General features: G+C 72.2%; 173 protein-coding genes, 2 tRNA genes and 1 pseudogene. 89 read left to right on the forward strand and 87 right to left on the reverse strand.

Translation table 11 applies throughout. The annotated features are described in order from the left end of the window. Positions 1–394 precede the first annotated feature (394 nt). From O0S08_RS08230 to O0S08_RS08250, 5 genes are all read right to left on the reverse strand, one after another. Positions 395–1,378: a hypothetical protein gene (locus tag O0S08_RS08230; protein ID WP_269038479.1), complete on the reverse strand. Its 984-nt coding sequence runs from the start codon at positions 1,376–1,378 to the stop codon at positions 395–397. Continuing rightward, complete coding sequence (tadA, locus tag O0S08_RS08235) at positions 1,371–1,877, reverse strand: tRNA adenosine(34) deaminase TadA (protein ID WP_276082589.1); 507 nt, start codon at positions 1,875–1,877, stop codon at positions 1,371–1,373. The genes O0S08_RS08230 and tadA overlap by 8 nt, the downstream gene beginning before the upstream one ends. A 17-nt stretch (positions 1,878–1,894) precedes the next feature. Continuing rightward, positions 1,895–3,406 (reverse strand): single stranded DNA-binding domain-containing protein, encoded by a 1,512-nt coding sequence (locus O0S08_RS08240; RefSeq protein WP_269038480.1) that lies wholly within the window; start codon positions 3,404–3,406, stop codon positions 1,895–1,897. A gap of 905 nt (positions 3,407–4,311) precedes the next feature. After that, a tRNA-Arg gene (locus O0S08_RS08245) sits at positions 4,312–4,385 on the reverse strand. Positions 4,386–4,524: 139 nt separating this feature from the next. Further along, positions 4,525–5,286, reverse strand: a complete 762-nt coding sequence (locus tag O0S08_RS08250; RefSeq protein WP_269038481.1) for a CPBP family intramembrane glutamic endopeptidase — start codon at positions 5,284–5,286, stop codon at positions 4,525–4,527. A gap of 171 nt (positions 5,287–5,457) precedes the next feature. On the opposite strand from O0S08_RS08250, the gene O0S08_RS08255 reads away from it, so the two are divergent. Further along, positions 5,458–5,547 (forward strand) — tRNA-Ser (locus tag O0S08_RS08255). Between the two features lie 344 nt (positions 5,548–5,891). Here O0S08_RS08255 and O0S08_RS08260 read toward each other — a convergent pair. Together O0S08_RS08260 and O0S08_RS51230 are read right to left on the reverse strand one after the other, a co-directional pair. Then, complete coding sequence (locus O0S08_RS08260; protein WP_269038482.1) at positions 5,892–6,377, reverse strand: cupin domain-containing protein; 486 nt, start codon at positions 6,375–6,377, stop codon at positions 5,892–5,894. A gap of 152 nt (positions 6,378–6,529) precedes the next feature. Next, positions 6,530–7,355: pseudogene (locus O0S08_RS51230) on the reverse strand (SDR family oxidoreductase). A gap of 136 nt (positions 7,356–7,491) precedes the next feature. Between O0S08_RS51230 and O0S08_RS08275 the strand changes: the two are divergent. The 7 genes from O0S08_RS08275 (at position 7,492) to O0S08_RS08305 (ending at position 19,768) form a co-directional block, all read left to right on the forward strand. Continuing rightward, entirely contained in the window at positions 7,492–8,508 is a 1,017-nt protein-coding gene (locus O0S08_RS08275) for a peptidoglycan DD-metalloendopeptidase family protein (protein WP_269038485.1), read from the forward strand. 184 nt (positions 8,509–8,692) lie between these two features. Continuing rightward, positions 8,693–10,849 carry an alginate O-acetyltransferase AlgX-related protein gene (locus O0S08_RS08280; protein WP_269038486.1) on the forward strand — a complete coding sequence of 719 codons (2,157 nt, stop codon included), beginning with the start codon at positions 8,693–8,695 and terminating at the stop codon, positions 10,847–10,849. An 882-nt stretch (positions 10,850–11,731) separates the two neighbouring features. After that, the gene (locus tag O0S08_RS08285; RefSeq protein ID WP_269038487.1) at positions 11,732–12,796 is read left to right on the forward strand and encodes a hypothetical protein; all 1,065 of its coding nucleotides are present in this window, start codon (positions 11,732–11,734) and stop codon (positions 12,794–12,796) included. Positions 12,797–12,889: 93 nt separating this feature from the next. Continuing rightward, complete coding sequence (locus O0S08_RS08290; RefSeq protein ID WP_269038488.1) at positions 12,890–13,198, forward strand: hypothetical protein; 309 nt, start codon at positions 12,890–12,892, stop codon at positions 13,196–13,198. Positions 13,199–13,277: 79 nt separating this feature from the next. Next, positions 13,278–15,044 (forward strand): carboxylesterase/lipase family protein, encoded by a 1,767-nt coding sequence (locus O0S08_RS08295; RefSeq protein ID WP_269038489.1) that lies wholly within the window; start codon positions 13,278–13,280, stop codon positions 15,042–15,044. Between the two features lie 66 nt (positions 15,045–15,110). Further along, positions 15,111–17,918 (forward strand): hypothetical protein, encoded by a 2,808-nt coding sequence (locus O0S08_RS08300; RefSeq protein WP_269038490.1) that lies wholly within the window; start codon positions 15,111–15,113, stop codon positions 17,916–17,918. 8 nt (positions 17,919–17,926) lie between these two features. Further along, on the forward strand, positions 17,927–19,768 hold the full coding sequence (locus O0S08_RS08305; protein ID WP_269038491.1) for a hypothetical protein: 1,842 nt from the start codon (positions 17,927–17,929) through the stop codon (positions 19,766–19,768). Between the two features lie 133 nt (positions 19,769–19,901). Here the strand turns inward: O0S08_RS08305 and O0S08_RS08310 are convergent, their stop codons facing one another. After that, positions 19,902–20,483 (reverse strand): VOC family protein, encoded by a 582-nt coding sequence (locus O0S08_RS08310; RefSeq protein WP_269038492.1) that lies wholly within the window; start codon positions 20,481–20,483, stop codon positions 19,902–19,904. Between the two features lie 120 nt (positions 20,484–20,603). On the opposite strand from O0S08_RS08310, the gene O0S08_RS08315 reads away from it, so the two are divergent. Then, a complete protein-coding gene (locus O0S08_RS08315; RefSeq protein ID WP_269038493.1) occupies positions 20,604–21,683 on the forward strand; it encodes a TetR family transcriptional regulator in 1,080 nt (359 codons plus the stop codon). A gap of 357 nt (positions 21,684–22,040) precedes the next feature. Here O0S08_RS08315 and O0S08_RS08320 read toward each other — a convergent pair whose 3' ends face one another. After that, positions 22,041–22,619 carry a TetR/AcrR family transcriptional regulator gene (locus O0S08_RS08320; protein ID WP_269038494.1) on the reverse strand — a complete coding sequence of 193 codons (579 nt, stop codon included), beginning with the start codon at positions 22,617–22,619 and terminating at the stop codon, positions 22,041–22,043. A 62-nt stretch (positions 22,620–22,681) separates the two neighbouring features. Between O0S08_RS08320 and O0S08_RS08325 the strand changes: the two genes are divergently transcribed. The 3 genes from O0S08_RS08325 (at position 22,682) to O0S08_RS08335 (ending at position 24,972) form a co-directional block, all read left to right on the forward strand. After that, entirely contained in the window at positions 22,682–22,819 is a 138-nt protein-coding gene (locus O0S08_RS08325; protein WP_269038495.1) for a hypothetical protein, read from the forward strand. Positions 22,820–23,083: 264 nt separating this feature from the next. Beyond that, positions 23,084–23,968 carry an oxidoreductase gene (locus tag O0S08_RS08330; protein ID WP_269038496.1) on the forward strand — a complete coding sequence of 295 codons (885 nt, stop codon included), beginning with the start codon at positions 23,084–23,086 and terminating at the stop codon, positions 23,966–23,968. Positions 23,969–23,973: 5 nt separating this feature from the next. Then, entirely contained in the window at positions 23,974–24,972 is a 999-nt protein-coding gene (locus tag O0S08_RS08335) for an AraC family transcriptional regulator (protein ID WP_269038497.1), read from the forward strand. A 98-nt stretch (positions 24,973–25,070) separates the two neighbouring features. Here O0S08_RS08335 and O0S08_RS08340 read toward each other — a convergent pair whose 3' ends face one another. The 3 genes from O0S08_RS08340 to O0S08_RS08350 all read right to left on the reverse strand — a co-directional run bounded on the left by O0S08_RS08340 (position 25,071) and on the right by O0S08_RS08350 (position 28,940). Then, positions 25,071–26,264 (reverse strand): ADYC domain-containing protein, encoded by a 1,194-nt coding sequence (locus O0S08_RS08340; RefSeq protein ID WP_269038498.1) that lies wholly within the window; start codon positions 26,262–26,264, stop codon positions 25,071–25,073. A gap of 559 nt (positions 26,265–26,823) precedes the next feature. Beyond that, a complete protein-coding gene (locus O0S08_RS08345; RefSeq protein WP_269038499.1) occupies positions 26,824–28,038 on the reverse strand; it encodes an ABC transporter permease in 1,215 nt (404 codons plus the stop codon). Continuing rightward, entirely contained in the window at positions 28,035–28,940 is a 906-nt protein-coding gene (locus O0S08_RS08350; RefSeq protein WP_269038500.1) for an ABC transporter ATP-binding protein, read from the reverse strand. Before O0S08_RS08350 ends, O0S08_RS08345 begins: the two co-directional genes overlap by 4 nt. Between O0S08_RS08350 and O0S08_RS08355 the strand changes: the two genes are divergently transcribed. From O0S08_RS08355 to O0S08_RS08380, 6 genes are all read left to right on the forward strand, one after another. After that, positions 28,927–29,997: a caspase family protein gene (locus O0S08_RS08355; protein WP_269038501.1), complete on the forward strand. Its 1,071-nt coding sequence runs from the start codon at positions 28,927–28,929 to the stop codon at positions 29,995–29,997. The two genes, O0S08_RS08350 and O0S08_RS08355, sit on opposite strands and share 14 nt — an antisense overlap. After that, complete coding sequence (locus O0S08_RS08360) at positions 29,994–31,070, forward strand: hypothetical protein (protein WP_269038502.1); 1,077 nt, start codon at positions 29,994–29,996, stop codon at positions 31,068–31,070. Before O0S08_RS08355 ends, O0S08_RS08360 begins: the two co-directional genes overlap by 4 nt. Further along, a complete protein-coding gene (locus tag O0S08_RS08365) occupies positions 31,070–31,885 on the forward strand; it encodes a hypothetical protein (protein ID WP_269038503.1) in 816 nt (271 codons plus the stop codon). Before O0S08_RS08360 ends, O0S08_RS08365 begins: the two co-directional genes overlap by 1 nt. 95 nt (positions 31,886–31,980) lie before the next feature. Continuing rightward, positions 31,981–32,145: a hypothetical protein gene (locus tag O0S08_RS08370; protein WP_269038504.1), complete on the forward strand. Its 165-nt coding sequence runs from the start codon at positions 31,981–31,983 to the stop codon at positions 32,143–32,145. Continuing rightward, the gene (locus O0S08_RS08375) at positions 32,142–32,978 is read left to right on the forward strand and encodes a hypothetical protein (RefSeq protein WP_269038505.1); all 837 of its coding nucleotides are present in this window, start codon (positions 32,142–32,144) and stop codon (positions 32,976–32,978) included. Before O0S08_RS08370 ends, O0S08_RS08375 begins: the two co-directional genes overlap by 4 nt. A gap of 46 nt (positions 32,979–33,024) precedes the next feature. Beyond that, positions 33,025–33,612 (forward strand): SMI1/KNR4 family protein, encoded by a 588-nt coding sequence (locus tag O0S08_RS08380; RefSeq protein ID WP_269038506.1) that lies wholly within the window; start codon positions 33,025–33,027, stop codon positions 33,610–33,612. Between the two features lie 192 nt (positions 33,613–33,804). Here O0S08_RS08380 and O0S08_RS08385 read toward each other — a convergent pair whose 3' ends face one another. Then, on the reverse strand, positions 33,805–35,493 hold the full coding sequence (locus O0S08_RS08385; RefSeq protein ID WP_269038507.1) for an MYXO-CTERM sorting domain-containing protein: 1,689 nt from the start codon (positions 35,491–35,493) through the stop codon (positions 33,805–33,807). A gap of 1,026 nt (positions 35,494–36,519) precedes the next feature. Continuing rightward, complete coding sequence (locus tag O0S08_RS08390; protein ID WP_269038508.1) at positions 36,520–39,783, reverse strand: M4 family metallopeptidase; 3,264 nt, start codon at positions 39,781–39,783, stop codon at positions 36,520–36,522. A gap of 91 nt (positions 39,784–39,874) precedes the next feature. Here O0S08_RS08390 and O0S08_RS08395 point away from each other — a divergent pair, with 91 nt between their 5' ends. From O0S08_RS08395 to O0S08_RS08415, 5 genes are all read left to right on the forward strand, one after another. Further along, positions 39,875–41,983: an IPT/TIG domain-containing protein gene (locus O0S08_RS08395; RefSeq protein WP_269038509.1), complete on the forward strand. Its 2,109-nt coding sequence runs from the start codon at positions 39,875–39,877 to the stop codon at positions 41,981–41,983. 21 nt (positions 41,984–42,004) lie between these two features. Next, positions 42,005–42,508, forward strand: a complete 504-nt coding sequence (locus O0S08_RS08400) for a hypothetical protein (RefSeq protein WP_269038510.1) — start codon at positions 42,005–42,007, stop codon at positions 42,506–42,508. 395 nt (positions 42,509–42,903) lie between these two features. Continuing rightward, positions 42,904–45,552: a leucine--tRNA ligase gene (gene leuS, locus O0S08_RS08405; RefSeq protein WP_269038511.1), complete on the forward strand. Its 2,649-nt coding sequence runs from the start codon at positions 42,904–42,906 to the stop codon at positions 45,550–45,552. Positions 45,553–45,613: 61 nt separating this feature from the next. After that, a complete protein-coding gene (locus O0S08_RS08410; protein ID WP_269038512.1) occupies positions 45,614–47,116 on the forward strand; it encodes a porin in 1,503 nt (500 codons plus the stop codon). Positions 47,117–47,363: 247 nt separating this feature from the next. Next, a complete protein-coding gene (locus O0S08_RS08415; protein ID WP_269038513.1) occupies positions 47,364–48,845 on the forward strand; it encodes a hypothetical protein in 1,482 nt (493 codons plus the stop codon). A gap of 173 nt (positions 48,846–49,018) precedes the next feature. Here O0S08_RS08415 and O0S08_RS08420 read toward each other — a convergent pair whose 3' ends face one another. After that, positions 49,019–49,603: a hypothetical protein gene (locus tag O0S08_RS08420; protein WP_269038514.1), complete on the reverse strand. Its 585-nt coding sequence runs from the start codon at positions 49,601–49,603 to the stop codon at positions 49,019–49,021. Positions 49,604–49,879: 276 nt separating this feature from the next. On the opposite strand from O0S08_RS08420, the gene O0S08_RS08425 reads away from it, so the two are divergent. Then, positions 49,880–52,987: a phosphoribosylformylglycinamidine synthase subunit PurL gene (locus O0S08_RS08425; protein WP_269038515.1), complete on the forward strand. Its 3,108-nt coding sequence runs from the start codon at positions 49,880–49,882 to the stop codon at positions 52,985–52,987. Beyond that, the gene (locus O0S08_RS08430; protein WP_269038516.1) at positions 52,984–53,808 is read left to right on the forward strand and encodes a phosphoribosylformylglycinamidine synthase subunit PurQ; all 825 of its coding nucleotides are present in this window, start codon (positions 52,984–52,986) and stop codon (positions 53,806–53,808) included. The genes O0S08_RS08425 and O0S08_RS08430 overlap by 4 nt, the downstream gene beginning before the upstream one ends. Before the next feature lie 79 nt (positions 53,809–53,887). On the opposite strand, the gene O0S08_RS08435 is transcribed toward O0S08_RS08430, so the two are convergent. Continuing rightward, positions 53,888–55,555 (reverse strand): IgGFc-binding protein, encoded by a 1,668-nt coding sequence (locus O0S08_RS08435; protein WP_269038517.1) that lies wholly within the window; start codon positions 55,553–55,555, stop codon positions 53,888–53,890. Between O0S08_RS08435 and O0S08_RS08440 the strand changes: the two genes are divergently transcribed. Further along, positions 55,527–55,826, forward strand: a complete 300-nt coding sequence (locus tag O0S08_RS08440; protein WP_269038518.1) for a hypothetical protein — start codon at positions 55,527–55,529, stop codon at positions 55,824–55,826. The genes O0S08_RS08435 and O0S08_RS08440 overlap by 29 nt on opposite strands. Here O0S08_RS08440 and O0S08_RS08445 read toward each other — a convergent pair whose 3' ends face one another. Continuing rightward, complete coding sequence (locus O0S08_RS08445; protein WP_269038519.1) at positions 55,827–56,270, reverse strand: hypothetical protein; 444 nt, start codon at positions 56,268–56,270, stop codon at positions 55,827–55,829. It lies immediately after the preceding gene. Positions 56,271–57,720: 1,450 nt separating this feature from the next. Further along, positions 57,721–58,923 carry an FG-GAP repeat domain-containing protein gene (locus tag O0S08_RS08450; RefSeq protein WP_269038520.1) on the reverse strand — a complete coding sequence of 401 codons (1,203 nt, stop codon included), beginning with the start codon at positions 58,921–58,923 and terminating at the stop codon, positions 57,721–57,723. A gap of 190 nt (positions 58,924–59,113) precedes the next feature. On the opposite strand from O0S08_RS08450, the gene O0S08_RS08455 reads away from it, so the two are divergent. Beyond that, on the forward strand, positions 59,114–60,439 hold the full coding sequence (locus O0S08_RS08455; RefSeq protein WP_269038521.1) for a M15 family metallopeptidase: 1,326 nt from the start codon (positions 59,114–59,116) through the stop codon (positions 60,437–60,439). A gap of 94 nt (positions 60,440–60,533) precedes the next feature. On the opposite strand, the gene O0S08_RS08460 is transcribed toward O0S08_RS08455, so the two are convergent. From O0S08_RS08460 to O0S08_RS08500, 9 genes are all read right to left on the reverse strand, one after another. After that, positions 60,534–61,199: a hypothetical protein gene (locus O0S08_RS08460; protein WP_269038522.1), complete on the reverse strand. Its 666-nt coding sequence runs from the start codon at positions 61,197–61,199 to the stop codon at positions 60,534–60,536. A gap of 107 nt (positions 61,200–61,306) precedes the next feature. Beyond that, positions 61,307–61,630, reverse strand: coding sequence for a hypothetical protein (locus O0S08_RS08465; protein WP_269038523.1), 324 nt, complete (start codon positions 61,628–61,630; stop codon positions 61,307–61,309). A gap of 57 nt (positions 61,631–61,687) precedes the next feature. Continuing rightward, positions 61,688–63,625, reverse strand: coding sequence for an NAD(P)/FAD-dependent oxidoreductase (locus O0S08_RS08470; protein ID WP_269038524.1), 1,938 nt, complete (start codon positions 63,623–63,625; stop codon positions 61,688–61,690). 326 nt (positions 63,626–63,951) lie between these two features. Further along, complete coding sequence (locus O0S08_RS08475; protein WP_269038525.1) at positions 63,952–65,502, reverse strand: vWA domain-containing protein; 1,551 nt, start codon at positions 65,500–65,502, stop codon at positions 63,952–63,954. Between the two features lie 38 nt (positions 65,503–65,540). Continuing rightward, positions 65,541–67,154, reverse strand: a complete 1,614-nt coding sequence (locus O0S08_RS08480) for a hypothetical protein (protein WP_269038526.1) — start codon at positions 67,152–67,154, stop codon at positions 65,541–65,543. Positions 67,155–67,922: 768 nt separating this feature from the next. Continuing rightward, on the reverse strand, positions 67,923–68,453 hold the full coding sequence (locus tag O0S08_RS08485; RefSeq protein ID WP_269038527.1) for a hypothetical protein: 531 nt from the start codon (positions 68,451–68,453) through the stop codon (positions 67,923–67,925). Then, positions 68,450–69,691, reverse strand: a complete 1,242-nt coding sequence (locus tag O0S08_RS08490) for an LNS2 domain-containing protein (RefSeq protein WP_269038528.1) — start codon at positions 69,689–69,691, stop codon at positions 68,450–68,452. The genes O0S08_RS08485 and O0S08_RS08490 overlap by 4 nt, the downstream gene beginning before the upstream one ends. Before the next feature lie 1,062 nt (positions 69,692–70,753). Then, the gene (locus tag O0S08_RS08495; protein WP_269038529.1) at positions 70,754–71,518 is read right to left on the reverse strand and encodes a gamma-glutamyl-gamma-aminobutyrate hydrolase family protein; all 765 of its coding nucleotides are present in this window, start codon (positions 71,516–71,518) and stop codon (positions 70,754–70,756) included. Between the two features lie 82 nt (positions 71,519–71,600). Next, positions 71,601–73,643 carry a M3 family metallopeptidase gene (locus tag O0S08_RS08500; protein WP_269038530.1) on the reverse strand — a complete coding sequence of 681 codons (2,043 nt, stop codon included), beginning with the start codon at positions 73,641–73,643 and terminating at the stop codon, positions 71,601–71,603. Between the two features lie 126 nt (positions 73,644–73,769). Here O0S08_RS08500 and O0S08_RS08505 point away from each other — a divergent pair, with 126 nt between their 5' ends. From O0S08_RS08505 to O0S08_RS08515, 3 genes are all read left to right on the forward strand, one after another. Beyond that, positions 73,770–74,216, forward strand: a complete 447-nt coding sequence (locus tag O0S08_RS08505; protein WP_269038531.1) for a hypothetical protein — start codon at positions 73,770–73,772, stop codon at positions 74,214–74,216. Between the two features lie 260 nt (positions 74,217–74,476). Then, positions 74,477–74,857: a hypothetical protein gene (locus O0S08_RS08510; RefSeq protein WP_269038532.1), complete on the forward strand. Its 381-nt coding sequence runs from the start codon at positions 74,477–74,479 to the stop codon at positions 74,855–74,857. A 43-nt stretch (positions 74,858–74,900) separates the two neighbouring features. Beyond that, entirely contained in the window at positions 74,901–77,222 is a 2,322-nt protein-coding gene (locus O0S08_RS08515; RefSeq protein WP_269038533.1) for a helicase-related protein, read from the forward strand. 70 nt (positions 77,223–77,292) lie between these two features. Here the strand turns inward: O0S08_RS08515 and O0S08_RS08520 are convergent, their stop codons facing one another. Continuing rightward, a complete protein-coding gene (locus O0S08_RS08520) occupies positions 77,293–78,465 on the reverse strand; it encodes a hypothetical protein (protein WP_269038534.1) in 1,173 nt (390 codons plus the stop codon). A 73-nt stretch (positions 78,466–78,538) separates the two neighbouring features. On the opposite strand from O0S08_RS08520, the gene O0S08_RS08525 reads away from it, so the two are divergent. The 4 genes from O0S08_RS08525 to O0S08_RS08540 all read left to right on the forward strand — a co-directional run bounded on the left by O0S08_RS08525 (position 78,539) and on the right by O0S08_RS08540 (position 82,298). Then, positions 78,539–78,727 carry a hypothetical protein gene (locus O0S08_RS08525; RefSeq protein WP_269038535.1) on the forward strand — a complete coding sequence of 63 codons (189 nt, stop codon included), beginning with the start codon at positions 78,539–78,541 and terminating at the stop codon, positions 78,725–78,727. A gap of 316 nt (positions 78,728–79,043) precedes the next feature. Then, on the forward strand, positions 79,044–80,090 hold the full coding sequence (locus O0S08_RS08530; RefSeq protein ID WP_269038536.1) for an alpha/beta hydrolase: 1,047 nt from the start codon (positions 79,044–79,046) through the stop codon (positions 80,088–80,090). 182 nt (positions 80,091–80,272) lie between these two features. Then, positions 80,273–81,028 carry a DUF1295 domain-containing protein gene (locus O0S08_RS08535; protein WP_269038537.1) on the forward strand — a complete coding sequence of 252 codons (756 nt, stop codon included), beginning with the start codon at positions 80,273–80,275 and terminating at the stop codon, positions 81,026–81,028. A gap of 160 nt (positions 81,029–81,188) precedes the next feature. Continuing rightward, positions 81,189–82,298: a hypothetical protein gene (locus O0S08_RS08540; protein WP_269038538.1), complete on the forward strand. Its 1,110-nt coding sequence runs from the start codon at positions 81,189–81,191 to the stop codon at positions 82,296–82,298. Positions 82,299–82,494: 196 nt separating this feature from the next. Here the strand turns inward: O0S08_RS08540 and O0S08_RS08545 are convergent, their stop codons facing one another. Both O0S08_RS08545 and O0S08_RS08550 read right to left on the reverse strand, forming a co-directional pair. Next, entirely contained in the window at positions 82,495–86,232 is a 3,738-nt protein-coding gene (locus O0S08_RS08545) for a serine/threonine-protein kinase (protein ID WP_269038539.1), read from the reverse strand. A gap of 114 nt (positions 86,233–86,346) precedes the next feature. Continuing rightward, positions 86,347–88,329: a 4-alpha-glucanotransferase gene (locus tag O0S08_RS08550; RefSeq protein WP_269038540.1), complete on the reverse strand. Its 1,983-nt coding sequence runs from the start codon at positions 88,327–88,329 to the stop codon at positions 86,347–86,349. 81 nt (positions 88,330–88,410) lie between these two features. Between O0S08_RS08550 and O0S08_RS08555 the strand changes: the two genes are divergently transcribed. Together O0S08_RS08555 and O0S08_RS08560 are read left to right on the forward strand one after the other, a co-directional pair. Further along, complete coding sequence (locus O0S08_RS08555) at positions 88,411–89,349, forward strand: bestrophin family protein (RefSeq protein WP_269038541.1); 939 nt, start codon at positions 88,411–88,413, stop codon at positions 89,347–89,349. A 19-nt stretch (positions 89,350–89,368) separates the two neighbouring features. Continuing rightward, positions 89,369–90,154 carry an alpha/beta fold hydrolase gene (locus tag O0S08_RS08560; RefSeq protein ID WP_269038542.1) on the forward strand — a complete coding sequence of 262 codons (786 nt, stop codon included), beginning with the start codon at positions 89,369–89,371 and terminating at the stop codon, positions 90,152–90,154. Between the two features lie 260 nt (positions 90,155–90,414). On the opposite strand, the gene O0S08_RS08565 is transcribed toward O0S08_RS08560, so the two are convergent. Further along, positions 90,415–91,821, reverse strand: coding sequence for a hypothetical protein (locus tag O0S08_RS08565; protein ID WP_269038543.1), 1,407 nt, complete (start codon positions 91,819–91,821; stop codon positions 90,415–90,417). A 413-nt stretch (positions 91,822–92,234) separates the two neighbouring features. On the opposite strand from O0S08_RS08565, the gene O0S08_RS08570 reads away from it, so the two are divergent. After that, entirely contained in the window at positions 92,235–92,696 is a 462-nt protein-coding gene (locus O0S08_RS08570) for an MYXO-CTERM sorting domain-containing protein (RefSeq protein ID WP_269038544.1), read from the forward strand. 94 nt (positions 92,697–92,790) lie between these two features. Here O0S08_RS08570 and O0S08_RS08575 read toward each other — a convergent pair whose 3' ends face one another. Continuing rightward, entirely contained in the window at positions 92,791–94,098 is a 1,308-nt protein-coding gene (locus O0S08_RS08575) for an oxidoreductase (protein WP_269038545.1), read from the reverse strand. A 4-nt stretch (positions 94,099–94,102) separates the two neighbouring features. Further along, positions 94,103–95,185 (reverse strand): TetR/AcrR family transcriptional regulator, encoded by a 1,083-nt coding sequence (locus tag O0S08_RS08580; RefSeq protein ID WP_269038546.1) that lies wholly within the window; start codon positions 95,183–95,185, stop codon positions 94,103–94,105. Here O0S08_RS08580 and O0S08_RS08585 point away from each other — a divergent pair. The 6 genes from O0S08_RS08585 (at position 95,184) to O0S08_RS08610 (ending at position 107,047) form a co-directional block, all read left to right on the forward strand. Then, positions 95,184–96,749, forward strand: a complete 1,566-nt coding sequence (locus O0S08_RS08585; RefSeq protein WP_269038547.1) for an IgGFc-binding protein — start codon at positions 95,184–95,186, stop codon at positions 96,747–96,749. The two genes, O0S08_RS08580 and O0S08_RS08585, sit on opposite strands and share 2 nt — an antisense overlap. Before the next feature lie 827 nt (positions 96,750–97,576). After that, positions 97,577–100,108 (forward strand): DEAD/DEAH box helicase, encoded by a 2,532-nt coding sequence (locus O0S08_RS08590; protein ID WP_269038548.1) that lies wholly within the window; start codon positions 97,577–97,579, stop codon positions 100,106–100,108. Positions 100,109–101,907: 1,799 nt separating this feature from the next. Further along, positions 101,908–102,900 (forward strand): ribonuclease H-like domain-containing protein, encoded by a 993-nt coding sequence (locus O0S08_RS08595; RefSeq protein WP_269038549.1) that lies wholly within the window; start codon positions 101,908–101,910, stop codon positions 102,898–102,900. Positions 102,901–103,099: 199 nt separating this feature from the next. Continuing rightward, entirely contained in the window at positions 103,100–103,930 is an 831-nt protein-coding gene (locus O0S08_RS08600) for a hypothetical protein (RefSeq protein ID WP_269038550.1), read from the forward strand. A gap of 522 nt (positions 103,931–104,452) precedes the next feature. Next, the gene (locus O0S08_RS08605) at positions 104,453–104,881 is read left to right on the forward strand and encodes a c-type cytochrome (RefSeq protein ID WP_269038551.1); all 429 of its coding nucleotides are present in this window, start codon (positions 104,453–104,455) and stop codon (positions 104,879–104,881) included. 3 nt (positions 104,882–104,884) lie between these two features. Then, positions 104,885–107,047, forward strand: coding sequence for a DNA methyltransferase (locus O0S08_RS08610; protein ID WP_269038552.1), 2,163 nt, complete (start codon positions 104,885–104,887; stop codon positions 107,045–107,047). A 228-nt stretch (positions 107,048–107,275) separates the two neighbouring features. On the opposite strand, the gene O0S08_RS08615 is transcribed toward O0S08_RS08610, so the two are convergent. Further along, the gene (locus O0S08_RS08615; RefSeq protein ID WP_269038553.1) at positions 107,276–108,970 is read right to left on the reverse strand and encodes a SagB/ThcOx family dehydrogenase; all 1,695 of its coding nucleotides are present in this window, start codon (positions 108,968–108,970) and stop codon (positions 107,276–107,278) included. A 490-nt stretch (positions 108,971–109,460) separates the two neighbouring features. Here O0S08_RS08615 and O0S08_RS08620 point away from each other — a divergent pair, with 490 nt between their 5' ends. Next, entirely contained in the window at positions 109,461–111,845 is a 2,385-nt protein-coding gene (locus O0S08_RS08620; RefSeq protein WP_269038554.1) for a lipase maturation factor family protein, read from the forward strand. Then, positions 111,842–112,177 carry a hypothetical protein gene (locus O0S08_RS08625; protein ID WP_269038555.1) on the forward strand — a complete coding sequence of 112 codons (336 nt, stop codon included), beginning with the start codon at positions 111,842–111,844 and terminating at the stop codon, positions 112,175–112,177. The genes O0S08_RS08620 and O0S08_RS08625 overlap by 4 nt, the downstream gene beginning before the upstream one ends. Before the next feature lie 552 nt (positions 112,178–112,729). Here O0S08_RS08625 and O0S08_RS08630 read toward each other — a convergent pair. Next, positions 112,730–113,302, reverse strand: coding sequence for a GNAT family N-acetyltransferase (locus O0S08_RS08630; protein WP_269038556.1), 573 nt, complete (start codon positions 113,300–113,302; stop codon positions 112,730–112,732). A 311-nt stretch (positions 113,303–113,613) separates the two neighbouring features. Here O0S08_RS08630 and O0S08_RS08635 point away from each other — a divergent pair, with 311 nt between their 5' ends. The 3 genes from O0S08_RS08635 (at position 113,614) to O0S08_RS08645 (ending at position 116,536) form a co-directional block, all read left to right on the forward strand. Then, the gene (locus tag O0S08_RS08635; RefSeq protein WP_269038557.1) at positions 113,614–113,967 is read left to right on the forward strand and encodes a hypothetical protein; all 354 of its coding nucleotides are present in this window, start codon (positions 113,614–113,616) and stop codon (positions 113,965–113,967) included. 247 nt (positions 113,968–114,214) lie between these two features. After that, positions 114,215–115,147, forward strand: coding sequence for a zinc metalloprotease (locus O0S08_RS08640; RefSeq protein ID WP_269038558.1), 933 nt, complete (start codon positions 114,215–114,217; stop codon positions 115,145–115,147). 423 nt (positions 115,148–115,570) lie between these two features. Further along, entirely contained in the window at positions 115,571–116,536 is a 966-nt protein-coding gene (locus O0S08_RS08645) for an STAS domain-containing protein (protein WP_269038559.1), read from the forward strand. 254 nt (positions 116,537–116,790) lie between these two features. On the opposite strand, the gene O0S08_RS08650 is transcribed toward O0S08_RS08645, so the two are convergent. The 5 genes from O0S08_RS08650 to O0S08_RS08670 all read right to left on the reverse strand — a co-directional run bounded on the left by O0S08_RS08650 (position 116,791) and on the right by O0S08_RS08670 (position 123,716). Further along, complete coding sequence (locus tag O0S08_RS08650) at positions 116,791–118,152, reverse strand: sensor histidine kinase (protein WP_269038560.1); 1,362 nt, start codon at positions 118,150–118,152, stop codon at positions 116,791–116,793. Positions 118,153–118,318: 166 nt separating this feature from the next. Then, positions 118,319–118,999: a response regulator transcription factor gene (locus O0S08_RS08655; RefSeq protein WP_269038561.1), complete on the reverse strand. Its 681-nt coding sequence runs from the start codon at positions 118,997–118,999 to the stop codon at positions 118,319–118,321. Continuing rightward, a complete protein-coding gene (locus O0S08_RS08660) occupies positions 118,996–122,064 on the reverse strand; it encodes an efflux RND transporter permease subunit (protein ID WP_269038562.1) in 3,069 nt (1,022 codons plus the stop codon). The genes O0S08_RS08655 and O0S08_RS08660 overlap by 4 nt, the downstream gene beginning before the upstream one ends. After that, the gene (locus O0S08_RS08665) at positions 122,061–123,143 is read right to left on the reverse strand and encodes an efflux RND transporter periplasmic adaptor subunit (protein WP_269038563.1); all 1,083 of its coding nucleotides are present in this window, start codon (positions 123,141–123,143) and stop codon (positions 122,061–122,063) included. The genes O0S08_RS08660 and O0S08_RS08665 overlap by 4 nt, the downstream gene beginning before the upstream one ends. Before the next feature lie 57 nt (positions 123,144–123,200). Beyond that, positions 123,201–123,716: a MerR family transcriptional regulator gene (locus O0S08_RS08670; protein WP_269038564.1), complete on the reverse strand. Its 516-nt coding sequence runs from the start codon at positions 123,714–123,716 to the stop codon at positions 123,201–123,203. A 194-nt stretch (positions 123,717–123,910) separates the two neighbouring features. Between O0S08_RS08670 and O0S08_RS08675 the strand changes: the two genes are divergently transcribed. From O0S08_RS08675 to O0S08_RS08695, 5 genes are all read left to right on the forward strand, one after another. Further along, the gene (locus O0S08_RS08675) at positions 123,911–125,173 is read left to right on the forward strand and encodes a TolC family protein (protein ID WP_269038565.1); all 1,263 of its coding nucleotides are present in this window, start codon (positions 123,911–123,913) and stop codon (positions 125,171–125,173) included. Further along, positions 125,170–126,363, forward strand: a complete 1,194-nt coding sequence (locus O0S08_RS08680; RefSeq protein WP_269038566.1) for an efflux RND transporter periplasmic adaptor subunit — start codon at positions 125,170–125,172, stop codon at positions 126,361–126,363. The genes O0S08_RS08675 and O0S08_RS08680 overlap by 4 nt, the downstream gene beginning before the upstream one ends. Before the next feature lie 3 nt (positions 126,364–126,366). Then, the gene (locus O0S08_RS08685; RefSeq protein WP_269038567.1) at positions 126,367–129,471 is read left to right on the forward strand and encodes an efflux RND transporter permease subunit; all 3,105 of its coding nucleotides are present in this window, start codon (positions 126,367–126,369) and stop codon (positions 129,469–129,471) included. Between the two features lie 59 nt (positions 129,472–129,530). Further along, complete coding sequence (locus tag O0S08_RS08690; protein WP_269038568.1) at positions 129,531–130,139, forward strand: methyltransferase family protein; 609 nt, start codon at positions 129,531–129,533, stop codon at positions 130,137–130,139. A 238-nt stretch (positions 130,140–130,377) separates the two neighbouring features. Beyond that, positions 130,378–131,718: an MYXO-CTERM sorting domain-containing protein gene (locus O0S08_RS08695; protein ID WP_269038569.1), complete on the forward strand. Its 1,341-nt coding sequence runs from the start codon at positions 130,378–130,380 to the stop codon at positions 131,716–131,718. A gap of 65 nt (positions 131,719–131,783) precedes the next feature. Here O0S08_RS08695 and O0S08_RS08700 read toward each other — a convergent pair whose 3' ends face one another. From O0S08_RS08700 to O0S08_RS08715, 4 genes are all read right to left on the reverse strand, one after another. After that, complete coding sequence (locus O0S08_RS08700) at positions 131,784–132,407, reverse strand: SOUL family heme-binding protein (RefSeq protein WP_269038570.1); 624 nt, start codon at positions 132,405–132,407, stop codon at positions 131,784–131,786. 315 nt (positions 132,408–132,722) lie between these two features. Beyond that, entirely contained in the window at positions 132,723–135,851 is a 3,129-nt protein-coding gene (locus O0S08_RS08705) for an FG-GAP-like repeat-containing protein (protein ID WP_269038571.1), read from the reverse strand. A gap of 385 nt (positions 135,852–136,236) precedes the next feature. Next, positions 136,237–136,884, reverse strand: a complete 648-nt coding sequence (locus tag O0S08_RS08710) for a hypothetical protein (protein ID WP_269038572.1) — start codon at positions 136,882–136,884, stop codon at positions 136,237–136,239. Positions 136,885–137,129: 245 nt separating this feature from the next. Further along, positions 137,130–137,717: a TetR/AcrR family transcriptional regulator gene (locus tag O0S08_RS08715; RefSeq protein WP_269038573.1), complete on the reverse strand. Its 588-nt coding sequence runs from the start codon at positions 137,715–137,717 to the stop codon at positions 137,130–137,132. 115 nt (positions 137,718–137,832) lie between these two features. Between O0S08_RS08715 and O0S08_RS08720 the strand changes: the two genes are divergently transcribed. Continuing rightward, a complete protein-coding gene (locus tag O0S08_RS08720) occupies positions 137,833–138,471 on the forward strand; it encodes a glutathione S-transferase family protein (protein ID WP_269038574.1) in 639 nt (212 codons plus the stop codon). 490 nt (positions 138,472–138,961) lie between these two features. After that, positions 138,962–139,369, forward strand: coding sequence for a PP2C family serine/threonine-protein phosphatase (locus tag O0S08_RS08725; RefSeq protein ID WP_269038575.1), 408 nt, complete (start codon positions 138,962–138,964; stop codon positions 139,367–139,369). Between the two features lie 86 nt (positions 139,370–139,455). Here the strand turns inward: O0S08_RS08725 and thyX are convergent, their stop codons facing one another. Then, the gene (gene thyX, locus O0S08_RS08730) at positions 139,456–140,346 is read right to left on the reverse strand and encodes an FAD-dependent thymidylate synthase (protein ID WP_269038576.1); all 891 of its coding nucleotides are present in this window, start codon (positions 140,344–140,346) and stop codon (positions 139,456–139,458) included. A 59-nt stretch (positions 140,347–140,405) separates the two neighbouring features. Between thyX and O0S08_RS08735 the strand changes: the two genes are divergently transcribed. Beyond that, positions 140,406–141,404 carry a TonB family protein gene (locus O0S08_RS08735; RefSeq protein WP_269038577.1) on the forward strand — a complete coding sequence of 333 codons (999 nt, stop codon included), beginning with the start codon at positions 140,406–140,408 and terminating at the stop codon, positions 141,402–141,404. A gap of 84 nt (positions 141,405–141,488) precedes the next feature. Here O0S08_RS08735 and O0S08_RS08740 read toward each other — a convergent pair whose 3' ends face one another. The 3 genes from O0S08_RS08740 to ndk form a co-directional block, all read right to left on the reverse strand. Next, the gene (locus O0S08_RS08740; RefSeq protein ID WP_269038578.1) at positions 141,489–145,970 is read right to left on the reverse strand and encodes a protein kinase domain-containing protein; all 4,482 of its coding nucleotides are present in this window, start codon (positions 145,968–145,970) and stop codon (positions 141,489–141,491) included. A 69-nt stretch (positions 145,971–146,039) separates the two neighbouring features. Continuing rightward, positions 146,040–147,191: a dual-specificity RNA methyltransferase RlmN gene (gene rlmN / locus O0S08_RS08745; protein WP_269038579.1), complete on the reverse strand. Its 1,152-nt coding sequence runs from the start codon at positions 147,189–147,191 to the stop codon at positions 146,040–146,042. Positions 147,192–147,231: 40 nt separating this feature from the next. Continuing rightward, the gene (gene ndk / locus O0S08_RS08750) at positions 147,232–147,651 is read right to left on the reverse strand and encodes a nucleoside-diphosphate kinase (RefSeq protein WP_269038580.1); all 420 of its coding nucleotides are present in this window, start codon (positions 147,649–147,651) and stop codon (positions 147,232–147,234) included. 147 nt (positions 147,652–147,798) lie between these two features. On the opposite strand from ndk, the gene O0S08_RS08755 reads away from it, so the two are divergent. Continuing rightward, entirely contained in the window at positions 147,799–148,365 is a 567-nt protein-coding gene (locus O0S08_RS08755; protein WP_269038581.1) for a hypothetical protein, read from the forward strand. Positions 148,366–148,526: 161 nt separating this feature from the next. Next, positions 148,527–149,012 carry a hypothetical protein gene (locus tag O0S08_RS08760; RefSeq protein WP_269038582.1) on the forward strand — a complete coding sequence of 162 codons (486 nt, stop codon included), beginning with the start codon at positions 148,527–148,529 and terminating at the stop codon, positions 149,010–149,012. A gap of 338 nt (positions 149,013–149,350) precedes the next feature. Here the strand turns inward: O0S08_RS08760 and O0S08_RS08765 are convergent, their stop codons facing one another. After that, positions 149,351–151,138 (reverse strand): ABC transporter substrate-binding protein, encoded by a 1,788-nt coding sequence (locus O0S08_RS08765; protein ID WP_269038583.1) that lies wholly within the window; start codon positions 151,136–151,138, stop codon positions 149,351–149,353. On the opposite strand from O0S08_RS08765, the gene dnaE reads away from it, so the two are divergent. Next, the gene (gene dnaE / locus O0S08_RS08770; protein WP_269038584.1) at positions 151,115–154,759 is read left to right on the forward strand and encodes a DNA polymerase III subunit alpha; all 3,645 of its coding nucleotides are present in this window, start codon (positions 151,115–151,117) and stop codon (positions 154,757–154,759) included. The two genes, O0S08_RS08765 and dnaE, sit on opposite strands and share 24 nt — an antisense overlap. A gap of 7 nt (positions 154,760–154,766) precedes the next feature. Here dnaE and O0S08_RS08775 read toward each other — a convergent pair whose 3' ends face one another. Together O0S08_RS08775 and O0S08_RS08780 are read right to left on the reverse strand one after the other, a co-directional pair. Then, positions 154,767–156,257 (reverse strand): hypothetical protein, encoded by a 1,491-nt coding sequence (locus tag O0S08_RS08775; RefSeq protein ID WP_269038585.1) that lies wholly within the window; start codon positions 156,255–156,257, stop codon positions 154,767–154,769. A 178-nt stretch (positions 156,258–156,435) separates the two neighbouring features. Further along, positions 156,436–156,609, reverse strand: coding sequence for a hypothetical protein (locus O0S08_RS08780; protein WP_269038586.1), 174 nt, complete (start codon positions 156,607–156,609; stop codon positions 156,436–156,438). Between the two features lie 322 nt (positions 156,610–156,931). Here O0S08_RS08780 and O0S08_RS08785 point away from each other — a divergent pair, with 322 nt between their 5' ends. After that, positions 156,932–159,643 carry a serine/threonine-protein kinase gene (locus O0S08_RS08785; protein WP_269038587.1) on the forward strand — a complete coding sequence of 904 codons (2,712 nt, stop codon included), beginning with the start codon at positions 156,932–156,934 and terminating at the stop codon, positions 159,641–159,643. A 512-nt stretch (positions 159,644–160,155) separates the two neighbouring features. Here the strand turns inward: O0S08_RS08785 and O0S08_RS08790 are convergent. Then, complete coding sequence (locus O0S08_RS08790; RefSeq protein ID WP_269038588.1) at positions 160,156–160,746, reverse strand: LOG family protein; 591 nt, start codon at positions 160,744–160,746, stop codon at positions 160,156–160,158. Positions 160,747–160,810: 64 nt separating this feature from the next. On the opposite strand from O0S08_RS08790, the gene O0S08_RS08795 reads away from it, so the two are divergent. Continuing rightward, complete coding sequence (locus tag O0S08_RS08795) at positions 160,811–161,467, forward strand: zf-TFIIB domain-containing protein (protein WP_269038589.1); 657 nt, start codon at positions 160,811–160,813, stop codon at positions 161,465–161,467. A gap of 96 nt (positions 161,468–161,563) precedes the next feature. Here the strand turns inward: O0S08_RS08795 and O0S08_RS08800 are convergent, their stop codons facing one another. After that, positions 161,564–163,060 (reverse strand): sigma 54-interacting transcriptional regulator, encoded by a 1,497-nt coding sequence (locus tag O0S08_RS08800; protein WP_269038590.1) that lies wholly within the window; start codon positions 163,058–163,060, stop codon positions 161,564–161,566. A 210-nt stretch (positions 163,061–163,270) separates the two neighbouring features. On the opposite strand from O0S08_RS08800, the gene O0S08_RS08805 reads away from it, so the two are divergent. The 8 genes from O0S08_RS08805 (at position 163,271) to O0S08_RS08840 (ending at position 169,506) form a co-directional block, all read left to right on the forward strand. Then, positions 163,271–163,804 carry a peroxiredoxin gene (locus O0S08_RS08805; RefSeq protein ID WP_269038591.1) on the forward strand — a complete coding sequence of 178 codons (534 nt, stop codon included), beginning with the start codon at positions 163,271–163,273 and terminating at the stop codon, positions 163,802–163,804. Between the two features lie 35 nt (positions 163,805–163,839). Beyond that, a complete protein-coding gene (locus tag O0S08_RS08810) occupies positions 163,840–164,367 on the forward strand; it encodes a carboxymuconolactone decarboxylase family protein (protein ID WP_269038592.1) in 528 nt (175 codons plus the stop codon). A 234-nt stretch (positions 164,368–164,601) separates the two neighbouring features. Then, positions 164,602–165,582, forward strand: a complete 981-nt coding sequence (locus O0S08_RS08815) for a serine/threonine protein kinase (protein WP_269038593.1) — start codon at positions 164,602–164,604, stop codon at positions 165,580–165,582. Between the two features lie 162 nt (positions 165,583–165,744). Beyond that, a complete protein-coding gene (locus tag O0S08_RS08820) occupies positions 165,745–166,716 on the forward strand; it encodes an L-threonylcarbamoyladenylate synthase (protein WP_276082590.1) in 972 nt (323 codons plus the stop codon). Between the two features lie 241 nt (positions 166,717–166,957). Further along, positions 166,958–167,392 (forward strand): hypothetical protein, encoded by a 435-nt coding sequence (locus O0S08_RS08825; RefSeq protein ID WP_269038594.1) that lies wholly within the window; start codon positions 166,958–166,960, stop codon positions 167,390–167,392. A gap of 138 nt (positions 167,393–167,530) precedes the next feature. Then, a complete protein-coding gene (locus O0S08_RS08830; RefSeq protein WP_269038595.1) occupies positions 167,531–168,334 on the forward strand; it encodes a hypothetical protein in 804 nt (267 codons plus the stop codon). 113 nt (positions 168,335–168,447) lie between these two features. Then, a complete protein-coding gene (locus O0S08_RS08835; RefSeq protein ID WP_269038596.1) occupies positions 168,448–169,089 on the forward strand; it encodes a hypothetical protein in 642 nt (213 codons plus the stop codon). A 12-nt stretch (positions 169,090–169,101) separates the two neighbouring features. After that, the gene (locus O0S08_RS08840; protein ID WP_269038597.1) at positions 169,102–169,506 is read left to right on the forward strand and encodes a hypothetical protein; all 405 of its coding nucleotides are present in this window, start codon (positions 169,102–169,104) and stop codon (positions 169,504–169,506) included. Positions 169,507–169,513: 7 nt separating this feature from the next. Here the strand turns inward: O0S08_RS08840 and O0S08_RS08845 are convergent, their stop codons facing one another. The 4 genes from O0S08_RS08845 to O0S08_RS08860 all read right to left on the reverse strand — a co-directional run bounded on the left by O0S08_RS08845 (position 169,514) and on the right by O0S08_RS08860 (position 175,538). Next, positions 169,514–170,530 carry a CHAD domain-containing protein gene (locus O0S08_RS08845; protein WP_269038598.1) on the reverse strand — a complete coding sequence of 339 codons (1,017 nt, stop codon included), beginning with the start codon at positions 170,528–170,530 and terminating at the stop codon, positions 169,514–169,516. A gap of 397 nt (positions 170,531–170,927) precedes the next feature. Further along, positions 170,928–172,379, reverse strand: a complete 1,452-nt coding sequence (locus O0S08_RS08850) for a hypothetical protein (RefSeq protein WP_269038599.1) — start codon at positions 172,377–172,379, stop codon at positions 170,928–170,930. A gap of 782 nt (positions 172,380–173,161) precedes the next feature. After that, a complete protein-coding gene (gene def, locus O0S08_RS08855) occupies positions 173,162–173,737 on the reverse strand; it encodes a peptide deformylase (protein WP_269038600.1) in 576 nt (191 codons plus the stop codon). Positions 173,738–173,843: 106 nt separating this feature from the next. After that, on the reverse strand, positions 173,844–175,538 hold the full coding sequence (locus O0S08_RS08860) for an MXAN_5187 family protein (RefSeq protein WP_269038601.1): 1,695 nt from the start codon (positions 175,536–175,538) through the stop codon (positions 173,844–173,846). A 583-nt stretch (positions 175,539–176,121) separates the two neighbouring features. On the opposite strand from O0S08_RS08860, the gene O0S08_RS08865 reads away from it, so the two are divergent. From O0S08_RS08865 to selA, 3 genes are read left to right on the forward strand one after another with little or no spacing between them, the layout of a single operon-like run. Next, positions 176,122–177,492: a ComEC/Rec2 family competence protein gene (locus O0S08_RS08865; RefSeq protein ID WP_269038602.1), complete on the forward strand. Its 1,371-nt coding sequence runs from the start codon at positions 176,122–176,124 to the stop codon at positions 177,490–177,492. A 14-nt stretch (positions 177,493–177,506) separates the two neighbouring features. Then, a complete protein-coding gene (locus tag O0S08_RS08870) occupies positions 177,507–177,971 on the forward strand; it encodes an FHA domain-containing protein (protein WP_269038603.1) in 465 nt (154 codons plus the stop codon). Between the two features lie 5 nt (positions 177,972–177,976). Next, positions 177,977–179,326 carry an L-seryl-tRNA(Sec) selenium transferase gene (selA, locus tag O0S08_RS08875; protein ID WP_269038604.1) on the forward strand — a complete coding sequence of 450 codons (1,350 nt, stop codon included), beginning with the start codon at positions 177,977–177,979 and terminating at the stop codon, positions 179,324–179,326. Positions 179,327–179,370: 44 nt separating this feature from the next. Here the strand turns inward: selA and O0S08_RS08880 are convergent, their stop codons facing one another. The 3 genes from O0S08_RS08880 to selB form a co-directional block, all read right to left on the reverse strand. After that, a complete protein-coding gene (locus O0S08_RS08880) occupies positions 179,371–180,495 on the reverse strand; it encodes a hypothetical protein (RefSeq protein ID WP_269038605.1) in 1,125 nt (374 codons plus the stop codon). Next, positions 180,492–181,157 (reverse strand): hypothetical protein, encoded by a 666-nt coding sequence (locus O0S08_RS08885; protein WP_269038606.1) that lies wholly within the window; start codon positions 181,155–181,157, stop codon positions 180,492–180,494. The genes O0S08_RS08880 and O0S08_RS08885 overlap by 4 nt, the downstream gene beginning before the upstream one ends. Positions 181,158–181,668: 511 nt before the next feature. Further along, complete coding sequence (gene selB, locus O0S08_RS08890; protein WP_269038607.1) at positions 181,669–183,660, reverse strand: selenocysteine-specific translation elongation factor; 1,992 nt, start codon at positions 183,658–183,660, stop codon at positions 181,669–181,671. Positions 183,661–183,810: 150 nt separating this feature from the next. On the opposite strand from selB, the gene selD reads away from it, so the two are divergent. Further along, positions 183,811–184,842, forward strand: a complete 1,032-nt coding sequence (gene selD, locus O0S08_RS08895; protein WP_269041947.1) for a selenide, water dikinase SelD — start codon at positions 183,811–183,813, stop codon at positions 184,840–184,842. A gap of 397 nt (positions 184,843–185,239) precedes the next feature. Continuing rightward, entirely contained in the window at positions 185,240–186,112 is an 873-nt protein-coding gene (locus tag O0S08_RS08900; RefSeq protein ID WP_269038608.1) for a hypothetical protein, read from the forward strand. A gap of 103 nt (positions 186,113–186,215) precedes the next feature. On the opposite strand, the gene O0S08_RS08905 is transcribed toward O0S08_RS08900, so the two are convergent. The 9 genes from O0S08_RS08905 to O0S08_RS08945 all read right to left on the reverse strand — a co-directional run bounded on the left by O0S08_RS08905 (position 186,216) and on the right by O0S08_RS08945 (position 196,975). After that, complete coding sequence (locus O0S08_RS08905; protein WP_269038609.1) at positions 186,216–186,524, reverse strand: hypothetical protein; 309 nt, start codon at positions 186,522–186,524, stop codon at positions 186,216–186,218. 220 nt (positions 186,525–186,744) lie between these two features. Beyond that, complete coding sequence (locus O0S08_RS08910) at positions 186,745–187,569, reverse strand: SH3 domain-containing protein (RefSeq protein ID WP_269038610.1); 825 nt, start codon at positions 187,567–187,569, stop codon at positions 186,745–186,747. A gap of 195 nt (positions 187,570–187,764) precedes the next feature. Next, positions 187,765–189,555 carry a BatD family protein gene (locus O0S08_RS08915; RefSeq protein WP_269038611.1) on the reverse strand — a complete coding sequence of 597 codons (1,791 nt, stop codon included), beginning with the start codon at positions 189,553–189,555 and terminating at the stop codon, positions 187,765–187,767. A gap of 680 nt (positions 189,556–190,235) precedes the next feature. After that, positions 190,236–191,087 carry a tetratricopeptide repeat protein gene (locus O0S08_RS08920; protein ID WP_269038612.1) on the reverse strand — a complete coding sequence of 284 codons (852 nt, stop codon included), beginning with the start codon at positions 191,085–191,087 and terminating at the stop codon, positions 190,236–190,238. 142 nt (positions 191,088–191,229) lie between these two features. Then, positions 191,230–192,399: a vWA domain-containing protein gene (locus O0S08_RS08925; RefSeq protein ID WP_269038613.1), complete on the reverse strand. Its 1,170-nt coding sequence runs from the start codon at positions 192,397–192,399 to the stop codon at positions 191,230–191,232. Between the two features lie 310 nt (positions 192,400–192,709). Further along, on the reverse strand, positions 192,710–193,765 hold the full coding sequence (locus O0S08_RS08930; RefSeq protein WP_269038614.1) for a VWA domain-containing protein: 1,056 nt from the start codon (positions 193,763–193,765) through the stop codon (positions 192,710–192,712). Next, on the reverse strand, positions 193,762–194,985 hold the full coding sequence (locus O0S08_RS08935) for a hypothetical protein (RefSeq protein ID WP_269038615.1): 1,224 nt from the start codon (positions 194,983–194,985) through the stop codon (positions 193,762–193,764). Before O0S08_RS08935 ends, O0S08_RS08930 begins: the two co-directional genes overlap by 4 nt. Further along, positions 194,982–195,959 (reverse strand): DUF58 domain-containing protein, encoded by a 978-nt coding sequence (locus O0S08_RS08940; protein ID WP_269038616.1) that lies wholly within the window; start codon positions 195,957–195,959, stop codon positions 194,982–194,984. The genes O0S08_RS08935 and O0S08_RS08940 overlap by 4 nt, the downstream gene beginning before the upstream one ends. Positions 195,960–195,967: 8 nt before the next feature. Then, entirely contained in the window at positions 195,968–196,975 is a 1,008-nt protein-coding gene (locus O0S08_RS08945; protein WP_269038617.1) for an AAA family ATPase, read from the reverse strand. A 401-nt stretch (positions 196,976–197,376) separates the two neighbouring features. Here O0S08_RS08945 and O0S08_RS08950 point away from each other — a divergent pair, with 401 nt between their 5' ends. Further along, complete coding sequence (locus tag O0S08_RS08950; RefSeq protein ID WP_269038618.1) at positions 197,377–197,829, forward strand: hypothetical protein; 453 nt, start codon at positions 197,377–197,379, stop codon at positions 197,827–197,829. Between the two features lie 6 nt (positions 197,830–197,835). Then, positions 197,836–198,909, forward strand: a complete 1,074-nt coding sequence (locus O0S08_RS08955; RefSeq protein WP_269038619.1) for a S1C family serine protease — start codon at positions 197,836–197,838, stop codon at positions 198,907–198,909. A gap of 78 nt (positions 198,910–198,987) precedes the next feature. Here the strand turns inward: O0S08_RS08955 and O0S08_RS08960 are convergent, their stop codons facing one another. Beyond that, entirely contained in the window at positions 198,988–200,130 is a 1,143-nt protein-coding gene (locus O0S08_RS08960) for a class I SAM-dependent rRNA methyltransferase (protein WP_269038620.1), read from the reverse strand. Positions 200,131–200,176: 46 nt separating this feature from the next. Between O0S08_RS08960 and O0S08_RS08965 the strand changes: the two genes are divergently transcribed. Genes O0S08_RS08965 through O0S08_RS08980 form a run of 4 tightly spaced genes read left to right on the forward strand, consistent with a single transcriptional unit; the run spans position 200,177 to position 203,456 of the window. Then, the gene (locus tag O0S08_RS08965) at positions 200,177–200,905 is read left to right on the forward strand and encodes a hypothetical protein (protein WP_269038621.1); all 729 of its coding nucleotides are present in this window, start codon (positions 200,177–200,179) and stop codon (positions 200,903–200,905) included. Positions 200,906–200,923: 18 nt separating this feature from the next. After that, complete coding sequence (gpmI, locus tag O0S08_RS08970) at positions 200,924–202,546, forward strand: 2,3-bisphosphoglycerate-independent phosphoglycerate mutase (protein WP_269038622.1); 1,623 nt, start codon at positions 200,924–200,926, stop codon at positions 202,544–202,546. Beyond that, positions 202,543–202,755 carry a hypothetical protein gene (locus O0S08_RS08975; protein ID WP_269038623.1) on the forward strand — a complete coding sequence of 71 codons (213 nt, stop codon included), beginning with the start codon at positions 202,543–202,545 and terminating at the stop codon, positions 202,753–202,755. Before gpmI ends, O0S08_RS08975 begins: the two co-directional genes overlap by 4 nt. Positions 202,756–202,784: 29 nt before the next feature. Beyond that, positions 202,785–203,456, forward strand: coding sequence for a hypothetical protein (locus tag O0S08_RS08980; RefSeq protein WP_269038624.1), 672 nt, complete (start codon positions 202,785–202,787; stop codon positions 203,454–203,456). Between the two features lie 147 nt (positions 203,457–203,603). Here O0S08_RS08980 and map read toward each other — a convergent pair whose 3' ends face one another. Beyond that, entirely contained in the window at positions 203,604–204,395 is a 792-nt protein-coding gene (gene map / locus O0S08_RS08985) for a type I methionyl aminopeptidase (RefSeq protein WP_269038625.1), read from the reverse strand. Between the two features lie 160 nt (positions 204,396–204,555). Here map and O0S08_RS08990 point away from each other — a divergent pair, with 160 nt between their 5' ends. Then, a complete protein-coding gene (locus O0S08_RS08990; protein ID WP_269038626.1) occupies positions 204,556–205,521 on the forward strand; it encodes an ArsA family ATPase in 966 nt (321 codons plus the stop codon). 40 nt (positions 205,522–205,561) lie between these two features. Here the strand turns inward: O0S08_RS08990 and O0S08_RS51030 are convergent, their stop codons facing one another. Continuing rightward, the gene (locus tag O0S08_RS51030) at positions 205,562–206,083 is read right to left on the reverse strand and encodes a biotin/lipoyl-containing protein (protein WP_276082591.1); all 522 of its coding nucleotides are present in this window, start codon (positions 206,081–206,083) and stop codon (positions 205,562–205,564) included. A gap of 66 nt (positions 206,084–206,149) precedes the next feature. On the opposite strand from O0S08_RS51030, the gene O0S08_RS09000 reads away from it, so the two are divergent. Then, positions 206,150–207,280, forward strand: a complete 1,131-nt coding sequence (locus O0S08_RS09000; protein ID WP_269038627.1) for an ArsA family ATPase — start codon at positions 206,150–206,152, stop codon at positions 207,278–207,280. Positions 207,281–207,407: 127 nt separating this feature from the next. On the opposite strand, the gene O0S08_RS09005 is transcribed toward O0S08_RS09000, so the two are convergent. The 3 genes from O0S08_RS09005 to O0S08_RS09015 form a co-directional block, all read right to left on the reverse strand. Beyond that, entirely contained in the window at positions 207,408–208,316 is a 909-nt protein-coding gene (locus tag O0S08_RS09005) for a tRNA threonylcarbamoyladenosine dehydratase (RefSeq protein WP_269038628.1), read from the reverse strand. A gap of 43 nt (positions 208,317–208,359) precedes the next feature. Continuing rightward, positions 208,360–208,656: a hypothetical protein gene (locus O0S08_RS09010; protein WP_269038629.1), complete on the reverse strand. Its 297-nt coding sequence runs from the start codon at positions 208,654–208,656 to the stop codon at positions 208,360–208,362. Positions 208,657–208,791: 135 nt separating this feature from the next. After that, on the reverse strand, positions 208,792–209,334 hold the full coding sequence (locus tag O0S08_RS09015) for a ClpXP protease specificity-enhancing factor SspB (protein ID WP_269038630.1): 543 nt from the start codon (positions 209,332–209,334) through the stop codon (positions 208,792–208,794). 240 nt (positions 209,335–209,574) lie between these two features. Here O0S08_RS09015 and O0S08_RS09020 point away from each other — a divergent pair, with 240 nt between their 5' ends. Next, entirely contained in the window at positions 209,575–209,730 is a 156-nt protein-coding gene (locus O0S08_RS09020) for a hypothetical protein (protein ID WP_267684802.1), read from the forward strand. A gap of 80 nt (positions 209,731–209,810) precedes the next feature. On the opposite strand, the gene O0S08_RS09025 is transcribed toward O0S08_RS09020, so the two are convergent. The 3 genes from O0S08_RS09025 to O0S08_RS09035 all read right to left on the reverse strand — a co-directional run bounded on the left by O0S08_RS09025 (position 209,811) and on the right by O0S08_RS09035 (position 211,774). Further along, entirely contained in the window at positions 209,811–210,998 is a 1,188-nt protein-coding gene (locus tag O0S08_RS09025) for an acyl-CoA dehydrogenase family protein (RefSeq protein ID WP_269038631.1), read from the reverse strand. An 81-nt stretch (positions 210,999–211,079) separates the two neighbouring features. After that, positions 211,080–211,544 carry a MauE/DoxX family redox-associated membrane protein gene (locus tag O0S08_RS09030; protein ID WP_269038632.1) on the reverse strand — a complete coding sequence of 155 codons (465 nt, stop codon included), beginning with the start codon at positions 211,542–211,544 and terminating at the stop codon, positions 211,080–211,082. Continuing rightward, entirely contained in the window at positions 211,541–211,774 is a 234-nt protein-coding gene (locus tag O0S08_RS09035; RefSeq protein ID WP_269038633.1) for a hypothetical protein, read from the reverse strand. Before O0S08_RS09035 ends, O0S08_RS09030 begins: the two co-directional genes overlap by 4 nt. A gap of 280 nt (positions 211,775–212,054) precedes the next feature. Between O0S08_RS09035 and O0S08_RS09040 the strand changes: the two genes are divergently transcribed. The 4 genes from O0S08_RS09040 (at position 212,055) to O0S08_RS09055 (ending at position 215,141) form a co-directional block, all read left to right on the forward strand. Next, complete coding sequence (locus O0S08_RS09040; RefSeq protein ID WP_269038634.1) at positions 212,055–212,795, forward strand: hypothetical protein; 741 nt, start codon at positions 212,055–212,057, stop codon at positions 212,793–212,795. An 89-nt stretch (positions 212,796–212,884) separates the two neighbouring features. Beyond that, a complete protein-coding gene (ychF, locus tag O0S08_RS09045) occupies positions 212,885–213,985 on the forward strand; it encodes a redox-regulated ATPase YchF (RefSeq protein WP_269038635.1) in 1,101 nt (366 codons plus the stop codon). A gap of 129 nt (positions 213,986–214,114) precedes the next feature. Beyond that, positions 214,115–214,870: a tetratricopeptide repeat protein gene (locus tag O0S08_RS09050; protein WP_269038636.1), complete on the forward strand. Its 756-nt coding sequence runs from the start codon at positions 214,115–214,117 to the stop codon at positions 214,868–214,870. Between the two features lie 10 nt (positions 214,871–214,880). Continuing rightward, complete coding sequence (locus O0S08_RS09055) at positions 214,881–215,141, forward strand: hypothetical protein (protein ID WP_269038637.1); 261 nt, start codon at positions 214,881–214,883, stop codon at positions 215,139–215,141. A gap of 91 nt (positions 215,142–215,232) precedes the next feature. On the opposite strand, the gene O0S08_RS09060 is transcribed toward O0S08_RS09055, so the two are convergent. The 5 genes from O0S08_RS09060 to O0S08_RS09080 all read right to left on the reverse strand — a co-directional run bounded on the left by O0S08_RS09060 (position 215,233) and on the right by O0S08_RS09080 (position 220,630). Then, positions 215,233–216,198: a hypothetical protein gene (locus O0S08_RS09060; RefSeq protein ID WP_269038638.1), complete on the reverse strand. Its 966-nt coding sequence runs from the start codon at positions 216,196–216,198 to the stop codon at positions 215,233–215,235. A 234-nt stretch (positions 216,199–216,432) separates the two neighbouring features. After that, positions 216,433–217,485 carry a 2-oxoacid:ferredoxin oxidoreductase subunit beta gene (locus tag O0S08_RS09065; protein WP_269038639.1) on the reverse strand — a complete coding sequence of 351 codons (1,053 nt, stop codon included), beginning with the start codon at positions 217,483–217,485 and terminating at the stop codon, positions 216,433–216,435. A gap of 32 nt (positions 217,486–217,517) precedes the next feature. Beyond that, positions 217,518–219,386 (reverse strand): 2-oxoacid:acceptor oxidoreductase subunit alpha, encoded by a 1,869-nt coding sequence (locus tag O0S08_RS09070; protein ID WP_269038640.1) that lies wholly within the window; start codon positions 219,384–219,386, stop codon positions 217,518–217,520. A gap of 143 nt (positions 219,387–219,529) precedes the next feature. Then, complete coding sequence (locus O0S08_RS09075) at positions 219,530–220,009, reverse strand: hypothetical protein (protein ID WP_269038642.1); 480 nt, start codon at positions 220,007–220,009, stop codon at positions 219,530–219,532. 126 nt (positions 220,010–220,135) lie between these two features. Further along, positions 220,136–220,630: a pyridoxamine 5'-phosphate oxidase family protein gene (locus O0S08_RS09080; protein ID WP_269038643.1), complete on the reverse strand. Its 495-nt coding sequence runs from the start codon at positions 220,628–220,630 to the stop codon at positions 220,136–220,138. Between the two features lie 125 nt (positions 220,631–220,755). Here O0S08_RS09080 and O0S08_RS09085 point away from each other — a divergent pair, with 125 nt between their 5' ends. Further along, complete coding sequence (locus tag O0S08_RS09085) at positions 220,756–221,775, forward strand: tetratricopeptide repeat protein (RefSeq protein WP_269038644.1); 1,020 nt, start codon at positions 220,756–220,758, stop codon at positions 221,773–221,775. A 6-nt stretch (positions 221,776–221,781) separates the two neighbouring features. Further along, positions 221,782–223,035: a LeuA family protein gene (locus tag O0S08_RS09090; RefSeq protein ID WP_269038645.1), complete on the forward strand. Its 1,254-nt coding sequence runs from the start codon at positions 221,782–221,784 to the stop codon at positions 223,033–223,035. Positions 223,036–223,245: 210 nt separating this feature from the next. Here O0S08_RS09090 and O0S08_RS09095 read toward each other — a convergent pair whose 3' ends face one another. The 4 genes from O0S08_RS09095 to O0S08_RS09110 form a co-directional block, all read right to left on the reverse strand. Continuing rightward, positions 223,246–224,826 carry a hypothetical protein gene (locus tag O0S08_RS09095; protein ID WP_269038646.1) on the reverse strand — a complete coding sequence of 527 codons (1,581 nt, stop codon included), beginning with the start codon at positions 224,824–224,826 and terminating at the stop codon, positions 223,246–223,248. 109 nt (positions 224,827–224,935) lie between these two features. Continuing rightward, a complete protein-coding gene (lpdA, locus tag O0S08_RS09100) occupies positions 224,936–226,336 on the reverse strand; it encodes a dihydrolipoyl dehydrogenase (RefSeq protein WP_269038647.1) in 1,401 nt (466 codons plus the stop codon). A 47-nt stretch (positions 226,337–226,383) separates the two neighbouring features. Then, positions 226,384–227,655 (reverse strand): 2-oxoglutarate dehydrogenase complex dihydrolipoyllysine-residue succinyltransferase, encoded by a 1,272-nt coding sequence (gene odhB, locus O0S08_RS09105; RefSeq protein WP_269038648.1) that lies wholly within the window; start codon positions 227,653–227,655, stop codon positions 226,384–226,386. Beyond that, positions 227,648–230,437, reverse strand: coding sequence for a 2-oxoglutarate dehydrogenase E1 component (locus O0S08_RS09110; protein WP_269038649.1), 2,790 nt, complete (start codon positions 230,435–230,437; stop codon positions 227,648–227,650). Before O0S08_RS09110 ends, odhB begins: the two co-directional genes overlap by 8 nt. Positions 230,438–230,686: the final 249 nt, after the last annotated feature.

Consider the following 230,686-nt stretch of genomic DNA (forward strand, 5'->3'; position numbering starts at 1 on the left):
CCAGGGCGGCGATTCCTGCCCGAAGCGAGGTGTCATGGTCCACGCGGCCTCGCGCCGGCACGCCCAGGCCTCGCGGCGCCTCGACTCGGCGAAGCGCGAGCGGCGGAGCGATCCGGCCTGGAATCGCGGAACGTGCTCGCGGCCGGCTCGGCGAGCCGCTCGCGCCACGCATGTCTCGAGCTCCGCCCGGAGCCGGTGTCGGCCTGCGTCTTTCGTCGCGGGCCAGAGCAGAACGGCCGGTCTTGCTCGTACCGGGCACGTGGGCGGCGCCGATGGTGGCGCCGGAGCTGCGAATCCGGGCCGCCGAGCGCTTCGCCTGCGACCTCGCGGTCGAGGTGGTCGTCTCGGCGGTGCGGCCGGCGCTCGCCGACGGCGCGCGAGGCTCCGCGACGGTTCAGAACAGGCCGAGCTGGGTGCCGTCGTCGTGCTGGGCGGCGACCGTGGCGCCGAGGCTCTGCAGCCAGGCCTGCGCGGGGGCGGTCCAGGCCGGGTCGCCGCGCAGCAGCACCTTGGGCTGGCCGCCGCTGCGCCACAGGGTCGCCAGGGCGTCGCGGCCGAGGCGGCCGGGGCAGGCGGCGGCGACGACCTCGACGGTGCGGCGCGCGGGTTGTCCCGTGAGCCAGGTGTCGACGCCGGCGCGCAGGGCCGGGGGGGCGTCGACCAGGACCAGGGCGAGCGGTGGGGCTGGCTCTTGGGACCTGTTCTTTGCGACCTGTCCGAAGGTTCGCGGGTCGAAGGCGTCGTGCGGGCTCAGGCGGATGGTGGCCGGCTCGTCGCCGCCGGGGCGGGCCACGCCGTCGAGGTGGGGGGCGAAGCGCGGGTGGGCGGTGAACGGCAGGTCGCCGAGCGCGTGCTCCTGGATCTGGCGGGCGCAGGTGGCCGTGGCGCACAGGATCTCGACGTGCAGGCCGAGCGCGTTCAGGGTGGCGAGGCCGGCGTGGGCGAGCGGGGCCGGCGGCGCGTCGAGGGCCCAGGTCGGCAGGGCGCGCAGGAGCAGCCACTCGCACGCCGGCAGGCCGGCGCCGGGGCCCAGCGCCCAGGTGTAGAGGCAGGTGGGGCCGCCGCCGCGCGGGCGCAGCAGCAGCGAGCTGCCGCCGAGCGGAAGTCCCGAAGGACATGTCAAGAGGGACAGGCGACCGACGCCGAACTCGCGGCCGTGGTCGACGAGGACGGCGCGGGCGAGGCTCTGGCGCTGGCTCGGGCTGAGGTTGGCGAGCGCGAGGGCGTAGAGCAGGTCGCGGTGGCCGAGCCAGGCGCCGGGGACCAGCTTGGGGGCGGCGCCGAGGTGCGAGAGGAAGGTCGTGCGGCCGCGCTCGCAGCGGTCGATGCTGAGGCGCCCGTGCGCCAGGAGCTGCTGGACGGCGGCGAGGTCAGACACGCGGCTTCGATCCCCGCCCGGTTTTATCGCGGGCGCGGGCGCGGCGGAAGAAAGCTTGCAAGAGCGCGGCGGACTCGCCCGCGAGCACGCCGGGGACGATCGTGAGGCGATGGTTGAGGCGCGGGTCGTCGCACAGGTTGTAGAGCGAGCGGACGGCCCCGGCCTTCGGGTCGGCGGCGCCGTACACGAGGCGGGCGACGCGGGCGTTGACGATCGCGCCGGCGCACATCGGACAGGGCTCCAAGGTCACGTAGAGCGTGGCGCCGTCGACGCGCCAGCGCCGGCGAGCCGCGCACGCCTCGCGCAGGGCGACGATCTCGGCGTGGCCGGTGGGGTCGGCGCCTTGCTCGCGGGTGTTGCCGCCGGTGCCGAGGACGACGCCGTCCACCACGACGAGCGCGCCGACCGGGACGTCGCCGGCGGCCGCGGCCGCCTCGGCGATCGCCAGGGCGGCGCGCATGTAACGGAGGTCGAGCGCGTGCTGCGCGCTGTCGTCCAAGGCGATCTCCGGCCGGCTCAAGGCTTGATGTCGGCGGCGGTGCGGGGCAGCAGGCGGGACTCTTCGAAGCCGAAGGTCAGCGGGCCGGTCAGCGAGGTGAAGGTGTCCCCGGCCTTCGGCAGGGTCCAGTCGACCTTGGCGAAGAAGATGTCGTCGACGAACAGGCCGTCGGTGAGCTCGAAGTCGCCGAACATCATGTTGGCCGCGGCGACCTGGACGTTCTCGACGGTGACGAGCACGCCCTCGTAGTTCTCCTGCAGCGGGCCGCCGGTGGCCACGTCGGCGGCGGATACGACCTCGGGGGCCGGGACGGCGCCGTTGCCGGTGACGACGATCTTGGCCGGGTCGCTGACCTCGATCTGCGAGCTCTCGTAGTACTCGTCGTACACGCCCTCGACGTCGACCACGTCGCCCGGCTCGACCGTGACGGCCTTGGCGCCGATGTACACGTAGATGCCCGAGTGCTCGCCGCCCATCGGGTCCTGAATGAAGAAGCCGTCCTTCTTGAAGGTGAGCGGCGAGGTGACGATCGCGCCCTTCACCAGCACCGGCGTCTGGACCGGGAGGGTGCCCTCCTGGATCTCGTAGATCGTGTGCTCCTCGGCCTGCGGCACCATGTCGACCACCAGGTCGGCGCCGGCGCGCGGGGCGATCTTGTGGTTGTCGTAGCTGAAGCGCAGCGGGCCGGCGATGCTCTTGAACACCTGGCCGTTGACGACCGTGGGCTCCTCCATCTGCGCGAACAGGAAGAAGTCGTTGATCCGCAGCGCGCCCTCGACCTCGAAGTCGCTCATGTCGACGGCGGGGTTGGTGACGGTGACGTTCTCGACCTGGACCAGCACGCCCTCGTAGGCCTCGGCCTTGGCGCCGTCGGTGGCGACGTCGGCGGCGGCGACCACGGCCGGCGCCGGGGACTCGCCCTGGCCGACCTCGACGATCGCGTCGACGCTGGTGACCTGCAGCTGGCTCTCGCCGAAGAACTCGGTGTACTCGCCGGTGATGTCGACGATCACGCCCGGCTTGACGCCGAAGTTCATCGCCACCTCCTCGTAGAGGAACACTGCGATGCCCGACAGCTCGCCGCCCATCGGGTCCTGGACGAAGATCGTGCCCTTGCCGTCGCCGTCGACGTGGACCGGCGAGGTGATGACGACGCCCTTGACGGTGACGACGCTGCCCTCGGGGACCTCGCCGCCCTGGATGTCGTAGATGGTGACGTTGTCGAGGTCGGGGCCGGTGGTGCCGGTCTCCGTGGTCGGGCCGGCGGTGGTGTCGGTGTCGGCGCTGGTCGTGTCGGTGGTCGTCTCGGGCTCGTCGGTGGTGGCCGGGTTGCTGGTGGTCGGCGGCTCGTCGGTGGTCGGGCCGCCGGTGGTCGGACCGCCCGTGTCCGTGTCCGCGGTGTCGGTGCTCGCCTCGGTGTCGCTGCCGCCCGAGTCGGTGGTCATCGCGTCCGGAGTGAGGTTGCAGGCGACGGCCCCGAGGACGAGGCCGACGGTGACACTGGGAATGAGCGCGCGAGGACGAAGCATAGGTGTGTGTGCGCGAAAATCTACCACCGGGGCGACGACGCGCGCCAGTGGGCAAGTGGCCCCGCCAAGGGTCGCCCAGAGGTGACATCGTCGCGACGCGGACCGCGAGCTGGAGCGAAGAGAGCGTGTCCCTTCAGACATGTCTTTTAAAATATGTCCGAAGAGGCAGGCACGCGAACGACGTGAAGTCGGCGCCCGCGGACTCGGCGTCGCGAGGATGAGGCCGGCGTCATCGCGCGGCGTGGCCTCGTTTAGCAGATCTCCGCCGCCGAGACTCGACGCCCGTCGAGCTCGCGCGGAGCGGCGTGAGCGGGCGCGCCGCGCGACACGAGCGCCTCGACGACGGGGCGCGGACGATCGACCGGGTCGCCGGTGTCTCGGACGCCCGCCGGGCGCAGCGAGAGCGTGAGCGCGAGATCTGCTTCGCGGACCGCTTCAGCGCGAGACCAGGGTCGAACTGTGGGAGGACGCGGGGGCGCCGGGACCGACCGGTCGGCGCTTCGCGGGCTGCGTGTTGCGGAGGACGCGGGGGCCGGGACCGACCGGTCGACGCTTCGCGGGCTGCGTGTTGCGGGGGCGCCGGGACCGACCGGTCGGCGCTTCGTGGCCTGCGTGTTGCGGAGGACGCGGGGGCACCGGGACCGACCGGCCGGCGCTTCGCGGGCTGCGTGCGGGGGACGACGCGGAGGCGCCGGGGCCGACCGGCCGGCGCTTCGCGGGCTGCGTGCGGGGGACGACGCGATGGGCGCCGGGGCCGACCCGGTAGGGGCGTCGCTCGTCGATGCCGGTTTCGCGCCCGGGCCGGTCGACATGTGCAAGAGGACATGTCCTGTCGCGCAGGTCGCGGCGGGGAGATCTGCAGGCGCAGAAAGCGAGAGAGGCCCCGTGGGGGGCCTCTCTCGCTGCGCATCCGGAAGGATTCGAACCTCCGACTTTCGGTTCCGTAGACCGACGCTCTATCCAGCTGAGCTACGGATGCAAAACCCTGCAACACGTGGTGCAGGGGCGGCGAAACCTATCAGGGTCCGAGGGCAGGAGCAAGAGGTTCCGCGCGATAAAAACGAGCGCTACATCACAGGTGTTCGACTTCTTACAGGTGTTCGACTTCTTGCTCGGCCTCAGCTCGGGCCGCGGGTCGCTCGCTCGGCCAGGAGGGTGAGGAGGGTGATGGCGTTGTTGCCGAAGTGCACGGCGATGGCGCAGGACAGGCGGCCGGTGGCGGCGTAGACCCCGGCGAACACCAGGCCGAGCCAGAAGTAGACCACCAGGCCGTGGATGTTGCCGTGGAAGACGGCGAACAGCAGGGCGGAGGTGACGAGCGCGGGCCACATGCCGGCGCGGTGGGCGACCCGGCGGAACACGAGGCCGCGGAAGAACAGCTCCTCGCCCAGCGGGGCCAGCGCGAGGGCGGAGAACACCAGGCTGCTGAGGGCCGGGCCGCCGGCGGCCACGAGGTCGAGGACGAGCGGCTGCTCGGCGATCGGCACGCCCAGCAGCTGCATGAGGAAGCCGAGGGCGTAGCTGCCGACCACGGCGGCGCCGAGGTAGACGAGGGAGATCGTGGCGGCGCGCGGCAGGCGGGGCATCTGCGCGGGCGGCAGGAGCGGCGGCCGGGGGCCGGGCTCGAGCAGGCGGCCGAGGCGGTCGTAAAGGAGGGCGCCGACGAGGGTGGCGATCGGCGTCAGCGCCAGGGAGAGGGCGACCTTGGCCTGGTCCGGCGGCAGCACCGGGCGGCCGAACAGCGCCTGGATGCCGGCGCGCAGGCCGTCGGCGACGCCGGGGATCCCCAGGATCAGCACCAGGCCGGCGGCGAAGCAGCCGACCGCGGTGACGATCTCGCTGGCGATCACGGCGACCCGATCTCTGACGGCGGCGGACACTTACGCTCAGTGTGGCGGGGGGCGACAGATCCTACAAGGAGACGCTGTGCTGTCGGTCGGGGTGTGACCTTGGCCGGTGCATGGACCCTTGCAACCGGCGAGCGATGCGGCTAGGTTCCGAGACCCCGCGGGGCCCCCTGGACCGCGGCGTCCGACAACCTGACTGCGCACGGAATGGTGGCCGAGAGGCTGAAGGCGCAGGTTTGCTAAACCTGTGTAGGGGAAACTCTACCGAGGGTTCGAATCCCTCCCATTCCGCCACGTTCGAGGCCGTCCTCCCGCTCCCTGGGTCGGACGGCCTTCGAGCTTTCGGCGCGCCGAGTCCGCTCTCCGGGCGTGGGGATCGGGGTGGCCCGGGGGACAGGGGCTTCGGGACATGTCCCCGAGTGCTTGTGCGTCTGCTCGCTGCGCCGGGGCCGCGCTCGCGGCGAGGGCGCAGGCACGAGGTCGTCCGCGGAGGCTCGCGCTCGCCGAGCGCGCTCGAGACGACCTGCGCATCACCGCTTGCGGGGTCGCAGCTGCCGGGACGGGCGCGGCGGTTCAGGAGGCCGAGCCGTGCTCGCGGGTGAGGCCGCGGAGCGCAGCTGCTGCGACGGGCAGGCGGTTCAGTAGGTCGAGCCGTCCTTGCGGGTGAAGTGCCAGCGGCCGTTCTCGAAGATGCCGACGAGGTCGTCGGCCGGGTAGCTGACGGAGTCACCGGGGCTGCGGTCGCCGACCTCGAGCAGGGCGACGTCGCTGTCGGTGAGGTTGAGGATGTGGTGCGCCTCGCCGGAGCCCGCCGGGAAGCCGATGCACATGCCGGGCTCGAGCTCGAACTCGCCGGCGTCGGTGACGAGGGTCGGGCGGCCCTCGAGGACGTAGACGAACTCGTCCTGGCGGCTGTGGGCGTGGCGCAGCGCGCTGCACGAGCCGGGCGACAGGCGGGTGTGGTTGACGCCGAAGTTGACGAGGCCGAACAGGTCGCCGAGCGGCCGCTTGAGCCGGCCCTCGACGCGGCGGGCGAACTCGGGCGGGTAGACGCTGGGACGCACGCGGGGCGGGGCCTCGGCGGCGACGATCGGGGTCTTGCGCGGCGGCTGGTCGGTGCTCATGGCGGGCTCACGGGGAACGAGGATGCTGGCTCATGGGACAGGTAAGACGAGGGCGATGCACCTGGCTCATGAGACATGTCATGGAAGGAAGGGAGCCTGCGTGCGTGTCTCTCGAGACATGTTTGGGTGTCTCTTGGGACATGCTGTGGAGGTCAGGCCGGCTCGCCGCGCATGCGTCGCTGGCGGTTGCGGCCGATCTTGCGCAGCAGCGGCTCGATCCAGTGAGATGTCCGCGGGAACAGGTCGGCGATCCGCGCGAGCCAGGCCCGCGAGCGCGGCAGGGCCAGGAGCAGCGGGCGGCGCGGCAGGACCTCGTCGACGATGGCGCGCACGACGTCGTCGGGGGTGAGGAGCCGCGAGCCGGAGAAGGTCAGCTCCGCCTCGCCGTAGTGCAGCTGGAGGTCGAGCATCGGGGGTGCGCACCGCGTCGGGACAGACGACGGTGAGGGCGACGCCGCGCGGGCGCAGCTCCTGCGCGGCCGCCAGCGAGAAGGCCCGGACCGCGTACTTCGAGGCACTGTAGAGGGCGATCCCCGGGACCGGCGCGAGGCTGGCGAGCGAGGCGATGTTGACGATGTGCCCGCGGCCCCGCGCGACCATGTGCTGGGCGGCGACGCGGGTGCCGTGGACGACGCCCTTGGTGTTGATGTCGAGGTGCCGGTCGACCTCGAGCGGGTCGCACTCGAGGGTGTAGCCGGGCTTGAGGTAGCCGGCGACGTTGAGCAGGACGTCGACGCCGCCCATGACGCGCGCGGCCTCGTCGAACACGGTCTCCCAGGCGACCGGGTCGCGCACGTCGAGGCCGCGACAGTAGGCCCGCTCGCCCGGCCAGCCGCGCGCGGCGGCGAAGTCCCGCAGCGGCTCCAGCCGGACGTCGGTGGCGAACACGGTGTGGCCGGCCGCGAGCAGGACGTCGGCGGCGTGACGACCGATGCCGCTGGCACATCCGGTGATGAAAAATCGCTGTGGTGCGAGCATCCCGTTGGCCGCGGAGCCTAACACGGGGCCAGGGCACCCCGCGTCGGTGAGGACCTCAGCGATTGGCGGCGGCATGGAGCGTCGAACGAAACCATCGACGCTTGAAATCGCGCGGACGATCCGGTACCCCCAGATCATGCGCCCCGAACGCCGATGGTTGCTCGCATTCACGATCGCCGCGTGCGGTGATTCCCAGCCGCTGCTGACCACCGCCGACCCGCTGACGACGACGTTCCCGGGCCCGATCGAGACGACGACGTCCGAGCAATCCACGACCGCCACGGGCGAGGGCCCCGGGCCGGTCAGCGAGGCGTGGATGACCGGCTCGCCGACCACGAGCACGACGGGCGAGGCGACGAGCACCAGCGACGGTGGCCTCGAATCGACGACGTCGTCGAGCACCACCGGCGACCCGCTGGCCGATTGCCCGCGGCTGCGGGTGATGGTGCCGGCGGGCGAGGTGCTCAACGTGCGGCCGTCGCCGTCGACCGCGGAGGCGCCGATCGCGACCCTGGCGAACGGCGAATTGGTGGACACGGTCGCCGCGGTCGCCGGCGAGACGATCGACGGCAACTCGCTCTGGTATCAGATCGCCGGGCCCGACGGCTTCGTGTTCTCGGGCTTCGTCGGCTGCACCCTCGACGAGAAGCCGGAGCCGCCGGCCGGCTACTACTTGCCGCTGACGTGCGGGATGTCGGCCAAGATCACGCAGGGCAACGACGGCGGGGTCAGCCACCAGGGCAAGGACTTCTACGCGTACGACTTCGGTCTCGGGCTGGGGACGCCGCTGTTGGCGATGGCCGACGGGACCGTCCACCACATCTTCGACGAGACCGGGCCGGGCGACCCCTGCTACAACGGCGGCGGGCCCGAGTGCGGGCCGTACGGCAACCTGGTGGTGATCCTGCACGGCGACGACACGTCGAGCTATTACAAGCACCTCAACGAGGTCCACGTGGCGCTCGGGCAGGCGGTGACGCGCGGGCAGACGATCGGGCTGTCGGGCTCGACCGGCTATTCGACGGGGCCGCACGCGCACGTGATGCGGCAGGAGAATTGCGGGCAGAGCAAGTGCCAGTCGATCCCGCTCAGCTTCGTCGAGTGCGGCGTGCCGGTGCAGGGGCAGACGGTGACGTCGATGAATTGCCCGTAGCGTCGATGGCGGCCGCGGGCGGGACGGTTCCGCGCGGCTCGCAGGTCCGCGGCCGCGATGCTACGGTGCGGGGACCTCCGCGCCGCGCCGGGCGTTGACGCGGCCTCAGCCCATGACTCAAGGTCCGCGCGCATCGAGCCCCGCTCCCGCTCCTCGCCGACGCTGGCTGCGCCGGATCCTGGTGATGACTCAGATCGTGGTCGGGCTCGGGCTCGGGCTGGCGGCCACCGAATACGCATTTCGGGCGCGCGACGAGGGGGCGTTCCCGCACGTGAATTTTTATGTGGCCGATCCGCAGCTCGGCGTGCGCCTGCAGCCGGGGGCATCGATGGGGTTCAAGCTGGGGAGCAATCCGCGGACCACGATTCACGTCAACGCCGGCGGGTACCGCGGGGCCGACTGGCCGGAGCCGCAGCCCGGCGAGATCGTGGTGGTCGGCGATTCGCAGGTGTTCGGGCTCGGGGTCGAGGACGACGAGACGTTCTCGACCAGGCTGGCTGAAAGGACAGGTCGTCCGGTGATCAACGCCGGGGTGCCGACCTACGGGCCGCGCGAGTACCTCGAGGTCGCGCGCGAGCTGTTGAAGTCGCGCCGGCCGGCGACTGTGGTGGTGGTGCTCAACTTCGTCAACGACCCGTTCGAGCTCGAGCGGCCGAACACCGAGCGCCACGCGGTGTGGGACGGCTGGGCGGTGCGACGCGAGACTGCGCCCGCCGAGGTGACGCAGTTCCCGGGGCGCGCGTGGCTGTTCTCGCGGTCGCACGCGGTGTACGCGTTGCGCCGGTGGTTGCACGCGCGAGGTTCGAGCGGGGCGCCCGAGAGCGACGACGCGGGCGGGCGGCCGATCGATCCGGGGACGCCGTCGGAGGGCGGCTGGCAGGACCTGGTGCACTCGAGCCTGCGGACGCAGGCGCAGCGGGCGGAGGCGGCGGCGCAGCACGAGCAGAGCCGCGGGGCCTCGCGCGCGCAGGTCGAGGCGCTGGGCCAGCCGCTGCGCGAGCAACAGGACCGCCTGCGCGAGCTCGAGGACGAGCTGCTGTACGCCCAGCCGTCGGAGTTCTGGCAGCGGGTCGCGGAGGGCCGGCCGGGCGACATTGTCGACAGCCAAAAAGCGGAGAGCGGGCGATCGATCGAGCTGACCGCCGAGCTCATTCGCCAGGCGGTGGCCTTCCGCCAGGACTACAAGAAGCAGCAGCGGAAGTTCGCCAGGGCGCAGGCGGCCAAGCTGCGCGAGCTGCAGGCGGCCGCGGCGACGCTGACGGACTCGCGCGAGGCGCTGCTGGCGGAGCTGGGGCGCAGCGCGCCGCGACCGCGGCCGCACTCGGTGTTCGCGGGGTATCTGGCCGAGTTCAAGGAGCTGTGCCAAAGGCACGGGGCGGAGCTGGTGGTGGTGGCGCTGCCGATCGACGTGCAGGTCGACGCCGGCGAGTGGGCCAAGTACGGGGTCGAGCACGGGCCCGACATGCGGCCGTCGCAGATCTTGCTGACCGACCTGGTGGCGACGGCGGAGGAGCTGCGGATCCGCAGCTTCGACGCGACCGCGGCGCTGCGCGCGGCCCAGCCGGGCGTGTTCCTCGACGGCGACATCCATATGACTGCGCGCGGGCACGCGGCCCTCGCCGAGGCGTTGACGGAGCGGCTGGCGCGACCGCTGCCGCCGCCGGTGCCGGCGCCGGGCCTGCCCGAAGGGACACGTTACGCGCCGTCGAAGCTGGCGTGGGACGGGGTCGAGCCCGCCTCGCTCGGGGCGTGGGCGACGGGCACGGTGCAGCACCTCGGCGGCTGGCTGAAGCTGCGCTTCTCGGCCGCGGACGACGTCGAGCCGATCCGCGAGATCGAGGTGATCGAGGGCGGCTCCCCGGCGGCGATGCAGATGACGACGGCGACGGGGATGACTCTGGTGACGCCGCTGCCGCAGGGGGCGCCGCTGACTGCCCGGCTGTATCGACTCGACGGCGTGGGCGAGCTGCGGATCGGCTGGGAGGGCGAGCAGCTCCAGGCCGAGGTCGTGGGCTCGACGCAGCCGCCGGGGCGGTCGCTGCTGTTCTCGCGGCCGCCCGACGAGCTGTGCGGGTGCGAGCCGTGCGACGAGATGTGGGGCGATCCTGTGCTGTTGCCTGCGTGCAAGGCGGCGCAGACTCAGCCGGTGAAGCGCGCCTGCGAGGCGCTGCTGGCGTGCGTGCGGCACGACCCGCTGTTCGCGCCGGTATGTCCCGAGGGACAGGTGCATGCGTTCGCCAGCAACGCCTGCTTCACGCCGTGCGACGCCGACAACCCGTGCGCGCAGGGGCGCTGCACGCCGTGGCACGAGGCGGCAGTGTGCGTCGGCGGCGACGGGTGACCGGGCTCGGGACGAGCTGCTCGCCAGCGGGCACAGACATGGCGTCGCGGGTCGACCGCGCTCGACGGCTCCCGCGGCGGCGGGCCAGGATGATGCCGTGGACGATGACTTGCTCGAGCTCGAGCGTGGAGACCTCGACTGGTGCCGTGTAGTGAAGGCGCTGCTGCCCTGATCGCGCGGGGCGAGCCGCGGGGCGAGTTCCTCGCGTTGGAGTTGGAGCTGTCCGGGAGAGGGGTCTCGTTGCTCGAGGCGGGAGAGCCTGGCCTCGTGGTCTTGCGAGCAGACGAGGAGGGCCCGGAAGTGCGGGACCATGCCATCCGCTGGAGCACGCCGATGTCCTGCGCGCACGGTGGCGCTGGAGCTCGCTCTCCGCAGACCTGGTGGAGCGGGTCCGGCGGTGCGTCCGGGGAGCGACGCGGCGGTCGCTGTCCGGCGCGCGCCGTTCGTCGAATGCCGCGGCGGCCGAATCACCTCGTCCGAATGGCGATTTGGCGAGGAGTTGTGTATGCGGCGGGCCGAGGAGCGCGTCGGCTTCGCGTTTTGAACCGCCGTTCTCTGTTCCAATGATGGTTCAAAAGACATGTCGATGAGGACATGGTTGATCGTGCATGTTCAAATGAATATGTCTGATGAGACATTTACGGCCACGGTCGGGGGGACCGGCGGTGCTCGCTCATGGCGGAGCGATCGCGGGTCGCGGAGGTCGAAACGGGTTCGGACGTCTCGGGCCAATTCGGGCTCGGAGGCGATCAGACGCGCGATCTGGCGTGTTTGGTGGGATTTGGTATTACATGTGGGTGTGCTGGGCGGTTCACGCGCGGAGCGGCGACGTGGTAGCCTGGGGCAGGATTGCCCGGCGTGCGAACACAGGGATCCGGGCGGATGCGGCTCGTGGCGCTGATCCTCGCGCTGGGGCTGAGCGGCCCGGCGCAGGCGGCCGAGCTGCCGCCGTGGGAGCCGCAGGAGGTCGAGGTCGATCCGAGCGGCGCGAACTCGGCAGGCCCGGACCCGCGGACGGGCGAGTCGAACGCCGGTGCGGAGTCGCGGCCGGGTGCGGCCGAGACCGGCGAGGCGAACGCGGGCGCGGCGGGGTCGCGGTCGGGCGAGGCGAACATCGGCGCCGGGTCGCAGACGGGCGAGGCGAACGCGGGCGCGTCCGGTGGGCCGGCGAATGGTGGGACCGCGAATGTGCAGAGCGCGGCGCCGCGGGTGGCGGGCGATGATTTGCCGCCGCTGCCGATCGATCCGAACGACGCTCCATTCATGCGACCGCCCAACAATCAGATCGCGACCGAGCCGCCGCGTACGCGGCCCGACATTCGCCAGGGATGGTCGGCGCGGCGGCGGTTCGCGCTGACCGTGGCGCCGACCTACGCGATGTTGCGGCTGCCGTTCCAGGGGCGGACGACGGGCAACACGCCGCCGCGGATCCACGGGGCGGGCGTCGGCGCGGAGTTCGACGTGCAGGCGTGGCGGTGGATCTGGGTGCGCGCGATCGGCGTCTATTCGGGGCACCCGGTCGGCGAGGAGCGGGCGCAGATGGAGATGGAGGTCGTGCGCACGGCGCCGCCGGGCACGATCCACGTGATGGGGTTCGGGGCAGGGCCGGTGTTCGCGCTCGACCTGGGGCGCTTCCTGCCGCTGATCGAGGTCGGCGTGGCGGGCCTGCGGGTGGTGACGCCGACCGGCGGGGTGACGGGCCAGCGCGGCGAGGCGTGCCTGGCCAACGGGGCGTGCGACGTCGGGCTGAAATGCAACAGCGAGCGGATCTGCGAGGTCACTACGATCGGCGAGATGTACCTCGGGCTGGCGGTCGATCTGCTGGTGCGGCGCCACTTCAGCTTCGGGGCCCAGTTCCGCTACAACGTCCGCTTCGCCGAGCTGAAGTCGCTGAACCTCACGCCGGGTTATCTGCTCGGGACGCTGCGGCTGACGGTGCGCTTCTGACTGGCGTCGGCGGGCGCGCAGGGCGGCCGGGCCCGGCGGTAACGCGGTTCTGGGGGCTGTCGCGCGCGCGGGCGATGTGCGACCATGCCCGCCATGCGCCAGTTTCTTTGGTACCTCATCTTCGCGATCTCGCTGTTCGTCGGTTATCAGGGGTACGTGAATGCGCAGAACTTCCGCGAGACGCAGGGCGACGCGCGCAACGCGGTGTGCAAGGCGATGAACCAGACGCCCGAGGCGTGCGATCTGGCGGGCAACGCCGAGCCGAACGGCCACTCGACCGGCGTCACCGGTCGGACCTACCAGTTCACGACCAAGGGCGGGTCGTGGCTGGCGGAGTGCAAGCGCGAGTACACGTTCTTCGGCGCGTGGTCGTGCACGGCGCGCTCGGGCTCGTTGATGTGAGCGGTCGCGGCTGAGTCTCGAGCTGCGCGTGAGGCCGCCGCGCTTGTGCGCGTGGTCGGGGCCGGACATCCTGCCGCTCATGGCCACGCGCGAGGGATGGGCGGCGATCGTGACGGCCGCGGTGCTCGGGTGCAGCACTGCGGCGTCGAGCAGCGGGACCGATGATTCGCTGTCGGTCGGGTCGTCGACGACGGGGACGTTGAAGGACACGACGGGCACCGACGCGGCGCCGACGACGACCGTGGATTCATCGGCGTCGGCGACGACAGCGTTGACGGGCGAGGTCTCGACGGGCGATGCGCCGACGAGCGTGGGCCCGAGCGGGTGTGGGGCCGACGTCGCGCCGGGGCCGACGATCGTGCAGACCACCGGCGGGGCGCTCGAGGGCCAGCAGCTGGCCGGGGTGGTGGCGTTCCGCGGGATCCGCTACGCCGAGCCGCCGACCGGGGACCTGCGCCTACGACCGCCCCAGCCGCGCATGTGCGCGCCGGGGCTGACGCCGGCGATGGAGCTCGGGCCGCGCTGCCCGCAGGTCGAGAAGGACGCGCAGGGTCAGGTGGTGGCGACGCTCGGCGACGAGGATTGCTTGACGCTCAACGTGTGGACGCCGGCGACCGGCCCCGGGAACCGACCTGTCCTCGTGTTCATCCACGGCGGCGGCAACGCGACCGGCGGCAGCGACGACCCCCTGTACGACGGCGCGGCCCTGGCCGGGGGGCGGGACGTGGTGGTGGTGACGCTCAACTACCGGCTCGGCGCGCTCGGCTTCCTCACCGCCGACGCGCTGGCGGCAGAGTCACCGGAGCAGGTGTCGGGCAACTACGGGCTGCTCGACCAGATGCTGGCGCTGCAGTGGGTGCGCGACAACATCGCCGGGTTCGGCGCCGATCCGTACACCGTGATGTTGTTCGGCGAGTCGGCCGGGGCGGTGAACACGTGCAGCTTGATCGGTTCGCCACGCGCGAAGGGGCTGTTCGACCGGGCGATCGTGCAGAGCGGGTCGTGCAACGAGCGGACGCTGACGAAGTACGAGGCCGACATCGCCGGGCCGTGGCTGCAGGCGTCGGGCTGCGCCGAGGCGCCGGATGTCGCGGGGTGCCTGCGGGGGCTGGCGATCGCGGACATCCTGACGCTGCAGCCCGACGGCTACCCGGACGTGGCCGCGCTCGGCCAGGGCTGGGGGCCGCACGTCGACGGGGCGGTGATCCCCAAGCCTGCACTCGAGGCCATGTCCGAAGGGACACATAACATGATGCCGCTGATGTTCGGGGCCAACGCGCACGAGACGGCCAAGGCGGTGCCGCCGCTGACCGTGGCGCAGTACGAGGCGCTGGTGCAGGCGACGTTCGGGCCGCTGGCGGCGATGGTGCTGGCGCAGTACCCGGCGGCCGACTACGGCGACGACGGGCAGGCGGCCTACGTGGCGCTGAGCTCGGACTTGAAGTTCATCTGCGGGGCGCGGCGGGCCGCGCGGGCGGCCGAGGTCAGCCAGATCTCGCCGGTGTTCCGCTACCACTTCGCCTACGACGGCTACGACGCGCCGCCGAACACGGCGAAGGCGGCCTTCCACGGGCTCGAGCTGGTCTACATCTTCGCCAACTGGGGGGCGGTGCTCCCGGAGCCGGCGGAGTACGAGCCGAACGCGGACGACCTGGCGATCTCGCAGCGGCTGCAGGGGGCCTGGACCCGGTTCGCCGCGGCGGGCGACCCGGCAGGCGCGGACCTGCCCTGGCCGGCCTATGTGGCCGCGGACGACAACGGAGCGCTGCTCGACGAGCCGCCGGATCTATTCAACGGCGTGCGCACGGAGCAGTGTGATTTTTGGGACATGTACGCGCCGGGTTGAAGGCCACGACGTCCGATGTTCGGTAGGTTGCTCGATCGCCGGGCACGCGGGTAGCGTCGGCGCGTCGTGTTGCTCGCGCTCGTGCTCGCACTGGTGGCCCCGGCCTCGGGGTCGGCGGAGATCGCCGGCGAGCGCTATCGTGAACTGACGAAGCCGCCGGTCGAGGCCGCCGCGCCGGCGCCGTGGGTCGAGCGGCGCGAGCTGTCCTTCGAGCCAGTCGAGGGCGGGCTGCGGCTGCGCGGGCGCTGGACGATCCGGTCCTTCGGGACAGGTTGGTTCAGCGGCCGGTTGTTCGCGGGCACGCCCGGGATGCGGGTGGTGTCGGCCCGCTGGGGCGCGGCCCCGGCGACGCTCAAGGTCGACGACGCGGGCGCGACGACGGTGGCGGGCCGGGTGGCGGGCCGGGTGGAGCTGACGCTCGAGGCCTTCGTACCGGGAGATCCGAAGCGCGAGGCGGTGGCGCTCGAGCTGCTGCCGGCGGTGCGCGGGACGATCGTGGCGACGGCGCCGACGGGGCTGGCGGCGGCGCTGCGGGTCGACGGCGCGGAGGCGCTGGCGGTGCGCGACACGCCGTGGAGCGGAGCGGGTGCGCTCGAGCTGTCGTTCGTGACCCCGCCGGCGCCGGCGGCCGAGCGCCCGCCGGTGGTGGTGGCGAAGGTGGGGATCGGCGTGACCGTCGGCGACGCCGACCTGCGCGGCCGGGCGCGCGCGGTGTGGGAGGTGCGGCAGGGCGAGGTGTCGACGCTCGAGCTCGAGACCGCGGGGCTCGGCGCGGACCTCGAGGTGATCGGCGCCAACGTCCGCGGGTTTTCGCGCGAGGGCGATCGCGTGCGCGTCGAGCTGCAGGCGCCGGTGCGCGACCGCGTCGAGCTCGAGCTGCGCTGGTCGGCGCCGATCGGCAAGGCGGCGGAGTCGCGCGTGAGCCTGCCGAAGGTCGCGCCGGTCGGGGTGTTCCACAGCGAGGTCGCGCTGCAGCTGGCCCGCGACGGCGAGGTCGAGGCGGTGCCCGAGGCGCCGGGCTGGAGCTACGTGGCCTCGGCGACGCTGCCGGCGTGGGCCCAGGGCCTGGTCGAAGGGACAGCCACGACGGCGCTGGTGCAGCAGAGCGGGGCGAGCGAGGGCAGCCTGAGCCTGCTCCGCTTCGTGCCGCTCGAGGGGCCGCCGGTGGTCGTCGACGTCGCGGCGTACACGATCGCCACCAGCCGCGAGGGCCGGGCGCTGGTGCGGGCCCACTACGAGGTCCGCAACGAGCGGGCGGCGCACCTGCGAGTGTCGCCGCCGGCCGGTTTCAAGGTGATCGGGGTGCGCGTCGGCGGGCAGACGGCGGCGCCGGCCCGGGCCAAGGACGGCAGCTGGATCGTGCCGCTGCTGCGCTCGGTCGAGACGGTCACGGGGCTGCTGTCGTTCCCGGTCGAGGTGATCCTGCTCGGCGAGTCGAGCGAGTGGCGGCGGCGCGAGAGCCGGGAGCTGCGCCTGCCGACGCTCGACGCCCCGATCGCGGTGTCGCGGCTGACGCTGCACCTGCCGCCCGGCTACCGCTCGCGCAAGCAGGCCGGCGACGGCGACGTGGTGGCGGCGTTCACCCGCGGCGAGGGCATCACCTACGGACTCGGGGTCGGCGAGGTCGGGGCGGCCCAGGCCGACATGGTGTTCCAGGACGCGGTTCAGGCGTGGATGCGCAACGACTTCCGCGCGGCCCAGGGCAAGCTCGACGCGCTGCGCGGGATGGGGGCCAAGAACGAGAACATCGCCCGCCTGCAGAGCAACCTCGACGTGGTGGCGGGGAAGACGTCTGTCTCTCAGGACATGTCCCTTCAGCGTCGCGTGCGCGAGCAGGCGAAGGCGCGCGCCCACGCCGACGTGCAGGCGCAGGCCGAGCTGAAGAAGAAGGCCGAGGACGAGCGGGCGCGGGGCGACTACGCGGCGTCGGCGTCGAGCTATCAGCAGGCGATCGAGGTCGGCGACAAGCTGGCGCAGCTCGAGCAGACCGAGGCGGTCGACCAGAAGACGACCAACGCGGCGCTGGCCGAGGAGTACCGCGAGGTGCAGACCCGGTCGTCGAAGGGCCGGCCGAAGCGGGGGAAGAAGTTCGCGAGTTCGGCCAAGTCGAGCGGGAGCTCGGTGTACGAGTTCGCGGACGACGTGCTGCCGGGGGAGATGACGACGCCCAGCGGCAGCGCAGGGCTGCCGAACCAGGCGCCGGCGAGGGAGCCGGCGGGTGGCGAGACGGCGGCGCCGATCGAGAAGCCGACCGAGGTCGCCGTGACCGACGAAGAGGAGACGTCGGCGACGTCGAAGGCCCCGGACAGCGACAAGGACGGCACCTTCGAGGTCACCGGCGCGATCGTCGACGCGCCGATCGGCGGGACCGTGGCTGCGAAGCCGCCGGTCGCCACGCCGAAGCCGGCGAGCGCGGGCCAGACCTCGCCCGAGTCCAAGTACGTCGGCGAGGGCGAGCCTGCGCCTGCGAGCACCACCTCGCGCGACTTCACGGCCATCGTCGACGTCGTGCCGAGCAGCGGCACGTCGAGGACGGTGCGTCCGGTGTCGCCGCCGCAGGAGCCGCGGGCGATCGAGCGCGTGGCCGCGACCGAGGTCATGGCGGTCAAGCAGCAGCGGTTCAGAGGTCGCGTCCGCTCGCGTGATTCGCTCGACACCAAGTATAAGGCCGAGAGGTCGCGAGCCGAATCAACTGTCCCGAAGGACAGCCCGAACACGGCCGGCATGCCGACCCCGGAGGTCCACGCGTCGGCGCTGTCGGTCGTCGTGCCGGCGGTCGGCGAGGCCGTCCGTTATCAGAGACTCCTGCTCCCCGCCGGGGCCGCGTACGCGGTCGAGATCTCGGCGAAGGAGCCGCTCATCGCCAAGGAATGAACCAAGTCATGCGCAGCGCAGCGTTCGCCGTCGTCACCCTGTTGTCCCTGTCGCCCGTCACCGCCGCGGCCGCGCCCGACGACCCCGAGCGGGTGGTGATGAAGCTCGACGAGTTCCTCAAGCTGTACGAGAAGACGCGCGCCGAGGAGACGACCGCGCCGCTCGACTACGCGCTGTCGTCGGCCCGCTACGAGGGCGAGGTCCAGCTCAAGGACGGCGAGCCGTACGCGGCTGTCTTCAAGGCCAGGTTCAGGGTCGAGGTGCTGCGGGCCAAGGGCTTCGCCAAGGTGCCGTTCCTGCCGGCCACGGTCGCGCTCGAGTCGGCGAAGATCGGCAACGCGGAGGCGGCGGTGGTCATCGAGGACGGCCACTACGTGCTGGTGACGCAGCAGCGCGGGGCGCTGACGCTCGACGTGACGTTCGCGGCGGCGGTGACGACGGCCGAGGGGTCGTCCGGGGTGTCGTTCCAGCTGTCGCCGGCGGGCGCGACGTCGGCGGTGCTGTCGGTGCCGGCCCGCGAGGACCTCGACTTCACGGTCGCGGGCGCCAAGCTGCAGTCGGACAAGGTGGTCGGCGACAAGCGGGTGGTCGAGGCGGTGCTGCCGTCGACCGGTGCGCTCGAGGTCAAGTGGCAGCGCGAGCTGCCGAAGGCGGCGCAGCAGGCCAGCCGGGTGCTGAGCGAGGTCTACACGCTGGTGAGCCTCGGCGAGGGGCTGATGCGCGCGACCACGACCGCGCAGTACACGATCCTGTTCACCGGCGTCGACAAGCTGGCGCTCAAGGTGCCCAAGGACATGACGGTGCTCGACGTGGTCGGCGCCGGCGTGCGCGAGTGGAAGGTCGACGGCGAGGGTAACCTCAACGTCCAGCTCAACTACGCGGCCAAGGGCGCGTACTCGCTGCGCGTCGAGATGGAGAAGGTGGTGCGCGGCGACATCAAGGACGTGGCGGCGCCGGTGCCGGTGCCGGTCGGGGTCGAGCGCACGCGCGGGTTCGTCGGCGTCGAGTCGCGCGGCAACCTCGAGGTCGACGCCGGCGACGTCAAGGGCGCGACGCCGGTCGACGTGCGCGCGCTTCCGGCGGCGATCCTCGGCATCACCGGGCAGCCGGTGCTGCTCGGCTACAAGTACCTCGGCACCGACGTGAACATCCCGCTGAGCGCGTGGCAGCACGTCGACGCCGACGTCCTGGTGACCCTGCTCGACGAGACTCGCGCGCGCACGATGTGGACCCGCGAGGGCCGTCGCCTCACCTCGGTGAAGTACCGGATCCGCAACAACCGCCGCCAGTTCCTGCGCCTGGCCCTGCCGAAGGGCGGCGAGCTGTGGAGCGCCTCGGTCGGCGGCCGCGCGGTCCAGCCGGCCCTCGCGGCCGACAAGCGGGTGATGATCCCGCTGGTCCGCTCGCAGGCGGCCGGCGGCGAGCTGGCCGCGTTCGAGGTCGAGATCGTGTACGTCGAGAACGGGGCGCCGCCGTCCGACAACGGCCGCGGGCAGTTCGCCGCGACGCTGCCCCGCGCCGACGCGCCGTGCACCTACGTCGCGTGGACCGTGTACGCGCCCGACGACGCCAAGATCAAGCGCTTCTCGATCGACGGCAACCTCCGCAAGGTCCGCTACCTGTCGAACCCGATCCCGCCCGAGGACATGAACTACGTGCAGACGGCCACGCCGCAGGTGATCGAGGGCGCCCAGACGCAGGCCGCCCCCGGCGGGTCGCTCGGCGACGGCGCCATGCCGGTGCCGGTCAGCCTGCCGCTCCAGGGCCGCGAGGTGCACTTCGAAAAGTTGCTCGCGCTCGACGAGGAGCTGGCGATCGGGTTTAAATATCGCGGGCTCAAGAAGCGGTAGGATGTACTTTCGGACATGTCCAGAGGGATAGGAGATCGGCGAGCGAAGATCCCGTCTCTTAGGGCATGTCTTGAAAGACACCCGAGATGTATGGGCCTCTCCGACGGGCGGATGAGCCGGAAGGCCGCCGGACTCACGCCGGGGGCGTCCAGGCGAGGCCCGACAGCTCGGGCGGGCGCACCGGGATCGGCCGCGGGAAGCCGGTGCAGGTCAGCTCGAGCAGGTTGCCGGCAGGGTCGTTGAAGTAGACCGAGGCCTGGCCGGGGAAGCCGAGCTGCAGCGGGCCCTCGGTCGGGACGCCGTGGGCGTGGAGGCGGGCCTGGAAGCGCAGCAGGTCGCGCGGGGCCACGCGGAAGGCGTGGTGCGGGTGGCCGCGCAGGGGCGCGCGCTGGCCGTCGCGCTGCAAGAAGAGATCGATGCGGGTGGCGCCGCCGAGGTAGATCGAGACGTGGAAGGTGCCGTCGCCGCCCTCGGGCGCCGGCGGGCGGCCGAACCGCGCCAGGGCGGCGGCGTCGACCTCCAGCAGGAACACGCCGCCGAGCACGTCGCAGTAGAAGCGGCGGGCGACCGCGAGGTCGGTGACCGGGATCGTGACGTGGTCGAGCTGGCGCAGGCGCGGCCGCCCGAGGCTCCCGAGCACTCGACGGGCGCGCACTGCGGCGGTCCAGGTAGTGAAGGCGGCGGCGATCGCTCGGTTGCGCAGGGCTGTCAGCATGGGTCCTCCGAGGTTTTCAATCATTTGATTGAATCAGATGATTGGACGTCTACGCCGGGCCGCCGGGGCCGTCAAGTCGCTTGACCGCGAGCGGCGCCGCGCCTACCGTCGAGCGGCGAGATGGCCAAGAACGGCGAGGGCAAGCGCGGGCGGACGGGCGGCGCGGGCCGGGTCGGTGCGTCGGAGCGGAAGCCGGCGGCCCGCGCGGTCCGGGGGACGAAGCGGCCCGGGGAAGCGCGCGGACAGGCCGAGCCCGGCGAGGAGAGGCGGACCGCAAAGCCGGCGCGGCGCGGCAGCGCGACGGACGAGAGCGAGGACGGGCGGACGGGCGAGCGGGCCCGACGCGAGGCGCTCGGCAAAGCGGTCGGGGCGACGGGGAAGCAGATGCGGCGCGGCGGCGCGACGGACGAGAGCGAGGACGGGCGGACGGGCGAGCGGGCCCGACGCGAGGCGCTCGGCAAAGAGGTCGGGGCGACGGGGAAGCCGGTGCGTCGCCGCAGCGGGAGGGACGAGGGCGAGGACGGGCAGACGGGCGAGCGGACGCGACGCGAGGCGACGGGCGATGCGAACACGGAGCGGCCGGCGAGCGCGCCCCGTGAGGCGGGGCGATCGCGGCCGACGCGGACGGGGCCGGACGAGCGGCGGGCGGCGCTGCTCGCTGCTGCCTACGCGACGATCGCCGATCGCGGGCTCGAGGGCCTGCGCACGCGCGAGGTGGCGGCCCGCGCCGGGGTCAACATCGCCACGCTGCACTACCACTTCGGCAGCAAGGAGGCGCTGCTGGTGGCGGTGATCGCCCACGTGCGCGACAAGTTCGTCGCTGCGAGCCAGGAGCGCGGAGGAGGACGCGGGCTGGCGGCCCACCTGACGGCCGCGGGGGAGACGTTCCGCGAGGACCGGCAGCTCGGGCGCGTGCTCGGAGAGCTGGTGCTGCGAGGCCAGCGCGACCGGGCGGCGCGGGCGGCCTTCCGCGCGCTGCACGAGTTCTGGGCGGCGATGGTCGAGTCGATCCTGCGCGACGAGATGGCCCGCGGCGAGCTGCGCCCCGACGTCGACGCGCGCGCCGGGGCCCGCGTGTTGACCTCGTTCGTGATCGGGGCGATGACCCAGCTCGGGGTCCACGCGAAGGCGTTCGAGTTCGCGGCGGTCGCCGGCGAGCTCGCGCGCTGGCTGGCGCCGCCGCCCCGCCGGGCCCGCTGAGCCGCCGCGGAGCTGCATGGCTCAAGGGCCACGTGGTGAAAGAGATGTTCTTCGCCGTCCGGCTCGGCGCGCCGGCTCAGATGTCCCTGAGGACAGGTGATTCCGCACCGTCCCGCGGCGCCTTCCGGCTGTGTCTGGCCCGGCGACCGTGAATCGCGCGCACCTCTCGTCGAACCCGCGAGCTGTCGCGCGCCGGCGAGGGTCGGCGGCGTCGGGGCGCCGACCTCTGGGCCGCCGCGCGATCACGACATGTTCGTGAAGACAGGTGACTTCGCGCCGCCCGGGGTGGGGCGATGGGCCGGACGGCGACGAACATGACTTCGGACATGTCTCTTCGGACATTCCCGAAGAGGCGTCTCACTCGCGCGGGACCAGGCCGTCGAGCACGAGCTGGAGGGCCCGGGCGGCGCGGCGGCGGCGGGCGGCGACGGAGGGGGCATGGATGACCACGGCGGAGACCATGGCGATCACGGACAGCACGTCGGCGGCCACCATGTCGCGGCGGATCGCCCCTGCGGCCTGGGCCCGGCGCAGCGGTCCAACGAGCAGGCGGGTCATGCGTCGCCGGAGCGCCTCGAGGTCGGGGGCCCGGGGCCCGGTCATCAGCGCGGGCACGAGCGCGTGGCTGGCGATCTGCTGCTCGATGATGGCCGACAGGAGGAGCGTGAAGGCGTCGGGGCGGTCGGCGTGGGCGCGGGCGAGCGCCTCGAGGGCGGCGAGGTTGTGCTCGAAGATCGCCGAGCCGAGGGCGTAGCGGTCGGGGAAGTTGCGGTAGAGCGTGGCCCGACCGACGCCGGCGCGGCGGGCGATGGCGTCGAGCGGGACGTCGAAGCCGGCCTCGGCGAACACCTCGCGGGCGGCGGCGACCAGCCGGTCGCGGTTGTCCTGGGCGTCGCGGCGGCGGCGGGGAGAGTCGTCGTGGGCGTCGTCGGCCACGGCGCGACTGTATGCCGATCCGTAAGTGGACACCAGTGTCCGGTTATGCTATCGGAAAGGACATGCAGCGGCCGTCCTCGCGCCCGCAGGAGCCCGTCGCGATCCCGAGGGTGCCGGACGGGGCCTCGCTGGCGACGCGGGTCCGGCTCGGCCTGCGGGCCCTGAACGTGCTCGAGGACGACGCCGGCGACCCGATCTAGGGGCCGCTGCTCAACGTGTGCATGGACAGCGACGTGTACCGCCGGGCGGCGACGATTGGTGAGCGCGCCAGCATGTCCTTGGGGACATCCCCCGACGCGGTGCTCGAAGAGCCGCAAAACCGCCTCCCAACCGCGTTTTCGGCCCTTCTGAGGGATTGGCGCGATCGGAGGGATCGTTGGCGCGATCGGATTGGCGGGCTCCGGCGGCCGGGGCCATCCTCCCGTCCGTGAGCCGAACGCCGGCTCCGGAAGGTCGAAGCAGAGATGTCCAAGGTATGGCTCATCACCGGGAGTTCTCGCGGGCTCGGGTCCGAGATCGTCAAGGCCGCGCTGGCGGCGGGTCACCGCGTCGTCGCCACCGCGCGCCAGCCCGAGCAGCTACACGCGCTGGTCGAACGCTACCCCGACACCGCGCGGGCAGTCGCGCTCGACGTCACCGATCCAGCAGCGGCCCGCGCCGCGGTCGCGGCGGCGGTCGAGGCGTTCGGGCGGCTCGACGTCGTCGTCAACAACGCCGGCTACGCCAACGTCTGCTCGCTCGAGGACGCGAGCGAGGCCGACTTCCGCGCCCAGTTCGAGACCAACTTCTTCGGCGTGCTCCACGTGACGCGCGCGGCGCTGCCGGTGCTGCGGGCGCAACGCTCGGGGCACATCATTCAGGTGTCGTCGATCGGCGGGCGCAGGGGCAGCCCGGGGCTCGGCTCCTATCAATCGGCCAAGTGGGCGGTCGAGGGCCTCTCGGAGGTGCTGCACACCGAGGTGCGGCCGCTGGGGATCCGCGTGACCATCGTCGAACCCGGCGGCTTTCGCACCGACTGGGCCGGGTCGTCGATGCGCAGCGACCCGATCCACGCCGATTATCACCGGAGCGTCGGCGCGTTCCAGGAGCACGTGCGCCAGGGCGCCGACGCGGCGCGCGGCGATCCGGCCAAGGCCGGGCCGGTGATCGTGCAGCTGACCGAACTCGCCGAGCCGCCGCTGCGGCTGCTCCTCGGCACCGACGCGCAATTCCTGGCGCGGGTGGTGGCGGAGCAGCGGGCGGCGGAGGACGAGCGGTGGGCGGCGCTCGGCGGCTCGACCGACTTCGACGGCCTCGGCGCCTTCGCCGACTCGCCGGTGGCGAAGATGCTGCTGGCCGTGCGACAATGACGGTGATGGCGGACCTGGTCCCCGTCCCCGGCGTGATGCTCGAGCGGCTGGCGGCGCTCGGCCTCGACGTCGCGCAGATCCTCGCGCGCGCGGGCATCTCCTCGGCGGTGCTCGGGCCGCCGCGGGGGCGCCTGACGACGGCCGAGTTCTTCGCGCTGTGGCAGGCGATCGAGGCGCTGGCCGGCTCGCGCGACCTCGGCCTGCGGCTCGGGGCCGAGGCGCTGCCGCAGAAGTTCGACATCGCCTCGACGGCCGCGCTGCACTCGGCGAGCGTCGGCGAGGCGCTGGCCAAGCTCGGCAAGTACAAGCGACTGGTGTGCCCCGAGGAGGTCACCGTGACCGTGGTCGAGGACGAGGCGCGGCTGCGGTTCCAGTGGCTGCTGGCCGAGGGCGACCCGCCGCGCTTCCTCGTCGACGGCACGTTCGCGTCGGTGATGACGATGCTGCGGCGCGGCACGCACAAGCCGCTGGTGCCGCTGCGGGTCGAGCTGACGCGCCGGCGCGGCGACGGGCCGCTGCTCACGCGGCACTTCGGCTGCCCGGTCCGCTTCGACGCACCGATCGACCTGCTGGTGCTGCCGGCGGCCGCGCTCGCCGAGCCGTTCGTCACCCACAACGCCGACCTGCTGGCGCTGCTGCTGCCGGGCCTCGACGCCGAGCTCGCGGCCCACGACCGCGGGCGCAGCCTGGCCGACGACGTGCGCCTGGCGCTGTGCCGGCGCATGTGCGGCGAGCGCCCGTCGGTCGACAAGGTCGCCCGCGATCTGCGGGTCAGCCCGCGCACGCTCCAGCGGCGGCTGGAGGAGGCCGGCACGAGCTACCAGCGGCTGCTCGACGAGGTGCGCGACCAGTCGGCGCGGCGCCTGCTCACGCGCACCGACCTCGACGCCAGCCAGGTCGCGTTCCTGCTCGGGTTCGAGGAGCTGAACTCGTTCACGCGCGCGTTTCAGCACTGGGCGGGGACGACGCCGACGCGCTTCCGGGCCCAGGCGCGGGCGCCGTGAGCGCCGGCTGGTGAATCCGCGGGGTGTGGTGATTCGCAAATGACGGCACCCGGCGCGTCGCGGGCGACGGCCGGGTGCGTGGGGACGGACGGGTATGATCAATCGTCGTGATCGTGGCCGTGGCCGTGGCCGTGGCCGTTGCCGCAATCGTCGTCGTCGTCGTCATCGTCGTCGTCGTCGTCGTCGCTCTCGTGCTTGTCGAAGGTGCTGGTGATCAGGGCGCGGTGGTTCTTGAGCGAGCCGCAGTCCTGGATCGTCTTCGGCTTGCCCTTCTTGTCGAGGAAGCAGGCCGGGTAGTGGCCCTCCGCCTTGAGCGACTGCATGCGGATGTCGTTGAGGCAGTAGGCGCCGTCCGGGGTCCACTCGGCCTCGATGAACCATTCGGTGGTCGGCTCCTCGATCTGCGGGGTCAGGTGGTCCCACAGGTCGATCGCGTTGCCGTTGATCGTCCACGGCTCGCCGTTGCCGCAGTAGTCGGCGCGGGCCATGCGGGTGCACGCCTGGTGGTAATCGACCAGCGACACCGGCCCGCACTTCTTGCCCTTCTCGTAGTCCTTGCAGCGGGTCGCGGTCGCCCACGGGCGATAACCCCACAGGGTACACTTGGCCAGCACCGCGTTCTTGCAGGCGAAGGTGATGACGTTGTCGTCGTCGACGCGATCGCCGGTCTCGAGGTTCCAGTAGTTGTGCAGCGGCACGGCCGGCACCGGCTGGTTGTTCTCGTCGACGCACAGCGACTTCCACTGGCCGCCGTTCTTCGGCCGGTGCACGATATCGTAGAGGTAGACGTCGTCCTGCTCCTCCGACTGGTAGATGTTGTCGAAGCGCAGGACGTAATCCTCGTAGGAGTCGACGCCGTCGATGTGGGTGCCGACGTGCAGCGTCCACTCCGAACCGATGAAGTCGGCGCCCGTGACGGTGACGAGCTTGCCGTTCTTGAGGGTCTTGCCGGAGAACAGGGTGCCGTTGAGGACGGGGCCGTTGAGCACCGGGCCGTTGAGCACCGGGCCGTTGAGCTTGATTCCGTTGAGGACGGGGCCCTGGAGGACGGGGCCGTTGAGCACCGGGCCGTTGAGCACCGGGCCGTTGAGCACCGGGCCGTTGAGGATCACGCCCTGGAGGACCATGCCGTTGAGCACCGGGCCCTGCAGCACCGGCCCGTTCAGCACCACGCCGTTGAACTCGGTCTCGCGGGCATCCACCGCTTCGGCGGCGCCGTCGGTGCCCTCATAACACGACGCCCCGAGACACAGCATCGAGGCCACCAAGATTACGCGATTCGAGTCCGTCATAACGCCCCTCCCATTCACCCAGCCACCCTACCACGCCGACATGATCGCCAGGAAATGGTTTTTGCGGGCCGCGACGGCCGGCTATTCGCTGCGGCCGGGGGGCGTGTCTTACATATGCATAGAGTCGCCGCGCGGCCGCATGCCTGCAACATTGACGTCATACGTTCCATCGTTGCTCCAGCGGGGAGACTCTGATGATATGGTCAATTGTCCGGTCGGACATATGTCCGAAGTGAGCCGTCGAAATGGTGTGTCCCGATGAATCAGCATTCGGGGGTGACAGGCATCATTCACGGCGGCCTCATGCGCATTGTGGCGCCTCGGCGGGTCGGGCCTGCGGGGTGCGGCTCGGACCTCTGCGCCGCCGGGCGCACCTTTCACGACCGATGAACACGGCTTGCGGCGCGCGGCCTTCGCGACGCGGGCACGGAGGGCCGCGGGCCGCCTCGGCGCCGACCCCCGAGCACAACCATGACCCGACGGCGCGCCGCGTGTGCAATGCGGTTCGCGCGGGCCTGTGAACGATGATTCTCCCGCCGATGCGGGGCGGGATCTCCCTTTACGAGCGGAACACGATGTCCTCGCGGGAGAACCAGCGGGCGCAGGCCACCATGCCTCCGGCCGCCAGCAGCAGCAGCGAGGCGAACGTCAGCACGAGGTACAGCGGCTCGGCGGTGCCGGCGATGATCTCGCGGGTCGCCAGGGAGACGTTGAGCACCGGGACCAGGGCGGTGACGGGGCCGAGGCGGACGCCCGGGGCCAGGGCGATCGCGGCGGGGACGACGACGACGATCATCAGCGGGCTGATGACGCTCATCGCCTCCTTGTAGGAGCGGGCGTAGAGCGACAGCATCAGCAGGGCGGCGGCGAAGAACACGCTGAGCGGCAGCAGCAGCGCGAGCACCAGGGCGATCGTGCCGGGGGCGAGGATGCTCTGGATGGCCGAGAGGATCGCCGGCGGGATGCCCTCGACGCCCTGCTGGACGCTGACGTACATGCCGACGGTGGCGAGCAGCGCCGAGGTGAAGCCGGTGAGGGTGACGACTGCGAACTTGCCGAGGGCGATCTGCAGGCGGCTGGCCGGCGACGACAGCAGGGTCTCGAGGGTGCCGCGCTCCTTCTCGCCGGCGGCCAGGTCGATGGCCGGGTACATGCCGCCGGTGAAGCAGAAGATGATGAACATGTACGGCAGGAGGCCGCCGAGCAGCTTGCCGAACAGCTCGCGCGAGCTGACGACGTCGGTCCGCTGGACCTCGATCGGGTCGATCGAGCGCGGCTCGATGCCGAGGCCGCGCAGGCGCTCGTCGAGCAGCTTCTGCTCGAAGCGGCCGAGCGCCTGCTCGATGCGGGTGCGCGGGATGTCGAAGTCGTCGCTCGACTTGTGCAGCAGCTGCACCGGCGCCGGCTGGTGCGCGGCCACTGCGGCGCCGTAGCCGGCCGGGACGACGATCGCGGCGTCGAGCTCCTCCGAGCGCACGCGCTCGGGCAGGGCGATGACGTCCTGGACCTCGGTGATTTTCAGGCCCGGCTCCTGGCGCAGGTACTCGGCCAGGCCCGAGCCGCGGCCGCCGGGGCCCGCCTCGGCGTCGGCGACCGCGACCTCGAGCGTCTTGTCGCGCGCCTCGGCGGCCCGCGACTGCGAGAACTTGGCCATGCCCACCATGATCAGCGGGAACAGCAGCAGCGGCACGACGACCATCGCCACCAGCGTGCGGCGGTCGCGGAGGGTGTCGCGCAGCTCCTTGCGGAAGACCACCAGCGCCGGCGAACTCATGACAGGCCCCCCTCGGCGGCGTCGATGAGCCGCACGAACTCGTCCTCGAGCGTGCGCCGCTGGCCGTGCTCGTCGACGGCGCGGGCGAGGACCTCCTCGAGGCCGCCCATCGCCAATACGCGGCCGCGGTGGAACACCGCCAGGTCGTCGGCCAGCATCGTCACCTCGCTCATGATGTGGGTCGAGAACAGGACCGTCTTGCCCTGGGCGCGGCAGTTCTGGATGAGCTGGATGATCGCCCGCGCGGCGATGACGTCGAGCCCGGAGGTGGCCTCGTCGAACACGACCACCTCGGGGTCGTGGATGATGGTGCGGGCGATCGCTACCTTCTGCTTCATGCCGGTCGACAGCTGCCCCGCGCGCCGGCCGGCGTAGGCGTCGATGCCGAGCGCGGCGAACAGCGTGTCGCGCCGGCGCTTGTAGTCGGCCGCCCCGACGCCGTGGAGGTCGGCGGCGTAGCGCACGTTCTCCTCGGCGGTCAGGCGCTCGTAAAGCTTGGTCGAGCCGGTGAGGAAACCGAGCTTGCGCCGGGCGGCGACCGGGTCGGCCAGGGCGTCGACGCCGGCGATCGAGATCCGCCCGCCGTCGGGGCGGAGCAGGGTGGCGATCATGCGCAAGACTGTGGTCTTGCCGGCGCCGTTCGGGCCCAGGAGCGCGAATACGCGTCCGGGTGAACAACGGAAACTGGCGCCCGCGACCGCCTGGAGGCTCGAAAGGTTCGCGGCTCCAGGAACCGAGGCAGGAGCATTGGCGGGAGCGGTAGACCCCGCGGCGGCCAGCTCCCGCCGTTGCTGGCGCGAGATCGGGAAGGACTTGGTGAGATCGACGACTTCGATCATCCGGGGGCTCGTTGACTGTAGCAGCGGGGCGCGGATATGGATACTACCCGTGTCGCGTCGCATCGTTTTCCCCCTCGCCGCGCTGCTCCTGACGCCGGCCTGCAAACAACAGCAGATCGCTACCGCCACCCCGGTCGACGAGCTCCCCCCGCTCATCATCCCCACCGAGCTGCGCGTCGACGCCGGCTCGATGGGCTCCGGCGGCGGTGATACGCGGATCGCCAGCAACGACGTCCATGACGGCGGCGGCTCGGGCGGCTCCGATTGGCGGTCCACCGGCGACGAGCCGACCAAGCGCAACAGTGGTGGCGGCGGCAGCAAGGCCAGCGCCGGCGCGATGGTGTCGGCGTCGCCCCAGCCGACCGCGTATGCGCTGATCGTCGGCATCGAGAAGTACCGCGACGTGACGCCGGCCGGCGGCGCCCGCACGGACGCGGAGAAGTTCGCCGAGCTGGCCCGGGTCACCCTCGGCGTGCCCGAGGACAACATCAAGGTGCTGCTCGACGACCGCGCCAGCCGGACCGACATCGCCAAGCAGATGCGCTGGCTGCAGGCCAACGTGCCCAGCGGCGGCCGGGTGTACTTCTATTTCAGCGGCCACGGGGCGCCCGAGCCGACCTCCGGCGTCAGCTACATCGTGCCGTTCGACGGCGACCCGCAGTACCTCAAGGACACCGCGATCCCGATGACCGAGGTGCTCGGCGACCTCGAGAAGACCAAGGCGAAGGACGTGCTGGCGCTGGCCGACTCGTGCTTCTCCGGCGCGGGCGGCCGCTCGGTCCTGGCCCCGGGGACACGTCCGCTGGTGCGCGTCGAGGACGTGAAGCCGCAGACCCGCGTGGCCATGCTGTCGGCCTCGTCGGGCGCCGAGATCTCCGGCCCGGCCGCCGACGGCTCCGGCGGGCTGTTCTCGAAGTACCTGATCGAGGCGATCGGCAGCGGCCAGGGCGACATCAACGGCGACGGCCAGATCTCGCTCAAGGAGCTGGCCGAGTGGATCGGCCCCCGCGTCAAGCGCGAGGCCAAGAAGGCCAACCGCGAGCAGACCCCGCACCTGACGCTCGGCAAGAAGCTCAGCGCCGCCGACGAGTTCATCATCTCCTGGGGGTACTCGCGATGAGCCGCGCCGCGCTGCTGACCATGGCTGTCCTCGGGGGCATGTCCCTCGGGGCATGTACGAAACAGGGCTTCCTCGCCGCGCCGAAGGCCGACGGCGAGATGGCCGAGAAGATCGGCGGGTTCTCGTCCGACACCCACTTCCTGCTCGAGCCGACCGGCGACGCCGAGGGGCTGCTCGGCCGCCAGGTGCGGGTGACCACCGCCGGGGCGTGGACGATCGCCGACGAGCGCGCGCCCGGCTGCGAGGTCCGCGTCAAGGAGTCGTCGTCGAGCTACAAGAAGAAGTACCGCGTCGGCCTCGGCGACCTGACCGCGTTCGCCGGCGGCTACAAGGACATGCTCAAGCTCGAGGCCCGCTATGGCCGCTCGGTCGAGGCGGAGTACGAGATCCAGAACGTCAAGACGCTGACCGCCGACACCGAGGGCCCGTGCGGCGAGGTGATCGTCAAGTCGGTCCGCGTCGGCTCGGGCTTCCGCAAGCTGGTCCGCTCGGCCGAGGGCGCCGCCAAGGGCCGCGTCGGCAAGGGGGGGATCGGCATCGAGGGCGGCCGCGAGGCGGCCACCGAGGCGCTCGACAGCATGGAGTGGGGCGACCCGCAGGCCTACGCGTTCGCCTACGACCGCGCGGCCCAGCAGAAGCAGTTCGACTTCTCGGTCAAGCTGCCGGAGAAGTTCGTCAACGGCGACCCGGTCCGCTTCGAGTTCGCCGCCAACGAGACCGCGTACTTGATCGCAATCGTGCTCGAAGAGACGGGCGTCGGCGCGGTGATCTATCCGAGCGACGTCGTGCAGCTGCCGACCGTAAAAGGCAAGAGCCAGCTGGTCCTGCCGAGCCCCGACGAAAAGAAGGTCGCCGCCTCGCTCCGCGACCCGCAGATGGCCGCCCGCGAGACGTTGGTGGTCTACGCGTTCACCAACCGCGAAGACTTCGACCGCTTCAAGCCGGCCGCGATGGACGCGGGTGAGGGCCTGGCCTACGCCGAGAAGCTGGAGAAGGCGCTGTCCCAGGTGCCCATCTCCCGCTGGTCGCGGGTGACGAAGTCGTACGAGATCGTGCCGAAGGATGGCGAGTGATGCTGCTGCAGGTGCCCAAGGACATGCTGTTCATGAAGAGAGAAGAGATGGGACGCAAGCTCGGCCGCGCGGCGGTGGCGATGCTCTGTGCGACGACGCTGGCGACGCCTTCGGTGGCTCGCGCGACCGAGCCCGAAGGGCCGGAGGAGCCGTCGACGGCGGAGACCTCGGAGGAGCTCAACTCCCAGGCCCAGAAGCACGCGAGCAAGGCGATCGAACATTTTAATAATGGGGCGTTCGTCGACTCGGAGGAGGAGTTCCGTCGCGTGGCCTTCTTCGCGCCCAAATGGCGGCCGCTGCACTTCAACCTGGCGGTGCTCGCGGAGGCGCAGGGGAAGCTCGGGACCGCCGTCAGCGAGTACAAGGAGTTCCGCCCGCACGGGTCGCCCGACGAGCAGCTGATCGTCGATCAGCGGCTCGACGAGCTCGGGCGGCGAAAGATGAAGATCTCGGGGGCGTACAAGCGGCAGATCGCGCTCAGCGCGACGACTATGACGCTCGGGTTCGCGGGCCTCGGCGGAGCGGCGACGGCGTTCGTGTTCTACTTCAAGCAGAAGAACGAGTACGAAGATGCGATGAAGTACAACGACTCGTTGCAGGTGGGCCAGGAAGCGCTGATGCGTGACGAGAAGGCGCCCAAGGCCGGTCTGCTCTACGCCGGCGTGTACGTCGGTCTCATCGCCCTCGCATTGGTCGGCTACTCGATCATCCCGCTGCGCAACGCCATCAAGTCGAAGAAGCAGCTGGACGGCATCAACCTCGGAAAAACTCGCCTGAGGTGGAACGGCGGGGCCGGGGCCACGCTCAGCTTCTGACCTTTCGGACATGGTGCGCAGGACATGATGCAGAGGGAAGCCGACTTGCAGACGGTCCTGCGTGCCCCGGAGAGGCGGCGCAGGTTTTTTACGACATGTTCTCCGGGGCATGCCGTGACCTCGGCCGCGCCCTCGTGGCGCTGGCGTGCGCGGGGGCGCTGGCGACGCCGTCGGTGGCCCTGGCGGTCGAGCCGGAGTGGAACGGCGGGGCCGGGTCACCCTTCGCTTCTGACCTTTCGGACATGGCTCGCAGGACATGATGCACAGGGAAGCCGACTCGCAGACGTGCATGCTCGCGCCGGTGGAGCGGGCGCAGGGGATTCTCGCCATGTTCTTCGGGACAGGTCGTAGGCTCGGCCGCGCCCTCGTGGCGCTGGCGTGCGCGGGGTCGCTGGCGACGCCGACGGTGGTCCACGCGGGCGAGCCGGAGCTGCCGGAGCCCGGGGCCGCGGAGACGTCGGAGGCGCTGAGCGACCAGGCGCAGAAGCACGCGATCAAGGCCGTCGACCACTTTAATAAGGGGAACTACGTCGACGCCGAGGAAGAGTTCCGCCGCGTCGCCTTCTTCGCGCCGAACTGGCGGCCGATGCACTACAACCTCGCGGTGCTGGCGGAGGCGCAGGGCAAGCTCAACACCGCGGTGAGCGAGTATCAGGCGTTCCGCCCGCACGCCTCGTCCGACGAGCAGATGGTGGTCGATCAGCGCCTCGACGAGCTCGGCCGGCGGCGGGTGCGGATCGCCGGCGCCTACAAGCGGCAGATCGGGCTCGGCGTGGGGACGATGGCGTTCGGGCTCGGGGCGCTCGGCGGCGGCGTGGGGATGTTCGTGGTCCACGTCCAGCGCAAGGATGCGTACGAGAAGGCGCAGGAGTGGAACTCGGAGGGCGGCATGCCGCTGATGGAGGCGGAGAAGCCGAAGGGCGGGCTGGTGGCCGGCGGCTACTGGCTCGGCCTGATCGGCTTCATCCTGACGGGCGTGTCCGTCGGGCTGCTGGTCCAGGCGGTCAAGTCGAAGCGCAAGCTCGACAGCATCGCCCTCGGCCCGACGCGCCTGCAGTGGACCGGCGGGGCCGGGGTGCGGCTGCGGTTCTGATAAGATGGCGGACAGGACAGGTCCGAAGAGAAAGGGCGTCAAGGACATGGCGCGAAAGACAGGTTCGAAGGGCAAGGGCGGCGCGGACAGCCTCGAGGGGCTCGTCTACGGGCTCGTGGCGGTCGCGGCCGAGCGCGACCTCGGGGCGGTCTACGGGGCCGTGCCAGGGGCAGCGCTCGATGAGCTGACTGCGGCGCTCGCTCCAGCGGTCCAGTTCGCGCCGCCGCCGAGCTGGCGCGCGTTCATGGGGTCGTTCGGCTCGCTGCGGGTGCTCGACGCGGCCGGCGAGGTGGCAGGGTTCTGCGTCTACACCCCGCGCGAGGCGGCCGCACACACGCGCGAGCACGTGCGCGTGGGGCCGGGCGCGCTGTGGGTCGACGGCGACGGCCGCGAGCACGCGATCACGACCGACCATCTGGTCGCGTTCGCCGACGCCGGCGGCGGGGGGCAATGGTGCTTCGACACCAGCGCGCCCGGCCCGGAGTACCCCGTGTGTCGCCACCAGGCCGACGAGCCGCGGTTCGCCCGCGAGCGCGAGGGCGGGGGACGGGTGTCGGCCGAGGCGCACGAATACGCCGACTTCGCGGCGTGGCTGCGCGCGCAGATCGACGAGTTCATCCGCGAGGCGTCCTAGCGAATACCGGGTCAGGTACGTAGACAGTCGTTTGACGTCCCCGGTGCCCAGCCTGTCGAGCCAAGCGGCGGGCTCGTCGGTGACGGCGAGGGCCAATAGCGCGGTCTCATTCGCTACCGGGAGAGGGCGTCACGTCGGGCCGTCACAGCCGCGGCCCGCGCCGGACTCGTGCGGTCCGATGGTTCGTCGGGCTCATGGGAGAGCCGACGAGCGGCGGCGACGGCGGGCGAGGCCGGCGAGCGCGAGCAGCAGGAGGGGGCTCGTGTCGCGCTGCGAATTGTTCGTGCAGGCGCAACCATCGCTCGTGTTGGGGTCGCCGGTGCCGGCGGGATCGGTGGACGAGCTGCTGCCGGCGCTGGTGTCCGAGGTGTCGACCGGACCCTGGGTGGTCGGCGGGCCGTCGCCGGTGGGGACGACGGTGGTGGCGGTCGTCGAGGTGGTGGAGGTGGTGGAGGTGGTGCTGGTCGGGTCGAGCGAGGTGGAGGTCGAGGTGGTGCCGGTGAGCGCGTCGGTGGTCGAGGTCGTCGTGGTGGTCGAGGTCGAGGCCGCGTCGGTGGTGGTGTCGTCCGACGTCGAGGTGTCGCCGGTGGTGGTGTCGTCACCCGTGGTGGTGTCGTCGCCGGTCGTCTCGACGGGCGGCTCGAGAAAGCAGTTGGGCCTGCAGCCGTCGTCCCAGTTGTCGTTGCCGTCGTCGCACTGTTCGTCGAGGTCGACGATGCCGTCGCCGCAGTGGCTGGCCTGAAGGCACGCGCGGGTGTCGCAGCACGGGTCGGCGGGCAGCGGGTCGGCGATCGCGGCCAGGGCGAGCTCGAGCTGCGCCTGGTTCTTGGCCATGATCTGCGGGTGGAGGCCGCCCGAGCCCCAGCCCGCCATCGCCGCCAGCTGGGCGGTGGTCTGCGGGGTGGTGACGAGGTCGCCGAAGCCGATCACTCGAGTGGTGACGCCGGCGGCGTGCATCGCCTCGAGCGGGGCCTGCACGGCGGCGTCGCTCGAGTTGTAGGCGCCGTCGACGATGAGGATGTTGATGAACGGCGTCGCGTCGGTGCACGGCATCGCCGGGTCGGCGAGGCAGGCGGCCTTGTAGGTGGCGAGGTGGTCCTGCACGAGCTGCAGGCCGAGGTGGAGGTACATGCCGGAGCCGGTGCACGCCATGGGGTTGTTCGGGTGCAGGTCGCAGCGCGGCATGTGGCTGACGACCGGTTCTGCGAACGGCGGGTCGGCCTGGTCGCCATCTTTAAAGGTCCAGGTGATGGGCGGGCCGCCCCATGGATCGGTGCACCCTGGGAGCTCACAAGAAGTCTCGGGATCGAGGGCCCAGGCGAAGTGCGGCTTGTGACACAGGCCGTAGTCGACGAGCAGCTGCTGTTCGCCGGGGGCTGGCTGATCGTGGCCGAACACGGCCAGGCCGAACAGCGTGAAGGACTCGCGCGTGCTGGCGAGGGTGGGTAACTCGAAGAGCGGGGTGGGAGCGCCGGCCAGGGCGTCGCGGATCAAGTCCCACGAGGTCATGCCCATGGGACCGGCCAGGGTGCCGCCCTGGATGTTGAGCATCGAAGAGGAGGCGTCGAGCAGGACCATCGCGCGCGCCATGATCGGGCTGCACCGCGGGAGGCGCACGTCCTCGGTGACGGCGTCGACGACCGCCCCGATCGCGCGCCCCAGGCCGTACGGGTAGAGGCCGAGGCGCGCCGGGCCGGTGCCGCCGGCGACGCCGATGTCGTCGGCCCACGGCTGATCGGCGGCCTCGCCGAGCGCGAGGACGTATGTCCGAACGGACATATTATTAAAAAGGTCGGCGGCGACGAGGGCGGGGTCGGCGGTCGGCGGGGCGAGCTCGGTGGTGCCGGACGGATCGGTCCACGGGCCGTCGGTGACGAGCACGATCGCCGCGTCGCGGGTGCCGAGGTCGAGCGGGTGGTCGGCTGCGGTCTGCTGCAGGTAGGCCTTGGCCTGGGCGAGCGCGCCGGCGGTCCACGACTCGATGCCGCCCGGCTGACCGCCGAGCGGGGGCGGGGTGGAGAGGAGGGCGGCCTGCAGCGCGTCGCCGTTGCACTGCGAGTAGGCCTTGGCGGGCGCGAGCGGATCGTAAAAACCGATGTCGAGGCGCAGGCCGTCGACCAGGCCGGAGGCGTCGCCGGCGATCGGCGTGCCCGGGGCGCGGGGTCGGGGTCGTGGCCGTAGCGGAGCACGCCGATCTGCAGTTGATCCGCCAGCAGGCCCTGGTCGGCCTCGAGGGCGCCGACGAGCTGCTCGACCACGGCCTCCCAGCGGCTGTCGTTGCCGCTGAACGGGCTGTTCATCGATGTCGAGTAGTCGAGCACGAACAGCACGAGCGGCTTCTTCACCGCGCAGGTGGCCTCGTCGACGCAGGCCGCAGTGGCGCGGCCAGGGGCGGCGAGGAGGGTCAGCCCGGCCGCGAGCACCGCTGCCGAACGGAAGACGAACAGTCGCGAAATACTCGGCATGCGGTCGCACTTCATCGGCGAATCTCCAGCTCCATCCAGGCCTCAGGAGAGCAGGACGGCGCGTCGATGTCCAGAGCGACGGGCAAGGGCCCGAGGAGGCGTGGAGGCGAGCGCGTCGCGTCCGATCGAGCAGCTCACGGATTTCGGGGTTCGTAGCCATACGGGTAGCGACGGACCTCGAGCCGCGAGCCGAGTCCGGACAGACCGGGCGAGTCATGGGCAAGATGTCTGAACGGACATGTTTTTCGGGTCATGTCCCATCGGCGCGATCACGGGCCGCGCCGGCCAGCCTGAACGGCGAGTGTTCTTCAGGTCATGTCCATCAGCGCGACTGCGAGTCGCGCCGACCAGGGAAGCCGTGTGTCCTTCAGGTCATGTCCCACCGGCGCGGCGGGCCGCGCCGGTCATGTCCTGAAAGGCATGTTCGAAGAGACATGCCCCATCAGCTATGTCGCCGGCGGCGCCGCAGGAGCAGCAGCGGGGCGGCGAGCAGCAGCTGGCGCCAGTCGGCGGGGGCGTCGCTGCGGCAGGTGCAGGTGATGGTGCCGACCTCGCCGGCGGTGGCGGTGTCGGGGCTCGGGTCGTCGCCGGTGCTGCCGCTGCCCTCGCCGCCGGTCGACGGGCCGCCGGTGGTCGGGTCGTCGGGGCCGGGGCCGGGGACGCAGGCGAACCCGCCGTCGTCGCTCGCGCCGCAGGACGGGGTCGTCGGCGTGGCCTCGCAGTCGGTGGTGACGAGGCCGTCGTCGGGGTGGCAGAACTTGAGGACGTCGCCGTCGCAGGTGCCGCCCTCGCCGATGTCGCCGCACGGGTTGCAGTCGGCGCCGTCGGAGCCCTCGGGGCACAGGTCGGGGACGTCGCAGCTGCCGTCGTGCTCGTAGGGGCACCAGTCGGCCGGGGCCTCGGGCAGGGCGCCGGAGTCGGGGTCGACGCAGCTGTAGCCGATCTTCGCGTCGACGAAGCCGCACTCCTTGCCCTCCTTGACGCAGTAGACCTCCTGCGTGACGCCGGTCGAGCCGTCGCAGTAGACGAGCACGTCGCCGACGCACTTGCCGTGGAAGGTGCTGCCGCCGGGGACGTCCTTGCAGGTCGCCTTGGTGTCGATGTTCTCGGCGCAGTAGGGGTCGACGAGGCAGGCGCGGGTGCCGTCCGACACGCTGGCGCAGCAGTCGTAGGCGCTCTCGCAGTCGCCGCCGGCCTTGCACTCGTGCGAGCAGAAGCCGGTCGGGGCGTCCTGCTCGGACACGCAGAACGGGTTGTTCGCGCCGCACTCCTGGTAGCCGTCGGCGTCGCAGGTGGCGGCCGCGCCCTTGCCGTCGGGGTTGAGGCAGTCGTAGCCGACGATCGAGTCGAACTCGCCGCACACAAGGCCGTCGCCGGCGCAGTCGATGCTGACGATCTCGTCGTCGGGCACGCCGACCTGGCAGTAGACGAGGGTGTCGCCGTCGCAGCGGCCGAAGAACGACTCGTTGCCGCAGGTGCCGGCGATGACGACGCAGTTGCCGAGGCCGTCGTCCTCGAAGTTGTCGTTGCAGGCGCAGGTGTAGTCGGCCTGGTTCATCGGGTCGGCCCACTCGGGGTGCGCGTTCTCGGGGCAGTCGCTCTCGACCGGCTCGCACTTGCCGTCGGGAGCGTTGGGCGCGCCCTCGAAGCCGGGGTCGCACACGCACTGCTTCTTGGCCGCGTCCCAGCCGGAGTTCAGCGGGCAGCCGTTCTCCGCGGCGACGCACTGGCTGCCGTCCTGGTTGGGCTTGAAGCCGTCCTGGCACAGGCACAGGCCGTTGGCCTCGATCGCGTTGGCGGGGCACTCGACGCCGCCGAGCGCGACGCAGGCGGTGCCGTCGCCGCTGGGGACGAAGCCGGGGTCGCAGTAACACAGGCCGTCCTTCTCGGAGGCGTCGTCGGGGCAGCCGTCCATCGGCACGTCGCTGGCCGCGAGCACGCCGACCTCGACCCACGCCTCGGCGGTGGCGGTGCAGTCGCCGCCTTGCGCCTGGCCGAGAGCGACGAGCTCCTTGCAGGCGGCGACTGTCCCTTGAGCCATGTCGACGAAGCTGGCCTGGCTGCCGATGTGGCCCTTGTAGAGGGTGCGGTACCAGACCTTCTCGAGCAGCTCCCTGCTGCGGGCGGTGGCGAGGAGGTAGGCGGCGTGGTTGGGGATCCCGCTGTTGATGTGGACGCCGCCGTAGTCGTCGACGCCCTTGTACAGGTCGCTCATGTGCTTGGGCTGCTGGCCGAGCCCGGGGTCGATGAAGCTGCGCGCGAACGGGGCGCCGAAGCCGGGGCCGACGACGTCCTCGCCGAGGGTCCAGTCGTCGCGGTCGATCATCATCGCCATGACGTCGGCGAAGCTCTCGTTCAACGCGCCCGGCTGGTTCTGATAGACGAGGTTGGCGGTGCCGGTGATGACGGCGTGGCTGTACTCGTGGGCCGAGACGTCGAGCGAGCGCGTGAACTCCTTGAAGAGCCACTTGTCGCCGTCGCCGATCGCCATGAGCTTGTTGTACGGGTCCCAGAAGGCGTTGTTGAAGGCCTGGCCGAAGTGAATGACCTGCTCGACCGCGGCGCCCTTGCCGTCCCACGAGTTGCGCCCGTGGGTGGCCTGGTAGTAGTCGATGACCTTCTGCATGTGGGCGTGCGCGGTCGCCTCGGCGGCGGTCCACGCGGTCTTGGTCTTGCTGGTCGCCAGCGCGGCGCTGGCCGGCGACTGGCTGTTGCCGCCGTCGAGGGTCTGCAGGGTGGCCGCGGCGAGGCCCTTGCTGCGGTCGTAGAGGCCGTACTCGTTCTTGTCCTGGTAGAGCGACAGGCGCAGGGTGACCTGCTTGCCGAAGTGGTCGGTCGCGGTGCCGGTGGTCGGCGTGACAGTCTCGGTGGTGACGAGCGGATGCCGCGCGAGGACGTGGCCCGCCTCGGCGTCGACGTAGGTGACGAAGTGCTGATAGGAGCCGTCGGGCAGGTCGACGGTCTGGATCACGCGCCAGGCGAGGACGCCCCCGCGGTCGTGGCTCTGCGGCCAGACGCCGAGCTCGGCGGGGCCGCGATCGACCGCGCGGCGATCGATCGCCTCGGGACCGTTGGCCCGGCGAGCGCGGGCGCGGGCGGCGTCGGCCCCGAACTTGACGACGAGCGGCGGGTCGAGGCGGCCGAGGTTCTGCGCGGCGATCGAGGTGAGGGCGCCGTCCTGGTCGAAGTGGGCCTTGACCTCGGCGCCCCACACCGGGAGGCCGCGGAAGCGGACGTCGTAGTGCAGCGCGAGGTCGCCGAGGTCGCCGGCGATCACCCGCGACCGCGCGAGCTCGACGGCCCCCGGCGCGGCGGCGAGGCCGAGGACGTCGCGGTGCTCGGCGAGCATGGCCTCGCCCGCGTGCACGCCGGCGCCGTGCGGGTTGGCGACGCGGCCGTCGAACCGCCGCAGGGTGCCGTGCGCCGGATCGAGGCGGACTTGCGCCGGTTCGCTCGAGCGCGCGGCGAGGTCGACCAGAGCGTCGCGCACGAACGGCGCCGGCGCGGCGGCCTTGCCCGCCTGCGCGAGGGTCAACGGCCGCGGTCGCGCGGCCGGGTGATCCGCGGCGACGACGCGCGCGAGCGGCTTGCCGAGGGTCTTGTTGCCGGCGGCGCTGCGCTTGCCGGTCGGCTCGGCGGCGCCGGCCAGCGGGATCATCGCGAGGGACACGAGCGAGGCGGTGAACAGCGAGAGACGACGCTTCATACGGCGCGGCGAGGATACCTTGACGATCGCCGGCTCGCGGGGCGAATCTTCGCGGGTGCGCGTCACGACGTCGTCGAGTTCTGGAGCGAAGGTGATCTGCGCGGCCATCGGGGTCGCGATCCTGCTCGGCGGCGCGAGGCCGGCGTGGGCCGAGCCGCCGCCCGCGGAGGCCCCCGCGACGCCGACGCTGCAGGCGGTGTCACCGGGCGAGTTCGGGGCCGGCGCGACGATCACGATCACCGGCTCGAACTTCGCCGAGGGCGACGTGGTGATGATCGACGCGATCACGCTCGAGGCCGTGACGATCGCGGCCGGCTCGATCACCGCGACGGTGCCGCTCAAGACCAAGAGCGCGAAGAAGCTGATCCTCAAGCGCAACAAGAAGAAGGTCGCGGAGCTGGCGATCGCGGGCTTCGTCAAGGCGCCGACGCTGACCTCCGCGTCGCCGACGTTCGCGGCGCCCGGCGAGGTCGTCACGCTCAAGGGCAAGAACCTCGATCGCGTGACGACGCTGACGCTCGCCGGCGCGCCGGTGAAGGTCGACGAGCTCGGGGCGACGTCGCTCCGCTTCACCGCGCCGGCGGGGACCACCGGGCCGCTGGCGGTGAAGAGCGTGGGCGGCGAGGCGGCGCTGAAGAAGGACTACGAGATCTTCTACGCCCCGGCGCTGACTGCGGTCAGCCCGACGGCGGCGTTCGAGGGCGACAGCGTGACGCTCACCGGCGCCCACCTCGGGGCGGCCAAGTTCAAGCTCGGCAGCAAGCCGCTCAAGGCCGGGGAGCAGGCCGACACCAAGGCGACCGTGACGATCGCCAAGGGCGCCAAGTCCGGCGACCTCAAGGCCGAGGCGCGCAAGAAGGGCTCGGCGGTGGCGTTCACGGTCCACCCGACGCCGCTGCTGACGACGGTGCCCAAGGAGGTCGGCGCGCCGGGGACGCTCAAGGTCAGCGGCAAGAACCTCGACGCGGTGGCGACCTGGCGCCTGGGACAGGTGACGCTGGTGCCCGAGGCGCCGGCCGGCAAGTCGAAGGTGGCGCTGACGCTGCCCGACGACGCGCCGACCGACCAGCCGCTGGTGGCGGTCTCGCAGGGCCGCGAGTTCGCCAGCAAGAAGCCGGTCGCGGTGATCAAGACGCCTGTCGTGGAGGCCATGTCCTATTGGCCAGGTCCCGAGGGCAAGGGCGTCGAGGGCGAGATCCGCGGGCGCGAGCTGACCGACAAGACCAAGTTCACCCTGGCCGGCAAGAGCGTGAAGACCAGCTTCGTCGACCCGACGCGGGTGACGTTCGCGCTGACGAAGGCGCCGAAGGCCGCCGAGCAGGCGCTGCAGGCCAAGACCGGCAAGTACAAGGGGCCGGCGCTGACGGTCGACGGCGCGGCCGGGGGCTACAGCGCCGGGCCGGCGCGGCTCGGCGAGATCCTCGCGGCCGGCGGGAGCGGTTATTCGCCGGCCGCGATCGCTGCCGACCTCGAGGTCAGCCGGCGCCAGCCCGACAGCGGGGCCGAGGCCCTCAAGGCGCTCGGCCGCGCCGCGACCGGTCCCGAAGGCCAGGCGGATGCCGCCGCCGTCGGGCGCCGGCTCGCGCTCGACCTGCGCCGCTTCACCGTCGCCCAGGTGGCCCTGTGTTCGCAGATGACGGCCGGCAAGACGCAGGCCCAGGCGGAGGCCAACGCGGGCCTCGGCGACGCGCTGCGGGCCAGCCAGAAGCACATGCTCGCGCTCGCGGGGCAGCTGCGCGACCTGTGGTCGGGCCTGCCGCTGGCGGCGACGGCCGGCGACGCGGGCACGGGGCTGGTCGAGGTCGACGCCGAGGTCGCGGCGGCCACCGCGGCGCGGGTCCAGGTCGAGTCGGCCTGCAAGAACAAGTTCGTCGCCAGCGGCAAGCTGCTCAGCGAGGCCGGCGCGGTGGCGAAGGTCGACCTGCCCGAGCTGTACGCGGAGGCGATCAAGGGCGCGTTCGCGGCGGTGCTGGCGGCGGGCAAGACGTGGCCGGCGGTCGAGGGCGAGGTGACGACGCGGCTCGGCGGGCTCGCAGCCGGGCGCAAGAAGCTGTGGCAGGATGTCCTCAAGGCCAGCAAGCAGGCGGTCGAGGGCGGGGCCGCGGCGACCACCGGCAAGGGCGCGCGCGGCGACAAGCACGTCGAGCCGCAGGGCAAGCCGAAGACCAACACCGGCAAGGGCAAGGGCAAGGCGGGCTGAGCCGCGCGGAGGCGAGGGTCGATGAGACTTCGGGGCAGGTTCCTTGGGACATGTGCTTTGGTGCTGGCGGTCGCCTGCGGCGACGACGGCGACGCGACCACCGAGAGCGGCAGCTCGACGACGATGACGCCGGGCGCCACCCCGGGCGAGGTCGAGATCGTCGGCCAGGTCGACGTCATCGACCTGTGCGGCACCAACGGCGCGACCGCGGTGTCGTTCCGCGCCACCAAGGTCGGCTGCGAGCAGGCGAAGCCGGCCCCGTGCACGATCAAGGTCGACCCGTTCGAGGAGGTTGTCGGCGACGCCGCCACCTGTCCCGCGAGCCAGAACGCCGCCGACATGCGCGTGGTCGTGAAGTCGGCCGGGCGCTGGCAGATCGAGGCCCGCGCGCTCACCGACACCGGCTACGTCGGCCGCTGCTTCGGCCCCGGCACCGAGGAGGTCACTCTGGTGACGAAGGCCCAGGTCGAGGCCGGCGCGAGCATCCCCGTGAGCCCGCGCGCCGGCCCGTGCCCGTCGCCGTGAGCGCCCGGGGGACCGGGCGGCGCCGACGCGAGCGGGCGGGCGGCACGGACGAGGCTGCCGGAGCGCTCGACAGATCCGGCCGCGTCGAGGCGCCGGACCGGCTCACGCCGTAAATCACTCGGGTCGTCGACGCGGCGACGCGATGACTTGCGCGGGCGCCGATCCTCCCACGCCCCCGGGTGTCGAGGTGTCCGCGGCGGGCGGTGCTCCGGCGCAGTGAAGCCGCGGCGTGGCGGGGAGCGACGGCCATGTGCCGGTCGAACCGCGCAGGCCGCCAGCGCGGGTCGGCCGACTGGGCGCGACGCGGGCGGTGACCGGCGAGCGCTGCCCGCCTGGGCCCCGGAGCGGGTTTTTCTTGGCAATCGCGCGCGCTCGGCTTAGCGTTGCGGCGCGCCATGACCTACGAATTCCGCGCGATCGAAGCCCGCTGGCAGCGGTACTGGGACGAGCACCGCACCTTCGCGGCGGAGATCGACCCCGAGCGACCCAAGTACTACGTCCTCGACATGTTCCCGTACCCCTCGGGCGACGGCCTCCACGTCGGCCACCCCGAGGGCTACACCGCGACCGACATCGTCGCCCGCTACAAGCGGATGCGCGGCTACAACGTGCTCCACCCGATGGGCTGGGACGCGTTCGGGCTGCCGGCCGAGCGCCACGCGATGAAGTACGGCGTGCACCCGGCGGCGCGGACCGCCGAGTGCATCGTCAACTTCAAGCGCCAGCTCAAGTCGCTCGGCTTCTCGTACGACTGGGAGCGCGAGATCGACACCACGGACCCGCGCTACTTCAAGTGGACGCAGTGGATCTTCCTGCAGATCTACGAGTCCTTCTACGACGCCGAGGCGGGCCGGGCGCGGCCGATCGCCGAGCTGCCGATCCCGCCCGAGGTGAGCGCCGCCGGCGAGGCCGCGGTCCGGGCCTACCGCGACGCGCGCCGCCTGGCCTACCTCCACGACGCGCCGGTCAACTGGTGCCCCGAGCTGCGGGTCGTGCTGGCCAACGAGGAGGTCGCCGAGCACGTCGAGCAGGGCTACACCGTGGTCCGCCGGGCGATGCGCCAGTGGATGATGCGCATCACCGCCTACGCGGAGCGCCTCCTGGCCGACCTCGAGGGCCTCGAGTGGCCGACCAGCGTGCTCGAGATGCAGCGCAACTGGATCGGCCGCTCCGAGGGCGCCGAGGTCGACTTCCAGCTGGCCGAAGGGGCAGGTTTCGAGGGCAAGCTGACGGTCTTCACGACCCGCCCGGACACCCTGTTCGGCGCGACCTACATGGTGCTGGCGCCCGAGCACCCGCTGGTGGCGGCGATCACCGCGCCCGAGCGGCGCGACGCGGTCGACGCCTACGTCGCGCGGGCGGCCACCCGCAGCGAGCGCGACCGCCAGGCCGAGGCGGCCGAGGGCAACAAGACCGGCGAGTTCACCGGCGCCTTCGCCATCAACCCGGTCAACAAGCAGCGGATCCCGATCTGGATCAGCGACTACGTGCTGATGGGCTACGGCACCGGCGCGATCATGGCGGTGCCCGGCCACGACGAGCGCGACCACGCGTTCGCCACCGCGTTCGGCCTGCCGATCGTCGAGGTCGTGTCCGGCGGCGACCGGCCGATCGCCGAGGCGCCGTTCGTCGGCGACGGCGTGGCCGTCAACTCCGGGCTGCTCGACGGCCTGGCGACGCCGGAGGCCAAGCGCACGATGATCGCCTGGCTCGAAGAACATGGCCTCGGGACCAGGCGGGTGACCTACAAGCTGCGCGACTGGCTGTTCTCGCGCCAGCGCTACTGGGGCGAGCCGTTCCCGCTGGTCCACGGCGAGGACGGGGCGGTGTTCCCGGTGTCCGACGCCGAGCTGCCGGTGCCGCTGCCGACGATCGACGACTACCAGCCGAGCGAGTCGGGCGAGCCGCCGCTGGCCAAGGCCGAGGCGTGGCGCCGCTACGACGGCCCGGCCGGCCGCGGCCTGCGCGAGGTCAACACCATGCCGCAGTGGGCCGGCAGCTGCTGGTACTACCTGCGCTTCATGGACCCGAGCAACGACGCCGCGCCGTTCAGCAAGCGCGCCGCCGACTACTGGCTGCCGGTCGACCTGTACATCGGCGGGGCCGAGCACGCGGTGCTGCACCTGCTGTACTCGCGCTTCTGGCACAAGGTCCTGTTCGACCTCGGCCACGTCGGCACCCGCGAGCCGTTCCAGAAGCTGGTCAACCAGGGCATGGTCCTCGGCGCGACCTACCACCCGCTCGACGCCCGCAAGGACGAGCAGGGCAAGCCGGTGCTGTTCCTGCCCGACCTCGTCGAGCTGGTCCCCGGCGGCGACCAGTGGCGCGTCAAGGCCACCGGCGAGCCGGTGCGCGTGCAGTGGGACAAGATGAGCAAGTCGCGCGGCAACGTCGTCAACCCCGACGACGTGGTCCGCCAGTACGGCGCCGACACCATGCGCCTGTACGAGATGTTCATGGGCCCGCTCGAGCACAGCGCGCCGTGGCAGACCGACGGCGTGGCCGGCTGCTTCCGCTTCCTCCAGCGCGTGCATCGCCTGGCCTTCGAGACAGGTGAGATGGCGGCGGGCGAGGGCAGCGATCGCCAGCGCCGGCTGCTGCACAAGACCATCGCCGCGGTCACCGAGCGCATCGACCGGCTGGCCTTCAACACCGCGATCTCGGCGATGATGGTCTACGTGCGCGACATCGCCCAGCCGGACGAGCCGCTGCCCCGCGACTCGCTCGAGCAGTTCGTGCTGCTGCTGGCCCCGTTCGCGCCCCACCTGGCCGAGGAGATCTGGCGCTCGCTGGGGCACGTGCGCTCGCTGGCCCACGAGCCGTGGCCGGCGGCCGACGACGCCTGGCTGACGGAGGACACCTTCCCGCTGGTGGTCCAGATCGGGGGCAAGCGCCGCGCCGAGCTGCAGGTGGCCGTGGGGATCAGCGAAGCCGAGGTCGTGCAGCTGGTGATGAACTCGTCCGAGCTGGCCCGATACCTCGAGGGCAAGACGCCGCGCAGGGTGGTTTACGTCCCGGGCAAGCTGGTGAACGTGGTGCTCTGAGCCACCCCGGTGAACCTTCCTTCACTGGACAGGGCAGGGATTCTGCCCGCAAAAACCCGGCATGCACCTCACCCTTCTCTGCGGGTTCATCGCCCTCGCCTCTCCGGGGCCCTGGGAGCCGACGCCGGCGGCCGATGTCCCGCCGGCCCCGAGCGGCTCCGCCGGTGAGGCGCCGCCAGCGGCTTCGACCCCCGCGACCGAGGCGACCGGCCCTGCGAGCGCTGCTGCGCCGGCCGCGACCGCTCCGGCCGCTCCGGCTCCCGCCGCGGCGCCGGTGACGTCCGGCACACCGGCGCCCGCGGACAAGGCCGCAGCAGCCCCGGCGCCGGCTCCTGCCGCGCCCAAGCCGTCGAAGTGGGCGCCGCGGTGGGAGGCCGCGCGCCTGGCCGAGGACCCGATCACCGCCGACGGCCGCACCAAGTGGCGCCCCGGCGTCGGCGTCGAGGTCGCGAGCGCCAGCGGCCGCTTCTCGCTGGCTTTCAACGCCTTCATGCAGCTGCAAGCGGTCGCGTTGCACGTGCCCGGCCAGCCCGGCACCGATCAAGCCCCCGGCGCCGCCGAGCACACCGACTTCTCGCTGCAGTTCCGGCGCGCGCGCGTGTGGCTGAGCGGCAACGTGTTCACCAAGAACATCAAGTACCGCATCACCCTCACGTTCTCGCCGGTCGAGCTCGGGTTCAAGGACGGCGTCCCGCACCGCTCGCCGATCCTCGACTGGTTCTTCACCCTCGACCGCTTCCGCGACTTCACCCTCGTCGTCGGCCAGTACAAGGTCCCCTACAACCACCAGCGCATGAACAAGATCACTGCGCTGCAGTTCGTCGATCGTTCGCTGGCCAACAACGAGTTCACCTTCGACCGCGACATCGGCCTCGACCTGCGCTCGAAGGACATCGCCGGGCTCGGCAAGCTGCGCTACTACCTCGGCGTCTACCTCGGCGACGGCATCGCCAAGTACGGCCCGAGCAACTTCGGCCTGATGTACCTCGGGCGCTTCGAGGTGCTGCCGTTCGGCCAGTACGACGACCTCGAGGAGTCGGACCTCGACCGCAGCATGAAGCCGCGCATGTTGATCGGCGCCGCCTACGGCTTCATCGATCGCGACCCGCACGACAACCACGGCTTCGGCGGCGCCATCCCGGCCGACGGCGGCTTCACCAGCACGCACAACGCGACCGCCGATCTCAGTTTCCGGATCGCCGGTTTCTCGCTCGACAGCGCGTTCTTCTGGCGGAATGGTTGGCGGATCCCCGGCAACGCGGTCGATCTCATGGGTCAGCCGATCACCCCCACGGCCGCGCGCAACGGCATCGGCTACTTCGCGCAGGCCGGCTACTTGATCCCGTACACCCCGCTCGAGCTGGGCGTGCGCTACGGCGGCTCGCGCGGGATCGCGGGGCGCTACGGTACGAGCTTGCCCGATCAGACCGAGGTGGGCGGCGTGGTGAACGTGTTCTTCGCCCGTCACTTCCTCAAGCTGCAGCTCGACTATCTGCGCCTTTACAGCTCGGCGATCACCGGGCCGATGGACCAGGTGCGGCTTCAGCTGCAGGCCACGTTCTGAGCACGGGCGTGCGCGCGGACGAAGGCGCGCTCGGGGTGTGCTTCAGTGGCCGGCGGGCGCGCCGCCCGTGCTGTCACAGTGATGCGGCCGCATGCGATAATCGTGAGTTCCCTCGCCCATATTCGTGGGTGTGGGGACGGAATGCCTCACGCGAGCGCGCCACGAATTTCCGTGGCGCTACGCTGCGTGCATGTGCGATGGTGGCACGAAGGACTGCTCGCGCGGCACGGCCCGCCAGGGAGCTCAAATGACCATTCAGCGTTCACACTTACAGCGCCTCACCGTCCTCTCCGCGCTCGGGCTCGCGCTCTCCGGTTGCGGTGACGACAAGGGAGACAGCGACAGCGTCTCGTCGAATCCGATGACCGGCATCGCCGGCGGCCTGACGCTCACCTCGGGGCCGGACTCCGAGGGCACGACCTCGATCACGCCGCCGACGACCACGGGGATGAAGTTCGACCTGCCGCCGGACGACTCGTCGGCGAACGGCTGCGGGACCGACATGGCGTGCAACCTGCTCGACGTGCTGTTCGTGATCGACAACTCGGGCACGATGGGCGAGGAGCAGAAGAACCTCGCGGCCAACTTCCCGTACCTGATCGAAAAGCTGCGCAACGTCAAGGACGAGAACGACCAGCCGGTCAACGCGAACATCAACATCATGGTGACCACGACCGACTTCGGTCACCCGCTGTGTTCGCCGTTCGAGAAGCCGGACTACGACCCGGCCAAGGGCGCGCCGATCAACACCGCCTGCGTCGACCGCCTCGGCCGCTTCACCGGCCTCGGCGGCAATCCGGTCATGGTCCCCGAGGCGTGCACCAACGGCTGCAAGGGCTCGGTGGTCCCGTCCGACACGTTCATCAACTTCCAGCTCGACCAGAACAACATCCTCAACGCCGACCCGAACGGCGGCGACCCGGTGGCGCAGGCGCTGTCCTGCATCGGCCCGCAGGGCATCGACGGCTGCGGCATGGAGGCGCCGCTCGAGACGATGCTGCAGGCGCTCGACCCGAACAAGCCGTGGAACCAGGGCGCCAAGCCGTTCCTCCGCGACGGCGCGGTGCTGGCGATCATCGTCATGACGGACGAGGCCGAGTGCTCGGTCAAGGACTACAAGTACTTCGACCCGCAGCTCGCCGGCGACCCGATGTTCAACCAGTACTGGGAGGACGCGCCGAACATGCCGGGCGTCAAGGACGAGCCGACCAGCGCGGTGTGCTTCAACGCCGGCGTGTCGTGCGTCGACGCCAACGCCGACGGCATCTACGAGAGCTGCATGTCCGAGGACAAGGGCGTGCTGCAGCCGCTGTCGCGCTACATCGGCTACCTCAAGACCGTCCTGGTCGAGCAGCAGCACAAGGAGGTCATCATGCTCGGCATCCTCGGCGTGCCGAAGGTGACCGCGCACAACATGGATCCCCCGTTCGAGCCGACCGCCGGCGGCGTGTTCGACCTCGTCTACCGCGTGTGGAACCAGGCCGACATCCTGCCGGGCGACACCGACACCCCGGCGCAGAAGGAGTACGACTTCGGCATCGGGCCCGGCTGCACCGACCCGGCCACCGGTCAGGCGATCCCCAACACCCGCGTCATCGACGTGTGCCAGTCGCTCAACTACGACGACAAGGTCCGCTGCTGCATCGAGTCGATCTGCGACGACGACTTCTCCGACGCGATCAACTGCCTCGCCGGCATCCTCCGCGAGACCCTCGAGACGCCGGGCTGAGCCCGTGCCGCCGCCCCGCGCGGGCGTGACGCGAAGAGCCCCGCTCGCGGCGACGCGGCGGGGCTTCTGCTTTGGGGCCCGAGCGAGCCCGGGATGGTGTCTCTCGGGACTTGCCCGAGAGGACATGTTCAAACGTACATGGCGCGAGGGACATCCCCTCGCCAGCCGATCGCTCAGGCGATCACGGCGGTGGGGTCGAGCTTGCGCAGGTAGCCGGCCCCGTGGCGGGTGATCTTGACGCGGCGCTTGACCCCGGTGCCCTCGATATGGATGTAGCCGCGGGTCCGGAGGTTGCGGAGGATCAGGCGCACCTGGTCGGAGGCGAGGCCGGTGGCCTGCACGAGCTCGGGCTCGCGGCGGCCGGTCTTCTGGCGCACGAGGGCGCGGAGCAGGCGGAGGTCGCCGTCGGGCGCGTCGGCGCGGCGGCGGATGACGGCCGAGCCGGCGTCGAGGTCGAGCAGCGGGTTGCCGTCCTCGTCGAACTGCGGCTCGCTGGCCTTGGCGGCGGCGGCAGCGGCAGCGGCGGCCGCAGCCGCGGCGCCGAGCGGGTCGACCGAGCGCGGGCGGTCCTTGACCAGGTCGATGAGCTCCTGGACGGTGAAATGGTCGAGCACCGGGGCGAGGGCCTGGTTCTGCCGCGTCACCTCGACCAGCTCGCCGAGCGTGACGGTGCTCGGCAGCTGCTTGATGACATCGACGAATACCTCGCGCAGGGACTCGGCCCAGGCGTCACGGAGCGGCTCGTGCCGTTCTTCCACAAGGCCCGAAGGGCCGGGGGGCAGATTGTTCACAGATGAACCTCGGGACGGTATCGAAGCCCATACGGGCCATGCCGACGCCACACGGATCACAACGAGCGAGCGACTCGTCACGGCGACGGTGTCGCCGGACCAGACACTCCAAAAGGCGTCAGCCTTATGAGAACTCTTGCATGACGGGATCGCCGTTGTCAAGGCCGGGCCTTGCGGAAACTCCGCTTTAGCCAGCCGAAGGCGCGATTGACAGCGGAGTGGTCCTGCGCCAAGCAAGGCCCCGTGGCCCAGAGACCCGCGGAGCATCCACGAGAGACGGTCCCCGAGCTCTGCACGTACCGGCTCGAGATCGCCGTGAGGCCGGACCTGAGCGACGCGCTGGCGACGGCGACCGGTGCGCAGCTCGCGGGCCTGCGCCCGACCGGCCTGCGGACGCGCAAGGTCTATCTCCTCGATCTCGACATCGGCCCGGCAGAGGCCGAAAGAGTGCTCGCGGCGCTCACCGATCCGGTCGCCGAGGTCGGTGCAGTGGGCGCCCTGGCCGACGACTTCGGCGCGCCCGCAGGCGCCGCCGGCGATCCGTGGCTGCTGACGATCGGCTTCCGTCCCGGCGTGACCGACAGCGTCGGCACCAGCGTCAAGCGGGCCGCAGAGGACTGCCTCGGCCGGCCCTTGCGCGGACACGTCTACACCGCGACGACCTACGTGTTTTGGGGCCTGGAGGCCGCCCAGGCCGAGCGAGCGGCGCGAGAGCTGCACAACCCGCTGATCGAGCGGGCCACGCTCGAGCGCTCGCCGCGGCCGCACGCGTTCGCGGTGCCGCGGGCCGGCGGGGCCCACGACGCGGTGGTCGCCACGGTGGCGCTGCGCGCGGCCGACGACGCGACGCTGATGCGGATCAGCACGCAGGGAATGCTCGCGCTGTCGCTCACGGAGATGCGGGCGATCCAGCGTCACTTCGCGGGCCTCGGCCGCGACCCCACCGACGCCGAGCTCGAGTGCCTGGCGCAGACGTGGAGCGAGCACTGCAAGCACAAGATCTTCGCCGCGCCGATCGAATACACCGACCCGGCCGGGCGCACGCGGACGATCGAGCGCGGGCTGTTCCGCACGTACATCCGCGGCGCGACCGAGGCGGTCGCGGCGGCGCGCGCGACCGCCGACGGCGAGGCGCCGTTCCTCGTCTCGGTGTTCCACGACAACGCCGGCGTGGTCCGCTTCAGCGACGCGGATCACCTCGTGTACAAGGTCGAGACGCACAACTCGCCGTCGGCGCTCGACCCGTACGGCGGGGCGATGACGGGGATCGTCGGCGTCAATCGTGACAGCCTGGGCACCGGCCTCGGCGCCGATCTCCTCACCAACGTCTGGGGCTATTGCTTCGGCGAGCCCGACTTCAACGGTCAGCTGCCGCCGGGGCTCATGCATCCGCGGAAGATCCGCGAGGGCGTGCACCGCGGCGTCATCGACGGCGGCAATCAATCCGGCATCCCCTACAGCCGCGGCTGGGAGCTGTTCGACGCCCGCTACGCCGGCAAGCCGCTGGTCTATTGCGGCACCGTGGCCGTCATGCCGGTGACCTCGGCCGGGCGCCCGACCGCGAACAAGGTCGTGCGCGCCGGCGACGTCGTGGTCATGCTCGGCGGCCGGATCGGCAAGGACGGCATCCACGGCGCGACCTTCTCGAGCGTCGAGCTCGACGAGTCCTCGCCGGTGCAGGCGGTCCAGATCGGCGACCCGATCACGCAGAAGATGGTCGCCGACTTCCTCGCCGAGGCGCGCGCGCTCGGGCTCTACAGCGGCCTGACCGACAACGGCGCCGGCGGCCTGTCGTCGTCGATCGGCGAGATGGCCCAATTCACAGGCGGCGCCGACATCGACCTCGCCCTCGCGCCGCTCAAGTACCCCGGCCTGATGCCGTGGGAGGTCCTGATCTCCGAGGCCCAGGAGCGCATGACTCTGGCTGTCCCGAAGGACAGGCTCGAGGCGCTGCTCGAGCTGGCCCGCCGGCGCGAGGTCGAGGCCACCCCGCTCGGCGAATTCACGAGCGGCGGCCGCCTGCGCGCCACCTGGGCCGGCAAGCCCGTGCTCGACCTCGAGCTCGAGTTCCTCCACGAGGGCACCCCGCGGGTGCCGCTGCGCGCCCGCTGGAGCCCGCCGGCCCGGCCCGAGAGCGCGGCGGCGGCGGTGGCGGCGGTGCTCGGCGAGCCGCGCCTGGCCGCTGCGCCAGGTTCGATCGGACAGGACCTCCTGGACATGCTCTCGCGGCCGAACATGGCCTCGAACGAGCACCTGGCCCGCCGCTACGACCACGAGGTCAAGGGCCTGTCGGTGGTCAAGCCGTGGGTCGGGGCGCGCCAGGACGTGCCGTCGACGGCGACGGTGATGCGCGCGCGCCACCTGCGGCCGGAGGGGGTGGTGCTGGCCGAGGGCGTGCACCCGCACTACGGCGACCTCGACGCCGACGCGATGGCGCGCGCGTGCGTCGACGAGGCGGTGCGGCGGGCGCTGTGCGCGGGGGCGCGGATCGATCGGCTGGCGGCGCTCGACAACTTCTGCTGGCCGGACCCGGTGCAGAGCGAGAAGACGCCCGACGGCGAGCACAAGCTGGCCCAGCTGGTGCGCTGCTGCGAGGGCCTGCGGGCCGCGTGCGAGGCGTTCGGCGTGCCGCTCATCAGCGGCAAGGACTCGATGAAGAACGACGCCCACCTCGGCGGCGTGAAGATCTCGATCCCGCCGACCCTGCTGGTCTCGGTGATCGGCCAGATGCCCGATGTCCGCCGCGCCCTCGACCTCGCGCCGATCGCCGCCGACGACCTCGTGTTCGTGCTCGGCCCGACCGGCCGCCACCTCGGCGGCAGCGAGCTGGCGCGCCAGCGCGGGCTCACCCTGCCCGGGGTGCCGACCACCGACCTGGCGGCCGCGGCGGCCCGCTACGCCGCCTTCGCCGCCGCCCGCGACGCCGGCCTGATCCGCTCGGCCCACGTCGCCGGCCGCGGCGGCCTGGCCGTGGCGCTGGCACACATGACCCTGGCCGGCGAGCTCGGGGTCGAGGCCGCAGTCACCGAAGGTCTCTTGCGACAGGTCCCGGAGGACATGCCCTTGACGCCAGCCGAGTTCCTGTTCAGCGAGAGCACCGGCCGCATCGTCCTGACGTGCAAGCCGGCCGCCGCGGCCGAGCTGACCGCCCGCCTCGGCCCGCACGGGCTGCAGGCGCTGGGGCAGGTCGCCGCGCCGGGCCAGGACGGCGGCGGCTGGCTCCGCGTGCGCCGCGGCGAGCAGGTGCTGATCGACGTGACCGCGGCGGCGCTGCGCGAACGGTTCCGACCGGCGGCGGTCCACGGACCGCCGGCGCCGCTGCCGGCGCGGGCGCAGGAGGTGCGGCGATGAACCCGCTGGTGATCGAGGCCGCCGCCGAGGTGCGCGCGCTGGTCCTGACCGGCTACGGCCTCAACTGCGAGGCCGAGACCTGCGCCGCGCTGCAGACGATCGGCGCCCGCGTGACCGCGCGCCACGTCGCCGACGCGATCGCCGACGCCGACGCGCTGGCCGGCCACCAGCTGGTGGTGTTCATCGGCGGCTTCAGCTTCGGCGACCACATCGCCAGCGGCCGGGTGTTCGCCAACCGCCTGCGCTATCGCATGGGCGAGCGGCTGCTGCGCCACGTGGACGACGGCGGGCTGGTGCTGGGGATCTGCAACGGCTTCCAGACGATCGTGAAGCTCGGCCTGCTGCCGGGCCTCGAGCCGGGGCTGAAGCCGCGGGTGTCGCTGGTGATGAACGACCGCCTCGGCTACTGGGACGCGTGGGTCCGCCTGGCGGTCGATCGCGACAGCCCGTGCGTGTTCACCCGCGACCTGCCGCCGACCATCGAGCTGCCGAGCCGCCACGGCGAGGGCAAGCTGGTCTTCGAGGAAGGTCCCTTGCGACAGGTCCTCGAGGACAGGCACCTCGTCCCGGTGCGCTACGCCGACGAGGCCGGGGCGGCGACCGAGCGCTGGCCCGACAACCCCGACGGCTCGCCCGGCGGGATCGCCGGCCTGTGCGACCCGAGCGGCCGCGTGTTCGGCCTGATGCCCCACCCCGAAGCGTACATGTACCCGGAGAACCACCCGCACTGGATCGCCCAGCGCGAGGCCGGGACGCTGCCGGAGCACGGCCTCGGCCTCCACCTGCTGGCCGGCGGCGTGCGAGCGATCGCCTCGCGCTGAGCGCGACCCAGAGCATGCCCTGAAAGGCATGTCTGAACAGACATGTCGTCATGGACATGTCCGTTCAGACCGACGCCGGCTACAGCGGCGCAAGGTTGAGGCCGCCCGGGTACCAGTAGCTCGTGTACTGCCCGTAGCCGTAGACCTGCACGCCGAACGGCTGGGGGCAGGAGAGCAGGTGGTCGCCGTCGCCCTTGTTGCTCAGCGGGAGGCGGGCGACCGACCAGCCGGTGTTGCCGATCGCGGTCCAGCCGGGCTCGGGGACCACGAGGCCGTCGACGGTCACCGGGGCGCCGGTGGGGGCGATCACGTTGACGTAGTTGCTCTCGTAGTTGGTGGGCGCGTGGACGGCGTAGGTGGTGCGGAACAGCTCGGGCGGGACGGCGATCGTCAGGGCGGGGTCGCCGGTGTCGCCGCCGGCCTTCTGGCCGAGCATGTACTCGGCCACGGCGATGCGGGCGCTGGCGCCGATCCAGAAGTCCTGCGACGAGGTGAACTCGGCGTAGTCGCCTGGCTTTTCGAGCATGGTCGGAGCGCCAGGTTGTGGCGGGTCGTAGGTCAGGGTGGTGGCCTCGGCGGTGGCGACGATCCGGATCATCCGCGCCTTCTTGGCCGCCGGCTTCTGGGGCGGCTTGACCAGCGGGGTGGTCAGGTAATAGCCGGTGGCGAGGTTCTGCAGCGGCAGGTTGCTCTCCTCGAGGTGGTCGCAGGCCTGCTTGTCGAACGGCACGTTGGTGCAGGCGTGGGCGCCGATCACCTGCACGGGCGCCGAGGCGCTGACCAGGGTGCCGGTCAGGTCGGCCTGGTCGGGCGTGCCGCCGGCGACCCCCGAGATGACCAAAAGGACATCCCCGGCGTTGAGCAGCACCTGGCCGTGGCCGTCGGCGCCGATGCCTCCGCCCGGCAGCACCGGCGCGCCGGTCTTCGACGGCGTGACCTCGACGACGGTGCCGTCGAGCCGCGCGACCACCACGTAGGCGCCGGGCAGCGCGCCGAAGGTGTTGCGGGCGATCACCCGCGTCGCCGCGCCCCACACGTTGGTGGGCAGCAGCAGGCTGGCGTCGTTCGAGTAGGAGAACTGCTGGCGCTTGTCGTACTCGAGCGGGCTGTATTGATAGACCGAGACCGGCCGGTCGGAGCGCAGGCGATAGGCGCCGGCCTGCACGATCCCGCTCGCCTTCGGATCCTTGAGCGCGTCGACCCACGGCAGCGGGGCGACCTCGACGTCGCCGGGCCCGACCTCGAAGGTGTCGAGGACTTGGTCGTCGCGGGTGATCGTGATCTGCGCCGGCTCGTCGGTGGTGTTGGAGACCGCGACCGCGAAGTTGAAGCTGGCGTCGACGATGTTGGGCGTGACCGTCGGGTAGTAGTCGCAGCCGATGTAGCTGGCGTCGAGCGCGTCGCTGGCACAGTGGCCGACGCAGCGGCCGGTCTCGGGCTCGCACACCAGGCCCTGCAGCGGATCGCACAGGCTCTCGACCATGCCGAGGCCGTCGGCGCGACAGTGCTTCGAGACCGGGCCGTCGCACACGTCGGTGCCGGGCACGCACAGCACGCAGCCGAGGGTCGGTACGCACACCTCGGGGCAACGGATCGACTCGATGATGTTGCCGTCCTCGTCGCAGGTGAGCGCGACGTCGCCGTCGCATGCGACCTCGCCGGCGGGGCACTCGGGCACCGGCGTGCCGGTGGTGCCGGTCGTCTCCGACGGGTCGTCGGTGGTGCCGCTGACAGCGCCGGTGGTCATCTGTCCGCTCGTGCTGTCTGGACCGGGCTCGCTCGTGGGCGCGTCGGTGGTGGTCGGCGCCGGTTCGCCGGAGGTCGATGTGGTCTGCGCGGGCGCCGACGTCGAGCCCATGACCTCGGTCGCGCTCTCGTTCGGCGTCGTGATCGCCGGCGACGAATCGTCGCCGCACGCGTGCGCTCCGAAGATCGCCACGCCGCCGATCGCCACGTTCGCAAAGAGCCGCCCGAACCGCATCGCAGAAACTGTATCGCCGCGGAGAATCTGGTGGTGATCACGCAGCCACGCGCGAAAACCGGTGCTGCTGGCGGCGCGGGCGCGATATGACTCCTTCGCCGTGATCGTCGTCGGCGTTGTTGTGCTCTGCGTGTTTGTGGTGTTCGCAGTGTTCATGCTCGCGGTCCGCGACGTCAGACGCTGCGGCAGCGAGCACGACCATGCGCGCGCCGCCGACCTTCGCGCGAGCGAAGGGACGAACACGAACCTCGACGTCGCGCGCTGCGATCGATCCCGCGCCGTGCATCCTCACCAGCTCGGCGCGTCCGCCCGCGCGCGGGGCGAGACGGCGAGCGAGCGACGGCAGGATCGAGAACGACCGGGCCGCGCGCCGCGGCGCCGCTCGGCCGACGTCGCGCTCGCAGGTGCGAGCGAGCGACGCGACGACGTCGTGGAGCGCGGCGAACTCTGCGAGCGAGTCCCACCTCGGCTCGCGCTTCACTCGGCGACGCGGTCGCCGGCCGAGCGGCTGGCGGAGACGGCGTGCGCGTGGGGTCGGGGGACGCGGCCTGCGAACCACGCCGGCGTTCGCGGCGCTGCGCGGAGCCCTGCGCGCGTCACGAGCTCGACGTGTCCCCGCGGCCTTCGTGATCGGAACTGCGCGTAGATCCGCGGCGCACGCCGGCTTCGCGGCCGTCGGGCGCGAGAACAGCCCTGTGCGCGAGCAGTGCCTGCGCACAGGCGCGATCGACCTGGCGGTGTCGCACGACAGCGACTGCGCGGACCCCGAGGCGGCCCGGGAGTGCAGGATCGGCGCCGCGCGGCCCATGTCGTTGCAGCGCGGCCTCGGCGCGCGGTGGTCCGCGCGTCGGTGCAAGCGTGATTGGACATGTTTATAAAGACATGTCTTGAGGAAAATGAACGATCGAGCATGCTCACGAGGACATGTCGCCGGTGCTCAGCCGCGTGCAGCTGCTGCGAGCCGGGGCGGAAGCCGAGGACCGCGCCGTCGAGACCGACGAGAGTGACAATGATCGATCGAGCATGCTCACGAGGACATGTCGCGGGCGCTCGGCCGCTGCAGCGGCCACTGCGGACGCGTGCAGCTGCTGCGAGCCGGGGACGGAGCCGAGGACCGCGCCGTCGAGGCCGACGAGAGTGACAATGCTCGATCGAGCATGCTCACGAGGACATGTCGCCGGCGCTCGGCCGCTGCGGTCCCTGCGGACGCGTGCAGCTGCTGCGAGCCGGGGCGGAAGCCGAGGACCGCGCCGTCGAGACCGACGAGAGTGACAATGCTCGATCGAGCATGCTCACGAGGACATGTCGCCGGTGCTCAGCCGCGTGCAGCTGCTGCGAGCCGGGGCGGAAGCCGAGGACCGCGCCGTCGAGACCGACGAGAGTGACAATGCTCGATCGAGCATGCTCACGAGGACATGTCGCCGGCGCTCGGCCGCTGCGGTCCCTGCGGACGCGTGCAGCTGCTGCGAGCCGGGGCGGAAGCCGAGGACCGCGCCGTCGAGACCGACGAGAGTGACAATGCTCGATCGAGCATGCTCACGAGGACATGTCGCCGGCGCTCGGCCGCTGCGGTCCCTGCGGACGCGTGCAGCTGCTGCGAGCCGGGGCGGAAGCCGAGGACCGCGCCGTCGAGACCGACGAGAGTGACAATGCTCGATCGAGCATGCTCACGAGGACATGTCGCCGGTGCTCAGCCGCGTGCAGCTGCTGCGAGCCGGGGCGGAAGCCGAGGACCGCGCCGTCGAGACCGACGAGAGTGACAATGCTCGATCGAGCATGCTCACGAGGACATGTCGCGGGCGCTCGGCCGCTGCAGCCGCGGACGCGTGCAGCTGCTGCGAGCCGGGGACGGAGCCGAGGACCGCGCCGTCGAGGCCGACGAGAGTGACAGTGCTCGTTCGAGCGTGCTCACGAGGCCATGTCGCCGGCGCTCAGCTGCTGCAGCGGGTCACTGCGAACGCGTGCAGCTGCTGCGAGCCGGGGCCGAAGCTGAGGACCGTGGGGCGGGCGCCGTCGAGGACGACGACGGAGGCGCCGAGGCCGGCGGCGCGGCGGGACTGGGCGGGGCCGAAGCCGCCGCGGCCGTCGCCGGGGACGACGTGGACGGCGCCGCCGTCGGCGGCCGCGGCGACGAGGTCGAGGTCCCCGTCGAGGTCGAGGTCGGCGAGCGTGGCGTCGCCGAGCGGGCCGGGGACGAAGTAGCCGACGGCCGAGTACTCGACCGGGCCGTTGTTCACCAGCACCGCCGCGACCGGGCTGCCGGCGCCCGGGCCCGCGCCGTCGACCAGCGCGACCAGGTCGTGGCCGTCGTCGCCCGCCAGCGGCGCGCCGAGCAGCGCTCGCGCGCCGCTGCCGACCACCCGCCGCTGCAGCACTTGCGAAAAATTGCCGCGGCCGTCGCCGCGGACGAGCGTGATCGCGGCGTCGCGGCGGCTGTCCCCGAGGACAGCCAGGTCGAGGATCTGGTCGCGGTCGGCGTCGACGAGGGTCAGCGCGGCCGGCTGGGCGGCGGTCGGCAGGCCGCTGCGCTTGCCCTCGGTCAGCTCGCCGTGGCCGTCGCCGAGCAGGGCGCGGACGGCCTTGCCGCCCTCGTCGAGCGCGAGCAGATCGGCGGTGTCGTTGCCGTCGAGCCGCGCCACCCACAGCGCGGCGGGGGTCGAGTGCAGCGGCGTCGCGCCGGCGATGAACTCTCCGCGGCCGCGGGCCAGCAGCACGTGCAGCGCGGGCGGATCGTCGGCGCCGATCACCAGGTCGTCGAGGCCGTCGTTGTTGAAGTCGCCCGCCGCGATCGCCGTGGGGGTCTGCGGGATCGGCACGCGCATCGACTGTTTGAGGCCGCCCTGGCCGTCGTGAAGGAAGAACACCGCCGCGCCGCCGCCGGGGCCCGCGACCGCGAGGGCGAGGTCCTTGACGCCGTCGCCGTCGAGGTCGGCAAGGGCGCCGCTGACGGCCGGGCCGCCGAGATCGATGCGCGCCGGCTCGCCGAGGCAGGGGCCGGGGGCGACTGTGTTGTCGCCCGTCACCGAGGGGAGGGCCTGCTTGAGCGGAGTCCGGATCGTCGGAGCGCAGGCGAGGAGGTCGCACAGGAGGAGACCGAGGCCGAGGACGCGAGACACCGAGCGAGGGGCGGACATCGGCCGGCGAAACGCTCGCGCCGCGGGCACGCTTACGCCGCGCCTGGAGAGGTCGGGCGACCAGGGAGACGCGGGGGCGACGTCGAGTGTGTCGGTCACGGGCCCCGACGTTACGCTCGCCCCACACCGGCGAGAAGGAGGACTTGCGTGCCCGCGAGGCCGGGGCTAATAGCGGTATGAGGGGGCGGAAATGCACGAAGCACCATGGATGGTCAGCGTCGCGCTCGGTTCGATCATGCTCGCAGGTCCGGCGTGGGCTGGGCCGCACGCGGGGGCGGATGATTTCGCCGGCGCGCCGGCGCCGGAGCACGCCGGGCCGCACGAGCCGGAGCCCGACGACCCGGTCTATTTCGACGGCTCGCTGACGCCGACGTACGCAGTCGACTGCGACGAGCACGAGGACGTCGGCTACGTCCAGGGCGACGCGTTCACGATCACCGTCGTCACCGTCGACGGCAAGCCGGTCGAGGTCGAGACCGCCAACGCCTACCACGCGATGCAGCAGGCCGCCGCGGCCGACGGCGTCGGCATCAAGGTCGTCAGCGGCTTCCGCACGATGGCCGAGCAGCAGTACCTCTACAACTGCTACATCAACTGCAATTGCAACAACTGCAACCTGGCCGCCAAGCCAGGTTACAGCAATCACCAGAGCGGCCACGCGCTCGACCTCAACACCGCGGCGGCCGGGGTGCTCGCGTGGCTCGAGGCGCACGGCGACGAGTTCGGGTTCGAGGCGACGGTGCCGAGCGAGGACTGGCACTGGGAGTGGTGGGGCGGCGGGCCGGCGACGAACGGGCCGTGCGGGACGCCGGACTACCGGGCCGAGTACGCCGGGCAGTCGTTCCCGCTGGCCTCGCAGCCGCCGGTGCTGCTGATCGTCGGCGAGTGCATCGACGCGTGGATCGATCTGCGGAACACCGGCGACGCGGCCTGGAACGGCGACACGCGGCTGGCCCCGACCCCGCGCGACCAGCCGTCGTCGCTGCACGATCCGGCGACGTGGCTGTCGCCGATGCGGGTCGCCACCGCCGGCGAGGTCGCGCCCGGGGCCGTCGGCCGGTTCGAGTTCCGCCTGTGCGCGTCGGCCCCCGGCGAGGTGTTCCAGACCTTCTCGCTGGTGCAGGAGGGGACGACGTGGTTCGCCGACAAGCCGCTCGGCGGCGGCCCGCCCGACGACCAGCTCGAGGTGCGCGTGCTGGCGGTCAACCCGGCCCCGCCGCTGCCGCCGCCGACACCTCCTCCGTTGCCGCCGCCGCCGGGCCCGAGCTCGACGGGGACGTCGGGCGCGGGCGAGAGCGGCGGCGAGTCGGGCAGCGGCGAGTCCGGCGACGCGACGTCGACCGGCGAGGACGAGGGGTCGGGTTCGGCCAGCCACGGCGCGAGCGCGGGCGCGAGCGCGAGCGGGACCGCGGGCGTGGCCGGCGACGAGGGCTGCGGCTGCCGCAGCTCGGCGCCGGCGGGCGCGTGGTGGCTGGCCGTCCTCGGGCTGCTCGGGCGCAGGCGACGGCGCGGGTGATGGGTGGCCTTGTGGACATGTCATCGAGGACATGTCCATGAGAACGTGCTCGTTCGGGCATGCCGCGAAAGACATGCCCGTGCGCGCTTGCGCGTCAGGGCGAGCTGACGTCGCGCTTGCGCACCTCGTCCTTCAGCGAGGCGACGTCGATGGCGACCGCCACAGGCTGGCCCTTGCGCTCGATCTCCAGGCGGATGATCGGGCGCTCGCGATCGCGGATGAGCTCCACCAGCGTCTCGGCGATCGACATCCCGCCCTCGCGGTTGATGGGGACGCCGTTGACGGCGGTCAGCAGGTCGCCGTTCTTGAGCCCGAGCACGTTCGGCAGGCTGCCGGAGCGGATGGCGTAGAACTTGAGGCCGCGCATCTGGCCGTCCTTGAGGGACGGCAAGATCCGCGCCTCGTTGCGCAGGAGGAACGGGTTGTGGCGCAGCGTCTGATAGAAGCCGAGGTCGACCACGCAGCGCCCGGCCTCGACGCAGCGCACCGAGTCGTCGGGGATCGCCAGCTGCGGCCCGACAAGCGGGTGCGCGGGCGCGGGCACGGCGACGGGCGGGTGGATGATGGCGATCGGGGCCACCGTCGGGGCCGGGGGAGCCGGCGGGGCGATCGGGGTCATCTCGTGCCGGATGTGGATCGTCGGCGCCTCGGAGCACGCGGGCGGCGGGGCCTGGTTCAGCGAGACGACGAAGAGGGCCGCGGCGGCGCCGGTGAAGGCGCAGGCGATCGGGAAGGCGAGGGTGCGGAGGAAGCTGCGCATGAGGACATGTCCTTTGGGTCGGGTCAGTTTCGGAGCGCGGGCCGGCTGGGGTCGGCCGTGAAGAGGGTCGAGGAGGCGAGCGGCCGGGACGAGCCGCGCGCGGAGGATCAGGGGGTGCCGGCGAGCAGGTCGGCGAGGACGCGGCGGACGTCGGCGTGACCGGCCGGAGTTGCGAACACGATGAGGGTCGCGTCGCGGCCGTCGTGGAGGATCGCCCGCACGTCACCGCGGTCGGGGCGGACGTCGAAGATGTCCTTCAGGACAGATGCGAGCGAGCGGACGTCCTGGTAGGCGACCGGGATCCGCGCGGCGACGACGCCGTCGGTCGAGGCCGCGGAGCGGACGGGCGGGCGCCTGGCCGCGGGCGCAGCTGCGTGGGCGACCGGGCCGGAGAGGAGCGTGACGGCGAGGACGGAGCGCGCGAGGACCATGCCTCACCCTTGAGCAAGGGCGATGCCAGCGGCTGCTCGCGCGAGGCGGCCGGCAATTCAGGCCTGGGCCGCGGGCTGGCGGGCTGGCGCGTGTTGCTTTGGCACGTCGGCCGGCGGCGGCGCTGACAATCCGTCAGGCAGACCGTCCTGCGGGCGCGGGCGCGCGGCCAGCGGGGCGTTCTCGGCGAACTTGTTGCCGGAGAAGTCCTGCCGGTCGGCGGCGATCTGGGAGATCGATCGCTCGACGATGAGGTCGAGGGTCCAGTCGAGGACGACGCGGACCTTGTTGCCGAAGCCGACCAGCTTGGCGAGGTAGAGCGTGCGCCACACCCACCAGGCGACGAAGCCCGACATGCGCACGCCGAACAGGTCGATGGCGGCGAACTTGTCGCCGACCGAGACCAGCGCGCCGAAGTTGAAGTACTTGAACGGCTTCGTCGGCTGCTTGCGGATCAGCAGGTCGATGTTGGTGGCGGCGTGCTGACCCTGCTGGAACGCGACCTGGCCGAGCGGCGGCAGCGGGGCGCCCTGGTGGAGCAGGAAGGCGGCGTCGCCGAGCACGAACATGTCGTCGCGGCCCTTCACCCGCAGGTCGTCGCCGATCTCGACGCGGCCGGACCGGTGCAGCGGCAGGTTGCACGCCGCGAGCAGCGGCGACGGCTTGACGCCGGCGCACCACACACAGGTGCGCGTGGCGATCTTGGTGCCGTCGTCGAGGGTGACGGCGAACGGGGTGACGTTGACGACGCGGCGGCCCAGGCGGAGCTCGACCCGCAGCTTCCGCAGCCGGCCCTCGGCGCTGCCGACCACGGTCTTGTGCCAGCCGGGCAAGATCTGGTCGCCGGCCTGGATCATGACCACGCTGACCTCGGCGGGGTCGAGCTCGGGGTAGCGGCTCATCAGGATGTGATCGATGAGGTCGCGGACCTCGGCCGCCAGCTCGACCCCGGTCGGCCCGGCGCCGACGACGACGAAGGTCAGCTGCTCGCGCCGGCGGTCGGCGTCGGTCTCACGCGCGGCCCGCTCGAAGTTGTCGATGATGTGGTTGCGGACGGCGATCGCGTCGCCGAGCTCGCGCATGAAGAAGGCGTGCTCCTTGACCCCCGGCGTGTTGAAGGTGTTGGTGTCGGAGCCGGGGCAGAGGACGAGGATGTCGTAGTGCGTCTCGCACCAGATGACCTGGGGCTCGCCGGTGACCGGGTCGTCGTCGACGTCGACCCGGGCGCGGATGACCTTCTTGTCGAGGTCGATGGCCTCGACGCTCTCCTTCTTGAAGGTGACGTTGGCGGCCTCGAAGATCCGGCGGAAGGGGTAGGTGACCTGGCGGGTCTCGATCGAGCCGGCGGCGACGCTCGGCAGGAGCGGCGGGAACAGGAAGTAGTTGCGGCGATCGATGACGGTGATCTGCAGGTCCTTGTGGTAGCCGAGCCGGCGGTCGAGGTGCAGCGCGGTGTAGAGGCCGGCGAAGCCGCCGCCGACGATGGCGACGCGCACCGGCGGGCCGCCCGTGCCGTTCCAGCGGCGGTAGATCCACATGTCGCGCAGCGGGTGGAGGGCCACGTACAGCAGCAGGATCGACTCGAGGATGATGGCGCCGCCGAGCAGCACCGAGGCGTTGCCCCACATCGGCAGGAGCAGCCAGCAGGCGAGGTCGAGCACGCCGAGGATGACGAGGCCGCCGATCAACGCCTTGCGGGCGCCGCGGGCCAGGGCGACCCGCCGCAGCAGGAAGGCGGAGACGATGGCTACCAGCGCCAGCGAGACCGCGTGGCCGAGGAACAGCACCCAGAAGATGTCCGAGTGGCGCGAGCGCAAGATCTCGAGCCGCTCGCCCCACTGGAACAGCGCGACCGTCGAGGTCTGCCACTTCGTGAGGTGGACGCTGACGATCCAGCCGCCGAAGAACAGGCCGAGACCCAGGAGCAGGGCGGCCGAGGTCATCAGCTTGCGCCCGAGAGGAAGGTTGGTCAGACGGTGGCGATCGGCGGGGACCATGGGCGCGGGCCAGAGTGTCGCCAAATTGCCGGCCGACTGTCACTCGCCCGCGAACGCCCGCCGATCGCGCGACTACGCCCGCGTCGCAGAGGCGCTCGGCCTGGCGGCGGCGAACGCACATTTCCCTGAGGACAGGTCGGCTCCGTCGCTCGGCCAGGGCTCGCGCCGCGGCGAGTGAGGCGACGAGGTCGTCGGCGAACCTGCGCGCAGCAGGCCCCGCGGACGCGCTGCATCGACTCGCCGGCGTGGGGCGAGGTCGAGGGCTCGACCTCGCCGACGTCGATCGCGGCGTCGATCAGGACGGCTCCGCGAAGATGAAGAAAAAATCAGTCCTCGGGCCAGGGCTCGGGGAGCGGCGCGGGGTTGGGCATGTCGGGGTCCTGCGTGGCGCCGGCGGCGACGAGGTTGTCGGCGAACATGCGGATGTACTTGAGGTCGTCTTCGATGTCGAAGTCCGGGTGGTCGACGAGCCAGCCGTCGACGGCGCCGTCGAGGCTGTCGAGGATATTGAGGGCGCCGAGTAGGTCGCCCTGGGCGGCGCGGGTGGCCGCCATGTCGAAGCCGACGTAGATGTTGAGCATGACGAACCCCTTCTCGCTGCTGGGGTTGTCGAAGGTGCCCTGCTCGGGGTCGATCTCGCTGGGATCGACGGTGGTGCGGATGGGCGCGACCTCCTCGATGTACTGCTTGTCGACGGGGTGGCGGTAGCGCAGCTTGAGCTCGCCGACGTCGGCGACGCGCGGCTGACCGTTGCGCGGCAGCAGTTCGAGGAGGATCGCTCCGCCGCCGCCGCGCCGGCCGTCCTCGTGGTCGTCGACGGTCTCGCGGTGGGCGAGCTGCAGGTTGGGGATCTCGATGGCGCCGTGGTTGCCCTCGACGGTGGAGAGCTTGGTGCCGCGGACGGCGCGGAGGATGTAGTTGTCGACGATGTCGGCGGTGATCGTGACGTCCTCGGCGAGCGGGACGAGGAAGGCGGTGACCTCCTCGACGAAGACCTCCTGGACCGCAGCGGGATCCTCGAGGAAGTAGAAGGCGCCGCTGCCCTGCTCGGACAGGGTGCGCATGAGGGCGACGTCGAAGTCGGCGCCGACGCCGATGGTGGTAAGGCCGTAGCCCTGCTCGCTGTAGCCCCTGGCCATGGCGAGGATCTTGGCGTCGTTGGTGATGCCCTCGGTGGCGACGCCGTCGGACAGGAAGACGACGCGGTTCTGCCGGCCGGGGTCGGCGTGGGCGGCCATGAGCTCGAAGCCGGTGCGCAGGCCGTCGTAGAGGTTGGTGCCGCCGTCGGCCACGAGCTCGTCGATCGCCTGGACCAGGGCGGGGTCGCTGCCGGTGATGTACTCGACCTTGACGGTGGCGCTGGAGTCGAAGTCGACGAGGGTGATGCGGTCGCTGGGATCGAGGGCGTCGACCATGCGCAGCAGGCCCTCGCGGACGTACTGCATCGGCTCGCCCTCCATCGAGCCGCTGCTGTCGATGACGAGGGCGAGGTTGAGCGGCGGGCGCTCGAGCTTCTTGACGTCGATCGCGGTGTTGAGGCCGATGAGGACGGTGATGCAATTCGAGCCGGAGATCATGTTGCCCATCTCGCCGTAGAGGCCGTGGAGACAGACGTCGCCGGCGCAGGTGGCGGCGGGCAGGTCGATCTTGTGCTCGTTGAAGAAGCCGACGTCGTCGAGGGTCTCGGGCCCGGGGATCTCGCCCTGCTCGAGGATCTGCTTGAACTGGCCGAAGTCCTGGGCGCCGCCCTGGCCGGCGCCGAGGCTGCCGCCGTCCTGGCCGCCGGTGTCGCCGGCGGCCGCGGAGCCGCCGTCGTCGCCGCAGGCGGGCGCGAGGAGCAGGAGAGAGAGGCCGAGGCGGAGGTCGAGGCGTGACATGGCTCTTGGTTCCTGTAGTTTAGGACAGATAGTAAGGGTCAGGGCTGCTGCTGCGAGGCGGTCCACACGTAGACGAGCTCGAGGTCGTCGCCGAGAGTGTCGGGCCCCTCGGCGCAGTCGGGCGCGAGGATGACGCGCCGCTCGGCGTGGACGCCGTGGATGGTGAGGTGGTGGTCGCCGTCGTCGAGCTCGACCGTCTCGCCGGGGCGGAAGCGGACGATCTCGCCGCCGAACTCGGCGCTGAACTCCTGCGGCTGGGCGACGGTGCCGCAGGCGAGCTCAGGGCCGAGCTCGGTGTCGAACACCGGCTTGGCCGCGATCGTGGCGCCGCTGATGTTCGGCAGGTTGTTGCCGCGCGAGGCGGCCACCTGCACCTGGCTGACGGGGGTCGGATCGCTGGGGTCGGCGGCGCGCGAGAGCACGAGCAGGTCGCCTTGATCCTCGACCGAGACGTACTGCCCGGCCGCGAACGGGAGCTCGGTCAGCGGGGTGCAGAAGTAGAAGCGCGGCAGCAGGCCGTCGTCGAGGTCGAAGGCGGCGCAGCCGTCGCTGCCGAGCTCGAGCTCGGTGATCCGGTGGACGCCGCTGGGCGGGAGGCTCCACGCCACGCGCAGGGCGTCGTCGCCGGGGATGTAGGCGTTCTCGCCGGGGTCGCGCTGCGGGAAGACGATCGGCGACTCCGAGTCGGCGATCGCGGCCCGGCCGTCCTCGTCGGCGCTGAGGACGACTGCGCCGTCGAGGTACTGGCCCGTGTCGTCGTGCTGGCCGGGGATCCACTGGACCGTGATGTCGTTGCGGTCCCAGAACAGGACGGTCGGCGCGATGCTGTCGCTGGTGAGCAGGACCGCGTAGCACTGGCGGTTGACGCCGTCGACGTCGCGCGCCGGGACGTTGGCGCCGGGGGGGATCGACCAGGTCTCCCCGTCGCCGAACAGGGCCTCGGAGAACAGCACGCCGGGCTTGCTCTGGACGTTGAAGCAGTCGATCTCGATCTCCGGCCGGAGGTCGCGCACGCGGACGACCAGCTCGCGCTCGGCGTCGCTGTTGTGCAGGTACACGTCGCCCTCGAAGTCCTCGTAGAGCAGCTGGCCCCCGTCGCCCCGGTCGTCGCCGTCGCTGGTGTCGCTGGTGGCGACGCACAGCAGCGAGCCGAGCGCGGCGGCCCCGAACTCGGGGCGCGTGGGCCAGCGCGAGAGGATGACCGAAGAGACAGGTCGAGCCTCGGGCCGCATCGCCGGGACCAGGACCCGCCAGCCGAGGGCGAGGACGGGGAGGGCGAGCAGGTCGGTCGGGTCGACGGTGATCGTCCACGGGAAGCCGACGAGGCCCATCAGCCAGCTCCACGCGTCGGCGCAGGCGGGCGAGAGGTTGATGAGGGCGAACACCAGGCCGACGGCGATGTGACAGTGGAGCAGGCCGCGGCGGCTGCGGACGCCGAGCAGGGCGGCGAGCAGGGCGGGGGCGACGATCATGCCGGCGAGGTCGCTGAGCTTGCCGGTGAGGTCGCCCGGCAAGAGGCCCGCGCCCTTCAGCAGGTGGTCGTTGAGGCCGAGGACGGCGAGGGCGCCGAGCCAGGTCGGCGAGAGCAGCGCACGCGCTGGGCGCAGCTCGGGGCGTGAAGAGAACACTACGTCGAGCCAGCGTCGGGTCATGGCGGCGTCATCCCTATGCAATCGACCGGCCACGCGCCGGTCTCGCGATGATAGGACGCCCCCACGGTCAGGTCGAGGGGGGCCCGAGCCGCACGTTGCGAGCGTCACCATGGCACCCCTGTCAGGGGGGGCCGCGGTCGACGAGGTGTTCGCAGCGCGGGGCATGATGGGCGTCACCGTCCTGGCGTGGAGTCGCCGCAGCCGGGGGAAAAATTGCGGGGGCGAGAATTTTTAAAAAAGAGGGCGCGGCCGCGCAGCCTCCAGCTCTGGATGTGGACCGGGACTCGGCGGTCGAGTCGCGCCGCGAGCGGGCGTCGCCGAGGTCGGACTCCCGCGCCCGGCGGGTCGCAGCCCGCGGCGCTCCGGCGCGCCGGGGCCCGGCCGGCGCGGAAACGCGGCGCAAAGCCTGCCGGAGGGCGGTGATGGGGTGCTCTCGCGGAGGTGCTCTGCGATGAATGAAGATCAAGAGCAAGGCCGGGCTGTTCCGCGACCGCCAGGCGGGAGGGTCCGGGCCGTGAGACCGCCGCACCGCCAGAGATCGGCGGTCTCGCCTTGGGGTCGAATGGACATGTCTTATTGGACATGTCTCGTGTGCTGTCGGATCCGGAAGATCGCACGGGCCTGGCGCGACGGGCCGCGGTGCCCTGAAGGAAGATGCGTGAAGGCAGGCTCCGCGGCCCGACTGCGGACGAGCGGATGCATGGCCTCAAGGGCATGTTCTTAAAAACATGCGCGAAGGGGAAAAAATTTTAGGACATGTCCTGGCGGTCAGGAGCCGGGCGGGCCGGCGTCGATCTCGCGCAGCATGACCTTGAGGCGGACGTGGGCCTCCTCGAGCGCGGCGAGGTCGCGCGGGTTCCGGCCGTCGAGGTGGTCGGACAGGGCGGCGAAGGCGTCGTTGGCGGCGCGGTAGAGCCGCTTGCGCCGGCCCTTGGGCAGGGCGGCGCCCTTGTCGGCCAGGCCCTCGATCTTGGCCATGACGACCTCGAAGGCGGTCTCGGCCTCGAGCCGATCGTTGGGGACCGGCAGCGGCGGCAGCTCCTCGGGGGCCTCGAGCGCGCGCTCGAGGCGGTTGCGCAGGGCGATCTCCAGGGCTTCGCGGGACTCGCGGGCGGCGCGCTCGTCTCGTTCGTCGCCGAGTCGACGGAAGCCCGGCGCGTCCTTCGCCTTCTTGCCGTCCGCGGCGCCGGCGACCTCGGCGGACTCGGGCGTCGGCGAACGCCCGCCGAGCTGACACAGGGTGTAGCCGAACAGGCCGAGGGTGATGGCCCCGAGAGCGAGGAAGGTGCTGGCTTTCATCGGTCACACAGGTCGGGCAGCGCCTCGAATTCGGCCAGGAGCTCCTGGTAGCTGTCGATCCGCCGCGCGCCGTGGACTGCGTCGGTGAACTGGAACAGCACGCGGTGGTCGGTGGGGATCATGGTCGACTCGAAGGCCTCGGCGTCGCTGTCCTTGTTGCCGAACAGCCAGGTCGGGACGAGGCCCTTGTCCTTGAGTAGCTGAAATTCTCCGGACTTGTAGGCCGCGGCGGTGTCGCCCATGCCGCCGGTGTACGTGAGCGTGGTGTGGATGATCCCGGCGGGGAAGCCGCGCAGGGCCACGAACTCGCGCGTGCGGTGGTCGAGCCACTCCGGCCGCGCGGTCAGGTACATGGGGCGATAACCCTTCGACGCCAGCAGGCTCAGCGCCTCGGGGGCGAACGGGTTGGCGTCGGGGATGTCGCCGAGCAAGAAGTCCCAGGCCTCCTCGTTCTCGCTGGTGGTGAGGGTGCCGTCGACGTCGCTGACGAAGATCGGCGCGCCGGCGGGGACGACGTCGATGATGAGGTCGACGGTGTTCCAGAACTCCTCGACGACGCCGTGCACGCGGTGTCGCCCCGGCTCCAGCTCGTCGGACTGGGAGATCTTGTAATAGACGCGCCCGCCGGAGTCGTCGACGCCCTGCACCGGCCCGTGCTCGCCCTCGGCGGTGGTGATGGCGATGCCGAGCTCCTCCCAGACCCCCGCGCAGCCGCGGTCGAGGAACAGGTGCACTGCGCTGCCCTCGATGTCCTTGTCGGCCGGGAAGCCCCACTTGGTGAACTTGGCGAGCACCCACTGCTCCTCGCCCTCGACGTAGAACATGTCGCGCCCGCGCGAGAGGTCGCTCTCGGGCGCGCCTTGCCCGGGGATCGTCGGCGGCGCCGCGTCGCACTTCGGGATCGGCTCGCACAGCGCGCCCGGGACCGGGTCGCCGCCGCCGGTGGTGGTGTCGGGCGGGTCGGTGGTGGTGGTGCCCGGCGGATCGGCGGTGGTGATGTCGGCTGTCTCCGAGGACATGCCCGTGGGGTCCTGTCCCGTGGTACCTGTCCCCGAGTTCCCGCCGCTGGTGGTCGGCGCGGCGGTGGCGTCGTCGCTGTCGGAGCCCGCCTCGGTGAGGGCGGTGTCGACGGTGATCTGCGCTCCGGTCTCGGTGTCCATGCTCGGCCGCGACTCGTCGCCGCAGCCGAGGTGGAGGAGGAGGCAGGACGAGAGCAGGGCGATCGGCCGCGCGCGCATGATCGCGCAGGCTATCGGAAAGGCCGCGGCAGATCCAGCGACCGCAGGATCGGGCTCGCGGCCGGCGCTCGCCCGTGAGGCCCTGAATGCGGCTCCCAGGCCGAACGGCGGGGTCGGACGTCGGTGGGACGACGTGCTCGCTCGCGGGTGACGCGGGAGGACGTCGACGTGGGCGAGGGAGGCGACGTGCGGAGGTGGCCGGCCGGCGCGCGGTGCGTGCGAGACGAGACGGGGGCGAATCGCAACGTGAGAGCGGCGAGCGGAGGCAGGGAGCGAGGCGGTGCGATGCGAGGTGTCGGGCGAATCGCAAAGTGAGAGCGGCGCGCGGAGGGAGGCGCGAGGCGAGGCGTCGGGCGCATTGCCGAGCGAGAGCAGAGCGCGATCACTTCAGGCGCGAGGCGGTGCGAGGCGAGTCGAGGCGTCGGGCGCATTGCCGAGCGAGAGCAGAGCGATCACTTCGGCGACGCGTGAGTGCGCGAGCGAGGAATGTGCCAGCGGGCGCACTGCTCGGGAGGCCGATGATGGGGGCCGAGTGTCGGGCGAGAGCGTCGGGCGACCACCGCGGGGGGATCGATGAGCGCCGGAGCGAGGAATGTGCCAGCGGGCGCACGACTCGCAGATCGTCGCGCAGGCTGATCGCAGAGAGCGAGAGCCTCGGGCGACCGCGTCGGGCGACCTCGGAGCGTGCGAGCGGTGAATGTGCCAGCGGGCGCACGACTCGGGGGTCGACGAGTGATTCCCGGTCCGTGCGTCGCGCAGGCCGGTATGACCGGCGGGTCCGGGCGAATCGTCGTCGCTTGCCGCGACGACCGCGGCCCCGGGGAGCTCGGCGAGATCGCGCTGGTCGAGGAGGGGCGGATCAGCCTCGAGGTGGCCGTGGACTGGGAGCCGGGCAGGCGTGCCCGGGCGAGGAGAACATCCCGGGCGCGGCCTGCACGAGCGTGCTCCGCCACGAATTCGAGCTCGTCGAGGCCTGCCCCGAGGCGTGCGAGTTCGAGTCGAACGGCCGGCCCCCGACCGAGGGCGGCAACCAGGTGAGCTGCGTCTGCCCGTGACCCGCGCTCAGCCGAGGCCGGCGCGGACGCGGACGCGGGCGATGAAGGCGGCGAAGATCGGGTCGCCGACGGCGCGGCGGGCGTAGTGGGGGCTCTCGGGGTCGAGCCACTCGGGGTGCCACTGCACGCCGTAGATGTCGCGCCGCTCGTCGGCCGCGGCCTCGACGATGCCGTCGGGGGCCCAGGCGCAGGCGCGCAGGCCGGGCGCGAGCGCCTTGATCGCCTGGTGGTGGACCGAGTTGACGAGGATCTCCCGCGCCTCGTAGAGCGGCGCCAGCCACGACTCCTCGTGCAGGCGCACGGTGTGCTCGTTGTCGTCGTAGCGCGCGGCGTCGCGGTGGACCAGCGCGCCGGGGACCTGGAAGCCGATGTCCTGGTAGAGGCTGCCGCCGAGGGCGGCGTTGAGCAGCTGGACGCCGCGGCAGACGCCGAGCACCGGCTTGCCCTGGGCCAGCGCGGCCCCCAGCAGCGCCTGCTCGTAGGCGTCGCGCGCCGGGTCGCCGGCCCACTCGGGGCGCAGCGGCGCCTCGCCGTAGACGCCGGGCGCGACGTCGCTGCCGCCGCTCAGCACCAGGGCGTCGACCCGCTCGACCAGGGCGACCAGCATCGACGTGTCCGGAAGGACAGGCAGGAGGAACGGCAGGGCGCCGGCGCGGGCCAGCGCGGCCGACAGCCGCTGCTCGCCGTAGTCGAGCGACTTGCCGAGGAACAGCGCGCGGTTGGGGTCGGGGTAGGATGTCCCGCAGGACATGCCGATGATCACGGGTCGCATGGCGGTGTGGACGGGCGGGCGTGGGTGGATGCCCCTGGAGACATGTCGGTAGGGACAGGTCGCATGGGGCAGGTCCTCGAGGTCAGGCGGCGGCCAGGCCGGCGCGGCGCAGCAGGGCCTCGGGGTCGGGGTCGCGGCCCATGAACGTGCGGAACAGGGCGGCGGGGTCGTCGCTGTCGCCGCGCTCGAGGATCGCGCGGCGGAAGGCGAGGCCGACGTCGCGGCTGAACAGGCCCTCGCGCTGGAAGCGGGTGAAGGCGTCGGCGTCGAGGACCTCGGCCCACTTGTACGAGTAGTAGCCGGCGGCGTAGGCGACCGGGCTCGAGAACAGGTGGCCGAAGCGGCACACCATGGCGTAGTCGGCCGGCAGCGGGGCGGGGGTGAAGCGGCCCATGATCTCGCGGGCGCGCGCGAGGATCTCCGTCGGCGTGGCCGGCAGCGGGCCGCGGTGCAGCTCGAGGTCGACGGTGGCGAAGCTGAGCTGGCGCATCATCGCCGAGGCGGCGCGGAAGTTGCGGGCGCTGAGCATGCGCTGGACCAGGTCGTCGGGGATCGGCGCGCCGGTGTCGACGTGGCGGGCGAAGCGGTCGAGGGCGGCCCGCTCCCAGCACCAGTTCTCCATGATCTGCGACGGCAGCTCGACGAAGTCCCAGGCGACGTTGGTGCCGGCCAGGCTGCGCAGCTCGACCCGCGTCAGCAGGTGGTGCAGCAGGTGGCCGAACTCGTGGAAGATCGTCTCGACCTCGTCGTGGGTGAGCAGCGCCGGGCGGTCGCCGATCGGCGGGGTCAGGTTGCCGCAGATGAGCCCGAGGTGCGGGCCGAGGCCGCCGCGGCCGTCGGGGCGGCCGGTCACCAGCCCGTTCATCCACGCGCCGGCCCGCTTCTGCTCGCGCGGGAACAGGTCGGCGTAGAATACCCCGAGCAGCGCGCCCTCGTCGCGCACCGCGTAGGTGCGCACGTCGGGGTGCCAGACCTCGATGCCCTCGACCGGCTCGACGCGCACGCCGTAGAGGTCGCCGACCAGCTCGAACAGGCCCTTCAGCACCGACTCGACCGGGAAGTACGGGCGCAGCGCCTCGTCGTCGAAGTCGTACAGGGCGTGCCGCTGCTTCTCTGCATAATAGGCCAGGTCCCAAGGAGCAGGTTCCGGAGCACCTGTCCCTTCGAGCTTCTGGCGGAAGGCGTGGAGGTCGCGCGCCTCGGCGGCGAAGGCGGCCGCGGTGCGGGCGGCCAGGCCGTCGACGAAGGCGCGGGCGCTGGCGCCGTCCTTGGCCATGCGCGGCTTGAGGACGAAGTCGGCGAAGTCGCGGAAGCCGAGCAGCTCGGCCTGCTCGCGGCGGAGCAGCAAGATCCGGCGCAGCAGCTCGCGGTTGTCGTGCGGGCCGTCCTCGGCGCACACGTTGGCGGCGCGCCAGATCTCCTCGCGCAGCTTCGGGCTGTCGGCGTAGGTGACGAACGGGATGAAGCTCGGCTGCTGCAGGGTGAAGCGCCAGGCGCTCGGGCGGCCCTTGGCCTCGGCGCTGGCCCGCGCGGCGTCGATCGCCGACTGCGGCAGGCCGGCGAGGTCGGCCGGGTCGGTGATCCACAGCTCGTAGGCGTTGGTGGCGTCGAGGACGTGCTCGGAGAACTGGGTGGTGATCTGCGCCAGCTCGGCGCTGAGCTCGGCGAGGCGGGCCTTGCCGGCGGGGTCGAGCTCGGCGCCCTGGCGGCGGAAGTCGTCGAGGGTGCGCTCGAGCAGCCGCTTGCGCGCGCCGGTCAGCGCGGCCGCCTCGGGCGTGCGGCTGAACTCCTGCAGCACCCGCCACAGGCCGGCGTCGAGCGGGATCTGGGCGAAGAACTCGGCCACCGGGCCCTGGACCGCGTTGTGAGCGGCGCGCAGCTCCGGGGTGGTGGCGACGCTCTCGAGGTGGCCGACGACCGTGATCGCGAACTCGAGCCGCTCGGTCACGGCCTCGAGCGCGCCGAGGGTGTTGTCGAAGGTGCGCGGCCCGGGGGCGTCGACGATCGCCTGAAGGTCGGTTCGGGCGTCGGCGAGGAGCTCGGCGATGGCCGGCTCGACGTGCTCGGGCCGGATCTGGTCGAAGGGGACGCGGAACTGCACGCGCAAGAGCGGGTTGGCGGTCACGTGCGGACGATAGCACGGGTGCGTAGATCCCGCCGCGCGCGATGATTCGGCGGGCCTTCGCGCGGGCCCTCGAGCGAGCGATGTGCGCGAGTTGCCGGGGCGCAGGGTGCGGCGTATCGTGCGAGGGTGATCACGTCCGTGTCGCTGGTGCTGTGGCTCGTGCAGGCGCCGCCGATCGTCGCGCCGCCGATGACCGCTCCGCCGCTGACCGCTCCGCCGCGCGAGTGGAACCTCGCGGGCGTGTTCGTGCTGAAGCAGGAGAAGTTCCTGATGTGGGTGCCGCGGATCGATCTGAGCCGGCCGTTTCGCGGCTGGGAGTACGAGCTGCGGCCGGTGTGGGCGCTCGAGCTGACGCCGACGCACCGGCGTCTGTCCGACTTCTCGCTGGCGGTCCTCTCGGCGCCGGGGGTGGACACAGGGATCGGGCTGGTGCAGCCGAAGCTGCAGTACCGCGTGCCGGGGACCGAGGTGCGGGTCGGGGTGCAGTCGACCATCCTGTCGTTCTTCACCGCGGCGCTGGCAGGGTCCGGCAAGGTGATGCGGCCGATGGGGTTCGTGTCCGGGCGGTTCTGAGGCCGAGGGGCCTGTCTTGAAGGGCATGGTCTGAAGGACAAGTCGTTGGGGGCATGTCCTTGGAGGCATGTCCGGATGGGCATGTCCGTGGGGGCATGTACGGTCCTGCGCCGGGGCGCCGGCCGATCACGCCAGGGCGCGTGGTGCGGCGATCCCGCCGCGAACGGCGTCTGCGGGCTCGCGGCGGCGATCGGGGCGGCGGCCGGGCGGGCGGAGGGGCGCGAGTTGCCGCGGCGGCGGGCGCGGCGTATCGTGCCTGGATGATCCCGTCCGCGATGCTCGCGCTGTGGCTGGTGCAGGCGCCGCCGTGGCCGTCGCTGCCGACGGCCGCGCCGCCGCGCGAGTGGAGCCTCGCGGGGAAGTTCACGCTCAAGCACGAGAAGTTCCTGCGCTGGCAGGCGGTGGTCGACCCGACGCATCCTTACAAGGGGCTGTACAGCGAGGCGAGGCCGACCTGGATGCTCGAGCTGCGGCCGACGCGGCGCAAGTTTCGAGATTTCGCGCTGGTGGTCGAATCGCTGCCGGCGCTGGGCGCCGGGGTCGGCGTCGTCCGGCCCAAGCTGACGTTCCGCGTGCCGGGGACGCAGCTCCACCTCGGCTTCGGGGTCAGCCTGCGGGCCTTCCACAGCTCCAGCCGCTGACCTCACACGCGGGGCCGCCGCCCCCGGAGAGGACCACGACGCCATGTCGACGATCACGGCGCTGCTCGGGCCGACCAATACCGGCAAGACGCACCGCGCGGTCACCCAGCTGCTGAGCCACCGCACCGGCATCATCGGCCTGCCGCTGCGGCTGCTGGCGCGCGAGGTCTACGACCGCGTGACGGCGGAGGTCGGCGAGGCGGCGGTGGCCCTGGTGACCGGCGAGGAGAAGCGGGTGCCGGCGCGGCCGCGCTACTGGGTGTGCACGGTCGAGTCGATGCCGGAGGGCAAGGACGTCGAGTTCCTGGCGGTCGACGAGATCCAGCTGGCGGGCCACCGCGAGCGCGGACATGTCTTCACGGACAGGCTGCTGCGGGCGCGAGGTGTCTCCGAGACCATGTTCCTCGGGTCAGATACGATGACGGGGGCGGTCGAGGCGCTGGTGCCGACGGCGCGGATCGAGCGGCACCCGCGGTTCTCGCGGCTGCGCGGGGTGGCGCCGCTCGAGCTGACGCAGCTGCCGCCGCGCTCGGCGGTGGTGGCGTTCTCGGCCGACCAGGTGTACGCGCTGGCGGAGCAGCTGCGGCGGCGTCGCGGCGGGGCGGCGGTGGTGCTGGGGGCGTTGTCGCCGCGGACGCGCAACGCCCAGGTGGCGATGTACCAGGCGGGCGAGGTCGACTACATCGTCGCCACCGACGCGATCGGGATGGGGCTCAACATGGACGTCGACCACGTCGCGTTCGCTGCCCTGGGCAAGTTCGACGGACGGACGAGCCGACCGCTCGAGGCGGCCGAGCTGGCGCAGATCGCCGGGCGGGCCGGGCGTTACACCAAGGACGGGACGTTCGGGCCGCTGGCGACGCTGGGGCCGCTGCCGCAGGGGCTGGTGCTGGCGATCGAGCGCCACCAATTCCCGCCGGTGGAGCGGCTGGTGTGGCGCAACCATGACCTCGACTTCGCGAGCATCGAGGGGCTGGCGCGCTCGCTGCGGCAGCGGCCGCCGCGGCCGGGGCTGCAGCTGCTCGAGCGCAGCGACGACGAGGAGGTGCTCGCCGAGCTGGCGGGCATGTCCGAGGTGCGGGCCCTCGCGCAGCAGCCCGGGGCCGTCGAGCTGCTGTGGGAGGTGTGCAGGATCCCCGACTTTCGCAAGCTGCTCGAGGGCTCGCACGCGCGGCTGCTCGCGGCCGTCTACCTGCAGCTGGCGAAGAGCGGCCGCCTCGACCCGGGGTGGATCGAGCGGCGCGTGCGTCGGCTCGACGACACCGAGGGCGACATCGAGGCGCTGATGAGCCGGATCGCGGCGGTGCGGACGTGGACGTACATCAGCCACCGGCTGGGGTGGATCGAGGCGCCGGCGCGCTGGCAGGAGTGGACGCGGGCGATCGAGGACCGCCTGTCCGACGCGCTGCACGACCGGCTGACGCAGGCGTTCGTCGACCCGCGGGCGACCGCGCGGGCCCGGAATAAACCTGGCCCGAAGGACAGCCCGTTCGGGCGCCTGCGCGCGCTGCAGCTGCCCGACGCCGGCGAGGCGCCGGCCCCGAGCGCGGCCGAGGCGATCGTGGCGGCGCCGCACGGGGCGTTCTCGGTCGACGCGCGCGGGCGGGTCTCGCTGGCCGGCCGCCCGGCGGCGCAGATGACCCGCGGGCCCGATCTGCTGCGGCCGGAGGTGCAGGTCCTCGCGGACATGTCCATGGGGGCAGGTTCGATCGCGCAGGTCCGAAGGCGCATGGTCGCGTGGACACGCGACATGGTCGCCGAGCTGCTGGCGCCGCTGCGGGCGCTGCCCGAGGGGCCGGCGCCGAGCCCGGCGGCGCGCGGCCTGCTCTACCAGCTCGAGCAGGGGCTCGGGTCGGTGCTGCGGGCCCGCGCCGAGCCGCAGGTGCGCGCTCTGACGGGTGACGACCGCCGGCTGCTCGGGCGGCTGGGGGTCAAGATCGGCGAGCTGGTGGTGTTCTCGCCCGAGCTGCTGACGACGTGGTCGGTCGAGCGGCGGGCCGCGCTGTGGGCCGCGCGTTCGGGCACGCGGGTGACGCCCCCGGGCGAGGCGCGGTCGGTCGCGCTGGCCGAGGAGGCCGAGGCGGCGCCGTACCACGCGATCGGCTTCCCGCCGTTCGGGCCGCGGGCGATCCGCGCCGACGTGGCCGAGCGAGTTTTTAATAGAGTCATGGCGGCGACGCGGGCGGGGCCGGCGGCGCTGCCCGAGGAGCTGGCGGCGTGGATCGGCTGCCCGGCGGACGAGCTGCCGGCGATCGCCTCGGCGATGGGTCTTGATGAAGTGGCCGAGGGGCGCTGGCTGCTGGCGCCGCGCCGGCCCGAGCGCCGCGGGGGGCGGCGACGGCCGCGGGTACGCCGGGCGGGGTGAACAGGTCCCTCGGGGAAGGTCCGGAGGGACAGGTCCGAACGGGAAGGTCCTTGAGGACAGGTTCGAAAGGTCAGCCGGGCGGGTCGAACTCGTCGCAGGTCTGGTCGATGGCGCCGATGGCCTGGAGGAAGAACGGGGCGTAGTCGGCCTCGCAGACGGAGCCGGAGATCCCGTGCGGGCCCCACATCTGGATGAACTCCTCCCAGTGGGCGCCCTGGATCGACATTGGGTCGTTGCCGGTGGTGCAGCCGAGCTCGGGGTGAGGGATGAGGCCGAGGACGACGACTGCGTTCTCGTCGCCGTTCTTGGCGGCGACGATGGAGGCCTTCCAGTCGGGGGGCTCGCCCTGGTCGGGGCTGTTGGGGTCGTCGCTGATGAAGGTGATGACGAGGATGGCGTCGTCGCGGAGGAAGCCGCCGTTGCAGCCGTTGGGGACGTTGAGCGCCTCGCTGACGGCCTCCTCGATCGCGTTCATCGGCCGCTCCGAGGGGCTGCCGGCGGTGCCGACCTTGGCGACGCAGGCGAAGGTGTTGGGGAGATCGGGCTGGTCGGGCAGCATGTAGCGGTGGCCGCCGGCGACCGGGCACTTGGCGTTGGTGGCGAAGGTGCCGACCGGGTGGAGCACGCCTGCGCCGCGGATCGTGTCGCATTCGTCGAGCATGGTGGTGCAGGCGTGGTAGTTCTCCTCGTAGCAGAACTTGACGTAGTCGGGGTCGCCGGGGTCGCACGGCTGGGCGCAGCGGCCGTCGGCGTCGGTGTCGACGACCATGATGTGGTAGTCGTCGACGTCGACGAGGGTGTTCTTGATGGCGTCGATGAAGCCGGGGAAGCTGTCGATGAGGGCGTCCTGGTTGTCCTCCATGCTCGTCGAGTTGTCGATCACGAACAGGAAGTCGACCTTGTTGCAGCCCTTGGCCGCGCCGGTGGTGCCCGTGTCGCCGAGGTCCTGGTTGCCGATGTCGAACTTCGCACCGGGCCCGCTGGTCGCGGTCGGCTCGCTCGTGGTGGCCGGCTCGCTCGAGGTCGGCGCGGAGGTGCCGGTGCCGGAGGTGCCGGTGGTGGTCGACGCGGTGTCGCCGGTGGCGGTGTCGCCGGTGGCGGTCACGTCGGTGGCGGGCGCGGTCGAGACTCCCGTCGGCTGAGTGGTCGGCTGAGCGGCGGTGGTGGTGTCACGCCCGTCGCTTTCGCCGCAGGCCGCGACGAGGAGCAGGGCGAGCGCAGGCAAGGTTGGGGGCCGGTGCATACCGCGCGACGATGCATCGCGGCCGCCGACGGACGCAAGCGGACAGTCCCCCATGACATGATATACGAGGGGCATGGAGCGGAGCACGATCGAGGCGCGGCTCGCCGACCTACGGCGCGAATTCGACGGCGGGCAGAAGCTGCTGCGCGAGCTCGAGGCCAAACAGATGGAAGTGCGGGATACGCTGTTACGGATCGGCGGGGCCATGCAAGTGCTCGAGGAGCTCCTCGCGGGCGAATCAGGGAAGGCGGGGTCGCCGTAGGCCGACCTGAGGCCGCGGCGCCGCAATCATCGCCGGATGACACGATCGGTTCGCGTCACGTCGATCGCTTGACGCGGGTCGAGCGGGCTCGGCCGTGGTACCGGCGAGGGCTTCGTCTGCCCGGCCGACGGCCTGGTCGCCGGGACAGGTCCGATCGCGCCGGGGGGGTCCGGCTCGGCGCGACGGTGGTCATCGCTGCTCCGAAGGACATGTTGGAAGAGACAGATCCGGAGCCGGGCGCGAAGGTGCCCCGGGGGCCAGCGGCTGGGCCAGGGCGCGCTGTTCGGCGGGCCGTCGATCGGCTATGGTCGCGGCGATGCAGCCGCTGTCCCTGTCTCACCAGTTCCAGGCCTTCGCCGCCCGGCTGTTGCTGTCGCTGCCCGACTCGCTGCAGGTGACGCTCGCCGGCGGGCGGCCGGTGGAGCGCGACGGCTACACGCTCGACCCGCAGGTGCAGCACATGCTGGCGATGCAGCGGCGGATGCGGCGGCCGCACTTCCACCAGCTGTCGGTCGAGCGGGCGCGGCGCGAGATGGAGGTCAACACCAGGCTGCTGGCGCCGCTGGGCCCGGTGTTGCAATCTGTCCGTAGCGACAGGTTCCCGGGGCCAGGTGGAGAAATCCCCGTGCGGATCTACCGGCCGAAGGAGTTGGCCGCGCAGGCGCCGGCGACCGTGTACTTCCACGGCGGCGGGTTCGTGGTCGGCGGCCTCGACTCGCACGATCCGGTGTGCCGGATCCTGGCCCACGAGGCGCGCTGCGTGGTGATCGCAGTGGACTATCGTCTCGCACCCGAGCACAGGTTCCCGGCGGCCCCCGACGACGCCCTGGCGGCGTTTCGCCACGTGGTCGCCCACGCGGGCGCGCTCGGGATCGACGCCCGCAGGATCGCGGTCGCGGGCGACAGCGCGGGCGGCAACCTGTCGGCGGTGGTGTCGCTCGAGACCCGCGGTGACGCGGTGCGGCCGGTGTTCCAGCTGCTCATCTATCCGGCGGTCGACCTGACGATGTCGTTCCCGTCGATCACCAGCCTCGGCAAGGGGTTCTTCCTCGAGAAGGCGACGATGGAGTGGTTCATGGGCCACTACCTGCGCGGCCCCGAGGACGGGCGCGACCCGCGGGCGTCGCCGTGGTTCGCGGACGTCTCGGGGGCACCGGCGGCGGCGGTGTTCACTGCGGGGTTCGACCCGCTGCGCGACGAGGGCGAGGACTACGCGCGCAAGCTCGAGGCGGCCGGGGTGCCGGTCGCGTACACGTGCCACCGCGGCATGTTCCACGGGCACATCAGCGCGTCCGGGGGGCTGTCGAACGCGCGGCCGGCGTTGAGCGAGATGGCCGGGGCGCTGCGGCAGGCGCTGGCGTGAGGGCGCGGAGATGTCCTTCGGGACAGGTGATGAAGGACAGGTTCGGGGCGGCATGAGAGGACGGCCCCGCACAGTGATCACCCGTCAGTGGCGGGCGATCTCCCGCGACCGGCCGGGGCACGTCCCATAGCGCACGTCGCGGGTGCGGCGCCGACGAGGCGCGGTGTGGTCTACTCGCCGAGATGTCCGAGCTCGAGTTCCACACGCTGCTGGTCCAGGGAGTGTTCCTCGTCGCCGCGCTGACGGTGCCGGCGCTGCTGTTCATCTCGGCGCCGTACGGCCGCCACGCGCGCGGCGGCTGGGGGCCGCAGATGGACACGCGGCTGGCGTGGATGGTGATGGAGTCGCCGTCGGTGCTGTGGTTCCTGGCGGTGTTCTTCGCCGGGACGCACGCGTGGGGCCTGGTGCCGCTGCTGCTGCTGGTGCTGTGGCAGTCGCACTACGTGCAGCGGGCGTTCATCTTCCCGCTGAAGATCCGTCCGGGCGGCCACACCCCGGTCAGCGTGGTGGCCATGGGCTTCGCGTTCAACCTGGTCAACGCGTACGTGAACGCGCGCTGGATCGGTGAGTTCGGCCGCTACGAGCTGTCCTGGCTGCTCGACCCGCGGCTGTGGATCGGCGTGGGGCTGTTCGTGCTCGGCTACAAGATCAACCGCCGCGCCGACGCGGTCCTGGCGGCGCTGCGCAAGCCCGGCGAGACCGGCTACAAGATCCCCCGCGGCGGGCTCTACGAGCTGATCTCGTGCCCGAACTACTTCGGCGAGCTGCTCGAGTGGACCGGCTGGGCGATCGCCACCTGGTCGGTCGCGGGCCTGTCGTTCGCGGTGTTCACGGCGGCCAACCTGGTGCCGCGGGCGCTGACGCACCACCAGTGGTACAAGCAGAAGTTCCCCGAGTACCCGGCGGGGCGCAAGGCGGTGATCCCGTTCGTGCTGTGAGCGGGTGACGCGAGGGACATGTCGCATGAGACATGCCTTTAAAGGCATGTCTCCGAGGGCATGTCGGGGGGCGTCTCGCCGGAGGAGGCTCGAGGGGCGGCGGGGATATTCCCGCGCGGGGGGCTTGGACTCGCGGCGGGTCTCATGACACAGTCGAGCCATGAACGCTGGAGCGCGGGTTCGCCTGGCCGCGGCGTCGCTGATGCTCGGTGGTTGTCACGCCGGCCCGGACATGCCGCCGACGGTCGCCAGCAGCAAGTACATCGAGTATCACACGGACGCCGACGCGTCGGTGCTGTGCATGGATGACATGCTGGAGCGCGAAGATCGCTTCATCGAGCGGACCGCGGAGCTGCTCGGCGTCGTCCCGCCGACGAAACCTGTCCATTACGTGTGGGACCCGGTGCAGGACGGGTCCGAGGCGTGGGCCTGCTCGTCGGGCACCGACTGCTACAAGCTGCACGACGACGACCTCTCGATGGTCGTGTCGCGGCGGGCGTCGTACCACCACGAGCTCGTGCACGCGGTCGAGGCGCAGGCGCTCGGGCAGGGCCATCGGTTGCTGGTGGAAGGGACGGCGGAGTACCTCGGGTCGCTCCAATCGAGCGCGGTGCTGCCGGCCGATTTCCCCGCGGCGTTCGCCGCCGCGTTCTCGGTGAGCGACGACGGCGACTACAGGGTCGCGCTGCACTTCGTCGGCTCGATCTTCGCGCGCCACGGCGCCGCGAAGTACCGGGCGCTGCGCGAGAGGGTGCCGGCGGACGCCGATTTGACGCGGTTCGCGGCCGAGTTCGAGGCCGAGTTCGGCCAGCCGCTGGCCGACGCGCTGGCGGAGATGAGCGGCGAGGTGGTGTACGGGCAGGACCTGTTCAGGGGCTGCGGGGAGGGGGAGACGCGCGTGCTGGAGTGGACGGACGAGGGGGTCGTCGACGCCGCGATCGAGGGCGAATGCGGCGACCCGTTCTTCTACGGCACGGGCTTCGTCCGCGGCGAGCAGGGCTTCGTCGGCCTCTACGCGGTCGAGGTGGCGGAGGCGGGGACGTACGCGCTGACGGTCGGCGGCGTCGCCGACGGGCCGGCGCCGCTCCGCGGACTGTTGGTCGGGTGTTCGTTCGACATGCTCGGCAGCGGGGTGGCGTCGCTCGGCGGTCGAACGGGCGAGGGGGTGTTGCAGGCCGGCCGGTACGTGCTGTCGATCGGGTTCCCGCAGGGTCCCCAGGCGCGCGGCTCGGCGTCGGTCCGGCTCGAGCGCGTCGGTCCGCTGCCCTGAGACGCGGGCCGATCGGCTCGAGCGGAGCAGCCGGATCGAGGATCAAACATGTCACTCAAGACATGTCGATTTAGACATGTTCTTTGGGGAATTCAGTGGCGCGCGGAGGTTCGGGCCGTGCGCCTTGCTCGGGGCCCGACCGCCAAGCGACAAACCGCGATCGAACTGTCTCGAAGGGCAGGTTCTCCCAGGCCGCTCACACGGGCGGGGACAGGCCGGGGGTGCTGGTGATGACCCAGCGGGCGGGGCAGGCGATCGCTTGCAGGCGCATGAAGGCCTCGCTGCGGGCGATCATCTGCTCGCCCTCGGAGCCGCCGATCCAGGTGCCGAGGCGGAGGCGGGCGGCGGAGGCGGCGAGGGGCATGTCGGCGGCGTCGAAGGCGTCGGCGGCGGCGCTCAGGGCCGGGACGACGGCGTCGGCCGGGGCGTCGCGCAGGGCCAGCGAGGCGGCGTCGAGGAGGGCGGCGGAGGCGAGGGCGCCGGCGTTGCCGATCTGGCGCAGGGCGTCGGCGTCGGCGGCGGCGGCGAGCAGGTAGGGCTCGCGGGCGACGTCCACACCTGACCTTTCGGCCATGGCCAATGCGACCTGTCCGTGGAGACTGATGAAGTTGGCGCGCTGGTTCTTGGTGAACGCCGCGCCGCCGGCCCCCAGGGTCGCGCCGACGCGCTCGACCTCGGCCCAGGCGACCGCGACCTCGCCGGCGTACTGGGCGCAGTGGGCCTCGATCATCGAGGCGCGCAGGCCGGCGGCCGAGCCGGCGGCGACGTTGCCGAGGCGGACGGCGCGGGCGACCACCTCGCGGGCGTCGGACGGGGCGTCGGCGGCGAGGAGGACGAGGGCGCTGTAGTAGGCGGCGACGAACTCGACGATGGAGTCGCCGGTCTGCTGGGCCTGCTCGCTCATGACTGCGCTGCGCAGGGCGATCGCCCGCAGCTCGCCGCGCGACTCGAGCACGCTCATGAGCATGACCGCGCCGAAGTTGCACTCCCAGGCGATGTTGCTGCAGCGCTGGCGCAGGTGGGTGATGCCGAACTCGAGGTCGCGCATGGCCTCGGGCCAGCGGCCGCGGCTGACGGCGGAGATGCCGTCGAACAGGACCGAGAGGCCGACGATGTAGGGGTCGTCGCGGCGGCCGAGGTAGTCGTCGATGACGGCGCGCAGGCGGGCCAGGGTGGCGGCGTCACCGGCGACCGACCACACCGCGCGGACGATGACCATGCCGCGGACGTGGCGGGCCTCGTCGCCGATGGCGCGGGCGATCGCCGCGCTGCGGGCGGCGAAGTAGGCCGAGCGCACCGGGCTGTGGATGAACAGGCCCTTGGCGGCGGCCCACAGCGCGTCCGACAGCGCGGCCCGCTCGGAGCCTGTCCCCACGGACATGTCGGGCACGGTCCCGCGGAGCAGCGCGCCGACCTCGTTCTGGAACGCGTGCGCCAGCGCCTGGCCGCTGCCGGGGTCTTCGAAGCCTGTCCCCTGGAGCAGGTCCTTGAGGACATCCTCGCCGCGGGCCGTCTCGCCGACGGCGAAGTACTGCTCGCAGGCGCGGACGCGCAGCTCGGCGCGCTGGTTGACGGGCGCCTTCTCGGCGGCGCGGAGGAAGATCGGCGCGGCCTCGAGGCCGAGGCCGACGTCGACCTTGGCGCGGGCGCAGGCTACCATGCGCGGCCACGACTCGGGGGTGCAGCGCAGGGCGAGCTCGTGCAGCTCGGCGGCGCGGGCGAAGGCGAGGGCCTCGGCGGCGGCCTTGCCGGCGCGCTCGGCGTAGGTCGCGGCCCGCTCGCGGTCGCCGGCGGCGAACAGGTGGCGGGCCATGAACTCGGGGTCGGGGCGGCCGAGCTGCAGCGCGGTGTCGGCGAGCAGGCGGTGCAGCTGGCGCGCGCGGTCGGGCGAGAGGCCGCGGACGACCAGGGCGCGGCCGCGGTCGTGCAGCGGCTCGACGCTGGGCGCGTGGTTGCGGCGGCCGAGCTGGACCAGGCGGGCCGCGTGCAGGCGGGCCAGGCGGGCGTGGATGTCGGACGGGTCGCCGAGCGCCCGCGCGAGCAGGCCGGTCGGCAGCGGCGCGCCGGCGGCGGCCACCAGCTCGAGCGCGGCGCGGTCGCCGGAGGCGAGGTTGTCGACCCGCCCCTGGAGACATGTCTCGAAGGACAGCTTCTCGGGGGCGAGGGTGGCGAGGTCGGCGTGGGTGAGCTCGTGGACCAGCGCCTCGAGCACGTAGGAGTCGCCGTGGGCCTCGTCGGCGATCGCCGCGGCCCAGGGCTCGGGCGGCAGGCCAGCGGCGACCAGCAGGGCGCGGGCGGCCGCGTGCGAGTCGCGCTCGTCGAGGCGGCCGACGTCGAGGCGGGCGACGTGGAGCTCGGGCAGCACGCGCAGCTGCAGGCGCTCGAACTCGTGGCGGACCAGCGGCGAGCCGGGCCACTCGGTGTGGTAGGCGACGATCAGCAGCAGCGCCGGGGCGTCGGGCGGGGCCAGCAGCTCGGACAGCAGGCGCACGCTGTCGGCGTCGCTCCAGTGGAAGTCGTCGAGGAACAGGACCAGGCGGCGGCGCGCGGCCAGGGCCGCCAGCAGGCGCTTGAGCGCGGCGAAGGCCTTGCGCCGCGACTCCTGGTCGGACACGCCGGCGCGGGCGCTCTGGGCCAGCTCGCGCACCGCCGACACGCGCTGCAGCACCGGGAACACGCGCGCGAGCTCGCCGGTGTGGGTGCCGAGCAGCGGCGTGAGCTCGAACGGCTCGAGCGCGCCGAGGTGATCGGCGAGGGCGTCGACGAGGCTGTCGAAGGCCTTGAAGGGGACGGTCTCGTGCTGGTAGCAGCGGGCGGTCAGGGCGACGACGTCGCCGCGCGGCTGGAGGGCGCCGAGGAAGCCGTGGACCAGGCCGGTCTTGCCGACGCCCGGTTGACCGCGGAGGTAGACGCAGGCGGTGCGGCCGCGGGCGGCGGCGGCCAGGCCCTCGTCGAGCGCGTCGAGCTCGGCCTTGCGACCGAAGAGGATCGAGCTGCTCGACATCGCCGGCGCGGGGGACAGCGCCGCGCCGCCGCACCACGCCAGCAGCTTGGCCCCCGAGGCGCGCTTCTCCGGGTCGCGGCGGAGCAGCTCGCCGATCAGCGCCGCGAGGTCGTCCGGCAGGCCCGGGCCGCGCGGCGGGGCCGGCTCCTCGCACTGCTTGGCGAGGAAGATCTGGGCGTAGCCGCCGGTGAACGGCAGCTTGCCGGTGAGCGCCTCGTAGAGCATCACGCCGAGGGCGTACCAGTCGCTCGCGGGCGTCGCGAGCTGGCCGGCGCACTGCTCCGGGGACATGTACAGCGGCGTGCCCGCGGGCGTCTCGTTGGGGTTGCTGCGGGCGATCGCGGCGACCAGGCCGAAGTCGAGGATGACGACGCGGCCGCCCGAGGTGACGAGCACGTTCGACGGCTTGAGGTCGCGGTGGAGGAGGCCTTGCTCGTGCAGCGCGGTGACGCCGAGGACGAGCTGGCGGATCAGGGCGCGCAGGCGGCGGTCGCTGTCGGGCGCGCGCACGAGGGCGCGGAGGGCCGTGCACAGGTCGACGCCGCCGACATACTCCATCGTGATGAGCCACAGGTCGCCTTGCGAGTGCAGCTCGTAGAGCGTGACGAGGTTCGGGTGACCGACCTCGGCCATGCTGCGGAACTCGTACTTGAAGCGGTGCAGCTCCGACGGGCCCATGCGCAGCAGCGACTTCACGGCGACGCGCTGGCCCGTGCGCGTGTCGGTCGCCTCGTATACGGCGCCCATGCCGCCGGCGCCGAGCGGGCGCAAGATCCGGTACGGGCCGACCTGGCCGGCCAGTGCGGTCGCCGGCGGCGGCTGCGGACCGGTTCGCTCCATGACGCCCTCCTCGGGAGGGGTGCTCATCGTCGGTGAGAGCGCGAGGTCAGGCAGGATCGCCGTGTTGGCGAATTGGATCGCTACCGCCATGGTCTCGCGAAGACGATCGCCGGCCGCGCGTGGCAGACCGACTTCGGTGCGCGGCTGCTCAGGCGGCGCTTGCACCTGCACGGGGAGCTTCATGGCGGGGGAGCCGCTTGCAGGCTAGCACGGCCGCCCGAGGCCGCGCTCGAGCCTGGCGATCAGTTCGGCGTGCTCGGTCGCGCCATCGGGGCCGCGCGACCGCAGGGCGATCGCCAGGGCCCACCCGAGGTCGAGCGCCGCGCCGCGGGCCGCGGCCGGCCAGTAGGCCGCCTCGCAGCCGGGCCGCAGGCGCAGGGTCCAGTTGGCCGGATCGACCACGCCCGGGGCGTTGTAGATGTCGTGGGCGCCGAACAGGTCGCTCATGAACACGGCCACCTGGCGCGCGGGGCACACCAGCAGATCGGCGAATTTCGCGTGCACGAGGGCGGCGGGGTCCGCGAGCATGCGCGCGCGCAGCGGGTCATCGTCGCTGCGCGACCCCAGACGTCCGCACAAATACGCCGTCTGCGCGGCTGCGAGCGGGGTCTTGTGCCACGAGGCCGCCAGCCGCCAGATCGGCGGGGTGTCGTGGTTGCCGAGCATCACCCAGTCCTCGGGGCGGGCGTTCTCGCTGCGGTAAACATCGTTCGGATTGGTCAGGTCGGCCTTCTGAGTGACCCGGAAGCGCCCCAGGCCGTGGCCCTCCAGCACCCGCTGCAGCGGGTAAGGCTGCGTGCTGAGGACTTCGCACAGCACGTCCTCCATTGCGCGGCCGTGCGCGCGCGCGGCCGCGAGGACGACGTCGAGCTGGGCGCCGTAGCGGACGACCTGCGCGTCGTCGAGCGCGCGGACCCAACCGTCGGCGTGGCGCGGCAGGGCGAGGTCGAGCTGGTCGGCGCGCGCGATCGCGTAGGCCGCCAGGCGCGGATGGTCCGAGAGACATGGCGATTCGAACAGGCGCGCCCCGCCCTGGACGGCGCGGTAGGCGTCGGGCTCGTCCGTGCGGTAGACCCACGGGCACACCAGGCCGTGGGGGTGGTCGACGCGCAGGCCGTCGTAGTCGCGCAGCATCGCGTCGGTGCGGGCGGCCACCAGGCGCAGGGCCGGGCCGAGGTCGCCGGGCCCGCCGTGGTAGAGCCGCGGGTCGAGCACCGGGTAGCCCCACGGCTGGCCGTCCGGGTTGGTGCGGCTCGGCGGCGCGCCCATCGCGTAGCCGGGCAGGAACAGGTCGTGCAGGGCCCAGGTGTCGCCGACGGAGATCCCCACCTGGAGATCGCCGAACAGCCGCAGGGCCGGCAGGCCCGGCCGCGCGGCCAGCTCGGCGCGCAGGGCGGCGTGCTGGCGGGCCAGCAGCAGCTGGCAGAACGCCAGGAACTCGAGCTCGCGCGCGTAGGTCCGCTGCAGACCGGCGCGCCGCGCCGCCGCGGCCTGGGACTTGCTGACCCAAAGTTCCTGGTCTCTCGGCCATGTCCTCCAGTGCGAGCCGTCGAAGCTGACCCGAAGGCCATGTGCTCCGGACCATGTCCCTCCGGTCCGGTAGGCGGTCGACAGGACCTCGTACAGGCCGGCCGGCGCCAGCCAGCCGGCGTGCTCGCGCGCGAAGCCGTCGAAGGCCTCGGCCAGGTCGGCGACCGCGGGGTCGGCGGCGGCGCGGCGGCGGGTGAAGGCGTGCCAGGAGCTGGCGAGGGCGGCGAGCTGGCGCGGCCACGCGGCGGCGTAGTCGGCCCGCTCGGTGACGCCCTGGCGCGGGCGCGGGGGTCGGCCGCGCAGGAGGTCGTCGAGGTCGGCGCGCGGGAGGACGTTGCCGTAGGCGGGGTCGTCGGCGAGCGGGCGCAGGGCGAGCGAGAGGATGTCGCGGGCGAACAGGGCGCCGTCGTACGGCGAGGGGTTGTAGCGCGAGGTCTGGCCCTGCGGGCCGAGCTGCACGCCGGTGAACCCGAGCCGGCGCACGAACGCGAGGAAGGCCCGGCCGCCGCCGCTGTATGGCGAGCCGCGGCCGAGGTCCTCGTCGTCGCTACCCGGGAAAGAGACGTCGTGGATCGACAGCACGAGGTGCCGCTTGCCGAGGATGTCGAGGGCGGCCGCGAGATCTTCGCGGGCGACGGGGCGGTCGTGGGCCGGCATGCCGCGGAAGGGTAGCGAGGGCGCGGCCGCGCGTCACGCGGCGTGGACCGGCCGACGGCCGAACGGCTACCTTCCCCGCGGATGATCGTCACGAACAGGGAGTCCTGGCTGTACTTCATGTTCGCGGCGCGCGGGACGACGCTGTCGCGGATCTGGCGGCGGCTGGCGGTCAACCTGACGTTCGCGCTGGTGATGACGCTGGGCCACATGGAGTACGGCTGGCTCGACGGCCGCGACGTCACGCCGCTGCCGTTTACCCTGATCGGCTTCGTCCTCAGCATCTTCCTCGGCTTCCGCATCAACACCGCCTACGACCGCTACTGGGAGGGCCGGCGGCTGTGGGGCCAGCTGGTCAACACCAGCCGCACCCTGGCCCGGCAGATCCAGACCCTGGTCGGCGCGGGGCCCGGCGACGCGGCGGTGATCGAGCGGCGGCGGCGCCTCATCCACCTGGTGATGGCGTTCCCGCACGCGCTTCGCATGCGCTTGCGCGGCGAGGAGGCGATGGTCGCCGACCTCGGTCCGTTCGTGACCGCCGGCGAGCTCGAGCAATTGAAGCGCGAGCGCAACCGGCCCAACGCGCTGGTCCAGCGCCTGGCCGAGCTGCTCGACGAGGCCTACCGCGCCGAGCTCGTCCATCCGATGCACCTGAGCCTGCTGCATCAATCGCTGACCTCGCTGACCGACATCCAGGGCGGCTGCGAGCGGATCGCCAACACGCCGATCCCGTTCGCCTACCAGGTGCTGCTGCGCCACATCGTCGGCGCCTACTGCTACGCGCTGCCGTTCGGGGTGCTGCTGCCGCTGGGCCTGCTGACGCCGGTGGTGGTGCTGATGATGTCGTACGCGTTCTACGGGCTCGACGCGCTCGGCGAGGAGATCCAGGAGCCGTTCGGCAGCGACCCCAACGACTTGCCGCTGTCGGCGCTGTGCCGCACGATCGAGATCGACCTGCGCCAGCGCCTCGGCGAGGCCGAGCTGCCCGAGTCGGCGCAGCCGCACCACGGTCAGCTGCTCTGAGGGACATGGTTTGAACGACATGTCGCAAGAGACCGGTTTTGTGACGGCCGCCGGGCAGCGGCTCGAGGTCCGGTGGGTCGGGCCGGGGCCGCAGGCGGCGCCGACGCTGGTGCTGTTGCACGAGGGGCTCGGCTGCGTGAGCCTGTGGCGCGACTTCCCCGACCGCCTGGCCGCGGCGACCGGCTGCGGGGCGCTGGTCTACAGCCGCGCCGGCTACGGCCGCTCGCAGACGATCGCGCTGCCGCGGCCGCTCGACTACATGCAGCGCGAGGGCGAGGACGTGGTCGGGCCGCTGCTCGACGCGATGGCGGTGCGCTCGGCGATCCTCGTCGGGCACAGCGACGGCGGGTCGATCGCGCTGGTCCACGCGGCGACCGACCCGCGCGGACGCGTCGCCGGGCTGGTGCTGATGGCGCCGCACGTGTTTTGTGAAGAGGTGTCGGTGCGCAGCATCGCCGCGGCGAAGCGCGAGTTCGAGGCCGGCGAGCTGCGCGCGCGCCTGCAGCGGCACCACGGCGACAACGTCGACGCGGCGTTCCGCGGCTGGTGCGAGGCCTGGCTCGACCCCGAGTTCAGGCGCTGGAACCTCGAGGGCTACCTGCCGCGGGTGACCGCGCCGATCCTGCTGATCCAGGGCGAAGACGACGCGTACGGGACGACCGCGCAGCTGCAGGCGATCGCCCGCGGCGCGGCCGGGCCGGTCGAGACGCTGCTGCTGCCGGGCTGCGGACACAGCCCCTACCGCGAGCGGCCCGACGAGACGCTGGCGGCCTCGGCCCGGTTCGTGCGCGCGCTCGTGGGGTGAGGGGGCGAGTTTTGGACATGTCCATCAGGTCATGCTTGAAAGGGCATGACCTGATGGACATGTCCTTGAGGTCTGGCGCTCGGCCTGGTTGTCTGCCGGGGGCGGCATGACGCCGGCGGCGTACCGAGCGAGCCGCCAGTCGGGCGGCTGTCCGAGGCGACCCCGATATGTGCGGGCGGGGTCCTCGGAGCGGCGCAGCTACGCGAGCGAGCGCAGGAGGACATGGACATGTCCTTCAAGACATGTCCTGGAGGTGTCGATCACTCGTCGAGGCGGAGCGCGCGGTCCTCGGGGCAGCGCAGCGACCAGCGGGCGGCCTCGCCCGGCGGCATGAGGGCGCAGCCGTTGGCGGCGACGGCGGCGGGGGCGTGGTCGACGACGATCTTGCGGCCGCGGTCGAGGTCGAGGACGTGCCAGGCGGCGCCGACCCGGAGCGCGCCGGAGGGGTCGAGCTGGGCGCCGGGGAGCTGCCAGGTGCGGCCGCTGGTGAGATCGTAGGCGAGGACGCGCGGGGCCCCGGGACCGGAGTCGTGGAGGTACCAGCCGTGGGAGGACAGCTCGTTGGTGCCCTCGTAGGGCACGACGGGGCCGACCCACATGCGGCCATCGTCGAGCGAGACGCGGGCGACTCGCGGGCCCTCGGGGCTCTCGACCGCGGCGGGGCGCCACAGGCCTCCGCGGCCGTCGGCGATGGCTTCGGCGAACCAGCCGCGAAAATAGGGGAGCGGCTCGAGGCCGGCCGAGGACCACAGGAAGCGGCCGCGCTCGCCGCAGTTCAGCGTGGACCGACCGAGCCAGACGATGCTGTCGGGGTCGACGGCGCAGCCGCGGGGCAGCGCGTGCTCGCAGCCGTCGGCCGACAACCAGTGCTCGCCGGCGGGCTCGTGCGGGTGCACGGCCTCCCACGCCCAGCCGTCGCGCACTTGCAGCATCGGCGTGACGTCGGGCTCCTCGTCTTTTTTGAAGAAGATCGCTGCGCCGTCGCGGTGGAGGAGCGCGTGGATCGTCTCGACGTGGGTGCCGGCGAGGCAGGTGACGTCGTCGCGGCAGCTCGTGTCGCTCTCGAGCGGGCAGCGGTGCGGCCGGCGAGGGGGCGGGGCCTCGGCGGCGACGATGCCCTCGAAGAGGATCCACCCGGGCTCGGCGAGGGCGATCACGTCGCCGAGCAGGCTCGACGGGACGTAGACGTCGCGCGCGTCGCCGGTGGCGAGATCGTGGACGACGACGCGGTCGGGGCCGACGCGCATGGTCGCGAGCGCGCGGCCGCGGCGGCCGAAGCTGAAGAGGGGCTCGGGTTCGTCGTCGCGCCAGTCGCGGGCGAGCTGGACCCGCTCTCCGGTCTCGGCGTCGAGGAGCCACCACCGCTGGCCGAGCTGGACGACGGCCCAGCGATCGCGCCGATCGTACGCGACGAGGGCGTCGATCGCCTCTCGCGCGCCGCCGACGGTGTCGTGGAGGATGTAGCGAAGCTCCGAGTGAGGCTCGGGTCGGTACGCGAGCACGACGAAGCGGGCGTTGGCGCTCAGCCATTCCAGCTCGTGTCCCTCGCTGTCGGCGAGCGCGATGGTGACGGCGGGCACCTCGGCCGGCTCGCCCGGCGGTCGCTCGATGCATGCCGGGGCGAGCGCTGTCAGGGCGAGGGCGAGACGGGCACGAAACCTCGGCATGCGGGCGGGACAACGCGCGAGCGCGTCGGGTGGATTCCTGCCGAGGCGGACAATTCGCGACGAGGAGCCGACGACGATTGGCAGGATGTCAGAAACTCGCGGTGCGCGTGTACTCGAAGAGCGGGCCCTGAACTCGACCGGTGCGGCGGACGGGTAGCGCTTGCCTGTCGAGCACGGTCGGCGCGGACATGGCTGTCGTGCGGTCTGGAGCGCCGACGAGGCGGCTCTGCGGAGCGTTCGGCGGGGACGAGCGATACGTCCGGCGGCGACAGGCGGCGCGGTGAGATGTCCGAAGGGACAGGTCATGAACGGGCGGGTGATCGAGGGCGAGCCCGGGGGCCGCGGCGAGGGTTTCCGGCGAGGCGCGCGGATCTGCTTCACCGCGGCGCCGCAGATCCGCTATCCTGCCGGCCATGCGCGCAGCTCTTGTCTTGTTGTTCGTGTCTCCGCTGGGTCTCCTCGCCACCACGGCCCACGCCGACGCCTTGCCCGACCCCGACCCGTACATGGCCTGCGAGGAGCAGGAGCTGGGCTCGGCCTGCTTCTCGGAGCTGGGCGACGGCATCTGCGTCGAGATGGACTGCCCCAGCAACCCCGGCCAAAAGTGCGGCTACTGCGACCCCAACGCGACCGCGACGACCAGCGCCGGGACCACGGACACGGGGACGACGGGCGGCAGCGCGGGCACGACGGGCGACACCTCCGGGGGCGCCGTCGGGGCCACGGACGCGAGCTCGAGCGGGAGCGACGGCGGGACCAGCGACGGGACCTCGCCGAAGAAGGAAGAGGGCTGCGGCTGCCGCAGCGACGCGTCGCCCGGCGCGGCGCTCGGGCTGCTCGGGCTCGTCGGGCTGCTCCGCCGGCGCCGGCGCTGAGCCCGGATGTTTTAAGGGACATGCTCGTTGGAGCATGTCCTCGGGGGCATGCTCTCACGAGCATGTCTCTTACGAATCGAAGATGTCCGAACGGTCAGGCGACCTTCTTGGCCGCGGGGCTGGGGCCGCTGGCGCGGCGGCGCAGCTTGTGGATCCCGGGGTTGTAGCAGACGCCGGGCATGCCGAGCATCTGCGGGACGATGCAGCGGTTGCAGCTCTCGCAGGCGGTGCCGGCCGTGTCGGCCGGGCCGGCGGCGGCGAGGAAGCGGCGGGCCAGGTCGGGCTCGGCGTAGAAGGGGCGGCCGATGCCGATCATGTCGGCCTCGCCGCGCGCGAGGATCTCGGCGGCCTCGGCGGGAGTGCGGATGCCTCCGACCGCGAACACCGGGATATTGACGGCCGACTTGACCGCGCGGAAGACGTCGCGGTTCCACACCGGCGAGAACGGGTACTTGCGCGCGGCCAGGAACATGCCGACGTGGACCAGGATGGCGCGCATGCGGCTGCCGGTGGCCTCGAGCAGGCGGCGGCGCAGGCCGGGGTTGTCGAACGAGGCGCGCGGGAACTCGCCGCGGGCGATCGAGGTGTTCGGCAGGGCGTCGGCGACCACCGGCGTGAGCGCGGCGAAGCCGGCGGCCTCGGCCATTCGCGCGATCTCGACGCCCTCGCCGAGGTCGATGCCGCGGCCGACCGGGGTCAGCTCGATGGCGGTGTACTTGAGGAGGACCGGGAAGTCGGCCCCGGCCTCGCGGGCGATGGCCTCGCGGATCTCGCGGACGAAGGTCATGCGCCCGTGGATGTCGCCGCCGTAACGATCGCGGCGGCGGTTGAAGATCGGGCTGAGGAATTGGTGCAGCAGCTTGGCGTTGCTGGCCGCCAGCTGCACGCCGTCGTAGCCGGCCTCACGCGCCCAGGCGGCGACCAGGCCGAAGCGGGCGATCAGCTGCTGGACCTCGTGGGTGCTGAGGACGTGGGTCTGGCTGCGGTGCAGCGCGCGCAGCCACAGCGGCAGCGGGCTGGGGGCGTACGGCGGCGAGCTGCGCACCGGCGCGAACTTGGTGTGCCAGGCCTCGAGCGCGAACAGGCCGCCGTGGCCCAGCTGGGTGACGATCTTGCCGCCCACCTCGTGCACCGCGCGGGTCAGCGGGGCGAGGGCGAGCATGCGCTCGCGTTCGCCGATCGCCGACATGCCCGGCGAGGTCCGACCCTCGGGACAGACGATCGTGTTGCCCTGAATGATGAGTCCGACGCCGGCCGCGGCGTTCGGCACGAAGTGGCGAGCATAGACCGCGGCGGGATCCTCGGCGCCGCCGGCACCTTCGAGCACGGGCGCGCGGTAGAGGCGGTTCTTGAGGCGGAGTGTTCCGAGGTCGATGGGGTCGGTGAGGCGGACGGTGGACATAAGATTAAACCGTTTCCGGGAGCAGCTGGGCCAGAGTGATTTCCACGAGGGCCTCGATGTGCCGGCGCCGCCGCTTGAGCGCGGCCGGCGACAGCACGTCGCGGCGGAACAGGTCGTTGAGCAGCGGCTCGTAGAGGAAGGGCGCGATGATGGCCCCGAACACCGAGACGATGACCTCTTCGAGGCTGCCGAGTGTGCCAGCGACCCGCCGGCCGACGAACGGCTTCAGCGTGTCGACCAGCGGGTGCAGATATTCGTGGGCGACGCGGCGCAGGTGCGGGTCGTTGTTGAGGAGCGCGCGCTGGATCAGCCGCGGGAAGTCGCGCTCCTGCGCGAGGTGGTCGAGGTAGGCGCCGATGACCCGATGAATCCGCTCGCGCGGCGCCCCGGCCTGGTGAAACGCGGCGAGCAGCCGCGTCCGCAGGCCGCTCATCGCCTCGTCGATGACCTTGCGATAGAGGCCCTCTTTGCTGCCGAAGTGATAGCGGACGAGCGCCGGGTTGACGCCAGCCGCGCGCGCGATGTCCCGCACCGAGGCGGCCGCGTAGCCGCCGCGCGAGAACGCCGAGCGCGCCGCCACGAGCAGCGCCTGCGCGGTTCGGTCGCCTCGCTCCTCGCGACCGTCAGGAGTGGTTTTTGCCTCGCCCGAGCTCGACACGCGCACTCCAGTTAATTTGCACAGATGTGTAAGCAGGTCCAGCGGAATTTGTACGCGCGTACAAATGCAAACGGCGTGATACAGTGGCCGTATGCTGCGGTCTGGACTGATTATCGTGGGCGTGGGTGCGGTGGTGTCGGGGTGTGGCTCGTCGGAGGGGATGGCCTCGGCGACCACGACGGGCGTGACGACGGTCAACCTGACGACGACGACGGACACGGGCACGGGCACGAGCGAGGGGCCGCCGACGACGTCCGAGACCGGGTCCGAGACGATCACGACGATGGGGATGACCGGGACGAGCGCGCCGACGTCGACGACGACCGAGGGCTCGACCGAGAGCACGACGACGATGGGCGTCGAGACGATGTCGGCGAGCGAGACGGCGACCGACAGCGAGAGCGGAACCGAGCCGCCGGGGCCGTGCATGCAGGGCGAGATCGTGTGCGAGGACGGCGAGGCGAAGGTGTGCGACGGGATGGGCGGGTTCGAGAGCAGCGAGCCGTGCGATGCCACCTGCGAACCCGGGGTCGGCTGTCTGGCGTGCGTGCCCGACGCCCCGTACTGCGAGGGCGACGTGGCCATGAAGTGCGCGCCGGACGGCCTCGCGGGCGAGGTGGTCGAGGACTGCGACGAGCTGCAGGGGATCTCCTGCAACCCGGACATCGGCCTGTGCGACGGCGCGTGCGTGATCGAGAACCTGCAGCTCAACTACATCGGTTGTGACTACTACCCGACCGTCACGCTACAGCACGACAGCTACAACAGCGGTACGAAGGTGTTCGCGGCGGTGGTCGCCAACACCGCCGACGTGCCCGCGGCGATCACGGTCACCCGCGGGGCGATGCTGATCAAGGAGGAGATGGTCGCGGCCAAGAGCGTCAAGGCGATCACGCTGCCGTGGATCCCCGCGCTCACGAAGGGGCTCGGGCCCTCGGCCGTGGTCGCCGAGGGGGCCTACCGCCTGCGCAGCGACCGCCCCGTCACCGTCTACCAGTACAATCTTCTTTATGCGTCGGCGACCAACGACGCGTCGCTGCTGCTGCCGGTCAACGCGTGGACCGGCGACTACGTGGTCGCCTCGTACCCGCACTTCCCCCAGCTCGACTACCCCGGCTTCTACGCCGTGACCGCGCGCGAGGACGGGACCTCGGTGACTTTGGCGCCGTCGACGACGGGCAACAAGGTGCAGGCGGGCGGCGGGGTCGCGGCCGACGGGACCGGCGTGGTGGTGCTGAACGCCGGCGACGTGCTGCAGGTCGCCAGCGCCCCGGGCGGCGACCTCACCGGCACCGGCATCAGCGCCGACAAGCCGGTCCAGGTCATCGCCGGGCACAAGTGCACCAACGTTCCCACCAACGTCGACGCCTGCGATCACCTCGAGGAGGCGATGTTCCCGTACGAGGCGCTGGCGAAGGAGTACATCGTCGTGCCGCCCGGGCAGTCGCCCAACGGGACGCCCGACCACGGTCAGGTCGTGCGGTTTATCGCGGCCGAGCCGAACACGACCCTGACCTTCGTGCCCGACCAGGGGGTGCCCAAGGTCCTCGCCAAGGCCGGCGACTTCGTCGAGCTGGTGTCGACGACCGCTCGCTTCAAGGTCTCGGCCGACAAGCGGTTCATGGTCGCGCAGTACATGGTCGGCCAGGGCGGCGGCTTCGGCGAGGCCGACCCGTCGATGCTGCTGGCCACCGCCACCGAGCAGTACCGCAAGGACTACCTGTTCCACGCCCCGCCGACCTGGGAGAGCAACTTCGTCGACATCATCCTCAAGAACGGGACGACGGTGGCGGTCGACGGCCAGCCGGTGGTCGCGCCGGTGCAGATCGGGATGACCGGCTACTCGCTGGCCCGCGTGAAGCTGGACGCCGGCCCGCTCGGCGACGGCAACCACACGATCCTCGGCAGCGACCGCGTCGGCATCGGCGTCTACGGCCTGCAGGACTTCGGTAGCTACTGGGTGGTCGGCGGCCTCGACCTCGACCATCTGTAGAAACTTTTTAGAAAGTCCGGGCGACGCTCGCGACCTCGAGCCGAGGTCGTCCGCGTCGCCGAAAAATTCGTCGACGGAATTTTCCGCGTGACTTGACGAAGTGCTGGAGGTGATCGATCCTCTGAAGGCGCGGTCGTCGTTCGGCGCGCGCACCGATCGTCGGACGCCTCGAGGACCTCGAGCGACGACCGGCGGAACGGACTCGAAGCTCGCAAGGCTCGGAGGAGATTCGAAGGGAGTCGCGGAAGCAGCACGGCAGAAGCTCGCGCAAGACGTCGGAAGCAGCGTCGGTCACGGTCCCCGGTCCATCGCTTTACGGACAGCGGACGGAGACGATGCGAATCAGCCAGTGACTCCCCAATGGGAGCCCCCCCATCGCGGGCCCATCGGCACGGCCCAGAATTGCTGCGCCGTTCGCGGCGCCGTGTCCGATGCGGGAGAGATCTGCTCGATTCGCCGTCATGTTGCGATCTGCGTCCTCTGCGCCAGACAGGCCGAGTGCTCCTGCGTGAGCGCCGCACGCGCCCAAAAGCTGTTTCTGCTCGGCATATCGGCCGCTCTGCGGGCCGGCAAAGTCCTTGACGCGGGCCCTGAACGGATGTAGCTACCCAGCAAGTGTTCAGTGCAACGCTTCCTGGGCAACGATGCTAGAGCACTCTTCAGGCTTTCCCCGCGCGCGCTCCCTCCTTCAGACAGAGGCACGTTCGAGCGGTCTAGAACGTACCTCAACCGCCGCGGGGGAGCCTGATGTTTTACCGAATGGGTTGGATGGCGCCCGGCTGAACGCGATTCGCGAGCAGCTCTGCGAGGGTCGCCACGCCGACGTCGTGGCCCAGCACGAGGTCGCCGCGCGCGCCGGCAGCTACGCCGATTGGCCCGCGGGCCTCGACGCGCGGCTGCTGTCGGCGCTGTCGAGGCGGGGCGTGACGCGGCCGTACACGCACCAGGCCGAGGCCATCGCGGCGGCCCGCGGCGGGCAGGACGTCGTGTTGGCGACCTCGACCGCGTCGGGCAAGTCGCTGTGTTTCCACGCGCCGATCGTCCAGGCGGCGCTCGACGACCCGCGGGCGCGAGCGCTGCTGCTGTTCCCGACCAAAGCACTGGCACGCGACCAGGTCCGGAGCCTGCGCGCGCTGGCGGCCGAGGTGGGGCCGGGGCTCATCGGCGCCGGCGCTTATGACGGTGACACACCGCCGGAGGAGCGCAAGGCGGCCCGCACGCGGGCGCACGTGGTGGCGACCAACCCGGACATGCTGCACCGCGGGGTCTTGCCGCACCACGACCGCTGGGCGCCGCTTTTGGCCGAGCTGCGCTACGTCGTGCTCGACGAGCTGCACATGTACCGCGGGGTGTTCGGCAGCCACGTGGCCAACGTGCTGCGCCGGCTGTGGCGCGTGTGCGCGTACCACGGGGCGCGGCCGACCGTCATCTGCTGCTCGGCGACGATCCACAACCCGCGCGAGCTGGCGGCCGCGGTCACCGGCCGGCCCGACTTCGTGCTGGTCGACCGCGACGGGGCGCCGACCGGGCCGCGTACCTTCGTGGTCCTGAACCCGAAGGTCGTCGACCCGGCGACCGGCGTGCGCCGCGACTACCTCAAGGTCACGCGCGCGGTGACGTCGGTGTTCCGCGCCGCGGGCGTGGCGACGCTGGCGTTCTGCCGCACGCGCAAGGCGGTCGAGCTGCTGACCCGCTACCTGCGCGAGGACGAGGCCGGCGTGGCGCCCGGCGAGGCGGTCGGCATGGACGCGGCGGCCCAGGCCCGCGCCGAGCTGGCGAAGAAGAAGATCCGCGGCTACCGCGGCGGCTACCTGCCGGAGCGCCGGCGCGAGGTCGAACAGGCGCTGCAGGACGGCGAGGCGCAGGTGGTGGCGACGACCCACGCGCTCGAGCTCGGGATGGACATCGGCGGGCTCGACGCGGTGGTCCTGGCCGGTTACCCCGGCACCCGGGCGGCGACGCTGCAGCGCTCGGGTCGCGCGGGCCGGCGGCTGTCGCCGTCGCTGACGGCGCTGGTGCTGTCGTCCGACCCGCTCGACCAGTTCATCGCGGCGTCGCCGGAGTTCCTGTTCGACGAGCCGCCCGAGCGGGCGCAGGTCGACCCCGACAACCCGGAGATCCTGATCCCGCACCTGCGCTGCGCGGCCTACGAGCTGCCGATCGTGCTGCCGCCGGGCGAGGCGTCGGAGACGATGGTGTACCCGGGGATCGCGGCGGGCGAGATCGGGCCGGCGCTGGCGTACCTGGCCGAGCGCGGGGCGCTGCACGGCGAGCGCTCGGCCGACGGGGCGGCGCGCTATTTCACCATCGGCGACGCGTTCCCGGCCGACAAGGTCGACCTCCGCGGCGGGCTCGAGGAGAACTTCACGGTGCTCGAGGTGGCCCCCGGGCTGGCGAGCGACGGGCGGCTCCTCGCCGAGGTCGACTTCGAGGACGGGCCGCTCTACCTCCACCCGGGCGCGATCTACTCGATCGAGGGCACGACCTACGAGGTGCTGCGCCTCGACTGGCAGCCGCGCAAGGCGTACGTCCGCGAGGTCAAGGCCACCTACTACACGGAGGCGATCTCGCAGGTGAAGGTCCGCGTGGTCGAACCGATCGCGTCGGATCCGCCGCGCGGCCGCGGGCTCGGCTACGCCCACCTGGTCCGCACCGTGCCGGGCTTCAAGAAGCTGCGCTTCCGCACCCACGAGAACGTCGGCGCCGGCCCGGTCCACCTGCCCGACCTCGAGCTGCACACTCTGGCGGTCCACTTCACGTTCGGCGAGTGGGCGCTGTCGCTGGTGCCCGACCCGGGCCGGCGCGCGGCCGCGGCGCTGGCGATCGGCCACGCGGTCCACCACTGCGCGGCGATGCTGCTGATGTGCGACGTGCACGACCTCGGTCACGCGGTGGTCGCGGGGACGGCCGAGGCCGGTTCCTGGGCGCCGGTGATCGCGGGACGCGGCGGCCGGGTGTCGAGCGACGCGGTGATGCAGGCCGGGGCGTCGCCGTGCCTGCTGCTCTACGACAACCTGCCGGGCGGGGCCGGGCTGGCGACGCAGGCGTATTCGCTGGGGGCCGAGCTGTTCGAGCGGGTGATCGCGGCGGTGTCGAACTGCCGCTGCGCGCGGGGCTGTCCGACCTGCCTCGGGGTCCAGGGCGCGGGCGAGCCGCTCGGGAACCACGGCGGGGAGGTGGTGCGTGGGGCGCCGACCGAGTCGCCGGGGCTGAGGGGGCTCGCCAGCCGGATCGCGGCGATGCAGTCGCTGCCGGGGGCGAATCACACGCCGCGGCCGCCGCAGCCGCGCGAGAGCCTCCGCGCCGACGCGATGGCGCTGCTCCTGGCGCTGCGCGACCGCCTGCGAGGCGCTGCGTGAGCTCGGCGCTGCTCCGGCGGTTCGAGCGGGCGCTCGGGCGCGGCGGGCAGGCGGGGGACGTCGCCGGCACGGAGCCGGCGGGCGGGACAGCCGGGGCATCCGAGGTGCGTACCGGCGCTGCGGATCCACCGGAGCTGCCGAGGTCGGCGGATGGGCTGTCCGAAGGGGCAGGTCGGGTGGCCGGGCTCGGGGTGCGGTCGACGGAGCCGGGAGGCTCGTCGGCCGGGGCTTCGGGAGGTCGTGGTGAGGGGCTGTCTGAAAGGACAGATGATGGCGCGCGACTGGGCTCGGGGCGCAGGTCCGAGGCGGGCGGGGCGCTGCGAGGTCCAGGCGTGGGGTCGTTCGCGGGGCGAGGCGAGCGGCAGAGCGATGGGGCAGGTCGGGGCGGCGCGCAGGGGTTCGCGGCGGGCCGGGAGGATCGAGCGGCGGTCGCCGGGTCGTCGGGGGCGCGAGGCGAGCGGCTGATTGAAGGGACAGGTCGGGGCAGGGAGCAAGAGAGGGCGGTCGCCGGGTCGTCGGGAACGCGGGACAGCGGCCTGACGCGGGGGCATGCCCAGGGCGAGGCTCTGCAGTCTGGGTTCGCAGCGCGAGCTTCGGCGGCGTCGAGAGAGAAGCTGGCCGAAGGGGCAGGTGTGCGGGGTCGACGGGACGACGCGGGCGGGGAGGGGCGGACCGGCGAGGCTCTGCAGTCTGGGTTCGCAGCGCGAGCTTCGGCGGCGTCGAGAGAGAATCTGTCCGAAGGAGCCGGTGCGCGGGGTCGACGGGACGAGGCGGGCGGGGACGGGCCGAACGCGGTCGCCGGGTCGGCGTTGGCGGCGCGGGGAGAGGTGCTGTCCGAAAGGGCAGGTTCGGAGGTGCGGCGGATCGATCCGTGGGTCTCCGGGGTGTACGTGTTGTGGTCGCACCGGGCCCGGCCGACCCGGCCGAAACCTGCAGCGGCGGGCGGCAGGGAGGTTCTCGGCGGGACGAGCGAACGTCGCGGTGAGGACCGGGCGAGCGGGACGGATGCGAGGGGGCCGGGCGACGATTGGCGCGCGCGGCAGCGCGTGGGCGAGAGTCGGGCGAGCGGGCTGGATGTGGGGCGGTTCGGCGACGAATTGCGTGAGCGGGAGGCTTCGCGGCCCGTCGGCGAGAGATGGGCGAGCAGGGGAGAACGGGGGCGGTTCGGCGATGAGCCGGCGGAGGCGACCAGGAGCGCCCGTGAAGTCGAGGACGATGTCGGCGTAGCAGGGCGGGCGCGGTCGCGGGGAGGTTCGCTCGCAGGGGCGACCGGGAGCGCACGCGAAGAGGAGGGCGATGTCGAAGTCGCAGGGGGAGAGCGGCGCTCGCTCGCTGAGCCGCGGGGAGGTTCGCTCGCAGGGGCGACCGGGAGCGCACGTGAAGAGGAGGGCGATGTCGAAGTCGCAGGGGGAGAGCGGCGCTCGCTCGCAGGGCCGCGGGGAGGTTCGCTCGCAGGGGCGACCGGGAGCGCAGGCGAAGTCGAGGGCGGTGTCGAAGCCGCAGGGGGAGAGTGGCGCTCGCTCGCAGGGCCGCGGGGAGGTTCGCTCGCAGGGGCGACCGGGAGCGCACGCGAAGAGGAGAGCGGTGTCGAAGCCGCAGGGGGAGAGCGGCGCTCGCTCGCTGAGCCGCGGGGAGGTTCGCTCGCAGGGGCGACCGGGAGCGCACGCGACGGGGAGGGACAGGGACGCGGGGGGCCGATCGCGGCGTCGCTGGAGGGCAGGCGAGGGACGGCCGCGGTCGCGCAGAGAGAGCAGCCTCGTGACGAGCCGCGGACGCAGGATGGCGCTCGCGCCGAGCCCGTGGCTTCCGCGGTGAGCGAGCGGCCGGCGCTGTGGCGGCGGATGGTGCGGTTCGAGGGCGAGGGCGCGGCGCCGGCGTTGCCGCGGGCCGAGGCGGGGGCGGGGTTCGTCCGCGAGGTCACCCGCTGGCCCTGTCGCGGGGCCCGGCCGCCGCTGCTCGTCGGGCGCGGGCTCGAGCTGCCGGGCCCGGCCGAGTGGCGGGCGGCCTTTCCATGTTTGTATGGACATGTCGATACGGACATGTCCGAGCGGGCAGTATTTCTCGACCTCGAGTCGACCGGGCTCGGGCACGGGGCGGGGACGGTGGCGTTCGTGGTCGGGCTGGCGACCCTCGTCGGCGACGGGTGGCAGATCGAGCAGTGGCTGTTGACGCAGCTGTCGGGCGAGGTGGCGCTGCTGGCCGATCTGGAGGCCCGGGTGCGCGCGCTCGGCGGGCCGCTGGTGACGTTCAACGGCGCGAGCTTCGACCTGCCGCTGCTGCGCGGGCGCCTGCGGCGGTGCGGGCTGCCGACCGACGCGTTCGCCGGGACGCACCTCGACCTGCTGCCGGTGGCGCGCCGGCTGTGGCGCGGGCGCGGGCCCGACTGCCGGCTGACGACGCTCGAGCGGACGCAGCTCGGCGTGCGGCGGGACGGCGACATCGCGGGGCGAGCGATCCCGGAGGTGTTCTGGACGGCGCTCCGCCAGCCGCACGAGGCCCGGGCGCGCGAGGCGGTGCGCCGCGTGGTCGGGCACAACCTCGTCGACGTGCTGACGATGCCGGCGCTGGCCGGGGCGATGGTGCGGACGCTGGCGGCGCCCGGAGACCCGGAACTCGTCGAGCGGGCGGCCGATCACCGGAACGCCATCGGACGTCGGCTCCGGCAAGCGGCGGCGCAGGATGGGGCCCGGCGCACCGGGACGGCCGGTCGGGACGCGGCCGTCCAGTCGCCCCCGGGCGCCAGGACGGCCCAGGACCCGCTTCCGCGGCGAGTTGCGCACCTGGGGTCGTGACACCCGACGCCTCGCGGTGACCCGAAGTTCGGGTCGCACCCGCGTGCGGGGGTGCAGCCAGCGGACCGTGGGGCAGGCCCGCGCGGCCCGCGGGCTCTTAGCAGCGCGGGCGGTCCGTGCTAGCGTGAGAGCCGACGTGAATCGCGCCCGCAGACCCTCGCCACTGGTCCTCGCGCTGTGCCTCTGCGTGAGCGGGTGCATGTCGCTGACACCGCAGCTCCAGCCGACCGACTTCGCCAAGCTCGAGACGATCAAAGATCGGGCCGAGCGCGAGAAGGCGCTCAAGGAGAACTGGGTCTTCCGCCACGAGGAGCCGCAGGGCACCCGCTACACCAAGGGTCTGCACCCGCTGTCGACCAAGCGCAGCTGGCAGTCGCTCGACGCGATCCTCCGCTCCGAGAGGAACAGCGCCGAAGCGCTGCCGTACAAGGAGCTGCGCCGCTCGCGGATCCTCGCGGCGCTGGGGGCGGTCACCGGGCTGCTGTTCATCGCCAGCGGTGCAGCGACCGCGCGCGAAGGCTTCGACTTCCAGAAGTTGAACGGCGCCAACGCGGTGATGCTGGGCAGCGTCCTGGCGACTGTGGGCCTGGCGATCGCGGCCGGCGTGTACTACCGCCGGGCCGAGAAGGGCTACGCCCGCGCGGTCAACATCTACAACGACAGCCTCGGCATGCGCCTCGGGCTGCTGACCCCGAACGGCGATTACATCCCGCCGGCCGACGCCGCGGTGGACGCCGAGGGCTACATCCTCACCGAGGACGCCAACACACGCATCGAGGGGGCGCAGCAGTACCCGGCGCCCGGCCCAGCTCCGGCTCCGGCTCCGGCCGCGCCGGGCCCGACGACGGATACGACGGCGCCGCCGATGAGCGCGCCGCCTCCGACCACCGCGCCGCCCCCGCAGCTGCCGCCGGCGACTTCGCCGCAGCAGGCCGGGTTCCGCCCGCGGCTGGTGCCGCGGCCGGTCGCTCAACCGCCGGTGGACGCGCTGCAGCCTGGGCGCGCGCTGACGCTGCTGCCGCGGCGCTGAGCGGCGGCGGGCGGGACACACAGCGCGACCAGGCCGGTTGTCCGGTGCCGGGACCGCAAAGCGCCAGTGAGGTGCTGCAGCCTGGGCGCTGAGGCGTTGCCGCGGCGGGCGGAACACAGCGCGACCAGACTTCGCCGGCTGGCGCCGCGACCGTCCGCGGCGCTCGGGACACAGCGCGACCAGACTTCGCCGGCTGGCGCCGCGACCGTCCGCGGCGGGTGGGACACAGCGCGACCAGACTTCGCCGGCCGGTTCCGCGACCGTCCGCGCAGGTCTCGGTGGTCGCGCTTGATGATGCGCGGAGGCCGGAAGCGGCCAGGACGCGGCAGGCCCCGCGACGGGACGCGCGGACACGGCAGAGGCGGCGCTGGTCGGCCGCAGCTGCCGCGCTGCCGGCCGCGCGGACACGGCAGAGGCGGCGGTCGGCCGCAGCTGCCGCGCTGCCGGCCGCGTCCCCCGGGACGCGCGGTCGCAGGTCGAACGCGGGACGCTGCGGCGGCGACTCTGCTAAGGTCGCGGCGCATGTCCGCCACCGCCGACTCGCGCGCGCACGACCCCGCCTCGCCGTCCGGGGCCCGTGGCGGTCTTTTCGGACATGTCCGAAAGGCCATGTTGTTCGCCGGCCTGATGGGGCTGGCGGGCGGCTGCAAGGAGCCGACCGGGCCCGAGCGGGAGATCTCGGGGGCCAAGATCTTCGCCCAGAACTGCGCGCGCTGCCACGGGCTCGACGGCAAGGGGCTGCCGGAGGTCGCGGGGGTGCGCGACCTGACCGACCCCGGGTTCATGAGCACGATCAGCGACGAGCGGATGCGGCGATCGATCCGCGGCGGGCGGCCGCCGACCATGCCGAGCTTCCCGCACTTCAGCGAGCCGACGCTCAAGGTGCTGGTCGCCTACGTGCGGACGCTGTCGCAGCCGGAGCTGCAGCTGCCGCCACCGCCTGGTCCTTGAGACATGTCGCGTCCACGATCGGCGAGCGGCGCGGTCGAGGTGGTGTGGCCGGGCAAGTACGGGCCCGACGGCGCGCGCGTCGAGGTGCCGGCGCGGGCGCTGGGGCTGCAGGTCGAGCAGGTGATCGGCGGGGCCGAGGCCGAGCCGACGCGGGCGCCGGGGCTCTTGCTCGGCGGCGACAACCTGCTGGTGATGGACGCGCTGATGCCGACGCACGCCGGGGCGATCGACCTGGTGTACATCGACCCGCCGTTCGCCACGGGCCACGAGTTCGAGCGGACGACGCGGGTCGGGGCCGACGCGGAGGGGCCGGAGCTGCGCTCGCGGGCCTACAGCGACCGCTGGCCGGGCGGGGTCGCGGGGCTGCTGCAGATGCTGGACCCGCGGCTGCGGCGGATCCACCGCCTGCTGGCGCCGCACGGCAGCCTGTACGTGCACGTCGACCCGATCGTCGGCCACGCGGTGAAGCTGCTGCTCGACGAGATCTTCGGGCCGGGTTGTTTTCAGCGCGAGATCGTGTGGCGCGTCGGCTGGGTGTCCGGGTTCAAGGCGCGCGCCAACAACTGGATCCGCAACCACGACCTCATCTACTTCTACGTCAAGGACCCGCAGCGGTTCGTGTTCCACCGCCAGGTCAACCCGCACCCGGCCGAGTACCGGCGGCGCAAGGGCGAGGCCGACCAGCAGGGCGGGGTGCCGGTCGAGGACGTGTGGAACGCGAGCCCGGCCGAGTGGCGGCTGCGCGGGCCGGACTCGCTCGACTCGATCCAGATCAAGAGCTTCTCGCGCGAGAAGACCGGGTGGGCGACGCAGAAGAACGAGAGCTTGCTGCGCCGGATCGTCGCCGCCAGCTCGAACCCGGGCGGGCTGGTGGCCGACTTCTTCTGCGGCGCCGGGACCACTTTGGCGGCCGCGCACGCGCTGGGACGGCGGTGGATCGGCTGTGACAGCGCGGCGGCGGCGGTCGAGCTGGCCCACGCCCGGATGGCCGAAAAGCCAGGTGTGCAATTCGTCCGCGCCGGGCTCGGCGCGGAGGAGCGCCAGATCTGGCTCTCGGGTCAGGTCGAGCCGTGGCCGGCGGCAGCGCTGCGCCTGCGCGGGGCCGAGGCCGTGGCGGGGCCGCTGGCGGGGGTCGCCGGCGAGACTGCAGTATGGGTCGGGCCGCTGGCGGCGGCGGTGACGGCGGCGGAGGTGGCGGAAGCGGCGGCAGCGGCGGCGAGCCTCGGCCTGCGCCGGCTCGAGGTGCTGGGGTGGGCGTGGGCGTTCCCGGCCGGCGCCGAGCTGGCCCCCGGGACAGGTGTGAGCGTGGTCTGTCTGCAGCTGCGGCGCTCGCTGCTCGACCCGCGCTGCCACGCCGGCGATCCGCCGTGGAGCGAGCGGCCGGTGGTGGAGGTGAGGTTCGCGCTCGAGGCGACGGAGACCGGCTTTCGCGCCCGTGCGATGCTGATGGGAGCGCGGTTCTCGGCGCCGACGCGGGCGACGGCGGCGCTGGAGACGACGGGCGATCGACGCGCTGCGATCGAGGCGTGGTCGCTGGCGTTCACGCCGAGCCGCGAGGCGGGACAGGCCGGCGGGTCGCGGACCTTCAGTGAAAATGAAGCCCGGATCGGCGAGGAGGCCCCGCGGGGAGCGAGCGAGACGGAGTGGCCCGCGGAGTCGCGCGGTGTGGAGGCTTCGCGGGGAGCGAGCGAGGCGAAGACGAGGGACCGAGACTCGCGAGTCGAGGCGAGGTCGCCGGTATTCGAGACGAGCGGTGCGACGGTGCGGGTCCACGAGTCGCCGACCGTGGTTGAGTCGCGGACGGACGAGGAGGCTTCGCGGAGAGCGAGCCAGGCGGAGCGGGCGGCGGAGGCGCGGGGCGTGATGAGCCCCTCGCGGGAAGCGAGCGAGGCGGCGCGGGTGGTGGAGACCTCGCAGGAAGCGGGCGAGGCGGAGCGGGCGGCGCCGGAGTCGACCGAGATGCTGTCCGTGCCCTTCGGCGGGGACTCGATGTTTCCGCATCACCCGGTTTTTGCGGCCGCGCGGACGCGGAACCGGCGGGAGCTCGACGTCGACAGCGGGTGGCTCGAGCTCCCGGGGACGGGGCCGTGGACAGCGTGGATCCGCGTGGTGGACGTGCTCGGCGGCGAGACCTGGCACGCCTGGCGCATCGAGCATGTCCGTTGAGACCTTGTCATGAGGGCATGTCCGATCGAGCATGTCCTGGCAGCGCTCACAGGTGACGCTCGAGCGGTCGAGGTGGTTGGAGGCTCGAGGGGGCGGAGGCGGGGGTCGTCGACGGTGGAGTGGTAGGGGCTGCGCAGGCCGTCGGCCATGGGCTCAAGGCCATGTCCTGGAGGGCATGTCCGATCGAGCATGTCCTGGTGGTGCCGGCAGGGTGACGCCGGTGGGGTCTCACGGGCGGTCGAGGTGGTGGTAGGCGTCCAGGGTGCGGAGGCGGGGGTCGTCGACGCGGCCGCCGACGGTGAAGTGGTAGAGGCTGCGCAGGCCGTCGTGTTCGGGCAGGCCGAGCAGGTGGCGCGTGGGCTGGTCGAAGAAGCAGCCGATGCCGGTGGCGGCGATGCCCAGGGCCTCGGCGGCGAGGTAGAGCAGCTGGCCGATCGCGCCGGTCTCCCAGTAGAGGCGGCGGTAGTGGGCCGGGCCCTCGCGCTCGAGCTCGGCGCGGAGGTCGACGAACATGGCGACGGCGAAGGCGCCGTCGGCGGCGATGTCCTGGGCGCAGCTGACGAGGGCGGCCTCGCGGCGGACGTCGCCGGCGCGGAGGGCCACCAGCGGGAGCTCCGCGGGGCATTCGGGCGGCGCCTGCCACGAGGCCTCGGGCAGGGCGGCGCGCCAGCGGGCGACGCGGCCGGGCTCGCGGACCAGCAGGTAGAGGCCGGGGTCGACGCCCTGGACGCGGTGGACCATCAGCGCGAGGTCGACTGCGGGCCGCCACGGCAGGGCGGCGGTCGGCAGTCCCCCGGGCAATGTCTGAAGGAGCATGTCGTAAAAGGCAGGCGCGGTGATGCCGGTGCGACCGTCCATGGCGACGGCGCTGCGCCGGCGGCGGAGCAGCGGCGCGGCCGGGATGTCGAGGTCGCACGCGCGCGGTGCGGCGGGCGGCGGCCACGGGCGCGGGGCCGCGGCGGCGCTCACGGTGGCCGCAACGGCGCTCTCGGTGGCCGCGGCGGCGCTCACGGTGGCCGCGGAGGCGCCCACGGTGGTCGCGGCGGCGGTCGCGGTGGCCGCGGCGATCTCCGGCAAGATCGGCCACTCGTGGTGGCCCTCGCTGAGCTGGTTGGGCTGGCCCTCCAGGGCGGTCGGGGCGAGGCGAAGGACGGCGGGCGCGTCGAGCCGTGGGGGCGCGTCGCCGGGGAGCAGGGCGACGAGGCACTCGGGGTGCTCGGCCTCGACGCCGCGGCCGAGGTCGCCGAGGCCGAGCAGGGCGGCGAGCTCGCGGTCGGGCAGCGGGTCGACGAGGACGGCGCGCCAGCCGTGGAGGGCGGCGGCGAAGGCGAGCGCGGCGACGGCGTGGCCGACGTCGTGGTTGCAGTAGCGGAAGGCCCGCTCGCCGTACTTCCACGCCTCGCGCCAGGCGATCGACGACAGGCCGACGAGGAGGCCGGGGAACCCGAGGGCCTGCCAGGCGCGGGGGTCGAGGGCGGCGCGCCGCTCGAGGCCGTGGAGCAGCGGGGTGTAGTGGTAGAGACCTGGCTCTTCGGACAGGCCGCCCTGCGGGCCGGCGAGCAGGTAGACCTCGGTCGGGTGGAGGTTGCCGCTCGAGGGGTTGACGCGCAGCGACCAGCGCGAGGCGCCGGCCTGCTTCCACGCGGACAGGGCGAAGGCGTGGAAGCACAGCGAGCCGAGCAGGTCGGTGTCGAGCGCGGCAGGGACGGGGCCGGTGCCGCGGAACAGGTCGGCCCAGGTCGGGCCGTGGTCGACGAGACGGGGGTGGACGCGCGGCAGGGCGAAGCGCTCGGCGCCGTCGTAGAGGCGGAACGGGTTGGGCTGGGTGTCCCAGTCGAGGTAGCCGAGCGAGGCGGCGTAACGACCGGGCCGGTGGGCGGTGCGCTCGTGGTAGTCGAGGACGCGCTCGAGGTCGCTCGGCATCGGCGAGAGTATAGTGGAGCCGGCACGCCGGCGCTCGCGCGAGGTGAGGTGCTCGTTCGGGGATGTCCCATGGGACATGCGATGCGGAGCGCGGCAGTCTGCAAGCGGGCGCGCGGGACTGGGGCGTGGTTCGCGGCCGGCGAGCCCTCGCCGGACGTGCAGGCCGAGTCGACGCGGAGCGCCGCGGAGTTCGACGCTTGGCGGTCCGCTCTCGATATCCGGGCCGGGCTTGGTGGCATGGTCCAAGAGACAGGTTGATGGCGGGCGGCGCCGCGTCTCCGCGGTGGAGGAATTGATGTCCCAAGGGGCATGTTTCTCGGGACATCGTGACGAATGGGCAGTCCCGGTCCGAGAGCCGTCCTGTCGCTGCTGGAGGGCTGGTGATGCGCACGGTGGCTCGTCGCAAGGACGTTCGCCGTGACGCCGGCGCGGAGGTCTGGGTCGGCACGGAGAGCGCGACGCGGGACAACTTGCTCGTCTCCGGGGTTCCGTGCAAGCCTGCGGCATCGCCGTCCTCGACCAACTCGCTCACGCGCCGCCGGAGCTGGTGTGGGGGCTCGTGGCGCGCGGGATCGGGGCGGTCTACGCGATCGCGTTCGCGTCGCTGACCTTCCAGGTCGTGCCGCTCGCGGGCCGCGAGGGGGTCGCGCCGGTCGCGGAGCTGATGGCGGCGATCCGGCGCGACTTCACTGCCCCGCGCCGCTGGCTGTACTTCCCGGGGCTCTTGTGGCTGCACGCCGGCGATCGCTGGCTGCGAGCGCTCCCCTGGCTCGGGCTGGCGGCGGCGCTCCTGGTCGTGATCGGCGGTCCGCACACGCCGCTGGCTCTTCTGGCCTGCTGGGCGCTGTACCTGTCGCTCGATCGCGCGGTGGTGCTGGTGTACCCGTGGGACAGTCTGCTGCTCGAAGCTGGCTTTTGGGCCATGTTTCTGCCGGCGCTGGCGTGGGCGCCGGAAGCGGCGGCCGTCGGGGCGCCGACGCCGGCGCTGGCGTGGGTGTTCCGGCTGCTGCTGTTCCGGGTGATGTTCGGCTTCGGCAAGCAGAAGTTCGCCGGCTCCACGCGCGCCGACGCTGGCTTTTTAAAGGGGTTCACGATCCGGCAGCCGTTGCCGACGCCGATCGGGTGGCTGGCCCACCGCGCGCCGATGGCGGTCCACAAGGCGGCGCTGGCGGCGATGTTCGTGATCGAGGTGGTGCTGCCGCTTGCGATCTTCGTACCCGGGCCGGCCAGCGTGGTGTTCGCGCTGGCGACCGCGGGGCTGATGCTGGCGATCGCGGCCACCGGCAACTACGGGTTCTTCAATCTGCTGACGATCGCGCTGTGCGGGGTGTGCTTCGACAGCGCGACCGCCCAGGCGCCGCTCGAGCTGTTCGCGCCGTCGCTGCCGGCGACGACTCTGGCGCTGCAGGGGCTGATCGTGCTGCACACCGTGGGGGCGGTGCTGTGCCTGCCGCTCAACACCTGGGCGTCGTTCACCTGGACGCTGTGGCCGTGGTGGGAGCGCGCGCTGCCGGGAGCTTTGCGCTGGCCGATCGCGGTGTTCCGCGCGCTGCAGCCGTTGCGGTGGTTGCACGCGTACGGGGTGTTCCCGCCGCGCTCGGCGCCGGCGATCAAGATGAGCCCGGCCCTCGAGGTGACGTGGGACGAGGTCGAGTGGCACACGCTGACGCCGCGGTGGTGGCCGACGCTCGAGCGCTCGCCGCCGCGGTGGGTGGCGCCGCATCACCCGCGCTTCGACCACGCGATCGTGTACGAGGCGACGGGCTTCCACGAGGCGAGCGTGCTGCGCAACCTGACGGGTCGCTGGGATCCGTACGGCCACGCGCGCTGCTCGGGGGCGGGGCGGTTGATGCAGCGGGTGTTGACGGGGACGCTGCGCTCGCCGCTGTTCTTCGGCGACTCGCTGCCGGCGACGCGCGAGGCCCCGCGAGCGGCACGTGTCCGAATGTACATGTTGGAGCCGACGACGCCGGTCGAGCGGGGCGCGACCGGGGCGTGGTGGCGGCGCGCGCTGGTCGGGCCGCACCTGCCGCGGGCGCGCGCAGGCGACGACTGGCTCGACGGTCGGCCGCCGCCGCCGGAGCTGTGGTCGCCGGAGGATTGGTGGTGGATCCGCCGCTCGCGTCTGGGGCCGCTGCTGCGCCGCGCGGCGGCCGGCGAGGACCCGCACGCCCTCGTGTGCGCGCAGGCGCCGGAGCTGACTGCGGCCGACGTGCGCGCGCTGTGGGACGAGTTCGTGCCGATGTTCGCGGCGAGCGATCGCGGCGACTGGTCGCGCCTCCCCGAGCTGGTGGCGCAGGTGCGCGCGCGCTGGAGCGGGGCGCAGATCGATCGCTTCGAGCGGCTGCTCGGGCGCTACGCGCTGATGGGGATGGCGCGTTGCGAGCGGCTGTTCGTGGCCGGCGGTCTGCGGGCGATCCTCGGCCTGCGACCGGCGCCGCTCGACGTCGAGACGCACCTGCACCTGAACCTGCTGGTGCGGCACGTGATCGGCGAGGGGCGGGCGGCGTACGAGGCGATGATGCGGCGGCCCGAGGCGGCGGCGGAGTGGCTGTCGCGGATGAACCTGCGCTCGGGCTGGTTCTTCGAGGCGGTGCTGCGACCGGAGCGGCTGGCCCATCAGGCGCAGAAGTTCCGGATGCTGGCGAGCCAGGTCGACGTGCGCGGCTGGCCGCGCCCGAGCCCGCGGGCAGAGCGGTTGGCTGCGTGGGGGGCGGGGCGAGTGCGGCGATTGTGGGGGGCGTTCGCGATGATCGAGTTCCTGCGCGGCGAGTTTTTGGGTGAAGTGTGGGCCGAGACGCCGGAGCGATGGCCGCGCTTCGAGCTGTGCGCCGACCTGTCGCTGCGGGTGCTCGACGAGCCGCGGGAGGCGTGAGCGCGCCGGCAGGCGAAGCGGAAGAGGACGGTCCCGCGACGCGAGGGTCGACGCTCTCGACGCTGGTCAAGTCGCGGAAGGCGGCGCGCGCTTGCGAGGCCACGACGCACTGCAGCAGCGCGTCGGTAACCGTGAAGGCGCGCGTGCTCGAGGGTGCCGACGATCGGCACCGCCAGCATGCCGTTCTGTACGTCGAGGATCGGCGCCGGAAGCTGGTGGATCTCGTGGCGCTGCGGCTGCGCGACGCGAAGGGCCAGGCGGAGCATGACGGCCAGCGCGGCGACGGTCGAGGAGGCGATACGGGCGTACCCAGCGGTGCTGATGGGGCGTGACGACGCGCGGGGCCCCGGTGGCGCGCGGACTCGGAGTCTGGCGCGAAGGACAGGCGGAGCATGACGGCCAGCGTGGCGACGAGTGATTCCTCGTAGACGGTGAGTGGATCCGCCCGCCGCGACGCGGTCCATAGGGCTCGACTGAAGCGGCCGCGCACAGGCTCAGGCCCAGATTCGGGCCCGGGCAGGCCGTCCCCGACCAGCACGCTCTCCGGCCGTTCCCGCGACTTCCGTGGGAAATGGCCGCGGTGCAACGGGCCCCGCCGCCGCACCGCCTCCGCGCCGACCGGCAGTCACGCACGCGGAAGACCGTGGGGGCGGTCCGGGCTGGTCGCTTGCTCGCCGGCCTCGACGCCGTTCGAGTTGGGAGTGACAGCAAGTGCGCCGCGGCTTGATCCGTGAAGGAAGCCTGGCGAAGGAGGAAGCAAGGAAGCGACACGGCGTAGATCGTCCCGTGGCGGTCGGTCGCCGCCGAGGGGTTGTTCGCCGCGGCCCCGGCCTCGCTGACCTCGAGCGGCGTCGACGCTCGGGGCCCCGGCGGTCCTCGGCTGGTCAATCTTGCCGGACGACAGAGCTCAAGGTCTCGACCCGCGATGGAGTTACGACCCAGTCCTCCTCGGTGATCGCCCAACGCTCGTGATCTCGCCATTCGCCGGCGATGAAGAGGTAACGCGGCGAGAAGCCCTCCTTCGTGAAGCCGAGCCGGTGGACGAGGGCGATCGAGCGCACGTTTCCGGGTTGGATGTTCGCCTCGAGACGGTGCAGGCCGAGCTCGCCGAAGGCGCGGTCGATGACGAGCCGCAGGCCCTCCGCCATGTGGCCGCGTCCCTCGCCCCCGGTGAACGCGTAGTACCCGAGGTGACCCGAACGGAACGCGCCCTTGACGATGTTGTTGATGTTGACGACTCCGACCAGACGCCCCTCGGTCCGGAGGAAAAAGCCGGCGTGGGCCGGCTCGCGGAGACGCTCGAGATAAGCAGCGAACGCGGCGGGCGAGGTGGGCGGGGAGACCCAACCCTCCTGGAGCTCACGGCTGGCGGCGACGGCGTCGAGGTACTCCGACGCGTCGCCCTCGGACGGGGCGTGGAGGCTGACGTGAGGACCGCTGGCGAGGGGTCGGGGCATGGAGAGCATGGTGCCGCGTCGGACTGCGGGCGTCACCACGCCTCAAGGCAAATGAGACATGCTGTGAGAGGCGCGATACGGGCGCATCCAGCGAATGCTCGTGGGGCGCGACGAGGCGCGTGGCGACGGTGGATGCGCGAGGCGAACGTGTCGCGCGAAGGCGGTGGCGAAGGGCCTAGGTGGCGACGGGCGGATGCGATGCTCGCGGGCCTGTGGAGGACCGGCGAGACGCTCGCGTAGCGAGCGGCCTGTCGCGCGATCGCTCGGACGCGCGCGTGCTCGAGGGCGAGACGCGGGCTACCATGCGCGACATGGACAAGTTCGTGGTCATCTTCCAGGCTCCCGTCCCCGTCGGTCACCGCGTCGAGCTCGTGTGGTACGAGATCGAAGTGTCCGGGCTGTTCGGCGCGAGCCGCAAGCCGCGGCCGCACGAGCCGGTCGTCACCGACCTCGACACCGGCGTCGTGTACGTGTCCGATCGCGTGCTCGAGACCCCCGGCATGAAGGCGCCGGACGAGCCGCTCGCGGTCAGCGACGGCCTCGCTCGCGTGGCCAAGCCGGTGCGGCGCGTGCGGGGGATCGTCCGCGCCTGCCGCGTGGTCACGATCCGCAGCTTCTCGGATATCGACGTCCAGACCGAGCTGACGATCGCGCCCGAAGGTTGAGCCGGAGACCCTCGCCGCGCAGCGGGCGGTGAAGGGTCGTTTAGAACATGTCCTGGGGGACATGCGGTCGGGCGGCGCGCCCGCCGGGTTCGCGCACGACTGCCAGGAAGGATGGCGGTTGTCTGCCGGCGGCGGCGAATGTAAGCAGTGCGTAAGGGTCCAGCTCGATGTCGACACGTAACATGACGTGGGGCTCGAGGTGGAGCTCGCAGGATGAATGCTGATGCGTGCTGTCGACAATGTTTGGATGATTGTTGCCCTGTCACTCTGCTGCGCCTGCGATGACGCCGACGATCGGCGAGGTGACGTCGCCCTGGCGGCGGCTGTTCCCGGGGAGAACGACGCCTGCGTGGACGACGACGACCCCGCCTGCGCCGGGCGCGAGATGCTGGGAGCGGTCGGTGTGGCCCGCCGCTGCGGGACGCACCCGAGCCCCGCGGAGGTCGAGGCGATGGAGCTCGACTTCGCCGGTCGGAGGGCTCGCGCCGAGCAAATCTCGTTCGCGCCGCGCGTGATCCCGACGTACGTCCACGTGATCACCGACAGCGCCGGCAACGGCGGGACCGCGGTCGATCGCATCGACGCGCAGATCGACGTCCTCAACGCGGCCTACGTGAAGGCCGGCATCACGTTCGCGCTCGCCGGGGTCGACGTGACGGTGAACGAGGCCTGGTACGGGATGGGGTACCTGTCCGACGCGGAGAGCGAGGCCAAGGCGGCGCTGCGGATCGGCGGGCCGGGCGACCTCAACCTCTACGTCGCCAGCCTCGGCGACGGCCTGCTCGGCTGGGCGACGTTCCCGTCCTCTTACAGCAAGCGCCCGCAGGCCGACGGGGTCGTGATCCTGAACGAGAGCATGCCCGGCGGCTCCGCGGCGCCCTACGACCTCGGGGACACTGCGATCCACGAGGTCGGCCACTGGGTCGGGCTGTTCCACACCTTCGAGGGCGGTTGCGGCGGCGACTTCGACGACGGAGGCGACCGCGTCGCCGACACCCCGTGCGAGGCAGGGCCCGCGTTCGGCTGCCCCGTCGGCCGCGACTCCTGCCCGGAGCTGCCGGGCGAGGACCCGATCTTCAACTACATGGATTACACCACCGACGCGTGCATCGACTCGTTCACGCACGGGCAGGTGACGCGCATGGCCTATCAGCTGGCGGTCTACCGCGGCGTCTCGTAAGACGAGCGTGGCCGGTGTCGCCGCTTGACGCGTGAAGTACCGCGGATTCTCGCCACGCCTCGCGCGTCCGCGGTGCCGAGAGTCGATCGCCACGTCGGAGCGCTCACGCGAATGCTCGCTCCGTCGCGGAGATCGTTCGAGGGTTCGCGCGGGCTCCAGGTCTGCGCGCGCTCGCCTCTCGCCTGACGTCACCTGGCGATAGGGACAGGAGCGTCTCGCACGCGAGGACGGTGCGCCGCGCGGTGAAGACGCTGCCTCGTCCGCGCCTCGCCGCTGCCAACGCGCCCGCTTCCGCAGGCCCGGCGCTCCACGAATTCGTGCGTTCTCGGGGGGCCGCGCTGCGACGGTGTCCGCGGGCCGGACGGCGCGGGCGCCTGTCCGTCCTGCTTTTTCGCGCTGGCCTCGCGGTGTAGAGTCCCGGCGATGGGGGCGGACGACAGGTCGCGCGAAGAGCTCGCTCGCGAGGTGGAGGCGCTTCGGCGGCAGGTCGAGGCGCTGACGGTCGCGGCGCGCAGGTACCACGCGATCGTCGGCAACACTGCGTTGAGCGTGCAGGTCTGCGACGCGGGCGGGCGAGTCGTCGAGGTCAACAAGGGCTTCGAGAAGCTGTGGAAGTTGAGCCTCGAGGTCGTGCGCGACCACGTCATCCTGGAGGACATGCAGCTCGAGCCGTCCGGGAGCCTGCGCGGGGTCCGGCACGCCTACGCGACCGGCGAGGCGACCAGGCTGCCGGCGATCCGCTACGACCCGAAACACACCGAGGGGGTGTCCCAGGGGTCGGCCGGGTGGGTGGCGTCCTCGATCTACCCGGTGAAGAACGAGGCGGGCGAGCTGCTCGAGGCGGTGGTGATGCACTACGAGATCGGCGAGCTCGCGCGCAGCGAGGAGGAGCTGCGGGCCCAGAACGAGGCGCTCGAGGCGGCGGTCGCGGCGAGGACGGCCGAGCTGTCGGCGCACCTGCGGCTGCTCCGCGAGCAACAGCAGTCGATCCGCGAGCTGTCGACGCCCGTGATCCGGCTGTGGGAGGGGATCCTGGCGCTGCCGCTGATCGGGATGATCGACGCGGAGCGAGCGGCGCAGATCATGGAGAACCTGCTGTCGGCGATCGTGCAGCAGCGGGCGTCGCAGGTGATCCTCGACGTGACGGGCGTGCCCGTGATCGACGCGGACGTGGCCTCGCACCTGTTCAAGAGCGTGGGCGCGGCGGGGCTGCTCGGGGTGCACTGCATCGTGGTGGGGATCTCGCCGAAGATGGCGCAGACTCTGGTCGACCTGGACGTCGACTTCGCTCGCGTCACCACGGCGCCGAGCCTGCAAGAGGGGCTGCGGCAGGCGCTCACGCGGCGAGTCGAGCGATCGCCGAGGCACGGGGTGAAGGCGCAGGGCTGACGGCGGGCGTCGCTTCGACGAGGCGCATAGCGAGCGATGGGCGTGGCGCTGACGGACGCGACGTCTTCGTCGCGGACGTGCCCCGCGAGCGATGGACAAGGCGCTGGTGTCGGCGGTGAGGCGACGGACGCGTCGTCTTCGTCGACGAGGCGCGTCGCGAGCGATGGATGGGGCGCTGGTACTCGGCGCAGCGATCGGCGGTGACGCGACGAGCGTGACGACGCCGGCGAATGGACTCCGCGCTGCGTGGCAGGTCAGGCGCGGGCGATGACGAGGTGGAAGCAGGCGCCGCCGCCGGGGCGCTCGCTGACCCAGGCGCGGCCGCCGTGGGCCTCCGCGACCTCGCGGACGATGGCGAGGCCGAGGCCGGCGCCGTCGATGCCGCGCTGGAGGCGGCGGAACGGGGCGAAGATCGTCTCGCGGTGCTCGAGCGGGACGCCGGGGCCGCGGTCCTCGACGAGGAGCTCGAGCGCGGTCTCGCCGTCGCGCACCGTGAGGTCGACGGCGCTGCCGACGGGGGCGAACTTGATGGCGTTGGCCAGCAGGTTGTCGACGGCCTGGCGCAGGGGGCCCGGGTTGGCGCGGATCGGGGCGGCCTCGGGGGCGTGAAGGTGCAAGGAGATCGAGCGCCGCTCGGCGACGAGGTGGTGGCTGGCGATGGCGTCGCGCACGCTGGCGACGGCGTCGAGCGGGACGCGCTCCCACTCCGACCGGCGCAGGCTGGCCATCGCCAGCAGCTTGCTGGCGAGCTCGCCGAGGCGGTCGACCTCGGTGCGCACGCGCGTGAGGGCGTCGACGAGCTGATCGGGCGAGCGCTCGCGCCGGAGGGTGACGTCGATCTCCATGCGCATGGCCGTCAACGGGGTCCGCAGCTCGTGAGCGGCGTCGGCGACCAGGCGGTGCTGCAGCTCGGAGGCGGTGCGCAGCTTGTCGGTGGCGTCGGCGATGGCGTGGCGCAGGCTGGCGATCACGTCGGTGCCGGGATCGGCGGGCGGCAAGGTCGAGAAGTCGCCGTCTTGCAGGCGCTGCATGTGCGCGTGCAATTGTTGCACGCGCTGCACGAGGCCGCGGGCGTGGGCGACCTGCAGCAGGAGCATCAGCAGGGTGACCGCCGCGCCGATCAGGGCGGCGGCGCGGGCGTAGGCGGCCAGGGCGGCGTCGTTGGAGGCGAGCGAGACGGCCAGCCACAGCGCGTGCGGCTCGCCGCGCGGCGAGTCGATGGCGAGGGAGAGCTCGCGGATCCGCTCGCCGCCGGGGAGCACGCGCGTCTGCAGGGCCGGGGCGCGGGCGACGTCGGCGGCGGTGAGCCGCTCCGGCGCGACCGTGTCGGCGGGGTAGGCGAGCAGGCGCGCGCCGTCGGGGCCGTAGAGCGCGCCCTGGTGGTGCAGCCGCTGCAGGTCGGCGACCAGGGCGGAGTCGCCGAAGTGGAGGTGGGCGTCCTGACCTGGCCGATCGAACAGGCTGACGGACTCGCTGGCGGCCTGCAGGGTGAGGCCGCGGTCGACCGACTCGAGCAAGAGGTGGTCGAGGACGAGGCCGATGAGGAACAGCGCCAGGGCGATCAGGGCGGCCGGGATGACGGCGCCGAACAGGAGCAGCCGGCGGTGCAGGGTCATCGGCGGAGGGCTCCGACCCGGGCGGCGACGACGCGGCGGGGCGCGCCGGAGGTGCGGGCGAGGGCCCGGAATGCCCGAGAGGACATGCTCATAAGAGAATGTTCGAACGGGCATGGCCGATCAGGCATGTCGATATGGACATGTCCGGCGGGACCGCATCGACGTGTCATCGCTCGCCTCCGGGGAGCAGGCGGAAGCCGACGCCGCGCTGGGCGCGGATGACGGGGGCGTCGTCGCCGAGCTGGGCCAGCTTGGCGCGCAGGTAGCCGACGTAGACGTCGAGGACGTTGGGCTCGCCGTCGAAGTTGGGGCCCCACACCGCGGCGAGCAGCTCGCTGCGGGTGAGGACCTCGCCGACGCGGCGGAACAGCAGGTTGCAGAGGGCGAACTCGCGGGCGGTGAGGGCGACCTCGTGGGCGCCGCGGACGAGGGCGCGCTGGCGGGTGTCGAGGCCGACGTCGCCGGCGCGGAGGTGGACGACGTCGCCGCCGCGCCGGCGGGCGAGCACCTCGATGCGGGCCAGCAGCTCGCTGAAGTCGAACGGCTTGACGAGGTAGTCGTCGGCGCCGGTGCGCAGGCCGAGGACGCGCTCGCCGACGCTGCCGCGGGCGGTCAGCATGAGCACGGGGGTGTCGACGCCGCGGGCCCGCCAGGCGCGCAGCAGCGACAGGCCGTCGCCGTCGGGCAGCATCCAGTCGAGCAGGACGACGTCGTAGGCGATCGTCTGCGCCTGGCCGAGGGCGTCGGCGCTGGTGGTGCAGGCGTCGACGAGGTGGCCCTCCTCGCCGAGGCCGCGCTGCAGCAGCAGCAGCAGCCGCTCGTCGTCCTCGACCACGAGGATCCTCATGAGGGGCGGCTCCTGCCGGCGAAGAACGGGTAGAGCGCGGGGAGGATGACGAGGGTCAGCAGGGTCGAGGAGACCAGGCCGCCGACGACCACAGTGGCGAGCGGGCGCTGGACCTCGGCGCCGGTGCCGGTGGCGAGCATCATCGGCACGAAGCCGAGCGCGGCCACCGAGGCGGTCATCAGCACCGGGCGCATGCGCGACTCGGCGGCCGCGAAGGCGGCCCGGCGCGGGTCGTGACCCTGCGCGAGGAGCTGGTCGATCTGCGCCAGCAGCACCACGCCGTTGAGCACGGCGATCCCGCTGAGGGCGATGAAGCCGATCGCGGCGGACAGCGACAGGGGGAGGCCGCGCAAGGTCAGGGCCAGGATGCCACCGACGCAGGCGAACGGCACGTGGGTGAAGATCAGGGCGGCGGGGCGCAGGCGGCGGAAGGCGAGCAAGAGGACGGCGAAGATCGCGGCGACGACCACGGGGATGACCCAGGCCAGGCGGGCGCGGGCCTCGGCCAGCGACTCGTACTGGCCGCCCCACACCGACCGGGTGCCGCGGGGCAGCGGGACGCGCGCGGCGAGCTCGGCCTTGAGCGCCTCGACGACGTCGCCGAGCGCGGCGCCGCGGACGTTGAAGCCGACGACGATCCGCCGCTGGGCGTCGTCGTGGTTGACGAGGCTGGCGGCCGGGTGCTGCTCGACGGTGGCGAGGTGCTCGAGCTCGATGAGGGCGCCGTCGGCCGTCGGCACCGGCACGCGCGCGAGCAGGCTGGCCGGCGGCGGCTCGCCCAGGCGCACGCGCACCGGCAGGCGCAGCGGGCCGACGTAGGTGTAGCCGGCGGTGACGCCGGTGCGGATCGCCTGGACCACGCGCAGGACGTCGGCGGCGACCATGCCGTGGCTGCCGGCGGCGAGCATGCGCGGGCGGACCTCGGCGACCGCGACGTCGGGCGGGGCCATGATGCGGACGTCGACCGCGCCGTGCTGTTCGGCGATGACTTCGGCTGTCTGTTCGGCCAGGTCGCGCAGCTGCGCGAGGTCGTCGCCGAAGATGCTGAGGGACACGTCGGTGACCGCGCCGCCGAGCAGCTCGTTGAAGCGCATCTGGATCGGCTGGGTGAAGACGACGACGTCGGCGGGGGCCCTGGCGGCCAGGAGGGCGCCTAACTCTTGCACGAGGCCGTCCTTGTCGAGGCCGTCGCGCCACTGGGACCTCGGCGCGAGCTCGACGAACACGTCGGCCTGCTCGATGCCCATGATGTCGGTGGCGACCGCGGGCGAGCCGATCCGCGCGACCACTGCGCGGACCTCGGGGACCTCGCCGAGCAGGACCTGCTCCATCGCGGTGGCCTCGCGCACGGCCGAGTCGAGCGAGATGTTGGGCGCGCGCTCGGTCTGGATCACGAGGTCGCCCTCGTCGAGCTGGGGGACGAAGGCGGCGCCGGTGCGGCTGAACAGCCAGCCGCCGAGGACCAGGCAGGCGAGGGCGAAGGCGGCGACGAGGAGCGGGGCGCGGGTGGCCGCGCGCAGGACCGGGTGGTAGGCGCGCTCGGCCAGGCGGACGACCAACGGTTCGCGGGCCGGGACGTCGCGCGGGCGCAGGACCGCGGCCGCGGCCGCGGGGACGAAGGTGAGGGCGAGGATCAGGGCGGCGAGCAGGGCCATGATCACCGCCGCGGCCATCGGCCGGAACATCTTGCCGTCGACGCCGGTGAGGCTGACGATCGGGACGTAGACCAGCAGGATGACGAGGACCGAGAAGAACACCGGGCGGGCGACGCCGCGGGTCCACTCGGCGACCTTGGTCGGCGTGAGCGCGGCGCCGACGGCCCCGCAGAAGACGGCCTCGACCATGACGACCGCGCCGTCGACCAGCAGGCCGAAGTCGATCGCGCCGAGGCTCATGAGGTTGCCGGGGATGTCGAGCAGCGCCATGCCGGCCAGCGCGAACACCATCGACAGCGGGATCACCAGCGCGACCAGCAGACCGGCGCGGAAGCTGCCGAGCATGGCGAACAGGACGACGACGACCAAGAGGCCGCCCTCGAGCAGGTTCCTGGCGACGGTCGCGAGGGTGGCGCCGACCAGCTTGGAGCGGTCGTAGACGAGGTCGACGGTCACGTCCTCGGGCAGGGCGGCGTCGACGTCGACCATGCGCGCGTGCAGCCGCTCCATCACCTGCAGGGCGTTGGCGCCGCGCAGCATCTGGACCATGACGTAGACGGTCTCGCCCTCGCCGTTGGAGGTGGCGGCGCCGATCCGCGGCAGGCTGCCCCAGCGGACGTCGGCGACGTCGGCGATCCGCAGGCCGGGCTCGCCGCTGACCGCGGGCCGCACGAGGGCGCTGCCGAGCTCCTGCGGGGTGGTCGGGCGCGAGATGCCGCGGAGCAGGACCTGAGATGTCCCATCGGCCAGGTTGGCCCCGGCGGCGGTGCCGGTGGCGGCGACCACCGCGGCCTCGAGCTGGCCGAGAGTGAGGCGCCAGCGGGCCATGGCGTCGGGCTTGCCGACGACGTCGAGGGTGCGCCGCTCGCCGCCCCAGGTGTTGACCTCGACGACGCCGTCGACGGCGCGCAGCAGGGGGACGAGGCGCAGCTCGACGAGCTCGAGCAGCTCGGCCGGGGTGCGCTCGGGCGAGCGGATCGTGAAGTGGAAGATCTCGCCGAGGCCGCCGGTCAGCGGGCCGAGCTCCGGCGCGTCGATGCCGTCGGGCAGGCGATCGCCGACCAGCGCCAGCCGCTCCTGCACCATCTGGCGGGCGAGGAAGGGGCTCACGTCGTCGCCGAACACCGCGGTGATCGAGGAGATGCCGTAGCGCGAGACGCTGCGCTGCTTGACCATGCCGGGGATGCCGCCGAGGCCGATCTCGATCGGTCGGGTCACCAGGCGCTCGACCTCCTCGGGGGTGAGGCCGCTGGCGCGCGTGAGCACGAGGACCTGGTTGGTGGTGACGTCGGGCAGGGCGTCGAAGCGCAGGCGCGCGGCGACGAACGCGGCCAGGATGGTGGCGACGAGGGTGACGAGGAGGACCGCGCGCCGACGGACCACCGAGGCGTGGACCAGGGCCTCGATCACGCGCCGGCCCCCGCGCTGGCCCGCTGGTGGGCGAGGGCGTCCTCGGCGACGCGGTCGCCCTCGACCAGCTGCGACGGATCGGTCGGGCGCACCAACGCCGAGGCGCCGGAGGCCATGAGCAGCTCGACGGGCACGGCGGTGATCGTGCCGTCGCGCCGGCGGTGGACGATCAAGACGTCGCCCTCGCGCTGCAGCGCGCCGGCGGGGACCTGGACGACGCCGGGCTCGTCGCTGACGGCCTCGACGGTGCCGCGCAGGCCGGGCGCGGCGAGGCGCTCGCCCTCGGCCGCGAACCACATGACGACCGCGCCGTCGTCGGCCTCGACGGTGCGCGCGAGTGGCTCGGGCTTCAGCGGCCACACGCTGCCGTCGACGGCGTGGAAGCGCATGGTGGTGCGCGCGGGCGGGGCGTGGAGGAAGCGGGCCTCGACGCGCGGGACGCCCTCGCCGACGATGACCGCGATCGGCAGGGCTCCGCCCTCGATGACCTCGCCGAGGCGGCCGTGCAGCTCGCGGACGACGCCGTCGATGTCGCTGGTCAGGGTGACCTCGGGCTCGTGCAGGAGGTCGCGCGAGCGGGCGGGGTCGATGCCGGCGGCGCGCAAGGTGGCGGCGGCGGTGAGCGCCTGCTGCTCGACCTCGGCGGCGCGGGTGGCGACCTCGAAGACGTCGCGCTCGGAGACGAGGCCCTCGTCGCGCATGCGCCCGAGCTTGTCGCGCCGCGCGGTCTGGGCGGCGCTGCGCAGCTGGGCCCCGCGGTAGTCGGCGGCGGCGACCACGACCTCGGGCATGACGACGTCGACGACCGGCTGGCCGACGCGCACGCGGTCGCCTGCCTGCACGTGGAAGCGGGCGATCCGGGCGCGGTAGAGCGGCCGGATCACGCCCTGGCGATCGCCGGGCAGCACCACCCGCGCGGCGGCCTGCAGGAGCGAGACGTCGCGCGGGGCGGTGACCTCGACCCACGCGCTGGCGGTGCTGGCGGGCTGACGATTGAGCTGTCTTTCAGGGCATGTCTGTTCGGACATGCACGAGGTCAGCAGGGCGAGGCAGCCGGTCGCGAGCGCTCGGCGGAGCATGCCCGATCGGGTAGCGCGGGGGCGCCGGCCGAAATTGAGACGATCCTGAGAAACTTCTCAGGCGCGGCGCTCGCGGCGGGGCCTCGGCTGCTTCTCGCTGGCGCGGCGCTCGACGCAGGCCTCCTGGGCGCACTCGACGGCGGGCCCGGCGAGGGTCTCCTCGGCCTCCTGGAGGGCCTCGAGGATCCGGCACTCGGACACGCGACCGCCGCCGCGGCACGAGTCTGCCAGCCGCTGCAGCGCGCTGCGCAGCTTCTGCAGGCCCTCGATCTTGTGGTCGAGGTCGTGGAGGTGGTCGCGGACCAGCCGGTCGACGCGGGCGCACGGGCGCAGGCGGTCGCCGGCGAGCGACAGCAGCTCGCGCACGGCCTCGAGGCTGAGGCCGAGCTCGCGGCTGCGGCGGATGAAGTTGAGGCGGCGGACGTGCTCCGGTCGGTAGACGCGGTAACCACCGGAGGTGCGGGCCGGCTGCGGCAACAGCTCGATGCGCTCGTAGTAGCGGATCGTCTCGGCGCCGACGCCCGTGGCCTGCCCGAGCGCGCCGATGGTCATCTGCTCGTCGTCTCGCGTCACCGCCCGAGCTTGCTCCGCGGCCGCCCGCCTGTCACCACGCAAGGCCCACGTGCGTCACCTCGCACCCCGCGGCCCGCCGGGCTCGCTTGACCCTGTAGTCGCTACAAGGTCTAGCCTCCTCGCCGAACCCATGAGCGAAGCGCGCGCGAATTGTCGTCCCCACGCGGCCGCCCGCGGGTGTTGACCGAGGTTTGATGTTTCTGTCGTCCGCGCTGCTCTCCGCCGTCCTGCTGGCCGCGCCGCCGCCGTCGCCGGCGAGCTGCCAGGGCCCGCTCGGGCGCGCGGCGGTGGTCGCCTGCGCGCTGGCGGAGCACCCCAGCGTCCGCGCCGCGGAGGCCGGACGCGAGGCGGCGCAGGGGCGCAAGCTCGGGGCCCGCACGCTGCTGCCGAGCAACCCGCAGGTCGAGGTGACCGCGGCCCGCCGCGTCGGCCTGTGGACCGGCGACCGCGACATCAACGTGTACGGACGAGTGTCGCAGGAGCTCGAGATCGCGGGCCAGCGGCGCAAGCGGATGGCGCTGGCCGACGCCGAGGTGGCGCAGGCGGAGCGGCTGGTCGAGCTGAGCCGCCGTGACGTCGCGGCGGCGGCGTTGAGCGCCTACTACGAGTGGATCGCGGCGCGCGAGCAGCGGGCGATGATCGAGCGCATCGCCAGGACCGCGGACACTCTGGTCGACCTGGCCCGCACGAGCGAGCGCACCGGCCTCGGCTCGGGCCTCAACGCCGACGTGGTGGTGGCGACGTCGGTCCGCGTGCGCCGGCAGCAGATCGAGGCGGAGCGGCGGATCGCGGCCGCGCGGGCGGTCCTGGCAGGATTGCTCGGGCGCGACGGGGCGGGGCTCGAGGTGGCGGGCGAGCTGACGCCGCTGGCGCTGCCGGACGACCTGGCGCGGCTGCTGGCGACCGCGCTGACGCGGCGGGCGGAGATCGAGCTGGCGAAGGCGGAGCGCGAGGTGTTCGTGCGCCAGATCGAGGTGTACCGCCGGCTGCGCGCGCCGAACCCGAGCGTGGTGCTGTACGCCCAGCGCGACGGGTTCGCCGAGCAGGTGCTGGGCGGCGGCCTGGCGTTCCCGATCGTGCTGCCCGCCCCGCTCGGGCGCACGTACAAGGGCGAGATCGCCGAGAGCAAGGCGCTGGTCCGCCGCGCCGAGGCGGAGGTCGAGCGCTGGCGCCGGGTGGTGCAGGCGGAGGTCGAGGTGGCGCTGCGCGAGGTCGAGGCGCGCAAGGCGGAGCTCGAGCTGTTCGAGGCCGAGCGGCTGCAGCGCGCCGAGGGCCACCTCGAGGCGCTGGCGCAGGAGATGGCCACGGGGCGGGTGTCGATCCGCGACGCGGTGGTGCTGCAGCAGACGCTGCTCGAGTACCTCGCGGCCCACATCGAGGCCCGGCGGGCGCTGGCGCTCGGCTCGGTCGAGCTGGCGCGGGTGATCGGGCTGCTGCCCGAGGGAGCGCAGCCATGAGGAAGGCGCTGTTACTGGCACTCTCGCTGATCGGCTGCGGGGCGAAGCCGGCCGGGGGCGACGCGCACGAGCACGGCGAGGGCGAGCACGGCGAGGGCGAGCACGGCGAGCACGGCGAGGGCCACGAGCACGACGAGCTGCCGCGCCGCGTGGCGCTGACGGAGCAGGTGATCGCGGAGGCGCAGATCCAGACCGAGCCGGTGCAGCGGCAGGTGGTCGCGCCGGTGCTGTTCGCGACCGGGCACGTGGAGGCCGATCCCGGCCGCATGGCGCAGGTCCCGGCCAAGGTCGGCGGGATCGTCGAGGAGGTGCTGTTCCGCGAGGGCGACCCGGTGAAGGAGGGCCAGGTGCTGGCGACGGTGCGCGCGCCGAGCCTCGGCAGCCTGCGCGCCGACCTGGCGTCGCTGCAGGCGCGGACGGCGTCGGCCCGCTCGAACCTGACGCGCCTGGAGGCGCTGGCCGAGCGCAACATGGCGTCGCAGCAGGAGCTGGCGGCCGCGCGCGCCGAGGCGACGGCGCTCGAGGCCGAGGCGCAGGCGGCCAAACAACGGCTGCAGGCGCTCGGCCTGGGGGCGAAGGGCAACGCGACGGTGTTCTCGCTGCGCGCGCCGATCTCCGGCCACGTCATGCAGCGCAACGTGGTGCCTGGCCAGCCGGTGACGCCCGAGCAGACGCTGGCGACGATCGTCAACCTCGACCGCGCGTGGTTCATCGCCCGCCTGTTCGAGCACCTGCTGGCGAAGATCCGCGTCGGCGCGGCGGTCGAGGTCGAGCTCAACGCGTTCCCCGACCACCCCTTCCACGGGGCGATCGAGTTCATCGCGCCGAAGGTCGACGCCGAGGCGCAGACGGTGGTGGCGAGGATCCCGATCGACAACCGCGAGGACATCCTGCGCATCGGCCTGTTCGGCAAGGCGCGGATCGCCGTCAGCGACCCGCGCGCGGCGCCGGAGCCGGTGCTGGCGGTCCCGCGCGACGCGATCATCGAGGTCGCCGGCAAGACGGTGGTGTTCGTGCGCGGCGAGGACGGGGTGTTCGAGCTGCACGAGGTGGTGCTCGGGACGGCGGGCCCGGGGGTGGTGGAGATCCTTCAAGGCCTCCGCGAGGGCGAGCCGGTGGTGACGCGCGGGGCGTGGACGCTCAAGAGCGTGCTGCTCAAGGGCACCTTCGGCGAGGACCACGGGCACTAAACCATGCACGCGCTGACCGTGATCGTCGCGTGGTCGCTGCGCAACCGGGCGCTGGTGCTGGTGGCGACGCTGCTGTTCGTCGCCGTCGGCGTGCGCGCGGCGCTGCAGCTGCCGATCGACGCGGTGCCCGACGTGACCAACGTGCAGGTGCAGGTGATCACCGCCGCGCCGGCGCTGTCGCCGGTCGAGGTCGAGCAGTACATCAGCATCCCGGTCGAGCGGGCGATGTCGGGCCTGCCGAAGGTGACGCAGATCCGCTCGGTGTCGAAGTACGGGCTCAGCGTGGTGACGGTGGTGTTCAAGGACGGCACCGACATCTACTTCGCGCGCCAGCTGATCAACGAGCGCATGCGCCAGGCGTCCGAGGCGGTGCCGGCGAACTACGGGACGCCGGAGATGGGGCCGATCTCGACCGGGCTGGGGGAGATCTACCAGTTCACGCTGCGCAGCGAGACGCACTCGCTGATGGAGCTCGAGGAGCTGCTCGACTGGTACGTCGGGCCGCAGCTGCGCACCGTGCCCGGGGTGGTCGAGACCAACAGCTTCGGCGGCGAGAACCGCGAGTACCAGGTGGTGCTGAGCCCGGAGCGGCTGCAGGCGCTGCGCCTGTCGATCGGCGAGGTCGCCGAGGCGCTCGGGCAGTCGAACGCCAACGCCGGCGGCGGCTACATCGAGCGCAACCAGGAGCAGGTGGTGATCGGCTCCAACGGCCTGGTCCGCAGCCGCGAAGACCTCGAGCGCGTGGTCCTCGGCGCGACCCCGCAGGGCGTGCCGATCACCGTGAGCTCGGTCGGCGAGGTCCGCTTCGGGCCCAAGCTCCGCCGCGGCGCGGCGACCAAGGACGGCGAGGGCGAGGTCGTGGTCGGCGTGACGCTGATGCTGATGGGCGAGAACTCGCGCACCGTCACGCAGGGCATCAAGGAGAAGCTGGCCGCGCTGGCGCCGACCCTGCCCGAGGGCGTCCGCGTCGAGCCGTTCTACGACCGCACTCAATTGGTGGACCGCACGATCCGCACCGTCGCCACCAACCTCGCCGAGGGCGCGGCGCTGGTGATCCTGGTGCTGCTCCTGCTGCTCGGCGACCTGCGCGCCGGCCTGGTGGTGGCGACGACGATCCCGCTGTCGATGCTGTTCGCGGTCATCGTGATGAACTCGGCCGGGCTGTCGGGCAACTTGATGAGCCTCGGCGCGATCGACTTCGGCCTCATCGTCGACGGCGCGGTGATCGTGGTCGAGAACGCGGCCCGCCGCCTCGGCGAGGCCAGCCGCCGCGCGGGCGCGCAGCTGTCCACGGAGGCGCGGATCGGGGTGATCCAGGAGTCGACGCTCGAGGTCCGCGGGGCGGCGGTGTTCGGCGAGATCATCATCGCCATCGTCTACCTGCCGATCCTCGCGCTCACCGGGATGGAGGGGAAGCTGTTCCACCCGATGGCCTACACGGTGCTGCTGGCGCTGGCGGGGGCGTTCATCTTCTCGTTGACGCTGGTGCCGGTGCTGACGAGCTACCTCGTGCAGCCGCACCCCGACGCGCGCGAGACGTTCCTGCTGCGCGCGGTCCACAAGCTGTACACGCCGGTGCTGCACGCGGCGCTGCGCTGGCGCTGGCTGACGATGACGGTCGGAGTGGCGGCGCTGGCGGCCGGGGTGGCGGTGTTCGGCCGCCTGGGGGCGCAGTTCGTGCCGCAGCTCGACGAGGGCGACCTGCTGATCGAGGCGCGGCGCATGCCGGGCACGGCGCTGTCGACGTCGGTGGCGACGAGCCAGCGGATCGAGCGGGCGCTGCGCGAGATCCCGGAGATCGTGCACGTGGTCTCGCGGACAGGTTCGCCGGAGATCGCCACGGACCCGATGGGGGTCGAGCAGTCCGACGTGTACGTGCAGCTCAAGGACCGCGACGCGTGGCGGCCGGGGCTGACGAAGGACGACATCGCCGCGGAGATGTCGGAGCTGGTCGAGCAGGTGGTGCCGGAGGTGGCGGGGGCGATCTCGCAGCCGATCCAGATGCGCACCAACGAATTGGTGGCAGGCATCCGCTCGGACGTCGGGGTGGTGATCTACGGGCCGGACCTCGAGATGCTGCGGACGCTCGGCCAGGCGGCGCTCGACAACGTGAAGGGCGTGCCGGGGGTGGTCGACGCGCGCGTCGAGCAGCTGCAAGGGCTGCAGTACCTGCGCATCGACCCCGACCGCACCAAGCTGGCGCGCTACGGGCTGACGATCGCCGACATCAACATCACGACCGAGGCGATCGCGGTCGGGCACAAGGTCGGCGAGGTGCTCGAGGGCGAGCGCAGGTTCGACATGATGGTGAAGTTCGACCGGCCGATCACCGGCGGCGACCTCGACTCGCTGTCGGCGATCCCGCTGCGCGCCAACACCGGGCAGATCGTGCCGCTCGGCGACGTGGCGACGCTGCAGCGGGTGACGGGGCCGGTGCTGGTCAACCGCGACAAGCAGTCGCGGCGCGTGATCGTCGAGTTCAACGTGCGCGGCCGCGACCTGGTGTCGACGGTGGCCGACGCGCAGGCGGCGATCGCCGCCGCGGTGACGCTGCCGGTCGGCTACCGCGTGGAGTACGGCGGGACGTTCGAGCACTACGTGGCCGCCCGGGACCGCCTGGCAGTGGTGGTGCCGCTGGCCCTGGCGCTGATCGTGTTCATGCTGTGGACGGCGCTGTCGTCGATGCGCTCGGCATCGATCATCTTCCTCGGGGTGCCGTTCGCGGTGGTCGGCGGGGTGGTGGCGCTGTGGCTGCGCGACCTGCCGTTCTCGATCTCCGCCGGCGTCGGCTTCATCGCCCTGTTCGGCGTGGCGGTCCTCAACGGCCTGGTCCTGGTGACCTTCGCCCAGCGCCTGCAAGCCGACGGCGCCGGCCACGTCGCCGCCATCACCCAGGCGGCCGAGCTGCGGCTGCGTCCGGTGCTGACGACGGCGCTGGTGGCGGCGCTGGGCTTCGTGCCGATGGCGCTGTCGACCGCGCCCGGGAGCGAGGTCCAGCGGCCGCTGGCGACGGTGGTGATCGGGGGCCTGGTGTCGGCGACGCTGCTGACCCTGCTGGTGCTGCCGGCGGTGTACGCCCGCTTCGGCCCGCGCGTGCGCGCGTCGTGACGAACTTCGCTTGACCCTGTAGCGGCTGCAGGGTTCACATTGGCGGGCGAGGAATTCGTATGCGCCTCGAACTCGTCGCCCTGCTCCTGCTCCTCGGCTTCTACACCGTGGCCTTCGGCCTGCGCACGTACCGGCACCTGCGCGAGACCGGGTCGACGGGCTTTCACGGGCTGTCCGGAAGGCCAGGTTCGGCGGAGTGGTGGGGCGGGGCGCTGTTCGTGATCGGGGTGGTGCTCAGCCTGCTGGCGCCGCTCGCCGGGCTGCTCGGGTGGGTGGCGTCGCCGCAGATCGGGCCGGCGCAGTTCGTCCTCGGCGGGGCGGCGGTGCTGCTCGGGATCGCGGCGACCTACGCGGCCCAGACCGCCATGGGCCGCTCGTGGCGGATCGGGGTGCGCAGCGACGAGCGGACCGAGCTGGTGACCGCAGGGCCGTTCGCCATGGTCCGCAACCCGATCTTCTCGTGCATGCTGTTCACCGCGGCGGCGATGGTGGTGCTGCTGCCCAACGCGGTGGCCATGGCGGCGTTCGCGTGCCTGCTGCTCGCCGTCGAGCTGCAGGTGCGCGTGGTCGAGGAGCCGCACCTGCTGCGCGTGCACGGCAGCAAGTACCGCAGCTACGCGGCCCGCGTGGGGCGCTTCGTGCCAGGGTTCGGGCTGCTGCGCGGGTGATACTCGCGCAGAGCCGCCCGTAAGCGGAATTTGTACTTAAGGACATGTCTTTATCGACATGCGGATTCCGGTCGACCGGATTGAAAGACATGTCTCTAAAGACATGTCTTGGAGTCGTCCGCGAGGCCGCGAGCACGGGCTCGGAGGTGAGGCGGGCGATGGGCATGGGCTCGAGTTCCGGCGGACGTCCGATCGGCCGCGTTGACGTCGCGCGTGCGGGCGGGGATCCTGCAAACCCATGGTGACATCGGCCGGCTCCTGGACCCCTCGTGCGTGTCTCCTGGCGATCGCGTGTCTGGGGTCACTCGGCTGCAGAGCGGCGAACAGCGAAGACGGGGCGCTGTACCTCAGCCTGCGGCCGCTGTTCTACTCCGAGGTGCACGAGCCCTCCGGTCTGCGCGCGCTGCAGGGCTCGCGGGCCTGCTTCGAGATCCGCTCCCATGCCGAGCCCGGCGATGAGACGCTGCAGGTGGAGGACCTCGGCGGGTGCTACGAGATGGCGATGGCCGGCGAGCCGATCGCCCCCGGCGGCTGCGTGGTCCTCGACCAGCTCGGCGCGGTGCAGGTCGACGCCACGTACCTCGGGGATTGTCTCTTCGAGGGGGAGCGCGAGCTCGCGAGCGATCGCTTTCGCATCGAGGTGGTGCCCGTGGACGGGCTGCGCGCGGGGCTGCAGTGGCACATGGAAGAGTGGGCGGAGCAATGGCTGGAGCGGCTGTCGACGCCCCCGGCCGACCTGATCCCCGCTGTCGACGAGCCGCTGCGGCTGGTGCCCGACGTCGAGGTCGGGTTCCCGATCCACCTGCTCGACCCGGCGGGCCGGCGGGTCGCCTGGGACCTGTCGCAGGGCCGCGTGCTGGAGGCGAAGGACGGCGGAGCGCCGCGGCAACTGGTGCCGGTCGAGGACACGGCGGAGTTTTGGCCGGTGCGCGTCGGCGCCGGGGAGCGGAGTACGCTGACGCTCGAGGTCGGGGGGGCGGTGCTGCCGGTGGCGGAGGTGGTGGCGACTCCGGTCGAGGAGGCGGCGTCGATCGAGATCGTCGCCGGCTACTTCGGCGAGCCGCTCGCGGCCCGGGCGGTGGTGCGCGACGGCGAGGGACGGGTGATCGTCGGCGCGCCGGTGGAGTGGAGCCTGGTCGAGGGCGAGCTCGCGCTCGAGCCGTTCGCGGGGTTCGTGCCGCCGGAGTACACGATGATCGAGGACGCGTGCGTGCCGCCGCCGAGCGCGCCGGAGAGCCGGCGCGCGGTGCTGCGGGCGCGGCTCGGGGCGCTGAGCGACGAGCTCGAGCTCGAGTGGACGGCGACGCCGCCGGAGACGACCCGCGACGAGCCGTTCAAGCCCGATCCGGCGTGCCAGCGCGGCATGGGGCCGGCAGAGGACGATGGACCAGGGGCCGGCGACGAGGGGCCCGGGGACCGCGGCTGCAGCTGCGCGACCGGGCCGGACGCCGGGCGCGACGGCTGGGCGTGGCTGGGCGGGATGGTGTTGTTGCTCGGCGGGCGCCGCCGGCGGGCACATCTCGAGTCGACTGCGAGTGTCTCATCGGACATGTCGAATCAGACATGTCCAATGAGGTGAAAGCAGAGCGGTAGAGCGATGTCCCGTTGGACATGTTCAAACGGACATCTTGCGATTCTTGAGGATCAGCGCGGCTCGAGCTCGACCATCGCCTCGTTGCGCTTGGCGAACGGGAGGGTGAACGGGGCGTCGTACTGGGCCCAGTAGACGTCCTCGGCGATCCGCCAGCGGGGGTGGTCTTCGAGGGCGGCGAGCAGGCGCTGGCGGGAGTCCTTGCGCTTGTCCTCCGACGAGTTGCCGCGGTAGCGCAGGGCGGCGACCGTGCGCGCGGGCTCGTGGATCAGCTCGATCGCGCGGTCGTCGGGCTGCGGGGCCTCGGAGGTGAAGAGGTCGTTGGACAGGAAGAAGGCGACGGTCCAGCCGCGGCCGCCGGGCTTCTGCAGGACCGGGCTGGTCATCGCCAGGCGCTCGCCCTCGGGGTGCTGCTCGACCGGCACGGTCATCGACATGCGCAGGTGTCGGCTGTTCTCGCCGAAGATGTAGCGCGCGAGCCGGTCGAAGGCCTCGTCGACGGCCTTGTCGTGCTCCCCCTCGACCGTGAGGCGGGCCAGCAGCGCCGGCTGGTACTGGCGGATCTCCACGTCGTCGAGCGTCTCGACCACCTCGTACTTCGGCTGCTCCTCGAGGCGGATGCCGAAGAAGCCGGGGACGGACTTGAGGATCTCGGTGAACGGAATCTTGGTCAGCATGACGGCGGCCTCGCGTGCCGCTGTCTACGACCGTTCGCCGCGTCGGCAAGCCGGGTCCGGCGTGGCTGAGCTCGCGCGGGCCCGCGACGGGCAGCGGCCGTCGAGGCCGGTCCGGGACGCGCCGCGTGCGCGAGTCGCGGGGACAGGACCGTCGCCGTGAGAGAGCGAACCTGACTCCGAGACATGGGCCACAGGGGTGCACGGTCCCGCGGGCGCAGACGTCGACGCAGCTTCACCGGGAGCGCTCTCGACAGTTCATGATTGCGCTAAAGGACATGTTTAATAAGACATGTCTAAAAGGACATGACCCAAGGGTCATTGGCCGGTGCGGCGCACGTAGGTGCCGCCGCCGACCAGGCCGACGAGATCGGGCCGGCGGTCGCCGTCGATGTCGGGGAAGGCGACGGGCGACACCTGGGCGTCGGCGAACTGCACGCGCGCAGGTCGGTCGCCGGCGAGAAGCCACACCGAAGTGGCCTCGGGCTCGAGGACGACCAGATCGTAGCGACCGTCGGCGTCGGCGTCGGTGGCCCGCCACAGGAACCCGGCCTCGTCGGTCACGAGCGCGACGCGTCGCTCGGGATCGCCGTCCTCGTGGCGGTAGATCGTGGTGTCCTCCTGCGTCACCAGATCGACGCGCTCGCCGGCGCCGGTGCGGCCGAACGCGGCCCGGGAGCCGCGGATGCCGACCGGCTCGGCCCACTCGCGCGAGCCTTGATTGCGCACCAGCACCGGGGGGTGCTCCCAGGGATCGATCACCACGTCGAGGTCGCCGTCGCCGTCGACGTCGCCGAGCTCGAAGTCGGCCTGGTCGCGGATCAGGACGCTGACGACCGGCTGCCACGGTCCGAAGGCGAACGGTTCGCCGGTGCCGTGGGCGACGTCCAGCTTCATGTCGGTCAACATGTGGAGGGCGAGGAGGTCGAGGTGGCCGTCGGCGTCGACGTCGGCGACCGCGAGGCTCTGGATCGACTCCGATTTCAACCGGTCGTGGACGACGGGCTGCTCCGCGAGCCGCGGGTGCACGCGGAAGGCGTGGATGTAGCTGGCGATGTCGGCGGTGAGCACCTCGGGGGAGCCGTCACCGTCGAGGTCGGCGACCGCGAGGCCGAGGGCCGAGCCGCCCAGGAGCAGGCCGTCGGTGCGGGCGAGCGGGTCGGCCTCGCCGCCCCAGGCCCAGAAGACGCCGCCCGAGGTCCGCACGACGACGTCGTCGAGGCCGTCGCTGTCGAGGTCGGCGGCGCGCAGATCCAGGGCGCCCATGTGGAAGATGAACGTGTCGGCGAGCCGAACCGGGCGCATCACTTCGCGCAGGACGTGGGTGGCCACTGATTCGCCCGCGGCCGCGGCGAGGTCGAACTGGGCGTCGGGCCGGGACGCGAGGGCGAACGCTCGGCTTTGCGGAAAACTGTGCTCGACGGCCTCGTCCGCGAAGGTCCCGTCGCCGCGACCGAGGCGGTAGGCGAGCGTGTCGTAGTCGAGAGTGACTGCGTCGAGCGCGGCGTCGCCGTTCAGGTCGTACAGGTGCGTCGGGGGCTCGCGCTCCTCCGTGGCCACCGAGAGCGCGCCCTCGACGAGGCCGTGGAGGCTCAAGGTCTTGCCCTCGAAGCCGACGAACAGCTCGGGGTCGCCGTCGCCGTCGAGGTCGGCGGCGGTGAGCGGACCGCCGCGCGGCAGGTGCTCCTGCGCGATCACGACGTGCTCGGCGCTCACGGCGTAGCCGGCGGCGTCGGGCGTCATGCGGAGGAGGACGAGGGCGCCGTCGCGGCGGCCGAGGACGAGCGGCTCGTCGACGCCGTCGGCGTCGAGGTCGATCGGGGCCACCGCGTCGACGAGCAAACCGTCGAGGATCGCCGAGTCGGTGAGCAGGCCGTCGGCGCCGAAGCGGATCACCCGCGCCCCGGACACCTCGGTCTCGCCGTACGGCGCCGGCGTGGGCAGGACGGCGATCGCCACCCGCTGGTCCGCGCCGGTGCGCAGCGGCACCAGAGTGCGCGCAGGGACGCCGGGCGCCACGCGGGGGCCCACGACGAACTGCCCGTCCTCGCCGGCGATCAGGGCGCGCACGTCGGGCCCGTCGTCGACGACGATGTCGTCGCGCCCGTCGCCGGTGACGTCGGCGATCACCACGGCGTCCGCGGTGCCGTCGAGCGCGAACGTGTCGCCGAAACCGAAGCCCTGATCGGCGCGGCCGTGGAGCAGGTAGACGGAGTTCCCGTTGGCGGCGGCGAGGTCGAGCAGGTGGTCGCCGTCGAGGTCGCCGGTGGCGATCTCCGGCTCGGGCTGAAACGGTAGCTCGACGCTGCGCCAGACGGTGAGCGGGGCGAGGCCGGGTCGCCACGCCAGGCGAGTCAGGCGGGACGGGGAGGCGGTGAGCAGCTGATCGCCGGGGCCGGGGCCGGCCCAGGTCGTCAGCGGGGCGCCTCGCTCGACGCGCCCGAGCCACGCCGCGCCCTTGCCGACCCACGTGTCGAGGCCGTCCTCGTGCGGCAAGGCGACGCTCACCAGGCCGTTCGCGGTCGCCGGGCCGACGATCATCCCGCGCCTCGGGTCGTCGAGGTAGGTGGGCACGGCGATCGGGCTCGAGAACCGGCCGCTGCCGTCGTTGCGGTGGAACAGGACCGTCGCCCGCGCATAGTTGCGGGCGACCGCGTCGAGGTCGCCGTCGGCGTCGTAATCGACGAGGGCGAGCAGGACCGCGCCCACGGACGACGGATGGGCGACGGCCGCTCGCAGCGTCCCGTCGCCGGCGCCGCGCAGCACCTGCAAGGTGGACGGGCCGAGGGCCTCGGAGAAGGGCCCCTGCAGCGAGCCGGAGCCGAAGTCGATGGCGACGACGTCGGCGTGCGAGTCCCCGTCGACGTCGCCGACCTCGAGGTCGATGGGTTGCATGCCGGCGGGGTACTGGCGGAGCGCGCCGGTGCGGGGATCGACGACCACGATCGCGCCGGCGGCGGGCAGCGGGGCGAGGAGCTCGCGGGCTCCGTCGCCGTCGAGGTCGGCGCTGTCGAGCCGGGTCGCCGGCTCGGGCAAGGGGATGTCTCGCCGCCGCTCGAGCCGACCGTCGCCGTCCACGCCGAAGATCGCCAGCTGCGGCGGTTCGGTCAGCGTCACCGCCACTTCGCCGGGCAACGCCGCCAGCGCCGTCGGCCCCTCGGCGAGCCGGAGGCCGGTGCGCCAGGAGAGGAAGTCGGTGCCGCGCGCGAGGACGAGCTGCCGGGTCTCCTGCGACAGCACCACGGCCTCGTCCTCACCGTCGCCGTCGAAGTCGACCAGGACCGCGTCGTCGATCGAGAGGAGCAGCGGCTGCCACAGACCCTCGGCCTCGCACACTCCCGCGAGCCCGCCGCACGGGTGGTCGTCACCGCTGCAGGCGACGCCGACGAACAGGGCGAGCGCCGCGAGGCCGAGGATGCGTGAGGCCGAGCTCCGGGGCGGTGCCATGCAGCCCGGAGAGGGTGAAGGGCCGGACAGCCGCGAGCAAGCGCCGGCCCGCCCGGCCGCGGCGCGCCGTGAACGGAGGGGCTCGCGTGAGCGGCGCGCTCAGTCCCCGGCCGGCGAGGACCACCCCCGGACGGGACGTGATGGCGATGAGGACATGTCTAAAAGGACATGTCCGTGAAGTGGCCGACGCCCTGCGGGAGCCCGCCGCCGGTTCGAGCGGCGGGCTCCGCCCCCGCCTTGCTCGCCGCGGTCCCGCCGGCCTCCGTGAGAGAAGGTCGAAGGGGACATGTCTGCGGCGGGGCGCGCTGTGATCAATAAGTCTGAAAGGACATGTCCTTTCAGACATTCATATGCCAGTCCGTACGGGCCGGCATCCGGCGGGCGCTCACTCGGCGCAGACGGCCGCGCACGAGCCGTAGGTGTAGGTGTACTGGCAGACCCAGTTCGGCGGCGCGGAGGTGACGCTGGTGATCGTCCGCGGGCGGAGCAGGCCGCCGCCGCAGCTGACGCAGGTGCGGGTGCCGACCGGGAGGCACGCGGCCTGCGGCGACGACTCGTCGGTCAGGGTGCGCGGGGTGTCGCCGATGAAGTCGACCGCCTCGGGGTCGGCGAAGTCGAGGCACTCGCCGGCGGCACAGTCAGCGTCGGTCGACTCGCGCAGGGTCAGCAGGTTCGTGGCGGTCTCGGCGTCGCAGCGGGCCTCGAGCACCGGGGCCGCGAACACGAGGTCGCCGACCGCCAGCGGGCCGCCCAGGACCGGCATCACGGCGCGGTCGCCGTCGCTGAAGGCCTGGTCGCAGGCGCCGAGCAGGTCGTCGCCCTCGGGGGCGCCGAGCTCGAGGTCGACGACGGCGCCGCCCTCGAGCTCGATCGCCGCGCGCTCGCGCGACTCGAGGACGAGCTCGGCCGCGCGGTCCGGGGTGATCGCGGCGTAGCGGGCGGTGACTGCCTCGTCCTCGCCGCAGGCGGTCACGGCCACGAGGCCGGTCAGGAGGGCGAAGAACACGGTGGTGGTGCGATGAAAAAGTGTCATGGATCGTTCGCTGTGAATGAAGTGGTTGGCGGCGCGACGAAGGTCGCGCTCACCGTCCGCCCGTGCAGCGGTCGTGCCATGCGGGGTGAACCTCGCGGCGCCGTCGGACGGCCCGCGATCGATGTTCCGCAAGGCGAGGGGAGCCGCGCTGTCGCCTGCGAGGCCACTCGCGCGGCGAGGCGTGGCCGCGGAGGCCACATGCGCTTGCCTCATCGGCGGAACAGCGGCCAGGCCCGCTCGAGCCGTCAGGTCGCCAGCAGGGCGAGCGCCTGCTTGCGGGCGACGTTCCGGATCGATCGGCCGAGCGCGGGGTCGTGGGTGGTGCGGGCGATGATCATGCTGCCGACGCACAGGGTGACGATCAGGTGGACGCGAGCCTCGGCGTCCGGGACGTCGTCGGGCAGCGCGTTGCGGAGGATCGCCGACATGCTGCGGAGGACCGCGGTGTAGGCGGCCTGCGGCTCGGGGCCGGCGCGGACGACGTCGGACGGGAGGGCGTAGAGGGGGCAGTGCAGGTCGGCGTCGTCCAGGACCTCGTCGCTGAGGTAGCTCTCGACCAGCATGCGCGCGAGCTTCCGCGGCTCGGGCAGCGGTCGCTTCCAGCGCGCGAGCCGCAGCGCGAACGGGTTCTGGTCGGTGAAGCTCTGCACGGCCTCGGCGTACAGCGCGGCCTTGCTGGGGAAGTGGTTGTAGAAGCCGCCGCGCGTCAGCTTGGCGCGAGCCATGATCTGGTCGATCGAGACGCTCTCGAAGCCGTGACGGTTGAACAGCTCGCGCGCGGCCATGACGATGCGCTCGCGCGTGCGGGCCTTGTGTTCGGCGGTGTAGGGCATCGCGGACCTCCGACTCCATGCGTGTAGCACGGGAGAGAATATGTTCTTGAACATATTAAATCGGCGGCTAGCTTGCGAGGTGCGGACGAACAAGCTCCGCGCTGGAGGAAGAAAGATGAAGATCTACTGGTTCGAGGCGCAGGCGCCGAGGCGCGTCGTGGCGCTGGCGAAACACCTCGGGATCACGGCCGAGTTCGTGCAACTCGACCTGATGGCCGGCGACCTCAAGACTGCGACCTACGCCGGGCTCAACCCCAACATGAAGGCGCCGACCCTGGTCGACGGCGAGCTCGTCCTCTGGGAGTCGTCGGCGATCATGGCCTACCTGTGCACGCAGGCCGGCTCCGACATGTGGCCGGCGCACGCGCCCGCGGAGCAGGTCGAGGTGCTGCGCTGGCTCAGCTGGAACGACTCCCACTGGCAGGATGCCGTCGGGCCGTTCTACTTCGAGCACATCATCAAGCCGAAGTTCGGCTTCGGGGCGCCGGACCGGGCGGCGCTGGCGGAGAAGGTCGAGGGCGTGGTGCGCCTCGCCCGGGTCCTCGACGAGCACCTGCAGGGCCGCGACTTCGTGGCCTGCGGGCGGCTGACGATCGCCGACTTCCAGCTGGCGTCGATGGCGACCGACTGGCGCGAGACGGAGATGCCGCTGGCGAGCTTCGCCAACGTGGTGCGCTGGCTCGACGGGCTGAATCGGGTGCCCGCGTGGGCCGAGCCGTGGCCGACGGCGCAGACGACCCGGTTCGCCGCGTGAGGCGGGAGCGGTCGGGTCGCCGTCCGGGCGCCCGGCTGCCACGTGTACCATCGGACATGTGCATAAGGACATGTCTTGATAAGAATGTCCTTGTGGGCATGTTATCTCGGCTCGCCGCGAGCTCGCACGGGGGGCGCCGCGTCGACGTGGCCCTCGGGACACCTCTCGCGGCGGGGCTCGCCGCGCGCGCGAGAGGGGGTCCCGAGGGCGTCGGCGAGCCCCGAAGGGCTGGCGGATTCGCCGGCCATCGTCCAGACTCGGTCCCAGACGTCATGGCCGATCGCCTGCAACCGCCGCGGCACCTGCTCCTCGCGTGCGCGCTCGAGGGCGCGCAGGATCGGGCGGGCGTGTTCCTCCTGCCGCACGGGGCCGCGCTGGTGGTGGCCGACGGCGCCGGTGGGAGCGGGGGCGGGGCGGCCGCGGCGGAGGCCGTGGTCGCTGCCGTGGCGTCGGCGGGCGCGGTCGCAGATCCGCCAGGCTGGTCGGCGCTGTGCGGCGGACCGACGGCGAGCTCCCGGTCGGCGAGACGACCGCGGTCGTGATCCGCGTCGACGGCGACCTGCTCGTCGGCGCCAGCGTCGGCGACTCGGGCGCGGTGCTCGTCGACGGTGAGGCCGAGGACGGCTGGGTGGAGCTCACCGCGGGCCAGCAGCGAAAGCCGCTGCTCGGGAGCCGGGGCGCGTCGCCCGTGGGCTTCTCGAGCGCGCTGGGCGGCGCGACCTTGCTGATGGCGTCGGACGGGCTGTGGAAGTACGCGAAGCGCGAGGCGATCGCGGCGGTCGTGAGGGACGTCGAGTTCGCGGCGATCCCCCGGCGGTTGCTCGACCTGGTGCGCCTGCGCTCGGGCGCGCTGCCGGACGACGCGGCGATCATCGTCGCGCGGCGGGCCTCGTCGTGACGGCGAGCGCCGGGTCGCCGTGAGCTGAGCTTCGGGACATGCCGCTTCGGACATGCCCCGGCGGGCATGTCCATGAGAGCATGTCCTTACGCGCCGGTCGGCTCGGTCAGGGCGCGGACGCGGGCCAGCTTGTCGTGGAACTCGCGCAGCTCGCGGCCCTGCAGGCCGGCCTGGGCGGCGGCCTCGTCGGCGGAGATGCCGCGGAGCATGTGCGACAGGGCGACGCCCTCGACGCGGGTGAAGGGCAGGGCCTCGCGGCGGTAGTCGACGAAGGCCTCCCACGACAGCGGGACCCACGCGCGCACGAACTCGGCCATCGCCCCGGCGAACAGGCGGATCTCGACCTGGGCGTGCGGGTCGAGGCGGAGGTCGAGGAAGTGCAGCAGGTTGTGCAGGTCGATCTTCCAAATCCACTGGGTGTAGAGCGACACCGGCAGCAGAGTGCGGGCGAGCTCACGGGCGATCCCGAGCTCGCCGGCGAGGGTCTGGTAGTCGGCGTAGAGCTGCTCGTGGCGGGCGTGCAGCAGGGCGCGCACGCGCTCGCGCAGCTCGAGGGGGACGGCGGACTCGGCGTCGCGGCCCTGGCGGTTGGTCGTCGACTGCAGGGTCACGTGCTCGAGCGCCGGCACGTAGAACTCGTCGGGCGCCTCGCTGTAGCGCAGCGACATCTCGTTGACGTTGGCCGTGCGGTGGCGGATCCACTGGCGGGCGACGAAGATCGGCATCTTGCAGCGGAACTTGACCTCGCACATCTCGAACGGCGTGGTGTGCCGGTGGCGCATGAGGTAGCGCAGCAGGCCACGGTCGTCGTGGACCTTCCTCGTCGACGGGCCGTAGCTGACGCGAGCGGCCTGGACGATGTCGATGTCGTTGCCCATGTAGTCGATCGGCTGGACGAAGCCGAGGTCGAGGACGGGGACCTCGCGCCCCAGCAGGGCCTCGGCGCCGGGAGAGAGCGGGCGGGCGGTGACGGTCATCGGCCGCAGGGTATACCCCAGCCGGTGGCGCCCGAGGCGAGTATACTGGGGGCTACCCGATGCCCCGCTCGCGCGACAACTCCGGCCTGACCCTCGTGGGGTTCATGCTGCTCGCGTCGCTGCTGCTGCACCTCCTCATGTGGCCGCTGGGCGACGAGATCATCGGGATCGGCTGGGACGCGCCGCCGTTGCCGCGCTCGGACGGGTGGATGCAGGTGGCGCTGGTGCCTCCGGAGGAGGAGCCGCCGCCGGAGCCCGACGCGCAGCCGCGCGAGGCCTCGCCGAAGGGCCGCCTCATCAAGCAGGACCGCGTGCACAAGGAGAAGGCGCCCGACGACGACAAGTACCTGTCGGAGTTCGACCAGTCGGTCGAGAACGAGACGCGCGCGCCCAACCAGCGGCCGATTCCGGGCGGCCTGCCGATGCTGCCGGGGCACTCGCCCGACGCCGACAACTCGCCGCAGAAGCGGCCGTCGCCGAACCAGGCGCCGAGCGTCCGCGAGGGCCTGCAGCCCGAAGGCCCGCAGGTCGATCCGGGCGCGTTCGGGCCGCTGCCGCTGTCCCCGGGCCAGCCGGCGCCGGGCGGCAACCCGGGCCTGCGCGGGACGCCGGGGGCGATGGAGCGGGCGCTCGGTCAGGCCGGCACGTTCGACTCGATCGACAAGAACGTGCCCGAGGGCGCCGACAACGTCCTCAACTCGCGCCGCTGGAAGTACGCGTCGTTCTTCAACCGCGTCCGCGACAGCGTGGCCGAGCACTGGGAGCCGGGCCCGCTCCACGAGCGCCGCGCGTCGGACAGCACCAAGGTCGGCAACAAGTCGTGGGTCACGTGGCTGTTCATCCGCCTCAACCCCGACGGATCGATCCACAAGATCTCGATCGACAGGCCGTGCGGGCTCGGCTACCTCGACGAGGAGGCGATCCGGGCGGTGCGGGCGGCGTCGCCGTTCAACAACCCGCCGGCGCAGCTGATCGACCCGCGATCGGGGCTGATCGAGTTCGGCTTCGCCTTCGAGTTCGAGCAGAACGGCGGGCAGATCCAGCGCTACTTCCACTGAGCCCGTGGAGCTCGCGGTGACGCGATCGAAGTAGAAGCGGCGGCCGCGGCGGACGCCGGCCGGACCTGCATCCTCGTCCCAGCGTCAGCGGCGGGTGAGCGCCTCGAAGCGGGCCCAGTCGGCGGAGGTGAAGATCGCGTCGACGCCGGGGCGCTGGCGCAGGCCCTCGAGCATGAGGTCGGCGGTCTGCGACTCGCCGAGGGCGACGGAGATCCACCGGCGCGCGCGGGCCGGGTCGCGCAGGCGGATGCTGGCGTCGACGAGGCGGCGGAGCACGTACTTGCGCATCTGCGGCTCTTCGGCCTCGGCGAGCAGCGGGAGCGCGGCCTCGAGGTCGCGCACGGACAGGTCGTCGCGACCGGCGCGCTGCCAGGCGAGTCCGCGCAGCAGCAGGGCGTTGCGGTGGTGGCGGAGGTCGTCGGGTCCGGCGCGCGCGGGCGGCTCCGCGGGCAGGTCGGCGAGGTCGGCGAGGTGATGGCGGATCCGCGCCGGTCGCCACATCAGCTCGAGGCGGCTCGGGTCGATGAAGAGATCGACCAGCGCGGGGCCGAGGGCGCGTCGGGCGACGAGCGAGAAGTTGTCGGGGTCGCGCATCAGTCGCTGGCGCAGGCGCTGGTGGAACGGCGCATCGTCGGCCAGGCCGGCGAGCGCGCCGCGCAGCGCGGCGGTGGCGTCGTCGAGCCGACCGTTGCGGGCCAGCAGGTCGATGCGCCACAGCGCCTCCGGGCTGGCGGCCGGGGCGCCGGCGAGGCGCTCCAGGGCGGCGTCGATCTCGTCCTCGGCGACCAGGCGAGCGATCGCCAGCGACGGCTCGTCGTGCTCCGGCGGCGAGGTGCCGCGGCGCATGCCGAACAGCTCGATCGCGTGGACCTGGACGTCGGCGACGCTGTCCGGTTGGACAGGTCGGCTGATCACCCGCAGGCGCAGCGGGCCGGGCGGCGGCGCCCTGGGCGGCGTCGACAGCGGCACGCGGCGCGATTCGCCGTCGTCGGAGACGAGCTCGAGCTGGGCGGTGTCGAGGTCGGGGAAGTGGCGCATGCCGACGCGGACGCGGCGGGCCTTGCCGGGCGCGAGCGAGAAACCGAGGTAGGCGACGGAGCCGTTGGGCCCGGTGACGGCGGTGACGTGCTGGTCCGGCCGCTCGGAGCGGTTGCGCGACTCGAAGTTGACGCCGAGCCAGATGTCGTCGCCGTCGACCGGGGTGACCGCGATCGTCAGCTTGGTGCCCCACTCGAGGTCGCCGAGCGCGGCCTCGACGGTCAGGGCCGCGGTGCCGCCGTCCCACTCGAGCGGGTACTCGGCGATGACCTGGTCGGAGGATGTCTTGAGGGACAGGTGGTCTTCGCCGGGGCTGCGGGCGAACGACAGGGGGTCGAAGATCCGCCACGCGGGGTCGAGCGGGCGGTCGAAGCGGAGGCCGAGGCGGGGGCGGTCGGCGGTGGCGCGGCGGAGGGCTTCGAGCTCGGCCGCCGCCTCGCCGCGGACCCGCAGGTCGAGGCCGGGCAGGGCGGCGCGGCGGGCCGCGAGCGCGAGCGCGGCGGCGTAGTCGCCGAGCTGGCGCCGGCTGGCGATCGCGCCGGCGAGCGCGCCGGCGGCCAGGTCGGGGCGCTCGGCGGCGGCGAGGTAGTGCTCGGCGGCCGCGGCGTGCTCGCCGGCGGCGGCGTAGAGATCGGCTGCGCGAAAGAGCATGTCCTCATGGGCATGTCCCGAGAGACGGGCGATGGCGACCAGCTCGTCGGCGCTGCGGCGCGGCAGACCGAGGGCGGCCAGCTCCTCGGCGTGCTGCCAGGCGTCGAAGAGCGCGGGGTCCTGGACGTCGCCGATCGGGCGGGCCTCCGGCGCGGGCTGGTCGATGGGGGGCAGCGGCAGGTCGCCGGCGCCGACCACGAAGTAATCGTCGGCGTCGCCGCGCAGCGAGACCAGCAGCTCGGAGGCGGGGTCGGCGTCGAAGTCGGCGATGGCGCGCAGGGACAGGCCGGAGAGCCGCAGCGGCGCGAGCAGGGCCTCGCCGTCGCTGCGGTAAAGCAGAAGCTCGGGCGGGGCGATGGCCACGAGGTCGTCGACGCGGTCGCCGTCGAGGTCGGCGTTGTACAGCCAGCGCGGCTCGGCGGCGTCCTCGGGGACGGGGATGAACTGACGGGTCGCGAGCGTGTCGCCGTCGAGCGCGAGGATGTAGAGCCCGGCCGGCTCGCCGTACGGCTCGGCCTCGGAGAAGCGGCCGGGAGCCGGGTACTGGTCGCGCTTGGTCGCGGCGATCCGCAGCTCCCCGCCCATCCGCAGCAGCATCGCGGACTCGATGAAGCCGAGGCTGCGACGGGCGAGGAGGCGCAGCCGACCGTCGTCGTCGGCCTTCAGCACGCGCAGGTCGTAGGCCGACCACGGCCCGGCGACGACCACGAGCTCGGGGCGACCGTCGCCGTCGAGGTCGCCGGCGGCGACCGAGCTGAGGTCCGAGGCGGCGGCGTCGGTCGGCGGGTGAGCGGGCCGGGACCGCCACTGCCCGGCCGGGTCGAGGTCGATCTGCCGCAGCCGGCGCGCGTACGGACCGCTGCCGGTGTAGAGCTCGGGGCGGCCGTCGCCGTCGAGGTCGGCGACCGCGTGGCCGAGGATCCTGCTCTCGGTCCACTCGTACACCGGGGCGCCGCCGTCGAGGGGGTGGAGGGCGTAGCGGACGAAGGCGTCGCCGGCCGCGTCGGGGTTGTCGACGCCGAGCAGCAGCAGCGGCGCGCCGGTCAGCGCGGGCGGCACGATCCGCGGGCTGACGACGAGGTTGCCGATCGGGACCTCGGCCACGCGCGTGAGGTTCGAGTCGGCGCGCAGCACCACCGCCGTCCCGCGCTGGTCGGCGTGGGTGGTCAGCTCGAGGCGGCCGTCGCCCTCGAAGTCGCCGACGGTGAACTCGTGGGCGCTGCCCGGCCGCTGGCCGATCGCGGCCCGGGATATGGATGTTCCAAAGGACATGTTTTCAAGGACATGTCCGTAAGTGCGGCGCGGATCGTCGGCGGGCAGGCGGTCGAGGGCGGCGCGGGCGGCCGGGAGGTCGCGGCGGTCGAGGGCGGCGGACAGGCGCAGGGCGGCGAGCTCGGGGTCGCCGGCGAGCTCGGGGACGCGGGCGTCGAGGGCGGTGAGGGCGGCGGCCGCGGCGGTGAAGTTGCGGCTGTCGGCCAGGCGCAGGGCGAGTCTGCGCAGGGCGGCGGCCTGGTCCTCGGGGGTGCGGGCGGCGATGTAGGCGCCGGCGTGGGCGTCGATGGCGGCGGCCGGGTCGGTCTGGGCGTCGCCCCACTCGCGGTAGGCGCGGGCGAGCGCCGCGGTGCCGCGGTTGTCGGGCAGGGCGGCGAAGGCGGCGAACAGGCGCGCGGCCTCGTCGGGCTTGCGGGCGACGGTCAGGGCGGCGAGCTGCTCGCGGAGGACGTCGAGGCGGGCGTCGGCGCGGCGCTCGTGGGCGGCGCGGACGATCGCGCGGGTGGCCGCGACGCCGCCGAGGACGACGACGACGGTGGCGGCGACCGCGACGGCGATCTGCACGAGCCGCTGGCGCCGGCGCCGGCGCTCGGCCTCGGGGTCGTGGGCGAGCCGCTCGAGCAGCTCGGCCATGCCGGAGTAGCGGCGCGCGGGGTCCTTGGCGAGGCCGCGCAGGAGCAGGGCGTGCAGCCACTGCGGCACGCGCGGGTCGGGCGAGACCGGCGGCGGCTCGGCGTGGAGCACGTGCTCGGCCAGGGTCTCGAGGGTCTCGCCGATGAACGGCCGCCGGCCGTGCAGCGCCTCGTAGAGGGTGACGCAGAACGCGAACTGGTCGCTGGCGGCGGTGGCCGGCTCGCGCCGCAGCTGCTCCGGCGCCATGTAGGCCGGGGTGCCGATCAGCGCGCCGCTGCCGGCGAGGGTCGCCAGCGCCTCGGCGGTGGCCAGGGGGCTCTGGCCCTTCGAGACATGTCCCGAAGGACCTGTCCTTCCGCGCCGGGTGGCGAGCCCGAAGTCGGCGACGCGGACGCGGCGGTCGGCGCCGACGAGGACGTTGCTCGGCTTGAAGTCGCGGTGGACGAGGCCGACGTCGTGGGCGGCGCGCAGGCCCTCGCCGGCCTGGCGCAGGGCGTCGACGACCTCGCGCCAGCCGCGGGGCGCCTGCGCCAGCCAGCGCTGGAGGTCGACGCCGTCGACGTACTCCATGGCGATGAAGACGGCGCCGCGGTACTCGCCGGCCTCGTGGACGGCGACGACGTTGGGGTGGGTGAGGCGCGCCAGCGCCTGGGCCTCGCGCAGCAGCTGGGCCCGGCCGAACGAGGGGTCGTCGTGGCCGCTGGTCTGGACCAGCTTGAGCGCGACGCGGCGGTCGAGCTCGTCGTCGTAGCCGGCGTAGACGATCCCCATCGCGCCGCGGCCGACCTCGCGCAGGATGACGAACCGACCGATCCGCGGCGGGTCGGCGGCCTCGCGCTCGCCCCACTGCTGCGGGGTGGCGCTGGCCACCGTCGCCAGCGGGTCGGGCTCGGGCCGCGCCGGCGGGGCGGTGGTCTCGTCCAGCTCCGGCGCGCCGGCGCCGGGCGCCTGGGTCTCTCCGAGGCCGGCCACGTCGGGCCGCAGGCTACCACGCCCGCGGGCCGGGCCCCACGCGCGGATTCGGCCGGCGCGGTCCGGTGCTCATGGCGCTTGGGACATGTCTGGAGAGACATGTCCCGAAGGCTTGTCGCCGGACAGCGCCAGCTGCCCGCAGGCGGCGCCGATGTCGTCGCCGCGGGGGGTGCGGACGTAGGCGCGCAGGCCGGCGGCGCGGCACAGGTCGAGGAAGCGGCGCACGCGGGCCGGGCTGGGGCGGCCGTAGGGGGCGTGCGGATGGGGGTTGAAGGGGATCAGGTTGATCTGGCAGCGGATGTCGCCGACCAGGGCGGCCAGCCGGCGCACGTCGTCGTCGCTGTCGTTGACGCCGGCGAGCAGGACGTACTCGAAGGTGACGTAGCGGCGGCGGTGCGGCGGGACCGAGCGGACCGCGGCCAGCAGCGCGGCGATGTTCCAGCGGGTGTTGATCGGCATGACCTCGTCGCGCACCGCGTCGGTGGTGGCGTTGAGGCTGATCGCCAGGCCGACCTCCTTGGCCAGGGGGTCGCCGGCGAACCGCTCGATCGCCGGGACCAGGCCCGACGAGGAGATCGTGATCCGCCGCGGGGCCAGGCCGGCGCCGTCGGGGTCGGTGAGCAGCTCGATGGCCCGCCGCACCTGGTTGTAGTTGTGCAGCGGCTCGCCCATGCCCATGAACACGATGTTGGTGATCCGCGGCGCGTACTCGCCCCCGTCGCGGGCCAGCAGGTCCTGGGCCTGGTAGACTTGGTCGACGATCTCCCAGGTGGCGAGGTTGCGCTGGAAGCCGAGGCTGGCGGTGGCGCAGAACCGGCACGTCAGGGCGCAGCCGACCTGCGACGAGACGCACTGGGTGTAGCCGCGCTCGTCGTTGGGGATCAGCACGCTCTCGATCGACTGGCCGTCGGCGGTGACGAGCCGCAGCTTGCGCGTGCCGTCGCGGGCGTGCAGCACCGTGCCGACGTCGAGCCGCCGCAGCGTCGCCTGGGCGGCCAGGCGGGCGCGATCGGCGGCTGGCACATCGGACATGGCCGAAAAGTCAGAGACGCGCCGACCGTGCAGCCAGCGGAACAGCTGGCCGGCGCGGTGGCGCGGGGCGCCCTCGAGGTGGCCCGAGAGCCAGGCGGCCAGGCCGTCGCGATCGAGGTCGCGCAGGTTCGGCGGGCCCTCCTTGGGGAGGCCGCGCGCGGGACCGCGGATGGCGACGAGCTGGCTCATGGGACAGGTGACACGAAACGAGAGACGGTGAGCCCGCGGCTCACAGGCCGGCGAGCTCGAGGCCGCTGAAGAAGAAGCCGATCTCGTAGGCGGCGGTCTCGGGCGCGTCGGAGCCGTGGGTGGCGTTGCGCTCGATGCTGGTGCCGAAGCGGCCGCGGAGGGTCTCCTTGGGCGCCTTGGTGGCGTCCGTCGGGCCCATCAGGTTGCGCCAGCGGGCGATCGCGTCCTCGCCCTCGAGCACCATGGCGACGACCGGACCCTCGGTCATGAAGGTGACGAGGCTGCGGAAGAACGGGCGCGCCGAGTGGACGGCGTAGAAGCCCTCGGCCTGGGCGGTGGAGAGGCGGAGGCTCTTGATCGCGACGAGGCGCAGGCCGGACTCCTGGAGCGCGGCGAGGATCCCGCCCTGGTGACCGGCGGCGACGGCGTCAGGCTTGATGATGGCGAAGGTGCGTTGCATGCGATTCGTGGCGCGCAGGCTAGCAGAGGCGCGCGGGGCGTAAAGAGGCGGGCGCGTGACGGGGCGCAAGTATCGCCTGTGCGCCGCGTCGCCGGGCCTGCGGGCGGCGATTGCTGCCGATACGAGTGCGGTCACAGTTGCCGGTCGATGCGCTGGGCACTCCTCGGGCTGCTGTCGATCGGGCCGCTGCCGCTGCCGGCGGCCGCGAAGGCGCAGTGCCCGGCCTGGCGCGAGGGACAGGCGATGGGCTGCTTCCGCGGCTACCTGCGCGTCGACCCGGCCGCGCTGGTGCTCTCCGAGTACCGCCCCGGCGTGGCGATCGGCGGCTCGATCGGGGCGTTCCGGGCCACCGACGGGTTCGCCGTCGCGTTCGGCGGGCGCGTCGGCTACGACATGGTCGACCGCCACACCCGCGGCTTCGACCGCACCCTGCACCTGTCGCCCGAGCTGCGGCTGGGCGTCGTCAACCGGCGCGCGTTCGGCTACGCGCTGCTGCGCGGCGGCTACAGCCGCCGCTTCGACGCCGGGCGGGCCCGCCTCGACTTCGGCGGCGCGGCCGATGCGTTTCACTACGGGCTCGGCTTCGGAGTGTGGACCCGCGTCGGCGAGCGGTTCCTGATCGGGGCCGAGGGGGTGGTCGACATGGTGCAGTTCAAGGATCGCGGCGTCGCCGAGACGTTCTTCCTGTCGCTGACCCTCGGCTCGTGGCTGTGAGCGGAATTGCCGCGTGACCGATCGGGTGTTTGCGAGCCGGGCCGGACTCGGCCACCCTGAGGACGTGTCGGTGGTGTTGGCGACGATCTTGATGTCGAGCTCGACGCCGGCGGCGGCGGACCCGTGCCCGACCTGGTCCGAGAGGACAGACGATGGACTGCATGCGCGGCTACGCGGTCGTGTCGCCGGTCGGCCTGACGAGCCAGCGCGAGGGGGTCGGCCTCGGGGCGGGCGCGGCGCTCGGCCTGTACCGCACGCACCGACGCTTCGGCGCGGCGCTCGGGCTCCGCTTCGGCTACGGGTTGACCCCGCGCCTGCGCGACGCCCCGGGTTATCGCGAGCACGCGCTGGCGGCCGGGCCGGAGCTGCGGCTCGGCCTGGCGCTGCCGCGGGTGTTCGCGTTCGTGCTGGCCCGCGGCGGCTACTCGCACCAGCTCTACCGCGGCGGCCCCGACTTCCGCACGTCGATCCTCGATCCCGGGAAGGGCGGCCACGGCGGGCACGTCGGCGGCGGGCTCGGGGCCTGGGGCCGGCTCGGTCGCCGGCTCCTGATCGGCGGCGAGGTGGCGGTCGACGCGGTGCAGATCGGCGGCCGCGAGTGGCAGCCGCGGGCGTCGGTGCTGCTGACCCTCGGGGCATGGCTTTGAGGGCATGTTCTCATGGACATGTGAAAACCTGCGGCGAGCCCCGAGCCCGGCGGTCGGCCAGACTCCACGAATCGCAGCTCGAGCGCGGCGAAGTGCGCGAAGAAGGGCGCCTCAAAGGGCATGTCGGCGGCGCAGGCGCGCGCCGCCCGTGACGACCCGCATGTTCTGGCTTTGAGGACATGCTCGTCAAGACAGATGCTTCAGGACACGTCGCCACAGCAGCTCGGCGCGTCGGCGGCCAGGCGGGTGGCGACCAGCCGGCCAGCCGGCGCTGGCGGAGGCCGCATGGTGAACCGGCGGGCGCTGTCTTGAAGGACATGCTCTCAAAGACATGCCCTTCAGGGCATGTTCGGGCACAGCAGCTCGACGCGCAGGCCGGCCAGCGGGTGGCGGACCAGGCCGCCGAGCCAGCGCTGGTGGAGGAACCACGCGCTCGGCTGGTCGATCGGCCGCACCGGCATCTGCTCGCCGAGGCGGGCCTGCAGGCCGCGGGCGGCCTCGTCGCGGGCCGGGCCTGGCGGCAGGGCGGCGAAGGCGGCGTAGGCGGCGTCGTAGGCCGGATCGCAGAAGCCGGCCAGGTTGTCGGCGGCGCCGCAGGTCATGGACGACAGGAAGTTGCTCGGGTCGAGGTAGTCGGCGTCGAAGCGGAGGCCGAACAGGTGCGCTCCGGCGCGCAGGCCGGGGTCGAACAGGAAGTTGTCGCGCGGGGTGAAGCGGAGGTCGACGCCGAGCGGGCGCAGGAACTCGCGCATGAGCGCGGCCTCCTGCCGTTCGGGCTCGCTGGGGCCGCCCCAGTAAGTTAATAAGAATGTCCTTCCGGACAGGCCGGCGTCGGCGAGGATCTGCAGCGCGCCGTCGAGGTCGCGCTGCGCCGTGGCGTCGTCCAAATCGAGGCGCGGCGAGACCTCGCGCGGGAGGACGCTGGCGCTGGCCTCGGCCCACGCGCCGTTGCGCACGACCTCGAGGTAGCGCGGGACGTCGATCGCGCGGGCGATCGCCCGGCGCAGCGCCAGGTTCTCGCGCGCGCGGGCCGGATCGGGGTGGTGGCCGATCTCGGGGCTCGCCATGTTGAAGTAGAGGAGGTCGACCGCGGCGACCGGGAATTTTTCGAGACCTGTCCCGGGGGGCAGGGCCCCGGGGACAGGTCGGCCGAGCGCAACGACCTCGGCGAACTGCGCCTGGCCGGGGACGATCGCCGCCAGCTCGCCGGCCTGGAAGGCGCGCAGGGCCGGCTCGCCGTGCTGGAAGTGGGTGAGGATCACGCGCGCGGCCGCGGGGACGTGCGTGCACGGGAGCGGGGGGCGATCGGGCGGCTGCGGGTAGGGGCGCGGCGCGCGGCCCTCGGCGGCGACGAGGACTGCCGTGCGCGGGTACTCGCTGGCCGCGTGGTCGAAGCGGTAGGGGCCGCTGCCGACCGGGTGTTTGGCGAAGCGCGGGCGCTCGGGGCCGGAGCCGTCGTAGTAGTCGACGCACTCGGGCGGGACGATCGCCAGCGCCGGGTGGGCGAGGAGCGCCGCGAACTCCGGTTGCGGGCGCGTGAGCCGGATCGTCACGGTGCCGGCGACATCGTCGAAGTCGATCGGCGCGGGCGCCCTGGAGGTCGCTCGATGCCAATCGTCGAGGCCGGCGACGCGGCCGGCCAGCAGCGACCAGGCGGCGTGCTTGCCGGGCGTGACGCGCAGCAGCGAGGCGGCGACGTCGCCGGCGCGGACCGGGCGCGCCTGGTCTTTGAGACAGGCATCACCGTGGAACTGTGGACCTTCCCGCAGACGCAAGGAATAAGTGAGACCATCGGGGCTGATCTCCGGGAGGTCGGTGAGCAGCTCCGGCACGAGGCGTGGGGGATCGGCGTGGGGATCCCAGTCGAGGAGCGTGTCGTAGATCTGTGAGGTGAGTCGGCGGCTGACGGAGTCGGCGGCGTCGGCTGGATCCAGCGAGTGAAACGCGGTCTCCAGGCCGAGGTGGACGGTGCGCTCGCCCGCGGTCTGCGGGGCCGATCCGGCTGCGCCGTCCCCGCTGTCGACCTCGGTGTGACGAGAGCATGCGACGAGCGCGAGGGCCAGGCACGCGAGCGCGGCGCGAGGCGTGGTAAGCCTTCGGCCATGGCAGCCGACGGCAGCATCCACGGAGGGAGCGCGGACTTCGCCCACCTGCACCTGCACTCGCAGTACAGCCTGCTGGACGGCGCGATCCGGACCAAGGACCTGTGCAAGATCGTCAAGCAGCGGGGCATGAGCGCGGTCGCGGTGACCGACCACGGCAACATGTTCGGCGCGCTGCAGTTCTACCAGGAGGCCAAGAACGCCGGCGTCAAGCCGATCTTCGGCTGCGAGGCCTACGTGTCCGACGGCGACATGAACGCCAAGACGGACCGGAAGAACTACCACCTGGTGCTCCTGGCCCGCGACCTGGTCGGGTACAAGAACCTGCAGTTCCTGGTCTCGAAGGGCCACCTCGAGGGATTTTACTACAACCCGCGGATCGACCGTAAGATCCTGCGGGAGCACAGCGAGGGGCTCATCGGCCTCTCGGCGTGCCTCGGCGGCCATATTTCGCGCCTCATCAACGGCGGCGACATGGACGGCGCGCGCCAGACGGTGCTCGAGTACAAGTCGATCTTCGAGCCGGGCTCGTACTACCTCGAGCTGCAGCCGAACGGCATGGCCGACCAGGAGAAGGTCAACGCCGCGCTGGCGCAGCTGTCGGTCGACTGCGGGGTGCCGCTCGTCGCCACCAACGACTGTCACTACGTCAACCAGGACGAGGCCCACGCGCACGAGGTGCTGATGTGCATGGGCCAGGGGCGCACGCTCGACGACCCCAAGCGGATGAAGCACGAGTGCGACGCGTTCTTCATCAAGACGCCCGACCAGATGCTCAGCTACTTCGGGTCGAACTACCCGAGCGCGTTCGAGAACGCCGGCGAGATCGCCCGCCGCTGCAACGTCGAGCTCAAGCTCGGCAAGCCGGAGCTGCCGGACTTCAAGCTGCCCGAAGGGACAGAAGAGGACCTGCCCGGCTACCTGCGCAAGGTGGCCCACAGCGGCCTCGAGGAGCGGTTCGGCGAGCTGCAGCGGCGCGGCCAGGTGTTCGACCCCGACCAGTACCGCCAGCGCCTCGACTACGAGCTCGGGGTCATCGCCCAGATGAAGTTCCCCGGCTACTTCCTGATCGTCTGGGACTTCATCCGCCACGCCAAGAAGATCGGCGTGCCGGTCGGCCCGGGCCGCGGCTCGGGCGCGGGCAGCCTGGTCGCCTACGCGCTGCGGATCACCGACCTCGACCCGATCCAGTACAGCCTGCTGTTCGAGCGCTTCCTCAACCCGGAGCGCATCAGCATGCCCGACTTCGACATCGACTTCTGCATGGACCGGCGCGAGGAGGTGATCCGCTACGTCACCGAGCGCTACGGGTCGGCGCGCGTCGGCCAGATCGCCACGTTCCACAGCCTCAAGGCCCGCGGCCTCGTGCGCGACGTGTGCCGCGTGATGGGCCTGCAGCCGTCCGAGGCCAACGAGATCGCCAAGCACGTGCCCGAGGGGCCGAAGGTGACGCTGTCGATGGCGATGGCCGACCCCGAGCCGCTGAAGGAGAAGGCCAAGGAGAGCGCCGACGCGGCGGCCAGGCTGTCCGACGCGATCATGATCGCCGAGGCCGCCAGCAAGCTGCGCCTCCGGGCCCGCGAGGACGGCCGCGTCGCCGAGGTGCTGAAGATCGGCCAGGCGCTCGAGGGCCTGAACCGCCACGCCGGCATGCACGCGGCCGGCATCGTCATCGGCAACCGCGACCTGTGGGAGCACGTGCCGTGCTTCCAGGCCGACGGCAAGATCGTCACCCAGTTCACGATGACCGACGTCGAGCTCGCCGGCCTGGTGAAGTTCGACTTCCTCGGCCTCAAGACGCTGACGGTGCTCGACACCGCGGTCCGCCTCATCAACAACTTCCGGCCCCCGGACGACCCGTTCGACCTCGGCGCGATCCCCATGGACGACGCCGGCGTCTACGAGATGATCAGCCGCGGCGACACCACCGGCGTGTTCCAGCTCGAATCCTCGGGCTTCAAGGACCTGCTGAAGAAGCTCCGCCCCGACTGCTTCGGCGACATCGTCGCCGCCGTGGCGCTGTACCGCCCGGGCCCGCTCGAGGGCGGCATGGTCGACCAGTTCATCGACTGCAAGCACGGCCGGCGCGCCATCGAGTACCCGCACGAGCTGCTGACCGAGGTCCTCAAGGAGACCTACGGCGTGTTCGTGTACCAGGAGCAGGTCATGCAGGCGGCGCAGGTGCTGGCCGGCTTCTCGCTCGGCGCGGCCGACATGATGCGCCGCGCGATGGGCAAGAAGAAGAAGTCGGAGATGGACAAGCAGCGCGCCTTGTTCGTCGAGGGCTGCGCCAAGGCGTCGAACATCCCCAACAGCAAGGCCGAGGAGATCTTCGACCTCATCGACAAGTTCGCCGGCTACGGCTTCAACAAGTCGCACTCGGCGGCCTACGGCCTCATCACCTACCAGACCGGCTACCTCAAGCACCACTTCCCCGCCTCGTTCATGGCGGCGCTGATGACCTGCGACAAGTCGAACAACGACAACGTCGTCAAGTTCATCGCCGAGGCGCGGTCGATGGGCCTCGTGGTGCTGTCGCCCGACATCAACGAGTCGGGCCGCGACTTCTCGGTGGTCCGCCGCGCGCGCGAAGGCGACGGCTTCGACGAGCAGATCCGCTTCGGCCTGGCCGGCATCCGCGGCGTCGGCGAGAATGCGGTCGACGCGATCCTGGCCGCGCGCACCGCCGACGGCCCGTTCACCTCGCTGTTCGAGCTGTGCCGCCGCGTCGACCTCAAGAAGGTCAACAAGCGCACGCAAGAAGGCCTGGTCTGCGCCGGCGCGCTCGACTGCATCAGCGCCAAGCGCGGCCGCGCGGTCCTCTACGCCGTCGTCGAACGCGCCATCGAGCAGGGCCAGGGGGCCTCGCGCGACCGCAACTCGGGCCAGTTCGGCCTGTTCGACGCGATCGCCGACTCGGCGCCGGTCTACACCGAGGAGTACCCGGAGGTCGAGCCGTGGGAGCCGCGCGAGGAGCTGCTCAAGGAGCGCGAGGCGCTCGGCTTCTACCTCACCGGCCACCCGCTCGACCGCTACCAGCAGGACGTCGACAAGCACGCGACCTGTCGCACGGGCCAGATCGAGGCCAAGCACAACGGCCAGGAGGTCACCATCGCCGGCGTGATCTGCGACCTCCGCGAGGTCCAGACCCGCAGCGGCAAGGGGGCGATGGGCTTCTTCCAGCTCGAGGACCAGTTCGGCCGCGTCGAGTCGGTGGTGTTCCCCAAGACCTACGCGCGCGCCGACGAGGCGAGCGGCCTCAGCCTCGGCGAGCGGCTGGCGCAGATCGGCAGCGAGCCGGTGTTCGTGACCGGCAAGTGCGAGGTCGAGACCAGCGAGGACGGCGAGGCCAACAAGTTCAAGATCCTCGTCGAGTCGGTGCAGGAGATCCGCACGCTCCGCGAGCAGTCGACCAAGAAGGTGCTGCTCAAGGTCCAGCTCGAGCAGCTGACCCCGGAGCGGATCCTCCGCCTCAAGCAGATCGTGTCCGACAACGCCGGGACCTGCTCGCTGGAGCTCGAGGTGGTGTCCGACCGCTACGCCGGCCAGGTCGTGTTCGGCGACAAGTTCGGCGTCCGCGCCGACGACAAGCTGATGTCGGCGCTCGAGCGCCTGTTCGGCGACAAGGTGGCTCGCCTGGTCTAACGGCGGCTCACGGGTCCGGTCGATCGGCGCCGGCCTGGTCGAGCGCGCCGTCCTTGTCGGGGCGCGGGTCGCCGTTGAAGTCGGTCGCCGGGTCGCCGTCGCGCCACTCGGCGACGGTCGCCAGCGCGGTGTCGGGGCGGGCCTTGTAGACGCCCCCGACCTGGGGCTCGAACCATGTCATGGCGTCGGCCATGACCGCTGCGATGTTGCTGTCGCCGCCCACCTTGCCCTCGTCGATCGCCGAGTGCTCGATGAACGCCAGGGGGCAGGCCATCGACGGCGGGACGAAGGCGATGATGACGGAGTTGCGGATCGTCGTGTCGCCGGCGGCGTCGCACCGCAGCGAGCGTGCACCGCTCTCGGCCAGGTTGTTGATCACGGCCGTGTACAGCAGCTCGAGGTCGTGCCCCTGGCCGGACAGGATCCCGCCGTGATCCGCCTCGGCGTTGGAGCCGTTGTTGGAGATGTAGCTGTTGATCAGCCGCGTGCGCCCGGAGCCGAGGCCCGTGAGGCCGCCGCTCGTATTCTTGTAGAAGACGCTGCGGCGGAACGTCGTGTCGCAGCCGGTCCCGACGTAGCCCTGGCGGTTGAGGCTGAACGTGAGCTCGTCGCCGACGATCACGCTGTCCTGGCAGGTGAGGCCGGTGTCGTTGGCGTTGCTGGCGAGGTTCAGCCGTGAGAGGTAGACCCTTGAAAGGGCAGAGACCTGCAGGGTGGCGGCGGTGGTGGAGCGAATTTTGGCCACGCCCCCGTCGCCCAGGATCGCCAGGACGGCTCCCGGGGGCACGAGGAGAGAGGGTTGAATGTAGTTGCCGGTCTTGACGCGGATCGTCCACCCGAGGCCCGGGTTGCCCATGGAGACCTCGTCGAGGGCCTGGGTGATCTGGCAGAACGGGGTGGCTTCCGTTCCGTCGCCCGTATCGCAGACAGCGACCGAGTCGACCCAGATCACCTGGCCCGGATCGAAGCAATAACCGATGTCGTTGGCGCAGGCGCTCGTGCCGCAGTCGGCGTGCTCGCGGCAAGCGACGCACTCGCCAGTGCCGGGATCGCAGATCGGCGTGTTCCCGCTGCACAGGCTCTTGTCTTCGGGCGTGCAGGTGACGCAGCGGCCATCCTGTAGGTCGCACACGGGCCGCGACGGATCGAGCGCTTCGCAGGCCGCAGCCGGATCGATCGCGCCCGCGCAGTTGGTGCACTGGGCGTCGACGCAGAACGCATTGTCAGGGTCGAGGGCGAGACACTCCGCGTCGTTCCGGCAACCCGTCGTCGTATCCGAACCCGGCGATGTCTGCGGCTCGGTCTCCACGCCCGCGGTGCTCGTGGTCGCGGTGCTCGTGGTCGTGGTGCTCGCGGTCGTGGTGCTCGTGGTCGGAGTCGAGGACGTGTCGCCGGCGGAGCTGTCGGTCGCCGGCGTGGCCGTGGTCGGCCCGTCCGTCGTCGCGCCATTCAGCGAGTCATCGGTGCCGCTCGGATTGTAGAAGCACGCCAGACCCATCGCGCCGGCGCAGACAAGCGGTGCTGGACGTATCCATGAACCCATTCCGCGATGATACTCGGCTGTCATCGTGCTCGCTGTGGCGCCGAACTTCGGCTTGAAGCGGCCGTCGCGCCTGGCGCACTTCTGCTCTCGCAAGCCATGGTGAGGCGCAGTCGAGCGACGGTCAAGCCTTGATTCACCCGGGCGTGGTGGCCAGGGCGACTACCAACAGGACGTCGTCGCAGTCGCGTGTGGAGGCGCTGTCGTGTCCGGCTCGATCGCGTCCGGTACTCGTCGTGCTCGTGCCGTCGAAGGTGATGGGGACCGCGACGTGGTCGGCGCCGGGGCGCTTGCCGAGCGCGCTGTTCATGAGGACTCGGAGGCGCGTCGTCGTCGAGCGTGTCGAAGCGTCACTCGGCCAGCCGTACCAGGCGCAGGGCGACCTCGTAGGTCGCAGTGCCGTGAGCGGTGACATGGGCATCGCGCCGCTCGAGCAGCCGAGCGCGTCGCTCGGCGAGGTTGGGCCGCACGGGTCGGGCGACAGACCCGCACGTCGGCGACCGCGTGAGCGACCGCGCGGGACCCACGTGCGTACGCGTTCGCGGGCGTGGGCGCGAGACCTCTGGGGACGAACGAGTGTCGGCGGCGATCCGCGGCCCGACGAACCCGGCTATGCTCGCAGGCCCGCGACCATGGGCGCTCCCGAGGACGACAAGACCCGCGTGGAAGCTGCGCCGCGCCCGGAGGGCGACGACCTCCCGCGCAGGATCGGCCGCTTCCACGTGCTGGGCCGCCTCGGCGTCGGCGCGCAGGGGCAAGTGCTGCTCGGCTACGACGCCGACCTCAACCGCCGGGTGGCGATCAAGCTGCTGCGCGGCACCGGCGGGCCCGACGAGCGCGACCGCATGCGCCGCGAGGCCCAGGCGCTGGCGCTGCTGTCCCACCCCAACGTGGTCCAGGTCTACGAGGTCGGCGAGTACGCCAACACTCTGTACCTGGCGATGGAGTACGTGTCGGGCTCGACGCTGCACACGTGGGTCAAGAACCACTCGCAGCGGGAGATCCTCGGCGCCTATCTTCAGGCCGGTCGCGGCCTGGCGGCGGCCCACAGCGCGGGCCTGGTGCACCGCGACTTCAAGCCGCTCAACGCGATGGTCGGCAAGGACGGCCGCGTGCGCGTGATGGACTTCGGCCTGGCGCGCGGCGAGCTGGCGACGCGCAGCCCGGAGGAGAACACGGTGATGCGCGCGCCCACTGCGGTGCTGTGGAGCGGGGTGACCGAGGCGGGCTCGCTGATGGGCACGCCGGCCTACATGGCGCCGGAGCACTGGAACGGCGAGGTCGTCGACGCGCGCACCGACCAGTTCGCGTTCTGCGTGTCGCTGTGGGAGGGCGTCTACGGCGAGCGGCCGTACGCCGGCAAGAGCACCGAGGACTTCCGCGCGGTGATCCTCGGCAACAAGCGCCGCGAGCCGCCGGCCGCGGCCAAGGTGCCGTCGTGGCTGCGGCAGGCGATCGAGCGCGGGATGCAGGGAGATCCGGCGCAGCGCTGGCCGTCGATGGCGGCGCTGCTGGCGGAGCTCGAGAGCGGGACGCCGCGGCGACGGCGAAGGTTCGCGGCGGCGGCGTTCCTCGGGGTGGGCGGCCTGGTCGTCGGCGACGTGGCGTACGAGAACCTGCAGGCGCGCTGGCAGGCCGATGCTTGCTGGGACGGCGGGCAGGAGCTGGTGTCGCAGTGGGAGACCGCGCGCCCGACGGCGCAGGCGGCCTTCGTCGCGGCGATGCCGGCGCTCGGCGAGCGCACGTTCCGGCGCGCGGCGACCATCGTCGACGAGTTCACCGCGGGGTGGGCGAGCGCGAAGTCGAAGCTGTGCATGATGCCCCGCATCGATCCGCGCTGGTCGAGCGACCTGGTCGGCCGCGCCGAGGAGTGCCTGCTCGAGGCCCGCTGGGCGTTCGAGAGCACGCTCGAGCGGTTCGTCGCGGCCGACGCCGCCGCGGTGCAGCACGCGGTGGCGGCGGTGTCCGACCTGCCGCCGCCGACGACCTGCCTCGACCTGTCGTACCTGGCCCGTCAATCGCCGCCGCCGGCCGACGAGCAGGTGCGCGCCGAGGTGCTGCGCGTGCGCCAGGCGCTGCGACAGGTCCGCAGCCTCGGCGCGACCGGTCGCTTCCAGGAGGGCCTCGAGCAGAGCCGCAAGCTGGTCACGGAGGCCGACGCGGTCGGCTGGCGGCCGCTGTCGGCGCTGGCCCGCTTCCGCGCGGCGATGTTCGCCAGCGACGTCACCGACCTCGAGCAGGCCGAGACATGGCTCGAGGAGGCGATGGTGCTGGCGGCGGAGACCGGCCAGGACTCGCTGCTCGCCGACATCGTCACCGGCATGGCCGACGTGGTCGGCGGCCGCATGGCCCGCCACGAGGAGGGCCTCCGCTGGGCCAAGCTGGCGCAGGCGATGACAGTGTCGCTCGGCGAGGCCGACACTGTCCGCGGCACCTGGGTGCTCAACATCCTCGGCCTCATCTACCTCGACCGCGGCCAGCTCGACGAGGCCGAGGAGGTGATGGAGCAGATCCTCACCATCGTCCGCGAGGAGCTCGGCGTCGACGAGCTCGAGATGGCCGGCCCGCTCAACAACCGCGGCAACCTGCACTACCGCCGCGACCGCCTCGAGGACGCGCGCGTCTGCTACCAGCGCGCGCTCGAGCTGTTCGAGCGGATCCTCGGGCCCGAGCACCCCGACGTCGCGCTGGCGCTCGGCAACCTGGCCCGCCTCGCGCTCGACCGCGGCGACCTCGACGGGGCCGAGCGCCTCGGCCTGCGCGCCCTGGCGATCCGCGAGCAGACCAACGGCGCCGAGAGCCTCGAGGCGTCGCACGCCCAGCAGGACCTCGGCAACATCTACCGCAGCCGCGGCGAGTCGGCGAAGGCGCTCGAGCTGCTCGAGCGCGCGGCCGTCGGCGCGGCCAAGGCCCTCGGCGCCGAGCACCCCGAGGTCGGCTACGCGCTGCTGAGCCTCGGCGAGCTGCACGTCCAGCGCGGCGATTTCGAGAAGGCCTCGCGCTTCTACTCGCGCGCGCTCGGCATCTTCCAGGCCTCCCGCGGGCCCGACCACCTCGACGTCGCGCCGGCCCTGACCGGCCTCGGCGAGGTCGCCCTCGGCCGCGGCCGTGTCGCCGAGGCGGTCCGCCACTTCGAGCGCGCGCTCCAGCTCTACGCCGCCAACGAACGCCCCCGCGACGCCGCCTGGGCCCGCTTCGCGCTCGCCCGCGCCCGCTGGACCCGCAAGGCGAGCCAGGCCGAGGCCCGCGAGCTCGCCCGCGCCGCCGCCGAGGAGCTCACCGCCCTCGGCGCCGCTGCCGACCGCGCCGAGGTCGACGCGTGGCTGGCCGAGCGTGGCAAATAGGACATTTTTAAAAAAGAACTCGCCCGCACCCGCCGGGCCCGCGAGCGGACCCGAGGCCCGCGAGCTCGCCCGCGCCGCCGCCGAGGGGGCTCACCCCTCGGCGCCGCTGGCGATCGCGCCGAGGTCGACGCGTGGCTGGCCGAGCGTGGCAAATAGGACATGTTCTAAAAAACATGCCTCTCGGGGCATGTCGGTATGCGCCTGCTCGATCGGGCATGCCCGATCGAGCAGGCCGGCATGAACGCGGGTGCCGCGAGGCCGCGGCGGTTGCGGCTTGAAAGCGCCCCTCGGGCGCCTCGTGCCGTTCGCGGCCCGGCCGGCCGCGAGCTGGACGGCGATCCCGAACGACGCGTCGCGCTCGTGACCGATGAGGCCGGGTCCTGTGGCGGGCCACGGACGCCGACGCCGACGGTCGCCACGATCTGGTCGTCCTCGCGGGAGACTGTCCGCGCCTTCAGTCCGCCCGTGGCTCGCAGGGGGAGCTCGACGACCGGCTGCGTCTTCCGTCCGGCTCACAGGCGCGGCGGGGCGTGGCCGAGGCTGAAGTGGGGGATCTCGACGACCGCCATCATCTCGAGCAAGGCGACGATGTCGGGCGCCGACAGCATCAGCGGGCGGTGGGTCGGGCGGACGAAGCCCGCGGCGGCGCCGTGGTCGAGGAACGTGAGCAGGTGGTCGTAGTAGCCGCCGGCGTTGACCAGGCCGACGGGCTTGCGGTGGTAGCCGAGCTGCATCCACGTGATGGCCTCGAACAGCTCCTCGAGCGTGCCGAAGCCGCCGGGCAGGGCGACGAAGGCGTCGCTGAGCTGGGCCATCATCATCTTGCGGGCGTGCATGCTGTCGACCACGAACAGCTCGGTGAGGCCGTCGTGGCCGACCTCGACGTCCCTCAGCTTCTGCGGGATGACGCCGAACACCTGCCCGCCGGCGCGCAGGGCGGCGTCGGCGACCTCGCCCATGAGCCCGATCTTGCCGCCGCCGTAGACGACGCCGATGCCGCTGCGCGCGAGGTGCTCGCCGACGCCGCGCGCGACCTCGGCGAAGGCCGGGTCCGTGCCCTTGTTCGAGCCGCAGAAGATGCAGATCCGGCGGAATGTTCGCATCGTGCTCATGAGCGCTCGCGGGCTTCTTACCACGGGACCGCGCGATCGCTGGTATCGTGCGGTCGTGCGTCGCCCCCGCCCGACCGAGGAGTCTCGCGCCCGCGCGGCCCGGATCACCCAGGCCCTCGCCGACCTGCTGCCCGAGGAGCCGCTGGCCGCCGGTCCGACCGAGCCGGGCTCTGCAGGTGAACGGGGCCCCCGCGGCGGCGACTGCCCGGGCTGCGGCGAGCCGCTGCACCCGACCGCCGTCCGCCACGGGGTCGAGTTCGACGCCTGCGGAGCCTGCGGCGGGATCTGGCTCGACGCCGGCGAGCTCGAGGCGCTGACCTCCGGCCTCGACCCCGCGCCCGGGACCGGCGCCCAGAACGAGGCCGATCTGCGCGCCCGGGTGCCGGCTCCCGTGTCACGCGAGTCGGACGTCCGCTACCGCGAGTGCCCGCGCTGCCGCGAGGTGATGAACCGTCGCAACTTCGGGACCATCAGCGGGGTGATCGTCGACGAGTGCCGCCACCACGGCCTGTTCCTCGACGTCGGCGAGCTCGAGGAGGTGGAGGCGTTCCTCCGCGCCGGCGGCCGGGCCGTCGGCGAGGCCGCCCGCGCCCGCGCGACCGCCCGCAGCATGCCGCCCCCGCCCCCGCAGCTCGAGACATCCCGCCCGGTGGCCAACGAGAGCGTCGGCGCGTCGGCGGTCGACGTGCTGTGGAATCTGTTCTTCAACTGAATGGATCGGTGCATGCCCGAAGGGGCATGCTCAAAAGAGCATGTCTCTTCGGACATGATCCAGTGAACATGCGAGGCACGGCGCTCCGCCCCGGCCTCACGCGGTGCGGGCGACGCCGAGCTTCTTCATGCGGCTCTGCAGCGTCGAGGGCGGCACGCCGAGCAGCTCGGCGGCGCCGCCGGGGCCGTAGATCCGCCCGCGCGTGTGGACCAGGACCCGCTGGATCTGCAGGGCGGTCACCTCCTCGAGCGTGGCGATCCGGCCGTCGTGCTGCAGCGGGACGGCGGCGGAGGTGGCCTTGGGGGCATGCTCGATCGGCCCTGTCCCGGAGGGCATGTCCCCGAGTTCGAACGCCTCCGGGCCGAGGACGTCGCCGGAGGTGACGATCGTCGCGCGCTCGAGGACGTTGCTGAGCTCGCGCAGGTTGCCGGGCCAGGCGTGGGCGCGCAGGCGGGCGAGGCCCTCGTCGCTGATCCGCATGCCGCGCCGGCCGGTGCGCTGGCTCTGCTCGGCGAGCATGGCGGAGCACAGCAGCGGCAGGTCTTCGAGGCGCTGGCGCAGCGGCGGCAGGCGCAGGGGGAACACCGCGAGGCGATAATAGAGATCCTCGCGCAGGCGGCCGCCGGCGATCGCCTTCTCGAGGTCGACGTGGGTGGCGGCGAGGATCCGGACGTCGACCTTGACGCTCTTGTCGCTGCCGACCGGCTCGACCACGCCCTCCTGCACGACCCGCAGCAGCTTGGCCTGCAGCTCGATCGGCAGCTCGCCGATCTCGTCGAGCAGCAGGGTGCCGCCGTGGGCCAGCTGGAACCGGCCGAGGCGGTCGCGCGTGGCGCCGGTGAAGGCGCCGCGGGTGTGGCCGAACAGCTCGCTCTCGAGCAGCGAGGCGGGGATGGCGGCGCAGTTGATGGCGACGAAGGGGCGGTCGGCCCGCGCGCTCCAGCGGTGCAGGGCGCGGGCGAGCCGCTCCTTGCCGGTGCCGGTCTCGCCGAGGATCAGCACCGGCGTGTCGGTGGGGGCGACCTGGCGGGCGCGCGCCGCGACCGCGCGCACGGCCGGACTGACACTGCGCTCGAGCACGCCGTAGCCGGCGGCGACCTCGTCGAGCTCGCGCGCCCGCTCGAGCTCCGCCTCGCGCAGGTTCTCGAGCACGACGCGCCGCTCGGCGTTGTCGAGCGCGAGGCCGAGGATCTGCCCGTAGGTCTCGACCTGGTCGACGACCGACTGCGGGTAGCTCTCGCAGTGGGTGCGGTCGAGGGTGAGGACCCCGAGCGAGCGGCCGGCGGCGTGCAGCGGCACGACCATGCAGGCGTGACCGGGCGAGAGATCGAGGACGCCGTCGAAGGGATCGCCGTCGCCGTGGCGGTGATCGTCCTCGGTGAAGGCGCGGGCCCGGCGCGTCTCGAGCGCCTCGCGCAGGGTCGGGAAGCGCGCGAGGTCGATGCGGTGGCCGCGGACCTGGCTGGCGAGGTGACCGCGGGCGGCGCGGACCACGAGGCTGCCCTCGTCGAGGGTAAACACGGCTGCGAGGTCGTACGGGGCGATCCGGGCGACCCAGTCGAGGCCGCGGCGCAGTAGATCGTCGGTGTCCATGGGCGGAGTGTGGATCGCGCTGCACCGAAATGCCAGTGTCGAGCTACCGATTGGTCGGTGGGCCACCTGCGGGCCGGGGCCGCGCGACCCCGAGCGAGCGGACAAGTGTCTGGAATTGTTCAGTCTGTCGTTTGGTCCGACGCCTGCTATTGCACCCATGTCCGCGAGCGTTGCCGCTCGCCCAAGCAAAGCAGAGAGAGAGACCAGACCATGTTGACCGTAGGCGATACGTTCCCCCAGTTTGCCCTCCAGTCCGTCGTCAGCCGCGACAAGGGCAAAGAGTTCACGGAGATCAACGACAAGAGCTACCAGGGCAAGTGGCGGGTGTTCTTCTTCTGGCCGATGGACTTCACGTTCATCTGCCCGACCGAGATCGCCGAGTTCAGCCGCCGCAGCGGCGACTTCGCCGACCGCGACACGCAGGTGCTCGGCGTCAGCACCGACACCCACTTCGTCCACCTGGCGTGGCGCAACCACCACGACGACCTGCGGGACCTGAAGATCCCGATGGTCGCCGACACCAAGCGCGAGCTGTCGCAGGCGCTCGGCATCCTGCACAAGGACGGCGTGCCGCTGCGCGCGACCTTCATCGTCGACCCGGAGGGCATCATCCGCTGGGTGTCGGTCAACGACCTGTCGGTCGGCCGCAGCGTGCCCGAGGTGCTGCGCGTGCTCGACGGCCTGCAGACCGACGAGCTGTGCCCGTGCAACTGGCAGAAGGGCGAGGCGACCCTGAACGTGTGAGCCGCAGGGTCGCGGCGCGAGGAGAGGAGGACACCATGGCCAATACCGTCGAATCACTGCGAGAGTCGCTCCCGGAGGCCGCAAGGGACCTCAAGGTGAACCTGCAGAACGTCCTGCAGGAGTCGTCGCTGACCGCGGCGCAGCGCTGGGGGACGGCGGTGGCCTGCGCCATCGCCTCTCGCAACGCGACCCTGACCCAGGTGCTGGTCGACGCGGCGCGCGAACAAGTCGACGCGGCGACCATCGAGGACGCCCGCGCGGCGGCGGCGCTGATGGCGATGAACAACGTGTACTACCGGTTCAAGCACATGGTCGGCAGCGAGGACTACGAGAAGCTGCCGGCCCGCCTGCGCATGACCCGGATCGCCAAGCCGCACAGCTCGAAGCTCGACTTTGAGCTGTTCTGCCTGGCGGTGAGCGCCGTCTTCGGCTGCGAGCGGTGCGTCGTCTCGCACGAGAAGACGATCCGCGAGGCCGGCGGCACGGCGGAGCAGATCCACGACGCGGTGCGCACCGGCGCGGTCGTCCACGGAGTCGCAGTCGCGCTCGAGCTCGGCGTCTGAACGTTGTTCGCCTCGGCGCCTCGGGCGCCGGGCGCAGGCGGGCGGTGCGGGTGTGGCGATTTCGCCCCCCCGGGCCGCCCGCCTGTCTTTTGTGCTTCACCCGCACCTGCGGCTAAGGTGCGCGCCGCGACCTGCATCGGACCCGCCGCCCCGGCCCCCGCGAGGACGGCTGACGAGACGGGACCAGGTGGTGTAGGTTGCATAACCTAGCCCAACCCCTCCGCGCTCCCCCACGTGTCCAACGAGGATCAAAACACCGGCAATCGGCCTGGCGCCGGGATGACCGGCATCACGCCGACGTCGACCTCGCAGTACGAGGGCTACCAGGGCACGGAGCTGCCGCCCGGCACGGTGGTGACGGGCACGAGCCAGTTCGAGATCGTGCAGCGCCTCGGCGAGGGCGGGATGAGCAAGGTCTACAAGGCGTTCGACCGCCTGATGAACCGCTACATCGCCCTCAAGGTGATGAAGAACGACGTGCCGGAGTGGGCGCACCGCCACTTCCGCCGCGAGGCCCGCATGTGCGCGAGCTTCATGCACCACAACCTCGTGCACGTCAGCCAGGTCGGCACGGCCGAGGAGTTCGACGTCTTGTGGTTCGCGATGGAGTACCTGCGCGGCAAGGACGTCAGCTGGTTCATCGAGAGCGGCACGCCGATGGGCATCCCGGTGATCCTCGAGATCTTCTCGCAGATCCTCGACGCGCTGCGCTACGTCCACTTGCGCCGGATCGTCCACTGCGACATCAAGCCGTCGAACGTGTTCGTCACCCGCGACTCGCACGACCCGCTGCTCCGCGTGGTCAAGCTGCTCGACTTCGGCGTCGCCCGCGACCTGTCCGACCTGTCGTCGCACAACACGCACCACATCATGGGCGACCCCCGCTACATCGCCCCCGAGCAGACGATCCCCGGCAACTACATCGACCACCGCGCCGACCTCTACGCGCTCGGCATGACCTTCTTCGAGCTCGTCACCGGCGGCCGCCACCCGTTCGAAGACCTGTTCGACGCCCACCCGCGCGCGCTCCTGCAGGCCCACCGCGAGCGCGAGCCGCTGCCCGTCAGCCACTTCCTGTCCGACAGCGTGCCCGCCGTCAAGGCCCGGGCGATGGACGCGTTCTTCGCCAAGGCGTGCGGCAAGCAGGTCCACCACCGCTTCGCCGACGCGCTGCAGATGAAGGAAGCGCTGCTCGACCTGGCGAAGCTGAGCTGAAGGACATGTCCCTCCGGACAGCGAGGCCGGCGGAGAGAGCGTGACCGAAGGGACAGCCAGGCGTCCGCGCGGAGGCCTGACCGGCAGGACAGGCGGGCGAGGCGCCGGCGGAGAGAGCATGACCGAAGGGACAGCCAGGCAGACGGCGCTCGCCGAGGGGTCGTGTCGGTGAAGACGGCGGTGTTACCGGCCGACGATCCGGCCGCCATCGACCGCGCGGCCGAGGTGCTGCGGCGCGGCGGGCTGGTGGCGTTCCCGACCGAGACGGTCTACGGCCTCGGCGCCGACGCGCTCGACCCCGCGGCGGTGCGGCAGATCTTCGCGGCCAAGGGGCGGCCGGCGGACAACCCGCTCATCGTGCACGTGGCGGCGCCCGAGCAGGCGCGGGCGCTGGCGAGCGCGGTGCCGCCGGCGGCCGAGCGCCTCATGTCCTTGTGGCCAGGTCCGCTGACTCTGGTGCTGCCGCGCGCGCCGGTGGTGCCCGACGCGACCACCGCCGGGCAGGACACTGTGGCCGTGCGGATCCCCGGGCACCCGGCCGCGCTCGCGCTGCTGCGCGTGTGCGGCCGGCCGCTGGCGGCGCCGTCGGCCAATCGGTCGGGCCGGCCCAGCCCCACGACCGCCCAACACGTGCTCGCCGACCTCGACGGCGTGGTCGAGGTGATCCTCGACGGTGGCCCCTGCGCAGTCGGGCTCGAGTCGACGGTCGTCGACGCGACCCGCCCGGTGCCGATGGTGCTGCGCGTCGGCGGGCTGCCGGTCGAGGCCCTGCGGGCGGTCGTCGGCGAGGTCGACATGCTCTCGGGACAGGACCCGGAGGCCATGTCCCGATCGCCAGGTCTGCGTCACCGCCACTACGCGCCGCGGGCCCGGGTGGTGCTGGTCGGGCCCGGCGAGGCGGCCGCGATGGGCGGGCCGACCGTGGCGGTGATGAGCCAGCGGCCGCGGCCGCCCGGGTTCGTCGGCCGCTGGCGGACGATGCCGGCCGAGCTCGACGGCTACGCGCACGCGCTGTTCGCCGCGCTGCGCGAGCTCGACGCGCCGGAGGTCGAGACGATCGTGGTCGAGACCGTCCCCGAGGTCGGGCTCGGGCGGGCGATCGCCGATCGCCTGCGTCGCGCGGCCGAGCGCTGAGCGGGCCCGGTGGCGGGGCTTGACTGGAAGATGGTCTTCGGGACAGGTCGAGTCGACGAGCGAGTGTGCGAGCGCCGGCGGGGCGCGAGGGCGCCGTAGCGATCGCACCGCCGGTGACAGGCGAGCTCGGGCGAAGGGGCCAGTTTCTGGCCGCGAGCCGATGGCGTGGTGCGGGAGGACGCGCTCGGCTAGGCTCGACGAGGTGTTCGGCGGGAGCGCGGCGCGGGAGCGTAAGCGTCGGTTGAAGGCGACCGACTACGGGCGGTCCGAGGGCTGGGACGTCGTGCTCGAGGAGCGCGCGATCGCCTGCCTGAGCGAGCCTCGCTTCGAGGACATGTTCTGGATCAGCTACCGCGTCACGCCGCTCACGGACGACCCGGAGCTGGCGGCGCAGTTGCTGACGCCGGAGTTCTGGCGCGAGGAGAGCAGGCGGGGCCGGCTGCGCTATCGCAGCCGCGCGCTGGGAGTGTTCGCGCCGCACGCCTTCGCGTCGCTCGGCGACCACGAGCCGGGACGGGCGACGATGCGCGCGCTCTACCTCACCCCCGAGACGCTGGCCGCGGCGCTCCGCCTGGCGACTCCGTCGCCGGACGAGACGCTCGTCGAGCCCCGACCCGAGGGTTGGTTCGCCTGCGCGCGGCGTTGGCTCCGCGGTCGCGTGGCCGGGCGGCGGTGAGCGATGAACCGAAAGGACATGTCGTAAAGGACAGCATGAGTGCGAGTGCGAGTGCGGGGTTCACGCTCGTCGGCAAGCGTCGCTCCGCGGGGACGCGCGGGCCTTGTGCGCGTGTTCGCGCGCTGTTACGGTGAGATCGTGAAGCGGCCCGTCGCGCTCGTGTTCGCCTGTCTGCTCGCCTCCGGGTGCGTGGCGCCGGGGCTGAAGATGTTCGACTGGCAGCTGGAGACCAGCTCCTCGACCGGCTCGAGCAGCGGCGGCCCGGACACCGGGGTGATGACCACGACGATCGACGTCGACCCGGGCTCGGGCTCCGGGAGCGGCGAGACGACCGGCGAGACGACCGGCGAGTCGACGAGCACGAGCACGAGCACGAGCGGCGCGATCGAGACGAGCCGCGGCACGAGCGGCGAGGCGCCGGCGAGCTGCGGCGACGGGATCGTCGACGAGGGCGAGGAGTGCGACGACGGCGGCGCGGAGGACGATGAGGCGTGCGACGCGAGCTGCCGGCGTGAGCGCGTCGTGTTCGTCACCAGCGAGAAGCTCCAGCCTGACGAGATCGGCGGGCTCGAGTTCGCCGACGGGATCTGCCGCCAGCTGGCCCAGGCCGGCGATCTGCCCGGGTTCTCCACGTACGCCGCCTGGCTCAGCGATTCGACGGTGGCGGCGCACGAGCGGGTGTTCGCCGGAGAAGGCCGCTACGTGCGGCCCGACGGGGTGGTGGTCGCGGACAGCTTCGCGGCCCTGCTCGCCGGGCCGCTGCTGGCGGCGATCGAGATCGACGAGCACGGCCAGCCGGTCGCAGGCGCGGGCGCGTGGACGGGGACGATGCCCGACGGCACGGCCGTGCCGGGCGCGACACACTGCGAGGACTGGACGTCGGCGACGTTCGCTGACCAGTCGGGCTACTTCGGCACCCCCTCCGCGACCGACTCGCAGTAGACGTACGCGGCGGTGGCGAACCCGACGACGTGCCTCGACGCGGCCCGTCTCTACTGCTTCGAGGGGCAATGACGCCGATGAGGAAGACTCTACTCCTGGGTGTCTTTACGAGCATGTCCTTCGGGGCATGTGGCTGCACGGGCGAGGATCCGGGCGCGCCGGGGACAACTGCGAGCGAGCCGGGTACGAGCACCGCGGCGCCGGTCACCACGGGGGCTCCCGAGCTCACGAGCAGCACGAGCGATGCGCCGACCACCACGGCCGACCCGAGCGGGACCTCGACCACCACCGGCACCACGAGCGTCGAGTCGTACTGCGGCGACGGGGTCCTCGACGCCGGCGAGGCGTGCGATGACGGCCCCGCCAACGCCGACGACGGCGCGTGCACCCATCAATGCGCCGCCGCGGCGTGCGGGGACGGCCTGGTGTGGGCGGGCGTGGAGGCGTGCGACCTCGGCGACGGCAACTCGAGCGAGTACGGCGGCTGCGACAGCTGTCGGCTCGCGGCCCACTGCGGCGACGGGATCGTCGACGAGGGCCTCGAGGTGTGCGACATGGGCAACCTCAACGGGACCGGGCTCGGGACTGGTCAAAAGCCGCCATGCCGTGCCACTTGTACGTGGCAGGGCCGTCTGGTGTTCGTGACCAGCCAGGCGTACACGGGGGCGCTGGGCGGGCTCGACGGGGCCGACATCCGCTGCCGTGACCGCGCCAAGGCGGTCGGGCTCGACAACGCCAATACGTTCCGCGCGTGACTGTCGGACGGCGTGCAGTCGCCGACGACGCGCTTCGAGCAGATCGAGCTGGAGAAGGTGCCCTACATGCTCCGCAGCGGGCGGGTGATCGCGGCCGACTTCGCCGAGCTGGTCGACGACGGGCCGCGTGTCGGGATCTCCGTCGACGAGACCGGCGCGATGGTGACCGAGCAGTTCGTGTGGACCAATACCACCGGGCTCGGAGGCGTGCTCCACCCGGTCGACCATTGCGACAGCTGGACCTCGGCGGCCGCTCAGTCCGAGGCCATGCGCGGCCTCAACGGGCTGGCGGTCGAAATGGGCCCGGCGTGGGAGACGTGGCAGGCCGAGCGGCAGTGGACCGTCGCGCTGGCTTCCAGCTGCAATACGGAGCGGCGCCTGTACTGCTTCGAGGACGGGTACGTGGGCGAGGATTGAGAGGCGGCTAGTCGACCTCGCCGTCTGGCTTGCAGGGCATGTCCGAACCGATATGTTCTCCAGGACAGATGACTTCGGGGTCGGGCGACAGGGAGGTCGGCCGGAGTCGGGCTCCCGGGCAGGGAGGGGCGGCGGAGGCGGGGCGGTCGGCGCTGCGCCAGACCTCCCAGTAGCGGCCGATCCGGGCGACGTAGCGGCGCGGGCGCTCGGCGTACAGGCGCTGGCCGAGGGTCCAGGCGCGGGCGCGGAGCTCGGCGCTGCGGGCTTCCGCGCGGGCGAGGACGTCGCGGCGGGCGTCGGCGTCGAGGTCGGGGTGCTGGCCGAGGGCGACGCGCAGGACCTCGAGGTCGTGGTCCTCGCCCAGGGTGTCCGACAGCTCCTCGAGCGCGTCGGCCCAGGCCGCCTGCACCCGCTTCCACACGCTCTGCAGCAGCTGGGTGTGGTACCAGAGGTCCTTGACCCGCTTGCGCCACGCGTGGAAGGCGGCCGGGGTCGGGTCGGCGAAGGCGTTGCGCATGGCCCGACTGCCTCGCTCGTAGCTGGTCTTCAGGCCAGGTTCGAGGACACTCCAGCCGCCCCCCAGCTGCGGCCAGTCGGCGCTGCGGCTGTGCACGCGGGCAAGGTCGGCGGCGGCGGCGGCCAGCGCGTCCTCACCGGCGACGACCTGGTCGCGCACTGCCGCGAGGCGGTCGCCCACGAGGGCCAGCGCGCCCTCGGGCTCCGGCACGAGGTGGGTGAACACGTCGGCCGCGACGGCGGCGTCGCGGCGCTCGGCGAGGCGGCGGGCGGCGTCTCGAAGGTCGAGGTTGTCGCGGTGGAAGCCGGCGGCGAGGCCGTCGCGCAGCAGGCGGGCCAGCGCCCGCGTGCGCTTGATCGCCTTGCGGGCCGCGTGGACGCGCGTGTGCGTGTCCTCGGCCTCCGGATGGGCCTCGCGCAGGCGGGCGATCGCCTCGCCGAGCTCCTCGCCGGCGATCCGCACCGCCGCCTGATGGATGGATTCGCTGCGGGAGAGGCGGTAGGCCATGCTGTCACGATAGCGCGCAGGTGGGCGACGATCCACGGGGCGGCGGACAGGTAGGATGTCCTTATGGACATGTGTCGAAGGGCATGCGACGGAGGGGCCCGCTGCGGGCCCCCGGCCCCATGCGTGCGCCGAGCGGGCCCATGCGTACCGGAGCGCGGGACAAGGGCCCCGCGCCGGCGGAGGGCCCTTGTCGAACCACGGCGGCGGATGCGGCGGCGAGCTCGAGCGTTCGGGAGGCGAGCCAGCGAGGTGGCGGCGTCCCCGGCGGGTCCCCATGTCGCGGCGCGCCGAGGCAGCCGAGTGCTCGAGCGTGTGGTCGCCGGGCCCGCGGTTCATCCTCCGCGGGAATCACCGCGAGCGCGGACGTCCTGGGACGCTTCGCCGCTGCGGCGCCTGCTCAGGGCGACGGGGCGGGCGCGGGCGGAGGCGTCACCGGGGGCGCGTCGGACGGGATGCCCGGGGCGGGGCCGCCGTCTTGCGGCAGGCCGGGCGGCTTCACGGGCTCGCCCGGCGGCTTGCCCGACTTGCCCGGGTCCTTGGGCGTGAGGGCCTCGCTCGGCGTCAGCTTGCCGTTCTTGCGGGCGGCCCACATCTCTTCGCGTTGCTTGCGGGCGGCCTCGAGCTGCTCGGGGGTGCGGCGGAGCATGCGGCGCGATTGCTCGGCGATCTGCTCGAGGATGAACTTGGCCTGGTCCTTGGTGAAGTCGGCGCGCAGGTTGAGGGACTTGTCGTCGCGGGCGACCTCGGTGGCCTCGTAGAAGCTGCGGACCATGAAGCGGGCGTAGAACGGGACCTTGTCGTCGATGAAGGCCGGGAGGTCCTCGCTCCACTGCCGCTCCATCTTGGTGGCGTCGACGGCGTCGAGGTACTCGCTCTTGATCACCAGCTCGGGCGACGACGCGGCCTCGGCCATGAGCTCGAGGTTGTTGGGGATCGGGAACGGCGGCTCGCCCTTGAGCTTGACGACGGCGTGGATGTCCTTGAGGACGAGCTGGAGGCCGGCCCGCGGCTCGCGGGCGGCGAAGGTCTTCAGCTTGGTGAGGTTGGCGACGAAGTTGCCGGCGGTGTCGCCCTTCGACTCGTCGGGGCCGGCGGTGATCGCCGGCAGGAACTCCTCGCGCACGTAGACGGCGACGTCGTCGTCGAGGAAGACGAACCACCGCGGGTCGTCGTCCTGGTCGGGGTCGGCGATCGGCCGCGGGTTGCCCATGGTCCGCCCGTCGCGGACCTCCCACTCGATCTTCTCGCCCTCGCCCGCGGCGGCACGCTCGAGGCCGGCCTGCACCTCGGCCTGCGACAGCCGGTACTCGACGGCGAGGAAGGTCTGCGTCAGGTCGCGCAGGTTCGGGCTGGCGATGACGATGTAGTTGAAGTCCTTGAGGGCATGAAAGCCGCCGCCGGTGACGATGAAGTCGAAGTCGGGCAGCGGCGACATGATCTCGACGATCGCGTCGGCGAACGGCAGGCCCGAGACCTTCTTGGCCGCCAGCAACATGAAGAAGTTGCTGCTGCCGGGCCCGAGCTCGGCCACCCGCGAGGTCTTCTCGCCGAACTTCGGCTTGGGCTTCGGCGGCTCGGGCGGCTTCTCCTCGGGCTTGGGCCCGTCGACCTCCGGCGGCTTGTCGGGGCCCATCGGCGGGGGCGGGACCTCGGGCTCGAGCTGCGGTTCGGGCGGCCGCGCGCCCTTGAGCTCCTGATCGAGCTCGACCGTCTCGAACTGCGTGACCTCGAACTCGAGCTCCGGCATCTCGAGCTTGATGTTCAGGCCGCAGCCGCCGGGCAAGAGCGGCGACAGGTGCAGGGCCAGCGAGCCGAGGGCGGCGGCGAGGATGCGGCGCGTGGGGGTCACGTGCGGCGCGAGTGTACCATCGCAAGCCCGCACGCGCCCGCCCGAACCCGCCCCCCCGCGCCCCTCCGGGCCGCTCGCGCCCCCGGAACCGCCAGTTTCGCGGGCCAGCGTCTGCGGGCGCCGCTGCGCGCGGGCGATCCGCGGCGATCGCGAGCCGAAGCTGGCGATCAGGACATGACCCTTGGAGCATGCCCTGAAAGGCATGTCATCTTGGCACGCGGACGCGCGGGTCGGTGAGGCCCGACCGGGGGGCGGGTCGGGCGACGCGCGGGAGGAGGACCGGCGAGCAGGGCTTGCGAGGCGTCGCAGCCGGTCGGGTGAGACGCGGACGGAGGGACGCGGCCCGGCGAGGCGCGGGGGGCGAGAGGCCGGGCGATGCACGGAGGACGTACCCGGCGCGGACCTGGTGAGGTGCGGAGGCGGGGCGAGGCGTCGCTCGGCGCCGATCGGTGAGGTGCGGAGGCGGGGCGAGGCGTCGCTCGGCGCCGATCGGTGAGGTGCGGAGGCGGGGCGAGGCGTCGCTCGGCGCCGATCGGCGAGGTGCGGAGGCGGGGCGAGGCGTCGCTCGGCGCCGAGCGGTGAGGTGCGGAGGCGGGGCGAGGCGTCGCTCGGCGCCGATCGGCGAGGTGCGGAGGCGGGGCGAGGCGTCGCTCGGCGCCGATCGGTGAGGTGCGGAGGCGAGGGCCGGGCGACGCGCGGGAGGACGTCGGTCGGCGCCCGGCGAGGTCGCCGAACGGCAGCGCGACGCGAGAGACCTGGCGAGGCGCAGAGGGGCGTGGGCGTCAGGAGCCGTAGTGCTCGACGAGCTCCTTGACGTGCTCGCGGAAGCGGGGCTCGTGCTGGCGCGCGAACTCCTTCCAGGTGCAGAAGGTCCGCGGGTCCTCGACGCGGTCGACGAACAGCATGCCGTCGAGGTGGTCGCACTCGTGCTGGAAGGTGCCGGCAGTGACGCCGCGGACGACCTTGTCGATCGGGTTGCCGAAGCGGTCCCACGCCTCGACGCGGATCTCGACCGAGCGATAAACGATGCCGCGCAGGTCGGGCACCGACAGGCAGCCCTCGTAGTTCTCGAACCGCGTGCCGCACAGCGGGGTCAGCACTGGGTTGATGAGGATCGTCAGCGGGATGTTGGGCTTGTAGGGGTAGCGCGGGTTGTCCTTGACCTCGATGACGCACACGCGCACCGGCTCGTGGACCTGGTTGGCGGCGAGCCCGGCGCCCTGGGCGTCGCGCATGGTCTCGATCATCGAGTCGATGAACGCCTGGAACGCCGGCGTCAGCAGCTCCTCGCGGCTGACTTCGCGGGCCTTCTGGCGCAGCACGGGGTGCCCGATCTGGGCGACTTTGAGGATCGGCATCGGGCCCAGTGTAATGCACGCGACATGCGGAGGCCCGGGGGGACCATGACGGTCCGGCCCGGGCCCCGGCGCTCGCGGCCCGCTCAGGCCGCCGCTCGACGTGCGCTTACCCGCGGACGACGCGCGCCTTGAGCGCGACCTTGCCGTCCTTGATGTAGACCGAGAACTGCACGTCCTTGACGTCCGGCCGCTTCATCAGCTCGGCAGTGTTCGCCCGCAGCTTGGTGGCGAATTTCTCGTACGTGAAGTTGTCGATCGGCTCGTTGTTCTCGAGCTTGAACTTCACGAACTCCTCGAAGACCTCCTGGTAGTAGGCCTCGCGGACCGCGTCGTCCTTGGCCGGCTCGGGGCCGCTGCCCTGGGCGTCGTTGTCCATCGTCATCAGGTTGCCGATGACGGTCTCGCGCGAGCGCAGCGGCTTGGTCGCGGGCATCGTGAAGAAGCCGGGGCCGCGGCCAGCCGCGGGCTGCGACGACGAAGGCACCGACGGGTGCGCCATGGTCGGCGCCTCGTCCTCGGCCGGGCCGGGGGTGGCGACCACGGGCGGCGCATCGACGCGATCGGCAGCGCCGGTGCGGCCGACCTTGCGGTGCGAACGCGTCGGGCTCACGGCCTGCACGCGCCGCGAAGCGCGACCGCTGGGATCGCCGTCCTCCTCGGCGACGCCGGCCGCGAGGCTCGAGCGCAGCGCCTCGTGATACGCGTGCGCCGACTTGGCCAGCTCGGCGACCGGACCGGTGCCGTAGGTGTCGTAGAAGAGCTGCTGCTGCGAGCCGAGCCGCATGGCGTTGAACTCGGCGGTGAGGCGGCGGATCGGGTTCGCGGCCTCGAGGTTCGGCAGGTAGAGCGCGAGGGCGATGCCGATCGCCAGCACGAACAGGAGGATGGCCAGGTGCTCGCCGCTCAGGCCGTTGGCCTTGGCGTCGCCCAGCGCAGTGAACAGATCCTTCTGACCGGCGGCGGCGGTGTTGGCCGAGAGCACGACGAGCATGGCGCCGTCGTCGCCCGCGCCGGCCGGACCAGGCACGCGGCCGATCGAGCCGATGCGCGCGTTGAGGCCCTCACCGACCTTGTACGCGTCGCTGGCACCGACGCCGGGGGCGTCCTTGCCGTGCTCGGTGGCGAACTTGGTCAGCGCGTCGCCGCTGTTGCCCGGGTTGATGAGGGTGTTCTCGAGCGGCTGCCCGCTGCGCACCAGCGCGGCCGGGTTCTGCGTGCCGAGGATCCGGCGGAAGATCGAGTTGGCGCCGAGGTCGAGCGGGTGAATCGCGACCAGTCGCCGGCCAGCCTCGTCGGCCTTGGAGATCCGCGCGACGTGAAGCGTGCCGCGCAGCGCCGCCGAGAACTGGTCCTCCTTGTCGGTCGCCGCGGTCACGAAGTTCGGCAGCAGCGCGGCCTCGACGAGCTCGTCGTGCCCGCCGCCAGCGTAGACCAGCAGCGCGCCCGACTTGTCGAACAGGCCGACGGTCATCTGCGTGTTGTCGGACAGCACCGCAGAATTCGCGGCGGTGGCGAAGGCGTCGGCCAGCGACGGCGGAGTCACCTTGCCGATTCCGGGCTGACCCGGATTGAGCGCGAGCTTGAGATACGGATCGGACAGGATGGCCGGCGCTCGCGCGACGGGTGAGGCCTGGATCGCGGCCTCGAGCGCGACCACACCGGCCTCGGTCTTCGCCTTGAGTGCGGCACGGTCCGCGTCCGTGAAGCCTCCAGCGGTCCCAAAAGACAGGAGGAACATACCCGCGAGGAAGGCCGTCGCGAGGCATGCGAGGATTGCAGCCCAGATCTTCGTCAGCAGCACGATTGGGCCTAGTGTAGGGCCACGCGGCCGGCGCTGGCAATTTCGCAGTGCATCCGAGGTCCTAGGGCCGGGCAAGTCCGCGCCCGCCCTGCTGCAAAAAGACAGGCCGTCGCAGCGACTCTTCCAGGTGCTCCCGCTGTGTTTCTGCCTGGCCTGGTGTGTCGGTGTCGTGCTCGGTTTTGCGCAAATTGCGCCGGCGGACTCAGCAGCGCTTGCAGGGCTCGCAGGGCTGCTCGCGGGCTCGGCTCTGGTGCTGCGCAGGACGGGAGCCCCGGCGGTGGTGCTGGCCGCAGGCCTGGCGGGAGCGGCCCGTGGGCGGCTTCCGGGGTCGGAAACGCCGGACATCGCGGGGCCCGGGCTGGTCCGCGTGACGGTCCGCGGGGCGAGCGCCCCGGCGACAGCGGGCTGTGCCGTGTTCGCGACGCCCGCCGGTAGCTCGCGGGTGTGGTCCCTCCACGTACCCGAAGAAATTTGTCCGCTTGCCGCGGGCGATCCGATCTGGCTAAAGGCCGGAGATCTCGCGCGCCGCGAGGGTCCACCGTGGCCGGGCGCCGGAAGCTTCCATCCGGCCCGCGACGGGGCCGTGGCGGCGTTTTCGGTGGAGAACGCGTGGCGGGCCGGTCCCCCGAGCGAGGGCTACTGGCGAACGGTGGCCGAGCTGCGCGAGGGCACGACGCGGGCGTCGCGGGGCGAGCCGGCGCTGGGCTTCGTGGTGGCGTCGGTGTTGGGCCAGGCCGCGGCCCTCGCGCCCGAACGACGCATGGAGCTGCGGCGCGCGGGCCTCGGGCACGTGGTGGCGGTCAGCGGGATGAACGTGGCCGTGGCCGCGGCGCTGGTCCAGGCGCCGCTGCTGCGCGCGGGGCTGCTGATCGGCGGATCGCTGACTCTGGCGGCGGCGCTGGCCTGGCTGCCGGTGCTGGCCTACCTGGGGGTGACAGGCGGCGAACCACCGGCGCTGCGCGCAGCGGTGATGTTCGGCCTGGCCCAGGTGGCGACGCTGACGGGTCGCCCAGGGCACGGTCTGACGGCGCTGGCGTGGACGGCGGCGGCGATGCTGGCGTGGCGTCCGGCCTGGTCGCTCGACCCGGGGCTGCAGCTGTCGCTGGCGGCGATGGCGGTGCTGGTGCACCCGACGGCGCCGCGCGGGCTGGTGGCGCAGAGCTGGCGGGTGTCCTTCGGGACATTGCCCATCGTTCTGTTTCACTTCGGCCAGGCGTCGCTGATCGGGGTGCTGGCCAACGTGATCGCGGTGCCGGTGTTCACGCTGTGGGTGCTGCCGCTCGGCATCCTCGGGCTGATCGCGACGCCGTGGTGGGGGCCGGCGGCGCTGCGGCCGGCGGCGCTCGGCGGGCAGGTGGTGATCGACCTGGCGGGGCTGGCGGCGCGCGTGCCGGAGCCGCCGCGAGGGCTGCTGGCGGGGCTGGCGGTGGTGGGGCTGGTGCTGCGGCTGGTGGTGCGACGGCCGGCGGTGCTGCGCTGGGTGCCGGGGATGTTGCCGTGCGTGGGGGTGCTGGCGGTGCTGGTCCACGTCGGGCGCGAGCGGGTGCTCGAACCGCCGCGGGCGTGGGTGGCGATCGGCGGGCCGCGCAGCGCGGCGGTGATCGTGCCGGCGGCCACGGACCCGTCGCTGGCGTGCGTGCGCGACCCGTGGCTGGCGCCCGAGGCGTGGTCGGAGCTGCTGGCGGCGCTGGGCTTTCGCGGGGCGGCGATGGTGGCGGCGCCTCGCAGCCCGCCGGCGGCCGCGGCGGTGCAGGCGGAGCTCGAGCGGACGGGGATGATGTTCGAAGGGACATGTCCCGAAGGACCGTCGGTCAAGTCGTTGCGCGTACACCTGGAGGCGTGCCAGGCGAGGACGCGGCTGCGACGCGTGGTGGTGCGGGCGGGGCCGGACGGGGCGGGCGCGGAGTGCTGGATCGACGGGGCGTTCGTGGGGGCGACCGGTCCCGAGAGATAGGTTATGGTCGGGGCGTGGGTCGTGAGCCGGAGATCTTCGTGCGCGAGGAGAGCGGGCCGGGGCGCGGTCGGACGCACGCGCTGGCGCCGGGGCGGGCGCTGATCGGCCGCGATCCGCAGGCGGCGGTGGCGCTGATCTGTGACGACGTGTCGCGCGTGCACGCGGCGCTGGACGTGACGCCGGAAGGGCTGACCGTGACCGACCTCGGCAGCAAGAACGGGGTGTACCGCGACGGGGCGGCGCTGGTCGGGGCGACGCCGCTGGCCCACGGCGACGTGATCGTGGTCGGAGGGATCTCCTTACGCGTGCATCACCCCGGCGCGCAGGTCGACGCGGCGCTGCGGCGCGGCGGCGAGGTGACGGTGACGCGCGTGCGGCAGGCCCTGGCGGCGGAGCCGGACGAGTCGCTGCTGTTGCCGGCTGCGGTGACCCTGGGCTTCGCGGCGCTCGTCGCGGCGCTGCTCTTGTGGCAGCAGTAGAGGGCATGTCCCTCCGTCTGCCTCGCGTCGATCGGATCCTCGACCACCCCGCGCTCGCATCGTCGCCGGCGCTGCGATCGATCCAGAAGCGGCACGTGAACGACCTCCTCGCCGAGCTGCGGCGGCGAGCCCAGGCCGGCGAGATCTCCGAGGCGCCCGAGGTCGATGTCATCGCTCGCGAGGTGGCGGCGCGCCTGGCCGAGGTGATGTCGCCGCGGCCGCGCGCGCTGATCAACGCGACCGGGGTGCTGCTGCACACCAACCTCGGGCGGGCGCCCCTGTCCCGAGAGGCAGTCGCGGCGATGACTGCGGCGGCGGGCACCTGCGAGCTCGAATTCGAGGTCGAGACCGGCCGGCGCGGGTCGCGACTGACGTGGTTGCGGCCGCTGCTGGCGGCGCTGCTCGGGGCCGAGGACGTGCACGTGGTCAACAACGGGGCGGCGGCGCTGCTGCTGGCGTGCACCGCGGTGGGGCGAGCCGACGGGGTGGTGCTGTCGCGCGGGCAGATGGTGGAGATCGGTGACGGCTTTCGCGTGGCCGAGATGGCGGCGGCCGGCGGCGCGCCGGTGTGGGAGGTCGGCAGCACCAACCGCACGCACCTCGCCGACTACGCGGCGGGGCTCGCGGGCGAGCTGCCGGGGCAGTCGCGCGGGGCGGCGGCGATCTTGTGGGTGCACCTCAGCAACTTCTCGCAGGCGGGGTTCGTGCACCAGCCGACGCTGGCCGAGCTGGCGGCGCTGGCTCGTGAGCGCGGGGCGCCTTTGATCGCGGACATCGGGTCGGGTTCGCTCGGCGGGATCGCGGGCGACGAGCCGACTGTCCAGGAGTACCTGTCGCAAGGGGCAGATCTGGTGACGTGCAGCGGCGACAAGCTGCTCGGCGGTCCGCAGGCGGGGCTGCTCGCCGGGACGGCCGCGCTGGTCGGGAAGTGCCGCCGGCACCCGCTGGCGCGGGCGCTGCGGCCGGACAAGACGACGGTCGCGGCGCTGCACGCGACGGCGATCGCGTACGCGAGCGGGCAGGCGGACACGCTGCCGCTGCGGCGCATGATGGCCTGGTCCGAGGGCCAGCTGCGCGCGCGGGCCGAGGCGCTGGCGCTGCGACTCGGCTGGTCTTCAGGACAGGTTCGTGCCAGCGAGGCCACGGTCGGCGGGGGCTCGCTGCCGGGCGACGTGATGGCGAGCGCGGCGCTGGCGGTGCCGACCGCCGACCCGACGGCGATTGCGACCCAGCTACGGCGGGCCGGAGTGGTCGGCCGCGTGAGCGGCGGCGAATTGCTGCTCGACCTGCGGACGATCGCGCCGGAGGAGGAGGAGGCGCTGGCGGTGGCGCTGCGAGCCGTGATGGATGGCTGAAAGGACATGTTCGGAAGAGCATGTCCCATCGGCCACAGGAGGCGTCAGAAGCGGCCGAAGAGCACGAGCCCGTTGCTGGCGCCGAGGCTGGGGGCGAGGCGGACGCTGGCCTGCTCGGGGGGCAGGCCGAGCTTCTTGCGGAGCTCGCGGTTGTGGCCGTCGATGAGGCCGGGGGTCTCGCGGCGGCCGACGGGGTGGGCCTTGTAGACGCCGAGGAACACGCCCATGCCGATCAGCAGGGCCGCGCCGACGCCGAGCAAGGCGCCGGAGAGGGGCATCGACAGCGGGTAGCGGACGCGGTCGGTGCCGCCGCGGAGCGGGTCGTCGGGGCCGAAGTCGGGGCCGTACTTGGTGGCGGTGCTGTTGAGGATCAGGAAGGTCAGGCCGACGGCGAGCAGGCCGCCGCCGGCGATCCCGCCGCCGAGGGCGACGCCGAGGCGGGTCTTCTTGCGCTTGTCGACCTGTCGCGCGAGGTCGTCGCGGCCGAGCGCCGCGTAGAACTGCGTCGGGGTGATCGGCGTGCCGGGAGTGCCCTGGCGCAGCGCGCCCCAGGTGCCGCCGAGGCGCTTGGCCGCGTATTCGTTTTCGGCGACGTCGCGGGCCTGCTTGGCCTCCTCGGACTCTTCCGGCGCTTTCGGGGCGTCGGAGGCGGCGTCGACGGCCGGCTCGGGCACGCTGACCTCGGTCGGCAGCTCGGGCTCGGGCAGTGGGACGCCGGCGGTGCCGCTGAGCGCGACTGCGACGTTGCCGTCGGCGCCGTAGCCCATGGCGATGAAGCTCGGCGGGTCGCCCGGGCTGCCCTCGAACACGCGGACGATGACGATCTGCTGGACCGGCAGGACCTTGGCGCGCTCGATGATGGCGCGGTCGTCGAGGCTGTCGACGGCGCCCAGCGCCTGGCCGTCGAGCACCACGCCGGCCTTCTTCGAGGCGGTGAGCGCGGCGCGGAACGTGGCCGCGGCCGCCTGCGAGCCGGGGTTCGCGGCGATGACGATGATGTTGGGCTTCTTGTCGCCGAGGTGGGCGCTGGCGCCTCCCGGCGTGAAGGTGGACGACCAGTCGACGGACGCGGCGGGCGCGGGCGCGGGCGCGGGCGCGGCGAGGGCGGGGGTCGGGAGGGTGAGCGCGGTCGAGAGGGCCGCGGCGAGGAGGGTGCGGAGCGCGGTCATTTCGGGGTCCACCGGCACGCGGGGTCGGCGATGCAGTCCGCGGCTTTCTTGTTGTTGAAGCAGGCGGGGGAGGAGCAGAACTCGCTGCAGGCCTTGCTGATCGCGCAGGAGTCGAGGTCTTCGCAGTCGTCGATGATCGGCTCGCAGGTGAAGCCGGAGCCGCGGGCCACGCAGGTGTCGACCGCGTTCTTCTCGTCCTTGAAGATCTGGCCCGAGCCGCTGACATAGACCCGCTCGTCGCCGTGAGCACAATTGAGGTACCAGCCGCCGTAGTTGCAGCGCGCGGTCTCGACGGCGCAGCCGTCGTATTCGAGGCAGCCGGCGACGGCGCTGGTCAACTCGGCCAGGGTGCCGTCGCTGAACACCGCGGCGGTGCTGCCGTCGTAGGTCATGTAATTGCACATGCGCAGGCTCGCGCCGTTCTCGCACTGGAGCCGCTTGCTGTTGCAGAAGCAATAATCCCAGGCGCTGTCCTCGTCGTCGAGCGAGGCGCCGTCGTTGAACTCGTGCTGCTTGCTGCCGCACTCGACGTAGCGCAGGCCGGGCTTGGTGGTGCATTCGAGGAATTCGTCGCACTGCGTGCAGCCGCCCACGAGCATCGGGGCGAGCGCAGACACGAGGCCGACGCCGAAGAGCAGCGAGAACAATTTGAGGCGACCCACTTGGACCCTCCTGTCCCGCTAGGACCGGGACGGAGCTGAGGTTGACTGCGCATCGTCAGCCACCGGCAGGACGGCAAACCAAGCCGTCGGCGAAGCCGAGGTGACAGCATGCATGGCGCGTACGGTATCGGCTCCCCCGCGGCTTGTACAGCCGGACGCGCGCCGGAAGGCGCGAGGCTCGTCACGGCTCGGGATTGGCGGCACCTTGCGCAAGGGACATGTATGAAGAGTCGGCGCGATCGAGCGCGGCGAGGGTGGCGGCAGGCGGAAAGAATGAGCACGGGTGCGAGAGGGTGGTCGGCGCGAACCGTCGTCCTCGGCAGTCGCCGACCGGGCGGCGTTCGGCGAGGCGTCGCCAGGGCCGGCGAGACGCGGGGCGTTCTGGTGGCAGGCTCGCGGTGGTGCTCCGGGGCGGCGCTCCGTGTCGGCCCGGCCGCGCCGTCGAGTCCACGGGAATTCGCGGTAGGACCATCGTAGGGACCCGTCGCCAGCCGGGACGCGCTCGTCGAGGTCAGGGGCCATGGAGCTTGGGGCCGGCGATGCGGGTTTCGCCCTGCCGGCGGGTGATGCCCAGCCGGTCCAGGTGCTCGAGGAAGGGCACGACGAACTTGCGCGACAGACCCGTCAACGCCTTGAGCGCCTGAACATCGATTTGCGGGCTCGTGCTCAGGTGGGACCGGACTTTCTCGACCAGCGCGGCGTGGTGCTCGCGGGCGAGCGAGAGATCGGCGGAGACGCGAACCAGAGCGCCGGCTTTCTGCAAGGCGGTGAGAGCGTCGAGGGCCTGCCGCTCGCTGAGGTTGGCGCCGGCCTGTACCTCTTTAAGGGTGGGGGGGGCGACGCCGGCGCGGACGTACAGATCCAGCACTTTGTGCCCGATGGGTGACAGGCCCGGGGTCGGCTCGGTGCCGCCGCGGACGAGCACGTCCCCCCGTAGCTCCAGTAGTCCGCGGGCGAGCGCGTGGTCGAGGGCCGCGGCGGCGACGTCGGGCGCCACGCGACCGGGCAGGCCACCGAGCAGGGCGGCGCGCGACAGCCCCGGCCGGTCGGGATGGGCGGCCTGGAACTTGACGGCGACGGCGACCGCGGCGGCGGCCAGCTCGGGCAACACGGCGGCGGCGACGTGACGGCTGTCGCCGAGCCGGACCGCGTCTGCGCTTTGGACCATGTCGGAAAGGACAGTATCGAGGTCGGGCGCGCCGGCCCGCAGCTCGAGCTCGTCGCGCGAGATGGCGAGCGCGCCGGCGTCGATCAGCAGCGCGGTCAGACGTGCGCGGAGGTCGGACCCCGCGAGCGCACGGGCGACCCGGAGCCAGCGGCTGCGCTGGCCGCGGCCGGGTCGAGGCCGCGGATCGACGACGACGCCGCCGCCGCAGGTGTGGCCGTGCACGAGGTCCCCGCCGTGGCTGCGGAGGACCAGCCGCTGGCCGTGCCAGACGGGCAGGGGGGCGTCGAGGCGGATCCGCACCAGCGCCGAAGTACCTGGCGGGATGGACATGGTCTTGGGAGCATCCTCGCCGCCAGCGACGGGACCGAGAGGATCGAGCCGGCCGGTGGTGTGCGCCGTGCCGGCGCAGACCTGCACGCTGGTGCCGCTGCGCCAGGTGCGAGTGTCGTGCGGCAGGTGCTCGAGCAGGACGTGGACGGCCTCCGCCGCGACGACGCGATGCCCGCGGGTGAGCACGTCGCCGCGGGCCAGCTCGGCCACCGATACCCCGCCGAGGTTGACCGCCGCCCGCGCGCCTGCAGGGACCCGCGCCGCCGCGGCCCCGCGGACGTGGAGGGCGCGGGCGCGGAGCTCGCGGACAGGGCGCTGCTCGCCGCCCGGGACGACGGTGAGGTAGGGGTCGGCGGCGATCTCGAGCTGGCCCGAGAGCAAGGTGCCGGTGACGACGGTGCCGTGACCCTTGAGGACGAAGCAGCGGTCGATCGGGAGGATCGGGCGGTCGCGCGACGGGCGGGCGGGCAGGTTGGCGGCGACGCGACGGACGGCGGCGGCGAGCTCGGGGACGCCGACCCCGGTGTGCGCCGAACACGGCACGAGCGCGGCCCCGGCCAGGCCGGGCGCGAGCTCCTCGAGGGCCGCGCGTACGTCGGCCTCGGCCAGCGCGAGGGCCTCGACGTCGCCCTGCAGGCGATCGATCTTACTGAGCGCGACCACGCCGTGGGCGATGCCCAGGAGGCGGCAGACGAGCAGGTGCTCGCGTGTCTGCGGCATCACGCCCTCCTCGGCCGAGACGACCAGGAGCACGGCGTCGACGCCGCCCGCGCCGGCGACCATGGTCCGCACGAAGGCCTCGTGACCGGGCACGTCGACGATGCTGGCGACCAGACCGGGGCCGAGCTGCCAGGCGGCGAAGCCGAGGTCGATGGTGATCCCGCGGCGCTTCTCCTCGGGCAGTCGATCGGTGTCGACCCCGGTAAGTGCGCGGACCAGGGCGGTCTTGCCATGGTCGATGTGGCCGGCGGTCCCGAGGACCAGGTCGCGCACGGGCTTGGCCATGCGCCGCAGTGTAGCGGCCCGGGGTCTGCGATACACTCCTCGCGCATGAGCAGCGAGCCCAGAAAGCCCGGAGAGCCCGCCGACACGCGGGACGTGCCCCGCCCGCTTCGTTTGACCGAGTTCGCCCGCGGCGGCGGTTGAGCCGCCAAGCTGCGGCTCGGCGACCTGGTTCAGGTCCTGGAGGGCATGCCCCCGCCCGAAGAACGGGGCGACGAGCGGGTCATCGTCGGCACGGAGTTCGCCGACGACGCGGCCGTCGTGCGCATCGGCGACGACCCGACGCGGGCGACGGTGCTGACCGTCGACGTCATCGCTCCGCTCGTCGACGACCCCGAGACGTTCGGCGAGATCGCCGCTTGCAACGCGCTGTCGGACGTCTACGCCATGGGCGGGCGGCCGCTGTTCGCCCTCAACGTGGTCGGCTTCCCCGACGACAAGCTGCCGCTCTCGGTGCTGCAGGCGATCTTGCGCGGCGCGGCCCGGGTTTGCGCTCGCGCAGGGGTGGCGGTGGTCGGCGGGCACACGGTCCGCGACGGGGAGCTCAAGTTCGGGCTCAGCGTGACGGGCGAGGTGGCTGTCCCGGATATCCTGTCCAATAGGACAGGGCTCGAAGGCCAGGCGCTGGTGTTGACCAAGGCGCTCGGGACGGGCTTCATCGCCCAGGCCATCAAGCACGGCCACGCGGAGGCGGCCGAGGTCGCGGCGGCGGTCGCCAGCATGACGAGGCTCAACGGACCGGCGCTGGCGATCGCCCGCGGCTTCGGAGTGACGGCCTGCACCGACGTGACCGGCTTCGGCTTGCTCGGGCACCTGCGCAACATCCTCCGCGGCTCGCAGCTGGCGGCGCGCCTCGACATGGCCGCCTTGCCGGCGTTGCCCGGGGCGCTGGCCCACGCGGCCGCCGGACGCGTGCCCGGCGGCTCGAAGGCCAACCTGGCGTTCGTTCGCCCGAACCTGGTCGTCGAGGGCAGCGAAGATCCGCTGCGCACGATCCTCGCCGCCGACGCGCAGACGAGCGGCGGATTGTTGCTCACAGTGCCCGCAGAGCGGGCCGAGGCGCTCGTCGCGGCGCTGCGCGCGGGCGGGGAGCAGGGATGGGCGATCGGGCGACTGATGGCGCCGTCGTCCGCGCTGCCCGCAGGGATGGTGGTGCTCGAGTTCGCCGCCGGACGCGAGGCGTGACCCGAGCATACCCGGGCCCGGGTGCACCCATGGGGGCGAGACGCACGGGCTCGCAGGCGAAGATGCGAGCGGCGGGTCGAGAGGCGAGGGGTCGCCTCGTGAAGCGCATGGGTGTTCGAACATGTGCGTCGAGAGATGTAGCGGGCCGTACGACGCGAGCCAGTCCTTTCTCGTGCGCTTCGGCGTGAGACAAACTCGCAAGCAGAGTTGGTGAGCAGCAAGTTCCGTTGGGTCTTGCCTCGAGAGGCGAGTCGAGCATGATATTTTGATGACCTCAAGAACATGTTCATTCGGACATGCTGATGGATTGCCTCCATGGGCCGCCCAATGCGAGTTCGTGAGCGCCAACTCGAGTTGCGTCTTGCGCGGTGCTGCGGAGCGACTAGCCTGGCAAGCGATGATTCGAATGATCGGCGTATCGGCAATACTCGGGCTCGTGACGCTGGGCTGCGGCTCGGATACCCCTGACGAGTCCAGCTCCGACGAGGGCGACGCGAGCGGTACGAGCACCGGCGGCGCGAGTTCGTCGACGACCGGTTCCATCGAGCCGACGAGCTCGAGCACGGCCTCGGCGACGACTGCCGAGGAGCCGGAGCCGGAGCCGGCGTGTGGTCCGCCGCCCGAGGGCGTCGTGGTATCCGTCATGATCGATGGCAGTGAGCCGTCCACGCTCGGCGATATGCGGTTCGACCAGGCCTGCGAGGTGACCGAAGTCGAGGACGACGGCGCGGGTGGCTACAAGCTCGGCTTCGCTTGCACCGACGAAATGGGGCAGCCGATCGCCCACAGGCTGGCGCTGACGCTCGAGCCTCCCGGGGTCGCGCCCGTGGCGGTCGGCGAGGCCGTGCAGCTGCGGCTCCACAACGACAATCCGTTCTACGCCAACACTTTCGTCACGCTGCGCGACCCCGAAGGTGCGCTTCTGCTGGCGTTTCTGGCGGCCGAGGCGGTGCCCGACGCGTTCACGGACGAGTACTGGGCGGAGTATTACCCGCCGTCCGACTTCTATGCGCCGCTCGTCCTCGACCGCGTCTGGCTGTGCGAGGCGACGTGCACTTCAAGTGCGTGCCCGTGTCGCGAGCGCGGGGCGATCGACTTCATGCTCGACGGCGAGGTCGCCCGCGTGTGGGAGGGTAACCGCGGCCAGTTCGCCGCGGTGCAGCTGGAGCTCCGCGTGTACCTCTCCAGCGCGGTCGACTGGCAGATCTGCGAGATGCCCACCGACACCACCTCGACCTGGACGACCTTGCTGGTCACGAGGCAGCCGTGAGCACCTGCGTGGTCGATCGTCGACGCAGCCAGGGGGCCGGGGTGTTGCGGGCGGTTCGTGCCGTCGCGTCGAGCCCGCGCCGGCGGCGTGCCCGGGGACCCGTTCAGCCGCTCGCAGCGGTGACGGAGTGGCTCGAGGCGTCGAGGAAGGCCAGGCGATACACGGAGTTCTCGGTCTCGACGTACATCAGCCGGCGCTCGCGCGCGTGCTCGCGGCCCTCGGTCTCGGCGGTGGTCAAGATCCGCCGGACCGCGGTGGTGACCATGCGGCGGCCGTTGGGGTCACGGAAGATCACCATGCCTCGTCCCACCATCGGCTCGCTGATCAGAAAGCCCTCGTACGGCTTCTTGATGGCGGTTGCGACCGACCCTTCACCGTTGCTGCGAATCTTGGTGGCGAGGACCGCGAGCACGACACGATTACAGTATCGTGGCAGTGAAAAAACGCTACGCCCATTTTCGACCGGCGCGCGGCGGGCGACACGCGGGGCGCGCGGGCGGCAGCCGCTGCGCGACTCGCCCGGCGAGAGCCGTACTCCCGGGGACCTACCCCGTGCGACAGCGCAGGCGTTGCGACGCGTGCACACGGACGGCTGTACGCGGCGCGTGCGGCCGGGCGATAGCGCAAGATCGCTACGGCGTCGACGGTTCGCTGGCCAGGCGTCGCGGTGGTGCTGCGAGTTCGCCGAGTCCGGACAGCGGAGCCCAGCCTTCGAGGCCGCCGGGCAGACGGACGCGGCCCCAACCGGAGCCGCGCTCGACGAGGCTGAGACGGCTCCCACCCTGCACCGTGAAGACGGTCTTGCGATGGATACCGGGGCCTTCGCGGACCTCGAGCTTGGCCGGCAGGGCGATCGCTTGCGGCGCGCCGAGTTCGGTGCGCAGCGCATAACCGTGGAGGCCGCCGATCACCAGGTAGAGCGCGGCCAGGACCGCGGCGAGGCCGGCGAGAGCGCTGCGAGCAGCCTCCCGATAGCGGGCCCGGGTGATCCACAGCAGCAGCGCGAGCCACCCGGCGATGATGGACAGCCAGCCGAACGCGGGCGAGCGGAGGGCCGACAGCGCCGCGTCGCGCCACGTCTCCGGGCGATCGATCTGCAGGTTGGCGGCGGCGGCAGCGAACTCGGCTCGTTGGCGGACCACACCGAGGTTGCGCCGGGCCGCCTCGGCGATGTCCACGCTGGCCTCTGCTTGCGGCTGGAGGGCGCGGCGGAGGTGATACGTGGCCGGGCCGAGCTCGCCGAGCTGGGCGTAGGCGGTGCCGAGGTTGAACGACAGCGCAGCGCTGCGACCGGGCAGCAGCGCCTCGGCGTCCTCGTACGCCCGCACCGCGCCTGCGTAGTCACCTGCGGCCGCGAGGGCGTTGCCGCGCGCGAAGGCGTCATCGACCACGTCGGCGCGCGCAGGGGCGGCCGTGAGCGCGAATATGGCGAGGAGCGAGAGCGCGCGGAGTCGCATGCGAGTCATGAGTTCGGTCGGGCGGAGTCGGGGCTGGTCGCGCGGTGCGGGAGTGGGCCGGTCGTGGATTCGGGCGAGGTCGGGAGCGGGGGCGGGGGTGAGTGGCCCGGCGAGGGCTGGGGCGGGCCCGGGTGTCCGCAGGAGCGGGTTTCTGGCCGGTGGGGACCGTGGCCGGTGCTCGGGACGGCGGGCCGATCACGGGGGCTGTCGGGCGGGCGAGCCTGGCTTCAAGGCCGTCGAGCTGTGCAGGAGCTCGCGTGCGGACCGGAGGGCGGCCTCTCGTTCGCTGGCAGATTCGCCGCGGGCGCCGAAGCGGGCGGCGTCGCAGCGATCGAGCAGGTCGCGCAGGCGGTCGCAGTCGGCGGAGGAGACGCCCTTGCGCCCCAGCAAGGCCAGCAGGGCGTGGCGCGGCAAGCCTTCGCCTTCGGGGCCGGCACGTTCGACGGCGGCTGCTTGCAGCAGCTGGGCGAGGGCGGGGTAGAAGCCGTCACCGCTGGCGAGGCCGTGTTCGGCCTGGGCCAGGAGCTCGCGTTGCTTGGCGGCCCGGGTCGCGGCGGCGCGGCTATGCTCGTCGGGTCCGAGGCGGCGCCACAGCGCGGTCGCGGCTGTCCCGAGGGCCAGGAGCACCGGGGCCCCGGCCATGGCCCAGATCCAGCGCGATGGCGTCAGCCACGACGGCGAGGGGGTCGCCCGCGGGAGCGCGGCCGGCTCGACGATCGCGGCCAGGATGCCCTCTTCCTCGGCGGCCGTCGGCGGCGGTGGAGCGTCGGCGGCGGGCGTTGGGGCGGCGTTCGGGTCGCCGGCGACGGTGAGCTCGATCGGGGCGCTCGTGGCGGTCTGGTAGCTCGCGGTGGCCGGATCGAAGTAGTGGAACGTGTGCGGGGGGACAGTCAGCGCTCCGCCGCGCTCGGGGATGACGAGGAACGCGTAGCGGCGTTCGCCTCCGAGCTGCGCGCCGGTGGTGACGTCCGTCTCGACCTTGGGCTCGTAGCGGCGCAGGCCGGGCATCTCGGGCCATGCGCCGGGGTCGATGACGCGGATGTTGCCGGTGCCCTGGATGGCGATGGTGAGGGTGAAGGGCTCGCCGACCTTGATGTTGGTGCGATCGGCCTCGGCGCGGATGGTGTAGACGCCGACGTTGTTGGGCGAGAAGCCGGGCGGGGCGCCGGCGGGCAGCGGCTTGACCTCGACGGTGACGGGGCGGCCGGTGATCCGGCGGCGCATGCCGATGCCGACCTCGGCGGGCGAGAGGGTGAGGGTGCCGGCGCGCTGGGGGAACAGGGCGCGACGGAGGCCGGGGTGGACGCGATAGGCAGTATTGCCGACGACTGCCTGGCGCATCTGGCCTTGGGGCAGTTCCTCGCTCCAGAAGTCCTGGAAGCCCGGGAGCTGGCGCAGCTGGATCTGCAGGAAGGGCAGGCGCTCGTAGATCTCGAGCGTGTAGGTGAGCTGCTCGCCGACGAACACGGTCGGCTTGTCGAGGCGGGTCCACAGGAAGATGTCGCCCTGTGGTTCGGTCGGGCCGTCGGCGGCCGCCGGGACCGGCTCGGTCGGCGCGGCCTGGCCGGTGACCTCGATGGCGGGCACCCGGGGCGGGGTCACCTTCGTCTTGCCCTCCATGACGTGGACCGGCAGCTCGAAGCGGCCGGGTTTGCTGGCGACGAGGGTGTAGACGCTCGTCAGCGTGGTGCGGGTCGTCATCGTCGACCCGCGGCCGGTGCCGAAGCTGAACGAGCTGCTGGTGCTGCGGTAGCTGGCCGGCATGCCGACGACCTGCAGGCCGAGAGCGGCCAGGTCGGGCAGCACCGGCTCGGGGACCTCGGCGCCGCGCTCCCCCTCGCTGTCGACCTGGACCGTGAGCTCGAACGCCTCGCCGACTTCGACTCGGTCCCGATCGATCTCCGCGACGATCCGCGACTTGGTGTCTGCGCGAGCTGTCCTCGGGGACAGGCAAAGACCGAGGCCGGCGGCGCCGGCGAGCTGCAAGAGGCGACGGCGCGCGATGGTGCGATGTTGACCTGTCCCAAGAGGCAGGGGGTGGAAGACAGGCCGCGCGGGCTCGTGGAGCAGAGGCGTGGGGGCTGGCTCTTCGGACAGGGAGACGAGAGCGGGCGGGGAGGTCGGGCTCGCGGGGGCAGGTTCTTCGGACAGGGAGACGAGAGCGGGCGGGGAGGTCAGGCTCGCGGGGGCTGGTTCTTCGGACAGGGAGACCAGAGCGGGTGGAGAGGTCAGGACGGAGGCCTCCCCTGGCGCGGAGGGCAGGGACGCAGGAGCTGGCTCTTCGGACAGGGAGACGAGAGCGGGCGGGGAGGTCAGGACGGGGGCCTCCCCTGGCGCGAAGGGCAGGGACGCAGGAGCTGGCTCTTCGGACAGGGACACGCGAGCGGACGAGGCGGACAGGACGGGGGCCTCCCCTGGCGCGAAGGGCAGGGACGCAGGAGAGGGCTCTTCGGACAGGGGCACGACAGCGGACGAGGAGGACAGGACGGGGGCCTCACCTGGCGCGGAGGGCAGGGGCGCGGGCGATGGGGCGGCGGAAGTCGGGGGCAGAGTCGGCTCGGAGGACGGGAGAGCAGGCGAGGCGCCGGCGAGGTTGAGCGGCTCTGCGGCAGATCCTGTCCTGTGAGACAGGCGAAGAGGGCGGCCTGCGCGGTGGGGTGCCACGGTCACCAGTCCTTTTCTACCCGAACCTGGCGCGCGGGACGGTCGAGCTGGAAGTTGTCCTCCGCGTCGAGCTGTTCGAGCGCCTTGTCGAGGTCGGCCTTGTCGAGCTGCGGCTGAGCTTGGGGCTGAGGCTGGGGCTGTTCGTCCTTCTCTTGCTTTTGCTCGTCTTGCTTCTGCTCGTCCTGCTTCTGCTCGTCTGGCTTCTGCTCGTCTTGCTTCTGCTCGTCTTGCTTCTGCTCGTCTTTCTTTTCTTCGTCCTGCTTCTGCTCGTCCTTCTTCTCTTCGTCCTTCTTCTCTTCGTCCTTCTTCTCTTCGTCCTGCTTCTGCTCGTCCTTCTTCTCTTCGTCCTTGTTTTCCTGGTCCTGCTTCTCCTGGTCCTTCTTCTCTTCCTCTTGCTTTTTCTTCTCCTCTTCCTCTTTCTGCTTCTTCTTCAGCAGCGCGAGCTCGAGGTTCCACTTGGCGTTGGCGTGGTCGGGCTTGGCCTTGAGGCACTTGATGTAGTGCTCGATGGCGGGGTCGAAGGCTTCGGCGTCGAGGTCGAGGTTGCCGAGCTCGTACTCGGAGCTGGCGTGGACGTCAGGGTGGGTGGACTCGGTGCCGCGCTCGAAGGCCTTGCGGGCCTCGTCCTTGTCGCCCTTGGCGATCAAAGCGAGGCCGCGGTTGTAGAAGATCTCTGGGCGCTCGCCGAGTTCGGCCTCGGCGGCGGTGTAGGCGGCGAGCGCGGCCTCGTGGTCGCCGCTGTTGTAGGCGGCGATGCCGGCCTCGACGTCGCTGTTCTTGCCGGCGAGCGCCTCGGCGAGCCAGCCGGCGGCGAGCACCGCGACGAGCAGCTTACTGGTCGATACGAGCGGCACGGTGTCAGCGTCCTTTCTCGCGCGGCGGCGCGCTGGGTTCGCCGGTCTGGTCGACACCTGGGGTGGCCGCCTGGGACTGGCGGGCGTCGTCGGCGACGGCAGCGACGGGTGCGGACGGGCGGAGAGGCAGGCGGGGCATCGATCAGGGCCCTTTCTTGCGCTCGGGGAGCGCGAGGGAGAGCGCGAGGAGCAGCAGCGCGGGGATGACGAGGAAGGCGTAGCCCTCCTCGCGGTGCGCGGTGACTGTGTCCTCGCGCTGGCCCTTGGAGAGGTCGCGGATCCACTCGGACACCTTGTCGAGGCCGAACTTGTCGGGCTCGACGAGGACGTAGTCGCCGCCGGTGGTCTTGGCGATGTCCTTGAGGGTGGCCTCGTCGACGCGGGTCATGAGGTAGTTGCCCTGCTCGTCGGTGACGAAGCCGTCGGGGTTGCCCTCGGCGTCGAACCTCTGGATCGGCTCGCCGGACTTGGAGCCGATGCCGACGGTGTAGATCCGCACGCCGAGCTTGGCGGCCTCGGTGGCGACCTCGAGCGGGCGCGAGACGGTGTCCTCGCCGTCGGTGAGGAGGATGACGACCTGGTCGGACTCCGAGGGCGGGATGTCCTCGACCGCCTTGCCTTCCTTGGTCGGGAACGACTTGGTCGGGCCGCCCTCGGGGCCGGCAGCGGCGGCGCGGCGGGCGTCGATGAGGAAGGTCAGCGCCAGCTTGAGCGCCTTACCGATCGCGGTGCCGCCGGGGTTCTCGGTGCGCGGGTCGGCCTTGTCGAGGTAGAGCTTGAGGACGCGGGCGTCGCGGCTGACCGGCAGGCCGCGCGCGGCCCCGGCGAACACGACCAGACCGACACGGTCGCCGCGGCGATCGGCCTCGTCGAGGAACCGCTGCAGCTCGGCCGCGAGCCGCTCGCTGCGCGACGGGTAGACGTCGCGCGCGAGCATCGACTTGCTGTAGTCGACCGCGAGCACGATGTCGAGGCCGGTGGCGGGGACGATGGTGGTCTCGCCGCCGTACTGCACGCGCAACAGACCTGCGCAGAGGAGCATGACCGAAAGGACAGAGACGACGGCGGCGACGACCCGGCTGGCGTGGTTGACGCTGCCGACCAGGCGCTCGACGAGGACGGGGCTGCCGAGGCTGGCGAGGCCGCGCCGGCGCTGGCGCGCGGCCCAGATGTAGGCGGCCGCGGCCAGCGGGACCAGGACGAGCAGCCACAGCAGGTCCTCGCGGGCGATGACGACCTCCTCGAACAGGGTCAGGACGTCCTTGGTCTCGGCGTCCTGGGCGAGGTCGCGGAGCACTTCGGCGGGGCTCATGCGCACCTCCGCGGGAGGGACGGGGCGAGGGGGGTCGCGGCGCGGGAGCGCGGCCGATGGGGATGCTCGGCGTCCTGGGCGAGGTCGCGGAGCACTTCGGCGGGGCTCATGCGCACTTCCCCGGGCGAGGAGCGGGCGGAGGTCGGGCGGCGCGAGCATGGCTGAACAGACATGGCTGAACGGGCATGTCGCCGAAGGCCTGCCGGCGGCTGGGAGGCAACGGGCTGGAGGGGTCGCGGGGCCTGTTCAAAAAAACATGGCCGGAGAGACATGGCCGCACCGACATGTCCTTCGGGACGGGCGGCGGGGCTCATGGGAACCTCCGCAGGCGGGTCGAGCGGAGCAGGATGTCGAGCATGAGGAGGAGCAGGGCTGGCCACAAGACCAGGTGGAACAGCTGCGCGCGGATGTGCTCGCCGAGGATGGTCGAGCGCTCGAGCTTGTTGAGCAGGTCCTGGAAGGTGGTGACGAGGGCCTGCTGGTCGACCGCCGTGTAGGCGTAGCCGCCGGTGGTGCTGGCGATCCGCTCGAGCCGGCCGGGGTCGGTGGAGGCGGCCTGGCGACCGATCAGGACGGTGTAGACGTGGACGCCGCGGTCGGCGGCCTCGCGCGCCATCGAGTCGGGGTCGACGCCCTCGGCGTTGTGGACGCCGTCGGTGAGGAGGACGACGACCTTGCTGTCGGCGTCGGACTCCTTGAGGCGATTCAGCGCCTGGCCGAGGCCGGCGCCGATCGCCGTCTTGCTGCCGTCGAGGCTGCCGAGCTGCAGGCGGCGCACGAGCTGGCGCAGGACGCCGTGGTCGACCGTCAGCGGCGAGACGGTGGTGGCGGTGGCCCCGAACGCGACCATGCCGACGCGGTCGTGGCGGCGGCGGGCGATGAAGCTGTCGATGACGTCCTTGGCCGCCTCGAGGCGGTTCGGGTAGAGGTCGTCGGCCTCCATCGAGTCGGACAGGTCGAGGGCGACGACGATGTCGATGCCCTTGTGCTCGACGCGGTCGGTTGCGCGGCTCGACTCGGGGCGCGCCAGAGCGAGGGCCAGCAGGACCGCGGCCGCGAGGCGGAGGCCGTCGGGCAGGTGGGCCAGGCGGGCGGCGAGGCCGGGGCCGAGGCGGCGGGCCGAGGTCGCGCGCGAGAACTTGAGGGTGGCCGGGCGCGGCGAGACGACGCCGCGGATCACCACGGCCAGCAGCGGGACGAGGGCCGCCAGCAGCCACCACGGCGAGGCGATGACGACGTGCCGGAGGTCGGCGCCGAGGTAGGCGGCCAGGCCCAGCAGGGACAGGCCGAGGGCGAGCCCGGCGAAGCCGAGGATCGGCAAGAGGTTGTGCAGCACGGCGACGAGCCGCTTGGCGGAGGCGCTCATTCGCCCTCCTCCTTGAACTTGGGCACCGGCTCGGTCGGGATGTCCGACTCGGGCACGAGCTTGGGGGCTGCGCTAGAGGACATGTCCTTCGGGGCCTGTTCCTTGGGTCCTGTCCCCGAGGACGTGTCCTGGGGGGCCTGGTCCTTGGGACCGGCGGGCGCGACCGGGGTGGTCGCCACGACCATGCCGCGGGCCTGCTCGACCGCGGCCGAGGCCTCGCTCGGCGGCGGGGCGAAGCGGGCGAACTTGACGAGGTCGCACTGCTGCAGGAACCGGATCACCTCGGTCGGCTTGAGCGGGGCGATCGCGGCCTCGGAGCGGAGCAGGGCGGCCCGCAGCTCGTCGGTGGTGCGCTCGAGCGCGTCGATGCCGAAGCGGCCCTCGAGGTAGCCCTTGAGGATCTCGGTGAGCATCAGGTAGTGCAGCTGGAACTCGCCGCGGCCGGCGTAGTCGGCCTCCTTGAGGCGATCGAGCGCGCGCAGGGCCACGCGGTCGGCCGGCTCGGGCGGCGGCAGCACGACCGGGCGCGGCCGCCGGCGCCAGCGCAGCCACAGCAGGGCCGATACGAAGCCGGCCACCAGCGCGCCGGCGGTGTAGTAGATCGCGGTCTCGGCGCGGTGGTTGGGATACTCGAGCGAGATCGGCGGGTCCTCGCCCTGGCGCTTGGGCTCGGCCTCGTTGGCCAGCAGCGCGGTGACCGTGAAGTTGTGCGACGGGACCTGGGCGGTCTGCACGGCGCCGTCGGGGGCGACGTAGGTGATCGGGAAGCTCGGGGTCTTGGCCTCGCCGACGGCGAAGTGCTGGATGGTGAAGGTGAAGACCTTGCGCAGGCCCTGGCCGGTGCTCTCCGGCTCGCTCTCCTCGACCGAGACCAGGTGCATCGGGTCGAGCTTGAGCCCGAGCGGGACGTTGACGGCGTAGCCGGTCGGGTAGGCGACCGTGACCTCGAGCTCGAGCAGGTCGCCGATCTGCGATGGGTCGGGGGTGACGCGCGCGCTGATCGCCACCGGGCTGTCGGTGGCTGGCGCAGAGGACATGTCCTCCGGGGCAGGTTCGTCGACCGGCGCGGCCGCGGGGAGCGGGGCGACGCTCGGCGCGGGCGCCGACGGGAGCGCGGGCTGCGTGGGCGTGGGCGGTGGGGTCGCGGGCTCGGGCGCGGGCGCGACGGCCGGGGCGAGCAGGGCGGCGAGCAGGAGACCGTGGAGAAGAGACAGCGTCACCGGCGCATCCTCCTGGCCCGGCGGGCGAAGAAGTTGACGAGCGGCTGCTGCCAGTTGTCGCCGCAGCGGATCGACATGCTGTCGAGGCTGAGCTTGCGCAGCAGCTGGTCGAGGCGGGCGCGCTCGGCCTCGACCCGCTTGCGGTAGTTCTTGGCCCGGCGCGGGCTGAGGTCGAGGAAGCTGTCGCCGCCGAGGCCGAGCAGCTCGAGGTCCTCGAGGGCGACGAGGCCGAGCGCCGGCAGCTCGAGCTCGAGCGGGTCCTCGACGCGGATCGGGATCAGGTCGTGGCGGCGGCGCACCATCTTGAGCGCGTGCTCGAAGGCGCGGGCGGCGTCGGGCGAGTCGTCGGGGACGGCGTCGACGAAGTCGCTGATGAGGATGGCGACGGTGTGGCGCTGGCCGAGCCGCGCGAGGTACTCGAGGCCGCTGGCGACGCGGGTGGCCCGGCTCTGCGGGACGTGGGTCAGGACCTGCTGCACGACCGCGAGCACGTGCTTGCGACCGCTGCGCGGCGGGACGAACACCTCGACGCCGTCGGTGAAGCCGATCAGGCCGACCCTGTCGTTGTTGCGGATCGCCGAGAAGGCGAACGTGGCGGCCAGGCGGGCCACCAGCTGGCGCTTGTCGTAGTCGCGCGAGCCGAGGTCGAGGCTGCCCGACATGTCGACCACGAGCATGACGGTGAGCTCGCGCTCCTCGGTGAACAGCTTGACGTGCGGCTCGCCGGTGCGCGCGGTGACGTTCCAGTCGATCGCGCGCACGTCGTCGCCCGGGGTGTAGGCGCGGACCTCGGAGAAGGCGACGCCCTGGCCCTTGAACACCGACTGGTAGGAGCCGGCGAGGTGCTGGTTGACGAGCCGCGAGGTCTGGATCTCGATGCGACGGATCTCGCGCAGGAGCTGGGTGGTGCGCTCCTTCGCGGCCTCGGCGTCGCTCCGGCTCGGCGGCGACTTATCGGCGGACGGGCGGGCCATGGCGGCGCTTACGGGACCTGCACGTGCTCGAGGATCGCCCGCACGACCTCCTCGACGGTCTTGCCCTCGGCCTCGGCCTCGTAGGAGAGGATGATGCGGTGGCGCAGGATGTCGGGCGCGACGGCCTTGATGTCCTCGGGGCTGACGTAGCCGCGGTGGCGCATGAAGGCGTGGGCCCGCGCGGCCTGGAACAGGGCGATGGTGGCGCGCGGCGAGGCGCCGAAGTCGATGAACGGCGCCAGCTTCTCGAGGCCGACGGCCCCGGGGGTGCGCGTGGCGGCGACGACGTCGACGATGTACTTCTGGACAGGTTGCTCGACGATCATGCGGTCCATCGTCTGCTGGACCTTGGCGATGTCGTCGGGGCCGATGACCGCCTGGACCTCGGGCTTGCTGGCGGTCGGCGCCCCGCCGATCCGCTGCATGATCTGCAGCTCCTGCTCGGCGGTCGGGTAGCCGACCTTGATCTTGAACATGAAGCGGTCGAGCTGGGCCTCGGGCAGGGTGTAGGTGCCCTCCTGCTCGATCGGGTTCTGCGTCGCCAGCACCAGGAACGGCTTCGGCAGCGGGTAGCTGGTGTCGCCGATCGTCACCTGGCGCTCGGCCATCGCCTCGAGCAGCGCGCTCTGGACCTTGGCCGGGGCGCGGTTGATCTCGTCGGCCAGCAGCAGGTTGGTGAAGACCGGGCCCTTGCGGTTGGTGAAGCTGCCGGTCTGGTGGTTGTAGATGACGGTGCCGAGGACGTCGGAGGGCAGCAGGTCGGGCGTGAACTGGACCCGCTTGAACTCCATGTGCAGGCAGCGCGCGAGGGTGCTGACGGTCAGCGTCTTGGCGAGGCCGGGGGCGCCCTCGAGCAGCACGTGGCCGTGGCACAGGAGGCCCATGAAGACGCGCTCGATCATCTCGTCCTGGCCGACGATGACCTTGTGGACCTCGGTCATGAGGCGCTCGACGAAGGCGCTCTCGCGCTCGACGAGGTCGTTGATCACGCGGATGTCGTAGGCTCCTACACTCATGGCTGTCGCTTGATGGGTACGCGGTGGTGGGGAGGCAAGGGGGTCGCGGCGGCTGGCGCGATCCGTGGTGCGCCGGATCTATACGCCCGGCCGCCTACCACGCAAAGTGGCGGGTTATTTCCCGGTCTGCGGGCCCTGAGGACAGGTGCGGGGCCGGTCCTGCGTGCGCTCCGGACCTGGAGGGGCGGCGAAATTTCGGGTTCCGAGCGCTCACTCGCGGACGCCGCAGCTCGTCGAGGACGCTCGCTGCCGGGGCCCGGCTCGGCGTGAGGTCGGAGTCACACGCGCCCGGGTTCGCCGTGAAACATCCGCCAAGGCTCGCCGAGCGGACCGGCGGCCGCGCACCGGCGCGCGCGCGCCGGTTTGACGGACGGCGGCCGGTGTTCTAAAAGTGCCGCCGCATGGTTGCCCCGCGCCAGCTCGAACGGCTCTTCGACCTCCGCACCGTCCGCCGCAACATCCGCGGTGGGCTCATCACCAAGGAACGCTACGAGGAGTGGCTGAAGACCCTCCCCGACGCGGCCGACAACGTCGCCACGGTGAGCTTCGAGGACGAGGAGCGCGAGGCCCGTCGCGCCGCGCCGCGCTTCCCCGTGATTTCTCCCACGCGTCCGCTGGTCAGCGCGCCGTTCGACGACGAGGACGACGAGTACGACGACGAGGACGAGGACATCGAGGGCGACGAGGCTGACGAGGTCGAGGTCGCCGCGGCCCCGCCGGCGAGCGAGCCTGCGAGCGAGCCCGTGAGCGAGCCTGCGGGCGAGCCTGTGAGCGAGCCCGCCGGCGAGCCCGAGCCCGAGCCCGAGGCCCCGGCCGCCGACGTCGACGCCGGCGAATCGAACGACGAGGGCTGATCGCCCGTGCGTGCGCCGCTGGTCGTCGGGCTCGTCGCGCTCGTCGCGTGCCGACCGCTCGACGACGAGGCGCCGCCATCACCTGTCCCTTCGGACAGCCCCAAGGCCGAGCCGGCGCCGACGCCGAGCCCGCCGCCGGGGCGACCGCCGCGCTCGCAACTGGCGCTCCCCGACTTCGCGGCGGTGACCGAGCAGATCGCCCCGTCGGTGGTCAGCGTGATCTGCACGCTGCCGCAGGCGGCCGGTCGCCCGAAGCGCGGGATCGGCAGCGGCACGATCGTGCGCGCCGACGGCCTGGTGGTGACCAACGCCCACGTGGTGCCGCTCACCGCCAGCGCGATCGACGTCGAGTACGCCAATCAGGAGCGCGTGCGGGCGCAGGTGATCCACCGCGAGCCGCTGCTCGACCTGGCGGTGATCGCCGTCGACCCGCCGCGCGTCGACCAGGCGCCGGTGGTGTTCCGCGAGCGACCGGTGCGCCCCGGCGAGTGGGTGCTCGCCGTCGGCCACCCGTTCGGCCTCGGTGACACTGTGACCGTCGGCGTGGTGTCCGGCCTCGGGCGCGACTGGGTCGACGTCGGCAAGCCGGAAGATCTGCCGCAGGACGGCTTCTTCAGCTTCGTGCAGACCGACGCGTCGATCAACACCGGCAGCTCGGGCGGGCCGATCGTCGACCTGCGCGGCGAGGTGCTGGGGATCGCCACCGCCGTCCGCGGCGAGGGCACCGGGATCGGCTTCGCCGTCCCGGCGCCGATGGTCCGCCGCTACCTCGAAGAGGTGCTGACGCACGGCCGTTTCCGCCGGGTCCGCCTCGGCCTCCGCGCCGCCGACGACGACGAGTTCCCGGGGCGCATGGCCACGGTCAAGGTGACCCGCGTCGAGGCCGCGGGCCCCGGCGCGAAGGCCGGCCTGCAGGTCGACGACTTCATCCTCTCGGTCGCGGGCCGCCCGGTCAGCCGGGTGTCCGAGGTCGCCTACCTGACGCAGCTGATCGGCGTCGACGGGCCGATCGAGATGCAGGTCCAGCGCGCCGGCGAGCCGCTGCGCTCGGTCACTCTGGCGCCCGTCGAGGGGCTGTGAACTTGGAGACATGCCCGAAGGGGCATGTCGTGAGGGACATGCTCTGAAGGGCATGCCCGATCGGGCATGCTCTTCGGGCTAGACGTCGCGGCGCTGGTAGACGTTGACGCGCAGGTACTCGCCCTCGGCGTGGCCGGGCCAGACGGGGTGGTCGGGGCCGGGGCCGAGGGCGTGGACGCGGGCGAGGTCGCGGGCGCCGGCGGCCAGCAGGGAGGCGTCGAGGTCGGGGCGGCCGACGTGGTGCGAGCAGCTGCAGGCGATCAGGAAGCCGCCGGGGCGGAGGCGCGGGAGCAGGCGGCCGAGGCTGCGGGCCATGGCCGTGACCGCGCGCTCGCGGCCCTGCGAGCCGGTGGCGATCCGCGGCGGGTCGAACACGATCACGCCGAACGGGCCGGCCAGCGCCGGGTGGTCGAGGGCGCCGAACATGTCGGCCTGGACGAAGGATGTCCGATCGGCCAGGTCGTTGCGGGCCGCGTTGCGGCGCGCGAACTCGAGGGCGCGCGCGCTCTGGTCGAGGCCGACGGCGGTGACCCCGGCGGCGGCGGCGTGGACGACGAAGCCGCCGACGTGGCAGCCGAGGTCGAGCAGCGGGCCGGCGGCGCGCACGGCCAGCTGAGCGGCGAGGCGGCGGTTGTCGCGCTGGTCGAGGTAGGCGCCGGTCTTCTGCGCCGGCGGGGCCGGGCAGCTGAACCAAAGGCCATGTTCCTGGAACTCGAGGACGGCCTCGGGATCGTCGGGCGCGGCCTCGTCGGCGATCACGAACACGCGGTCGGCGGTGCGCGGGCGCAGGAGGTCGAGGATCGGCGCGCGGCGAGCGGCGATCGCCGGGGTGCCGAGCTGGACCACGCGGTCGTCGCCGTAGCGGTCCACGACCAGGCCGGGCAGGCCGTCGCCCTCGCTGTTGACCTCGCGGTAGGCGGTGGTGCCGGGGTCGGCGACGAGGCCGAGCTCGGCGCGGGCGGCGAGAGCGGCGGCGAGCCTGCGCTCGAACCAGCCCTCCGCGGGCGGGGCTGCGCCCCAGTGGACGACGCGCAGCGGGATGTCGGCGTCGGGCGCGAGCAGGCCCCAGCCGAGCACGGCGTCGCGGTGGTCGACGAGCTGCGCGAGGCTCGCGGGGTCCGGAGGTCCCCAGATCTTGGCGACCTGGCGCTGGCGGATCCACGGCCCGGACTCGGGGCCGATCCGGCCGGCGTCTCGCCGGAGTGCGACGCGGGTGGTCATGCGCGGGGGATTATGCGCGAAAAAGATTTGCTATGGTGCCCCCCGCATGCTCCCCCTCGCGGCGCTCCTCGCGACGTGCCTGGCCTACGGCGCGTCTGGTATGCCGGCGCCGCGCGGCAACACGGTGCTGGACCTCGAGAAGAAGCGGGTGTTCGGCGTGTCGGTCATCGGTCGCATGGGCATCCTCATCGGCGCCGGCGACGTCCTGTTCGACCGCCGGCCGCCGCTCGGGTTCGGCTTCGGCATCGCCCTGCGCTACCACGCGCTGCGCCTCGGGCCGATGCGGTTCGGCTTCGAGTTTCAGGGCGGGCACACCCGCTTCCCCGACCGCAACCGCTTCACCGTGCCGGCCGACCCGACCACGCCGATCGACCCGAACACGGGGGCGCCGATCGGCCAGCAGGTGACGCGGGTCTCGTCGCTGTCTCACACCGACCTGACTCTCGGGCCATCCTTTCAGATCCCGGCGCGGGTGCTGGTGATCGAGGTCGGCGCCGGCGTGGGCCTGATGATCTCGAACTGGCGGCGCATGCGGTCGGCCAACCCGTGGGAGGACGAGCAGACGGTCGGCTACGACCCGCTGGTCCGCGCCGGGGCGAGCATCGGCGTGCCGATCCGCAAGAACCACGGCGTCGCGCTGGGGGTCGACTTCCAGAAGGCGTTCTCGCGCACGAAGGTGGTGGTCGACCCGGCCGCGCCGGTGGGCACGCCGCCCGACAGCGTGGTGTTCGACATGCTCCTCAACGTGACGCTGGCCTATCAGGCATGGTTTTGAGGACAGGAGGATAGGGACATGTTGACGAGGCTGCAGCAGCACCCGACCCGCCGCCCGCCCGAGGGGCCGGTGGTGTGCGTGGTGCTCGACGGGGTGGGGATCGGGCGCGGTGACTTCGGCGACGCGGTGGCGCAGGCGCGCACGCCGACGCTCGACCGCCTGCGGGGGCTGCCGTCGTTCACCAGCCTCCTGGCCCATGGGACAGCCGTGGGCATGCCGAGCGACGCCGACATGGGCAACAGCGAGGTCGGCCACAACGCGCTCGGGGCGGGCAGGATCGTCGACCAGGGGGCCAAGCTGGTCAGCGGGGCGATCGCGTCGGGGGCGATCTTCGGGCCGGCGTGGCGCCGCTGCGTCGACGCGGTCAAGGCCTCGGGCGAGCCGCTGCACTTCGTCGGTTTGTTGTCCGACGGCAACGTCCACAGCCACATCGATCACCTGCTCGCGCTGGTCGAGCGGGCGGCGATCGAGGGGGTGAAGAAGGTCCGCGTGCACGTCCTGCTCGACGGCCGCGACGTGCCGGCCCGCTCGGCGCTGCCGTTCATCGACCGGCTCGAGGCGGCGCTCGCCCGGCTGTCGCAGGACGGCCGCGACTACCGGATCGCCAGCGGCGGCGGCCGCATGGTCGTGACCATGGACCGCTACGAGGCCGACTGGCGGATCGTCGAGCGCGGCTGGGACGCCCACGTGCGCGGGCTCGGGCGCCGGTTCTCGTCGGCCCGCGAGGCGGTCGAGACCTATTACAAAGAGACGGGGCTCGACGACCAGAACCTGCCGGCGTTCGTGATCGCCGACGCGGTCGGGCCGGTCGGGCCGATCCGCGACGGGGCGGCGGTGATCCTGTTCAACTTCCGCGGCGACCGGGCGCTCGAGCTGACGCGGGCGTTCGAGGAGGAGCACTTCGACAAGTTCGCCCGCGGGCCGAAGCTGCAGGTCGAGTTCGCCGGGATGACGCAGTACGACGGCGACCTCCAGCTGCCGACGCACTTCCTGGTCGCGCCGCCGGCGATCTCCGGGACCATGGGCGAGCTGCTGGCGAACGCCGGGGTGACGCAGCTGGCGATCAGCGAGACGCACAAGTTCGGCCACGTGACCTACTTCTGGAACGGCAACCGCTCGGAGCCGTTCGACCCGAAGCGCGAGAAGTACGTCGAGGTCCCGTCCGACGGGCCGCCGCTCGAGCACCGCCCGTGGATGCGCGCGGCCGACATCACCGACCGGCTGATCGCCGAGATCGACGCGTACAAGCCGAAGTTCGTGCGGGTCAACTACGCCAACGGCGACATGATCGGCCACACCGGCGACCTCGGAGCGACGATCCTCGCCGTCGAGGCGGTCGACCTGTGCCTCGGCCGCGTCATCGAGGCGGTGCGCGCCCGCAAGGGCATCACCGTGGTGACCGCCGACCACGGCAACGCCGACCAGATGTTCGACCTCCGCCCCGACGGCGCGTATCAGGTGCGCACCAGCCACTCGCTCAACCGGGTGCCGCTGGCCATCGTCGACCCGCGGGCGCCCGGCGGCGGGCCCGTGCTGGCGCCGCCGCCGTCGGCGGGGCTGTCGAACGTGGCGTCGACGTGCCTGGAGCTGCTCGGCTTCCTGCCGCCCGAGAGCTACCGGGCGTCGCTGCTGGCCCGGTGAGCGCGCTCGCGCTTGCGCAGGTGCAGGCGCAGGCGCAGGCATGCGTGCAGACGGTGATCGTCATCGGGCTCGCCGGGTCGGTGGTCCTCGGCGGGTCGATCCGTCGGCGACGGGCGAGGATCGTGGCTCACGCATCGGCGCCGGCAGCGACCTTGCCGCCCGGGGCGCACTTGGGTACTGTGCGCGCGAGCGGTTTTCAACAGCCATGATGTCTCTCTCTCGTAGCTTCCCCAAGAACGTGTCCCTTGCTCTCGCGCTGGCCGTTGCGGCCGGTTCGTTCGCGGCGTCCGGCTGCGGCGGCAGCGGATCCCGCCGCAAGGGGAAGCAGTCCGAGGCGCGGCAGTGGATCGACAATCCGAGCAGCGGCAAGAAAGAGGGCAACATCATCAAGATCCCTCAGATCGGCCTCGAGTTCGAGATCCCCGACACCCTCTACGTGTTCAAGAACTGCGAGGAGACCGGCCACTCCAAGGGTGAGCTCGAGAGCAACCCGGAGTGGGTGACCGTGGCGTCCTGCTCGTCGGCCGGCACCTCGAGCTCCGACGAGGACCTCGGCGCCAGCGCGTCGTCCGACAGCGAGATGATCGCGCTGACCTTCTACCTGGCGCCCAAGGAGCGGCCCGTCGACGAGCGCGCGGTCGCCTTCTACCGCAACCAGTACCAGGAGCGCGGCCTCAGCATCGAGGACCTGTCGTTCAACGACGGCTACTTCGACAAGACCGGCATCTACGCCAAGCTGCAGGTGACCGACGAGTCGGGCAACGCGACCCGCGAGATCCAGCAGTTCATGTTCCCGTACGGCGATGTGCTCTACATCGCCCGCATGGAGTACCCGTACGGCGACACCCGCGCGATCGCGCAGGACTGGAAGTCGATCATGCCGTACTTCCGCGTGTCGCTGCAGCGCTGAGCGGGCCGCCGGGGACGCGATGACGAGAGAGCCGCCCGTCGACGACGGGCGGCTCTTCGTTTGGTCGATGCGGCGGGTGCCTCTGGAGATATGTCCACAGGGGAATGTCTCGACGGACATGCCCCTCAGGTCATGTCCCGCGGGACATCAGCTGGCGCGGGCCCAGCTGGGCCGCCAGGAGGCGTCGCGCAGGGTGAGGACCTCGAAGCCGTGGTCGGTGACGAGGATGGTGTGCTCGACCTGGGCGCTCCACTTGCTGTCCTTGGTGACGGCGGTCCAGCCGTCGGCCAGGATGTCGCAGTGGGGGGTGCCGAGGTTGATCATCGGCTCGATGGTGAAGGTCATGCCCGGCTTCATGCGCAGGCCGTTGCCGCGCTTGCCGACGTGCGAGACCTGCGGCGGCATGTGGAACTCGCGGCCGATGCCGTGGCCGCAGAAGGCCTCGACGACGCCGTAGCCGTGGCGGCCGTGGGCGAACTCGTAGATCGCCGCGCCGATGTCGCCGATCCGCTTGGTCGGCCCGACCTCGGCGATGCCCAGCCACAGCGACTCGCGGGTGACGTCGACCAGCTGCTGCGCCTCGGGGCTGGTGCTGCCGCCGACGATGAACATGTCGGAGCAGTCGCCGAAGTAGCCGTCGAGGGTGGTGGTGATGTCGATGTTGACGATGTCGCCGGCGGCGAGGACACGGTCGCCCGGGATCCCGTGGCAGATGACCTCGTTGACGGAGGTGCAGATCGAGCGCGGGAAGCCCTTGTAATTGAGCGGCGACGGATAGGCGCCGTGGCTGACGATGTACTCGTGGCAGATCTTGTCGAGCTGGCCGGTAGTGACGCCGGGGACGACGTGCGGGGCGATATGATCGAGCACCGAGGCCGCCAGCCGGCACGTGGCCCGCATCTTCTCGATGTCACGCTTGCTCTTGATCTCGACTGCCACGTCCGTAATCTCCCGGCCGATCGTGCGCGGAGAATGGTCGCCAGCGGCGGGGAGGTCAAGGGCGCGTCCGGAGACCTCCCCAGGAGGGCAGGCGCACGTGAGGGTTTGGCGCCTTCTGGTAGCGAGCGGCCCGGGTCTGTGCCAAGGTTCGCCCCGCCCCATGGCTGTCTCCAGCGCCCCCGCCTCCGGGTTCGGAGCCGTCCTCGATGCCCTCGCCCAGCGCCAGCTGCTGGTCGTCAGCGGCAAGGGCGGCGTCGGTAGAACGACGGTCGCCGCGCTCCTCGGCCTGTCCCTGGCCCGGCGCGGCCGGCGGGTGCTGGTGGCGACAGTCGGCCTCGACGACCGCCTGGCCTGGATGCTCGGTCAACGCACGCTCGCCGAGACGCCGTCGGTCGCAGGCCCCGGCCTCTACATCCAGCGCGTGGTGCCCACGGTGTGCGTCCGCGAGTACGGGGCGCTGGTGCTGCGCAGCGAGCGGATCGCCGGCGCAGTCTTCGACAGCGCGCCCATCCGTCGCCTCGTCCGCGCAGTGCCCGGCCTCGACGACTTCGCGGTGCTCGGCAAGATCTGGCACGAGGCGGTGCACGCGCGCAGCTTCGACGTGGTGGTGTTCGACGGGCCGGCGACGGGCCACCTCCGCTACACGCTCGGGATCCCGCAAGCGATCCTCAAGACGGTCCGCGTCGGCCCGCTGCCGCGCGAGGCCACGCAGATGCAAGCGAGCCTCGAAGACCCGTCGGTGACGACGGCGGTGCTGGTCGGCCTGCCCGACCGCTGGCCGCTGACCGAGCTGGGCGAGATGGCGGCGTCGCTGCGCAGCGAGTCGCGCGTCAACATCGGCGGGATCTTCGTCAACGGCACCTGGCCCGAGCTGCCCGCGTTCCAGGCCGGCCCGGCCGAGCTCGACCCCGACGGCCAGGTCGCGCGCACGCTCGCCGCGACCCGTGTCGTCGCGCAACAGGCGGCCCGCCAGCGCGGTCACGTCGAGGCCTGGCTGGCCGGCGAACAGGCCGCGGGTCGCCGCGTGCCGCCGGTCGTCTCGCTGCCGTGGCGCTTCCAGGGCTTCGCCGGACTGGCCGACGTCGAAGACGTGCTGGCGACGCTCGAGCCGCGGAGGGCGGCGTGAATCAGATGGTCAATCGGACAGGTCCCTCAGGACATGACCTTCAGGACGGGTCGAGCTCGATCAGGGCCTGGCCGGCGTCGACGGCGACGCCCTCGCCGACGTGGACGACCTTGACCACGCCCGCGGTGGTGGCCAGGAGCTCGTTCTCCATCTTCATCGCCTCGACGATGACGAGCGGGGTGCCGCGCTCGACGCTCTGGCCGGCGCTGACGAGCACGCGGACGACCCGGCCGGGCATCGGCGCCTTGACGAGCCCGCCGCCGGCGCCGCCGGTGCGACCGGCCGCGAGGGCGGCGTCACGAGCGGCGGCCTGGGCGGTGCGGACGTCGAGCGCGACGGCGACGCCGCCGACGGACGCGGCGGTCGGCGAGGCCTGGCCGTCGAGGCTGACGATCCGCTGGGCCGCCTCGCCCTGCACGCGCACGTGGCTGCGCCCGCCGGCGATCGCGGTGACCTCGTGGGCGACGCCGTCGACGACGACGACCGGCGGGTCGGAGGCGGTCACTCTGGCGACGAGCTCGCGCTCGCCGACTCGCACGACAAACTCTCTGCTCGCGCTCACGGTCGGCGAGACTACGTCATTTCTTTCGGGCGCGTCCACGCCCCGCAGCGGGACGGTGGTCCGGCGATGACCTCACCCAGACCAGGAGGGGACCCGCTGTCCGCGGGGCCGTCGCGCCGCGTGCTGCTGTGCGTCGGCCCGGGCGGCGTCGGCAAGACGACCTGCGCGGCGGCGCTGGCGCTCGGGGCGGCGCGCCAGGGCAAGCGCGTGCTGGTGGTGACGATCGACCCGTCGCGCCGGCTGGCGCAGGCGCTCGGCCAAGACCGGGCCCGCGCCGGCGAGGAGCTGCCGGTGCCGCTGCCGGAGGGCGGGCAGGGCAGCCTGCACGCGCTGCTGCTGGCCCCCGACGTGGTGTTCGACCGCATCGTCCGCGCCTACGCCGAGACCCCGGCGGCGGCCCGCCAGATCACGCAGAACCCGATCTACCGCGCGATCGCCGAGAACCTCGGCGGCGCGCTCGAGTACGCGGCGATGGCCCAGCTGCAGATCCTGCACGCGGAGCGCCGCTACGACCTGATCGTGCTCGACACGCCGCCGACCGCCAACGCGATCGACTTCCTCAGCGCGCCCGAGCGGATCCACGAGGTCGTGACCAACCCGGCGACGCGGATCCTCACCGGCGGCGGCAAGATCGGCGCGCGCCTGTTAGGGGTGGGCAACGGGGTGGTGCTGAAGGCCCTCGGGGCGATCGGCGGCGGCGAATTCCTGGCCGAGCTGGGGGCGTTCCTGCGCGACTTCTCCGGGGTGTTATCCGCCTTCCAGCAGCGCGGCGGCGACTTCTCGACGTTGCTCACGTCGCCCGAGACGGGGGTGGTGCTGGCGACGTCCGCCTCGCCGCTCAGCGTGCGCGAGGCGCTCGACTTCCTCCGCGTGCTCCACGAGCGCGGCCTGCGGGTCGACAGCGTGGTCCTCAACCGCGTGCTGCCGCCGTTCCCGCCGCCGCCGCCGCCGGAGGCGGTCCGGGCGACGCTGGCGGAGCAGGTGGAGCCGGCTGTCCTCGAGGACATGTTGCAGCGGGTGCTCGGCGTGTACGCCGGCCTGCGCGTCCAGGGCGAGCAGTCGGTCGCGGCCGGGCAGGCGCTGACCGGCGCCTACCCGCGCCTGCCGCTGTGGCTGCTGCCGCTGCGCGACCCGGCGCCGACCTCCGTCGACGACCTGGCCCAGCTGGTGGCCCAGTTCGTCCGCTGGGGCAGCTGAGCGCGAATGGCTGTGCAGTCCGAACAGGCATGTTCGAGAGGACATTCCTGAACAGGCATGTCCTTTCGGACATGTACAAAGGGGCATGCTCTCGACGAGAGCACGCCCCCTGTTCATGACGAGGAATTCAGAGCGGCTGGGCGAGCAGGGTGCGGACGGCCGCGCTGGCGCACGCGAGGCCGAAGGCGCCGGTGACGAAGCTGGCGGTGCCGTAGATGACGTTGCGGTGCATGCAGCCGTGGAGGTCGTTCTCGCCCTGGGGGCAGACGCAGCGGAAGCCCTCGCCGCCGTCGTAGTCGAGCTCGAGCGGGTCGCGGGCGGGCTCGGGCGAGTAGACGGCGGGGATCCCCCACGACTCCTTGTCGCGGTGGGGGAACTCGTGGTGCTTGCGCAGCAGCTTGCGCGTGGCGGCCAGGAAGGGATCGTTCTCGACGGCGTTGAGGTCGGCGATCCGGATCTGCGTCGGGTCCATCCGGCCCGACGCGCCGCCCGAGACGACCAGCGAGATCTGTCGCTTGCGACAGGTGGAGATCAGGTGCGTCTTCGCGGCCAGGTTGTCGATCGCGTCGACGACCAGGTCGGGCCCGCCGGCCAGCAGGTCGTCGCTCGCGGCGGCGTTGTAGAACTCCTGGCGCGGCACGACCTCGCAGCGCGGGTTGATGAGCCGCAGGCGCTCGGCCATGACCGCGGCCTTGGGCTTGCCGGTGGTGCCGCGCACCGCGTGCAGCTGGCGGTTGGCGTTGGTCACGCAGATCAGGTCGAAGTCGACGATCGTGAGCTTGCCGACGCCGCTGCGCGCCAGCGACTCGGCGGCCCAGCTGCCGACGCCGCCGAGGCCGACGACCATCACGTGGCTGCCGAACAGCCGCTGCATGCCGGCGTCGCCGACGAGCCGTCCCATGCGGTCGAAGCGGCGGTGGAGCTTGTAGGTGCTGGTCTCGTCGTCGGCGACGGCCGGGGCGGCGTCGGCGACGGCCGGGGCGGCGGCCTTCCGCGCGGGGAACAGGCCGGCGCTCGGGATGAACTGCGTGGTCATGGCGAGGCCGGAGTATAGAGGTCCGGTCCCGCGGGTCGAGGGCTCAGCCGCACCGCTCGGCGTCAGCCAACGTACGCGCCGCCATCACACACTTGGCGTGACGCGCGTAGACGAGCTTGCCGCGCAGCTGGAGCAGCGCCTCGGCCTGTTTGCGACAGCCGAGGCGGTACTGGTCGAGCAGGTTCTCGACCGCCTCGCCGTGCTCGCCGCCGGCCTCGGCGCGCAGGATGTCGGCCTTGCGCTGACACACTTCATGCGGCGCGGGGGCGCGGACGAAGGCGATCCACAGCGCCGCGAGCAGCGCGAGGAAGAGGGTGACGAAGGTGGCCGCGAGCTTCATGGCCGGGCTCCTCTGGGGCGAAGGGTGAGCGCCAGGTCAGGCGGCCGTGCGCCGGCCGACCGGGCTGTGGTGCGAGCGCGGCGATCGTCGCAAGGTCGCGATCGCGGTGAAGAACGATCGTGCCACGTCGGCCGATCAACCGCCGCCGTCGATGACGCGGAAGGCCGCGCGCCGCTTCTTGGCCTGATCGTCGCTCGGGCTGGGCGCGGCGGCGGGCGGTGCGGCTTCGGCCACGGCCGGCTCCTCCGCGGCAGGCTCGGCCTCGACGCGCCGCAGCTCGGGCTTGGGCTCGGCCGGCGGCTCGATCTTGCTGATCGCGTTGTCGAAGGCCGGGGTCGGCTGCTGACCGGCAGCCTGACGCTTGACGGACTCGGGGACGTGGCGGTCGAGGACGATGCCGCGGCCGGTCGAACGGTCGGTGACGATATAGATCGACTCCCAGGGGAACGAGCAGCGGGTCACGTGCCCGCCGAACGAGAGATCGGCCGCGAGACCGGTCTCGCCGAACACGAGGTCGAGCGGATAGCTGGCGTCGAGGTCGATGATGAGCCGCTCTCGCCACTGCTGGCGGATGAAGTCCGGCACCGTCACGGAGGCGTGGGTCGCGTCGACGTGAAGGCGTGGGCAGCGACCAGCCGCGTACAGCGACTCGATGACACTCTGGACAGGGTGCACCATGGCCCGCCTAAGCTAGCGGAAGTCGACCGGACTGGCGAGGGTCGCGGCCTTTTCCGCGCGGCGCCGGGGCCACCACCGCGGGCCCGCAGCTCGCTTCGGCGGTGGCTCGTCCGTGGCGGCGCGTCGCAAGTCCGCTCGCCGCGCAGCCCGTTGCTCAGCGTCCGCGTGTCCGCACGGCCGCCCCCGCCAGGCTCGATTTGCCCCCGACCGGCGCGGGCGTGCTAAGCTGAAATCAGCCCGATGCAGATCCACGGCCCCGGTTATTGCTCCTGCCACGCGCCCTCGCCCGCGACGCCGGGCGCGGCGCCGTCGACCGGGTTCTTCGTGCTCATCCTGTCGCTGTCGCTGGTGCTCATCGGCCTCGTGGTCCAGGGCGTCATCCCGCTGACGTGGTGACCCAGTGAGGCCGCACGACGGCCGCGTACGCGCTCGCGTCGTCGCAACGTGACGACGTTGCGCATGCAAGCGGCGCGCGTTCAGCCATTGAAGGCGGCGAGGCCCGTCAGGGCGCGACCGATCGCCAGAGTGTGGATCTCGTGGGTGCCCTCGTAGGTGTAGACCGTCTCGAGGTTGCACAGGTGCCGCATGATGTGGAACTCGCCCATGATGCCGTTGCCGCCGAGCATCGAGCGGGCGGTGCGGGCGGACTCGAGGGCCATGCGCACGTTGTCCCGCTTGAGGTACGAGACCTGCTCGGGGCTGAGCTTGCCGTCCTGCTTGAGCCGGCCGAAGTGATAGGCGAGCAGGAGGCCCTTGCCGATCTCGTTGTGCAGCTCGACGAGCTTCTGCTGCGTCAGCTGGAAGCCGGCGATCGGCCGCCCGAACTGGGTGCGCTGCAAGGTGTACTCGCGCGCCCGCTCGTACACGCTCATGGCCGCACCGACGGCGCCCCAGCCGATGCCGTAGCGGGCCTGCGTGAGGCAGCCGAGCGGGCCCTTGAGGCCCTGCACGCCGGGCAACAGGTTGGCCTTCGGGACGCGCACCTCGTCGAGCACGATCTCGCCGGTGATCGAGGCGCGCAGGCTGAGCTTGCCGTGGGTCTCCGGGGTCTGCAGGCCGGCCATGCCGCGCTCGACGAGGAAGCCGCGGATCACCGGCGTGTCGCTGCCGAAGTCGAGCGTCTTGGCCCACACCACCAGCACGTCGGCGATCGGGCTGTTGGTGATCCACATCTTCTGGCCGGACAGCACGTAGTCGCCGCCGGCCTCGTGCTGGCGGGCGTGGGTGCGCATCGAGCCGGGGTCGCTGCCGCTGTTGGGCTCGGTCAGACCGAAGGCGCCGATGATCTCGCCGCGGGCCATGCCGGGCAGCCAGCGCTCGCGCTGGGCCTCGTCGCCGTAGGCGAAGATCGGCCACATCGCCAGCGCCGACTGGACCGAGCAGAAGCTGCGGATCCCGCTGTCCTGCCGCTCGAGCTCGATCATCGTCAGGCCGTAGGCGACGGGGTTCATGCCGGCGCAGCCGTAGCCGTGCAGCGGGGCGCCGAGGAAGCCCATGGCCGCGAACTCGGGGATGAGCTCGCGCGGGAAGGTGCCGCGCTCGTAGTGCTGCTCGATGACGGGGGCGATCCGCCGGGTCCCGAAGTCCCGCGCGGCCTGCCAGGTCAGGCGCTCCTCGTCGGAGAGCAGGTGGTCGATCGACAGCAGGTACGGGACGCCGGACATCGAGGCGTGTCTACCACGCGCGCCCGGCGGCTCCCGCGGCCCCGAAGTGAGACTGACACGCTCGCCGGCGCGTGAAGCTCCTCACCGCGCCGGCTCACGCCCGAGGTCGAGCGCCAGCACCAGGGTGAGGCCGAGCAAGACGACGTTCCGCACGAGGTCGAGGGCGCCGACCGGCTCGGCCTGGACGGCGTTGCCGAAGCAGCCGCAGTCGAGGTCGATCCCCCGCGCCAGCGCCGAGCCGATCAGCACCGTGAAGATCGCCATCAGCCCGACCGCCAGCCACACGCCGCCCCGGTACAGCCGCCCGCTCAGCAGCGCCAGCGCGGCCAGCAGCTCGAGCATCGGCGCGGTGGTGGCGACCACGTTGACGAGGAAGTCGGGGAACAGGCGGTAGTTGGGCAGCTTGGCCGCGAACGCGACCGGGTCGGCCAGCTTGGGCGCGGCCGCGGCCAGCAAGACGCCGGCGACGACCAGGCGCAGGGCCCAGATGCCGCCGCGCCGCCACTTGGATGCCTGATCGGACATGTCCTCTTGGACCTGGCTCATCGGACATCCTCCGGGCCGGGGCTGGACATCGGCGTGGCGGGCGCGAACGAGGCGGCGGGCGCCTCGGACGCGGCGGGTTGCTCGAGCGGGAGCTCGGCCTCGCCGCACATGGTCTCCTCGACCCGGGGAGCCGGGACCCACGGCAGATCTGGCCGCAAGGCCAGGTGCACGAGGCCGAGGACGAGGCCGGCGGCGAGCAGCGCGAGCAATTCGCGGACGTCACGACGCATGGGACTCCAAGCCTAACACCGGCTGGGCGGCCTTATTCCGCGAACGACGCGCTGCGACGCGCCCGCGCACCCCGGGCCGGCGCTCGTGCGGCAGCCCTCGTCCTGTCGGCCTCGCCGCGGCGGATGCCGGGAATTTGCTGGCGCCTGCGGGTGCAGTGCTACCCTTGCGGGCGCGCCCGCGCAGGCGGCGATGCCGCCGGGGCCCTGGACATCTCCAGGGGCCGTCCGGGCCCGTCGTCCTTCCCGGCCCCCGCGGTCGGGAGCGCCAGGAGCCTCGCCCATGACCCAACGCAAGCTGTTCGTGCTGTGGACCCTGCTGTGCGCGCTGGCGCTGCTGCCGCGCGCCGCCGAGGCCGCTCCGGTGACGGTGGGCGGCAAGGCCAGCACCACCGGCGGCACCAGCGGTTCGGCCAGCGGCCCCAAGAAGTCGGGCTTCGAGCTGCCGGAGAACATCATCGGCGGCAACGCGATCACGGCGCTGCTGCCGGTCCAGGTCGGCTTCGCCGGCTACTTGCCGCGGGTCCGGATCGGCTTCCAGTACGAGCGCCAGCTGTACAAGGCGCACTGGGTCTACGTGCAGATCGCCGGCCTGCTCGACCGCGGCGACTGGCACACCTTCCGCCTGCCGGAGTGCGGCCTCGGTGCTTCCATGGGCTCGTGCAACCGCGGCACGGTCGCGGGCTTCGACCTCGGCCTCGGCTACGCTCACAAGTGGTTCCTCAAGGACCACCCGTACCTGGTGCCGATCGCCCGCGTGGGCCTCAACGGCGGGGCCTGGTGGTACCCGTACATCACCGAGTCGCGCCAGCAGTCCCGCGAGCGCACCTGGTCGCTGAGCGTCCGCGGCGGCGGCGGCCTGCGGATCTTCCTGCTGCGCAACCTGGCCCTCGGGCTCGACGTGAACCTCGTCCTCGGCTTCACGATCTCCCGCGACCGCCCGCTGGCCAAGCAGCCCGAGACCAACGCCAACTTCCTGATCGGCATGGAGGTCCTGCCGCTCATCGTGGAGTACCGGTTCTAGCGCCGGCTCCGGGCGGTTGCGCGCCGCCTGCGCACGTGTGAAAACCCGGTTCGCGGAGCGCTGGAGATCGTGCTACCTCCCCGCGGCTCATGTCGCTCGCTGTCGGAATCGTCGGTCTGCCCAACGTCGGCAAGTCCACCCTGTTCAACGCGCTGTCCAACGCCGGCGCCCAGGCGGCCAACTACCCGTTCTGCACGATCGATCCCAACATCGGCGTGGTCCCGGTGCCGGACCCGCGGATGGACGCGCTGATCAAGCTGTTCGAGCCGCTGAAGGAGGTGCCGACGGCGGTCGAGTTCGTCGACATCGCCGGCCTGGTCAAGGGCGCGAGCCAGGGCGAGGGCAAGGGCAACGCGTTCCTCAGCCACATCCGCAACGTCGACGCGATCGTCCACGTGGTCCGCTGCTTCGACGACAGCGGGATCGTGCACGTGCACGGCAAGGTCGACCCGGTCGACGACGCCGAGGTGATCAACACCGAGCTCTTGCTGCGCGACATCCAGTCGGTCGAGGCGCGGCTGCAGAAGGCGGTCAAGAACTCGAAGGGCGGCGACAAGGCCGAGAAGCTGGCGGCGGCGACCTGCGAGAAGCTGCTGGCGGCGATGAACCGCGGCCAGCCGGCGCGGACGATCGAGCTCGACGACGAGTCGCGCGAGGTGATGAAGTCGCTGACGCTGCTGACCGCCAAGCCGATGCTGTACGCCGCCAACGTCGCCGAGTCGCAGCTATCGGCCGGCACGTCCGACCCGCTGGTGGCCAAGGTGGTCGAGCTGGCGGCGCGCGAGAAGTCCGAGGTGGTGGTGATCTCGGCGGCCATCGAGGCCGAGATCGTCGGCCTCTCGCCGGACGAGCGGCGCGAGTTCCTCGACGGCCTCGGCGCCACCGAGCCGGGCCTGAACCGCCTGATCCGCCAGGCCTACGCGCTCCTCGAACTCATCACCTTCTTCACCGCCGGCAAGCAGGAGGTCCGCGCCTGGACCATCCGCCGCGGCACCCACGCCCCCCAGGCGGCCGGCAAGATCCACACCGACTTCGAGCGGGGCTTCATCCGCGCCGAGGTCCAGGGCTGGGAGGACCTGGTCCGTCTCGGCTCCGAGGCCGCCGTCAAGGCCAAGGGCCTGCTCCGCGTCGAAGGCAAGGAGTACGTGGTTCAGGACGGCGACGTCATGCACTTCCGCTTCAACGTCTGAAACTGGCCCGAAGGCCAGGTTGTCAAGATGGTGATGGCGCAAGTTGCGCGGAATGCGCTGGCGGACACGCGGCGCGGACCTCCCGGGTGGGGTGTGGCATTTGCCGACGGGCGATGGCACGCTCGCGCCGTGAACCAGGTTGCGCGGTCCTCGTGTCGCTCGCTCGCCGTCGCGCTCGCGGCGGCGATGGTGTTCACCCCGACAGGCGCGCGCGCGCGCGTGGTCGTCGAGCCAGCTGTCTCTGGGGACAGGGTCGCGGGGACAGCCGGCGAGGGCGAGCAGGCGACCTCGAAGGTGCCGCTGTCGAACGATCCGGCGGTCGAGTACAAGGCCGGCACGCAGGCCTACGCGCTCGGCAACTACGAGCAGGCGATCGTCCACTTCGAGCGCAGCTACGCGCTGTCGAACCACCCGTACCTGCTCTACAACCTCGGCCTGGCGTACACGCAGTGGTACGGCCTGTCGAACGACGCCGGCCATCTGCGGAAGGCCCGGCGGCTGTTCCAGAACTACCTCAAGGCGCTGGCCGACGATCCGAAGATGGATCAGGAGCAGCGCGACGACGCCGAGGCGCAGATCGCCAAGATCGACGAGCAGCTGGCGGAGATCGCCGCGCGCACGCCCGCCGCCACGCCCGCCGAGGGGCCGACCCAGGCCGACAGCGCCCCGCCGCCGCGCGGCGGCGACATGCCGCCGCCGAGCAAGCAGCCGGTCTACAAGAAGGGCTGGTTCTGGGGGGTCATCGTCGTCGGCGTGCTCGCGGTCGCGGGCGGCGTCACTGCCGGGGTGCTGGCGAGCAGGCGCGACGAGCGAGGCCCGGCCGAGCTCGGCAACATCGGCCCCACGCGCGGCGAGGCCCCGATGGGCCTGGGCCTGCGGTTCTGAAGGAGCGCCGGTGGTCTCGAGCCAGGAGCTGCATCCTTCGGCCGGCGCGCGCTTCGTGTGCGAGCGCGAGCCCGGCGAGTCGCTGCGCTACCGCGCGAACGTGTACGTCGCCGGGGGGGCGACGATCACGGCCGCGTTGACGTGGGACCAGGCCGGGCAGGCGACGCTCGCGCCGGTGCCCGACGACCCGTGGGTGGCGAACGAGTTGCTCAAGCTGGCGCGGGTGCTGAAGCACAGCGGCCAGGCGCGGCTGGTCCGCTGGCGCGGATGAACGAACGGACAGGTCCGAAAGGACCTGTCCGTTCATTCATGGACTCCTGGACATGCCCGAGCGGACAGCTTGAGCAGGCTGGCCGGAGCGGCTAGCCGGTGCTGCTGCTGGTGCTGTCGCCGCCGGTGCTGCTGGTGTCGGTGTCGGTGTCGGTGCCGGTCTCGTTGATCGGGCAGCCCTCTTCGCCCTCGTCGCAGCAGGCGCACACGGCCGTGCCGTCCTGGACCTCGCACGAGCCGAAGTCGTAGGTGGCGCCCATGTCGTCGCCGGTCTCGGTGCAGAGCTTGAAGCAGTCGGCCTCGGTGGTCTTGCCCCACTTGCAGCCGGCCCAGGTGTTGGCGTCGAGGCAGCTCGGGACGTCGCCGGAGCAGGCCGCGCCGGAGCCGCTGCCGCACTCGGTGTAGATGCTCGTGCCGTCGTCGACGCAGCCGTACGAGAAGTCGTAGCCGTCGAGCTTGCAGGTGTCGTCGAGCGTGGTGTCCTCGACCCACACGCCGCCCTCGCAGTAGTACTGCTTGCTGCCGTAGGGGCCGCAGGTGTCGGGGTTGGTGCAGAAGAACGACTCGGTGTCCGGGTTGCACGTGGCCGGGGGCTCGACCGCCTCGAGGCACTCCTCGGGGGTGCTGGTGGTGCCCGCGCTGGTGGTCGGGAGCTGCTCGGTCGTGGTGCCGTCGGTCTCGCCGTCGGTCCCCTCGGTGCCCTGCGAGGTCTGGCCGTCGTCGGGGCAGCAGGTCAGGTCGGCGTCGTCGCTGGGGTTGCACCACGTGTAGCCGACGTCGCAGAAGCACTGGTCGCCGGAGAGGGTGCTGTTCGGCTCGCACTGGCCGCCCTTGCCCTCTTTCTCGCAGCAGTCGGTGTCGTCGGTGTTGGGGTTGCAGCGCTCGTAGCCGGGGTTGCAGACGCAGTTGGCGTCGTTGTTGGCGAGCAGGCTGCCGCAGTCGTGGATGCCGGCGTCATCCCCACCAGGTCCCACCGTGATCACGCAGCCGAGCGCGAAGGCCGTGGCGAAGGAGAAGACAGAAGCCAAGAAGGAAGAAGGCAGAGAGCGTCGTTGCATGACTCGATCCTGTGGAATCAATCCGTCCGACGACAGGGGCGCGTGGTTGATTCTTCGCGAAAAAGTACGCGCGCCGCGCCACCGCGCAGCGCGCGTACTTCCACGCTGAGACTCGTGTAGAGGCTCCTACACGGGCATCGAGCGACAGGGACCGGCCAGCGATCGCGTCGCTCGTGCAGACACGCACGCGATCGCGAGGCGCGTGCGGGCGAGCGGGTGCGCGGGCCAGCGCGCTCAGCCGGGCTGATCACCCGTGGGGTCGCCGTCGACCTTCCACGTGTGACCCTTGCGCATGAGGGCGTTGATGTCGCCGAGCCCGCGCGCGCGCGCCTGCTTGTTCTGCTCGTGCATGCCGACCTCGAACGGGACGAGGTTCTCGTCGCTGCGGAACAGCACGCCGACGGCGACCGGGAAGGCCGGGGGCTCGAGGTTGGCGAGCAGGAACGCCTGCGCGCGGTTGGTCTCGTCGTGGACCAGCAGGTCGGCCTCGGTCACGCCGTTCTCGCCGACGGTGACGACTTCGATGTCGAGGCTGCCGGGGCGCAGGCGCAGGCCCTTGTCGTCGCCGAAGCGCATCGGCTTGCCGTGCTCGAGGTGCAGCTGCTGCTGCGCCGCGACGTCCTTGGCCGTGAAGTGGTCGAAGGCGCCGTCGTTGAAGACCGGGCAGTTCTGGAACACCTCGACGAAGCCGGTGCCCTGGAACTCGTGCGCGCGCGTCAGCGTGGCGATCAGGTTCTTGGCGTCGGTGTCGACGCCGCGGGCGACGAAGCGGGCGCCGCAGCCGAGCGCGAACGCGGCCGGGGCGATCGGGTTGTCGACGGAGCCCATCGGCGACGACGGCGAGCGCTTGCCGAGCAGCGACGTCGGCGAGTACTGGCCCTTGGTGAGGCCGTAGATCCGGTTGTTGAACAGGATGATCTGCAGGTTGAGGTTGCGCCGCAGGAGGTGCATCAGGTGGTTGCCACCGATGCTGAGGCCGTCGCCGTCGCCGGTGATCAGCCAGACGTCGAGCTGCGGGTTGGCGAGCTTGAGGCCGGTGGCGATCGCCGGCGCGCGGCCGTGGATCGTGTGGAAGCCGTACGTGTTCATGTAGTACGGGAACCGGCTCGAGCAGCCGATGCCGGAGATGAACACGGTGTTCTCGCGCCGCACCCCGAGCTCGGGGAGCATGCGCTGGACCGCCGCGAGGATGGCGTAGTCGCCACAACCGGGGCACCAGCGGACCTCCTGGTCGGAGGTGAAGTCCTTGCGGGTCAGCGGCGGGTTGGGAGGATCGAGGGGCGTCATCGTCGTGACTCCAAAAGCTCTCGGGAAGGCGATCAGGCGGAGGCGAGCAGGCCGCGAATCTCGGCCTCGATCTCGGCGATCTTGAACGGCTGGCCGGCGATCTTGTTGAGGCCGCGCGCGTCGACCAGGTAGTCGCTGCGCAGGATCTTGACCAGCATGCCGTTGTTCATCTCGGGCACGAGGACGTGCTTGAAGCGCTTGAGCACCTCGCCGAGGTTCTTCGGCATCGGGTGCATGTAGCGGATGTGCGCGTGCGAGACCTTGAGGCCGGCCTTGCGCGCGCCGAGCACGGCCGAGCTGATGGCGCCGTAGGTCGAGCCCCAGCCGACGACCAGCAGGTCGCCGCTGTCGTCGCCCTGGTCGATCTTCTGCAGCGGGATGTCGTCGCCGACGCCGGCGATCTTGGCCGCGCGGACCTTGACCATCTTGTGGTGGTTGTCCGGGTCGTACGAGATGTTGCCCGAGTCGTAGTTCTTCTCGAGGCCGCCGATGCGGTGCTCGAGGCCCGGGGTGCCGGGGACGGCCCAGTTGCGCGCGAGGGTCTGCGGGTCGCGCAGGAACGGGTGGAAGCCGGCCGGCTCGGTGCGGTGCTTGACCGGGAAGGGCTCGAAGCTGTTGATGTCCGGGATCTTCCACGGCTCGGCGCTGTTGGCCAAGAAGCCGTCGGTCAGGAGGATGACCGGGGTCATGTACTTGGTTGCGAGGCGCACGGCCTCGACCGCCATGGTGAAGCAGTCGCCGGGGGTCGAGGCGGCCAGCACGACCAGCGGGCAGTCGCCGTTGCGGCCGTAGACCGCGAACAGGAGGTCGCTCTGCTCGGTCTTGGTCGGCAGGCCGGTCGAGGGGCCGCCGCGCTGGACGTCGACGACGACCAGCGGCAGCTCGGTCGAGACCGCGAGGCCGATCGCCTCGGTCTTGAGCGCGAGGCCGGGGCCCGAGGTGGTGGTGATGCCGAGCGCGCCGGCGTACGAGGCGCCGATCGCCGCGCACACCGCCGCGATCTCGTCCTCGGCCTGGAAGGTGGTGATGCCGTAGGCGCGCAGGTTCGACAGGCTGTGCAGGATCGTCGAGGCCGGCGTGATCGGGTAGCTGCCGAGCACGAGCTCGAGGCCGGCCAGCTTGCCGCCCGTGAGCAGACCCCACGCGGTCGCCTCGTTGCCGGTGACGTTGCGGTAGTGGCCCTCCTGCAGTCTGGCCTTGGGGACCTCGTAGGCGTGGATGCCCTGCGGCATCTCGGCGGTCTCGCCGTAGACGTGGCCGGCGTTGAGCGCGGCGATGTTGGCCTCGGCGATGTTCGGGTTCTTGGCGAACTTGCCGCGCAGCCACTCGGCGGTGCTCTCGCGCTCGCGCCCGAACATCCACATCATCAGGCCGAGCGTCCACATGTTCTTGGCGCGCACAGCCTCCTTGTTGCCGAGGCCGAACGACTCGACCGACTGCAGCGTGTGCTTGGTGATGTCGATCTTGAGCAGGCGGTAGCCGTCGAGGCTGCTGTCCTCGAGCGGGTTCTTGTCGTAGCCGGCCTTCTTGAGGTTGCCCGCAGTGAACGCGCCGGTGTTGACGACGAGGAGGCCGCCGGGCTTGAGGTCGCGCAGGTTGACCTTGAGCGCCGCCGGGTTCATCGCCACCAGCACGTCGGGCGCGTCGCCCGGCGTCATGATGTCGTGCGCGGCGAAGTGGACCTGGAAGCCCGACACGCCGAAAGTCGTGCCCGCGGGGGCGCGGATCTCGGCCGGGAAGTCGGGCAGCGTCGACAGGTCGTTGCCCATCAGCGCGGTCGTGTCGGAGAACTGTGAGCCGGTGAGCTGCATGCCGTCGCCGGAGTCGCCGGCGAAGCGAATCACGACCGATTCGATGAGCTCGCGCTGGGAGGTCGAATTTGTGGAAGCGAACGTATCCATGACCGCAACGAGCGCGCGCAGCCGTGGCAGCGCGCGTGTGAAGAGTATGCGCCGTGGCCGGTTTCATTGTCATCGCGGGCCCTGGGCCAGGCCCGTGAGCCAGCACAAGCCTCGTGCGCTACGTCGACGCACGTTGTCGCGAGTCACTCGAGGCTGCGCACGAGCGCCTCGACGTATGCGACGTAGCTCTCGAGCGTGGTCGAGGTCGCGTCCTTCGGCGCTCGCGCGAGAGCCGGCGGTGACGGCTGTCCCTTGGGGTCGACCACGGCCCCGGCCCACGCGAGCAAGACGGCGCGGTCGAAAGAATTAACGATTCGCTTACCACGGACCGGCGAGGCGGCAAGACGAGCGTTCCAGGCCAGCACCTGGCGTACGAAGGTCCGCGTCCAGGTCTTGTGATTGGCCTCGAAGGTTGCCGCGAGGTCGGGTCGTACGGCAGAGAGGATCTTGCGCACGCCCGCGCCGACGCGCGGGGCGTTCCGCGGGTCGTCGAGGAGGTCGCGCTGGCTGGCGGCGACGCTGTGGACAGCGCCGCCGACGCGAATGTCGGCCGGACCGAGCTTGGCGTCGATGCGGACGAGGACGTCGGTACCGCCCTCGGCGGTGACGATGGCCCCGAGCACACGCGTGGGGACAGTGACTTCGAGCGGCTCGGCCGCGACGGCGCGGCCTGTGATGAGAGTCGTAGCGATCGCTGCCGCCGCCGAGAGCCAAAGTCGCCGTGTGATCATGCGCAATTCCCGACGACGTCAGGGTAGCGCGATTTGTTCACCCGGCCCGGCGGGGAATTCGTGGCGCCACGGCGGCTCGAAGGTCCACACCAGTCGCTTGCCGAACCCGATCCGGTTGTCCGTCAACTTGGCCCAGGTGATCGCCAGCGCGTACAGCCGGTCGCGCTCGCCGAGGTGGGCGGCGGCGACCGGGTGCCGCTCGAGATACGCGGCGCGGAGGCTCGCGGCGGCGTCTCCGTGTAACCGCGTGCACACCACGACCTCGCCGCGGAGCTGCACGCCGCGGACTTCGCCGAGCACCTCCGTCTCGAGGTGGATCGCGGCGGCCACTGCGGCAGGCCCCTCGCCGATCGCCCGCCCGTGACAGGTGTCGGCGCGGCTTGCGAACACGAGGAGCGGCGCGGCCGAGCCGGGCAGGCCAGCGGCGGCGTAGAAGAGAGGAGTCGCGTAGGGCAGACCGTCGTCGTCCAGCGTGGCGAGGGCGACGACCCAGTGCTCCTGCAGGAGCCTCATGAGCAGCCTCACGTTTGGCAGCGCGGGCGATTCGGCGGCAGGCATGTCGGGTCCGCTTGTACCTCGAGCGCGCGGCCGCACGGGCCCGGTCGGTCGCGCGGGACGCCGTGTTAGAGTTCGCGCCCATGAAGCAGCAGTCACTGGATGCAATCGTCGACCGCGGGCTCGCGGCCGTCGATGACGACGACCTCAAGACGGCGGAGGACGCCCTCGAGGAGGCGGCTCGGCTCGGCGGCGAGAACCACGTGCGGGTGTTGCACCTGGCCGGTATGGTCGCCTGGGCCCAGGGTCGCCTCGATCAGGCGGCGGGTTATCTGATGCAGGCCGCCGACGGCGCGCCCGAGGACCCGCAGATCTACCTCGACTGCGCCGAGTGCTTGTTGTCGCACGGCGAGGACCTCGACGAGGCCGAGGCCGCGGCCCGCGCGGTGCTCCGGCTCGAGCGCGCCGACACCGACTCGATCGATCAGGCGCGCCTGTTGCTGGCGCAGATCCGCCTCAGCGACGACGACACCGAGGAGGCGCTCGAGCTGCTCGAGGGCATCAGCGCCGAGCGCAAGAACGACGCGGCGTACCTCAGCATCCACGGCTTCGTGCTCATGAACTCGAACCGCCCGAAGGAGGCGGCGGAGTCGCTCGGCCGCGCGGTCGCGGTCGATCCGGAAGACCCGGACGTCCACTACTGGTACGGCCAGGCGCTCGAGGTGCTCGGCGACGTCGCCGGCGCCCGGGCCGAGATGCTCAAGGTGCTCGAGCTCGACGCGAGCGATCTCGAAGACCACGAGCCGGTCAGCGACGAGCTGACCGAGGACCTGCGCGGCCACTTCGAGGCGCTGCTCGAGGACATCCCCGACCAGGTGCTGAAGCTGGTCGCGAGTGCGCCGATCACGGTGCAGGCGCGCCCGACCGCGGCTCAGGTCGGGGCCGGTGCGGATCCGCGCGGGATCGTCACGTTCGTCGGTCGCGCACGCACGGACGACGCCGACGCCCGGCTGGACAGCATCGTGCTCATGCGAGACTTCTTGCTCGACGAGATCGAGGGGGACGAAGACATCCCCGAGCTGCTGATGATCGGCCTCGTCGACGAGCTGCGCCGCTTCTTCCGCCTGGAGGGGCTCGAGGTGGCGACCGGAACGGAGGACTGACAGCCCATGGCGACGACCCACGCGAACACGGCGGCCCTGATCTACGACTGGAACGAGAAGGAGCGGACCGGACCGCTGCTGCGGCGGGCGCCTCGCTTCGTCGACGAGAGCATCCGCGACGGCATCCAGTCGCCGTCGGTGCGCGACCCGTCGATCGAACAGAAGATGGAGCTCGTGCGCCTGATGGATCGCATGGGCGTGCAGGCGGTCAACCTCGGCCTGCCGGGCGCGGGTCGCCGCGCGCAGGAGGACGTCGAGCGCCTGCTGCGGTTCATGGTCGAGGAGAAGCTGCGGATCACGGCCAACTGCGCCGCGCGCACCGTCGCCTCCGACATCCACCCGATCATCGACATCTCGCAGAAGGTCGGCGTGCCGATCGAGGTGATGACGTTCATCGGCTCGAGCCCGATCCGCGGCTACACCGAGGGCTGGGACAACGACCGCCTCAAGAAGCACACCCACGAGGCGGTCAAGCTCGGCGTCGACCACGGCCTGCCGGTCGGCTTCGTCACCGAGGACACCACGCGCTCGCACCCGAAGACGCTCGACGTGCTGTTCCGGACCGCGCTCGAGGCCGGCGCCGGCCGCCTCGTGCTGTGCGACACCTGCGGCCACGCGACGCCCGACGGCCTGCGCAACCTCCTCAACTTCGCGCGCGGGGTGCTGCGCTCGATGGACCTCGAGGACACCGTCGAGCTCGACTGGCACGGCCACAACGACCGCGGCATGGCCCTGGTGCTCGGCCTCTACGCGTTCGAGTGGGGCTTCCACCGCGTCCACGGCTGCGGCCTCGGCATCGGCGAGCGCGTCGGCAACTGCTCGCTCGACCTGCTGCTGCTCAACCTGTACCTGCTCGGTCAGCTCGACCCCAAGCAGCACGACCTGTCGTGCCTGGTCGAGTACGTCGAGAAGATCAGCGAGGCCACCGGCGTGCCGATCCACCCCAGCTACCCGCTGTCGGGCCGCGACGCGTTCCGCACCGCCACCGGCGTGCACGCGGCCGCGATCATCAAGGCGACCAAGACCGGCGACCTCGACCTCGCCGACCGCGTCTACTCGGCGGTGCCGGCCCGCGTGTTCGGCCGCAAGCAGGAGATCGAGATCGGCCACTACAGCGGCCGCTCCAACGTGATCTTCTGGCTGCGCGAGCACGGCTACGAGCCGTCCGACGAGCTGGTCGACCGGGTGTTCAATTTCGCCAAGAGCCAGAACCACACCCTCAGCACCGAGGAAGTGAAGGCAGTGATCGCCGGCGGCTGACGGCCGCGCGAATCCAGGAGGGCGACGCGGGCGACCGCGCCGCCCTTTTTCGTGCGCGCTCGCGGGTCTGCGCGGGAGCGATCGGCCGGCTCGAGCGTCGACGGCCGTCCAACCGCGGGCCGCCATGTCACGAGATGTCCGAAAAGACATGCCCTTCCGCGCATGCTCTTCAGGCCATGCCCTCACGGGCATGTCCCCTCTTTTAAACTTTCACTCCCACAGCACCTTGAGCAGCTTCTTGCACTCGCGGGCGAGGGCGGCGAACAGCTCGGGGTCGACCCACTTGTCGGGGATCGGCTCGCGGTTGCCGGCGACAGTCGGCGCGGCGGCGACTGCGACCTGCAGCGGGAACACGTCGGCGCGCGACCAGCCCTGCTTGCGGATCTCCGGCGTCACCAGCTCGATCCACCCGCGCGGGTTGTCGGCCCACGCGAGCCAGCGCAGCGGCGGCGGCTCGCGCGTGGCGTCGGGCGTGCCGGGCCACAGGACCAGGGCCGGGCGCGCGGTGCCCTCGTGGAAGCGGACCATCGCCGGCAGCAGCAGCGCGTCGCCGGGCAGGATGTCGCTGGCCAGCCGCCGCACGACGGGCCGCTCGAGCAGCGCGCCGTGGCCGTGGGTGACGAACACCTGCGAGGCGTCGGCGCCGAGCACCGCGTCGACCTTGAGCGCGGAGATCGGGGCGCCGGTCAGCTTGCTGCGGGTCGGCGTGAAGTCGGGTCGCTTGCTGCCCTCGGGCTCGGCGGGGCGCGGTTCGACCAGAGTGCGCTTGCCGGGCGCGATCTTCTGCCAGGTGAGGGCGTCGGGATCGACGCGCCACAGCCGGCCCAGCATGCCCTCGGCCTGCGGCCCGCCGAGGACGATCCGGGCGCCGGCGTGACCTGTCCCGAGGACCAGCATGCAGCTGGCCGGCCACTGCAGCCGCGTCTCCTCGGCCTCGGGCAGCGGGACGAAGCTGTCCTCTTCGCCAGGTGGAGGCTTCGGCTGCTCGCTCAGGAACCGCTGCAACAGGCCCTTGGGTCGCAGCACGTAGACGTGGCGCTCGTCGCCGCCGCAGGCCAGCGGCGCGGCCTGCCGCGCGGCCAGGCGAGGGAAGCGCTCGCCGTCGACGCGCAGGTGCTTGCCGGTCCAGGCGACGGCGCCGTCGCGGGCGCAGAGGATCGCGCGGCCGGTGGTGGTGGTGCCGAGCGCGGCGATACCCTCGGCGTCGACCTCGGTCGGGCTGGTGGCGCGCAGCTTGAGCTGGGTGTAGCCGGAGGGTCGGTCGGGATCGATGAGCCAGGCGGTGGCCGAGCCGTCGGCCCACAGCGCGCGGCCGTCGAGGTTGACGAGGCCGGTGACGACGCGCTCGGACACCTTGCGGCGGTGCAGCGGGGTCTCCTTGTCGACGTCGAACAGGATCTCGCCGGTCGCTCCGACGCCGCACAGGACGCCCGGACGGACCAGGGCGACGCGATCGACGAAGTCGCCGAGTTTGCTGCCGACCTTGGTGAGCGCGGTCGAGAAGACGCTGCCGAAGTAGAGGTGGTGGCCGCCAATCCACAGCTGGCCGTCCTTGGCGCCCTCGCTCACCGACGGCTCGGGGTTCGCACACTCGATCGTGCGCACGACCTCGAAGCTGCTGACGCCGAGGATCCACAGCTCGTAGGGCAGCGGGACGACCAGGTGCTTGCCGTCGCGGGTGATGTGGATCGACAGCGGGCGATCGTCGAGGTTGGCGACGTCGGCCGACTTCGAGCCGGCGATGGTCCGTTGACCGGTGCTCGAGCGCTTGATGGGGGCCTGGCGCCGCATGACGTGGCCAGACTAACACGGGCGCGGGCCGCGAGATCAGGCCGCCCGAAGACGCGCAGAACGGCCTCCAGGAGGATCCTGGAGGCCGACGGCCGGGTCCGCCCGCGGGTCAGATATTGATGACGCGGCCGCCAGCGTCGAGCGCCGCCTCCTTGACCACCTCGGACAGGGTCGGGTGGGCATGGACGCTGCGGGCGATGTCCTCGGCGCTGGCGGAGAACTCGATCGCCACCGCGGCCTCGGCGATGAGGTCGCCGGCGCGCGGGCCGATGATGTGCACGCCGAGGACGCGGTCGGTCTCGGCGTGGGCGAGGATCTTCACCAGCCCGTCGGTCTCGCCGAGCGCCTTGGCGCGGGCGTTGGCGAGGAACGGGAAGCTGCCCTTCTTGAACGGGACGCCGGCCTGCTTGAGCTCGGGCTCCGTCTTGCCGGCGCTGGCGATCTCCGGGTGGGTGTAGATGATGTTGGGGATCGCGTCGTAGTTGACGTGACCCGGCAGGCCGGCCATCTGCTCGACGGCGGCGATGCCCTCTTCCTCGGCCTTGTGGGCCAGCATCGGCCCGGGGATGACGTCGCCGATGGCCCAGATGCCGGGCACCGCGGTGGCGTAGTGGGCGTCGACCTGGACGAAGCCGCGGCGGTCGAGCTGGACCCCGACCGCCTCGGCGCCGAGGCCCTCGGTGTTGGGCTTGCGGCCGACGGCCACGAGCACGCGGTCGCCGGTGATCGTCTGCGCCTGGCCGTCCGGCGCGGTGTAGGCGACCTCGACGCTGTCGCCCTTGCGGGTCGCGCCGGTGACCTTGACGCCGAGGCGGATGTCGAGGCCCTGCTTGGCGAACAGCTTGGCGGCGACCTTGCTGATGTCGGGGTCCATCATCGGCAGGAGCGCCGGCATGTACTCGAGCACCGTCACCTTGGCGCCGAGGCGGGCCCACACCGAGCCGAGCTCGAGGCCGATGACGCCGGCGCCGATGACGATCAGGTGCTCGGGCACCGCGGGGTAGCTGAGCGCGTGGGTCGAGTGGCCGATGCGGTCGCCGTCGAACGCGACGCCCGGGATGGTGGCCGGGACCGAGCCGGTGGCGATGAGGATCCGCTTCGTCTCGAGCACCTCGGTGGCCTCGCCGGCGACCTCGACCTTGCCGGGCGCGACGATCTTGCCGAGGCCCTTGGCCCAGGTGATCTTGTGCTTGCGGAACAGCCCGGCGACGCCGCCCGTCAGCTGCTTCACGATCTTGTCCTTGCGGCCCAGCATCGTCGGCAGGTCGAGCTCGACGCCGGCGATCTTGATGCCGTGCTCGGCCGAGTGCAGGCGCGCAGCGGCGAACCGCTCGCTCGACTCGAGCAGCGCCTTGCTCGGGATGCAGCCGACGTTGAGGCAGGTGCCCCCGAGGGTCGGATCCTTCTCGACGCAGGCGGTGCGCAGGCCGAGCTGGGCGGCCCGGATGGCGGCGACGTAGCCGCCGGGGCCGGAGCCGATGACGACGAGATCGTAGGTCTCTTGGGACATGGTGTTATGGACCTGGCGGATGGAACATGTCTTGGCAGACAGGCACGTCAGACGTCGAGGAGCAGGCGCTCGGGCGCCTCGATGCGCTCCTTGACGTGGACCAGGAACTGGACCGCCTCGCGGCCGTCGACCAGGCGGTGGTCGTAGGACAGGGCGAGGTACATGATCGGGCGGATCTCGACCTGACCGTTCACGGCGACCGGGCGCTCGACGACGTTGTGGAGGCCGAGGATGCCGGTCTGCGGCGGGTTCAGGATCGGGGTCGACAGCATCGAGCCGTAGATGCCGCCGTTGGAGATGGTGAAGGTGCCGCCGCTGAGCTCGTCGAGCGTCAGCTTGTTCTCGCGGGCGCGCACGGCCAGGCGGGCGATCTCCTTCTCGATGTCGGCGAAGCCGAGCTGGTCGGCCCCGCGGACCACCGGGACGACCAGGCCCTTGCCGCCGCCGACGGCCACGCCGACGTCGTAGTAGCGCTTGTAGACGATGTCGTCGCCGCGGATCTCGGCGTTGACCGCCGGGAACGTCTTGAGGGCCGAGACCGCCGCCTTGACGAAGAACGACATGAAGCCGAGCTTGGCCCCGTGCCTGTCGACGAACCCCTGCTTGTACGCGTTGCGCAGGCGGTACACGGCCGACATGTCGACCTCGTTGAAGGTCGTCAGGATCGCCGCGGTCTGCTGGGCCTGGACCAGCCGCTCGGCGACGCGCCGGCGCAGCGGGGTCATGGCGACGATCTCCTCGCGGCCGCCCTGCGGGCGCGGGGCCGGGGGCGGCGTGGCCGGGGCCTTGGCCTCGGCGGCCGGCGCGGGCTTCTTCGCCTCGGCGGGCTGGGCCTGCGCGGGCTGGGCCTGGGCCGCGGCGCGCTGGACGTCCTCCTTCAACACGCGGCCGCCGCGGCCGGTGCCCTCGACGCTGTCGAGGTCGACGCCGGTGCGCCCGGCCTCGGCGCGGGCGGCCGGCATCGGCTCGCCGCCGGCCTTGGCCTGCGCCGGCGCGGGGGCTGACTGCTGGGACCTGTCCGCAGGGGCCTGTCCCGAAGCACCTGGCGCGGGGGACGTGTTCGAAGGGGCAGGCGCGGCGCCGGCGTCGCCGATGACGCCGATGGTGTCGCCGACGTTGACCTTGGCGCCCTGGGCGGCGGTGATCTCCGTGATCACGCCGGCGGCGGGCGAGGGGACCTCGACGGTGATCTTGTCGGTCTCGAGCTCGACGAGCGGCTGGTCGACGGTGACGCGGTCGCCGGCCTTGACGCGCCAGGACGAGACGACGGCCTCGGTGATGGACTCGCCGAGCGGCGGGACTTTGATCGAGCTAGGCATTGGCGGCACTCCGGGCGGCTTCGGGCAGGTTGGCGAAGGCTTCTTCGAGGATGAGCTTGCGTTCGTAGGCGTGGCTGTCCGGCGAGCCGGTGGCCGGGCTGGCGCTGGCGGCTCGGCCGATGTACTTGAGCGGGCGCTGCTGGTTGCGGGCGGCGAGGGCGTCGCCGAGGCAGCCGCGGACGAAGCTCCACGCGCCGGAGTTGCGCGGCTCCTCCTGCACCCAGCACAGCTCGCGGGCGCCGGCGTAGCGGTTCAGGACCGCCAGCAGCGGGCCCTCCGGGAACGGGTAGAGCTGCTCGACGCGGACGATGGCGACGCGGCCCTCCTTCCGCTGCTCGCGCTCCTCGGCGAGGTCGTAGAAGATCTTGCCGCTGCACAGCATGACCCGCTCGACCTGGGTCGGGTCGGCGCGCTCGTCGTCGATGACGCGGGCGAACCCGCCGTCGGTGAACGCCTCGAGCGGCGAGAACGACGGGCGCGAGCGCAGCAGGCTCTTCGGCGTCATCAGCACCAGCGGCTTGCGCCACGGCCGCAGCACCTGCCGCCGCAGCGCGTGGAACACCTGCGCCGGGGTGGTGAGGTTGCAGACCTGGATGTTGTCCTCGGCGCACAGCTGCAGGAACCGCTCGAGCCGCGCGCTCGAGTGCTCCGGGCCCTGGCCCTCGTAGCCGTGCGGCAGCATCAGCGTCAGGCCGCTGAGGCGGTTCCACTTGTCCTCGCTGGCGACGATGAAGTTGTCGATGATGATCTGGGCGCCGTTGGCGAAGTCGCCGAACTGGGCCTCCCACACGATCAGCGACTCCGGCGAGCAGATGCTGTAGCCGAACTCGAACCCGAGCACGCCGTACTCTGACAGCGGGCTGTTGCGGATCTCGAACCGCGCCTGGCCCTCGCCGAGCTCGTACAGCGGCGACCACGAGCGGCCCGTCTTGGTGTCGGTGTAGACGGCGTGGCGGTGGCTGAAGGTGCCGCGCTGGACGTCCTGGCCGGAGAAGCGGACCTGATGCCCGGCCTTGAGCAGGCTGGCGTAGGCCAGCAGCTCGGCGGCCTGCCAGGTCAGCGGGGCTGCCCCGGAGTACATGTCCTTCAGTTCAGACGCGAACCGCTGGACCTTGCTGTGCAGGTTGAAGTCCTCCGGCCAGCGGACGATCCGCTCGGCCAGGGCGTCGAGCTGGGGCCGCGGCAGGCGGGTCGGCACCTCGGGGGTGTCGCGGTCGGGGCCGCCGCGGAACTGGCTCCACACGCCGTGCATCGGCCGCAGGCGCGGCTTGTGGGCGTACTCGCCGCGGGCGACTGCGAGCGCGCGGTCGAAGGTGGCCAGCCAGTTGGCGTCGATCGTCTCGGCGTCGGCGGGCCCGAGGGTGCCGCGGGCCATCAGCTCGCGCTGGTAGATCGTGCGCACCGAGGAGTGCGTCTTGATCAGGTCGTACATCACCGGCTGGGTGAAGGTCGGGTCGTCGGCCTCGTTGTGGCCGAAGCGGCGGAAGCACACCAGGTCGACGATGACGTCGACCTTGAAGCGCTGGCGGAACCCGGCGGCCAGCTTGGCGACCCACACCACGGCCTCGACGTCGTCGCCGTTGACGTGGAAGATCGGCACGTCGAGCATGTGGGCGATGCTGGTCGCGTAGGGCGTCGAGCGGGCGTCCTTCGGGTCGGTGGTGAAGCCGACCTGGTTGTTGACGACCACGCGCACGCTGCCGCCGGTGCGGTAGCCGGCCAGGCGCGACAGGTTGAGCGTCTCCTGGACCACGCCCTGGCCGATGAAGGCGGCGTCGCCGTGGAGCGTGACGCCCATGACGCGGCTGCCGTCGAGGTCGCCGATCTGGTCCTGCTTGCCGCGCACGCGGCCGGCGATGACCGGCGTGATCGCCTCGAGGTGGCTGGGGTTGAACGCCAGCGCGAGGTACATGTCGTGGCCGCGCGAGGTCTTGTACTCGCGGAAGTGGCCGAGGTGGTACTTGACGTCGCCGGACCCGAGCAGCTCCTCCGGGTGGTTCGACTTCTCGAACTCGAGGAACACGTCCTCGAACGGCTTGCCCATGATGCTCATCAGCACGTTGAGGCGGCCGCGGTGGGCCATGCCGATGCACACCTCGCCGACCCCGAGCTCGGCCGACTCCTCGATCACGGTGTCGATCAGCGAGATCATCGACTCGGCGCCCGAGACCGAGAACCGCTTGGCGCCGAGGAATTTGGTGTGGAGGAACTTGTCGACGTCCTCGACCCCGGCGAGCTGGTGGAGCAGCCGCAGCTGCTCCGCCGGCGGCGGCACGACCTTGTTCTCGCACGCCTCCATGCGCGCCTGCAGCCAGGTGCGCTGCTCGAGGTTCTGCATGTGCCAGTACTCGACGCCGATGCTGCGGCAGTAGGTGTTCTGCAGCTTGGTGAAGATCTGGCGCAGGGTCGCGCGCCGGCCCGGCATGAGCAGCCCGGGGTCGAACTCGCGGTCCATGTGCTCGTCGCCGAGGCCGAAGTAGGCCGGGTCGAGGCCCGCGGCCGCGGCCTCGCGCGGTCGACCCAGCGGGTCGATCTGCGCCGCAGTGTGGCCGTGCAGCCGGTAGTGCTCGATCAGCTTGTCGACGCGGCTCTGGAGCAGCAGCTGCTCGGCTTCGCGGCTGTCGACCCGCAGCGCCTCCGGAGCCTTGCCGCTGCCGCTGCCGAGCTCCCGCAAGATCGGCACCCACTGCGGATCGACCGAGTTCGGGTCCTTCTCGTAGGCCTCGTATAGGGCCTCGAGGAAGGCGAGGTTGTGCCCGCTGAGCGTGGATTCGATATCCATAGGCCGGCCGCAGCATACTCGTTTGCGCGTTCGTGACAACGCAGGGGGCCCCGCGGCCGCGATCGTTTTTGCTGCGGAGATCGCGCGGCGGACAGGCGACCTCGCGCCAACGACGGCGGCTCGGCCGCGCGGGCGTCACGCGGGGTTTTCAGGCGGCTCGCCGCGCGAGGCCGAGGCGACACCTCGCGGCCGGCCGCCGAGGGCTCGCGTCGGCCCCGCGGCGCGCGCGAGGGCGCGGGCCCAGGCGAG

It is taken from the genome of Nannocystis punicea (assembly GCF_026965555.1).
Classification (GTDB): domain Bacteria; phylum Myxococcota_A; class Polyangia; order Nannocystales; family Nannocystaceae; genus Nannocystis; species Nannocystis punicea.

What these genes read in the sequence shown, in the direction of transcription:
- selB (WP_269038607.1), bottom strand. Translation starts at nt 183,660, where the DNA reads ATGGCCAAGCCCGTGCGCGACCTGGTCCTCGGGACCGCCGGCCACATC.
- O0S08_RS09080 (WP_269038643.1), bottom strand. Translation starts at nt 220,630, where the DNA reads ATGAGGCTCCTGCAGGAGCACTGGGTCGTCGCCCTCGCCACGCTGGAC.
- O0S08_RS09010 (WP_269038629.1), bottom strand. Translation starts at nt 208,656, where the DNA reads ATGAAGCTCGCGGCCACCTTCGTCACCCTCTTCCTCGCGCTGCTCGCG.
- O0S08_RS08570 (WP_269038544.1), top strand. Translation starts at nt 92,235, where the DNA reads ATGCGCGCAGCTCTTGTCTTGTTGTTCGTGTCTCCGCTGGGTCTCCTC.
- O0S08_RS08350 (WP_269038500.1), bottom strand. Translation starts at nt 28,940, where the DNA reads ATGCGACGCGACACGGGTAGTATCCATATCCGCGCCCCGCTGCTACAG.
- O0S08_RS08965 (WP_269038621.1), top strand. Translation starts at nt 200,177, where the DNA reads ATGCTCCCCCTCGCGGCGCTCCTCGCGACGTGCCTGGCCTACGGCGCG.
- O0S08_RS08600 (WP_269038550.1), top strand. Translation starts at nt 103,100, where the DNA reads ATGTCGCTGACACCGCAGCTCCAGCCGACCGACTTCGCCAAGCTCGAG.
- O0S08_RS08285 (WP_269038487.1), top strand. Translation starts at nt 11,732, where the DNA reads ATGCGGCTCGTGGCGCTGATCCTCGCGCTGGGGCTGAGCGGCCCGGCG.
- O0S08_RS08950 (WP_269038618.1), top strand. Translation starts at nt 197,377, where the DNA reads ATGGTTGCCCCGCGCCAGCTCGAACGGCTCTTCGACCTCCGCACCGTC.
- O0S08_RS08470 (WP_269038524.1), bottom strand. Translation starts at nt 63,625, where the DNA reads ATGGTCCCCGCCGATCGCCACCGTCTGACCAACCTTCCTCTCGGGCGC.
- O0S08_RS08635 (WP_269038557.1), top strand. Translation starts at nt 113,614, where the DNA reads ATGGACAAGTTCGTGGTCATCTTCCAGGCTCCCGTCCCCGTCGGTCAC.
- O0S08_RS08780 (WP_269038586.1), bottom strand. Translation starts at nt 156,609, where the DNA reads ATGAACAGCGCGCTCGGCAAGCGCCCCGGCGCCGACCACGTCGCGGTC.
- ndk (WP_269038580.1), bottom strand. Translation starts at nt 147,651, where the DNA reads ATGCAACGCACCTTCGCCATCATCAAGCCTGACGCCGTCGCCGCCGGT.
- O0S08_RS08335 (WP_269038497.1), top strand. Translation starts at nt 23,974, where the DNA reads ATGGCGGACCTGGTCCCCGTCCCCGGCGTGATGCTCGAGCGGCTGGCG.
- O0S08_RS08390 (WP_269038508.1), bottom strand. Translation starts at nt 39,783, where the DNA reads ATGAAGCGTCGTCTCTCGCTGTTCACCGCCTCGCTCGTGTCCCTCGCG.
- O0S08_RS08580 (WP_269038546.1), bottom strand. Translation starts at nt 95,185, where the DNA reads ATGCACGGCCCCGGCGGCTCGGTTCCGCTCTCGCTGTCGGTCGCCGTC.
- O0S08_RS09110 (WP_269038649.1), bottom strand. Translation starts at nt 230,437, where the DNA reads ATGGATATCGAATCCACGCTCAGCGGGCACAACCTCGCCTTCCTCGAG.
- O0S08_RS08375 (WP_269038505.1), top strand. Translation starts at nt 32,142, where the DNA reads ATGATGCACAGGGAAGCCGACTCGCAGACGTGCATGCTCGCGCCGGTG.
- O0S08_RS08940 (WP_269038616.1), bottom strand. Translation starts at nt 195,959, where the DNA reads ATGGCCCGCCCGTCCGCCGATAAGTCGCCGCCGAGCCGGAGCGACGCC.
- O0S08_RS08550 (WP_269038540.1), bottom strand. Translation starts at nt 88,329, where the DNA reads ATGCCGGCCCACGACCGCCCCGTCGCCCGCGAAGATCTCGCGGCCGCC.
- O0S08_RS08655 (WP_269038561.1), bottom strand. Translation starts at nt 118,999, where the DNA reads ATGAGGATCCTCGTGGTCGAGGACGACGAGCGGCTGCTGCTGCTGCTG.
- O0S08_RS08560 (WP_269038542.1), top strand. Translation starts at nt 89,369, where the DNA reads ATGTCGCAAGAGACCGGTTTTGTGACGGCCGCCGGGCAGCGGCTCGAG.
- O0S08_RS08515 (WP_269038533.1), top strand. Translation starts at nt 74,901, where the DNA reads ATGTCGACGATCACGGCGCTGCTCGGGCCGACCAATACCGGCAAGACG.
- O0S08_RS08790 (WP_269038588.1), bottom strand. Translation starts at nt 160,746, where the DNA reads ATGCGAACATTCCGCCGGATCTGCATCTTCTGCGGCTCGAACAAGGGC.
- O0S08_RS08460 (WP_269038522.1), bottom strand. Translation starts at nt 61,199, where the DNA reads ATGCGCAGCTTCCTCCGCACCCTCGCCTTCCCGATCGCCTGCGCCTTC.
- O0S08_RS08835 (WP_269038596.1), top strand. Translation starts at nt 168,448, where the DNA reads ATGTCCTTCGGGGCATGTGGCTGCACGGGCGAGGATCCGGGCGCGCCG.
- O0S08_RS08520 (WP_269038534.1), bottom strand. Translation starts at nt 78,465, where the DNA reads ATGCACCGGCCCCCAACCTTGCCTGCGCTCGCCCTGCTCCTCGTCGCG.
- O0S08_RS09015 (WP_269038630.1), bottom strand. Translation starts at nt 209,334, where the DNA reads ATGGTGCACCCTGTCCAGAGTGTCATCGAGTCGCTGTACGCGGCTGGT.
- O0S08_RS08810 (WP_269038592.1), top strand. Translation starts at nt 163,840, where the DNA reads ATGGCCAATACCGTCGAATCACTGCGAGAGTCGCTCCCGGAGGCCGCA.
- O0S08_RS08345 (WP_269038499.1), bottom strand. Translation starts at nt 28,038, where the DNA reads ATGAGTTCGCCGGCGCTGGTGGTCTTCCGCAAGGAGCTGCGCGACACC.
- O0S08_RS08690 (WP_269038568.1), top strand. Translation starts at nt 129,531, where the DNA reads ATGCGCCTCGAACTCGTCGCCCTGCTCCTGCTCCTCGGCTTCTACACC.
- O0S08_RS08880 (WP_269038605.1), bottom strand. Translation starts at nt 180,495, where the DNA reads ATGACCGCGCTCCGCACCCTCCTCGCCGCGGCCCTCTCGACCGCGCTC.
- O0S08_RS08705 (WP_269038571.1), bottom strand. Translation starts at nt 135,851, where the DNA reads ATGGCACCGCCCCGGAGCTCGGCCTCACGCATCCTCGGCCTCGCGGCG.
- O0S08_RS08455 (WP_269038521.1), top strand. Translation starts at nt 59,114, where the DNA reads ATGCACGAAGCACCATGGATGGTCAGCGTCGCGCTCGGTTCGATCATG.
- O0S08_RS08585 (WP_269038547.1), top strand. Translation starts at nt 95,184, where the DNA reads ATGCAGGGCGAGATCGTGTGCGAGGACGGCGAGGCGAAGGTGTGCGAC.
- O0S08_RS08545 (WP_269038539.1), bottom strand. Translation starts at nt 86,232, where the DNA reads ATGGCGGTAGCGATCCAATTCGCCAACACGGCGATCCTGCCTGACCTC.
- O0S08_RS08685 (WP_269038567.1), top strand. Translation starts at nt 126,367, where the DNA reads ATGCACGCGCTGACCGTGATCGTCGCGTGGTCGCTGCGCAACCGGGCG.
- O0S08_RS08400 (WP_269038510.1), top strand. Translation starts at nt 42,005, where the DNA reads ATGAGACTTCGGGGCAGGTTCCTTGGGACATGTGCTTTGGTGCTGGCG.
- O0S08_RS08290 (WP_269038488.1), top strand. Translation starts at nt 12,890, where the DNA reads ATGCGCCAGTTTCTTTGGTACCTCATCTTCGCGATCTCGCTGTTCGTC.
- selA (WP_269038604.1), top strand. Translation starts at nt 177,977, where the DNA reads ATGTCCCTCCGTCTGCCTCGCGTCGATCGGATCCTCGACCACCCCGCG.
- O0S08_RS08645 (WP_269038559.1), top strand. Translation starts at nt 115,571, where the DNA reads ATGGGGGCGGACGACAGGTCGCGCGAAGAGCTCGCTCGCGAGGTGGAG.
- gpmI (WP_269038622.1), top strand. Translation starts at nt 200,924, where the DNA reads ATGTTGACGAGGCTGCAGCAGCACCCGACCCGCCGCCCGCCCGAGGGG.
- O0S08_RS08275 (WP_269038485.1), top strand. Translation starts at nt 7,492, where the DNA reads ATGCGCCCCGAACGCCGATGGTTGCTCGCATTCACGATCGCCGCGTGC.
- thyX (WP_269038576.1), bottom strand. Translation starts at nt 140,346, where the DNA reads ATGACCGTCACCGCCCGCCCGCTCTCTCCCGGCGCCGAGGCCCTGCTG.
- O0S08_RS08530 (WP_269038536.1), top strand. Translation starts at nt 79,044, where the DNA reads ATGCAGCCGCTGTCCCTGTCTCACCAGTTCCAGGCCTTCGCCGCCCGG.
- O0S08_RS08665 (WP_269038563.1), bottom strand. Translation starts at nt 123,143, where the DNA reads ATGCTCCGCCGAGCGCTCGCGACCGGCTGCCTCGCCCTGCTGACCTCG.
- O0S08_RS08805 (WP_269038591.1), top strand. Translation starts at nt 163,271, where the DNA reads ATGTTGACCGTAGGCGATACGTTCCCCCAGTTTGCCCTCCAGTCCGTC.
- O0S08_RS09090 (WP_269038645.1), top strand. Translation starts at nt 221,782, where the DNA reads ATGGCGACGACCCACGCGAACACGGCGGCCCTGATCTACGACTGGAAC.
- O0S08_RS08535 (WP_269038537.1), top strand. Translation starts at nt 80,273, where the DNA reads ATGTCCGAGCTCGAGTTCCACACGCTGCTGGTCCAGGGAGTGTTCCTC.
- O0S08_RS08435 (WP_269038517.1), bottom strand. Translation starts at nt 55,555, where the DNA reads ATGACCACCGGCGCTGTCAGCGGCACCACCGACGACCCGTCGGAGACG.
- O0S08_RS09040 (WP_269038634.1), top strand. Translation starts at nt 212,055, where the DNA reads ATGACCCAACGCAAGCTGTTCGTGCTGTGGACCCTGCTGTGCGCGCTG.
- odhB (WP_269038648.1), bottom strand. Translation starts at nt 227,655, where the DNA reads ATGCCTAGCTCGATCAAAGTCCCGCCGCTCGGCGAGTCCATCACCGAG.
- O0S08_RS08960 (WP_269038620.1), bottom strand. Translation starts at nt 200,130, where the DNA reads ATGACCACCCGCGTCGCACTCCGGCGAGACGCCGGCCGGATCGGCCCC.
- O0S08_RS08680 (WP_269038566.1), top strand. Translation starts at nt 125,170, where the DNA reads ATGAGGAAGGCGCTGTTACTGGCACTCTCGCTGATCGGCTGCGGGGCG.
- O0S08_RS08305 (WP_269038491.1), top strand. Translation starts at nt 17,927, where the DNA reads ATGCGCAGCGCAGCGTTCGCCGTCGTCACCCTGTTGTCCCTGTCGCCC.
- O0S08_RS08365 (WP_269038503.1), top strand. Translation starts at nt 31,070, where the DNA reads ATGCTGCTGCAGGTGCCCAAGGACATGCTGTTCATGAAGAGAGAAGAG.
- O0S08_RS09025 (WP_269038631.1), bottom strand. Translation starts at nt 210,998, where the DNA reads ATGTCCGGCGTCCCGTACCTGCTGTCGATCGACCACCTGCTCTCCGAC.
- O0S08_RS08480 (WP_269038526.1), bottom strand. Translation starts at nt 67,154, where the DNA reads ATGACCCGACGCTGGCTCGACGTAGTGTTCTCTTCACGCCCCGAGCTG.
- O0S08_RS08380 (WP_269038506.1), top strand. Translation starts at nt 33,025, where the DNA reads ATGGCGCGAAAGACAGGTTCGAAGGGCAAGGGCGGCGCGGACAGCCTC.
- O0S08_RS08700 (WP_269038570.1), bottom strand. Translation starts at nt 132,407, where the DNA reads ATGCTGACCAAGATTCCGTTCACCGAGATCCTCAAGTCCGTCCCCGGC.
- O0S08_RS08280 (WP_269038486.1), top strand. Translation starts at nt 8,693, where the DNA reads ATGACTCAGATCGTGGTCGGGCTCGGGCTCGGGCTGGCGGCCACCGAA.
- O0S08_RS09020 (WP_267684802.1), top strand. Translation starts at nt 209,575, where the DNA reads ATGCAGATCCACGGCCCCGGTTATTGCTCCTGCCACGCGCCCTCGCCC.
- O0S08_RS08450 (WP_269038520.1), bottom strand. Translation starts at nt 58,923, where the DNA reads ATGTCCGCCCCTCGCTCGGTGTCTCGCGTCCTCGGCCTCGGTCTCCTC.
- O0S08_RS08615 (WP_269038553.1), bottom strand. Translation starts at nt 108,970, where the DNA reads ATGCCGAGCGACCTCGAGCGCGTCCTCGACTACCACGAGCGCACCGCC.
- O0S08_RS08295 (WP_269038489.1), top strand. Translation starts at nt 13,278, where the DNA reads ATGGCCACGCGCGAGGGATGGGCGGCGATCGTGACGGCCGCGGTGCTC.
- O0S08_RS09005 (WP_269038628.1), bottom strand. Translation starts at nt 208,316, where the DNA reads ATGACCACGCAGTTCATCCCGAGCGCCGGCCTGTTCCCCGCGCGGAAG.
- O0S08_RS08610 (WP_269038552.1), top strand. Translation starts at nt 104,885, where the DNA reads ATGTCGCGTCCACGATCGGCGAGCGGCGCGGTCGAGGTGGTGTGGCCG.
- O0S08_RS08925 (WP_269038613.1), bottom strand. Translation starts at nt 192,399, where the DNA reads ATGAGCCCCGCCGAAGTGCTCCGCGACCTCGCCCAGGACGCCGAGACC.
- O0S08_RS08330 (WP_269038496.1), top strand. Translation starts at nt 23,084, where the DNA reads ATGTCCAAGGTATGGCTCATCACCGGGAGTTCTCGCGGGCTCGGGTCC.
- O0S08_RS08415 (WP_269038513.1), top strand. Translation starts at nt 47,364, where the DNA reads ATGACCATTCAGCGTTCACACTTACAGCGCCTCACCGTCCTCTCCGCG.
- O0S08_RS08785 (WP_269038587.1), top strand. Translation starts at nt 156,932, where the DNA reads ATGGGCGCTCCCGAGGACGACAAGACCCGCGTGGAAGCTGCGCCGCGC.
- rlmN (WP_269038579.1), bottom strand. Translation starts at nt 147,191, where the DNA reads ATGAGCCAGCTCGTCGCCATCCGCGGTCCCGCGCGCGGCCTCCCCAAG.
- O0S08_RS08695 (WP_269038569.1), top strand. Translation starts at nt 130,378, where the DNA reads ATGGTGACATCGGCCGGCTCCTGGACCCCTCGTGCGTGTCTCCTGGCG.
- O0S08_RS08360 (WP_269038502.1), top strand. Translation starts at nt 29,994, where the DNA reads ATGAGCCGCGCCGCGCTGCTGACCATGGCTGTCCTCGGGGGCATGTCC.
- O0S08_RS08430 (WP_269038516.1), top strand. Translation starts at nt 52,984, where the DNA reads ATGAACCCGCTGGTGATCGAGGCCGCCGCCGAGGTGCGCGCGCTGGTC.
- O0S08_RS08640 (WP_269038558.1), top strand. Translation starts at nt 114,215, where the DNA reads ATGATTGTTGCCCTGTCACTCTGCTGCGCCTGCGATGACGCCGACGAT.
- O0S08_RS08775 (WP_269038585.1), bottom strand. Translation starts at nt 156,257, where the DNA reads ATGGGTCTGGCGTGCTTCTACAATCCGAGCGGCACCGATGACTCGCTG.
- O0S08_RS08675 (WP_269038565.1), top strand. Translation starts at nt 123,911, where the DNA reads ATGTTTCTGTCGTCCGCGCTGCTCTCCGCCGTCCTGCTGGCCGCGCCG.
- O0S08_RS08630 (WP_269038556.1), bottom strand. Translation starts at nt 113,302, where the DNA reads ATGCCCCGACCCCTCGCCAGCGGTCCTCACGTCAGCCTCCACGCCCCG.
- O0S08_RS08475 (WP_269038525.1), bottom strand. Translation starts at nt 65,502, where the DNA reads ATGTCACGCCTCGACCTCCGCCTCGGCCTCTCTCTCCTGCTCCTCGCG.
- O0S08_RS09030 (WP_269038632.1), bottom strand. Translation starts at nt 211,544, where the DNA reads ATGAGCCAGGTCCAAGAGGACATGTCCGATCAGGCATCCAAGTGGCGG.
- O0S08_RS09070 (WP_269038640.1), bottom strand. Translation starts at nt 219,386, where the DNA reads ATGGATACGTTCGCTTCCACAAATTCGACCTCCCAGCGCGAGCTCATC.
- O0S08_RS09095 (WP_269038646.1), bottom strand. Translation starts at nt 224,826, where the DNA reads ATGCGGCGCCAGGCCCCCATCAAGCGCTCGAGCACCGGTCAACGGACC.
- O0S08_RS08410 (WP_269038512.1), top strand. Translation starts at nt 45,614, where the DNA reads ATGCACCTCACCCTTCTCTGCGGGTTCATCGCCCTCGCCTCTCCGGGG.
- O0S08_RS08555 (WP_269038541.1), top strand. Translation starts at nt 88,411, where the DNA reads ATGATCGTCACGAACAGGGAGTCCTGGCTGTACTTCATGTTCGCGGCG.
- O0S08_RS08490 (WP_269038528.1), bottom strand. Translation starts at nt 69,691, where the DNA reads ATGCGCGCGCGGCCGATCGCCCTGCTCTCGTCCTGCCTCCTCCTCCAC.
- O0S08_RS08370 (WP_269038504.1), top strand. Translation starts at nt 31,981, where the DNA reads ATGTTCTCCGGGGCATGCCGTGACCTCGGCCGCGCCCTCGTGGCGCTG.
- O0S08_RS08575 (WP_269038545.1), bottom strand. Translation starts at nt 94,098, where the DNA reads ATGTCCACCGTCCGCCTCACCGACCCCATCGACCTCGGAACACTCCGC.
- O0S08_RS09035 (WP_269038633.1), bottom strand. Translation starts at nt 211,774, where the DNA reads ATGCGTCGTGACGTCCGCGAATTGCTCGCGCTGCTCGCCGCCGGCCTC.
- O0S08_RS08465 (WP_269038523.1), bottom strand. Translation starts at nt 61,630, where the DNA reads ATGGTCCTCGCGCGCTCCGTCCTCGCCGTCACGCTCCTCTCCGGCCCG.
- O0S08_RS09000 (WP_269038627.1), top strand. Translation starts at nt 206,150, where the DNA reads ATGACCTCACCCAGACCAGGAGGGGACCCGCTGTCCGCGGGGCCGTCG.
- O0S08_RS08735 (WP_269038577.1), top strand. Translation starts at nt 140,406, where the DNA reads ATGCCCCGCTCGCGCGACAACTCCGGCCTGACCCTCGTGGGGTTCATG.
- O0S08_RS08540 (WP_269038538.1), top strand. Translation starts at nt 81,189, where the DNA reads ATGAACGCTGGAGCGCGGGTTCGCCTGGCCGCGGCGTCGCTGATGCTC.
- O0S08_RS08510 (WP_269038532.1), top strand. Translation starts at nt 74,477, where the DNA reads ATGATCCCGTCCGCGATGCTCGCGCTGTGGCTGGTGCAGGCGCCGCCG.
- O0S08_RS08650 (WP_269038560.1), bottom strand. Translation starts at nt 118,152, where the DNA reads ATGACCCTGCACCGCCGGCTGCTCCTGTTCGGCGCCGTCATCCCGGCC.
- O0S08_RS08910 (WP_269038610.1), bottom strand. Translation starts at nt 187,569, where the DNA reads ATGCGACTCCGCGCGCTCTCGCTCCTCGCCATATTCGCGCTCACGGCC.
- O0S08_RS08720 (WP_269038574.1), top strand. Translation starts at nt 137,833, where the DNA reads ATGAAGATCTACTGGTTCGAGGCGCAGGCGCCGAGGCGCGTCGTGGCG.
- O0S08_RS08565 (WP_269038543.1), bottom strand. Translation starts at nt 91,821, where the DNA reads ATGCCGAGGTTTCGTGCCCGTCTCGCCCTCGCCCTGACAGCGCTCGCC.
- O0S08_RS08945 (WP_269038617.1), bottom strand. Translation starts at nt 196,975, where the DNA reads ATGAGTGTAGGAGCCTACGACATCCGCGTGATCAACGACCTCGTCGAG.
- O0S08_RS08845 (WP_269038598.1), bottom strand. Translation starts at nt 170,530, where the DNA reads ATGGCCTACCGCCTCTCCCGCAGCGAATCCATCCATCAGGCGGCGGTG.
- O0S08_RS08900 (WP_269038608.1), top strand. Translation starts at nt 185,240, where the DNA reads ATGATTCGAATGATCGGCGTATCGGCAATACTCGGGCTCGTGACGCTG.
- O0S08_RS08485 (WP_269038527.1), bottom strand. Translation starts at nt 68,453, where the DNA reads ATGAAAGCCAGCACCTTCCTCGCTCTCGGGGCCATCACCCTCGGCCTG.
- O0S08_RS08525 (WP_269038535.1), top strand. Translation starts at nt 78,539, where the DNA reads ATGGAGCGGAGCACGATCGAGGCGCGGCTCGCCGACCTACGGCGCGAA.
- lpdA (WP_269038647.1), bottom strand. Translation starts at nt 226,336, where the DNA reads ATGTCCCAAGAGACCTACGATCTCGTCGTCATCGGCTCCGGCCCCGGC.
- O0S08_RS08755 (WP_269038581.1), top strand. Translation starts at nt 147,799, where the DNA reads ATGCGCTGGGCACTCCTCGGGCTGCTGTCGATCGGGCCGCTGCCGCTG.
- O0S08_RS08715 (WP_269038573.1), bottom strand. Translation starts at nt 137,717, where the DNA reads ATGCCCTACACCGCCGAACACAAGGCCCGCACGCGCGAGCGCATCGTC.
- O0S08_RS08930 (WP_269038614.1), bottom strand. Translation starts at nt 193,765, where the DNA reads ATGAGCGCCTCCGCCAAGCGGCTCGTCGCCGTGCTGCACAACCTCTTG.
- O0S08_RS08260 (WP_269038482.1), bottom strand. Translation starts at nt 6,377, where the DNA reads ATGAGCACCGACCAGCCGCCGCGCAAGACCCCGATCGTCGCCGCCGAG.
- O0S08_RS08990 (WP_269038626.1), top strand. Translation starts at nt 204,556, where the DNA reads ATGGCTGTCTCCAGCGCCCCCGCCTCCGGGTTCGGAGCCGTCCTCGAT.
- leuS (WP_269038511.1), top strand. Translation starts at nt 42,904, where the DNA reads ATGACCTACGAATTCCGCGCGATCGAAGCCCGCTGGCAGCGGTACTGG.
- O0S08_RS09065 (WP_269038639.1), bottom strand. Translation starts at nt 217,485, where the DNA reads ATGACGCCCCTCGATCCTCCCAACCCGCCGCTGACCCGCAAGGACTTC.
- O0S08_RS08340 (WP_269038498.1), bottom strand. Translation starts at nt 26,264, where the DNA reads ATGACGGACTCGAATCGCGTAATCTTGGTGGCCTCGATGCTGTGTCTC.
- dnaE (WP_269038584.1), top strand. Translation starts at nt 151,115, where the DNA reads ATGGCAGCCGACGGCAGCATCCACGGAGGGAGCGCGGACTTCGCCCAC.
- O0S08_RS08800 (WP_269038590.1), bottom strand. Translation starts at nt 163,060, where the DNA reads ATGGACACCGACGATCTACTGCGCCGCGGCCTCGACTGGGTCGCCCGG.
- O0S08_RS08495 (WP_269038529.1), bottom strand. Translation starts at nt 71,518, where the DNA reads ATGCGACCCGTGATCATCGGCATGTCCTGCGGGACATCCTACCCCGAC.
- O0S08_RS08325 (WP_269038495.1), top strand. Translation starts at nt 22,682, where the DNA reads ATGCAGCGGCCGTCCTCGCGCCCGCAGGAGCCCGTCGCGATCCCGAGG.
- O0S08_RS09085 (WP_269038644.1), top strand. Translation starts at nt 220,756, where the DNA reads ATGAAGCAGCAGTCACTGGATGCAATCGTCGACCGCGGGCTCGCGGCC.
- def (WP_269038600.1), bottom strand. Translation starts at nt 173,737, where the DNA reads ATGCCGATCCTCAAAGTCGCCCAGATCGGGCACCCCGTGCTGCGCCAG.
- O0S08_RS08710 (WP_269038572.1), bottom strand. Translation starts at nt 136,884, where the DNA reads ATGACACTTTTTCATCGCACCACCACCGTGTTCTTCGCCCTCCTGACC.
- O0S08_RS09060 (WP_269038638.1), bottom strand. Translation starts at nt 216,198, where the DNA reads ATGCAACGACGCTCTCTGCCTTCTTCCTTCTTGGCTTCTGTCTTCTCC.
- O0S08_RS08760 (WP_269038582.1), top strand. Translation starts at nt 148,527, where the DNA reads ATGCGCGGCTACGCGGTCGTGTCGCCGGTCGGCCTGACGAGCCAGCGC.
- O0S08_RS08315 (WP_269038493.1), top strand. Translation starts at nt 20,604, where the DNA reads ATGGCCAAGAACGGCGAGGGCAAGCGCGGGCGGACGGGCGGCGCGGGC.
- O0S08_RS08310 (WP_269038492.1), bottom strand. Translation starts at nt 20,483, where the DNA reads ATGCTGACAGCCCTGCGCAACCGAGCGATCGCCGCCGCCTTCACTACC.
- ychF (WP_269038635.1), top strand. Translation starts at nt 212,885, where the DNA reads ATGTCGCTCGCTGTCGGAATCGTCGGTCTGCCCAACGTCGGCAAGTCC.
- O0S08_RS08240 (WP_269038480.1), bottom strand. Translation starts at nt 3,406, where the DNA reads ATGCTTCGTCCTCGCGCGCTCATTCCCAGTGTCACCGTCGGCCTCGTC.
- O0S08_RS08605 (WP_269038551.1), top strand. Translation starts at nt 104,453, where the DNA reads ATGTCCGCCACCGCCGACTCGCGCGCGCACGACCCCGCCTCGCCGTCC.